Raw genomic sequence first — 225128 nt, 5'->3', positions numbered from 1 at the left:
CAGTGGCTCGCTGACCGTGGCCACCACCCGACCCGAGACGCTGCTGGGCGACGTGGCGGTGATGGTGCACCCGGAAGACGAGCGCTACACCCACCTGATCGGCAAGACCGTGAAGCTGCCGCTGTGCGACCGCGAGATCCCGGTGATCGCCGACGACTACGTGGACCGCGCCTTCGGCACCGGCGTGGTGAAGGTGACCCCCGCGCACGACACCAACGACTACGCAGTGGGCCAGCGCCACGGTCTTCCCATCATCGGCGTGCTCACCCTGCAAGCCACCATCAACGAGAACGCACCCGCGAAGTACCAGGGCCTAGACCGCTTCGTCGCGCGCAAGGCCGTGGTGACCGACCTGGAAGCCGCCGGCCTGCTGGTGGAGACCAAGAAGCACAAGCTCATGGTGCCGCGCTGCGCGCGCACCGGCCAGGTGATCGAACCCATGCTCACCGACCAGTGGTTCGTGGCCATGCAGTCCAAGGGCAACGAGAAGAACACCAGCGGCACGTCGATTGCCGACAAGGCCATCGCGGCCGTGCAGTCGGGCGAAGTCAAGTTCGTGCCCGAGAACTGGGTCAACACCTACAACCAGTGGATGAACAACATCCAGGACTGGTGCATCAGCCGCCAACTCTGGTGGGGCCATCAGATCCCCGCCTGGTACGACGAAGCGGGCAATGTGATCGTGGCGCGCAACGAAGCCGAAGCACAGGCCAAGGCACCCGGGAAGACGCTCACGCGCGACCCCGACGTGCTCGACACCTGGTACTCGTCGGCGCTGGTGCCATTCAGCACCATGGGCTGGCCGAACGCTTCGAATTCCGTTCGCCCTGAGCCTTTCGAAGGGCCTGCGGGGGCTTCGACAGGCTCAGCCCGAACGGATGTCTCCGACTACAACCTCTACCTGCCCAGCACCGTGCTCGTCACGGGCTACGACATCATCTTCTTCTGGGTCGCCAGGATGATCATGATGACGACCCACTTCACGGGCCGCGTGCCGTTCAAACACGTCTACATCCACGGCCTGGTGCGCGACGCGCAGGGTCAGAAGATGAGCAAGAGCGAGGGCAATGTGCTGGACCCGGTGGACCTGATCGACGGCATCGCGCTCGCGCCGCTGCTGGACAAACGCACCACCGGATTGCGCAAGCCCGAGACCGCGCCCAAGGTGCGCAAGCAGACCGAGAAGGAATTCCCCGACGGCATTCCGGCCTATGGCGCGGACGCATTGCGCTTCACCTTCGCCGCACTCGCTTCGCTGGGTCGCAGCATCAACTTCGACAGCAAGCGCTGCGAGGGCTACCGCAATTTCTGCAACAAGCTCTGGAACGCCACGCGCTTCACCTTGATGAACTGCGAAGGCCAGGACTGTGGCCTGGAAGACCACACCAAGGCAGAATGCGCCGTGGGGCAACCCTTCCACGGTTACCTCAGCTTCAGCCAGGCCGACCGCTGGATCAGCTCGCTGCTGCAGAAGACCGAGGCCGAGGTGGTCAAGGGCTTCGCCGAGTACCGGCTGGACAACGTTGCGAACACGATCTATGACTTCGTCTGGAACGAGTTCTGCGACTGGTACCTGGAGATCGCCAAGGTGCAGATCCAGACCGGCGACGCCTCGCAACAACGCGCCACCCGCCGCACACTGATCCGCACGCTGGAGGCCATTCTTCGCCTGGCGCACCCGGTGATCCCCTTCATCACCGAAGAGCTGTGGCAGAAGGTCGCACCCGTGGCGGGCTTGCCGGGTGAGTCGGTCAGCATCGCGCGCTACCCGCAAGCTCAGTTGAACAAGATTGACGAGGCCTCCATCGCCCACGTCGACAAGCTCAAGGCGCTGGTGGACGCCTGCCGCAACCTGCGCGGCGAGATGAGCGTGTCCCCCGCCACGCGCCTGCCACTCTATGTGTTGGGCGACACCGCCTACATGCAGGCCATGGGCCCGGTGCTGCAGGGCCTGGCCAAGTTGAACGAAGTGAAGGTGTTCACCGACGAAGCCGCGTGGGCCGCTGCCGCACAGGCCGCTCCGGTGGCCGTGGTCGGCGAGGCCCGCCTGTGCCTGTTCATGGAGATCGACGTGGCGGCCGAAAAACTCCGCCTGGGCAAGGAAGCAGCGCGGCTGGAAGGCGAGATCACCAAGGCCACAGCCAAACTGTCCAACGAAGCCTTCGTGGCCAAGGCGCCGCCCGCTGTGATTGATCAGGAAAGAAAACGCGTGGCCGACTTCACTGCGACGCTGGAGAAGATGCGAGAGCAACTGCAACGGCTGGGCGCCTGAGAGAAAGGGAGAGCAAGAGGAGAGGGACCTGCACCTCTCTCCGGCGAGAGGTGCCTAACCCAGAGACACCGCGGAACTGGCTCTGCCAGGCCGCAGATGTCGCCCCCTTGAGGGGGTCGCGCGGAGCGCGGCGGGGGTGCCTTCTATCAACTGCGGTGCAATGCGATCGAGCCCCACTGCGACGGCGTGACCGCCTGCGGGTCTTCGGGCTCGTGGTATTCGAGGCTGTCGAGCACCGAGAAGTCGCTCACCCGCCCTTCGTTGCCCACGGCGTGCGGCGACAGGGTTTCGTGGATGCGGTGCGCCACGTACCAGCTTGCGCGCAGTTTGGCCTCTCGCGTGTGCGAGCCCAGGCGCGGCGTGAGGTGCAGGTTGGGAATCCCGTGCAAGGGCGTGCCTTCGGCGGCGAATTGCGGATTGGCACCGTCCAGCAGACAGGCGTCGATGCGTCCGTCGCACAGCGCCAGCGCCAAGGCATCGGCGTCAAACAGCGTGCTGCGACTCACGCCCACCCAGAGCTGACCGGCCTTGCAGTGGTTGAGCAGCCGCTCGTTGATCCAGCCGCGAAAGCGCGAGGCATAAACCATCTGCAGTGAGATCGCGTCCGAGCGGGACAGCAGTTCCTGCAGGGTGACGGGTTCCACACCCAGCTTGTTCCAGATGGCGGCGGCGTGGTGCACCGCCGGGTCATAGCCCAGCAAGCGAACTCCCAGGCTCTTGAGCATGGGCGCCAGCGTGTGAGCCACGGGCGCCAGGCCCATCAAACCCACCGTGCTGCCGGAGAGTTCGCGGCCCATGCGCACCTGGGAAATCTTGCGCCCGAGCAGCGCGCTGATCATGCCGCGGCGGTACAGCATAAGCAGGCCGTACAACAGGTACTCGGCGTTGGACCGCACCGTGGCGCTGCGCGCCTGCAACACGCGCACATGGCGCCGCGCACAGGCATCGAGGTCGGTGTTGTCGCTGGAGATCTGCATGCGCGCCACGATCTCCAGCTTGGGGGAGAAGTTGAGGAATTCTTCGGACACGACCACATGCGGTGGCAGCACGATGGCACGCGTCTTGTAGGTGGCCTTGCGCAGCTCCACCGGATCGTCACCCAGCTCAGGGCGGTATGTGACCTCGTGCCGCTCCTGCAACCAGGACAAGGCCTCGGGCACCAATGGGTCGACGAGTAGGACTTCCATGATGGTGGCGGGCTTGGGCGAACCGGGTTCAGCGACGTTTGAGCAACGTGAAGTGTTCGTCACCCACCGTCTGCTGTTCGACCAGCAGATTGCCGGTCTGTTTGGCAAACGCCTGGAAGTCACGCACCGAACCCGAGTCGGTGGAAATCACTTTCAGGGTCTGGCCGCTGTGCATGTCGGCCAAGGCTTTCTTGGCTTTCAGGATGGGCAGCGGGCAGTTCAAACCGCGGGCATCGAGTTCTTTGTCGGCGTGCATGAGGCTTTCCTTGGAATCAATCATTCTAAGCGGCGCGTCTTGTACCCTGCACCGTACCGCTGCGCGCATTTGCGCTACGCGACGGGGTCGACAGGCCGCTGGACATCTTCCATGAACACAGGCTCCAGGCCTCGGCTGCGCAACCAGTCGGCCAGCGCAAAGCCAGTGCCGGCGCGCCAGCAGCGGATGTTGGCGGGCTCCATGAGCTTGTATTCCAACAGCTCGGGCGACAGCTTCACGTCGCCGTGCGCGACCGCGTGGTAGGTCACGATCACCTGGTTCATGCGCTGAAAATCATGCACCCCGACCAACGTGAGTTTTGTCACATCCAGCGAAGTTTCTTCGGCAATTTCGCGACGGATGCCTTCTTCAGGTGACTCCCCTGCTTCCATGAAGCCGGTGATGAGACCGAACATGCGGCCCGACCAGGCCGCGTTGCGCGCCAGCAGGACACGGCCATCCACCTCGACGATGGCGGCCAGCACCGGCGTGGGGTTGTTCCAGTGCGTGAAGCCACAGGCCGTGCAGCGCAGGCGCTCGGTGAAGCCGCCGTCTTCTTCCTGGCCGATCAGGGCCAGGGGCGTTGCGCATGCGGGGCAGAACTTGAACGCCGTGTTCATGGTCAAGCCGGGAACACGCCGGTGGAGAGGTAGCGATCGCCCCGATCGCACACGATGAAGGCGATGGTGGCGTTTTCCACCTGGGCCGCGATCTGCTGCGCCACCCAGCAAGCGCCAGCGGCCGAGATGCCGGCAAAGATGCCCTCTTCGCGCGCCAGCTGGCGGCACATGGCCTCCGCATCGGACTGGCTCACGTAAACCAGTTCATCGACGGTGGTCGGGTCGTAAATCTTCGGCAGGTATTCGGTGGGCCACTTGCGGATGCCGGGGATGCGCGAACCTTCGCTGGGCTGCGCACCAATGATGCGGATGGCCGGGTTCTTCTCTTTCAGGAAGCGCGAGACGCCGGTGATGGTGCCGGTGGTGCCCATGGCGCTCACGAAATGCGTGATGCGTCCGCCGGTCTGCGCCCAGAGTTCGGGGCCCGTGGTCTCGTAGTGCACGCGCGGGTTGTCGGCATTGGCGAACTGGTCGAGCACGCGGCCCTTCCCTTCGGCCTGCATCTTCTCGGCCAGATCGCGGGCCGCTTCCATGCCGCCGCTCTTGGAGGTGAGAATCAGCTCGGCGCCAAAGGCCTTCATGGTCTGCGCGCGCTCGATGGACAAGTCCTCCGGCATGATCAGCACCATACGGTAACCCTTGATGGCCGCGGCCATGGCCAGCGCGATGCCGGTGTTGCCCGAGGTGGCTTCGATCAGGGTGTCGCCGGGCTTGATTTCGCCGCGCTCTTCGGCGCGCTTGATCATCGAAACCGCAGGCCGGTCTTTCACCGAGCCAGCGGGGTTGTTGCCTTCGAGCTTGCCCAGCACCACGTTACCGCGCTGTGCGTTGGCCTGGACACCGATGCGCTGCAGGGCCACCAGCGGGGTGTTGCCAATCGCGTCTTCAATCGTGGGGTAGTTCATCGTCTGCACTGTGCCATAATTTGCAACCCCTTTCAGGACGCCCGGGTGGTGAAATTGGTAGACGCGCCGGACTCAAAATCCGGTTCCGAAAGGAGTGCCGGTTCGATTCCGGCCCCGGGCACCACAGATCAGGCCGCGCAAGTTTCTTGCCCGGCCTTTTTTGTTGCCTGCTCAGATCAAAGGGCCTGCAGGCCCTGGGCCACCGTGGGGTAGCGCAGGCGCAACCCCAGTTCCTGCTTCATGCGCCGGTTGTGCAGTCGACGCGACTCGCTCATGAAACTCAGCAGCATCAGCGGCAACTGGTCACCCGCCACATCGCGCGCCACGCGCGGCGGGCGCGGCACGCCATAGAGGTCGGCGGCCTGGTCAAAGTAATCGCCCATCTTCAATTCGGTGTCGTCCACCACGTTCACGTTGCGCTGTGGCCGACCGCGCCACAGTGCCAGCACGCAGGCGCGCGCCAGATCGTCGGCGTGGATGTGGTTGGTGTAGACGTCGTCCTCGGCACGCAGCACCGGTGTGCCGCGTTGCAAGCGCTCGCGCGGCGTACCGCCTGCGCGGTCGGGCGCGTAGATCCCGGGAATGCGCAGCACCGTGGTGCGCAGGCCGGTGGCACGGCCCAGCCAGTGCACCGCAGCCTCGGCATCCACCCGCCGCCAGGCGCGTGGCGTGAGCGGTTTTGCCAGCGTGGTCTCGTCGACCCAGCGGCCCTGGCAGTCGCCATACACGCCCGATGTGGAGCCGTACACCAGCGCCGACGGCAACGAGCGCTGCACCAGGGCGCGTGTGAGCGCGCGGGTGCGGGGGTCCAGGCGCCAGTCGGCCAGTTCACCCGACGGCGGTGGCGCCAGGTGCAGCACACGCGTGGCCAGTCCGGCCAGGCGGCGCAGGCTGTGCGGATCGTCCAGGTTGCCCACCAGCGGCGTGATGCCCTGTGCCCGCAAGGCTGGCGCACGGGAGGGGCTGGAGGTGAGGGCGAACACGCGCACGCGCGACGAGCCGCCCAGCACATGCGCTGCGCGCTGGCCCACGTCGCCACAACCAATGATCAGGACCCGTTCACGCCGAAAGCGTGCGGGCAATGCGCCAAGAAGGCTCATGCAGTTTCCGAATTTGAGACAATTGCCGGTTGCCAAGCGCGTGCCATCCAGCCGCTGGGCTTCTCCATTCATTCCATGCCAGTATGACATTCACCATCACCGTCGAGCCCAGTGGGCGCACCTTCACCGCCCAGCCCGACGAGGCCATGTTGGCCGCCGGCATTCGCCAGGGCATCGGCCTGCCTTACGGCTGCAAAGACGGCGCTTGTGGCTCATGCAAATGCAAGCTGGTCTCGGGCAGCGTGGTGCACGGACACCACCAGCCCAAGGCGCTGAGCGCCGAGGAAGAAGCGGCGGGTTACGTGCTGACCTGCTGCGGCGTGGCGCACAGCGACGTGGTGCTCGAATCGCGCCAGGTCACCGAGGCCGGCGCCTTCCCCATCAAGAAGATGCCGGTGCGCGTGAGCGCGCTGGAGCGCGCTTCTCACGACGTGATCGTGTTGCGCCTGCAGTTGCCGGCCAGCGATGCCTTTCAGTACCACGCCGGCCAATACGTGGAGTTCCTGCTGCGTGACGGCGACCGCCGCAGCTATTCGATGGCCAACGCGCCGCACACACAAACGGCTCAGCCCTCACTGGAACTGCACCTGCGCCACATGCCCGGCGGCAAGTTCACCGACCACGTGTTTGGCGCGATGAAGGAAAAGGACATCCTGCGCATTGAAGGCCCCTACGGCAGCTTCTTCCTGCGCGAAGACAGCTCCAAACCCATGGTCCTGCTGGCCTCGGGCACGGGCTTCGCACCCATCAAAGCCATCATCGAACACATGCAGTTCAAGGGCATCACGCGTCCAGCCACGCTGTATTGGGGTGGCCGTCGCCCGAGCGACCTGTACCAGAGCGCCTGGATCGAAGCGAAGCTGGCCGAGATGCCGAACCTGCGCTATGTGCCCGTGATCTCCGACGCACTGCCCGAAGACGCCTGGACCGGCCGCACTGGCTTCGTTCACCAGGCCGTGCTGCAAGACCTGCCTGACCTCTCGGGCCACGAGGTGTATGCCTGCGGTGCGCCCATCGTGGTCGATTCGGCCAAGCGCGACTACGTTTCCAAAGCAGGCTTGCCCGAGGAGGCCTTCTTCGCCGACTCCTTCACCAGCGCCGCCGACAAGGTGTGACCCGATCATGATGAACCGCCGCCAACTGATCACGCGCGCTGCGCTGGCCTCGACGAGCCTCGCCCTGCCTGGGTTCGCTGTCGCTCAAGCCGCCACCACGCGCATCATCGTGCCATTCGCGGCCGGTGGGCCGATCGACGTGACAGCACGCATCCTGGCCGAGGCTGTCAAGGGCACGCTCGGCACGGTGATTGTGGACAACCGGCCCGGTGCGGGTGGCAACATCGGCGTGAGCGCGGTGGCCAAGGCCGCGCCCGACGGCCTCACGCTGGGCATCGCCACCACGGCCTCGCACGGCATCAACCCCTGGCTTTTCAGCAAGCTGCCCTACGACCCGGCCAAGGACTTCGCGCCCGTCACGCAGATGCTGCGGGTGCCCAACGTCCTGGTGATGAACGCCGAAGCCGCGACGCGCCTGAACATCAACACCCTGGCCGACCTGATCGCCTATGGCAAGGCGAACCCGGGCAAGCTCAACTACGGCTCCGGCGGCAACGGCAGCGCAGGCCACCTGGCGGGCGAGCTCTTCAAGAACCAGGCCGGCATCTTCGCGGTGCACATTCCCTACAACGGCGGCAACCCGGCCCAGCTGGGCCTGCTCTCGGGCCAGGTCGATTTCAACTTCGACAACCTTGCCACCGCCGCAGCCAACATCCGCTCGGGCAAGCTCAAGGCGCTGGCCGTGACCACCGCGCAGCGCAGCGGCGTGGTGCCGGATGTGCCCACCGTGGCGGCCACCCTGCCCGGCTTCGAGATCGACACCTGGTGGGGTCTGATCGCCCCGGCCGGCACGCCCGCCGAGACGGTGCGCAAACTCAACGCTGCGTTCACCGAAGCCCTGAAGTCGCCCGAGGTGAAGAGCCGTTTTGCCCTGCTGCTGGCCGAGCCCGCGCCCAGCACGCCGGAGCAGTTCGACGACTTCATGAAACGCGAGCGCGCCAAGTACGAACGCGTGGTCAAGCTCAGCGGTGCCAAAGTCGATTGAGCGCGACGTCCCGCCCATGAAAAACAGCACCCTCGGGTGCTGTTTTTCATGGGGCTGCGGGTCCTCAGGCAGCGAGCAGTTTCTTGAGATCGCTGGCCAGCGCGGCAGAGCCGCTGCCGTAACGGTGGTACAGGCGAATGCGGCCCTGCGGGTCGTACACATAGCTGCCCGCCGAGTGGTCCATGGTGTAGCTGGTGGGTGTGGGCCCATCCACTTTCTTGTAGTACATCTTGTAGCTCTTGGCCAGTTCGGGCAGCTGGTTGGGCGCGGCGTACAGCGCGAGGAAGCTGGGGTCGAAGCTGGCCATGTACTGCTTCATGATCGCGGGCGTGTCGCGCTCGGGGTCGATGCTGACAAACAGGCCCTGCAGGCGATCCCCGTCGGCGCCCAACAGCCGCTTGGCCTCGGCCAGCTCGGTCATGGTGGTGGGGCACACATCGGGGCACTGGGTGAAACCGAAGAACAGCACGACCACCTTGCCCTTGAAATCGGCCAGCGTGCGGGGCTGGCCGTTGTGGTCGGTGAGCGAAAAACCGGTGGCGTAGTCGGCGCCAGTGATGTCGATGCCGGCGAACGACTCGACCTTCTCGGTGCAACCGGCGATCAACAGGGCGGCAGCGCCCAGCAGGCTGCGGCGCGTGAGCAAGGGAAGGGACATGGTGGTCACAGGTAGTGATCCATCAACAGCGCGGCAAACAGCAGCGAGAGATGGATCAAGGAGAAACGGAAGGTCTTGCGCGCCAGCGCGTCGGAGTAGTTGCGCCAGAGTGCCCAGGCATAGCCACAGAATCCGATGCTCAGGGCGATGGCACTGACCAGGTAGAACCAGCCGCTCATGCGCATCATGAAGGGCATGAGGCAAGCGGCAAACAACACGAAGGTGTAGAGCAGGATCTGCAGCCGTGTGAACTCGGAACCGTGCGTGACCGGCAACATCGGCAGGCCCGACTTGCGGTAGTCCTCCACGCGGTAGAGCGCCAGCGCCCAGAAATGCGGCGGCGTCCAGAGGAAGATGATCAGGAACAGGATCAGCGCCTCGGGCGACACCACCCCCGTCATGGCGGCCCAGCCCAGCACCGGCGGCATGGCGCCCGACGCGCCACCGATCACGATGTTCTGCGGCGTGAGCGGCTTGAGGATCACGGTGTAGACCACCGCGTAACCCACGAAGGTGGCAAAGGTCAACCACATGGTCAGCGGGTTGACCGCGAAGTACAGCACCGCCGAACCGGCTGCGCACAACACGGCCGAGAACGAGAGCGTCTTGCCGTTGGTGAGCTGTCCTTTGGCGGTGGGGCGCCACGCGGTGCGCTTCATCTTCGCGTCGATGTGCTGCTCGACCACGCAGTTGAAAGCAGCGGCCGCGCCGGCCACGAGCCAGATGCCGAAGCAGGCGGTGGCCGCGAGCTGAACCTGCGCCCAGGTGGGCACGCCGGGCACGGCCAGCACCATGCCGATCAGCGCACAGAACACGATGAGCTGGATCACGCGGGGCTTGGTCAGCGCGTGGTACTGGCGCCAGACCGAAGGCAAGGCCACGGCCACGGAGGGAGAGGAAGCAGCGCTCATGGGGTCGATCGGAACAGTTTCAGGGCGCGGGCGCCGGTGGTTTCAGCAGGGCGGGATGCCGCACTGCGCGTGCCGCTGAGCGCGCCGGTGAAAACGATCACCAATGCGGCGGCACCGGCCGTGTGGCCGACCGCCGCCAGCAACGGCCAGTCGAGCACCACGTTGGTCAGACCGCTGGCGAACTGCCAGAGTGCGAGCAGCAACAAGGCGCGCGCGGTGCGGCCCATGCCCGGCACGCGCCACAGGCGCCAGCCGAGCCAGACCAGGGCGCCGAGGACCACAAAGGCCATGAGGCGGTGGACATAGTGAATGGCGGTGAGCGCGGGAAAGGCAATCGCCTCACCAGCGCTGTTCAACCCGAGGTGGCGCCACAGCGCAAAGCCTTCACGAAAATCCATGCGGGGCCACCAGCTGCCCTGGCAGGTGGGGAACTCGCTGCAGGCGAGCACGGCGTAGTTGGTGCTGACCCAGCCGCCCAGCGCGATCTGAAGCCACAGCAGGACGCTGACCGCCACCAGCGCCGTGCGCAACCGCGCCGGCAGCGCCACCGGTCCTCGGTGGCCTGGGGTCGCGAGTTCATAACCCACCGCCTGCGCTCGCAACAAAGCCAGCAAGCCCAGCCCGCCGAGCAGGTGCAAGGTGACGATGGCCGGGAACAGCTTCATGGTGACGGTGAGGGCGCCGAAAGCGCCTTGCACGCAGACCCACACCAGCGTCACCAGCGGCCACACGAACGACACCGACAGGCGCTTGCGCTCCAACCAGCTCACCAGCGCGAGCACCAGGATCAGCACGCCCACGGCGGTGGCCAGGTAGCGGTGGATCATTTCGATCCAGGCCTTGGAAAACGTCACCGGGCCGGTGGGCATGGCGTCCTGCGCAGCGGCTATGGCCGTGCTTGCACCCACCGGGCTCACGCTGCCGTAGCAGCCCGGCCAGTCAGGGCAACCCAGACCCGAATCGGTCAGACGCGTGAAGGCGCCGAAGAGCACCAGGTCAAAGGTGAGGAACAGCGTGACCAGGGTGAGCACGCGCAGGCGCTGCGCTGGCGCAGCGTGGCGGTTGCGCACCCAAACCCAGGCCAGCGGCCCGAGCGCGATCACGATGCCCAGCAGCATGATGCGGACGATGGGGGCCAGGTCGTACAGGGGTTGGGCGTTCATGTCAGGCCCTCCACCGGGCCGCCCCAGGGCGGGCCTGTGCCCCCACGGGAGGCAGCGACGGCACGAAGTGCGGAGCGTGCGGGTACATCACTGCGGCCGGCCTTCCTTGTCCCAGAAGGCAGAAGCGCGCAGCAGGCGGTCGAGGTCGCTCTTGGCCTTCTTCGGGTCGATGCTGGCGGGGAATCGCATCATCCAGTTGCCCAGCGGATCGACCACGTAGAGATGGTCCTCGATCTTCTGGCCGGCCGCCGGTTGCAGCCACGCGGCCAGTGCTTGCGCGTCGACCTGCAGCACCTGTGCGGCAGCAGTGGCTTGCTTCAATGGCTCGGGCAGGGGTGCGTCCCCGGTGCGCAGCCAGACCCAGTCCAGGCGTTCCTTTTCGCGGCCCAGCGTCTCGCGCAGCTGGCGTTGCAGCAGCAGGTGTGCCTGGCATTCCTCGTTGCAGGCGCTGTCGGCCACGCTGATCAGCAGCCATTGGTCCTTCAGTGTGCTCAAGGGCACGGTCTGGCCCTGGGCATTGACGGCCGTGATGGAAGGCAGCGGGCGCTGCGGATCGATCAGTTCGCCGTAGTTGCGCCGGCCCTCGGGGCGGATCACGTAGTAGGTGAGGTACGACGCCAGCACCGGTACCACACACACGAGCGCCAGGCCCAGCAGTTTCCAGCGACCTGCGCGTGCATTCACCACGGCGCCAGCACCCCCCTGGTCCAGCTGGGGCAGGCTGTGCACGGTGAGGGTCAAGGGTTCATCGGGCGTCTGTGCCATGGGAAATGCGCTTTCGGCGGGGGGAAATGAATTGGAACCAGACATAGAGCAGGCCGGCGAGGGCACACAGGCCAAACCACTGGAACGCATAGCCGTGGTGTTTGTCGACGCCCACCGCCGCTCGCGGCCATTCGCGCAGCAGTTCTTCGGGGGACGCGCCGGTTTGCTGGACGGACACCGCCAGCAGGTCGAGTCCGGTCTCCCGGGCAAAAGCGCCGAGGTCGATATTTTGCCGGATCGCGCCCGTCCCCGCCTCGCCGAGCTGGAACAGTTTGCCCGGCGGCGGGGCCAAGCGGCCCTCCACCTGCACCTCACCCGAGGGCGTGTCGATGGCCGGAACGCGGCTGCGGTCGGTGAAGTCACGCGGCACCCAACCCCGCTGCACCAGCACGGCGCGCTGGCTGCCAGTCAGCCTGAGAGGCGTGATCAAAAAGAACCCGTTGCGGGTGGCCATCTGCCGGTTGTCCAGGAACACCGTCGCCTCGTTCACCCACTGCCCTCGAAGCCGCACCGGACGATGCAGACCCTCCCGCGGATCAGCCGCCTGCAGGAGATCGCCCGTCTGCCAGGCGGGCAGATCGGCGCGCTGGTCGATCTGGTCCTGCAGGGCGAGCTTTTGCCGGGCGCGGTCCAGTTGCCAGAATCCCAGCGATGCGGTGACGGCCATGGTGAACACGGTGGCCGCGCTCACGATGGCGAAGCGCGCGCGCGCAGACATCATGACCCTGCTCCCGGCCCCGAACCGACACTACCTACGGCACCGCGTCGACCGGCTCCGCCGATAATTCGAGACATGAAATATCTGGTCATCGTGGCATTCATTGCCATCATTGGAAGTCTGGGCGCGGCCCTGGTGTTCATGATGCGCGGCGGCCAGTCCGACGATGCCGACTCGCCAGACACCCCACCCCGCAAGAACCACATGGCCAGAGCACTGGCGTTCAGGGTCGGGTTTTCCATCCTGCTGTTCGTGGTGGTGCTCATCAGCTACCTCATGGGCTGGGTCCAGCCCACGGGTCTGCCGCTGCACCGCTGATCAAGCAGACCGAGATGTCAACAAAAAAGCGCCCGATGGCGCTTTTTTGTTGAGCCACCAGGGGTTGCTGAGCACCCCGGGAACCGCTCACAGCCAATAAACCAGGATGTAGAGGCCCAGCCACACCACGTCCACGAAGTGCCAGTACCAGGCTGCCCCTTCGAAGCCGAAATGGCGCTCTTTGGTGAAGTGGCCCTTTTGCAGGCGCAGTGTGATGAACAACAGCATCAACATGCCCACGAACACGTGAAAACCGTGAAAACCGGTGAGCAGGAAGAACGTGGAGCCGAAGATGCCCGAGGACAACTTGAGGTTGAGATCGGCGTAGGCGTGTGCGTACTCATAGCCCTGCACGAACAGGAACACCATGCCCAGAATCACCGTCATCCACATGAACGCGATGGTCTTGCCACGGTTGCCCACTTGCAATGCGTGGTGGGCAATGGTCAGGGTGACGCCCGAGGTCAGCAGCAGCGCGGTGTTGATCGTGGGCAGCCAGAACGGGCCCATGGTCTGGAAGGGCTCGACGATGCCGCCGGGCGAAGCCGTGGCACCAGCCTGCATGCTGGGCCACACGGCCGAGAAATCAGGCCAGATGAGCGAATTCTCGATGTTGCCCAGCGCCGGCACCGAATGAACACGGGCCCACCAGAGTGCGGTGAAGAAGGCACCGAAGAACATCACTTCGGAGAAGATGAACCAGCTCATGCTCCAGCGGAACGACAGGTCGATCTTGCGTCCGTACATGCCGCTCTCGCTCTCGCCGACGGCTTCGCGGAACCACTGGAACAGCACGATCAGCCAGAAGGCCAGACCAAAGGCGAGCGAATAAGCACCCCAGCCGTGGCCGTTGATCCATTGCCCCGCGCCCAGGATGACGAAGAACAGGCCGATCGCCGCCATCACCGGGTGCCGTGAAGGGCCCGGAACGTAGTAGTAGGGCGTTGTGCCGTGGGATGCTGCTGACATGCTCACTCCAGTTTTCGCTTGTTTGAATATGAAAAATCGTTCGGGTCAGGGACTGTCTTCAGCCCACAACCCAGTTCACCAACAGGATCAGGGCCAGAACGAACAAAAACGCCATGCCCACACCCACCGCCATCAGGTGCAGCGGGTTGAGTTTGGCAATGTCGTTCTGGTAGTCGGCGTTGCGGCGCACGCCCAGGAAACCCCACAGCACAGCCTTCACCGTTCCGACAAGGGAGCCCTTGCGTTTGAGCAGCGGCCCGGTCATACGGCACCCGCCGGTTTCGCAGCAGCCGGGGTCTCCACCCGAACCGCCACATCGTCTGGAGCCGCGGGCACCTTGCCACCCACTTCAAAGAAGGTGTACGAGAGGGTGATCGTGGTCACGTCCTTGGGCAGGCGAGGGTCGATCACAAAGGCCACGGGCCACGCCTTCTTCTCACCCGCCTTCAAGGTGTACTGCGTGAAGCAGAAGCACTCGAGCTTGTTGAAGTGGGCCATGGCCTGTTTGGGCGCATAGCTCGGAATGGCCTGGGCCGCCATGGTGCGGTTCTGAATGTTCTGGAACTCGTACATCACCGTGGTCAACTCGCCCGGGTGCACCTGCAGCGAACGCACGGCCGGCTTGAAATGCCACGGACCACGGCTGTTCACATCGAACTCCACGGTGATGGTGCGGCTGGAGTCCACCTGCGTGTTGGCCGCGGCCTTGGACGTGGCTCCCGGGATCTGGCGATCGGACAGGGACAGAACGTTGATGCCGGTCGCTTCGCAAATCGCGTTGTAGATCGGCACCAGCGCATAGCCGAAGGCGAACATGCCCAGCGTGATCACGCCGAGCTTGCCCACCATCTTGAAGTTTTCGCTGCGCAGTCCCACGGTCTGGTTCCTGTGTTCGGATGAGGCCTGGGCGTCAGCCGCCCAGGAGCACCATCTTGCCGACGAACCCGATGAAAAACACCAGCGCCACCGACGCGAGGATCAAGCCCAGGCGCAGGTTGTGCTTTTTTTGTTCAGGTGTCATGTGGCGAGCCCGGGCTGTATCAGCCGATCACCTTGGTGGCGGTGACATCGAGCTTGGGCGGGTTTTCGAAGGTGTGGAACGGTGCAGGCGATGGCACTTCCCACTCCAGACCTTCGGCACCATCCCAAGGCTTCTGCGAGGCTTTTTCACCCTTGCCGGCCATGGCGGGCAGGATCACGGCCACGAAGAAATACACCTGGGCGATGCCGAAGCCGAAAGCGCCCACCGAAGCGATGGCGTTGAAGTCGGCGAACTGCATCGGGTAGTCGGCGTAGCGACGGGGCATGCCGGCCAGACCCAGGAAGTGCATCGGGAAGAAGGTGATGTTGAACGAAATCATCGACCACCAGAAGTGGATCTTGCCGCGGGTCTCGCTGTACATCACGCCGGTCCACTTGGGCAGCCAGTAATAGATGCCGGAGAACATGGCGAACAGCGAACCGGCCACCAGCACGTAGTGGAAGTGGGCCACCACGTAGTAGGTGTCCTGCATCTGGATATCGATCGGCGCGACCGACAGGATCAGGCCGGTGAAGCCACCGATGGTGAACACGAAGATGAAGCCCACGGCCCACAGCATCGGGGTCTCGAAGGTCATCGAACCCTTCCACATGGTCGCGATCCAGTTGAAGATCTTCACGCCCGTGGGCACGGCGATCAACATGGTCGAGTACATGAAGAACAGCTGGCCAGTGACCGGCATGCCGGTGGTGAACATGTGGTGTGCCCACACGACGAACGACAGGATGGCGATGGAGCCGGTGGCGTACACCATGGATGCATAGCCGAACAGCTTCTTGCGCGAGAACGCGGGCACCACCTGGCTCACGATGCCGAAGGCCGGCAAGATCATGATGTAGACCTCGGGGTGACCGAAGAACCAGAAAATGTGCTGGTACATCACCGGGTCGCCGCCGCCGGCGGGGTTGAAGAAGCTGGTGCCGAAATGACGGTCGGTCAGCGTCATGGTGATGGCGCCGGCCAGCACGGGCATCACGGCGATCAGCAGGTACGCGGTGATCAGCCAGGTCCAGCAGAACATGGGCATCTTCATCAGCGTCATGCCGGGCGCGCGCATGTTGAGGATGGTGACGATGATGTTGATCGAGCCCATGATGGAGGACGCGCCCAGGATGTGCATGGCAAAAATGCCGGCGTCCATCGAGGGGCCCATCTGCAGGGTCAGCGGCGCGTAGAGCGTCCAGCCGGCAGCGGGTGCGCCACCGGGCATGAAGAACGACGACACCAGCATCAGCGCGGCAGGAATCATCAGCCAGAAGCTGAAGTTGTTCATACGGGCGAAGGCCATGTCGCCGGCGCCGATCTGCAACGGGATCATCCAGTTCGCAAAACCCACGAAGGCCGGCATGATGGCGCCGAACACCATGATCAGTCCGTGCATGGTGGTGAGCTGGTTGAACAAGCCGGGATTCACCAGTTGCAGCCCGGGCTGGAACAGCTCGGCGCGGATCAGCAGGGCCAGCACGCCGCCCACCATGAGCATGGTGAACGCGAACAGCAGGTACAGCGTGCCGATGTCCTTGTGGTTGGTGGCGTAGACCCAGCGGCGCCAGCCCGTGGGGGCGTGGTGATCGTGGTCGTGGCCGTGGGCGTCGTGGTGGTCGAGAACAGCACTCATGGTCGGATTCCTTGGAAGCTCAATGTTTTCTTGGCTGCGATCACTTGCGGGCGGCTTGCACTTCGGCCGGCTGCACGATCTGCTGGGTCTGGTTCGACCAGTTGTTCTTGGCGTAGGTCATGACCGCAGCGAGTTCGGTGTCGCTGAGCTGCTTCCACGCGGGCATGGCGCCATTGTTCTGTCCGTTGAGCAACACATTGATCATCTTGCTCTTGTCGGCGTCGACCACCACGGCCGCGCCGTCCAGCGGCTTGATCGGGCCTGCGCCCTTGCCGCTGGCCTGGTGGCAGGCAGCACAGTTGGCGGCATAGACCGACTCACCTCGCTTGACCAGATCGGTCAGCACCCACACCTTGGATGGGTCATCCGCTGCAGCGGCCATGGCCTTCTGCTTCTCGCCCACCCAAGCGCTGTACGCTTCGGCCGAGACCACCTTCACGTGGATCGGCATGTAGGCGTGCTCCTTGCCGCACAACTCGGCGCACTGTCCGTAGAAATCGCCAGTCTTCTCGGCACGGAACCAGGTGTCGCGCACGAAACCGGGAATGGCATCCTGCTTGACGCCGAAGGCGGGCACCATCCAGGCGTGAATCACGTCGTTGGCGGTGGTGATGATGCGTACTTTCTTGCCCACCGGCACCACCAGAGGATTGTCGACCTTGAGCAGGTAGTCGTCCGTGGCGTCGGGCTTGCCGCTGTTGGACATCACGCGGTGGTTGTTGTCCAGCGTGGAGAGGAAACCGATGCCCTCGCCTTCGCCCTTGATGTAGTCGTAACCCCATTTCCACTGCATGCCCGTGGCCTTGATGGTCAGGTCGCTGTTGGTGGTGTCCTTCTGCGCGACCAGCACCTTGGTGGCCGGCAAGGCCATGCCGATGACGATCAACAGGGGAACGATGGTCCAGCCCAGCTCCACCCAGATCGGTTCGGCCAGGGCTTGCGACTTGTGACCCACCGATTTGCGGTGCTTCAGGATGGAATAAAACATCACGCCGAAGACGATCAGGAAGATGACCGCGCACAAGGCCATCATGAACCAATGCAGCCAGTGCTGCTCTTCAGCAATGCGGGTGACGGGAGGCGCAAAGTTGAGTTGGTTGACGGCCGGGCCGCCAGGCAGGTCGTTGACCTTTTGTGCCGCGACCGTGGTCCAGGCACCCAGACCGAGCGTCAGCGTGGTGGCGGCAGCGCAAAGCTTGGCCCAGGGGTTCCGTGGGGAATGCACCGTTTTCTTCGTCGTACTCACTTTTAGCGCCTCAAATATAAGTATTGATTTATATCAATGCCGATTAGAACAAACTTTCAGGGCCCCACCCAGCACACACACCACCTCGACCCCGTCCCAAGACCCGCTCACGCCCCACGCAGGGCCTGGCGGATCTCCCGAGCCAGCACTGGTCGAAGGTCGGATCGCACGAACCGCCCCACCTGCACCGACCGCCCTCCGCCGCGAACCTCGATCAACTGACCGGCACTTGCGCCGGGCTCAACCCGAACCCACTCGCGGGCGAACTCGCACCGCGACGACCGCCCCGCCGTCTCCCACTCCACCACCAAGCGGCCTCGCATCAACCTGATGCGCTCGTGGTCGGTGGCATGGCGGGCATACACAAGGAAGGCCGTGCCCACCGCCACCAACTCGAACACCGCAAACGGCAACACCAAAGTGGCACCTTGCAACCAGAAAACCGACGCCACACCCATCGAAAGGATGCACAAGGAAGCGTAGAGGTAGCCCAATTGAGCCGGGGTGACCGAGCAGTTGCGCTTCAGGGTCCACTCCACGCCTTGTTCAGACAGCGTCGCGAATCGGAAAGCGTTGTTTGCCTGGCTCACCATCCACCACCGGTACGGGTCGCGGCCATCTCGAAAGACGACGCGCTGGCAAAGGGAAAATGCCCTGGAAATTTTGGACAGCGCCGATTGTAGCGGCGTGAAACCGGGACTCCCCTGACAAAAGCGTCACTCCCGACTGGGACAAGGTGGCATGCCACCCGGCGCAAACCGCTCAGCGACGACCGGCGCGCAGCATCGCCCGCATGTCTTCCACGGCCAGCGAAGTGGACGACGCCACCGGCACCCGAGGCACGGGCTTGAAGGCGTGGCCGTAAATGATCTCGAAGGTCAGCGTCAGTCGCCCGTCGGATGCACGCGGCAGACCAGCCTCGATGGCGGCGCACAGCGCGTCACGCCAGTGGCGCGATCGGCAAGCGTCGAACCGCTGGTCGCTCAGGTTGTGACCCAGCCCACGCAATTCGTCGAGCAGCGGAGCGGCACCGCTGTACGACAGCGTGATGCGCTCCATGTCCATCACCGGTTCGGCAAAGCCGGCGTGTACCAGCATGTCGCCCCAGTCGTGCATGTCGGTGAAAGCGTGCGCTGGCGCCGGCCAGCCATGTTCGGCGTAGAGCGCGCGCAGTTCCTTGAGGCTGTCGGGACCGAAACAGGAGAACATGAGAAAGCCATCGGTCTCGATCTGCTGGTGCCACTGTGCCAGCAAGGTCTGCGGCCGTGGCTCCATGTGCAGCGCCATGTTGGCCCACACCATGCGTACCCGGGTGGCGGCCGTGGCAACCGTCGGCCCGGTGTTCCGACTCCAATGCAAAGGGTTCCAGGACCTTGGCGGTGCTTCGCGCGTGGCCTCCAGGGCCTCGGGCAGGCGCCGCGCCATCACCTGGCAAGGCGCATCGGGCAGCATGCCGCGCAGCTTGCGGTGAACTTCGATCCCGCCGTGTACCGGCTCCCAGTGCAGCCAACTGGTGGGACGTTCGCGGAACCACGGCAGCCGATCGGCCATGCGCGAACCCACTTCCTCGTGCAGCCACGGACTGGCCGCACCGGCACGGCTCAGCCAGCGCTGCGCCGCGCCCGGATCCATTCCAGGCACGGGGTTCTCTGACGTTGCGGGTGTGTTCAAGGGAGTGAAGCGGGGGTCGGCCCCAGGGGTATCGGCGGGAGCGCGTCAGTATATTGGTCCGATGCTCGCCGCCCGACACGCCTTCGTGGAGTCCCTGCCCGCCACCTGTCAGGTCTGCGCCGCCTGGCCGGCCCAACCCGTGTGCGAGGCCTGCTTGAGGCGTTTTTCTCCACCCCGGGCCCGTTGCAGGGCGTGCGCCGCCGTGCTGTCGGACGACCTGGATTTGTGCGGCGCCTGCCTGACCCGCCCCGATGCATCCGCCGTGGCGCAGTGCGTGGCCGCGGTGGACTACGCCTATCCGTGGGACGGCCTGATCGCCCGCTTCAAGTTCCGTTCGGAACCGGGGTGGGCGAAACCCTTCGCCCAGCGCCTTTTGCAGACACCCGCAACCCTGCAACTGCTGCAAACCCGCCCGTTGATGGTGCCCATACCCTTGACGGCGGCGCGGTTGGGCGAGCGCGGCTACAACCAGGCTTGGGAACTGGTGAAGGCGCTGCGCGCCGAATGCCGTCGGCACCCACCGACCCTGCCCTGCGACACCCTGGCCACGGCTCTCGTGCGCCTGGGCGAGACGCCCGACCAGCACAGCCTCGGCCGTGAGGCGCGCTTGCGAAATCTGCGCGGTGTGTTCGCGGCCCACCCCTCACACATCCCTCGGCTGGTGGGCCGACATGTGCTGCTGGTGGACGATGTGACCACCACCGGCGCCACCCTGCAGACGGCCGCGCAGGCCCTGCTGCACGCCGGGGCCGATCGGGTCAGCGCCCTGGTGTTCGCACGCACGCCGCCGAGCCGGTAAGCTCTGCGGCCATGTTCAACATCGTTCTCGTCAGCCCCGAAATCCCGCCAAACACCGGCAACGTGATCCGCCTCAGCGCCAACACCGGCTGCGCTTTGCACCTGATCGAGCCGCTGGGCTTTTCCATGGACGACAAGCACATGAAGCGCGCCGGGCTCGACTACCACGAGTACGCCAGCCTGCACCGGCATGCCGACTGGGCCACCTTCCTGCGCCACCAGCAGCCCGACCCGAGCCGCCTGTTCGCCTTCACCACGCGCGGCAGCCACAACGCCTTCGACAACCGCTTCCAGCCCGGCGACTGGCTGGTCTTTGGCTCCGAGACCAGCGGCCTGCCGGCATCGCTGCGCGACTCGATCCCCACGCCCCAGCGCCTGCGCCTGCCCATGCTGGCGGGCCAGCGCAGTCTGAACCTGTCCAATTCGGTGGCGGTGGTGGTGTTCGAGGCCTGGCGACAACAGGCGTTCGCAGGCGCGGTTTCGTGACGGAGGTCACGCCACAGACGCCCAAGGGTCCGCCCATGGCGCGCCACAAGTCCGATAATTTCTCATGCACATCTGCATCTGCACACCAGCCGCTTCGGCCCTGACCTGTTCCCCGGCAGCGCCGTTCGACTGGAGAACCGCATGATCACTTCGATTGCCCGCTGGTTGGGCATGGGCACGGCACCCCGCAAGCGCAGCGCGCACAAAGCAACGCTCAAGGACCTGGCCAGCATTCGCAACCACCTGCTGCGCGCCATCGAGGATTGCATCGACCAGCAGGCCCTGCGCCTGCGCGTGAAGATCGAGTCGGCCCGCACCCCGCAAGAGCTGTGGATGCTGCGCAACGATGCCTTTCAACTCATCTCGCAACAGCACGACCAGTCGGTGGCGGCCGAGCGCATCAACGCGCTGATCCAGTTCTTTGAAGGCTGGCTTGAACCCAAGCAGCTCGTGCGGATCAAGTAGGTCCCGGTTTCAGGGATAGCGCCGGACCAGCGATTCGGCAAAACACACCGGTTTGTCCGCGCCCTCGCGCTCCACCACCACGCCCCAGGTCATTTGCTGGCCGCCGTGCTCAATGGCCTCGCAGGCCTGCAGCGTCAGGCGGGCGCGCACGCGGCTGCCCACCGGCACGGGGGAGGTGAAGCGCACGCGGTTGAGGCCGTAGTTCACGCCCATGCTGGAGCCTTTGATGTCCAGTGCCGATTCAAAAAACACCGGCAACAAGGACAGCGTGAGGAAGCCATGTGCAATCGGCGCGCCGAACGGCCCCGCCTTGGCGCGCTCCACATCGACGTGGATCCACTGGTGGTCGCCGGTGGCCTCGGCAAAACGGTTGACCTGCTCCTGGGTGATGCTGACCCAGTCGCTCAAGGCCACTTCCTGGCCCACGCAGGCCGCCACGTCGGCCAGGGATTCAAATGTCTTCATGCGGCTCACTGTACGGCCGCAGAGCGCCAGGACATGTCGGCACCGGGACAGCGTGAGGTGCTCAGGCGTCCAGCCACTGGCAGATGGCCTGCCACTGCTGCAGGTCTTTGTCCACCCGCCCGGGCGCCACGTCGAACAGCGTGAGCCCACGCGCCGCGAGGTGGATGTAGTTCTGCGTGTCGCGCAGCGTGCCCAGCACTGGCAGACCCAGGCTGGCCACGAACTCGTTGAGCTTGTCGGACGATATGGTGCGCGGGTCGACCCGCATGCCGACGATGCCGATCTGCAGTTTGTCGGCCCGGCGGGTTTCGGCCAGTTCGTCCAGAAAGGCCCGCGTGGCATAGATGTCGAAGATGCTGGGCTGCAGCGGCACCAGCACCTTGTCGGCGATCTTGAGCACATCCTTGAAGCGCCAGCCGTGCAGGCCGGCGGGCGTGTCCAGCACCACATGGGTGGTGTCCCTGGGTGGACGGGCAATCAGCTCGTGCGACACCTCCCAGCTCTGGATCGGGCGCGCGGCCGGTGGGCGCAACTTGAGCCACAGGGCCGACGACTGCTGGCGATCGACGTCACCCAGCATCACCGGGTGGCCCTGGCTGGCAAAGTAGCCGGCGACGTTGGTCGACAGCGTGGATTTGCCCACGCCGCCTTTGGGATTGGCAACCACCACGATCGGCATCTGGAGCTCCTTGGGAAGGAAACGGCCCGCACGGCCGGGGCTGGAACAGTGACGCCTATGTTATGCGAGCGCGTCCCACACCAGTTTGCAACCCGTGAGGAACATGCCGGTGTAGACCAGCCGGTAAAACAGCTGCGGCTTGATGCGGTGCGCAATGCGCACGCCCACCCACACGCCGATGGGTGCAAAAGGCAGCAGCGCCAGCGAGGTCGTCATGTTGCGCAGGTCGAGCAGTCCCAGCCACGCGTAGGGAATCCACTTGGCCAGGTTGATGAAGAAAAAGAAAAAGGCCAGCGTACCGGTGAACAGCAGGGGCGACAGGCGCAGCGGAATCACGTAGGCGTTGAGCGGCGGCCCGCCTGCGTGGGCAATGAAGCTGGTGAAACCCGAGGTGACTGTGAGCAAGGCGCCCACCCATTTGGGCGGTGGCGCGCTGTCGGGTTTGGGCGGGAACACCAGGCGCTGCGCCAGAAAGAGCAGTGTGAACACGCCCACGATGCCGGCCACCACGCGCGCGTCCAGCAACTTGAACAACAGCGCGCCCACCACAATGCCCGCCAGGCCGAAGGGCAGCAGGAACATCAGCAGGCGCCGGTCCACGTTCTTGCGGAAGGCAGCCATGCCCAGCAAGTCCATGAGCAGCAGCACCGGCATCAGGATGGCGGCGGCTTGCGGCACGGTGACCGCCAGCGCCATCATGGGCACGGCCAGTGAACCGAAGCCGGCGCCAAAGCCGCTCTTGCTCACACCAAGCAGCAGCACGGCCGGAATCGCCACGGCGTAGAAAACCGGATCGGTGATGAGGGACAAGGCCACGGGCAGCAGACAAAAGAAGAGCCCGCATTCAGGTGCGGGCTCGTTGGGGTGAATCGATTATCGGCGCGTGCGTCAGGCCATGTAGTCCACCTGGTGACGCGCCACGCGCAGGCCTTCGATGTCCCGGCGCACCCGCAGGTGCTCGGGGTGCACGGCGTAGGCATCCAGCGCGGCCTGCGACTCGAACTCGGAATACAGCACCACGTCGCAGGCGTAGTCGACACCGCTGCGGTCCACCCCGATCTCGAGGTGGAGCAGGCCGGGGATCTTGCCGCGCAGGGTCTCGAAGGCGGCGCGCACACGCTCGATCGATGCTGCCTTGCCCTCCTCAAGCCCGCCCTGGATGTTCCACATGACGATGTGTTTGACCATGGTGTTCAGGCTACTGGCGGGAAGCCGGCCTGTTGTGGCCAGAGGTTCACGAACGCGTGAACCGAGACGCTGCCGTACAGCCCCGCCTTCGTGAATGGCTCCTCGGCCAGCCACGCGTGGGCCGCGTCACGCGAAGGGAAATCGATCACCAGCAGGCTGCCCAGCATGGTGGCTCCGTCGTCGTGCACGAACGGGCCGGCAAACGCGATGCGATCGGCCACCGCCGCGAGATACGCCTTGTGCGGCGGGCGCACGGCGGTTCGCAGCGCAGCGGCGTCGGGCTTGTCGATGAGGATGAAGGTGAACAGCATGGGACGGTCTCAGAGGTAAGCCAGCCAGGTCGACAAGCTGGGGAAAGCAGCGAGGATGGCGAGCACGACAACCATCATCAGCACGAAGGGAAAGCTGCCGGCAAAGATGTCGCGCACGGTGATGCGTGGGTCGTTCAGCGCCGATTTCACGGTATAGACCGACACACCGAAAGGCGGCGTCAATAGGCCGATTTCCACCGCCACCACGGTGATGACACCGAACCACACCACGTCCATGCCAAAAGCGCGCGCAATCGGCAGCACGATCGGCAACATGATCAGCATGATGGACACCGAGTCGATGATGCAGCCCAGCGCGATCACGATCAGCACGTACATGAACAGAAAGCCCCACGGGCCCAGACCCATGTGGGTGATGCCCTCGGTCACGGCTGAGGGCATGCCAGTGAGCGCGAGCATGCGGCTGTACAGCATGGCCGCGATGATGAGGAAGAGCACCGAGACCGACACAAAACCGGTCTCCACCAACACCTGCCACAGCTTGCGCCAGGTGAGGCGGCCGCGCACCAGCGCAATCACCAGCGCGCCCGCAGCCCCCACGGCACCCGCCTCGGTGGGCGTGAAGAAGCCCGCGTACAACCCGCCGAGCACCAGCGTGATGAGCAGCAGGATGGGCACGAACTTGATGGCGGCCGACAACGGTGTTTCTTCGATGCCCGCGCCCACGCCGGCCAGCGCTTCGGGGGTGCCCACCTTGTGCGGCACCAGCCAGGCCATGCCCACGATCAGCACGCAAAAACCCAGCGCCAGCAAGGCCCCGGGAATGATGCCGGCGATGAACATGCGGCCAATGGATTCTTCGGCCAGCACGCCGTAGATGATCATGAGCAGGCTGGGCGGAATGAGCATGCCCAGCACCGAAGAACCAGCCACCACACCCACCGAGAAACGCGGCGTGTAGCCGTGGCGGATCATCTCGGGCACCGCGACCTTGGTGAACACCGAAGCCGACGCGATCGAGATGCCGGTGATGGCGGCGAACACCGCGTTGGCCGCTACCGTGGCCAGGCCAAGGCCACCACGGATGCGCCGCAAGAGCCACTGGAACACGTCAAATGTGTCTCGCCCAACGCCCGACACACTCACCAGCATGCCCATGAGCACGAAGAGCGGAATGACGCCAAAGAGATAGTCGCGGATCGCGTCGTTGGCCGAGGCGGCGACAAAACGCGCCGCCACCTCGGGGCTCTTGATGAGCCACACGCTGACGAACGAGGTGGCGATCAGGGCGATACCGATGTGCATGCCGAAATAGATGCCGGCCAGCATGCAGACGATGGCGGCGATGCCGATGTGCAGTTCGGTCATGCGTGCTCTCCGGCTTCGCGCCAGTCTTGTACCGCCAGCAAGGCGTATTGAATGGCGGCCAGCACCGCACCACCCAGCACCACCAGCCGCATGGGCCAGGTGGGGAAGGTGAAGATGCCTTCGATGCCCAGAAACTCTTCGTTGCCCCAGGCGCGGCTGAGCAGCGGCCAGGTGGCGTACGCGATGACACCGCAGGCAAAGATGCCCACCACCGAGAACACCGCGCGCAGTCGCTTGCCGGCGCGCGGGCGTTTGAGGATGTAGGGGTCGATGAACAGGTCGGCCCGGCTCATGCGGCCATGGCGCAGGGTGGCCGGCAGCTGCAGGAACACGATCACCACGATGGACGTGGCCACCAGCTCGGCCACACCGTCGATGGGGTGGTTGAGCAGGTTGCGCATCAGCACGTCCACCACCATCAGCACCATCACCAGGCCAATGACGACCGATCCAAAGGCGTTGAGGCTGTCGATCAAGCGCCCGAAGGGACTGGTGGGCGCGCCCGATGGCGGCGGCCCAGCCTCCAGGTCGGTGTTGGCTTCGTAGCTCATGTCAGAGTTCTTTGTCCCAGTCGCGGGCGGGCTTCACGCCCCGTTTGCGCAGCGAATCCATGTAGGTCTTCACGATCTCTTTCGCCGGCCCCTTGGAAGCATTGGTCTTGGCCCACTCGGCCGCCAGGTTGGGCATGGTCTTGACCCACTTGTCGCGCTCGCCCGAGCTCATGTTGGTGATGCGCACCGACGGCGTCTGTTTGGCGCCGTTGGTTTCCATGGTCTTGAGCGCGGTCTCGTAGCGCTGCATCAGCGTGGCGCCCAGCGCCTTCGAGTACTCCTTGCCCACGTCCTTCACGATCTGCTGCACCTCGGGCGGCAGGCCGGCGTAGCTGTCCTTGTTCATGGCCATGCCGCCGATGTAGAGCGCTCCGATGTTCACCGTGGTGATGTAGGGCGCCACTTCGTAGATCTTGTTGGGCAGGATGCCGGTGGCGATCGAGATCGTGCCCTCGCTCACCCCCGTCTGGATGTCGGTGTAGTAGCTGGTGAGCGAGCCGTCCACCGGCACCGCGCCCGAACCCTTGAGCCACAGGCCGATGCTGCCCGGCGCGCTGATCTTGCGGCCCTTGAGGTCGGCGTAAGTGGCGATCGGGTTCTTGGTGAACAGGTGGTAGGTGTCCACGCCGGTGGCGCCCAGGAACACCATGTTGTTCTTCTCCCATTCCTTCTGAAGCGCGGGCACCTTCTCGTTCATCTCGTTGGCCACGTCCAGGATGATGCGCACGTCGTCGGTGGTGAACGGGGTCACGGTGCCGAACTGCGACAGCGGCATCTTGGCGGCTTCGAGGTTGTGGAACACCCAACCGATGTCGGTGATGCCCTGCTCCACGCTGGTGAGCGTGGCGTTCATCTTGTAGAGCTGGCCACCGTAGGCTTCGCGCCACTCGATCTTGTAGCCCTTGTTCAGCGCGGCCACGCGCTTGTTGACCTCGGGCACGAACAGCGAGCTCATCAAACCGACCCAGGGCAGCGTGGTCGGGTGGCTCGACGCGATGGTGAGCTTGAAGGTCTGCTGCGCGTGGGCGGTGCCCAGGCCGGCGGCGGTGAGGGCGGCCACCAGCGTGGTGGTGAGGAAGGCGCGTTTCATCATGGTCTTGTCTCCTTGTTGCAGGGCGGTGGCGAAAGCTCAGCGGGCGGGGTCTAGAACGAAATCAAACTCGACGAGATAGGTGCCGTCCGCTTGTGGCAGCCAATCGGCAATGAGCGATTCGCGCACGCCGAACACCGCGTCGGAATCGAGGTACTGGTCGCCGTTGCGAAACACGTGGGTGATCAGCGTCTGGTAGCCAGGCGCCTGAATGAGGAAGTGCAGGTGGGCCGGACGCCAGGGGTGGCGTTTGGTGGCCTTGAGCATGTCGCCCACCGGGCCGTCGTCGGGGATCGGGTAGGCCTCGGCCAGGATCGATGTGAAGCGGTAGCGGCCCTGCGCGTCGGCCTGCAACACACCACGCGCCTGGGCACCATCGCAGTCGGCGCGCTGCACGTCGTACAGGCCCTCGGCGTCGGCCTGCCAGACCTCGATGTGCGCCTGCGGCACCGGAGATCCGTCCAGCCCCCGCACCGTGCCGCGCACCTCGCAAGGCGTTCCCCTGGCGCCCTGAGCCACGTCGCCACCCAGTTCGATGTGCGGCGCGCCTTCCACATGGAACGGGCCGAACACCGTGGCCTCGGTGCAACCGGGCGGCTTGTCGTTGTTCATCGCCACGGTGAGCATCGACAGGCCCAGCGTGTCGGACAGCAGGATGAACTCCTGGCGCTTGTCGTCGCACATCTGGCCGGTGGCGGTGAGGAATTCGATGCCCTGCATCCACTCGGCTTCTGTCAGCTTCACCTCGCGCGCAAACGCGTGCAGGTGCTGCACCAGGCTGGTCATGATTTCTTTGAGGCGCGGATCGGGTGTCTGCGCAAAGCGCGCGATCACGGCTTGCGTGATGTTGTACTGGTCGAGGTTTCGCACAGCCTGTCTCCTACTGGTTCTTCCTGCGGGGTTTTCTCTGTAGGACGCACTGTAGAAGCTGCGCACAATGCCACCTAGTGCGGCGCTGCAAATGACTTTTCCGCGCGCTGCAAATACGGGGTGAACATGGATCGCTGGACCGAGATGGAGTTGTTTGTGCACGTCGCCGAGAGCGGCAGCCTGAGCCGTGCGGCGGAGCTGATGGACATGTCCAACGCCAGCGCCAGCCGCCAGCTGGCCGCGCTCGAAGAGCGCCTGGGCGTGCGCCTGGTGGAGCGCAACACGCGCCGCCTCTACCTCACCGACACGGGCCAGGAATTCTTTCAACGTGCCCGCAGCATCCTGGCCGACCTGCGCGATGCCGAATCCACCGTGAACGCCGCCGCGCTCAACCCCACTGGCACGCTGCGCATCAGCGCCTCGCTGTCGTTTTCGCTGCACCACATTGCGCCGCTGCTGCGCGAATACACCGAGCGTTACCCCAACGTGACCGTGCACGTGGAAGCCGCCAACCGCTACCTCGACATCATCGACAACAACATCGACGTGGCGATCCGCAACCGCGAGGTGGAGCCCGACAGCAACATCACCATCCGCCGCCTGGCCGAAACCCGCCGTGTGCTCACCGCCTCACCGCGGTACCTGGCCAAACACGGGTTCCCCAAAACGCTGGACGAGCTGCAGCGCCACCACCTGCTGATCTACGTGCACGCCAACAACCCCTACGAACTGCGCTTCACGCGCGGTGAAGAGAGCCAGACGGTGGCGGTGAAGGCCCTGCTCGAATCCAACGACGGCCAGATCCTGCGCGCCGCCGCGCTCGACGGCCTGGGCATCCTGGTGCAGCCGAGCTACATCGTGTACGACGACATCGTGGCCGGTCGCCTGGTGCCCGTGCTCGACGACTGGGACCTGCCCCGCATCACCGTGAACCTGGCCTACCCCAGCCGCAAACACCTGAGCGCCAAGGTCCGCACCTTCATCGACTTCATGGCCGAGCACTTCGTGAAGATGGGCTACGAGCGCAAGTGGACGGGGCGGTTCACGGTGTATTGATGGACACCGGCTCCGATCAACCGGGTCGCCGCCCCTCAAACGCATCCTGCAACAACCGCCGAATCGCCCCCGCCTCCAGCGCCCGAGGGTTCGGGTATTGGTTGCTCATCGCAATCTCGCAGGCCCGGTCCAGATCGGCCTCTTTCATGCCGATGTCCTTGAGCGCCACCGGCGCGCCGTTGTCCCGCGCCAAGTCGAACACCGCTTGCGCGGCGCTGGTGCCGCCAAGTGCCGAGGCGATGCGGGCCATGGCCTCGGGCGCGGCGGCAGCGTTGTAGGCCAGTGCGTGGGGCAGCACGATGGTGTGGGTTTCGGCGTGCGGCAGGTTGAAGCTGCCGCCCAGCGTGTGGCAGAGCTTGTGGTGCAGGGCCATGCCCACGGTGCCGAGCACGGTGCCGCAGAGCCAGGCGCCGTAGAGCGCATCGGACCGTGCCGTCACATCCGACGGGTTGGCCTTGATCACCGGCAGCGCGCGGCCCAGGGCGGCGATGCCTTCTTGTGCCATGAGGCTGATGACGGGGTTGGCGTCCACCGCGTACAGACCTTCGGCCGCGTGCGCAATGGCATTGATACCGCTGGTCACGCTCAGGCCCACGGGCAGGCCCAGGCTGAGTTCGGGGTCGTAGATCACGGTGCGCGGCAGCACGCGGATGTCTTTGCCGGTCTTCTTCAACCCGGCTTCGGTGATGCCGTAGATCGGCGTCATCTCGGAGCCGGCGTAGGTGGTCGGTATGGCCAGGATGGGCAGGCCCGAGTCGAGCGCGATGGCCTTGCCCAGGCCGGTGGTGGAGCCGCCCCCGATGGCCACGGCACAGTCGGCGCCGAGCTGACGCGCCACCTCGCGCGCTTCGCGCGCGGTCTCGATGGGCACGTGCATCACGGCGCGGTCAAACACGCCCGCCGCGCGATCACCGAGCAAGGCCACCACGCGTTCGGCCATGCCGCGCTGCTCGGGCGTGCACAGCACCAGCGCGCGGTGCGCGCCCATGGCTTCGATCTCACGCGGCAGCTGGGCCAGCGAGCCGGCGCCGAACACCACGCGCGAAGGCAGGCTCTGGTAGGTGAAGCGTTTCATGTTGAGAGCCCTGCACTGCGTTCCACCGCCTTGATGATGGCGGCGTAGTCGGCATCCGCATCGCCGTGGGCGCGCGCGGCGTCCATGAGCTGGCGTGTCAGGGCGGTTTGCGGCAGCGGCACCTGGTGGTCACTCCCCGCGCCCAGGATGAGGTCGAGGTCCTTGACCATCTGGTTCACGGTGAAGGTGGCTGAAAAATCGCGCTCCGAGAGCTGCGCCGCTTTCGCCTTGACGATGGGTGAGGCCACGGCGCTCGCACCCATCACGCGCCACATGTCGTGCCAGTCGAGCCCGCCCTTGCGGCCCAGCGTGAGCGCCTCGCCCAGCATCGCGCTGGTCTGCGCAATCATGAGGTTGATCACCAGTTTCATCAGGCGCGCCTGCTCGGCCTCGCCCAGGTAGAACTGGTTCGGACCCCAGCGCTGCAGCAGCGGCAACACACGGTCGTAGGTGGTGCGCGGGCCTGAAGCCAGCACGGTGAGCTGCGCGGCTTCGGCCATCTTGTTGTTGCCCGAGACGGTGGTGCGAACGCATTCGATGCCCGCTGCTTCGCCGATCTGCGCGGCCTGCGCGGACGCTGTGAGCGACACGGTGCTGGTGTCGACCCAGAACGTACCCGGCTTGGCGTGGGTCGCCACCTGCTCGGCCACCTTGAGCAGGGCCGCATCGTGCGGCAATGAAGAAAACACGCCATCGGCCTGCCGCAGGGCCTGCGCGGCGTCGGGTGCGACGGTGAGCCCCTGCTCGGTGGCGAGCGAACAGCGCGCTACATCAAAGTCGCTCACGCTGACGTCGGCGCTGCTGGCGCGCAAGTGCAGGGCCATGGGCAGGCCCATCTTGCCCACGCCGATGAAGTGCAATCGCATGTGTTGTCTCCTGGTGGCCGGCGGCGTGCGAACGTGCACGCCCCAGCGCCCCAGGCAGTGTCGCGGCCCTTCCGCGCCACTTCAAGCAGCGCCGCGCAAATCAGTTTTGCGCGCGCTGGAAAACGCGCGTCAGACCCGCTCGATCACCAGCGCAATTCCCTGCCCCACGCCGATGCACATGGTGCACAGCGCGTAGCGCCCGCCCGTGGCGTGCAGGCGGTTCACCGCCGTGGTGGCCAGGCGCGCGCCACTGGCGCCCAGCGGGTGGCCCAGCGCAATGGCGCCGCCCCAGGCGTTCACGCGCTCGTCGTCGTCTTGCAGGCCCAGCATGCGCAGCACGGCCAGGCCTTGCGCGGCGAACGCTTCGTTGAGCTCGATCACGTCCATCTGCGCCAGCGACAGGCCGGTGAGCGCCAGCACCTTCTGCGTGGCCGGTGCCGGGCCGATGCCCATGATGCGCGGGGCCACGCCCACGGTGGCCATGCCGACCACGCGGGCGCGCGGCGTCAGGCCGTTTTTCTTCGCGCTGGCTTCATCGGCCAGCAGCAGGGCGCAGGCGCCGTCGTTCACGCCGCTGGCGTTGCCGGCGGTCACGCTGCCGTCGGGGCGCACCACGCCCTTGAGCTTGGCGAGCGACTCCATCGTGGTGGCGCGCGGGTGTTCGTCGTGCTCCACCACGATCGCGTCGCCCTTCTTCTGGGGAATCGTCACGGCCACGATCTCGCGCGCGAGATGCCCGGCTTTCTGCGCGGCCACGGCCTTGGTCTGGCTGGCCAGGGCCATGCGGTCCTGCGCTTCGCGCTCGATCTTGAATTCGGTCGCGACGTTTTCGGCGGTTTCGGGCATGGAGTCCACGCCGTACTTTTCCTTCATGAGCTTGTTGACGAAGCGCCAGCCGATGGTGGTGTCGTACACCGCGTTGTTGCGGCCAAAGGCGCTTTCGGCCTTGGGCATCACGAAGGGCGCGCGGCTCATGCTCTCCACACCGCCGGCGATCATGAGGCCGGCTTCGCCCGAGCGGATGGCGCGCGCTGCCGTGCCCAGGGCATCGAGGCCCGAGCCACACAGGCGGTTGATGGTGGCGCCGGGCACCTCCAGCGGCAGGCCGGCGAGCAGGCTGGCCATGTGGGCCACGTTGCGGTTGTCTTCGCCGGCCTGGTTGGCGCAGCCGAAGATCACGTCGGTGATGCTGGCCCAGTCCACGCCCGGGTTGCGCTGCATCAGCGCGCGCAAGGGGATGGCGCCGAGGTCGTCGGTGCGCACGCTGGAGAGCGCGCCGCCGTAGCGGCCGATGGGGGTGCGGATGGCGTCGCAGATGAAAGCTTGGGTCATGAAGGTCTCCGGTGTTGCGGGGTCAGGCGGCGATGGGCAGGCCCACCAGGCGTTCGAGTTCGGCGTGCTCCAGGCCATCGACCTTGTCGATGAGCCTCAGGCCTTGCGGCGTGCACGCGAGTGTGGCGAGATCGGTGTAGATGCGTTTCACGCAGGCGACACCGGTGAGCGGGTAGGTGCAGGTGGGCACCACCTTGCTGCGGCCTTGTTTGTCGAGCAGGTCCATCATCACCCAGGTCTGCTTGGCACCCACGGCCAGGTCCATCGCGCCGCCCACGGCCGGAATGGCGCCCGGCTCGCCGGTGCTCCAGTTGGCCAGATCGCCGGTGGCCGAGACCTGGAACGCGCCGAGCACGCAGATGTCGAGGTGGCCGCCGCGCATCATGCCGAAGCTGTCGGCGTGGTGAAAGTACGCGCCGCCGGGCAGCAGCGTCACGGGTTGTTTGCCGGCGTTGATGAGGTCGTAGTCTTCTTCACCGGCAGCCGGCGCCGGGCCCATGCCCAAAATGCCGTTTTCGCTGTGCAAGACCACCTCGATGCCTGGGGCCAGGTGGTTGGCCACCTGCGTGGGCATGCCGATGCCCAGGTTCACATAGGCACCGTCGTGGATGTCGCGCGCCACGCGCTGCGCAAGTTCGGCCTTGCTGCGTTTCTGATAATTCATACAGACCCTTTGAAACCGCCGGCCTGCGTGGCCACGCGGTCGATGCGAACGATTTTTCCGACGTGGATGCCGGGCGTGACGATGGCTTCGGGGTCGAGCTCACCGAGTTCAGCAATGTGGTGCACGGTGGCAATGGTGTGGCGCGCGGCCATGGCCATCACCGGCCCGAAGTTGCGCGCGGCCTTGCGGTAGGTGAGGTTGCCCCAGCGGTCACCGCGCTCGGCCTTGATGAGCGCCACGTCGCCAGGCAGCGGCGACTCGAAGACGTAATGGCGGCCATTGATCTCGCGCGTTTCCTTGCCCTCGGCCAGCGCCGTGCCAAAGCCGGTGGGCGTGAAGAAGCCGCCGATGCCGGCACCGGCGGCGCGCAGCCGTTCGGCCAGGTTGCCCTGGGGCACCAGTTCCAGCTCGATCTTGCCGGCGCGGTAAAGGCCGTCGAACACGTGGCTGTCGGCCTGGCGCGGGAAGCTGCAGACGATCTTGCGCACGCGCCCGGCGGCCAGCAACGCAGCGAGACCCGTGTCGCCATTGCCGGCGTTGTTGTTCACCACGGTGAGCTCGCGCGCTCCATGCTCGATCAGGCCGTCGATCAGCTCGGTGGGAATGCCCGAGGTGCCGAAACCACCGATGAGCACGGTGTGCCCGTCCTGCACCACCGACAGGGCGTCGGCAATCGACGGGGAAATCTTGTTGATCACGTGGTCTCCAGTTCGAATCGAATGCAGCTTCTTGAAAATTTGTTCGTACAAAGAACAAATGTTCGCAGAATGAATTATAAACAGGCTGTTCAAAAAAGCGCCCATGCCCGCCACATCCACCGCCCCGCCCCGCCCCGGCGACAGCTACGTGCAGTCGTTCGCGCGCGGGCTCGAAGTCATCCGCAGCTTCAGCGCACTGGCGCCGCGCCAGACGCTGAGCGAAGTCGCTGCGCGCAGCGGCCTCACACGCGCCGGAGCCCGCCGCATCCTGCTCACGCTGCAGGCGTTGGGCTATGTGGAGAGCGATGGCCGCGACTTCCGCCTCACCGCCCGAATCCTCGACCTTGGTTTTGCCTACCTCTCGTCCATGCCGATCTGGAACCTCGCCGAGCCGGTGGTCGAGGCGCTGGTCGAATCGGTCAAGGAATCCAGCTCGGCCGCCGTGCTGGACGGCACCGACATCGTCTATGTGATGCGCGTGCCCACGCACAAGATCATGAAAAACTCGCTGGGCATCGGCTCGCGCCTGCCGGCTTACTGCACCTCCATGGGCCGCATGCTGCTTGCCGGCCTGAGCGACGACGAGGTGCGCGCGCGCCTGGACGCGTCCGACCTCAAACCACTGACCCGCCACACGCTCACCGACCCGGCCGCGCTGCTCACCCGCGTGCAGCAAGTGCGCAAGCAGGGCTGGTGCCTGGTCAACCAGGAACTCGAAGAAGGCCTGATCTCCCTGGCCGCTCCGCTGGTGGACGGCAGCGGGCGCACGGTGGCCGCACTGAACCTGAGCGGCCAGGCCAACCGCACCAGCGCCCGCGTGGTGCAGGACACCCTGCTCCCGCCGCTGCTGGAGGCCGCCCGCCAGATCTCCACCCTGCTGGCGGTGAAAGGCGGCGCGTGAACACGCCCCTGAACAACGTGGCGCTTTGGGGCGAAGGACTGCGCCTGCTGGTCGAGATCAGCGCCACCGCGGCCTTTGCGCTGTCGGGCGTGATGGAGGGCGCGCGCAAGAAGCTCGACGCGGTGGGCGTGTGCGTGGTCGGTTTCCTGGCGGCCTTTGGCGGCGGCACGCTGCGCGACCTGCTGCTGGACCAGCGGCCGTTCTTCTGGGTGCGGCACGTGGAGCTGCTGTGGGGTGTGTTCGCGCTGTGCGTGCTGGCCATGCTGTTCCTGCGCTCGCGCCACTTTGCGCTCACCGCGCGCGCCATGCAGTGGCCCGACGCGCTCGGCCTGGGCCTGTTTGCCGCCACCGGCGTGCACCAGGCGCTGCTGCTGGACATGCCCGCGCTGGTGGCCGTGCTCATGGGGCTCATCACCGGCGTGTGCGGTGGCGTGCTGCGCGACGTGGTGTGCAACGAGATCCCTTCCGCCTTCCACGATCACCGGCCGTATGCGGTGTGCGCGTTCGCCGGCAGCTGGGTCTACGTGGGCCTGTGGCACCTGCAGGCGCCGGGCTGGCTGGCACTGCTGGCCTGCGTGGTGGTAACGGCCGGGTTGCGCGGTCTGGCCCTGTGGCGCAACTGGCAACTGCCCACCTGGCGGCTTTGATCCCTGCGCTGCGGGACAATCACGCCATGTTCAATCCGACCCAAGCCGATGTGCGCCGCTTCTTCTGCGCGGTGCACGCCAAGACGCTGCAGCAGCAGCCCATGGAAGCCATCGAAACGCTGGCCAGCCAGTGGATCGCCGAGCACCCCGAGTACCACGCCGAGCTGAGCGACGTGGACGCCGCGCTCTCCCGCATCGGTGAGCCCGGCACCGACCGCGACAACCCGTTTCTGCACCTGTCCATGCACCTGTCGATCAGCGAGCAGTGCAGCATTGACCAGCCCCCCGGCATCCGCCAGGCGGTGGAGCTGCTCACCGCGCGCCGCGACGATCTGCACGCCGCCCACCACGAGGTGATGGAGTGCCTGGGCACCATGCTCTGGGAAAGCCAGCGCGCCGGGCGGCCACCCGATGGGCAGGCCTACATCGACCAGGTGCGCCGGCGCGCGACACAGGACTGAAATCGGCATAGGGGGCCTCCATATTCGGAGGCACCCCTGCCACACCACCCGGCGTGCGGGTCCGCACCGGGCGGTTCGAGAGCTTGAGGTCAGGACAGCCTTGGCATTCCCAATCGGTCGAAGTACGCAATGGTGAGTACGGTCTTGAGCAGCCGGTCACTGTTGCGCCACCAGCGGCGGCTGTTGCCAGCCACTTGTAGCGCCACGTTTTCCCTCGCCCCAAGCGCCTTGAGCTCCCGGTAGATCGGCCGCGGCCGCTTCCAGTGCTTGAGCTGGATGGCCCGCAGCCGGTGGCGCAGCCACTCATCCAGCTCTCGCCAGACTTTGGGCGTTTGCGCCATCTCGAAGTACGCCTTCCAGCCCAGCAGATAGGGCCGCAACTTCTCCACCACCTCGCCCATGCTGCGCCCGCCCGAGCGGCGTGTGAGCTGCCGCACCCGGGCCTTGAAGGTCTCCAGTGCCTTCTTTGCGACTGCACATTTGACTTCTCCTCCCTTGCTCACCCACAACGCATACCCCAGGAACTTGCGCCCGAAGGCGCTGGCCACCGCGCTCTTGGCTTCGTTGATCTGAAGCCTCAAACCGGTGTACAGCTCCCGGAGATAGGCCATCACCCGCTCCCCGGCTCGTCTGCTGCCCACGTAGACGTTGCAGTCGTCGGCGTAGCGCGCAAAGCTGTAGCCCAGGGCCTCCAGCGCCTTGTCCACATCGTCAAGCAGCACGTTGGCCAGCAGTGGCGAGAGGGGCCCACCTTGCGGCGTGCCCAGGTGGCGATCAACCACCACCCCGCCATCCATGATCCCAGCGTTCAGATAGGCCCGAACCAGCCGGATCACTCCAGCATCGTCGATGCGCTTTCTCACTCGATCGATCAGGATGTCGTGGTTGACCCGGTCGAAGAACTTCGTCAGGTCCACGTCCACCACCACGCGCTTGCCCGTTTGCACGTACGCCCGCGCGGCCTTGACCGCATCGTGCGCCCGCCTGCCCGGACGAAACCCATGGCTGTGATCGCTGAAGGTGGGGTCGATCAGGGGTTGCAGCACTTGCAGCAGTGCCTGCTGGATCAGTCGGTCCAGCACCGTGGGGATGCCCAGCTCGCGCTGGCTTCCATCCGGCTTGGGAATCATCACCTTGCGTACCGGGCTGGGCCGGTAGTGCCCTGCCAGCAGCTCTTGGCGGATGTCGGGCCAGTGCTGGCGGATCAGCTGGGCGGTTTGCTCGATGTCGAGCCCGTCCCCCCCGGCGGCACCCTTGTTGGCCCTGACCCGCTTCCAGGCGGCTTGCAGGTTCTGTCTCGTCAGCGCCACTTCCAGCAGGCCACCAGTGCCCGCCTTCGGCTGTGCCGACCCTGTGTGCGGGTGCTCAAGGAGCGGGCCGCAGGCTTCGTCGCTGATGAGATCGCGCACGGCTTCACCGTACGCTACGCCCACCCGCCCGGATCGCTCCAGCATCTGACGCATGGCCTTTGACATCTCCTTGTCCTCGCTCACTCACTCTCGTTCGGTCCTTCGCTCTTGCCTTCTGGCCTCATCGGCCCCGGCGCCAGCTACTACGACCTATGCTGACTTCTCGCTCCGGCAGAGCCGTCTTCCTTTCAGAAACAAGGCGAGATCTCCCCAGGTAAGAACGCACACCTTCAGCGCACAACCGCCGCATCTACGTCGCCTCGCCTTTGGTCACAAGAGCTTCGTGGTTTCTGGCCCACTCGCCCTGCTCGGCAACGCCTTCTATGCGGTTCTTGTTCATCGGCTCGCGCTTTACGCTCCACGCTTCCTTCCCACGCTCGGTCGCCCTCACGCAGTTGCGCTTCACTTTGCTCACTGTGACCAGCTCGCAGCGGGACTTGCACCCGCAGGTGGGCGCCCATGCTGGGCGCACCAGACAACAAAAAGCCGCTTCAAGAGCGGCTTTTTTGCGGGGGCAGGCGAGGCTTACTTGAAGCGCGGCTGGGCAACCACCTTCAGCTCGCTGTCCAGCGAGCCCAGGTACTTGGCAATCTCGCGCATTTCAGCGGTGGAGTACTGCTTGGCGATGCCGGCCATGATGCCGTTGGAGCGGCCCACCACTTTGTTGCCTTCGACGGAGTAGGCCTTGAGGGCGAAGAAGAGGTAGTCGGAATGCTGGCCGGCCAGCTTGGGGTAGCTCGGGTCGATCGGCTTGCTGAAGTTGGCGCCGTGGCAGGAGGCGCAGGCACCCTTCTCGATCAGGGCCGCGGCCGCGGTGCTGGCGGTGCGGGGGGTGTCTGCGGCGGTCTTGTCGGCGTGCGAGGCGTAGTACGCGGCCAGATCGGCCATGTCCTGCTCGTTCAGCGAACCCGCGATGCCGCGCATGGTGGGGTGCTTGCGGTCGCCCTTTTTGTAGGCGTTGAGGGCCGACACGATGTAGGCGCCCGACTGGCCAGAGATCATCGGCACCTTGTGGATTTCGGGGAAGCTGTTCTGGTAGCCCGGGATGCCGTGGCAGCCGATGCACATCTCGGCCTTCTTCTGACCCGCGGCCACATCACCGGTGGCACCCTGGGCGTGAACCGAAAAAGCGGCTGCGGAAAGCGTCGCAGCGGCGACAAGGGTGCGGGTGATCGTGGACAGCAGTGAGGTCATTTTGCAAGCACAATGAATGAGTCAGCGGGGGAAAATCAACCGCTGATTATATAGACCGGTCGAGGCGCCCTTTCCCTCAAAACCCCCGGCGGTGCGGGCCTTGTCAGGCTGCAGCCAGCACCCGCGGGGCTGAATCGCCCCGGTTGTCACCTCTCGTTCAATCTTTCAGCAGAGCATTTCATGAAATTCCAAGGCTCCGAGAACTACGTCGCCACGCAGGACCTGATGCTGGCCGTCAACGCCGCGATCACGCTCAAGCGCCCGCTGCTCGTGAAAGGCGAGCCGGGCACCGGCAAGACCATGCTGGCTGAAGAGGTGTCTACCGCGCTCAAGCTGCCGCTGCTGCAATGGCACATCAAAAGCACCACCAAGGCGCAGCAAGGCCTGTACGAATACGACGCGGTGAGCCGCCTGCGCGACAGCCAGCTCGGCGAAGAGAAAGTCAAGGACATCCACAACTACATCCTCAAGGGTGTGCTGTGGCAGGCCTTCACCGCCGACGAGCCGGTGGCGCTGCTGATCGACGAAATCGACAAGGCCGACATCGAATTCCCGAACGACCTGCTGCGCGAACTCGACCGCATGGAGTTCTATTGCTACGAGACGCGCGAACTGGTGCGCGCCAAACACCGCCCGCTGGTGTTCATCACCTCCAACAACGAAAAAGAGCTGCCCGACGCGTTTTTGCGCCGCTGCTTCTTCCACTACATCAAGTTCCCCGACGCCGAGACCATGCAGCGCATCGTGGACGTGCACTTCCCCAGCCTCAAGAAAGAGCTGCTGGCCGCGGCCATGAAGACCTTCTACGACGTGCGCAACCTGCCCGGCCTGAAGAAAAAGCCCAGCACCTCCGAGCTGCTCGACTGGCTCAAGCTGCTGATGGCCGAAGACATCCCGCTCGAAGCCCTGCAAAGCGCCGACAGCAAGGTCAGCATCCCGCCGCTGGTGGGCGCGCTGCTCAAGAACGAGCAGGACACGACCTTGTTTGAAAAGCTCGTGTTCATGAACCAGAGAAATCGCTGAAAGACACCATGGACAACCAGACACGCAATGCCCTCAGGGAAGGCCTGGCCGATGCGGCCGGATTCGTCATCGGCTCCCTCGCCGGTTGGCAGCTGGGCAAACTGCTCGGCCTCGATTTCTTCGCCGCACCTGACGCCTTCGGCTGGCGCGAGATGGCAGGCCTGGCCCTGATCGCCCTGGGTTGTGGCGTGGGCAAGCTGGTGGCCCGCCGCCTGATCGCACCCCCCTCCTCCACCTGACCACCGCACCATGGCCTTCGTCGAACCCGTCACCCTGCGCGACAACGGACTGGCCCTGGTCCCCCTCTCGCTCGACCATGAAGACGGCCTGCGCGCCGCCGCAGCCGATGGCGAGCTGTGGAAGCTGCGTATCACCTCGGTGCCCGAGCCGGCTGAGACGCGCGGCTACATCGCGTCGGCACTGCAGATGCGCGCCGAGGGCCACCGCTTCGCGTTCGCCGTGACCCAGGAGGCGACCGGCCAGGTGCTGGGCAGCACCAGCTTCCACGACATCCTGCCGGCGGTGAAACGCGTGGAGATCGGCTACACGTGGTACGCGCAGAGCGTGCAGCGCAGCCATGTCAACACCACCTGCAAGCTGCTCATGATGGGCCACGCCTTCGACACGCTGGGCTGCCACGTGGTGGGCTGGCGCACCGACAACTACAACTTCGCGTCGCAAAAGGCCATTGAACGGCTGGGCGCGAAAAAGGACGGCGTCATCCGTGGCCACGCCCTGCGCCGCGACGGCACCATCCGCGACACGGTCATGTACAGCCTGCGGGCGGGCGAGTGGCCGGAGGCGAAAGCCCAACTGCTCTACCTGCGCGGCCTTCACGCCTGAAACCGGGAGATCACCATGCTGATCGACTTCTTCTACACCTTGCGCTCGGCCAAGCTGCCGGTCTCCGTCAAGGAGTACCTGATGCTGCTGGAGGCGCTGCAGGCCGACGTGGTCGGGCCGCGCAACCCCGACGCCTGTTCCATGGACGACTTCTACTTCCTGGCGCGCACGGCGCTGGTGAAGGACGAGAAGCACTACGACAAGTTCGACCGCGCCTTCGCCGCCTACTTCAAGGGCGTGGAAATGATCGCGGACTTCACCAAGCCCATTCCCGCCGACTGGCTGCGCCAGGAGATGGAACGCATCCTGTCCGAGGAGCAGAAGGCCAACGCGCCCAAGATGGACTGGGACGAGCTCATGGAGACGCTGCGAAAGCGCCTGGAAGAGCAGAAGGAACGCCACGAGGGCGGCAGCAAGTGGATCGGCACCGGCGGCACCTCGCCGTTTGGCAACAGCGGGCAGAACCCGCAGGGCGTGCGCATCGGCGGCAAGGGCGGCAACAAGAGCGGCGTGAAGGTGTGGGAGCAGCGCGCCTACAAGGACTACGACGACACGCAGGAACTCGGCACCCGCAACATCAAGGTGGCGCTGCGCCGCCTGCGCAAGTTCGCGCGCGAGGGCAACGAATTCGAGCTGGACCTGCCCGACACCATCCGTGCCACTGCGGCGAACGCGGGTTACCTGGACATCAAGATGATCCCGGAGCGGCACAACAACGTGAAGGTGCTGCTGCTCATGGACGTGGGCGGCACCATGGACGAACACATCCAGCGTGTGGAGGAACTGTTCTCGGCGGTCAAGGGCGAGTTCAAGCACCTCGACTTCTATTACTTCCACAACTGCGTCTACGACTTCATGTGGAAGAACAACCGCCGTCGCTACGCCGAAAAATTCCCGACCTGGGACATCATCCGCAAGTACAACAAGGACTACAAACTCATCTTCGTGGGCGACGCGACCATGAGTCCTTACGAAATATTGCAACCGGGCGGCAGCGTGGAATACAACAACGAGGAGGCCGGCGCCGAGTGGCTGCAGCGCCTCACGCACGCTTTTCCCAAGTACGCGTGGATCAACCCGGAACCTCAGGGCGTGTGGCAGTATCGACAGAGCATCAGCGTGGTCCAGCAACTCATGAGCCAGCGCATGTTCCCGCTGACCTTGAAGGGGCTGGAAGACACGATGAGATTGCTCTCGAAATAACTGCATGAAATGTCCTGCTCCGGACCCCGCCCGCTGGGCGGGGTCGCTCCTGCTTTGCATGGCCGCGCTGTGGCCGCTCGTGCAGCCGCAGGTCGCTTGGGCGCAGGCCGTGCAAGCTCCCGTCGCCCAGCCGGCGGACGCGTCGGACGAGCCTGCCGATGCCGACGCGGCGGTGCCCCGCGGCCGCACCACACCTCGTGCGCCGGCAGCACCCCGCTTCGAGATCGACCTGCAGGCGCCCGACGAGGTGCGCGAGTTCCTGTTGCGCCACATCGAGCTGCAGCGCTTTCGCCTGCTGCGCAACCTCGATGCCAACGAACTCACGCGGCTGCTGGCGGCCGCCCCCGCCAACCTGCGTGAACTGCTCGCCACGCTGGGGCATTTTTCGCCGCTGGTGGAGGTGATCGGACCCCCTGCGCTGCCCCAGGCCGCCGACACGGCCGCCAGCAACGACACCACCAGTTCCCGGCCAATGGGCACGGTGACGATCCGCGTCTCGCCGGGCCCCATCACGCAGGTCGCCACGGTCAATGTGTCCTTTGTGGGCGACATCGCCACCGCACCCGAAGCCGCCGACCAGCGCGAAGCGATCCAGTACGAGGCACGGCGGATCCAGGGCCTGCCGTTTTCGCAGAGCGACTGGGACCGCACCAAGGACGCGGCGCTGCGCGCCCTGATCGCGCGGCGCTACCCGGCGGGTCGGGTGCAGAACAGCCTGGCCGACATCGACGCCGACCAGCGCCAGGCCAACCTCTACATCGAGCTCGATTCCGGCCCCGCCATGCGCATGGGCGAGGTGGTGGTGGACGGTGCGCAGCGCTACGAAAAGACCACGGTGGAGCGCCTGGTGCGCCTCTCCGGCGTGGTGCCCGGCAGCGACTACGACCTGGCCCAGCTGCAGGCCGCGCAGCAGCGCCTGATCGAAAGCGGCTACTACGACTCGGCCTTCGTGTTCGTGGAGCCCAGCATGGACGGCGAGACGCTGCCGGTGAAGGTGCAGCTGCGCGAGAGCCTGCGCCAGAAGCTGGTGCTCGGCGTGGGTGGCAGCACGGACAGCGGCGCGCGCCTGTCGATCGAACACACGCACCACAGCCTGCCCGGCATCGGCTGGCGCGCCGTGAGCGCGCTCAAGCTCGAGCGTGTGGACCAGCTCGCCAGCACCGACTGGAGCTCTCCGCCCAGCAACGATGGCTGGCGCTGGATCGCTGGCGGGCGGCTGCTGCGGGAACAGGACGACTTCAATATCACCACCAGCCAGCGCCTGCGCGCGGGCCAGTCGCAAGACGGCATCGAGTACGACCGCAGCTTTTATTTGCAGTACGACCGCGCCAGCGTCTTCAACGAAGCCACGCAGACGCTGCGCACCGCCGAGGCCAACTCCTCGATCACCGCCAACTACGCCTGGACCCGCCGGCGGTTCGACGACCCGATTTCCCCCAACGCAGGCCACGGCCTCGCGGTGGAGCTGGGTGTGGGCTACACGCTGGGCAGCACGCGGCTGCCGTTTGCGCGCACCCAGGCGCGCTGGCTCGGCTACTGGCCGCTGGGTGGCCTTGCGCCGCCACCCGAGCCCAAGCCGGGCGAAGCGCGTGTGGTGAACACGCCCGGCAACCGCACCAGCCTCGGCCGGCTGGCGCTGCGCCTCGAAGGTGGCGCGGTGCTGGCCAAACGCAGTGCCGCCATTCCCGACACCCAGCTGTTCCTCACCGGTGGTGACGCCACCGTGCGCGGCTACGGCCTGCGCGACATCGGTGTGCGCCAGTCCGATGGCAGCGTGCTGCCCGGGCGCTACAAGGGTGTGGTCAGCCTGGAATGGCAGCGCCCGATCTTCAATGCCAACGGCCGCTCGCCGGTGGAGAGCGTGCTCTTCATCGACGGCGGCGCCGTGGCCAACCGCGCGGGCGATCTCAAACCCCTGTGGGGCGTGGGCACCGGCGTGCGCTACAACAGCCCGGTGGGTCCGCTGCAACTCGATCTGGGCTACGGCCTTGAGACCCGGCGCTGGCGCCTGCACCTCAACGTCGGCTTCACGTTCTGATGGCTGAACGCATGAGCCCCGCGCCCGATCCCCAGAAACGCCGGCGGCACGCGCTAGACGGCCTCCGGTGGTTCGCCTTCTGGCTGCCCGGTGCCCTGCTCGGCCTGGTGCTCGCGGCAGCCATCGCCACCTGGGTGTGGGCCGGCACGGCGGGTTCGCTCGCGCAGGCCATCGGCTGGGGCCAGTCCTACATGGCCGATCAGGGCCCGGGCGCGGGCACGCTCAGCGTGGCCGAGGTACAGGGCAGCCTGCGCAACGGCGGCGAGATCGGGCGGCTGCAATGGCAGCGCGACGAACTGACCGTGCAGGCCACCCGCGTGCGCATCGCGCTGGACAACCGCTTCTGGCTCGACGCCCTGCTCGCGCGCGGCCTGCGCCTCTCGCAATTCGACATCGGCCACCTGCAGATCACCGACCGCCGCCCGCCCACGCCGGTGGAGCCGCTGCAGCCCATCACGCTGCCCATGGCGGTGACGCTGCCCTGGTCGGTGGGCGAACTGGTGCTCGACGGCAAGCAGGAACTTGCCCTCAGCGGCCTCAAGGGCCAGTACCGCTACCGCCCGGCCGACAGCCTGTGGAACCTGGGCGTGGCCGATGCGCACCAGCTCGATCTGGAGAACCTGCGGGTGGCTGGCGGGCTGTACCAGGTCCAGGCGGTGCTGGGCGCGCAGGCACCGATGCCGCTGCGCCTGGACGCGCAGGGCGAAGTGCAGGCCACGGTGCCCGGCGGCCAGGCGCTCGTGCTCAAAGCCCTGGCCAAGGTCACGGGCCAGCTGGCCGAGTCCGACGCCGCGCTGGACGCCACCGCCAGCCTGACCACCAGCGCCGCGAGTGCCACCGACACGCCCGTGCTCGATGCCACCGCGCGCATCCGCCCCTGGAAGACCCAGCCCATCGAGGCGGCCAACGCGCGCATGAACCGCCTCAACCTCGCCGCGCTCTGGCCCAAAGCCCCGGTGACCGAACTCAGCGGCTCCGCGACCGCCCGGCCCGACGGTGAGGCCTGGCGCGCCGAGCTGCGCCTGACCAACGCTGTGCCCGGTCCCGCCGACAAACAACGCCTGCCGCTGCAAAGCCTGCAGGCCGATCTGGAGCAGCGCGGCGCGCGCTGGACGCTCTCCAGCCTGGACGCCCAGCTCGGCGGCGGCCGCCTGCAGGGCCAGGGCTGGCGCGAGCCGGCGGCCTCACCCTGGGGCGACTTCCAGGGCGAGCTCAAGGCCAGCCGCATCAACCCAGCCGCGCTGTGGAGCAGCATCGCGCCGGCCGCACTCGATGGCACGTTCTCCGCCCGCGCGGTGAACGTCGCATCGGCCACACCGGCGATGGACCTCAACGCGGTGATCAAGCCCTCGGGCACCCAGCCCAGGGCGGGCCAGCTCGCCGGCCTGCGCCTGCGCGACCTCAACCTGCAAGGCCGCTGGACGCCCCAGCCCGACAACGCCGCGCTCGGCGTGCTCGACCTGCGCACGATCAGCGCTGGCATGGCAGACGCCACGCTGGACGGCCAGGGCCAGCTCGATGTGGGTGCGCGCCGTTTTGACGGGCGCCTCGCGCTCAAGCTGCCCGGCGCCCAAGGCGACTGGCAAGGCCGCGTGGCGCACGCGCAGGGCAAGGGCGAGTTCGACCTGGCGCTGGACGACGCTTCGCGTGTGCTCGCCTGGGTGCGCAGCTTGCAGACGCTCCCGGTGGTCGGCCCGCTGCTGCGCGCACAGCTCGACGCGCAGCCCGGCCTGCAAGCCCAGGGCAATGCCCGCCTCACCGCCAGCTGGGACGGCGGCCTGGGCGTGCTCGGTTACCCCACGCCAGCGACAGGCGCCACCAGCGCCGCTCCACCGCGCCTGCAAGCCCGGCTGCAGGCGCCGCGACTGACCATCACGCGCGGCACCGCAGCGCGCGCAGCCGATCCGGCCACCGGCACCGACGCCGTGGTGGGTACGCTGCAAACGCTGACGCTGGCCAACCTGAGCCTGCAAGCCAGCGGCCAGCCCCACCAGCTCGACATCACCACCACCGGCCAGGCCGAACAAGGCCCCTGGCGCGGCACGCTGGACACCCAGGGCCGGCTGCAACTCGGCAGCGCGCAGCGGCCCGACATCGACAGCGGACGGCTGGACCTGACCCGACTGCAACTGCGTGCCACCGACAGTGCGCGCAAGGACCGCGTGGTGGACTGGACGCTGCAAGCCGCCGCCGCGCTCGGCCTGCGCTGGCAGGACGCGCGCACCGCCATCAACCTGCAGGCTGACGCCGGCCAGCTGCGCCTGCTGCCCAGCTTCAGCAACCGCGCGGGCCCAGCCGCAGCGGCCACCCCCACCCCCATGATCCTGGCCTGGGACCAGCTCAGCTGGCAAAAGGGCGCGCTGATGACGCGCGGCCAGCTCACCGGCCTGCCGCTCTCCTGGGTGGACGCCCTGACCACAGCCGAGGGCGCAAAAGGCGGCCCGCTGAGCCAGGCCGGCCTGGGTGGTGACCTGGTGTTCGACGGCAACTGGGACTTCCTCCTGCCCGCCGACGCCGCCACGCCCCCGCGCCTGAGCGCGCAACTGCAGCGCCGCAGCGGTGATCTTTCCGTGCAGACCGACGGCGCGTTCGATGAAAACACCACCTCCACCCAGCGCCTGCAGTCCGGCATCAAAGAGGCTCGCTTGAGCGTGACCACGCAAGGCCCCAATGTGCAGGCCAGCCTGCGCTGGGACAGCGAGCGCCTGGGCCAGGCCAGTGCCGACCTCGGCACCACGCTGAGCCCGCCCGGTGGCGAGCAGACCGCCTGGCACTGGGCGCCCGATGCACCGCTGCGAGGCACGATCACGGCCAACCTGCCGCAGGTGGGTGTGTGGTCCGCGCTGGCACCACCGGGCTGGCGCGTGCGCGGCACGCTGGCGGCCAGCGCCACGCTGAGCGGCACGCGCGCCAACCCGCTGTGGAACGGCACGCTGCAGGCCGACCAATTGGCCCTGCGCTCCATCGTCAACGGCATCTCGTTCTCGCGCGGGGAGCTGCGCGCCACGCTGGCCGGCGAGCGCATCACCATCGACCGCTTCTACCTGCAGGGCCGCGGTGGGGCCGAAGCGGGTGGCACGCTGCTGGCCAGCGGCACCACCGAGTTCAAGCGCGTCACGGTGAACGGCGCGAGCCAGCGCCAACCCTATATCAACCTGCAGGCCACGGCGACCCAGCTGCGCGTGTCGTCGCGGGCCGATCGGCGCCTCACGCTCTCAGGCCAATTGCAGGCCGAGCTGGTGGGCACGGCGCTGCAGATCCGCGGCCGCCTCCTGGCCAACTCCGCCCTCTTCGTGCTGCCCGACGAATCCACCCCCAGCCTGGGCGCCGACGTGGTGGTGCGCGGCACCGAGACCGCGCTGGTGGCGCCGGGCGCGTTTCGCGTGCGGCCCGACGTGCTGGTCGACATCGACCTGGGCGACGATTTCCAGGTGAGTGGCCAGGGCCTGCAGACGCGGCTGGCCGGGCAGATCAACGTGCGCAGCACGCCCGAGCTGCCCACGCCGCGTGTGCTGGGCGACGTGCGCACCGTGCGCGGCTCCTACCGCGCCTACGGCCAGCAGCTCACCATTGAAAACGGTGTGCTGCGCTTCACCGGTCCGTACGACAACCCCACGCTGGACATCACAGCGGTGCGCCCCAACAGCAGCCAGCGCGTGGGTGTGCAGATCAGCGGCACGGCGCAGACGCCGCGCGTGCGCCTGTTCTCCGACCCCGAACTGCCGGACAGCGAAAAACTCGCGTGGCTGGTGCTCGGCCGCCCGGCCAGCGGCGCGGGGGCTGAAGCCGCCGTGTTGCAGCAGGCCGCGCTGGCCCTGCTGGCCGGACGCGACGGCCGCCTGGACGGCGGCCTCGCGGGCGCCCTGGGGTTGGACGAACTCTCGATCGCCGGCAGCGGCACCAACGCCGACGGTTCGGCCGCCGCCGCCGCGCTCACGCTGGGCAAACGGCTGTCCAGCAACCTCTACCTCAGCTACGAACGCAGCCTGGCGGGCGCACTGGGCACGGTCAGCATCTTCTACGACGTGTCGCGCCGCCTCACGGTGCGGGCGCGGGCCGGTGAAGAAAACGCGCTCGACCTCATCTTCACCATTCAATATGACTAACCCCCGCGCCGCGCCTGCGGCGCGTCACCCCCTTCCAGGGGGCAACACCTGCGGCCTGGCAAAGCCAGTTCCGCGGTGTTCTGGGCTGTGAGGGTTTCGCGCCGGAGAATCGATCAGGCCAGCGCGGCCTCGGCCGTGTGGCCGGCGATCTCGCCCTCGGCGGTGCTCAGCGCCTGCGCCTTGGCGTCCGGGCCCATGGCCACGCCCTCGGCGCGCACGAAGCGCACGTCGGTGATGCCGAAGAAACCCAGCACCGTCTGCAGGTAACTTTCCTGGTGTTCCATGGCGCGGCCACCTTCGCTGGTGGAGTACACGCCGCCGCGGGTGATCGCCACGATCACCGTTTTGCCGCTGGCCAGGCCTTGTGGGCCCTTGTCGGTGTAGGTGAAGGTGCGGCCAGCTTGCGCCACGCGGTCGATCCAGGCCTTGAGCTGGGTCGGGATGGTGAAGTTGTAGAGCGGTGCGCCGATCACGACCACGTCGGCCGCGAGGAACTGGCTCACCAGCGCTTCGGACAGCGCGTTTTCACGGCGTTGCGCTTCGGTGGCGGCGGCCTGGCCGGTGCGAAAACCCAGTGCGTCGGCGCTCAGGTGGGGCACCACGTCGGCGGCCAGGTCCAGGTGCTGCACCTGGGTGCCGGGGTGGGTGGCCACCCAGGCGGCCACGGTGCTGGCGGTGAGCTGGCGGGAAACGGACTGGTCGCCGGTGATGGCGGAATCGATGTGCAGCAGTTGCATGAGGTACTCCTGAAAGGGTTGGGGAGCCACGCGGTGTGGCGATGGATGGAGTTTGAATCTGGAACGAATTCTTGATAAGTCGGCAAAATTGCAATAAACCGTTCCATATTCAGAACAATCACCGGGAGTCCTTGTGCAAGACCTCAACGACATGCTCTATTTCGCCGAAGTGGTCGAGCGCGGCGGCTTCGCGGCGGCCGGGCGGGCGCTGGGCCTGCACAAGTCGCGCCTGTCGCGCCGCGTGGCGGGGCTGGAAGCGCAGCTCGGCGTGCGCCTGCTGCAGCGCACCACCCGCAAGCTCTCGCTCACCGAGGTGGGCGAAACCTACCTGCGCCACTGCCAGGCGCTGCGCGAGTCGGCCCAGGCCGCTGCCGATGCCGTGGCCAGCGCGCAAACCGAACCCCGCGGCACCATCCGCGTGGTGTGCCCGGTCACGCTGGCGCAGACGGTGCTGGCCAACGTGATGCCGATCTTTCTCGCGCGCCACCCCCAGGTGCGGGTGGAAATGGAGGTGAACAACCGCGTGGTGGATCTGGTGAAAGACGGGGTGGACGTGGCGCTGCGCGTGCGCCTCACGCTGGAAGACAGCGGCAGCCTCGTCGTGAAGCGACTGGACGATGCGCGCTCGGTGCTGGTGGCCAGCCCGGCGCTGCTGGAACGCCAGGGCACGCCCGCCACGCTGGTCGAGGCCGGCCAGCTCGACAGCGTGGCCATGTCGGCGGTGGATGGCCTGGTGAGCGTGCGCCTGACCAACGCGCAGGGCCGTGAGGCCGTGCTGCAGTACCGTCCCCGCTTCATCGCCGACGACCTGCTCACGCTCAAGCTCGCCGTGCTCGGCGGCAGCGGCATGTGCTGGCTGCCCGACTACATGTGCGAAGAGGAACTGCGCGATGGCCGGCTGGTCCGCCTGCTGCCCGAGTGGTCCACCCCGGTGGGCGTGGTTCACGCGGTGTTTCCCTCGCGCCGGGGCCTGTCACCCGCCGTGCGCAGCTTTCTCGACTTTCTGGGGGAGACCGTGCCGGTCTGCGGCAGCTTGCTGCGCCTGCCCGCGGCGGCCCGCACGGAGTCGCCCCCGTACAATGCGCTCTCGCTTTCGCGGCCATAGTTCAATGGATAGAACGGGCCCCTCCTAAGGGCCAGATAGGGGTTCGATTCCCTTTGGCCGCACCAGCCCCTGCCGACCGGCCACCGGTCTTCAACGCAGGGCGCGACCCAGCAGCACGCCCACCACGATGCCGGTGAACACCGCCAACAGCGGATGGGCACGGATCTCCCCCCGCAGGTTGTCGGCCGACTCCACGGCCACGTCACACACCGCCAGCGCCTGGCGCTTCATCTGCGCGCCCGTGGCAGTCCATCCAGTCTCGGCGTGCAGTTCCGCCTCGTGCGTCCCATGCTCCACGCGGTCGTTGGCGTGTTGAAGCAGGTCTTTGGTGATCTGGGTGCCGTGCTCGGCCATCCCGGTGTGGCCCGGCTCGCGCACGACCTCGGTGCTGGGGATGCCGGTGTAGGGAAAAGCGGTGGGGGCGGTGATGGACATGGGGGTCTCCGGAGGGTCTGCAAAACGAGACCGGCATCTCACGTTACGGATGACGGACAGCGGGGTCTGTTCGGTGACGCACGGCAGGCCGATGATGTCGACAACGACCCGCCCCGTTCGTCGTTGCATGGCCAGTCCAAGGCTCAACCACCCTTTCAGGAGACCCCCATGTCCATCCAACTCTGTGCCTACCTCTCGTACAACGGCGACTGCGCTGAAGCCATGGCGTTCTACGCCAAGGTGCTGGGCGCCAGGCTCGAAGCGCTCATCACCTACGGCCAGATGCCCGGCGAGATGCCGGTGCCGCCCGGGCACGCCGACCGCGTCATGCACGCCTACCTGGTGCACCCCGACTTCGCCCTCATGGCCGGCGACGCGCCGCCCGGCGTGCCCTACGCCGGCATCCAGGACTGCATGCTGGCCATCACCTACCCCACGGTGGCGGAAGCCACGCGCGTGTTCAACGCCCTGGCCGAGGGCGGCAAGGTGGGCATGCCGCTGGGTGAGACCTTCTGGGCCGACACCTTCGGCATGGTGACGGACCGCTTCGGCACGCCGTGGGGTGTCAATGGCGGCCCGAAGGAGATGGGCAAATCCTGATGCATCCGAAGGGCATCAGAGCTGCCCTTCGGTCAGTGTGTCGAGCTGAAAGCGCCCGCTGCGGTCCCAAAGCCAGGTGTCGACATACTGGACCCGCCCAAAGCCCGGCGGCGAGGGAAACGGCGCCGCCGCCCGCACCAGGCGCTCGATCTCGACCATGACTTCTGGCGCGTGGCTGGGCCCGCGCAGCCAGCGCGTGGAGCCCACGCGTCCGCCCTGGTCCAGCTCCACTTCAAGCACGCCGATGGCGTACAGCATGGGCGGCAGTTGCCCTCTGTAGATGCGTTCCGGGTACTTGCGGTAGAGGTGGGTCGCGGCGAGCCGGCGGTAGGCCGCGCTGGCGGGCGCCTGACCCGGCAGGGGCGCGCGGGTGCCACACCCGGCCACCAGGGCCGCAGCGCCAGTGGCGGCGGCCAGCGCCAAAAGCCGGCGCCTCTCTTCCTGGGGTTTGTTGAGCATGTGGGCCAACTCCCGCTTACCGCTGTCTCAACGCCCGGCTCAACAGGATCACCGGCGCCAGCCCCACCAGCACCAGCGTGAGCGCGGGCAGCGCGGCCTCGCCCAGGCGCTCGTCGCGCGCCAGCTGGTAGGTCACCACCGCCAGGGTGTCGCTGTTGAAGGGACGCAGCACCAGGGTGGCGGGCAGTTCCTTCATCACGTCCACGAAGACCAGCAGCGCGGCGGCGGCGGTGGAGCGTTTGAGCAGCGGCCAGTGCACGCGTGCGGCCAGCCCCAGGCCGGTGGTGCCGAGCATGCGGGCCGAGTCGTCCAGGCTGGCGGGGATGCGCGCATAGCCGCTTTGCACCGACTGCAAGGCCACGGCGGTGAAACGCACCATATAGGCCCACACGATGCCCAGCGCGGTGGCGGTGACGAAGTAACCCACGCTGCTGTCGGGCTTCATGGTTTGCAGCCAGCCCACCGGCAACAGCAGGCCCACCACGATCACTGCGCCGGGCACCGCGTAGCCCAGGCTGGCCAGTTGCACCACGCCACGGGTGACCTTGCCGGGCCAGGCACGCACGGCAAACGCCAGCGTCAGCGCGATGACCGTGGCGAGCGCAGCCGACAGGCCGGCGAGCCACACGCTGTTGCGCGACCACTGCACGAAGGAGGTCCAGGGCAGCTCGTCCCAGCCACCGATGAGCGGGCGCAGCATGAACAGCACCGGCAGCACGAAGCCAAAGGCGATGGGCAGGGCGCACAGTGCGACGGCCAGGCCGGCGCGGGCACCGTGCAAGCGGCTGGGCTGGGCCTCGTTGCTGCCGGCGCGCTGGCCGCGCAGGGTGGAGAAGCGCATGCGGTGCTGCGCGCGGTGTTCCAGCCACAGCAGCAGTGCCACCACGGCCAGCAGCATGGTGGCGAGCTGGGCCGCGGCCTGTGGCAAGTCCATGGCCAGCCAGGCCTTGTAGATGCCGGCGGTGAAAGTCTGGATGCCGAAGTAGCTGGCCACGCCAAAGTCGGCCAGGGTTTCCATGAGCGCCAGGGCCACGCCCGCGGCCACGGCCGGCCGGGCCAGCGGCAAGGCCACCTCGCGGATGCGCCGCGCCAGCGGTGCCCCGAGCAGGCGGGCGGCTTCCATCAGCTGCGAGGCGCGCTCCGACAAGGCCGTGCGGGCGAGCAGGTACACGTAGGGATAGAGCGAAAACGTGAACACCCAGACCGCGCCGGGCGTGTTCCGGATCTCGGGGAACACCCGCCCGCTCAGGCCAAAGCTCTCGCGCATGCCCACCTGCAGCGGTCCGCTGAACTGCAGGAAATCGGTGTAGGCGTAGGCCACCACATAGGCCGGCATGGCCAGGGGCAGCAGCAGCGCCCATTCAAAGAAGCGCCGGCCCGGGAACTCGAACAGCGTCACCGCGCAGGCCGTGAGCATGCCCACCAGCGCCACGCCCAGGGCCACCGACACGCAGAGCACCACCGTGGTGAGCGCGTACTCGGGCAACACGGTCTGCGCCATCTGGCCCAGCACGTCGAGCGCCACGGCGTCGAACTGGAACCACGAGCCGCCGAGCGAGAGCACGGGCAGCGCGAGCACGCAAGCGAGCAGGAGCAAGGGGGCGAGGGCCAACCAACGCAGCATGAAGTGAGGGAGGTGGGAAGAAGACTGAGGGCTGGGCGGGATGATGGCACGCAGGCCCACCGCTTTGTACGAGGGGCCTTTGATGCACATCAATGCAAATGAGAATTGTAGTTATCTACAATGACCCATCCACGAGTACACACATGTTCCTCAACGTCTCCCAACTCAGCGTGCGCTACCCCGGCCTGCCCCAGGCCGCGGTGGATGGCGTTTCGCTCGGGCTGCGAGCCGGCGACATCGGCGTGCTGATCGGGCCTTCGGGCTGCGGCAAGACCACCCTGCTGCGAGCGGTGGCGGGTCTGGAGCGCGCCAGCGGCGGCAGCATCACGCTCGAAGGCGAGAAGGTCAGCGACGGCACGCACCACATGCCGGCCGAGCAGCGCCGCATCGGCATGGTGTTCCAGGACTACGCGCTGTTCCCGCACCTCGACGTGGGCAAGAACATCGCCTTCGGCATCGACGGCCTGCCGCGCAATGAGCGCGATTCGCGGGTGGCCGAGGTGCTCAAGCTGGTGGGACTGGACGGCATGCAGAAGCGTTTTCCTCACGAGCTCTCGGGCGGGCAGCAACAGCGCGTGGCGCTGGCCCGCGCGCTGGCACCGCGCCCGCGACTGCTGTTGCTGGACGAACCCTTTTCCAACCTCGACGTGGACCTGCGCGAGCGCCTGGCGCACGAGGTGCGCGGCATCCTCAAGGCCGCGGGCGCCACGGCGCTGTTCGTCACGCACGATCAGCTGGAGGCCTTTGCCATCGGCGACGTGATCGGCGTGATGCACGAGGGCCACCTGCACCAGTGGGAAGACGCCTACGCGCTCTACCACCGCCCGGCCACGCGCTTCGTGGCCGAGTTCATCGGGCACGGTGTGTTCGCGCCGGCGCAGATTCGCATGAACGGCAACGAGGTGTCGGTGCAGACGCCGCTGGGCGCGCTGCAGGACGTCGACGAATGTCCGCTGCCCACGGCCTACGCCTCGGGCCTGTGCGACGTGCTGCTGCGCGCCGACGACATCGTGCACGACGACGGCGCGCCGGTGAAAGCGCAGATCCTGCGCAAGGCGTTTCGTGGTTCGGAGTTCCTCTACACGCTGCGTCTGGCCAGCGGCGAGGTGCTGATGACGCACGTGCCCTCGCACCACAACCACGCGGTGGGCGAGTGGATCGGCATCCGCGCCGAGGTGGACCACGTGGTCACCTTCGAGCGCGGGTCGGGGGCGTCGAGTCCGCCTGCGCCGGGTGTGGCGCGCGCGCAGCCGGTCTGATCAGCCCAGTGCCTGCCTGAGGGCAGGCAGGCGCGAGAGCACCAGCCCGTCCAGCAGCAACACCGCGAGCAGCACCGCGCCACTGAGCGGAAACGCCAGCGCCACCCCACACATCACCACCGCGCCGCCTTTCCACAGCGGCAGATCACGCGGCACCGGAGGTGCCCCGATGCGCCAACGGCGGGCTGGCCGTCGCTTCCACCACATCACCACGCCGCTGACGCAGAGCAACACGATGGCTGCGCAGAAGAGCAGGTTGAGCACCGCGTTCCACCAGCCCAGATCACCCTGGTGCAGCGCAATGCCCACCGCCATGCCCTGGGCCAACAGCGGGTAGTCGGCAAAGGCGACCTCGGCGATCACGCGACCGGTGTGCTGGTCCACGTGCACGGTGCGGTCCTTCGTGGGGTCCTTCAGGTCGCCGCTCATGGTGTCGGCCGAGATCGTGAACACGCCCGTGTCACCCTTGGGCAGCTGGATGTGGTGCTGGCCGGTGAAGCCCAGCTGCTTCGCGAGCGCGGCCACAGAGTCCAGGTTCACCGATGGCCCGGCAGCCGAGCCCGAAGCGGGCAACGGAGTCCATTCCAGGCCCCAAGGCACCTCGTGCTGGCCGGCGGTGTTCAGTGAGGTGTGGGTGGCGCCCGACTGCGGCACCGCCTCCCACTTGGTGGCCGGAAACGTGCCCCAGGGCTGCGCGAACTGCGCGCCCCAAACACCCGTCCACGACAGGCCGGTGAGCAGGAACACGAACAGCACCGCGCTGAGCCAGAAGCCGGCACAGGCGTGCAGCGAGCGCCACCACAGGCGGCCCCGCTGGCGCAGGTTGGGCACCAGCACCTGCGCCCAGCGTGTGCCGCCCCGCGGCCACCACAGGTAGAGGCCGGTGGCGATCATCACGATGCCGAATCCGGCAGCAACCTCGATCAGCCGGTCGCCCACATCGCCCATCAGCAGCGTGCCGTGGATGCGCTCGGCCCAGGCGAACACGGTGTTCTCCTTGTCCACCAGGTGCAGCACCTGCGCGGTGTGCGGGTCCACCGCCACCGCCTCGGTGAGGCCGTCGCGTTTCACCACGAACCAGCTCGCCTCATCGGACGCGCGCGGTGCGATGTATTCGAGCAGCTGGCCTTGCGAGCGCAGCGCCAGCACGGCCTGCGCCTGTGCGCTGACCGGTTGCACGGCGGCCTGTGGCGTCACGTGCACCGTGAAGCCGAACCGGGTCTGGAACCCGGTGTAGAAGACCATGACCGCGCCGGTGAGCGCGAGCATGAGCAGAAAGGGCACGACGTACAGGCCGGTGTAGAAGTGCCAGCGCCAGGCCACGGCGTGAAAACGGGACGGCCCGACCCCCGCGTCCGCGGTGGACGCGTGTTGAGCGGTGCTCATGGCCTCAGTGCTTGTGCTGGCTGTGGTCGGCCGCGGCGGGCGCTGCGGCAGCGGCATTGCCCAGCGCTCGCGCCATGGCCTTCACATCCAGCGTCGAGCGTTGCCCATCCTTGCCCTCGAACACCAGCGTGACCGGCACCACGTCGCCCGCCTTCACCGGACCCTTGAGGTCCATCATCATCACGTGGTAACCACCGGGCTTGAGCTCGACCGGCTGCCCCGCGGACAGGGTCAGCCCCGCCTTGACGGCGCGCATCTTCATCACGTCTTTCTCCATCGCCATTTCGTGGAGTTCGACCACGCCCGCGATGGGCGATCGGATCTCGACGAGACGCGTGTCGGCCCGGGCGCTGAGTTGCATGAAGGCCCCGGTGGAGGTCTGTTGCGCCACGGTGGCGCGCACCCAGGCGTCTTTGACGTCGACGTTGGCGGGCGCTTGCGCCCAGGCGCTGGCGGTGAGGGCCAGCAAGGTGGAAATGAACAGTTGTTTCATGGCGATATCCCGCAATGGGAGGCTTGAATGGAGACCAACCGGCCCGCGCCACGGCATGGTGGGGCTCGGAAAAGACAGCGTGCGGATGAGGAGGCAGGCGCCCAGATGCGAGGCGCTCGCCTCAAGCCAGCGGGGGTGCGCGCGAAGGTGCTGCCGGCCAGAAGGTGGCGGGCTTCGCTCCGGGCGCCTGTGCGCGAGGCGGTTGCGCTGGCAGCGCAAGTGCGGGCTGTGGCGATGACGCAGGGGGCAGGCCGGCGGCGCCATGCAGGTTGCACCAGGGGCAGTGGCGCGAGGCATCGGCCATGGATTCGCTGGCGTTGACCAGGGTCTCGCCATCGGCTGCCTGAGCTGTGTCGGCCTGCACCCACACCATGCCGCTGGCGCTGCACACCTGCACCCAGCCAGCCCCGCCCTGCGAGGCCACCACCGCCTGCGCCACCGTGGGCGCGAGTGCGCTGCACACCATGGCGAACATGGCCAGCCAGGCAGCAAATCGACGGTGGAATGGGCGGGCCAGCATAGGGCTGAAGTTTATCAGCGGGGTCAACTGCGAGACGGGTGCCGGCCGCGCACACCCACTACCATCGCGCCACAACAACCCCTCCGGAGACAAGCTCATGCTCACACTCTGCGGCTTCGCGGCCAGCAATTACTACAACAAGGTCAAGCTGGCGCTGCTTGAGAAAGGCGTGCCGTTCGAGGAAGAACTGGCCTGGCTCGGCCAGACCGACAAGGCGGCCAGCCCGCTGGGCAAGGTGCCCTACCTCAAGACCGAGGCGGGTACGCTGTCCGAGTCCACCGTGCTGCTCGAATACATCGAGGACGCCTACCCCGCCCACCCGCTCATGCCGGCCGACGCATTCCAGAAGGCCAAGGTGCGCGAGATCCTGCGATACCTCGAACTGCACCTGGAGCTGGTGGCGCGCAATCTCTACGGCGAGGCCTTCTTTGGTGGCAAGGTGAGCGACGCGGCCAAAGAAAAAACCGGCGCGCAACTCACCAAGAACGTGGCGGCCTTTGCCCAGCTGGCGAAGTTCTCGCCCTTCATCGCGGGCGACACCTTCACGCTGGCCGACTGCGCCGCCGCCGTGCACCTGCCGCTGGTGAGCAGCGCCACCAAAATCATCTACGGCCGCGACTACCTGGCCGATCTGCCAGTGGGCAACTACCTCAAACTGGTGGGCGAGCGGGCCACCGTGCAAAAGGTGCACGCCGAGCGCAAGGCCAACGCCGCCCTGATGTTGCAGCGCGCCAAGGGCTGATCAGCCCGGCAGGCCTCGAAGCCGCTCGATCTCGGCGCGCAGGTCCTGCGACCAGGTCCGCCGGTCGCGCCCGCGAGGCGGCTGCGCCTCACCGTACAGCACCTGCGCCTGCACGCCGTCGGCGCACAGCGTGGTCCAGATCGAGGCGACCAGCGTGGTGTCGCCCACGAAAACCGGTGCATCGTGTCGCCCGCCGCGCAGGCTGTCGGCGAAGCTCAGTGCCACCGGCAACACCGGCGCATTGGCCGTGATGGCCGCCTGGAACAGGTTGGCGTGGAAGGGCAGCAGCGCTCGGCCGTCGCCGGTGGTGCCCTCGGGGAACACCGTGAGGATGTCGCCCGCGCGCAGCCGATCGGCCATGTGGTGCACCACGCGCATGGCGTCGCGCCGGCTCTCTCGCTCGATGTAGAGCGTGCCCGCGCCAGTGATGAGCGAGCCCAGCAGCGGCCAGCTTTTCACGTCGGACTTGGAGACGAAACGGCTGGGGTGCGCGGCGTTCATCACAAGGATGTCGAGCCACGAGATGTGGTTGGCCACCATCAAGAACGGGCCGTGTGCGGGCGGCGTGCCCCGCACCACGAGTTCGACGCCCAGGATGGTCAGCATCTGGCGCGACCACTCGCGCACCAGCAACTGGGTTTGCGACGGCGTGAGCCGTCCGAATTCGGTGCGGATGATCCACAGGCCACGCAACACGTGGCCAATGGCACGCAGGGCGCGCCAGGAGGCGCGCAGACGGTTCACGCGACCGCGTCCAGCGCCTGGTGCGCCACCTGCCCGCCCACCAGCGTGGCGCGCACGCTCACCGGCAGCTCGTGCCCGCCGAAGGGCGTGTGCTTGCCCTGGCTGCGCAGCGCATCGGCTTGCACCGTCCAGCTCGCGTTGGGGTCGAAGATGCAAAGGTCGGCCACGCCGCCCACCGCGATGCGGCCCACGCTGGCCTGCAGCGTGCCCAGGCTGGCGCCCAGCACCGATTGCGGACCGCTGGTGAGCACGGTCAGCGCCTGCATCAGGCCCAGGCCGTCCTGCTGCGCCCAGGTGCATGCCAGGCCGAGCAGCAGTTCCACGGCAGTGGCGCCGGGCTCGGCCTCGGCAAACGGCAGCGTCTTGGCGTCGCTGTCCACCGGGTTGTGGTCGGACACCAGTGCGTCGATGGCACCGTCGGCCAGACCGGCGCGCAGCGCGTCGCGGTCGCGCTGCTGGCGCACCGGTGGCTGCAGGCGCAGGCGGCTGTCGTAGTAGCCGATATCGATGTCGGTCAGGTGCAGGTTGTGCACACTCACGTCGCAAGTGACGGGCAGGCCCTCGGCCTTGGCCTGGCGCACCAGCGCCAGCCCGGCGGCGCTGCTGATGCGGCACAGGTGCACGCGCGCATTGGCGCTGCCGGGCGTCTTGCCCTGCGTGGCGCGCATGAGTTCAAACAGCGTGTGCAGCGCGATGGTTTCGGCCGCCGCCGGAATGCCGGCGAGGCCCAGGCGCGTGGCCAGCGGACCGCTGGCGGCCACGCCCTTGCCCAGCCAGAAATCTTGCGGACGCAGCCACACGGTGTAGCCGAAGGTGGCGGCGTATTGCAACGCACGCTGCAGCACCTGCACGTTGACGATGGGCACCTCGGCCTGGCCGAAGCCGATGCAGCCGGACTCGGTGAGCTCGGCCATCTCGGTGAGCACCTCGCCCTGCAGGCCGCGCGTGAGCGCACCCAGCGGAAACACACGCGCCAGGTGCAGCTTCTCGGCGCGGAACTTGAGCATGTCCACCAGACCGGGTTCGTCGAGCACGGGGTCGGTGTCGGGCGGGCAGACCAGCGAGGTCACACCACCGGCCACGGCGGCGGCCATTTCGCTCTCCAGCATGCCGGCGTGTTCCTGGCCGGGTTCGCGCAGGCGAACGGCCAGATCGACCAGGCCGGGTGCCACCACGCAGCCGGTGGCATCTAACTTGCGGTTGGCGTGGAAATCGGGCGCCACGCTGCCGATGGCGATGATGCGGCCGGCGGCAATGGCCACGTCGGCGATCTCGTCGCGGCCGGTGGCCGGGTCCATGACGCGGCCGTTCTGGATCAGGATCTTCATGTCGTTACCTTGTTGTGCCAGGTTTCGCCGCAGGGCCGCCCCAAGGCGAAACGCGCCCCCTCGGGGGGCAGCGACCCGCGAAGCGGTGGAGCGTGGGGGTCAAGCTTCATTCCCTGCAACGATGGACATCACGGCCATGCGCACCGCAATGCCATAAGTGACCTGCGGCAGGATCACGCTCTGAGGCCCGTCCACCACCGCCGAGTCGATCTCCACACCGCGGTTGATCGGGCCTGGGTGCATCACGATCGCATCGGGCTTGGCCCACCGCAGGCGCTCGGGTGTGAGACCGAAGCTCTTGAAATATTCCTGGCTGGAGGGCAGCAGCGCGCCGCTCATGCGTTCGTTCTGCAGGCGCAGCGTGATCACCACGTCGCAGTCCTTGATGCCTTCTTCCAGCGTGTGGCACACGCGCACGCCCATCTGCGAGAGGTCGCTCGGCACCAGGGTGCGCGGGCCAACCACGCGCACGTCGGGGCAGCCCAGCGTGGTGAGGGCGTGGATGTCGGAACGCGCCACGCGCGAATGCAGCACGTCGCCCACGATCGCCACGGAGAGCCTGGTGAAGTCCTGCTTGTAGTGGCGGATGGTGTACATGTCGAGCAGCCCCTGCGTGGGGTGCGCGTGGCGTCCGTCGCCGGCGTTGATCACATGCACATGCGGCGCCACGTGCTGCGCAATCAGATACGGCGCACCCGACTCGCTGTGGCGCACGACGAAGATGTCGGCCGCCATGGCGCTGAGGTTGGCGATGGTGTCGAGCAGCGACTCGCCCTTGGCGGTGGAGCTGCGCGCGATGTCCAGGTTGATCACGTCGGCAGAGAGGCGCGTGGCCGCGATCTCGAAGGTGGTGCGCGTGCGCGTGCTGTTCTCGAAGAACAGGTTGAACACGCTTTTTCCACGCAGCAGCGGCACCTTCTTCACCTCGCGGTTGCTCACGCTCACGAAGTTGGCCGCGGTGTCCAGTATCTGCGTGAGGATGTCGCGCGAAAGACCCTCGGTGGAGAGCAGGTGAATGAGTTCACCGTTCTTGTTGAGCTGGGGATTGCGTTGCACGGTCAGGCTTTCTTGGGTTCAAGCACGAAGCTCAGGCGGCCGGCATCGTCGCGCGCGAGTTCGAGCGAGCGGTCCGCGGGCACCTCTGCGCGGGCGGCGCACACGGTGGGTTCGATCGGCAGTTCGCGCCCTCCCCGGTCCACCAGCACCGCCAGCCGAACGCTGGCCGGGCGGCCGTAGTCGAACAGTTCGTTGATCACGGCGCGCAGTGTGCGCCCGGTGTAGAGCACGTCGTCAACGAGCACCACGTGCGCGCCGTTCACGTCGAAGGGCAGCGCGGTCTGCGCGCTCGATGCCAGGCCGCGCTGCGCGAAGTCGTCGCGGTGCATGCTGGACGAGATCACGCCCGCGTTGCCCGGCAGTCCCAGGTCGCGCTGCAGGCGCTCGGCGAGCCAGGCGCCGCCGGAGGTGATGCCGGCGAGCACCACCGGCGCAGGCGAAGCGTCGATCAAACCCTTCACCGCGGGCAGGAGTTCGGCATAGAGCGCCTCTGCATTCAGAGGCAAAGACTCGGTCAAGGCAGGCTCCTCAAGAATTGTTCCAGGATGATGCAGGCCGACGCGGCGTCGGCGTCTTTGGCGCCCAGGCTGTGGGCTTCGGTGGTGCTGTATCGCTCGTCCACCTCATACACCGGCAAGCCGTGGCGGCCACGCAGCTGGCGGGCAAATTTCAGGGCGCGCGCGGTGTTCTCGTGCGCTGCGCCATCGGGGTGATACGGCACGCCGACCACCAGGGCATCGGGCTGCCACTCCTTGAGGCGTTGCGCGATCAAGGGAAAGCGCGCATCGCCTTCGGCGTTGATGGTGGCCTGCGGCGTGGCGCTGCGGGTGATGCGGTTGCCCGTGGCCACCCCGGTGCGTTTAAGTCCGAAGTCGAAAGCAAGAAACATCTGGCATTCAGCCGGCACGGCTGTGGCCAGCTCGCTCATGCATGCCCCGCATCGGGTGAGAGCATCCAGGGCTGCAGGCCAAGCAAGGCCATGGCGCGCTCGTAGCGCTCGGCCACCGGCGCGTCAAAGATCAGCGAAGGATCGGCCTCCACGGTCAGCCAGCTGTTCTCGGTAATTTCCGACTCCAGCTGGCCCTGACCCCACGAGGCATAACCGAGCGAGACGAACACCCGGCGCGGACCAGCGCCCGAGGCCATGGCCTCCAGCACGTCTTTCGAGGTGGTCATCTCCAGACCGCCTGGAATGGACAGGGTGGACGCGTAGACCGACTCACCCTCGCCCGACACCGCCTCGTGCAGCACGAAGCCGCGTTCGGTCTGCACCGGACCGCCCTGGAACACTGGCTGCAGCGCCAAATCGTCGCGCCCCATGGGCAGGTCGACTTTCTCGAACAGGCGGGGCAGCAGGATGTCGCTGGGCTTGTTGATCACCAGGCCGAGCGCCCCGCGCTCGCTGTGCTCGCACATGAACACCACGCTGCGGCCAAATAGCTCATCGCTGAGGCCGGGCATCGCAATCAGGAAATGATTGGTGAGGTTGATGGGGGCAAAATCAGCGGGCATCGGGCGATTTTAAGCCGCTTGCCCTGCCCCCCACGGGTGGCAGTCCCCATCCCCTCAGCACCTTCCGCCCGGACCCATGAACACCTACGACAAAGGCCTGATGTGGTTCCGCCGCGATCTGCGCGCCGAGGACAATGCCGCGCTGTACCACGCGCTCAAGGTCTGCCGTCAGGTCTGGTGCGTGTTCGTGTTCGACACCGACATCCTCGACGCCCTGCCCCGGGCAGACCGGCGCGTGGAGTTCATCCGCGAATCGCTGGTGGAGCTCGACGCTGCCTTGCGCGCGCTGGGACGCGACAACGGTGCCGACGGTGTGGGCCTGATCGTGATGCACGGCCCGGCGGCCAAGGCGGTGCCGGCGCTGGCGCAGCAGCTCGCGGTGCAGGCGGTGTTTGCCAACCACGACGACGAGCCCGCCGCGCTGGCGCGTGATGCCCAGGTGTTCGGCGACCTGGCGCACGCCGGCATCTTGCTGCACAGCCACAAGGACCATGTGATCTTCGAGCGGCGCGAGGTGCTCACCCAAATGGGCAACGCGTTCGGTGTGTTCACGCCCTACAAGAACGCCTGGCTCAAGGCGCTCACGCCTTTCCACCTCAAGGCCTACCCGGTGGCGCAGTACGCGCGCACGCTGGCGCCTGTGCCGCCTGCATGGGCCAAACCGGTGCCCACGCTGGCCGACATCGGCTTCGAGCCCACCAACCTGTCGCAACTGCCGCTGCCCACGGGCATGAGCGGCGCGCACCGCCTGTTTGAAGATTTTGTGGAGCGCATCGACCGCTACGACGACACGCGCAACTTCCCCGCCGTGAAAGGCCCGAGCTACCTCAGCGTGCACCTGCGCTTCGGCACCATCTCCATCCGCCACCTGGCTTCGGTGGCGTACCAGATGCACCTGCAGGGCATGGTGGGCGCGAGCACCTGGCTGTCAGAGCTGATCTGGCGCGACTTCTACCACCAGGTGCTGGCCAACTTCCCGCACGTGGTGGACAAGGCCTTCAAGCCCGAGTACGACCACATCAAGTTTGAGCACGGCAAACACGGCAAGGAGCTGTTTGCCGCCTGGTGCGAGGGCCGAACCGGCTACCCGCTGGTGGACGCGGCCATGCACCAGATCAACCAGACCGGCTACATGCACAACCGCCTGCGCATGGTGGTGGCGAGTTTTCTGGTGAAAGACCTCGGTATCCATTGGCAGTGGGGCGAGCGCTACTTTGCCGAGAAGCTGATCGACTTTGACCTGGCCGCCAACAACGGCGGCTGGCAATGGGCCAGTTCCAGCGGCTGCGATGCCCAGCCCTACTTCCGCATCTTCAACCCGGTGAGCCAGAGCGAGAAGTTCGACCCGCAGGCCAAGTTCATCCGGCGCTACCTGCCCGAACTCGCGGGCCTGCCGGATGCGGCAATTCATGCGCCGTGGCTCGCACGCGAGATGGAGTTGTTGAGCGCCGGGGTGGAATTGGGCAAGACCTACCCGCGCCCGGTGGTGGACCACGCGGTGGCGCGGGATCAAACCCTGCTGCGCTACGCAGTCGTGAAAAAGCCGGGAAAGATCCCGGCTTCTGGTGCTGCGGCGGCAGATTAGGCGGTACCGCCGACCGTGAGTCCGTCGATGCGCAGCGTGGGCTGACCCACACCCACCGGCACGCTCTGGCCTTCCTTGCCGCAGGTGCCCACACCGCTGTCGAGCTTCATGTCGTTGCCGATCATGCTCACGCGGGTGAGGGAATCGGGGCCGTTGCCCACCAGCGTGGCGCCCTTCACCGGATACTGGATCTGGCCGTTTTCCACCCAGTAGGCCTGGCTCGCGGAAAACACGAACTTGCCAGAGGTGATGTCGACCTGACCACCGCCAAAGTTGGTGGCGTACAGGCCTTTCTTGATGCTGGCCACGATTTCCTCGGGCGCCTTGTCGCCGCCCAGCATGTAGGTGTTGGTCATGCGGGGCATGGGCACGTGGGCATAGCTCTCGCGTCGGCCGTTGCCGGTGGGCTTCACACCCATCAGGCGCGCGTTCATCGAGTCCTGGATGTAGCCACGCAGGATGCCGTCTTCGATCAGCACGTTTTTCTGCGAAGTGTGGCCTTCGTCGTCCACGTTGAGCGAACCGCGGCGGTCGGCGATGGTGCCGTCATCCAGCACGGTCACGCCCTTGGCCGCCACGCGCTGCCCGATGCGCCCGGCAAAGGCGCTGGAGCCCTTGCGGTTGAAGTCGCCTTCCAGGCCGTGGCCCACGGCTTCGTGCAGCAGGATGCCCGGCCAGCCCGAGCCCAGCACCACCACCATCTCGCCGGCCGGCGCGGGCCGGGCGTCGAGGTTGGTCAACGCGGACGACACGGCTTCGTCCACGTAGGTCTGCACCATCGTGTCGTCAAAGTAGGCGAGACCAAAACGGCCACCGCCGCCGGATGAGCCCACCTCGCGGCGGCCGGCCTGCTCGGCGATCACGGTGACCGACAGGCGGATCAGGGGGCGCACGTCGGCGGCCAGCGTGCCGTCGGCGCGCGCCACCAGCACCACGTCGTGCTCGGCAGCCAGACCGGCCATCACCTGCACCACGCGCGGGTCCTTGGCCTTGGCCATTTTTTCAACCTTCTCCAGCAGCGCCACCTTGGCCGTGCTGTCGAGCGTGCCGATCGGGTCCACGCCGCCATAAAGCGAGCGCGACTTGGCGACCTTGGCCGCTGGCGTCTTCACCTTCTTCGACTGGCCCTGGCCGGAGATGCTGCGCACGGTGTGCGCTGCGTCCAGCAGCGAGTCCCAGGAGAGGTCGTCGGAGTACGCGAAAGCGGTCTTTTCCCCGCTGACCGCGCGCACGCCCACGCCCTGGTCGATGCTGAAGCTGCCGGTCTTGACGATGCCCTCTTCCAGGCTCCAGCCCTCGCTGCGCGTGGTCTGGAAATACAGGTCGGCATCGTCCACGCCGTGCGACATGATCTCGCCGAGCGCGCGCTGCAAGTGCGCGGGCGTCAGGCCAAACGGTTCGAGGAGCAGGCTTTGGGCGGTGGCCAGACGGGCCAGGGTGGGTTCGCGTGAAATCATGGGGCCATTGTAAGAACGACCCGCCCTGCGCGCTGGTGTCAGGGTCTTGGCGCGGTCTGGCGCAGGAACGAGAGCAGCGCGGCGTCGTCCAGATCGGCCATGCCCGCCTCACTGGCCGCTTTGAACACACCGGCCGCACTCGCGCCCAGCGGGCCTTCAAACCCCGAGCTGCGCGCAGCCGCCACCGCCAGCCGCGTGTCTTTTTCCAGCAGGGTCACATGGGCGCGCGGCACCAGATCGTTGGCGATGGCGCGGCGCATGCGGTCCGAGCCGATCCAGCTCTGCCCGCTGGAACGTTCGATCACGTCCAGCGTGGTGCTGAGGTCCAGCCCCATGCGCCCGGCCAGCGCCAGCACCTCGGCCGCACCCACCAGGTTGATGCCGGCGAGCAGGTTGTTGACCAGCTTGGTGCGCGCGCCGTCACCCACGCGTTCGCTGATGCGCATCACGTTGAGCGACAGGGCGGCCAGCAGGTCGGCATGGCGCTCCAGCACCGCCGCTGGCGCGGCCACCATCAGGCTCATGCGGCCGTCGCGCGCGCGCTGCGGGCCGCCCGACATGGGCGCGTCGATGCAGGCAATCCCCTGCAGTGCCAGCCGCTCGGCGATGGAGATGGTGTCTTCGGGTGCGATGGTGGGGCACAGCACCACGGTGTGCCCGGGCCGCAATCCGACGGATGCGCCCTGATCGCCCCACAGCACCTCGCGGCATTGGTCGGCATCCACCACCACGAGCAGCAGGGCGCCCTCGTTGCCGAGCTGGGCCACGGCGGCCAACGGGGTGTCGGCCAGGCTGGCACCGGCGGCCAGGGCCTGCCACTGGCGAAGCGGGTCGATGTCACACACGGTCACGGCCCATTGGGCCTCACACAACCGCTCAACCAGCGCGCCGCCCATGTTGCCGGCACCAATGAGGGCGACCGTCATGACTGCATGAAGCGCCGGGACTTGGCGATCGACATCAGCATGCCCAGCCCCACGCCCATGGTCACCATGGCCGTGCCGCCGTAGCTCACGAACGGCAAAGGCACGCCCACCACCGGCAGGATGCCGCTGACCATGCCCATGTTGACGAAGGCGTAGACAAAGATGTTGAGCGTGAGGGCGCCCGCCAGCAGTCGGGAGAACAGCGTGGGCGCCTCCATGGCAATCACCAGGCCGCGCACGATCAGGAAAATGAAGCCGGCCATGAGCCCCAGGGTGCCGACCAGGCCGAACTCTTCGGAGAACGCGGCGTAGATGAAATCGGTGGTGCGCTCGGGAATGAACTCCAGGTGGGTCTGCGTGCCCTGCATGAAACCCTTGCCCCACACCCCGCCGGAGCCGATGGCGATCATGCCCTGGATGATGTGGAAACCCTTGCCCAGCGGGTCCTTGGACGGATCCAGCAGCGTGCACACGCGCTGGCGCTGGTACTCCCGCAGCACATGCCAGTCCACGTCGGGCGCGCACAGCTGGCCCTCAAAGGCGATCAGCAGGACGACGCCCAGCGCGCCCACGAGCACCGGCGGCAGGATGAGCTTCCAGCTCAGGCCGGCAAAGAAGATGACAAACAGGCCGGACGAGAGCACCAGCAGCGAGGTGCCGAGGTCGGGCTGCTTGAGCACCAGCGCCACCGGCAACATGAGCAGCAGGCCGGCGGCGGCGAAGTCCAGCGGCTTGAGCAAGCCTTCGCGGCGGTGGAACCACCAGGCCAGCATGAGCGGCATGGCGATCTTCATCAGCTCGCTGGGCTGGATGACGACACCGATGTCGAGCCAGCGCTGAGAGCCCTTGCGCGCGATGCCGAAGAACTCCACGCCCAGCAGCAGCACCACGCCCAGCGTGTAAGCCGGCAAGGCCAGGGTCATGAGCCGATGTGGCGGGATCTGGGAGACGAGGAACAGCACGCCGGCGGCGATCATCATGTTGCGCCCATGGGACGAGAAGCGCGTGCCGTGGTCGAAGCCGACCGAGTACATGGTCAGCAGCCCGGCGCCCGCCATGATCACGATGGCCAGCAGCAGCAGCAGATCAAAGCCCTGGAAGATCGGGGCGATGCGCTGCAGCAGGGAAGGTTTGTCGAACACGGCGGACATGACCCCGGATTATCCTTCGGCGATGCGCCCCACCACCACCCACCTGCTTTACCTCCACGGCTTTCGCTCGTCACCCCAATCGATGAAGGCGCGCAAGGTGGCCGCGCGGGTGCAGGCCGAACATCCTGACGTGACCTGGTGGTGCCCCCAACTGCCGCCCTCACCGGCCGAGGCGATGGCGCTGGTGATGCAGGGCACGGCAAGCTGGCCACGCGAGACCATGGCGGTGGTGGGATCGTCGCTGGGTGGCTTCTACGCCCGCTGGTTCTCGCTGCAGACCGGCTGCCCCGCCGTGCTGCTCAACCCCGCCCCGTTCCCGGCACGCGATCTTTCGACTTACATCGGCGAGCAAACCGCCTGGCACGACCCCGAGGAGCGCTTCTTTTTCCAGCCCGGTTTCGTGGACGAGCTGCGGGCGCAGCAGGCCGACATTGATCGCCTGGCGGCCCGCCAGCCCGCCACGCCCGAGGGCTTGTTCGCCATCGTGGCCCAGGGCGACGAGGTGCTGGACTGGCGGGAAATGCAGGCTTTCTGCGCGGGAGGCACGGTGCGTCTGCTGGAGGGCAGCGACCACGCCATCAGCGACTTCGACGACCATGTGGATGCGCTGTTTGGTTTCCTGAACCTGTAGCGGCCCCATGGGACAATCCGGCCCATGCACATCCTGTTTGATGAAGCCGGCAAGTTGTTGACCGGCCGCCTCCTGTCCGAGGCCGAAAGTTCCCTGCAAGTCGAGCTCGAATCCGGCAAGCGCGTCAAGGTCAAGGCGGTCAATGCGCTGCTGCGGTTTGAAAAGCCCGCCCCGGGTCCGTTGATGAGCGCCGCCACCGCGTTGTCGGGCGAGATGGACCTGGCACTGGCCTACGAATTCGCACCCGAAGACGAATTCGGCTTTGCCGATCTGGCGCGCGAGTACTTCAACAGCAGCGCCAGCACGGCCGAGCAGGTGGCTGCACTCCTGTGCCTGCAGGGCGCGCCGCACTACTTCCGCCGCGCCGGCAAAGGCCGCTACAAAAAAGCCCCGGCCGACATCCTGGCCCAGGCGTTGGCCGGCATCGAGAAAAAGAAACAGGTTCAGGCGCAGATCGAGGCCTGGGCCGCCGAACTCGCCAGCGGCACCTGCCCCGAGCCGGTGCGCCAGCAGCTCTACAAGATCCTCTTCAAGCCCGACAAGAACGCGCCCGAGTACAAGGCCGTGGTCGAGGCCGCGCGCAGTAGCCACACCGCGCCGCTGACCTTGCTGCAAAACGCCGGCGCCATCCGCAGCGCCTACCAGTTCCACTGGCAGCGTTTCCTGTTCGACCAGTTCCCCAAGGGCACCGGCTTCCCCGCGCTGCAGGCGCCAGTGATCACCGACGAGCTGCCCTTGGCCACGGTGCAAGCCTTCTCCATCGACGACTCGCACACCACCGAGATCGACGATGCGCTCTCGTTGCAGGGCCTGGGCAGCGGCTCGGTGGTGCTGGGCATCCACATTGCCGCACCGGGCCTGGCCATCGCGCCCGAGAGTGCCATCGACCAGGTGGCGCGCCACCGCCTGTCCACCGTCTACATGCCGGGCCACAAGATCACCATGCTGCCCGACGAGGTGGTGCAGGCCTACACGCTCTTGGCCGGGCGCGACTGCCCCGCGGTCTCGCTCTACGTGACGTTTGACGAAACCACGCTGTCCATCACCGACACCCGTACCGCGCTGGAGCGGGTTCCGATCGCGCAGAACCTGCGCCACGACCAGCTCGACACCGTGATCACCGAAGCCTGGCTCTCGGGCGAAGCCCCGGCCAGCAACGCCATACCCGAGATCGCCGCGCTGCAGCCCACGCTGGCCTTCATCTTCACGCTGGCCAGGCACCTGAAAGCGCAACGCGAAGTGGTGCGCGGCAAGCCCGAGAACTTCACCCGACCCGACTACACCTTCCGCCTCGAAGGCAAGACCGGCGACGAGCCGGTGGGCGACGAGGTGGTGGTGATCGGCACGCGCCAGCGCGGCGCGCCGCTCGATCTGATGGTGGCCGAAGCCATGATCCTGGCCAACAGCACCTGGGGCAACTGGCTGGCCGACTGCGGCGTGCCCGGCATCTACCGCAGCCAGGCCAGCATGGCCCCCGGCGTGAAGGTGCGCATGGGCACCAAGGCCCAGCCGCACGCCGGCATCGGCGTCAAGAGCTACGCCTGGAGCACCTCGCCCCTGCGCCGTTATGTGGACATGGTCAACCAGTGGCAGATCATTGCGTGCGCGCGCCACGGCAAGACCGCCGCGCTCGCCGCGCCTTTCAAGCCCAAAGACGCCAACCTGTTCTCCATCATCAGCGCGTTCGACGCCGCCTACACCGCCTACAACGGTTTTCAGAACGGCATGGAGCGCTACTGGACACTCAAGCACCTGCAGCAAAACGGCACCACCGAACTCACCGCCACGCTGGTGAAAGACAACCTGGTGCGCGCCGACACGCTGCCGCTGGTGTTGCCGGTGATGGGGGCCGACGGCCTGCCGCGCGGCGCGCATGTGCGCGTGAGGCTGGGCGAGATCGACGACATCACGCTCGATGTGCACGGCACCGTGATTGAACGGCTGGACTTGCCTGTGGATGAGGTGGCGGACGACAGCGCTGGCGAGGACGGCGAGGACGAGGAACTGTCGGCGCCGCTGGCCCTGGCCATCGACATGAACGAGGCCGATGGAGCTGAGCCCGCCGCCCAGCCACCCGGGGCCACCGACCCGGCAGGTCATTCGGCCTGACGGCCCGGGGCGCACCGATAATCGCCGCGTGAAATCATCCCTCGCGTTCCTGAAAACCCTGAGCACGCTGCAGCTGGCGCTGGGGGTGTCGATCGCGGTGCATGCGGTGGTGCTCACGGTCAGGTTCGTGAACCCCCAGGGATTCAACCGGGTGTTTCAGGACACGCCGCTGGAGGTGATCCTGGTCAACGCGCGCAGCAACGAACGACCCGAAAAGGCCACGGCGATTGCCCAGGCTGCGCTTGCCGGCGGCGGCGATGCGGTGCGCGGACGCTCCACCTCACCCCTGCCACCCACGGCAGTGGCGCGCGTGGGGGACACGCCCGAAGAAGACGAACGCAGGATCGAGGCGCTGCGCGATCAGCAAAACCAGCTGCTCGCCCAGGTGCGCCGGGCGCTGGCGACGATGCCGCCACCCGACACGCAGTCGGTCAACCCCAGCCGCGAAGTGGTGGAGCGCGAAGAGAAGCGCAAGGCGCTGGTGAAGATCCTGGCCGAGATCGAGCGGCGAATCAACGAAGAAAGCGCGCGGCCCAAGAAGCGCTACATCAGCCCGGCCACGCGCGAGGCGGTGTACGCCATTTACTACGACGAGTTGCGCCGCAAGATCGAAGACCGCGGCACCACCAACTTTCCAGAAGCCGCCGGGCGCAAGCTCTATGGCGAGCTCACCATGGTCATCACCGTCAACCACAGCGGCGCGGTGCTCGACACCGAGATCGTGCAGACCTCGGGCACCAACCTGCTCGACCGCCGTGCCCAGGCCATCGTGCGCAGTCTCTCGTTCGGCAAGTTCAACGACAGCATGCGACGCCAGGCCGACCAGATCGTGGTGGTCTCGCGCTTCCGTTTCACGCGCGACGAGACGCTGCAGACCCAGCTCTCAGGCCAGTAGATGAGGGCACTCGGGCGCTGGCTGTTGTGGATGGTCCTGGCCGGGGTGGCGCTGCAGGTGTTCTTTGCCTTGCGCATCGCGGCCATGGTGGTGATCGACCCGACCAGCACCGCGTTCATGCGCTCGGAAGCCTGGCGTGTGGGCCAGCAGAGCCTGACCACCGACAAGAGCTGGCGCTGGGCACACCAGTGGGTGGCGGGCGACCAGATCAGCCCGAACCTCAAGCGCGCCGTGATCGCCTCTGAAGACGCTGGATTCCTGGAGCACGGCGGCGTGGACTGGGATGCGATGGAGGGGGCCTGGCAGAAAAACGAGAAGCGCCAGCAGCAAGCCGAAAAGCGCGCAGCGGCCCAACCCAACAAGCCGGTGCGCGAACCCAAGGTCGTGGGCGGCTCCACCATCACCCAGCAACTGGCCAAAAACCTGCTGCTCTCCGGTGAACGCCAGTTCTTGCGCAAGGGCCAGGAGCTGGTGCTGGCGCTCGCGCTGGATGCGCTGCTGAGCAAGGAGCGCATCCTGGAGATCTACCTCAACAGCGTGGAATGGGGCGAAGGCGTGTTTGGCGCCGAGGCGGCCGCGCAGCGTTATTTCAACAAACCGGCCAGCAGGCTCAACGCCTCTGAAGCGGCGCGCCTGGCGGTGATGCTGCCCTCGCCCAAATTTTTCGAAACGCGCCAGGGCTCGGCCTACCTGGCACGGCGCACCGGCACCATCGTTGCCCGCATGGGTGAAGTCCGGCTGCCATGAACTTGCGCGCCACCGCCATGAGCGTGTTCCTGCTGGGCCTGGTGCGCCTGCTCACCGGCGCACAGGCGCGCTGGTACGGCTGCCCGCCCAAGGCCGAGCAGCGCATCTACTTCGCCAACCACCAGAGCCACGCCGACCTGGTGCTGATCTGGGCCGCGCTGCCGCACGAGTTGCGCAGCATCACGCGCCCCATCGCCGCCAAGGACTACTGGACGGCCTCGAACTTCAAGCGCTGGATCACCACCGAGGTGTTCAACGCCGTGTATGTGGAGCGCGAGCGCAAGGGCGACGAAGACCCGCTGCAGCCGCTGATCAACGCGCTGGAAAGCGGCGACTCGCTGATCCTGTTTCCCGAAGGCACGCGCGGCCATGGAGAAGACCCGCAGCCGTTCAAATCGGGCCTGTTCAACCTGGCCCAGCGCTTCCCTGGCGTGGTGCTGGTGCCGGCCTGGATCCACAACGTGCAGCGCGTGATGCCCAAGGGTGAGGTGGTGCCGGTGCCGGTGTTGTGCTCGGTCACGTTTGGTGAACCCGTTGCACCGGGCACCGGCGAGTCCCGCGCCGATTTTCTGAAGCGCGCGCGCGAGGCGGTGATCGCCCTGCGGGAGGTCTGATCCGATGGGTTCCTTCCTGCGCAGCCTCACCGCCGAGCAACAGGTCAGTCTGCTGTTCGTGCTGCTGTTCGGCCTGTTGTTCATCGCCAGCGGCGTGAGTGTGTTGCTCTCCGTGCGCGAACGCCGCGCCGGCGAAGACGAGACCGGTGAACGCGAACTGCGCTTGCGCGACAACCAGGCGCTGCTGCGCAGCTCGTGGGGCATGGCGCTGGTGTTCTGGATCGGCTGGGCCATGGGTGAAGGCGTGGCCATCGTGCTGTTCGGCTTCGTCTCGTTCTTCATTCTGCGCGAGTTCATCAGCCTCTCGCCCACGCGGCGCGGCGACCACCGCAGTCTGGTGCTGGCCTTTTTCATCGTGCTGCCGCTGCAATACGCACTGGTCTGGACCGAGCGCTTCAACCTCTTCACCGTGTTCATCCCGGTCTATGTGTTCCTGGCCATCCCGGTGGTGAGCGCGCTGGGCAACGACCCGCAGCGCTTCCTGGAGCGCAACGCCAAGCTGCAGTGGGGCATCATGGTCTGCGTCTATGGCATGAGCCATGTGCCGGCGTTGCTCTTGCTGAACTTCCCCGGCTTCGCGGGCAAGACGGCCTTTCTCGTGTTTTTCCTGGTGCTGGTGGTGCAGACCTGCATGCTGGTGCAGCATCTGGCCGCGCGCACGCTGGGCAAGCCGGTGGCACCGGCCATCAGCGACAGCTTTCACTGGCGCAGCTGGGCCATGGGGCTGGCCGCGGGTGGCCTGCTCGGCGCCTTGCTCGCCGGGCTCACACCGTTCAAACCTCTGCCCGCACTGGCGATGGCGCTGGTGGCCTGCGTGGCCGGGTCGCTCGGCCACCTGGTCATGAAGGCAATCAAACGCGACCGCGGCGTGACGCACTGGGGCCTGGCGGGCCGCTCGGTCACGGGCGCCAGCGGCCTGCTCGACCGGGTGGATGCCCTGTGCTTTGCCGCACCGGTGTTCTTTCACTCGGTTCGCTGGACCTTCAACCTATGAGAATCCTCGGCATCGACCCCGGCCTGCAATGCACCGGCTTCGGCGTGATCGACACCGACGGTCCGCACCTGCATTACGTGGCCAGCGGCACCATACAGACCAGCCCGAAAGACGGTGCGCTCCTGCCCGAACGGCTCAAGATCCTGTTCGACGGCATCACCGAGGTGGTGGCGCGCTACCAGCCCGAGGTCTCGGCCTGCGAGATCGTGTTTGTCAACGTCAACCCGCAGGCCACGCTGCTGTTGGGTCAGGCGCGCGGCGCCTGCCTCACCGCGCTGGTGGCCAACCACCTGCCGGTGGCCGAGTACACCGCGCTGCAGCTCAAGAAGGCGGTGGTGGGCTACGGCAAGGCGGCCAAGCCGCAGGTGCAGGAAATGGTGAAACGACTGCTGCAACTGCCCGGCCTGCCGGGCAAGGACGCTGCCGATGCGCTGGGTCTGGCCATCACGCATGCCCAGGTCAGCCGCACCCTGCAGGCGATCAACAAGGTGTCGCCCTTGCAGGCACGGTCGAGCGCGGCCTACAAGGCCGGAAGGATCTACTGAGCATGAACCTGCCCCAGCCGAAAAACCTCAGCCTGAGCGCATGGCTGGCGCTGGCATTCACGCTGCTCTCGGTTTTTCTCACCCTGTTGTTGTCGCTGTTGAGCGATCGCACGGCCAGCGCGCAGGTGCGCGAGAGCATCGGCGCCAACCTCGCCGAGCTGGCCAACCAGACCACCAGCCGCCTGGACCGCTCCATGTTCGAGCGATACCGCGAGGTGCAACTGATTGCCAACCGGCTCGACGGCGAGCTCGACCTGAACCGGGTGCGCACCGAGATCACCCGCCTGCAACAGAGCTACCCCACCTACGCCTGGATCGGCGTGACCGATCCGGCGGGCAAGGTGCTGGTGGCCACACGCAACATGCTCGAAGGCGCCGATGTCTCGGCCAGGCCGTGGTTTGGCAATGCGCTGCAAGACAAGCCCATGGGCGACGTGCACGAGGCCCTGCTGCTGGCCAAGCTGCTGGGCAGCCAGGGTGGCGAGCCGCTGCGTTTCGTGGACATCGCCTTTCCGCTGCGCAACGACAAGGGACAGACCACCGGCGTGCTGGGGGTTCATCTGTCGTGGCAATGGGCGCGCGACATCGAGCAGGCGATCTTCGTGCCGGTCGGACGCAGCCGCACCGTCGAACCCTTGATCGTTTCCCGCGCCGGCATGGTGCTGCTGGGGCCGCCCGATGTGCAGGGCACGATACTGCGCTTGAGCAGCCTGGACGCCGCCGGGCGCGGCGAACGCGGCAACGTGCAGGAGACCTGGCCCGATGGCAAGGACTACCTGGTGGGCTACAGCAGCGACCGCGGCTTCAACGCCTACCCCGGACTGGGCTGGCGGGTGCTGGTGCGCCAGGAATTGGGTGAGGCCTATGCGCCGGTGAACCAGTTGCACATGCGCATGCTGCTCGTCGGCCTGGGCGCGGCTGTGCTGTTCTCACTGCTGGGCTGGGGCGTCGCCCGTCTGATCACCCGGCCCTTGCTGGGCCTGACCGATGTGGCGCGCGGCATCGAGGCCGGCTATGCGGTGAAAGTACCTTCCGCGCGCGGGTACACCGAGGTGGCCATGCTGGGCAAGGCCTTCAGCTCGCTGGTGAAGAAGCTGCAGGACAACGAGACCGAGGTGCGTGAACTCAACGTGTCGCTGGAGCGGCGTGTGCACGATCGCACAGCGGCCATGCAGGAGGCCCTGGAGCGCGTGACGGCCAGCGAAGAGCGCATCCAGACGGTCATCGAGACCGCGCAGGACCCGTTCATCGGCATGGATTTCGACGGCTGCATCACCGACTGGAACACCCAGGCCGAGAAACTGTTCGGCTGGAAGCGCGAGGAAGTGCTGGGCGAGTCGTTGGCCAAAACCATCATCCCCGAGCGCCATCAAGCAGCTTTCATCCAGGCGCTTGTGCACTACCTGCAAACCGGCGATGCGCCCTTCCAGGGCAAGCTGCTGGAGCGCACGGTGCGGGATCGCCGGGGCCGCGAGATCCCTGCGGAAATGAAGATCGGCCTGATCGACACCGGTGGCGTGCAACTGTTCAGCGCCTTCGTGCACGACATCTCCGAGCGCAAGGAGGTGCAGCGCCTCAAGAGCGAATTCATCTCCACCGTCTCGCACGAACTGCGCACGCCGCTGACCTCCATCTACGCCTCGCTGAGCATGTTGGAGTCGGGCATGGCCGGCGAGCTGCCGGCCGACGTGCAGGAACTCATGAAGATCTCCAGCCAGAGCTGTGAGCGCCTGATCCGGTTGATCAACGACGTGCTGGACGTCGAGAAGATGGATTCGCAGCAGTTCACCTACGAGAAGACACGCCAGCCATTGGGCCCGCTGGTGGAAACTGCGATCCGGGACACGCAGTCCTATGCCGACAGTTTCGGCGTGCGCTTCCAGTTCGAGGTGATCGCCGACGGCGAGGTGGTGGTCGACGGCGACCGCATCGTGCAGGTGGTGACCAACCTGCTGTCCAACGCCGCGAAGTTCTCACCGCCCGGCGGCCTGGTGCAAGTGATGCTGAGCGCCAACGCCGAGCGGGTGCACCTGGGTGTGATCGACCGCGGACCGGGCGTGCCCGCGAAGTTCCGGGACCGGGTGTTCGAGCGCTTCGCCCAGGCCGACGGCTCGGACCGCCGGCAGAAGGGGGGCACCGGGCTGGGCCTGAACATCTGCCGCACCATCATCAAGGAGCATGGCGGCGAGATCGGCTTCGAGAGCGAAGAAGGCGTGCGCACCGAGTTCCACTTCACGTTGCCGCGCGCCTGAGCGATCAGGTGCGCGCCTTCAGGCCCTTGCGCTTCATCTCGCCCCACTTTGCCTCACGCTGCGTGGCCCAGCGGTACAGACCCACCAGGCGCCACCAGCTGTTGATCTGCCGGTAGCCCAGGTTCTCGGCCACGATCACCAGCGCCAGCAGGGCGAGCTGGCCCATGCGCGGATACAGGTGGAAGGCCATTTCTTCGAGCAGCAGGCCCGAGACCGACAACAGGATGCCCAGGCCCACCGCCACGAACAAAAACACGGCGAAGGCTTCCCATGAAATGGCGCCCAGCGCGTAGGCCACCGCCATGAACACGTAGCCACCGAGCTCCACGATCGGGCCCAGCCACTCGAACGCCACCATGAACGGGTAGGCCAGCCAGCCCGGCGCACCGCCGCGTCGGCTGAACATCAGGCCGGCATGACCACTCAGGCTCTCGGAGAGGCCACGCTGCCAGCGGATGCGCTGGTTGCGCAGCGTCTGAAGGTCTTCCGGCGCCTCGGTCCAGCACACCGGGTCGGGCACGAACTCGATGCGGTAGGGCGTGCCCTGCGCCCGCAGGTGGCGGTGGATGCGCACCACCAGCTCCATGTCTTCGCCAATGGTCTTGACGCGGTAGCCACCAGCGGCGATCACCACGTCCTTGCGGAACAGGCCAAAGGCGCCGGAGATGATGAGCATGGCGTTCAGGCGCGACCAGCCCAGGCGCCCGAACAGGAAGGCGCGCAGGTACTCCACCACCTGGAACAGCGCCCAGGGGTTGGACGGCAAGTTCACCTGCGTCATGAAACCGCCCTCGATCACGCAGCCGTTGGCCACGCGCACCGTGCCGCCCGTGGCCACCACCGTGGGGTCGCGCAGGAAGGGCTTGACCACGCGCTGCAGGCTGTCGCGCTCAAGAATCGAGTCGGCATCCACGCCGCAGAAGAGGTTGTGGCGCGAGAGGTTGATGCCGGCGTTGAGCGAATCGGCCTTGCCGCCGTTGTCCTTGTCGATCACGCGCAGGTTGGCGTGAAGGCGCGATCGGTAGTAGGCCCGCACCGGCTGGGTGGGCAGGCGCTCGTTGACCGCCTCGGGGAAGACTTCCAGCTCGAACTCGCGCTTGAGCACGTCGAGCGTGCCGTCCTTCGAGCCGTCGTTGATCACGATGATCTCGAAGTTGGAGTACGCCAGCTGCAGCATGGAGCGCAGCGAGTCGGCCATGGAGGCCTCTTCGTTGTACGCCGGCACCAGCAGGCTGATGGCCGGGTCCAGCCCGGTGAAGACCTGGGGCAGTTCGTCAAGCACCTTTTCCTGCAAGCCTCGATAAAGGCTGCCCATGGAAAGCAGGTTGAGCGCGAGGTAACCCAGGTTGAGCAGCACAAAGTAGCCCAGCACGAACCAGGTGATCCACTGCACCGCGGTGTTCATGTCCAGGCCCTTTCTGCCAGCACGTGGCGCACCACGGTCTCACCGGCATCGCCCGGTCGCGCCAGGGCGGCGAGTTGTTCGTCGCTCAGAAACGGCAGCTGGGCCAGCGCCTGCGCCGCGCCCATTCGCACGTTCCAGCGCGGGTCGTCGAGCAGTTGGACCAGGGCCGGTGTGTCGGTCGGCGTGGCCTGCTGCGCCAACTGCTGAGCGGCCTGCTCGCGCACCCGCCAGTCGGGGTGCCGCAGGCAGGCTCGAATCTCGTCGAGCAGTTCACCATTGGCCACCAGCCGCAGGGCCACCTGCACCACGACCGAGGTCTGGTTGCCCTGCAGCAGCACGCGTACGGCGCCAGCGGGCAGCTTCAGCCGCAAGGCGTCGGCCAGGCGCAGCGCACGCGGCAGGTCGCGCGGCGGCATGGACGGCAACTGGCGCACCAGATGCAGCCAGAAGGCATCGCGCGCTTCCACCAGAAAGGCCGCCACGCGGCTCACGTCCCAGTCGCGCCGGGCGAGGATCAGCGGCATCAGCGTCTCGGCTCCCTTGAACGCGTCGATCTGGATCAGCGCGCGTGCCGCGTTCACCGAGACCAGGCCGTCGGCGCGCCGCGCCAGCTTCAGCAAGGCTTTCCAGGCCGGCTCGTCACGCAGATAGCCGAGCGCCAGCACCGCCTGCAGACGCTCGGCGCGCGAGCCACGCACCAGCAGTCGGCGCGCGGTGCGGTCGATCTGCAGCACCCGCGCGGCCTGGTTGAGCTGCTCGGCCGCCGCACCACGCACCGACTCGTGCAGATAGACCCACAGGCGCAGGAACAGCGTGCGTTCGGTTCGGGCCAGGGCGGGCAGCGTGGGCGGCTCGTCGGGCTCCATCATCATGGCCAGCAGCAGCGGGCGCCAACGCTCGACGAAGGCGCTCCAGCGCCGTTCCTGGCGCTGCAGGTTGAGCCGCAACACCACGATCACCACCGCCAGGGCCACGGTCAGGGCCAGCGCGACGGTGCCGGCCCACAGGGCCGCGAGCAGGTAGGGGTCAGAAGTCTCGCTGAACACCGAGGCTGAGACCCGTGCGCGTGTAGAAGCTGCCCTGGCGCGTGCGGCTCAGCGCATAGTTCAGGCCGTAGTCCGGCCCCAGCCGGTGGCGCCCCACCAGCGCCAGCGAACGCACGTCGGCCAGCGCGATCACGCCGCCACCCAATTGGGTGGCCTCGTCGCCGCGGCTGGCGATCAGGCCAATCGATCCGCCCTCGCTGTGGTACCAGGTGCCGCGCAGCTCGACCAGATCGCTGCGCGTGCCCAGTGCGCGCACCGGTGACCACGCCACCGAGGCGCTGAAGTTGCCGATGTAGCGCTCCAGCATGAAGCTCAGGCGGTTGACATCGGTGCTGTCGTAGTGGGTGTGCCGAAATCCGCCATGCACCAGCCAAGCGGGTGCGAACTCGTATTGCAGGCTGGCGCCCACGCTGTAGCCGGGCAGCACACGGGCGGTGGGACTGTGGCTGGCCTGCACCGAAGCCACCAGCGAGGGCGACAGCGGCGTGGTGTGGGCCACGTCGATCTGCGAGTCCTTCAAGCCGAAGCGCGAGGTGCCGGTCACGGCCAGTTCGGTGCTCTGGCGCGGTGCACCCAGACGCACATAGCGCAAGGACACCTCGCTCCAGTCGCGGTTGCCCCGGTCCAGGTCGCTGAGCTCGGTGCTCAGGATCAGGCGCTGTCCGCCGTCGGCCTGCGCCGCAGCGGGCAGAGCGGTGGCAGCGACGCAGATGAGGGTGGAGAAGATACGTGGGCTCATGGCCGTGCCCGGGTGAAGCGCCGCAGGCGGGCCAGCAACTCGTTGGGCTGGAAGGGCTTGAGGATGTAGTCGGTCGCACCGGCGTCCAGCGCACGCACGATGTCGCGCTCCTGCGTCTTGGCCGTGAGCATCACCACCGGCACGGTGTCCCACCCGGGCTGGGCTCGCGCCAGCCGCACCAGCTCGAAACCATCCACAAACGGCAGCATCACGTCGAACAGCACAATGGTGGGCACCGGCTGCGACTGGATGAAGGCCTGACCCTCGCGGCCGTCGCGGGCCAGGTGCACGGTGTACTTTTCACGCTCCAGCATGAAGCGCAGCAGGTGGGCGATGTGCTCGTCGTCTTCCACCACCAGGGCCACGGGTTTCAAAGGCTCACTCACAACAATCGCTCCAGCACCAGCACTGCAAAGAAGCCCAGCGCAGCGATCACCGTCCACTTGAGGATGATCACGCCCCAGGCGCGGAAACGGGCCTGTCCGGTGCCCACGTAAAACGCAAAGCAGACGCCGGCGGCGATCAGCAGCAGCAGCACGGTCCAGCGAAACAGCAACATGCCGGAATTACCAGGCCGGTGCCAGTTGCGCGAAGCCCTGCGGCGCTTCGCGCTCCTGCTCGAAGCTCACGAGTTCCCAGGCGTCGGTGCGCGCCAGCAGGGCGCGCAGCAACTGGTTGTTCATGGCGTGGCCGCTGCGAAACGCGCTGTAGGCCGCCAGCAGCGGCTTGCCCACGATGTAGAGGTCGCCCATGGCGTCCAGGATCTTGTGCTTGACGAACTCGTCCTGGTAGCGCAAGCCGTCGGCGTTGAGCACCTTCACGTCGTCCATCACGATGGCGTTGTCGAGCCCGCCACCCAGAGCGAGGCCGTGCGAGCGCATGGCTTCCACGTCCTTGGTGAAACCGAAAGTGCGGGCGCGAGCGATCTCGCGCGCGTACTGGCCGCTGCCGAAGTCGAACTCCACGCGCTGGCCGGTGGAGTTCACCGCCGGGTGGTCAAACTCGATTTCGAAGGCGAGCTTGTAGCCATGGAACGGATCGAGCCGCGCCCACTTGACGTTCTTGCCTTCGCCTTCGCGCACCTCCACGGGTTTGGTGACGCGGATGAAGCGCTTGGGCGCCTTCTGCATCACGATGCCGGCGCTTTGCAGCAGGTAGACGAACGAGGCCGAGGAGCCATCGAGGATGGGCACTTCTTCGGCCGTGATGTCCACGTACAGGTTGTCCAGCCCCAGGCCGGCGCAAGCGCTCATGAGGTGCTCGATGGTGTGCACCTTCACATTCCCGTTGGAGATGGTGGAAGCCAGGCGCGTGTCGGTCACGGCGGTGGCGTTGACCACAATCTCCACCGGTTCGGGCAGATCGACGCGGCGGAACACGATGCCGGTGTCGGGCGCGGCGGGGCGCAGGGTGAGCTCCACGCGCTGACCGCTGTGCAGGCCAACGCCCACCGCTTTGGTCAGGGATTTGAGGGTGCGTTGCGCGAGCATGAAGGCATTTTAGTTCCCCCCTGCGCGCCTGACGGCGCTTCCCCCCAGAGGGGGGACGATGCCTGTGGCCCGGCAAAGCCGGTTCTACGGCATCTCTGGAACGAGACACGCCCGCCGGAGCAGGTGACTTCACACCAGAGGAGCCGCGGGACTGGCTTTGCCAGACCGCAGGTTCCGTCCCCCCTCCGGGGGGAAGCGGCGCAGCCGCGCAGGGGGGAGCTTGTCAATCCGCCTGTTTGCGCAAGAAAGCAGGGATTTCGAAATCGTCCATGCCACCCGACGCCAACGCGTCCACCTTGGCCGCAGCCTGGGTGCGGTTGGTGCGCCACACACTGGGCACGGCCATGGAGTTGTAATCCGGCTGGGTCGCGCCCGGACCACCCACGGCGGTGCTCACCGTCGGCACATTGAACGGCACGTTGTCGGTGCCGGTGCGCAGCACCTGCAGCGGAGGCGCCGTGCGGCGCACACCCTGGCGCGACAGACCCGTGGCCACCACGGTCACACGCATCTCGTCGCCCAGGCTGTCGTCGTAAGCCGCACCGTAGATCACGTGCGCCTCGGAAGACGCGTAAGCACGGATCGTGTTCATCGCCAGCTTGGACTCCGACAGCTTGAGCGAACCCTTGGCCGCCGTGACCAGCACCAGCACGCCCTTGGCGCCCGAGAGGTCGATGCCTTCCAGCAGCGGGCAGGCCACGGCCTGCTCGGCAGCGATGCGCGCGCGGTCGGGGCCAGCGGCCACGGCCGTGCCCATCATGGCCTTGCCGGGCTCACCCATCACCGTGCGCACGTCTTCAAAGTCGACGTTCACGTTGCCGTACTCGTTGATGATCTCGGCAATGCCACCCACGGCGTTTTTCAGCACGTCGTTGGCGTGGGCAAAGGCCTCGTCCTGCGTCACGTCGTCGCCCAGCACCTCAAGCAGCTTCTCGTTGAGCACCACGATCAGCGAGTCCACATTGGCTTCGAGTTCGGCCAGGCCGTGGTCGGCGTTGGTCATGCGGCGACCGCCTTCCCAGTCGAACGGCTTGGTGACCACACCCACGGTGAGGATGCCCATTTCCTTGGCCACGCGGGCGATCACGGGTGCAGCGCCGGTGCCGGTGCCGCCGCCCATGCCGGCCGTGATGAAGAGCATGTGCGCGCCGGCAATGGCTTCACGGATCGACTCCACCGCCACTTCAGCGGCGTCGCGGCCCTTGTCGGGCTTGCTGCCGGCGCCCAGACCCGTGGTGCCGAGCTGGATGGTCTTGTGCGCGGCGCTGCGCTGGAGCGATTGCGCATCGGTGTTGGCGCAGATGAATTCCACGCCCTGCACGCTGCGCGCGATCATGTGCTCGACCGCGTTGCCGCCGCCACCGCCGACGCCGATGACCTTGATCTGGGTGCCGAGGTTGAATTCTTCGACTTCAATCATTTCGATGCTCATTGGGTGCTCCTTGTGTGCCCATGAAAGGGCGCTTGTGATTCAAAAAAAATACGCTTTGGATTCGGGTTCGGGTCGGGGCTCAGCCAGGCGGTCCGGTGCATTCCATGCATCGGGTGCGCAGGTGGCTTCGCGGTGCGGGTGTGATCATGTGTTTCATCAGAACGTCCCCACAAACCAGTTTTTCATGCGTTCCAGTGCACCCTGCACGGAACCCGCTTTTTGCGACACCTTGTGCCCGCGAACGCGCGCCAGGCGCGCCTCTTCGAGCAGGCCCATCACCGTGGCCGCACGCGTCTGCGCCACCATGTCCGACAGTGCGCTGGCGTAGTTCGGGATGCCACGGCGCACGGGTTTGAGAAAGATGTCTTCACCAAGCTCAACCATGCCGGGCATGACCGCGCTGCCGCCCGTGAGCACGATGCCCGAGGACAGCATTTCCTCGTGGCCCGAATCGCGCAGCACCTGCTGCACCAGCGAAAAAATTTCTTCCACACGCGGCTCGATCACACCAGCGAGCGCCTGGCGGCTCAGCATGCGCGGCGCGCGATCACCCAGGCCGGGTACCTCGACCTGTGTGTCTGGGTCGGCCAGCAGCTGCTTCGCACACCCGCTCTCCACCTTGATGTCTTCGGCGTCTTTCGTGGGCGTGCGCAGCGCCATGGCGATGTCGCTGGTGATGAGGTCGCCAGCGATCGGGATCACCGCGGTGTGGCGGATCGCGCCGCCCGAGAAGATCGCCACGTCGGTGGTGCCGGCGCCGATGTCGACCAGCGCCACGCCGAGTTCTTTTTCGTCGTCGGTCAGCACCGCCTGGCTGCTGGCCAGTGGGTTGAGCATGAGCTGGTCCACCTCCAGCCCGCAGCGACGCACGCACTTGATGATGTTTTCCGCCGCGCTCTGCGCACCGGTGACGATGTGCACCTTGGCCTCCAGGCGGATACCGCTCATGCCGATCGGCTCTTTCACTTCCTGGCCGTCGATCACGAACTCTTGTGGCTCCACCAGCAGCAGGCGCTGGTCGGTCGAGATGTTGATAGCCTTGGCGGTCTCGATCACGCGCGCCACGTCGGTGGCGGTGACTTCGCGGTCCTTGATGGCGACCATGCCGCTGGAGTTGATGCCCCGGATGTGGCTGCCGGTGATGCCGGTGTAGACGCGGGCGATGCGGCAGTCGGCCATCAGCTCGGCCTCCTTGAGAGCCTGCTGGATGCTCTGCACGGTGGCGTCGATATTGACCACCACGCCGCGCTTGAGGCCATGGCTGGCGGCCACACCCAGGCCCGCGAGCTTGAGTTCGCCGTTGGGCTGGACCTCGGCGACCACCACCATGATCTTGGCGGTGCCTATGTCGAGTCCGACCACCAAATCCTTGTATTCCTTGGCCATGATTGCTTCTTGATTACCGTGTGGGTTGCGTTGCGGTGGGAGCGATGTCGTTGACGGTGGTCACGCCGCGCAGGCGCAGGGCGTAACCATTGGGGTAGCGCAGATCGATCGACTGCAGCGCACCGGCGTAACGCTCGGTGAGCTGGGACAGCGTGGCCTTGAGACGGTGCGTGCGCGCCAGCAGCTCGTCGGGAGTGCCCCGGCCGAGCTCGACCTGCGCGCCGTTGTCCAGCTGGGCGCGCCAGCTGCCGCGCTCGGTGAGTTCGAGCCGCTCCAGGCCGAGGTTGAGCGGCGCGAGTTCGGCTTGCAGGCGCTGGTACAGCGCCCACACCTGGGCCGACTGCTGGAGTGGTCCAGCGAGTTCGGGCAGGTTGTCGCTGTCGTCGGGGCTGGCTTCAAAGACCTCGCCGAGTTCGTTCACCAAGCGGCCAGAACCCGACTCGCCCCACCAGGCCACGGCCTGGTGCTCGCGCAAGGTCACGCGCAAGCGGTTGGGAAACTCGCGTTGCACCACGGCCTGCCGCACCCACGGCACGGCCTCGAACAGCTCGCGCACCTGCTGCAGGTCGACCGTGAGGAAGCTGCTTGAGAGCCGGGTCTTCATCTGCGTGGCCAGCTGGGCGCGAAAGCTCACCGCGTTCTGGTGCACCACATCGCCCTGCACGGTGATGGCTTTCACCGTCCACACCGGGTGGCGCACCAGCCAGGTACCCAGCGCGCCCAGGCACAGCACGGCAAACAGCACGACCAGCGCGTGCGTGAGCGCGGTCATGAGCTTGACGTCCAGGGGTATGGGGGTGGTGGCCATGGGGTGGTGCGGTGATCAGGCCGGGTTGTCCAGCGCGGCGGTGGCGAGCACAGCCACGCACAGGTCTTCATACGACAGGCCGGTCGCGCGGGCCGACATCGGCACCAGCGAGTGGCCAGTCATGCCGGGCGAGGTGTTGATCTCCAGCAGGTACGGCGTGCGCGTGGCCGCGTCGATCATCACGTCGGCGCGCGCCCAGCCACGGCAGTCCAGCGTACGGAAGGCTTTGAGCACCAGCGCCTGGATCACCGCCTCTTCGCCGTCGGGCAAGCCGCAGGGCACGAGGTACTTGGTGTCGTCGGTGAAGTATTTGTTCTGGTAGTCGTAGTTGCCGTCGGGCGCGACGATGCGGATCACGGGCAGCGCGCGGGCGCCCGCCCCTGTGCCAAGCACTGGGCAAGTGACTTCATCGCCCGAGATGAACTGCTCACACATGACCAGCGGGTCCTGCTTGGCGGCCAGCTCGTAGGCGGCTGCGCACTGCGCCTCGGTGGTGACCTTGGTCAGGCCGATGGTGGAGCCCTCGCGCACGGGCTTGACGATCATGGGCGAGCCCAGGGCGCGGTAAGCGGCCACGGTCTGCTCGGCGCTGTGCACCTGGCGCCAGGCTGGTGTGGCCAGGCCCTCGGCCAGCCAGATGCGCTTGGTCATGAGCTTGTCCATCGCCACGCTTGATGCCATTACACCGGGGCCGGTGTAGGGGATGCCCAGCAACTCCAGCGCGCCCTGCACCGTGCCGTCTTCACCGAAGCGGCCGTGCAGCGCGATGAAGCAGCGGGTGAAGCCTTCGCGTTTGAGTTCGTCCAGGCCGCGCTCGGCCGGGTCGAAGGCGTGGGCATCGACGCCCTTGGACTTCAGCGCGGCCAATACGCCGGTGCCCGACATCAGCGAGACCTCGCGCTCGGCCGAACGCCCGCCCATCAAGACCGCCACCTTGCCCAGCGCCTTCGGATCGATCACTGCGTTGTCCTTTGTGTTCATGCAGCGGCTCCCTGCGACAGTTCCATCACGCGACCTGCCACCGCACCCACGGTGCCCGCGCCCATGCACAGGACCACGTCGCCGTCCCGCGCGTTGTCCAGCACGGCCTGGGGCATGGCGTTGATGTCGTCCACGAAGACCGGCTCCAGCTTGCCGGCCACGCGCAGCGCACGCGCCAGTGAGCGGCCGTCGGCCGCCACGATGGGGCTCTCGCCAGCGGAATAGACCTCGGCCAGCAGCACGGCGTCGGCGTGGTTGATCACTTTCACGAAGTCCTCGAAGCAGTCACGCGTGCGGGAATAGCGGTGCGGCTGGAACGCCAGCACCAGGCGGCGACCGGGATAGGCACCGCGCGCAGCCGCCAGCGTGGCCGCCATTTCCACCGGGTGGTGGCCGTAGTCGTCCACCACGGTGCAGGTACCGCCGTGGGGCAGCGCGGCTTCGCCGTAGCGCTGGAAGCGCCGGCCCACGCCCTTGAAATCGGCCAGGGCCCGCACCACGGCCGCGTCGTCCACACCGAGCTCCACCGCGATGCCGATGGCGGCCAAGGCATTGAGCACGTTGTGGTCGCCCGGCAGGTTGAGCACCACGTCGAGGTCGGGCAGCTCCACGCCGTTGCGCCGCTGCACGGTGAAGTGCATTTGCGTGCCGACCGCGCGCACGTTGATGGCGCGCACCTGCGCGTCTTCCGAAAAACCATAGCTGGTGATGGGCCGCGCGATCAGCGGCAGGATCTCGCGGATCGCGGCGTCGTCCACGCAGACCACGGCCGCGCCGTAGAACGGCATCTTGTGCAGGAACTCGACAAAGGCGGCCTTGAGCTTGCCGAAGTCGTGGCCGTAGGTGTCCATGTGGTCGGCGTCGATGTTGGTCACGACCGAGAGCACGGGCAGCAGGTTCAGAAACGAGGCGTCCGACTCGTCGGCCTCGACCACGATGTACTCGCCCGAGCCGAGCGCGGCGTTCACACCAGCGCTGTTGAGGCGACCCCCGATCACGTAGGTGGGGTCCAGCTGGGCGGCGGCCAGCACGCTGGCCACCAGACTGGTGGTGGTGGTCTTGCCGTGCGTGCCGGCAATCGCCACGCCTTTCTTCATGCGCATCAGCTCGGCCAGCATCACCGCGCGCGGCACCACCGGCACCAGCCTGGCGTGGGCGGCCACCACCTCGGGGTTGTCTTCCTTCACCGCCGTCGACGTGACGATGGCATCGGCCCCTTCGATGTGGGCGGCGTCGTGGCCGATGAACACCTGGGCGCCCAGCGCCACGAGGCGACGCGTGACCGTGCTCTCGCCCAGGTCGCTGCCGGAGATGCGGTAGCCCTGGTTGAGCAGCACCTCGGCGATGCCGTTCATGCCGGCGCCGCCGATGCCCACGAAATGGATGTGGCGAATGGCGTGTTTCATGTTGTCTGGACTTTCGCGAGTTGCTCGCAGGCGGACACCACGGCCGCCACGGCTTCTGTTTTCTGCATCTGTTTGGCCTTCTCGGCCATGGCCACCAGCTGATCGCGCTGCAAGCTCTGCAAGCGAAGCGCGAGTTGCTGGGGGCTGAGTTCGGTTTGTGGCACCAGCCAGGCCGCGCCCGCGTCCACCAGGAAGCGTGCGTTGGTGGTCTGGTGGTCGTCCACCGCCGAGGGGAACGGCACGAACAGCGCGGCCGCGCCCACGGCGGCGATCTCGGTCACGGTGCTGGCGCCGCTGCGGCAAACGATGAGGTCGGCATCGGCGAAGGCCTGGGCCGTGTCGTCGATGAAGGGGGTGAGGTCGGCGTGCACGCCGGCGGCGATGTAGTTGGCGCGCAAGGCGTCGATCTGCTTCTCGCCACTCTGGTGGACCACCGTGGGGCGTTGCTGCTCGGGAATCAGGGCGAGCGCCTGCGGCACCACGTCGTTGAGCGCCTTGGCACCCAGACTGCCGCCCACGACCAGCAGGCGCAGCGGGCCGCTGCGCCCGGCAAACCGCTCGGCGGGTGCGGCCTGTTGCAGGAACGGCGCGCGCAACGGGTTGCCCACCCACTGGGCCTTCTTGAACACATGGGGAAATGCGGTGAACACCCGGTCGGCCACGCCGGCCAGCACCCGGTTGGCCATGCCGGCCACCGAGTTCTGTTCGTGCAGCACCAGCGGCTTGCCGGCAAGCACGCCCATCATCCCGCCGGGGAAACTGATGTAGCCGCCCAGGCCCACCACGACGTCGGGCTTGACGCGGCGCACCACCTGCAAGGCTTGCCAGAAGGCGCGCAGCAGGCGCAAGGGCAACAGCGCCAGCGTCACCAGACCCTTGCCCCGCACACCGCCGAAATCGATGGTTTCCAGCGCAAAACCGCGCGGCGGCACGAGGCGGCTTTCCATGCTGGAGGGCGCACCCAGCCAGTGCACACGCCAGCCGCGCTCGCGCAGGGCTTCGGCCACGGCCAGGCCAGGGAAGATGTGGCCGCCAGTGCCGCCCGCCATGATCAACGCGCAGGGGGTCATGAGCGGCCCCCTTTCATCATCTGGCGGTTTTCGTAATCGACCCTGAGGACAATGGCGATGGCGACGAGGTTGAGCAAGATGGCCGAACCACCGTAGCTCATGAGCGGCAGGGTGAGACCTTTGGTGGGCAAGGCACCGAGGTTCACGCCGATGTTGATGAAGGCCTGGAAGCCCATCCACAGGCCCACGCCCTGCGCCACCAGCCCGGCGAACACCTGGTCGAGTGCAATGGCCTGGCGGCCGATGTGCATGATGCGGCGCGTGAGCCAGAGGAACAGACCGATCAGCACCACCACGCCGACCAGACCGAACTCTTCGCCGAGCACGGCCAGCAGGAAGTCGGTGTGGGCCTCGGGCAGCCAGTTGAGTTTCTCCACGCTGCCACCCAGGCCCACGCCAAAGATTTCGCCACGGCCGAACGCGATCAGCGAGTGCGACAGCTGGTATCCCTTGCCCAAGGCATGTTCCATGCTCCAGGGATCGAGGTAGGCAAACACACGCTGGCGTCGGAACTCGCTGGTCATCACCATGAGCGCGAACGCGCCCACGACGACCATCGCCATCAGGAAGAACATGCGCGCGTTCACGCCGCCCAGGAACAGGATGCCCATGGCAATCACCACGATCACCATGAACGCCCCCATGTCGGGCTCGGCCAGCAGCAGCATGCCGACCACACCCACGGCCACGGCCATCGGCGCCACCGCCTGGAAGAAGCGCTGCTTCACATCCATCTTGCGCACCATGTAGTCGGCGGCGTAGAGCAGCACGGCCAGCTTGGCCAGCTCCGAAGGCTGAAAGTTCATGATCCCCAGCGATATCCAGCGCCGCGCGCCATTCACGCCCCGGCCGATGAAGGGCAGCAGCACCAGCGCCAGCAGCACCAGCGCCACGGCAAACAGCCACGGCGCCATCTTTTCCCAGGACCGAAGGGGGAACTGGAATGCCACCATGGCCGCGATCACACCGATCACCATGGAGATGGCGTGGCGCAGCACGAAGTGGGTGTGGGCGTAGTTGGCAAAGCGCGGGTTGTCGGGCAGCGCGATGGAGGCCGAATACACCATCACCAGGCCCCAGGAGAGCAAGGCCACCACCACCCACAGCAAGGGTTGGTCGAAGCCGAGTTCGCGCACGGCCACATTTCGCGTGCCTGCGTAGGTGCGGTTGGACAGGCGCACCGGCAGGCCGTCGCGCGAGCCGCCGCCTGCGAGTGCGCCCGCCAGATCTCGACCGAGCAAGCGCGGATTGAGCGCGGCCAGGCCTTCGCGCAGGCGCTGCGACCAGCTCAGGGTGGGCACGGCTTTTTTCTTCACAGGCCGCCCTCCAGGCTCATGCCACGCTCGGTGGCCAGCGCCCCGACCGCGTCCACGAACACGCGCGCACGGTGCTCGTAGTTGTCGAACATGTCCAGGCTGGCACAGGCTGGCGACATCAACACCGCGTCGCCCGAGCGGGCCTGTTGCGCAGCGAGCGTGACGGCCTCGGCCAGCGTGGTGGCGTCCACCTGGGGCACCTGCGCCTGCTCCAGGGCATCACCCACCGCCGCGCGGATGCGCCCGGCGTCGCGGCCGATGTAGACCACGGCGCGGGCGGAGCGCGCCAGCGGCGCGGCCAGCGGCGCGAAGTCCTGCCCCTTGCCGTCGCCCCCCAGGATCACGACCAGCCGGCGCTCGGCGCCCAGGCCGTTCACCGCAGCCAGCGTGGCGCCCACGTTCGTGCCTTTGCTGTCGTCGAAATACTCGACCTCGTCGATGATGGCCACTGGCTCCACGCGGTGAGGCTCGCCGCGGTACTCGCGCAGGCCATGCAGCATGGGACCGAGCGCAGCGCCGGTGGAGGTGGCCAGGGCCAGCGCGGCCAGGGCGTTGGCGGCGTTGTGGCGGCCGCGGATGCGCAGCGCATCCACGGGCATCAAGCGCTGGAAGTAGATTTCCTCGGCTTCATCGGAGGCGCGAGCGCGCTTGCGCGTCTCGTCCAGCGCCAGGGCACGCACCAGCCAGGCCATGCCGTTGAGCGACTCGATGCCCCAGTCGCCGGCGCGGGTGGGGGTGTCCAGGCCGAAACTGGCCCAGGGCCGGGCGCTCTGCTGGCGGTTGCGGTTGCCCACCTTCACCGTCACCAGGCGCGGCTGCAGGGCCATGACCTGAGGATCGTCGCGGTTGAGCAGCATCAGGGCCTGCGCACCGAAGACAGCGGCCTTGGCCTGCGTGTAGGCGGCCATGCTGCCGTGCCAGTCGAGATGGTCCTCGGTGATGTTGAGCACGCTGGCGGCCGTGGGCACAAGATCCCATTCGCCGCCGGCCGCTCCATCGAGCTGGAAGCTGGAGAGCTCCAGCACCCAGACGCGCGGCAGGTGCGCGGGCTGCGGTGCTTGGACGGGAGGCGGCACGAGCATGGCCGGGCCGTCTTCATCGGCCTCGGCGGCCGGCACGGGCGCGTCCTCGTCAGCAGGCTCGGACGCCTGGACAACGTCCATCCCGGCGTCGGCCACAGGGGCGACCGCCACCGGCGCTTCGGCCAGCGCCTCGGCCGCGGCACGCTCGTCATCGGCCTGCTGGGCCACGGCTTCGGTGTCGAGCGCGGCAGACAGCACATCCAGCAAGGTCGGTCCGATGTTGCCCGCCATGGCCACGGACACGCCGGCACGCCGCAGCAACAAGGTGGTGAGCGAGGTCACGGTGGTCTTGCCGTTGGTGCCGGTAATGGCGAGCACCCTGGGTTTGTAAGGAAGGCGCTCGCGCTCGGCCAGACTCTTCAGGGCCCGGGCAAACAGGCCCAGCTCGCCGAGCACCGCCACGCCGTGGGCCTGCGCCCAGCCGAACACCGCTTCCAGCGACGCGGGCGCCAGTCCCGGGCTGCGAGCGATGAGCGTCCAGCCGCCGCGCGCCATCAGCGTCTCGTCAAAGGCGCCGCTCACGAAGCTGGCCTGCGGGCACTCGGCCTGCAAGGCGCCGAGCTGCGGGGGCTGTTCGCGCGTGTCGGCCACGGTCACGTTCGCACCCTGGCGCGCGCACCAGCGCGCCATGGCCAGGCCGGAGGCGCCCAGGCCGAGGATGAGGACGTGCTGGTCGTGCATGGTGTTCAGCGCAGCTTCAGGGTGGACAGACCCACCAGGCACAACAGCATGGTGATGATCCAGAAGCGCACGACGACCTGCGTTTCCTTCCAGCCCTTTTTCTCGAAGTGGTGGTGCAGCGGTGCCATCTGGAACAGCCGGCGACCGGTGCCGTAACGGCGCTTGGTGTACTTGAACCAGGTCACCTGCAGCATGACCGAGAGCGCCTCGACCACGAAAATGCCGCCCATGATGGCCAGCACGATCTCTTGCCGCACGATGACGGCGATGGTGCCCAGCGCGCCGCCGAGCGCCAGCGCGCCCACGTCGCCCATGAAGACCTGCGCCGGGTGGGTGTTGAACCACAGGAAGGCCAGGCCCGCGCCGGCCATGGCGGCGCAGAAGATCAGCAGTTCGCCCGCGCCGGGGATGTGCGGCAGCAACAGGTATTTCGCGAACACCACGTTGCCGGTGACGTAGGCGAACACGCCCAGCGCGGAGCCCACCATCACCACCGGCATGATGGCCAGGCCGTCCAGGCCATCGGTGAGGTTCACCGCGTTGCTCGAACCGACGATGACGAGGTACGTCATGACCACAAAGCCGAACACACCCAGCGGGTAACTGATCTCTTTGAAGAAGGGCACGAGCAGGCCGGCTTGCGGCGGCAGGTCGAGCGTGAAGCCCGACGACACCCAGGCGAAGAACAACTGCAGCACGCGCAGGTTGCTGGTCTCGGACACGCTGAACGCCAGGTAGAACGCGGCGACCAGACCGATGAGCGATTGCCAGAGGTACTTCTCGCGCGAGCGCATGCCCTCGGGGTCCTTGTGCACGACCTTGCGCCAGTCGTCCACCCAGCCGATGGCACCAAAGCCCAGCGTCACCAGCAGCACGATCCACACGAAGCGGTTGGACAGGTCGAACCAGAGGATGGTGGAGACCGCGATGGAAAACAGGATCAGCACGCCGCCCATGGTGGGCGTGCCGCCCTTGCTGATGTGGGTCTGCATGGCGTATTCGCGGATCGGCTGTCCGATCTTCAGCGCGGCCAGGCGGCGGATGAAGTACGGACCGGCGGCCAGCCCCATGAGCAACGCGGTGAGCGCAGCCATGACGGCGCGGAACGTGAGGTACTGGAACACCCGCAGAAAACCGAAATCGGGCGACAGGCCTTGCAGCCACAGGGCCAGGCTAGGCAGCATGGGCGTTGTCCTTCTTGTTGTCGTGTTGTGCGGGATCGAGCGCCAGCAAGGCCTGCACCACGCGTTCGGTGCGCATGAAGCGCGAGCCCTTGACCAGCACGCTCTGGAACACCGGGCGGTCGTCGCTCACGGCGGCGCACACCGCACCGGCCATGGCGGGCACCTCGTTCCAGTGCGTGACGGCGGGCCACACAGGCGCGGCCTGGCGCATCCAGTCGCCAGCCACGTGCACAGCTTCGATGCCACGATCGCGCGCGTGGCGCAACACCTCTTCGTGAAAGGCCAGGCCTTGTTCGCCCACTTCGCCCATGTCGCCCAGCACCAGCAGACGGGGGGCGGGCAGTTCGGCCAGCACGTCGATGGCGGCGCGCACCGAGTCCGGGTTGGCGTTGTAGGTGTCGTCGATCAGGGTGAGGGTGCGTCCGTCGATTTGCAGCGCCAGCGCGCGCGAGCGGCCGCCCACCGGCTCGAAGGCATCGAGCCCGCGCACCACGGCGTCCAGCGTCACGCCAGCGGCCAGCGCGCACGCCGTGGCGGCCAGCGCATTGCGCACGTTGTGCCGGCCAGCGATCTTCAGGTGCACCGTGCCCTTGCCCGCGGGCGAGGTGAAGCACAGCGTCCAGGCGCCATCCTGCCAGTCGGCCTTGACGGCCGCCACATCGGCGGCTGGGTCGCTGTCGCTGAAGGTGACGACGCGGCGGCCGGCGGCCAGACCGCGCCACAGCGGCGAATACGCATCGTCGGACGGGAACACGGCCACGCCGTCGCCCCCCAGCGCCTGGATCACCTGGCCGTTTTCCAGCGCCACGGCTTCCACCGTGGCCATGAACTCCTGGTGTTCGCGCTGCGCGTTGTTCACCAGGGCCACCGTGGGCCGGGTGAGGGCGGCGAGTTCGGCGATTTCGCCGGGGTGGTTCATGCCGAGCTCGACCACCGAGAGCTTGTGCGACGCGTTCAGGCGCAGCAGCGTGAGCGGCACGCCGATTTCGTTGTTGAAGTTGCCCTGCGTGGCGTGGGCCGCGTCGACCACCGCGGCGCGCAGGATGGACGCGATCATCTGCGTCACGGTGGTCTTGCCGTTGCTGCCGGTCACGGCGATCAGCGGCAGATGGAACTGCTGGCGCCACAGCAGCGCGAGTTCGCCCAGCGCGCGGCGCGTGTCGGGCACCTCCACGCCGGGCAGGCCGGCCCCGGCCAATCCGCCGTGGGCGATGGCGGCCACCGCGCCCTGTGCAGCCGCCTGCGGCAGGAAGTCGTGCGCATCGAAACGCTCGCCCTTCAAGGCAACGAACAGATCACCGGGCTGCAGGCTGCGGGTGTCGGTGTGCACGCGGGTGATGGCCACGTCAGGATGGCCCACCACGCGGGCGCCATCGAGCTGGGTGAGCAACTGGCCGAGCGTCTTCATGCGTGGACTCCCTGCGCCGCGCGCCGGGTCAGGGCGTGGCGCGCCTGAACAAGGTCGGAAAACGGCCTCTTCACCCCCATCACGTCCTGGTAGTCCTCGTGACCTTTGCCGGCGATCAACACCACGTCCGGGGCTTGCGCTCGCGCCACGGCCATCGCGATGGCGGCTGCGCGGTCGGGCTCGACCAGGGCGGCACCGGGGTGGGACAGGCCCGCGACCATCTGGCCCAGGATGTGGATGGGGTCTTCGCTGCGTGGGTTGTCGCTGGTGAGCACCGCATGGGCGGCTTCGCGCTCCGCCACAGCGGCCATGATCGGGCGTTTGCCGGCATCGCGGTCACCGCCGCAACCCACCACCACCCACAGCGCGCCGCCGCGTCGGGCCGCCAGCGGCTGCAGGGCCTGCAGCGCTTTTTCCAGGGCATCGGGCGTGTGAGCGTAGTCCACCAGCACCAGTGGCTGGTCGGTGGCGGCGGTGTCGGCCTGCTCCATGCGGCCGGGCACCGGCGTGAGCGCTCCGCAGGCCTTCACCGCTTGCTGCAGCGACACACCGAGGGCCCGCGCCGAGGCGAGCACGCAGAGCAGGTTGGACACGTTGTAGCGCCCCACCAAAGGCACCTGCAAGGCGTGGCGATCCAGCTCGACGCCCTGCAGGTCTCGCTCGACGACGTTGAAGGTCATGCCGGCGTGGGTGAAGGCGATCTCCACGGCGCTCAGGCGGGCAGGCTGCTCGATGCCCACGGTCCACAGGTCCAGGGCATGTGAGGTCAGACGGGTGGCCAGCTTGCGGCCCTGAGCATCGTCGGTGTTCACCACCGCGCTGACCAGACCGGGCCAGTCGAACAGCGCATCCTTGGCGGCCCAGTAGGCGTCCATGCTGCCGTGGAAGTCGAGGTGGTCCTGGGTGAAATTGGTGAACACCGCCACGCGCACCTGCGTGGCGTTCAGGCGGCCTTCGACCAGGCCGATGGACGAGGCCTCAATGGCGCAGGCTTTCAGTCCCTCGCCAACGAACTGGCGCAATTGCTGCTGCAGCATCACCGGGTCGGGCGTGGTGAGACCCGTGGGCACCAGGCCCGAGCCGGGCTGGCCCATGCCCAGGGTGCCCACCACGGCGCAAGGCCGTGCACACACCGAGAGCAACTGCGCCGTCCACCAAGCGCAGGACGTCTTGCCATTGGTGCCGGTGATGGCCAGCACATCGAGCGCGGCGCTCGGGTGGTCGCAATACCCGCTGGCGATGGCGCCAGCCAGCGCCTTGAGGCCGGGCACGGCCAGCACGCGCGCATCGTCCAGACCAAACGCTTCAACGCCCTCCAGCTCGACCAGCGCGGCCACGGCGCCCGAGGCCAGCGCACCGTTCACATAGCGACGCCCGTCGGTGGCCGCGCCGGGCCAGGCCACAAAACCATCACCCGGCTGCAGGCGACGGCTGTCGCACTGCAGCGCGCCGGTGACTTTGGCGCGCAACCACGCCGCGATGTCCTGGGGCTGGTCCAGCGTCTTCATCAGAACGATTCCTCGACCACTTCGGTGACGATCTGCGGCTTCACGCTCATGTCGGGCTGCACACCGAGGATGCGCAAGGTCTGCTGCACCGTTTCGCTGAACACCGGTGCGGCCACCAGACCGCCGTAGTACTGGCCATTGCTGGGCTCATCGACCATCACGGCCACCACGATGCGCGGTGCCTCCACCGGCGCCAGCCCCACGAAGAAGCTGCGGTATTTCCTGTCGGCGTAGCCCTTGCCTTCCTGTTTGCGCGCGGTGCCCGACTTGCCGCCCACCGAGTAGCCCATGGTCTGCGCGCGCGATCCGGTGCCACCCGGGCCCGCGGCCATCTGCAGCATGGCGCGCACCGCGACCGCGTTCTTCTCGCTGAACACGCGCACACCACCCACCGGCTCCTCGGCCTTCTGCAGCGTCACCGGGATCAGTTCGCCATCGCGCGCGAAGATGGTGTAGGCCTGCGCCAACTGGAACAACGAGGCCGAGAGGCCGTAGCCGTAGCTCATGGTGGCCTGCTCGATCGGGCGCCAGGACTTGTAGGGGCGCAGGCGACCGGTCACGGCGCCGGGGAACGGCACCTGCGGCTTCTGCCCAAAGCCCGCCTGGGCATAGGTTTCCCACATCTCGCGCGGGCTCATCTGCATGGCCATCTTGACCGTGCCCACGTTGCTCGACTTCTGGATCACCTGCGACACCGTGAGCACATCGTTCGGATGCGAGTCACTGATCGTGGAACCACCGATGGTGATGCGGCCCGGCGCGGTGTTGATGGGCGTGGTGGGCGTGACCATGCCCTTGTCCAGCGCCAGGCTGATGATGAAGGGCTTCATGGTCGAGCCTGGCTCGAAACTGTCGGTGAGCACGCGGTTGCGCAACTGCTCGCCACTGAGGTTCACGCGCCGGTTGGGGTTGTAGCTGGGGTAGTTGGCCAGGGCGAGCACCTCGCCGGTTTGCGTATCCAGCACCACCACGCTGCCCGCGCGCGCCTTGTGGGTCAGCACGGCTTCCTTGAGCTTCTGGTAGGCGAAGTACTGCACCTTGCTGTCGATCGAGAGCTGCAGGTCGGGGCCATCCACGGGCGGCACCACGTCGCGCACGTCTTCGACCACGCGGCCCAGACGGTCCTTGATGACGCGGCGCGAACCGTTCTTGCCCGAGAGCTGCTGATTGAATGCCAGCTCCACACCCTCTTGCCCGCGGTCTTCCACGTTGGTGAAGCCCACCACGTGTGCAGCCGCTTCGCCCTCGGGGTATTGGCGCTTGTACTCACGGCGCTGATAGACGCCCTTGATACCCAGCGCCGCGATCTCCTTGGCCACAGGCTCGTCCACCTGCCGCTTGATCCACACAAAAGTCTTGTCGTCCACCAGCAAGCGCTTGCGCAGCTCGGCCAATGGCATGTCCAGCAGCTTGGCCAGCTGGCGCAGCTTGGGGTCGGCGCGGTCCACGTCTTCGGGAATGGCCCAGATGCTTTGCGCCACCACGCTGGAGGCCAGGATCAGGCCGTTGCGATCCAGCACGCGGCCGCGGTTGGCCGGCAGCTCCAGCGTGCGGGCAAAGCGGACCTCGCCCTGGCGCTGGAAGAAGTCGTTGCCGAACACCTGCACATAGGCAGCGCGAGCGGCCAGGCCTGCAAAGGCCACCGCCAGCGCGGCCACGATGAACTTGCTGCGCCACACCGGCGTCTTGCTGGCCAGCAGCGGACTGGCGCTGTAGTTGATGCTGCGGCTCATCTGGCGCCCTCCGCCGGCGCTGCAGGCTCGAACACCGTCACGTATTGCGTGATGCCGGGTGTGACCGGGCGCATCTGCAGCTGGCGCGTGGCAAGCTGCTGAACGCGGGCGGGCGTGGCCTGCGCGCGCTTTTGCACCTGCAGTTGCTCGTGTTCGGCATCGAGCTTGCGCGACTGCGCCTGCGCCTTGTCGAGCGCGGCATACAGGCGGCGCGACTCGTACTGGGTGTGCACCAGGTAGAACGCACTGGCGATCACGGCGAGCAGCAGCACGAGGTTGAGTCGGATCACGGTGCAGCCTCGGTTCTTTCGGCCACGCGCATCACGGCGCTGCGCGAACGCGGGTTGCCCTTGACCTCTTCGTCCGACGGCATCACACGCTTCAAGCCGCTCAGCGCCATGGGCGCAGGCTCGGCAAACGGCACGCGACGGTCCACCACGGCGCGCGAATGGCGCGCCATGAACTGCTTGACCATGCGGTCTTCGAGCGAGTGGAAGCTGATCACCACCAGTTTTCCTCCGGGACGCAACACCTGCAGGCTGGCCTCTAGCGCTTGTTGCAGCTCTTCAAGCTCGGCGTTGATGAAAATCCGAAAAGCCTGAAATGTGCGCGTTGCAGGGTCCTTGCCCGGCTCGCGGGTTTTGACCGCGCCAGCCACGACTTCGGCCAGCTCGCGGGTGGTTCGAAAAGGGCCCCGTTCCTGTCGGCGACGATCAATCGCCTTTGCAATCGGTTGAGCAAACCGTTCTTCGCCATATTCACGGATGACCTCCGACAGGGTTGAGACATCGGCTGTTTCCAGCCACTGAGCCACGCTCTGGCCGCGCGTGGTGTCCATGCGCATGTCCAGAGGGCCATCGTTGCGAAAAGAAAAACCCCTCTCGGGGTCGTCGATCTGTGGCGAACTCACGCCGAGATCCATGAGCACACCGTCCACGCTGGCCGCCCCCAGCTCGCCGAGATTGCAAAACCCCTGATGACGCACTGCCAGGCGCGCATCGATGGCGGCCAGGGCCTGCGCCGCCTCCACGGCTTGCGGGTCCTTGTCGAAGACGGTCAGCCGCCCTTGACGGGACAGCTGCTCGAGGATGAGACGCGAATGACCCCCGCGCCCGAAGGTGGCGTCGACGTAGTGGCCGTCCGGGTTGATCGCCAGTGCTTGCACGGCCTCGTTCAACAGGACGGTGTGGTGAATCCATGCGCCTTGCACCATCGCCCTTAGAAAGAGAAGTCCTTGAAGACATCGGGCATGTCGGCCTTCATGGCTTCGGCTTCCTGGGCCGCATACACCTGCGCGTCCCACAGCTCGAAGTAGGCGCCCATGCCGAGCAGCACCACGTCCTTGCTGATGCCGGCGGCTGCGCGCAGCTCGGGCGAAACGAGCACACGGCCTGTGCCGTCCATCTCCACATCCATGGCGTTGCCCAGAAAAATGCGCTTCCACCACTGGGCCTGCATGGGCAGCGAGGCAATGCGATCGCGGAACTGCTCCCACGCGGTGCGCGGGAAAATCATCAGGCAACCGTGGGGGTGTTTGGTGATGGTGAGCTGACTCGCACCCGCGCTCAGGACGTCACGGTGCCGGGTGGGCACCGAGAGCCGACCCTTGGCGTCGAGACTGAGAGAAGAAGCACCCTGAAACACCGCGATCAATCCTTGGAAAACACTTTTCACCACTTAAATGCACTTTTTTCCACTTTATCAGGAAAACCAAGGCGTGCAACTCAGCGGATGGAAATTTTTTCCAATGAAATCAACCACTTAGGATACATTTTGAAGCTGTTTGAGCGTCAAAAATGCATTAAAAGCAAGCACTTACAACCGGCTCTGAATGTGATGCTTCAAAACCCTGCCGTGTCCGGGGTCGTCCAGACGGGTGCGTAGAGGGAGATAGGCCGACCAACGGCGCGCGTTGGTGGCCTTCGTCGTCATCGGACCGCGTCCAGGCCCGGACGCGCGCTCAAAGGATGTAGCGCGAGAGATCTTCGTTGCGGCTGAGCGCAGCCAGGCGCCCGTTCACGTAGGCCGCATCGATGGTGATGGTCTGGCCTTGCAGCTTCGTTGCATCAAAACTCACCTCGTCGAGCAGGTGCTCCATCACGGTGGCCAGGCGGCGCGCGCCGATGTTCTCGGTGCGTTCGTTCACATCGCAAGCAATCTGCGCGAGCTGGCGGATGCCTTCGGGCGAAAACTCGAGCGCCACACCCTCGGTGGCCAGCAGCGCCTGGTACTGGCGCACCAGCGAGGCATGGGTCTGCGTGAGGATGGCCTCGAAATCGTCGACCGACAGCGACTGCAGCTCCACCCGGATGGGAAAGCGGCCTTGCAACTCGGGAATCAGATCGCTCGGCTTGGCCAGATGGAACGCGCCGCTGGCAATGAACAGGATGTGGTCGGTCTTGATCACGCCGTACTTGGTGGTCACGGTCGTGCCCTCCACCAGCGGCAGCAAATCGCGCTGCACTCCCTGACGGGACACCTCGGCACTGCCGGAGTCGCTGCGCGAGGTCACCTTGTCGATCTCGTCGATGAAGACAATGCCGTTCTGCTCCGCGTTGTGCAACGCACGCGTCTTGATCTCGTCTTCGTTGACCAGCTTGCCCGCCTCTTCGTCAATCAGCAGCTTCATGGCCTCACCGATCTTGAGCTTGCGGGTCTGGCGTTTGCCAGCGCCGATCTGGCTGAACATGCCACGCAGTTGCTCGGCCATGTCCTCCATGCCGGCCGGACCCATGATTTCCATGGTCGGGCGCGTCTCCAGCAGATCGATCTCGATCTCCCGCTCGTTCAGGTCACCTTCGCGCAGCTTCTTGCGGAAGTTCTGCCGAGCGGTGCTCTCGGGCAGTGGCACCACATTGGTCACCGGCTCCGCACCTCGGGCCGGCGGGATCAAGATATCGAGAATGCGGTCTTCGGCGGCATCTTCGGCGCGCACGCGCTGCTTGCGCATTTCCACTTCGCGCGTCTGCTTGATCGCGATTTCGGCGAGGTCGCGGATGATGCTGTCCACGTCCTTGCCCACGTAGCCAACCTCGGTGAACTTGGTGGCCTCGACCTTGATGAACGGGGCGTCGGCCAGCCGCGCCAGGCGGCGCGCGATTTCGGTCTTGCCCACGCCGGTCGGACCGATCATGAGAATGTTCTTGGGCGTGATCTCGGGCCGCAATTTTTCATCGACCTGCTGACGCCGCCAGCGGTTGCGCAGTGCAATGGCCACGGCTCGCTTTGCACCCTTCTGGCCGATGATGAAGCGGTCCAGTTCCGAGACGATTTCCTGGGGGGTCATTGAAGACATCAGAGCACCTCCACCGTGTGGTTCATGTTGGTGTAGATGCAAAGCTCGCCTGCAATGCCCAAGGATTTGCGCACGATCTCTTCAGCGCTGAGTTCGGTGTGGTCCAGCAGGGCCTTGGCCGCCGCCTGCGCATAGGCACCACCCGACCCGATGGCCACGATGCCGTGTTCGGGCTCCAGCACATCGCCGTTGCCGGTGATGATCAGCGAAGCGCTCTGATCGGCCACCGCGAGCATGGCTTCCAGACGGCGCAGCACTCGGTCGGTGCGCCAGTCGCGCGTGAGCTCGATGGCCGCTCGCACCAGGTGGCCCTGGTGCTTCTCCAGCTTGGCTTCAAAGCGCTCGAACAGCGTGAAGGCATCGGCGGTGGCGCCGGCAAATCCGGCCAGCACCTTGTCGTGGTGCAGCTTGCGCACCTTGCGGGCCGTGCCCTTGACGACGATGTTGCCCAGCGTGACCTGCCCATCACCGCCGATGGCGACCTGCATGCCCTCGGGCGTCTGGCGGCGCACGCAGATGATGGTGGTTCCGTGAAATGATTCCATGGTCTTCAATTGGGGTTGATCCGGGGCCCTGCAACAGCGCCCGGTTCCGCTGTTTGAAACAACGTGTAGGACCTGCCTTACACGACCCGAGCCGTGCGGATCAGTCGTTGCGGACCACGACCTTGGCGTACTCGGTGATGCCGATGACGTGGAAAAACGCCGACACCAGGCGGTGGGCATCCACGAACTGCACCAGGCGGCGTTCGGCGTGGTGTTGAGACACCCAGTTGAGCAAGGTGCCTGCGGCAGAAAAATCCACCCGGATCAGGTTGCGGCAGGAAATGATCAGCACGTCGGCGCCCATCAGGCGGCGTTCGAGCATGTCCAGCGTGCCCTGCGGGTCGCCACGGATCTCTCCCGAGAGCTCCACCAGACCCAGCTGGTTGAACTCAGATGATTGTCCTTCGAGCACCGATTCGCCCGGATAGACCGACGGTACCGCCTCCAGAACGGCTTCGCCCAGGACGGACTGCCCTGCGTCATCCGTGCGATCGACCGCGATGGACGTCACATGGCAACGTGGCCTCTCCCAGCCGGGAGGGGACACTTCATAGGTCACGCAGAAGTCCAGCGCGGTCAACTCGAATTCGTCGGGCCGGTTCATCACGCGAAGCACGGCCATGCGCAGCTCCCACCAGAGCTGCTCGACGTCGCGGCGTCCCGAGGGCGTGTAGTTCTTGAGCAGGTCGCGAAAAACAGCCGAGCCCAGGAAGCGCAACTCCACATCCTGGTCACCCCATAGCGTGAAGATGCCCAGCAAGGCACGCGCCGCCTTCAGGTCCATGGACTCCATGGGCGTCCAGTCAAGGACCCAGGGCTGTTTGGCACGCAGCAAGATGTTTTGCAAGGTTCCCACCGCGTGGGCATCAAGCTCAGCCTCGCTGACCCAGACCGCCCGGTTGTTGCTGGCGGTGGGCGTGAAGGTCTTGCCGGTCATGGACGACACGGTCTCGGGCATGTCGTACCACTGGGGGGCCGACCGGTTGAACCGGTTGACGAAATCGACGGCACGGCTTTCGAACGAGGCCAGCTGACCCGTGGCCCGGTACAGGTCGAAAAGGGCAAGCCAGTCGTCGATCTCGTCAACCTTGGAGCCACCTTCGCCCAACACCTCCATGAGTCCCTGCTCGGCGCCGGCGTCATCGCCGTTGGCGAAACGGATGGCGGCCTCCTCGACATCAGGATCCTGAACGATCTCCTGCACATCGAGCGAGTAGAAATGGGACGCAGAAAAACCGCCGCCACGGGAATTCGAGCTGGAGAGCTCGCTGGACTGCGTCGGCGCCATCAGGCCGGTGCGCGACGGGGTGACAGGCGTGACCTTGCTGCTCAGGCTCTCCGTGACCTCCCGGGTCTGTGCAGCGGGATTGCGTGCGCCCGAAGCCTGGGTGGCAACCGAAGAGGCCGGTGCGTTCACGGGCAGGGGTGCGGGCTCGGTCTCGTCGTACTGCGCCTTGCGCTGACGCGCCACGGCATCAGGCGCAGCGCGCACCACCGGCATGTTTTCCTTGGTCTTGAGCGGCGTGCCGCCCGTGCTGTGGGCGCCGGTGTTGAGACTGGATCCGGTGCTGACCAATGAGTCCGGGCCCTTGGTCTTCCACCACTGCATCGACATCTGGGCTTCGATCTCGTCGATCTTCTTCAGTGTCTCGGCACGGTCGTCTGGCTTGGAGGGCAGGCTGCTCTGGAAGAACGAAGGCCTCATGCCCGGCCCCTCGGGGCTCGTGCCCTCGCGGCTGCGAATCTTGCGCAGCATGTCGAATTCGCGCTTGCGCACGAAGTCGTTGCGGCGCTTGCGCTCGATCATCTCTTTGAGCGCTGCCTTGCTGTACTCACTTTCCCGATCGGCCTGACGGGTGTCCAGATCGGCCCAGCTCGTGGTCGGGTGGCGCACGAACTTCACCACCTTCGAGAGGAAGCCGCCGTTGGAATCGTCCTTGGACATGGATCAGTGGTTGCCGGAGATGGTTCGGGATCGGGCTCGGTGGAAGGGGCTCAGTCTCCGAACATCTTCTGCTTGAGCTCACGCCGCTGCTGGGCTTCGAGCGACAGGCTGGCGGTGGGGCGGGCCATGAGGCGACCAACGCCGATGGGCTCACCGGTTTCTTCGCAATAGCCGTAGTCACCGGAGTCGATGCGCACGATCGCCTGTTCGATCTTCTTGAGCAGCTTGCGCTCGCGGTCACGGGTGCGCAGCTCCAGGGCGTGCTCTTCTTCAATGGTGGCGCGATCGGCAGGATCGGGCACCACCACGGTGTCTTCACGCAGGTGCTCGGTGGTCTCACCGGCGTTGGCCAGCATGTCGGCCTTGAGTTGCGAGAGCTTGCGGCGGAAGTAGGCCAACTGCAGATCGCTCATGTATTCGCTGTCAGGCATGGCTTGCACGTCCTGATCGGTCAACTGATCAGCAGGCAGGGTTTTCCAGTTGTTGGCCCGCTTGGGGTCCTTCTGGATGGATGAGGGGACGGGAGGGGTCATGACGGCACGTTCGTTCGTGTGGGAAAAAGTCGCTTTCGCGGCATCGGGTGCGTGGGTCGGCACCACCGCAGCCTGGGTCATCTGCTCCATCATGACTTTCTTGGCGGCCCGCTTGCCCAATGGGCGAGGCGTGGGTTCAACAACCACGGGGGCCGGTGCCGGGGCGCGCTTGGCGCTGGCAACTTTGGAGACAGGGGCGGCAGATGCCGCCCGGGGAGCAGAAGTGGTCACGGTGGGAACAGCCGCCTTGGCGGCGGGCTGTGCCTTGGATTTGGCGGTACTCGCCGGAATGGGCTTGACCGCGGGTGTGCGGGAAGGCGTGGGCTTGCTCGCAACCGTGGGCTTGCCCACGGGTTTGGCTGCGGCTTTCGCGGGAGGCGAAGCGGTTTTCTTGGACGGTGCGGGTACTTTCGATGGGGCAGCTGCCTTGGCCACGGGTTTGGAGGCGGCCTTCACGGGCAATTTGGCCGCCACTTTCGCGGCGGGCTTGGGAGACGGTTTGGCCGCTGCTTTCGCCGGTACCTTGACAGCCGGCTTCACAGTGCTTTTGGCAGCAGGCTTTCGCGCCACAGACACCAAGGCCTTGGTCGCCGGAGTGCGCCCCTTCGTGCCCGCAGCGGCGGGCTTGGCTGATTTCGCTGACTTGGTAGCCGGGGCTTTCACAACGGGTCTCCTCTCAGTGCCTGACGGTGCTTGATCCGGGTCCGGTGTGCGGGATGGGGCCGCATCAACCTGTGTCGGCGTGGCCGACGGATGTTTGGTTATACCCTTACCGGAACCGGGGCTCAGCCGCTGGCGAGCACCTGTCGTGGAAGACCGCCGGGCCACCGGCATGGGGCGCGATTGTAACGAGGTGGCAGCGGCGCTACCGGAATCCGGTCGGGAGGGGAAACCCAGGCGTTGGAGAAGCGAGACAAACAGCACGGTTGCGCGGACGTCAGACCAGGCTCTGGTCGAGGCCCTGTTCCAGGATGTCGCGCGGCAGGTCGATGCCGATGAAAACCATCTTGCTGGTTCGCTGCTCACCTTCGGCCCATGGCGGGCCAAGATCGCTGCCCATCAGCTGGTGCACGCCCTGGAAGATCACCTTGCGGTCCGTGCCCTCCAGATCGAGCACGCCTTTGTAGCGCAGCATGCGCGGGCCGTAGACCTGCACGATGGCGCCCAGGAAGTCTTCGAGCTTGGCGGGATTGAACGGCCGGGTCGCGCGGTAGACGAAGCTCTTCACGTCATCGTCATGATGATGGTGGTGGTGTCCCTGCCCTTCGTGACCATGGTCGTGATCGTGCTGGTGCGACGGGTGGTCGCAATGCTCGCTGTGAGCATGGTCGTGGTGCTCGTGGCCATGATCGTGCTCGTCGGCCTTGAGGAAATCGGGGTCGATGTCGAGCTTGGCGTTGAGGTTGAAGCCGCGCAGATCGAACACTTCCTTGAGTGCCACCTCGCCGAAATGCACCGGACGCATGGGGGCGCGCGGGTTCATGTGCTTGAGGCGGTGCGTCAGCGCATCGAGGTCTTCGTCGCTGACCAGATCGGCCTTGCTGATGAATATCTGGTCGGCAAAGCCGACCTGGCGGCGCGCCTCCTGGCGATCGTTGAGCTGCTGCGCGGCGTGCTTGGCGTCCACCAGGGTGAGGATGGAGTCCAGCAGGTACTGCTCGGCCACCTCATCGTCCATGAAGAAGGTTTGCGCCACCGGGCCGGGATCGGCCAGGCCGGTGGTTTCGATCACCACGCGGTCGAAATCGAGTTCGCCCTTGCGCTTCTTCTCGGCCAGGTCGTGCAGCGTGGCGCGCAGATCGTCGCGGATGGTGCAGCAGATGCAGCCATTGCTCATCTGGATGATGTTTTCGGTGGTGTCGGCCACCAGGATCTCGTTGTCGATGTTTTCTTCACCGAACTCGTTCTCGATCACCGCGATCTTCTGGCCATGCGCCTCGCTGAGCACGCGCTTGAGCAGCGTGGTTTTGCCCGAGCCGAGGAAGCCGGTGAGGATGGTGGCGGGGATGAGGGACATGGCGGGCGCGACGGTGTCGGTGATGAGCAATCGGGTGGGCAATCGGAAGAAGCGCGCAAGTGTATGCGAGCCCTCCTCGGCCTGCACACCCTACTGTTTTTTCATGACAACGAGTCCCTTGAGGTACTCGCCCTCGGGGAAATTCACTGTCATTGGATGGTCGCTGGCGCCACCCAGGCGCTGCAAGATCGCGCCGTCCACGCCAGCGTCGAGCCCGGCCGAGGCCACGATCTTGTGGAAAAGCTCCACCCCGACGCCGCCGGAGCAGGAAAACGTGAACAGCACGCCGCCGGGCGCGAGCAGCTTGAACGCCAGGCGGTTGATGTCCTTGTACGCGCGGGCGGCACGTTCGGCGTGTGCCACGGTGGGGGCGAGCTTGGGCGGGTCGAGCACGATGGCGTCGAACTGGCGGCCCTCGGCCACGAACTGGCGCAGCGAGGCGTTCACGTCGGCATCCATGAAGGTGCCGCGTGCGGCGTCAAAGCCGTTGAGCGCCACATTGGCCGCGGCCTGCTGCAAGGCAGGGGCCGACGAATCGATGGAAGTGACGTGCTTCGCACCACCGGCCAGCGCGGCCACGGTGAAGCCGCCGGTGTAGCTGTAGCAGTTGAGCAGGTGCTCAAACTTCAGGCGATGCGCGTACTGGCTGCAAACCAGGCGGCTGTCGCGCTGGTCCAGGTAAAAGCCGGTCTTGTGGCCCTGGGCGATGTCCAGGCCGAGCTGCCAGCTGTGTTCGCGCAGCACCAGCGCGGTGGGGCCGGTGCCGCGCAGCCAGCCAGTGACCTCGGGCAGGCCTTCGAGCTTGCGGCTGCTGGTGTCGGAGCGCTCGTACAGGCGCGCACAACCAGTGAGTTCGATCAGCGCATCGGCAATCACCGCCTTGTGCCGCTCCACGCCGCAGGCTGTGAACTGGGCCACCAGGGTGTCGCCATAGCGGTCGACGATGAGGCCGGGCACGCCGTCGGACTCGCCGTGCACCAGCCGCACGCCGTCGCTCTCGATGCCCAGCCGTGTGCGCAGCGCGATGGCGCGCGCCAGCGTGGCGCGGAAGAAGTCGGCATCGATGCGCTGGGCTTCGTCAAAGCTCCAGGCGCGCACGCGGATGCTTGATGCGGGCGAGAACGCTCCCCAGGCGAGAAACTGCCCCTCGGCACTCTCCACCCGCACGGTTTCGCCCGCATCGCCGCCGCCTTTGGCGATGGCGCCGTCGAACACCCAGGGGTGGCGGCGCAGGAGGGATCGGTCTTTGCCGGGCTTGAGGCGGATGGTTTTCATGCGGGTATTGTCGGCCCCGCCCCGAGCGCTCTCAGCCCTTGGACGGTTTGCCCTTGGCGTGGGCGCGCGGGTGCGCGGCGTCGTACACCTTGGCCAGGTGCTGGAAATCCAGCCGGGTGTAGACCTGCGTGGTGCTGATGCTGGCGTGGCCCAGCAACTCCTGCACCGCGCGCAGGTCGCCGCTGGACTGCAGCACATGGCTGGCGAACGAGTGCCGCAGCATGTGCGGGTGCAGCGGCGTGGCCAGGCCCGCCAGGCGCGAGCGGCGCTTGAGGCGCACGCGGATGTGTTGTGGGGTGAGGCGCTGGCCGCGTGAGCCGATGAACAGGGCGGCGTCGGTGCCCGCCCAGACCTTGCGTTGTTCAACCCAGCGTGCCAGCGCCGCCAGCGCGGCCTGGCCCACCGGGACGCTGCGCCGCTTCGAGCCTTTGCCCAGCACGTGCGCCTCCCCGCCCTGCGCATCGATCCAGCCGCGCGCGTGTCCACTGGCCGCCACGTCCAGCCCGACGAGCTCTCCAATGCGCAGGCCGCAGCCATAGAGCAGTTCGGTGATGCAGGCGTCGCGCGCTTCCAGCGCTGGGTGGTCGGCCTCTTCCACGTGCGTGGCGAGCTGCACCGCTTCGTCCACGCCCAGCGCCTTGGGCAGCGGCTTGCCGGCCTTGGGCGCGCGCACGTCCTGCACCGGGTTGTGCCCCATGAGGCCCTGGCGGCCCAGCCAGACATAGAAACCGCGCCAGCCCGAGAGGATGAGGGCGATGCCGCGTGCGCTGCGCCCGGCGCTGTGCATCTGCGCGATCCAGCGGCGAATGTGGGCGTTTTGAACCTCCCTGAGACCGACCCGGACCTCGGTCGCGTGGGCGGTGAGGCGCTGGAGATCCAGCGTGTAAAGCACCACCGTGCGCTCGGCCAGGCGCTTTTCCACCGTCACATGGTTCAGGTAGGCCTGCACCAGCTCGGCATCGTCACCCGTCGGGGTGGCGGAGGTGGCGCGCACCGGCAGGTTCATGAGGCGTTATTCGGGCCTAAGGCGGGACAAGGCCGCGCTGGTGATTTCGCCAATGCGCTCCAGGAAATCGGTGCCCATGTCGCTTGCAAAGCGCTGCGGGTCGGCCGAGGCCAGCACCAGCATGCCGAACGCCTGCGGCGAAATGCCGGCGCGCAGGGGAATGAGCGCGAGCGAGGCGGCGCTCGATGGATCGTCCAGCCAGCCTGCGGCTTCCAGCCCGGGGTTGGCACCGCAGTACGGCCGGGTGAGGGACGAGGCAAAGGCCTTCACGTCGTCGCTGGCGCCTTGCGCAAACAGCTGGTCTTCAAACGCCGGCGCCACGCCCCAGACCTTGATGGCCACCTGGGGCACCATGAACTGGTTGGCGATTTCGCGCACCGCCACCACCGGCAGATCGACTGGCTCGCGCGTGAGCAGCAGCGCACGGGTCCAGAGCTGCAGTTTGTCGGCGATGGTGGTGTTTTCGTGGCCGTTGCGGATCATCTCGGCCGCCTTGAGCTCCAGCCCCTTGATCTTCTCGCGCAGCATCTCGGCCTGGCGTTCCTGCAGGCTCACCGCCCGGTGGCCATGTGGGCTGGTGAGCTGCACGGCGGCCAGCAGGCTGGCGTGGCGCTCGAAGAAATCGGGCGTGTTGGCCAGGTAATTGGCGATGTCGTCTTCGGTGATGGGTGGGATGCTGTTGGTGTTCATGGGTCGGTGGGGTCGGGGCTGGGGTCAGCCGATGTCGGGAATGTCGATCTCGCCTTCAAACACGGTGGTGGCCGGGCCGGTCATGAACACGGCGTTGTCGTGGCGGTGGCTGTCCTGCCATTCGATGGTGAGCACACCACCCTGGGTGTGCACATCGACGCGTGCATTGAGCAGGCCCAACCGGATGCCAGCCACCACCGCAGCGCAGGCCCCGGTGCCGCAGGCCAGGGTTTCGCCCGCCCCGCGCTCGAACACACGCAGGTTCACTTGCGTGCGGCTGACCACCTGGAGAAAGCCGGCATTGACGCGCTGGGGAAAGCGCTCGTGCCGCTCGATCAAGGGGCCCCAGGCCTGCACGGGCGCACTCTTCACGTCGTCCACCAGCTGCACCGCGTGGGGATTGCCCATGGACAACACGGCCACCGGCACATCGCCTGCGTAGGGCAACGCCAATGGCCACAGCTCGAAGTTGCCCATGGGCTGGGGCTGCAGGTCGTGGGCATTGAAAGGCACGCGGTCCAGCGCGAACACGGGTGGACCCATGTCCACGGTCACCCGGCCGTCATTGTGGGCGTGCAGCTCCAGCTCGCCATGGGCCACCTTCACCCGCAGCGGATTGCGCTGGCTCAGTCCCTTGTCGTGCACGAAACGCACAAAACAGCGCGCGCCGTTGCCGCAGTGCTCCACCTCGCCGCCATCGGCGTTGTGGATCACGTACTCGAAGTCCACCCCGGGCTCGATGGAGGCCCGCACGCTGAGAATCTGGTCGGCACCCACGCCGAAGTGCCGGTCGGCGAGGAAGCGGTATTGGGCCGCGGAGAGGCCCAGTCGGCCACGCGTCTCGTCGAGCACCACGAAGTCGTTGCCCGCCCCCTGCATCTTGGTGAATCGAATGTGCATCGGGCAATTATCGGCGCTGACCCGCAGGCGATGCCACAAGCACGCCGCCATCCCCCAAAATGCCGCCATGGTCAGACCCACCCAACTCCTGCATCCCCAACGCCCACCCGTCCCGCTGCGCGCGGCGGCCACCGTCCTGTTGCTGCGCGACAGCACCGATCCGGCCCACCCCGGCATCGAGGTCTTGATGACACGCCGATCCATGACGGCAAGCTTCGCGCCGGGGGCCTTCGTGTTTCCTGGCGGTGGCATCGACGCGGCGGATGCCCAGTCCCACGGCATCTCCACGCGCCGCACCACGCAAAGCGAACTGCATCTCACACAGGCCATTGCAGCCATCCGCGAGAGCTTTGAAGAGCTCGGCGTGCTGCTGGCGCGCCGGGCCGATGGTTCGCCAGTGGATGACAGCGACATCGCGACACTGGACCGCCACGCCCCGTTTGCGGCCCAGTGCCAGGCGAAGGGCCTCACGCTGGACGGCGCGCGTGTGTTCGTGCTGGCCCACTGGATCACCGACCGCGACCTGCCGCGGCGCTTCGACGTGCCCTTCCTCGTGGCCCGCATGCCCGAAGGCCAGGCCCCGGTTGCCGACGAGGCCGAGCAGTTCGAGCCGGTGTGGGTGCGTGCCGCCGATGCACTGGCGCGCCACGAGGCCGGCACCTTCTTCATCATCTTTCCCACCATCCGCACGCTGGAGCGCTTGCGGGGATATGCCTCGGTGCAGGAGGTGCTGGACGCGTGTGCCGTGAACGATGAACCGCTGTGGACCAGTTGCCCGCGCGCCGGCATCACGCACGGTGCGGAATCCCGCCACATGGAACACGAGCCGCCTTTTGGCGAACTCGCCCTGGTCTGCCCCGACGGTCACATCGCGCACAGCCTGGACTGGCAACACGAACAGCCCGTGCCGCTGCTGAGAAACGTGCAGCGCCTGACCGCACCCAACCCCGGCTTCATGACCGGACCGGGCACCAACAGCTACGTGGTGGGCGACCCGGCCAGCGGCCATGTCGTGATCGATCCGGGTCCGGACGACCCGGCGCACATCGATCGGCTCTGGCGCGCCGCCGGTGGCCGCATACAGGCCATCGTCTGCACCCACTCACACCCGGATCACTCGCCCGGCGCCCCCCGGCTTCAGTCCCTGTGTGTGGCCGCCGGACTGGAGCGCCCACCCATCCTGGGACTGCCCAGTCAGCCGACTGCGCGCGAGAACAGCCGCTTCGTGCCCGAACGCTCGCTGGCCGATGGCGAGCAGATCGTGCTGCTCGGGCAGTCGGGCGAATCGACCGTCTCCCACACGCTGGAAGTGGTGCACACCCCCGGCCATGCGGCCAACCACCTGTGTCTGCTGCTGGTTGAAGACGGCCTGCTGTTCACCGGAGACCACATCCTCAACGGCAGCACCACGGTGATCGACCCACCCGACGGCAGCATGGGTGCCTACCTCGATTCGCTCGACAAACTGTCCGACCGCTGCCGGACCCACGGCGTGGAGTTCATCCTGCCCGCGCACGGCTACGTGCTGGGTGATCTGCGGGCCAGCGCCGAGAACACCAGCGCACCCGCCGAGGGCGGCGCGCTGGTGGCCATTACGCATCTCAAGGCGCACCGGTTGCAGCGCGAGGCCAAAGTGGCGCGCGCCCTGCAGAAAGCGCCTGAAGGCACACCGGACGATTGGGTGCGGCTGGCCTACGACGACGTGCCCGAGCGGCTCTGGCCTGTGGCCAAACGCTCTCTGATGGCCCATGTGGAGCGCCTGCAAAGCCTGGGCGGATTCAACCTCTAGGAGCCGGACGATGAAGCTGGCGATCCTCTCCGACGTGCACGGGAATTTCCCGGCACTCGATGCCGTGATCGCCGACATGGCGCGTCGCGGTGGAGTGGACGAAGTGATCAACCTGGGCAACATGGTCAGCGGCCCCCTGATGCCCTTGCAGACCGCGCACTTTCTGATGCGCCAGACCTGGCTGCAGATCGCCGGCAACCACGATCCCCAGGTGCTGCAGGCGGCCACCGGCGTGCGCAGCGCGTCGGACGCTTTCGCCGCCGCTGAACTCGACGATCCGGCGCGGTGGTGGCTTGCCTCGCTGAACGATTCACTCGATGCGCGCCTGCACACCGGCGAGCTGTGGGCGGATCGCCTCGGTGGTGATGTGGCCATCTGCCACGGCACCCCCCGCAGTCCGGTGGAGTACCTCCTCGAGACGGCCGAGGGAGAAGGCCTGCGCCTGGCGCTGGGCTCCGAGATCGCCGAGCGGCTGGGCCAGCACGTGCCCGCCCGCATCCGACTGCTCGCCTGCGGTCACTCCCACGTCCAGCGGGCCTTGCGCCTGCCGGGCGGCATGCTGGTGGTCAACCCGGGCGCCGTGGGCATGCCGGCCTACGATGTGAGCCGCGCACACCCGCTGTCCAGATACCACCGTGTCGAAAACGGCAGCCCGGATGCGCGGTACGCGATCGCAGAAACCCTGCAAGGCCAATGGCAGGTCGATCTGATCTCGGTTCCTTACGATTTCGAGTCCACCGCGCAACTGGCCATCAAGAACGGCCGGCCCGACTGGGCGCACGCCCTGCGCACGGGCTACATGCCACGGCTGCTCTGAACCTGGGTGTGCCTGTTGCACGCCAGTTGAGCATCGGTATAAGTGTGAAGCGCGCCGTTACGCCGGATTCTGTGCATCCGGAGCCCTCTTGCGAAGGCCCGGATGTGACCGCCATTCATCTGGGCCGGGGGTTGCCCACCCGGCTCGGTGCTACCTACCCGCCAGCTCTCCTCGCGGAACCACGAAGATCTTCAACACGGCGAACCGTGTCGCCTCAGGCTGGCCTATTTGGTATTGCTGCGCGTAGAGATTGCCCGTTTCACCCGAACTGAATCGGCTCGTCTCTGTTGCTCTGATCCTCACCTTAGGGCCTTGCGGCTTGTCGGTGGAGAGGTGTTACCTCCTACGCTGTCCTGTGCAGTCCGGACGTTCCTCCAGCACTCCCTTTCGGGTGCCCTTGCGGGCTTGTGCCAGCGACGGCCTGGCGCGCTTCACCCGCGCATTATCCCGCCTGAAGCCAGCGGTGCCGTCATGACACTCCTGAAGGTGTCAGACAATGCCGGTTTTGTCCTGGACTGCTTGATCGCCACAAGCCAACCTCCGCCATGATCCGACTCTCCGAACTCAAGCTGCCCCTGGCCCAGGTGCCCACCGAGCACCGCCGCGCCGCCGACGCACCCACCGAAACCGACCTCGACCGCGAGCCCCCGCCGCACCCGGTGGACGCGCTGATGCAACTGGCGGCCACCGTGCTCGCCATTCCTGCGTCAGACATCGCGCACCTCCATGTCTTCAAACGCAGTTTCGATGCCCGCAAGGCCGACCTGCTCGCGGTCTACATCGTCGACGTGACGCTGGCCGATCCCGCGCAAGAAGCCGACTTACTGGCCCGCCACGCTGGCAAGCCACACGTTCAGCCCACGCCCGACATGGCCTGGCATCCACCCGGTCAGGCGCCCGCTGGCTGGCCGGCCGACGAGAGCGAGCGCCCGGTGGTGGTGGGTCTGGGGCCCTGCGGTTTGTTCACCGCACTCGCCCTGGCACAGATGGGTTTCAAGCCGATCGTGCTGGAGCGAGGAAAGCCGGTGCGCGAGCGCACCAAGGACACCTGGGGCCTGTGGCGCAAACACGTGCTCAACCCCGAGAGCAACGTGCAGTACGGCGAAGGCGGTGCCGGCCTGTTCTCCGACGGCAAGCTCTACAGCCAGATCAAGGACCCCCGGTTTTTCGGCCGCAAGGTCATGCAGGAGTTCGTTGACGCGGGCGCGCCGACCGAAATCCTCTACACCGCGCATCCGCACATCGGCACCTTCAAACTCGTGCGTGTGGTCGAGGCCATGCGAGAGAAGATCATCTCGTTGGGCGGCGAGATCCGCTTCCAGCACCAGGTGTGCGGCCTCACGCTTTCCAGCGAAGCTGGCCAGCAGCACATCGCATCGCTGAAGGTGCGTCGGCTTGGCGCCGGAGACACGATCGACATGCCGGTGCAGCGCGTGGTGTTCGCTCTGGGCCACAGCTCGCGCGACACCTTCGCGCAGCTGTGGGACGCGGGTGTCTTCATGGAAGCCAAGCCGTTTTCGGTGGGCTTTCGCATCGAGCACCCGCAGGGCGTGATCGACCGTGCGCGCTGGGGCCGCCACGCGGGCCACCCGCTGCTGGGCTCGGCCGACTACAAGCTGGTGCACCACGCGAAAAACGGCCGTGCGGTCTACAGCTTTTGCATGTGCCCTGGCGGCATGGTGGTGGCGGCCACTTCGGAGCCCGGGCGCGTGGTCACCAACGGCATGAGCCAGTATTCGCGCAACGAACGCAACGCCAACGCCGGGCTGGTGGTGGGCATCGAGCCCGCCGACTTCCCGCAAACCTTTCCCCAGGATGTGCCGCTGTGGACCGCGGCCTTCGGTGAATCGGACGGCCAGCGCTACGCCGAACAGGCCGCACAACTCGCCGCCGCTGGCCAGAACCATCCACTGGCCGGCATCGTGCTGCAGCGCGCACTCGAAACCCGTGCCTACCAGCTCGGTGGTGCCACCTACGAAGCCCCGGGGCAGTTGGTGGGCGATTTTCTGGCGCGGCGTCCGTCCCGTGCGCTGGGCGAGGTGGTGCCCTCGTACCAACCGGGCGTGAAGCTGGGCGATCTGGCGCCAGCCCTGCCCGCCTACGCCATCGAGGCCATGCTTGAAGCACTGCCGGTGTTCGGCCGCAAGATCCAGGGCTACGACATGGCCGATGCCGTGCTCACCGGGGTGGAGACCCGCACGTCGGCACCACTGCGCATCACGCGCGGCGACGACTTCCAGAGCCTGAACACGCGGGGGCTGTACCCGGCAGGTGAAGGCGCAGGCTATGCGGGCGGCATCCTCTCGGCGGGTGTCGACGGCCTGAAAGTGGCCGAAGCGCTGGTCCAGGACCTGCTTCAGGACAGGAAAAAATCGACAGATGCCGCAAAAATCCCCGCCTTGTGACGATTCTTTACACGCGGTGCATCACGGGTTGACCGCGCCGTAGCAGACTTCCACCTATCCGCATCAGGAGTTCCCCATGAAATCCCCAGCCCTCATCCCCATCGCGGCCGGCCTGCTCGCTCTGGCCGGCAGTGGCACGGCGCTCGCCCAGGAAGAGCAAGGCCGCGTGATCAGCAGCACGCCCGTGGTGCAGCAGGTGGCTGTACCGCGCGAAGTGTGCAGCGATGAGCGCGTGACCTACCAAGGCCAGAAATCCGGCGCAGGCGCCTTGCTCGGCGGTATCGCCGGCGGAGCTGCCGGCAACGCCATCGGCAATGGCGGTGGCCGTGCTGCGGCAACCGTGATCGGCCTGGTCGGCGGCGCGATTCTGGGCGACCGCATCGAAGGCCCTGGTCAGCCATACACCGAAACCTACCGCCAGTGCGGCACGCAGACGTTCTATGAGAACCGCACCGTGGCCTACAACGTGGTCTATGAATACGCTGGTCGCCAGTACAACGTGCAGACACCGCAGGACCCGGGCCGCTACATCCGCCTGAACGTTTCACCGGTGGACGTCCTTCCCCCGCCGGTCTACAACAGCGCGCCCGTGTACCAGCCTCAGGTGGAGTACTACCCGCAAAACACCCGCATCACCATCGGCACACAGTACTACCCGCGCTACCAGGTCTCGCCAGGGGTGATCTACATCAACGGCTACCGGTCGGGTTACCGGCCCGACGACCGCCGCTACCGGGACGGTCATCGTGATGGCTACCGAGACAACGACCGTTGGGAACGACGGTAAGCCCCCGCGCCACCCGCAGCGTTCCCCCAGCAAAAAAGCGACCCTCGGGTCGCTTTTTTGTTGGGTCAGAGCCCATCAGCTCTGCTGCAAGGCGGCGATGCGCTCTTCGATCGGCGGGTGCGTCGAGAACAACTTGCCCAGGCCGCCGGTGATGCCGAGCGCCTGCATGGTCTTGGGCAGCTCGCCGGGGGTGAGGCCACCCAGGCGGGCCAGCGCGTTGATCATGGGCTGCTTGCGACCCATGAGGCCGGCGGCGCCCGCATCGGCGCGAAACTCGCGCTGGCGGCTGAACCAGGCCACGATGATGGCGGCCAGGAAGCCCAGCACGATGTCCATCACGATGGTGGTGACCATGTAACCGATGCCCGGGCCGCTGCTGTTGCTGTCGCCCTTGCGCAGGAAGCTGTCCACCGCATAGCCGATCACGCGGCTGAGGAACACCACGAAGGTGTTCATCACACCCTGTATCAACGTCATGGTGACCATGTCACCGTTGGCCACGTGCGCCACCTCGTGACCAATCACGGCCTCGACCTCTTCTTTGGTCATGTTCTGCAACAGGCCGGTGGACACCGCCACCAGCGCCGAGTTCTTGAACGCTCCGGTGGCAAACGCATTGGGCGCGCCTTCGAAAATGGCGACCTCTGGCATGCCGATGCCAGCCTTGTCGGCGAAGCGGCGCACGGTCTCCACGATCCAGGCTTCGTCGGACGTCTGCGGCTGGTTGATCACGCGCGCGCCGGTGCTGAACTTGGCCATTGGCTTGCTGATCAGCAGCGAGATGATGGCGCCGCCAAAACCCATGACGAGCGAGAACCCGGCCAGCGCCGTCATGTTCAGGCCGTTGGCCGTGAGGAAGCGGTCCACGCCCAGGATGCGGGTGGTGACCAGCAGCACCGCCATCACGGCGAAGTTGGTCAGGACGAACAGCAGGATGCGTTTCATGGGGACTCCGGGTAGTGTCAAAGACAACGGGATGATAAGTGGGGTGGCTTGTGCGGTTCTTCAAGCCACACGACCTTCACGCAACCTCGATGGTCAGACTTGAGGCAACAGAAACCGCCGTTCCCAGGCGCTGATTTCGCTCAGAAAACTGTCGTGCTCCATCGCCTTGACCGCCAGGTAAGCCCGCACAAAGCGTTCACCCAGCAGGCGTGGCGCGTGTTCACTCTGGGCCATTTGTTCGTGGGCGGTGGAAAAAGTTCGCGGCAGGCCGCGCGGCAGGTCGTATCCGTTGCCTTGCACCGGATCGCCCGGCAGACAACGCGCCTGCAGCCCGGCCAGGCCAGCCGACAGCGTGGCGGCCATGGCCAGGTAGGGGTTGGCATCGGCACCGGCGAGCCGGTTTTCCACCCGGCGCGCCGCCGCCGGGCTCACCGGCACGCGCAGGCCGGCGGTGCGGTTGTCGTACCCCCAGGCCACGTTGGTGGGCGCCTGGCTACCGCTCACATAGCGCCGGTAGGAGTTGACCGTGGGCGCATAGACGAGCATGAGGTCGGGCGTGAAAGCCTGCAGGCCGCCGATGTAGTGCAAAAAGGCGTCGCTGGCGGACCCGTCGGCCTGGCTGAAGATGTTGCGGCCTTCAGCATCCACCACGCTCTGGTGCAGGTGCATGGAACTGCCGGCCTCGCCGGCGATGGGCTTGGCCATGAAGACCGCGTTCAGGCCGTGCTGCAGGGCGATCTCGCGCGCTGCCGTCTTGAACAGGAAAGCCTGGTCGGCCAGGGCCACCGGGTCGCCGTGCAGCAGGTTGATCTCGTACTGGCACGGCCCCACCTCGTGCAGCCAGGTGTCGGCCCGGATGCCCAACGCGTCGATGGCGGCGTGGAAGGCGTCCCAGAACGGTGCGAGTTCGTTGAGGGCGTTCAGGCTGAAGGCCGACTGCCCCACCTCGGGCCGGCCACCGCGACCCAGCGGGGCGGTGAGTGGTTGGGCCGGGTCCGTCATGGCGGCGGTCAGGTAGAACTCGATCTCGGGCGCAACCACCGGCGTGAGCCCCATGGCCTGGTAGCGCGCCACCACGTTTTTCAGCACCGAGCGCGGGGCGAATTCGCAGAGGCTGCCGTCGAGCTCCACGCAGTCGTGCACCGCCAGGTAGCGCGGCACGCTGGCCCAGGGTGCCAGCTTGAGCGTAGACAAGTCGGGCACCAGGCGCACGTCGGGGTCGCTGTCGGGAAAGATCGGGTCGCAGGAGTACTCACCCGTCACGCACTGCATGGGAATGGCCTGGCAGATCCGCAGCTCGCCACCGGCTGCGAAACTGGCCGCCGGCATGAGCTTGCCGCGCGGGTAGCCGGTGACGTCGGCAAACAGGCACTCCAGGTCGCGCACGCCAGTGGCACGGAAGTGGGCGGCGAGCTCGGCGCGGTCGGCGTCTTGCGCCAGATCCAGGTGGGACCAGGAAGGTGATGTCGGCAGGGTCATGGATTGTTCATGGGAGCGCCTGGACGCCGGGGGCGAAACACACTGGCGTCGGCATAGAAGGCGGGATCATCGTTGGCGGGCCACCAACCCGGCACGCCCAGCACGGGCAGGGGCGTGAACGGCTTGGCCACCAACACCGGCGCGCTCAGGCACCGGGCCAGCCAGGCGTCCCAGGCAGCGAGGTCGTCACCCAGCGATACCGGCACCGGTTCGCTGAACACGTGGGCGGTGATCGACTTGTAAGGCGTGACGAGTTTTTCGAGCAGCGCGTGGCCAAACAGCACCAGCCGCGCCTGCGCCCAGAGCGGGCGCAGCGTGACGAACAGGCGCTGCCAGTCGCGCGCAGTCAAGGCGTCCCACAGCGGCTGGGGGGCTTGCAGCAGCGCGGCGTTTTCATCGAACAGGGTGAGTGCATCGCGCACCGGTCCGCGCACTTCGCGCACGCCAGCGAGTGCGATCTCGCCCGCCTGCAGCTGGTTGAGCCGCTGCTTGGTCAACGGAAAGCGCAGCCAGCACAGGCCGTTGAAAAAATCGTGCAGATTCTCGCGCGTGGGCACCTGGCGGGTATCGAAGATGAACTGCTCGTAGGCCGTGCCGGCGGGCAGATCGGCCTGTGGCACGAAGCGCACCGGACTGGCACCCTGGGCATCGAGTGCCTGCGGCAACACCACGCCGCGAGCCAGCGCCTGGGCCACCGCCAGCCCCTCGGCCGCCACGGGCGCAAACCAGGGCGCGCTCCAGTCCGGTGACAAGCCCAAGGAACTCAGGCCTGCAACCGCCAGGGCAGCGCCTCGCCACCGCGCAGCGGCTTGAGATCGGCCTCGCCGAAGCGGAAGCTCTCAGGCGTGGTCCAGCTCTCGCGCTTGAGCGTGACGGTGCCGCTGTTGCGCGGCAGACCGTAGAAGGCCGGGCCATTGAAGCTGGCGAAGGCTTCGAGCTTGTCGAGCGCGCCCACGGTGTCGAAGGCCTCGGCATACATCTCGATCGCGGCGTGCGCGGTGTAGCAGCCGGCGCAGCCCACCGCGTGCTCCTTCAGGTGGGCCGGGTGTGGCGCGCTGTCGGTGCCGAGGAAAAAGCGGTCGATGCCACTGGTGGCGGCAGTCAGCAGGGCCTGGCGGTGCGTTTCGCGCTTGAGCACCGGCAGGCAGTAGTAGTGCGGGCGGATGCCGCCGGTGAAGATGGCGTTGCGGTTGTAGAGCAGGTGGTGCGCGGTGAGCGTGGCGGCAGTGAAGGGGCTGGCTTCGGCCACGTATTGCGCGGCCTCTTTCGTGGTGATGTGCTCGAACACCACCTTGAGTTCGGGGAAGTCGCGGCGCAGGGGAATCATCTGCTGGTCGATGAAGACGGCCTCGCGGTCGAACAGGTCAATGTCGGGCGAGGTCACTTCGCCGTGCACCAGCAGCAGCAAACCGGCGCGCTGCATGGCTTCCAGCGTCTTGTAGGTCTTGCGAATGTCGGTCACACCGGCGTCGCTGTTGGTCGTGGCGCCAGCGGGATAAAGCTTGAGCGCGACCACCCCGGCGTCCTTGGCGCGCGCGATCTCGTCGGCGGGCAGGTTGTCGGTGAGGTAGAGCGTCATCAGCGGCTCGAAACTCATACCCGCGGGCACGGCAGCGCGGATGCGGTCGCGGTAGGCCAACGCCTGCGCCGCAGTGGTCACCGGCGGCTTGAGGTTGGGCATGATGATGGCGCGGCCGAACTGGGCCGCGGTGTGCGGCACCACGGTGCGCAGGGCCTCGCCGTCGCGCACGTGCAGGTGCCAGTCGTCGGGCCGGGTGATGGTGAGGGTGTTGGTGGGGGTGACAGTCGCAGCGTTCATGCCCCGATTGTCGCAAACCGACCAGCCTACAAAGGCACCTTGTCGGTTGGGTACTTCCAGAAGTCGCGCAGCAGGTAGCTGATGGGCAGGTTCAGTGGCACGCCTTTGGGTGGAATCTGCTTCTCGAACCAGGTGGCGTAGATGGCATGAATCTCACCGCTGTAGATGAGCCGACGCATTTCATCGTCAACGATCTTCTTGAAAGCGGGATCGTCCTTGGACAACATGATGGCCAAGGCCTCGGTGGTGAAGAACCTGCCCACCACCTTCAGCGCCTTGGGGTCGGGGCGCCCGGCAGCCAGGCCAAAGAGCAACACATCGTCCATGGCAAAAGCGTCGGCTTCGCCGCTCTCGACCATGGCCACCGCCTGTTGGTGGTCCTCGGCTTCCAGAATACGCAACTTGAGGAAACGCTCCAGATCGAGGCGACGCAAAGCCGCCAGCGGTGTGGTGTTGCGGGTGGACACCACGGTCTTGAGGGCGGGATGGTCCAGTCGGTCCACCGGGCTGCCCGACTTGACCAACAAGCGCGCACCGGTGATGAAATGCGGAATGGTGAACGCCACCTTGTCTCGGCGGGCGGCGTTGTTGGTGGTGGAGCCACATTCCATGTGAACCTTGCCTTGCGCCACCATGTCAATGCGGTTGGCTGGCGTGACCTGCACATACTCGACCGCCAATTGGGTCAGGCCGATCTTCTGCTGCACCGCCACGGCCAGCCGGCGGCAGATGTCCAGTGCGTAGCCCACAGGCTTCTTCTGGTCGTCAACAAAGGAGAACGGCACCGCCGACTCCCGATGGGCCAACACCAGCTTTCCCTGAGCACGAAGCTGGTCCAGAACAGGTCCGGACTGCGCCTGGGCGAGACCTGTCAGGCTGATAACGGACGCCAGAACCAACCGCGCAAAAGAAGACACTTGTGCCATGGAGCTCTCCAGTTGAGCAACACGCCGGCAGGACGGGGGGGGTGTTGCGGCCTCTGCCGGTTTGCAGCTGGATGAAGCTTAGGCACGAGTCGCCAGGTCGTCTCTAACCCCCCGGCGGTATTTTCAAGGCGCTTCAGTGAGCCAGGATTTTGTTGAGGAAGTCCTTGGTCCGTGGCTGGCGTGCCTCGGGCTTGCCGAAGAAGTCGTCCTTGGAGCAGTCCTCCAGGATCTTGCCGCCCACGTCCATGAAGATCACGCGGTTGCTGACCTTGCGCGCAAAGCCCATTTCGTGCGTCACGCACATCATGGTCATGCCTTCGTTGGCCAGGCCGATCATCACGTCGAGCACCTCGCCCACCATCTCGGGGTCCAGCGCCGAGGTGGGTTCATCGAACAGCATCACGATCGGGTCCATCGACAGCGCGCGCGCGATCGCCACGCGCTGCTGCTGGCCGCCCGAGAGCTGGCCCGGGAACTTGTCCTTGTGCAGCGACAGGCCCACGCGGTCGAGCATCTTGAGGCCCCGCGTCTTGGCTTCGTCGGGACTTCGGCCCAGCACCTTGATCTGCGCAATCGTGAGGTTCTCCGTCACCGACAGGTGCGGGAACAGTTCGAAGTGCTGGAACACCATGCCCACGCGGCTGCGCAGTTTGGGCAGGTCGGTCTTGGGGTCGTGCACCGGCACGCCGTCCACCGTGATCTCGCCCTTCTGGAAGGGTTCGAGCGCGTTGATGGTCTTGATGAGGGTCGACTTGCCCGAGCCCGACGGGCCGCAGACCACGACGACTTCACCCTTCTGGATGTTGGTGGAGCAATCGGTCAGCACCTGCACGCTGCCGTACCACTTGGAGACGTTCTTGAGTTCAATCATGGCAATTCCTGGTTAACGGGCGCATCAACGGATGATGGCGATCTTCTTGTGCAGTTGCTTGACGGACCACGACAACGCATAGCACATGACGAAATAGACCACGGCGGCTGCGAGGTAGGCCTCGATCGGGCGACCGAAATTCTTGCCCGCGACCTCGAAGCCCTTGAGCATGTCGTAGGCGCCGATGGCATACACCAGCGAGGTGTCCTGAAACAGGATGATGGTCTGCGTGAGCAGCACTGGCAGCATGTTGCGGAAGGCCTGGGGCAGCACCACCAGCTTCATGTTCTGGCCATAGCTCATGCCCAGCGCCTGGCCCGCGAACACCTGGCCGCGCGGGATCGACTGGATGCCCGCACGCATGATTTCGCTGAAGTACGCCGCCTCGAAAGCAATGAAGGTGATCACCGCCGACACCTCGGCACCGATGGGACGCCCGATCAGCAACGGCACCAGCAGGAAGAACCACAGGATCACCATCACCAGCGGGATGCTGCGCATGCCGTTGACGTAGACCGTGGCCGGCGCCTCAAGCCATTTCTTGCCCGACAGACGCATGAGCGCCAGCACGGTGCCGAAGATGATGCCGCCGATGGTGGCCACGACAGTCAGCATCACGCTGAAGTACAGACCCTTCAGCACGAAGTTGCTGATGAGGTCCCAGTTGTAGAAAGAAAAGTCGAGGTTGAGGTTCATGTCAGTGCCCCCCCGTCCCGCCGGCCACGACAAAGCCCGGTATGCGCGCGCGCTTCTCGATGAACGCCATGATGCGGTTGATGGCGAAGGCAGAGATGATGTAGAGCCCAGTCACGGCGAGGTAGACCTCGACGCCGCGCGAGGTCTCTTCCTGCGCCTGCATGGCAAACATGGTGAGTTCGGACACCGACACCGCGAACGCCACCGATGAGTTCTTGAAGATGTTCATCGTTTCGCTGGTCAGCGGCGGGATGATGATGCGAAAGGCCATGGGCAGCAGCACATAGCGGTAGTACTGGAAGGTGGTGAAGCCCATGGCCATGCCCGCGTATCGCTGGCCGCGTGGCAGGGCCTGGATGCCCGAGCGCACCTGCTCGGCGATACGCGCCGAGGTGAAAAAGCCCAGGGCGAACACCACGAGTACAAAGCCGGGGACCCCCTGCAAGGCAACAAACATCGAGGGGAGCACGTGGTACCAGAGGAATATCTGCACCAGCAAGGGGATGTTGCGGAACAACTCCACCCAGGCATTGCCCAGACGCACCACCATGGGCCGGTCGGGCAGCGTGCGCAATGTGCCGATCACCACCCCGATCACCAGTGCGAGCAACAAGGCCAGCAGCGCCACCGACACCGTCCAGCCCCAGGCCGACAGCATCCAGTCGAGGTAAGTGATGTCACCGCCCTTGCCAAAGCAGCCCTGCACCGGCTGCCGTTCGATGGTGTCCTCGCAGAACACCTGCCAATCCCAGCTCATAGGAGCCCTTTCTTTTTCTTGTCAACGCAGCGCCACGACGACCGTGGGCGACCACGAAAACGCCCCTTCAAATGATCCACTTGAAGGGGCGTGGCTGGAGCTTGCGCGCTTACTTCTTGACGTAGTCTTCCATCGGCTTGTCGTTCGGCGCAGCCCAGGCCGCCTTGGTGGCGTCGGAGATCGGAAGACCGATCTTCACGTTGGCCGGCGGGATCGGTTGGATGAACCACTTGTCGTACAGCTTGGCGAGCGAGCCATCGGCAATCTGGCGCTTGATGCTGTCGTCCACGGCCTTCTTGAAGGCCGGGTCGTCCTTGCGCAGCATGCAGGCGATCGGCTCGACCGACAGGACCTCACCCACGATCTTGAAATCGGCGGGATTTTTCGCCTTGGAGATGTTCGCGGCCAGGATGGAGCCGTCCATCACGAAGGCATCGGCACGGCCCGATTCGAGCAGCAGGAAGCTGTCGGCGTGGTCCTTGCCGTAGACCTCCTTGAAGTCGATGCCACCGGCGCGCTCGTTCTTGCGCAGCGTCTGCACCGAGGTGGTGCCGGTGGTGGTGGCCACGTTCTTGCCGGCCAGGTCCTTGATGCCGTTGATGCCGGAGTTGGCCTTGACCGCAATGCGAACTTCTTCCACGTAGGTGGTCACGGCGAACGACACGTCTTTCTGGCGCGTGGCGTTGTTGGTGGTGGAGCCGCACTCCAGATCAACCGTGCCGTTCTGCACCAGGGGGATGCGGTTCTGCGAGGTGACCGGCTGGTACTTCACTTCCAGTGAGGTCAGGCCCAGTTGCTTGCGGATGTCGGACAGGACGATTTCGCCCATTTCGGTGTGGAAGCCGACGTACTTGCCGTTGCCCAGGGTGTAGCCCAGGCCGGACGACTCGCGCACGCCCAGGGACACGCTGCCGGACGCCTTGATCTTGGCCAGCGTGTCGCCGGTCTGGGCCAGGGCGCTGCTGGCGGCCAATGCGGTTACGGCCCATGCGAGCAGGTGCTTCTTCATAACGATCTCCTTGCTTGTAAAAAAACGATAAACCCAACGATCTTCAGCTTGATGCGCGGCCCCTCGGACACGGGCACACCACTTGCATGATGCTACGCACGCAAACTCCGTTCCACCCGGGAATTCCCACCCTGCGGGCAACGAGGTCAGTGAATGTAACGAGGGGCCTGGACAAACGCCAATGCCGATTGCAGAGCCGATCATGCAAACCGTTCATGTCCGAATTTACCCCAATGGTCTGCAATGGCGATCCGCGCTAGCAACCACCCGCCAAAGAAGGAATCAAGCCGCTTCCAACCGCTGGCGCAAGTCGTTCCAGAACTTCTCTACCGGGCCTTTGGCCTTGCGCGCCACCGGCCGCTCGCGGTAGATGCGGATGTCCAGGGCGGTCTCCAACCCGCCGCCGGCCGAGACCAGTTTGCGGGTGGCCACCTCGTTGCGAACTGCGCTGGCCGGCAGGAAGGCAATGCCGTGGCCCTCCAGGGCCATGGCCTTGAGGCCTTCGGCCATGTCGGTCTCGTAGATGCGATCCAGGTGCATGGGCACGCTGCTCTGCTTGAGCATCTGGTCCACCGCCCGGCCGAGGTACGCGCCGGGCGCATAGGCCAGGTAGGGCTGCGGATGACCTGCCAGACCCGGCAGTGAGAAGGCGGGCGCACCGGTGGAAGTGGGCTTGACATAGGGCGCCAGCAGCTCCCGGCCCAGCGGCAGCATCTCGTAGCGGTTGGCATCGAGCTGAATGGGCTGCGACTCGTGGTGATAGGCGATCAGCAGGTCGCAGCTGCCCTCGACCAGACGCAGCACCGCGTCGTGCACGTTCAAGGCGATGAGGCGGCTCTTGATCGGGCCACAGGTCTCGCGCAGGCTGGAAAGCCACGACGGAAAAAACGTGAACGCCAGCGTGTGCGGCACGGCGAACTCGATCACGTCCTGTGCTGCCGCCGTGTGAGCCCTGAGCATGGCGCGCGTGCTCTGCATGGCCTGAAGCATTTCCAGCGCCTGGTCGTACAAGGTCTGGCCTGCCGGCGTGAGGCGTGTGGGGTACGAGGAGCGGTCGACCAGATCGGTGCCGGCCCAGGCTTCCAGCGACTGAATGCGACGCGAGAACGCGGGCTGGGTGACGTGGCGAAGCTGAGCCGAGCGGCTGAAGCTGCGGGTTTCAGCCAGGCTGACGAAGTCTTCGAGCCACTTGGTTTCCATGGGGCGCGATTATGGCGTGACCCTAGCCTTCCAGCGTCAACCGTACGGAGGCAACGTACAGCCGCTCCATGGCATCGAGCGCCTGCACCGCAGCAGCGCGATCCTGCAGATGGCGGGCTTCTTCCATCCGCTTGTGACCATCCAGCATGAGCAAGCCGTTGGCGTACTCCGACAAGGTGATGGCCGAATCGGGGTTGAGCGCGAGCGCCTTCTGGTACAGCGCCAGGCCTGCGTCCTTGCTGGCCCCGTGCGTGATGCCCCCCACCACTGCACCCACCTTGTCGATCACCTCGGCGTGGTAGCCGGCCAGCGCGAGGTGCGCATCGGCATGGCGCGGCGCCAGCGCGATGGTGGTCTCCAGTGCACGGCGGATCTTCACGCCCAGCCCTTGCGTGAGCGCCTTGGCCACACTGATGCACTGGCTGTAGCGGGCCAGCGCATAGGCCTGCCAGTACCAGGCGCCGGCGTTGTCCGGCTCTCGCTTCTGCAGAGCTTCGGCCCGTGCCGCGGTGTCCATCAACAGCTGCTGGCGCGCGTGCTCGCGTGGCTCCAGGTAGTTGGCATAGATGCAGGTGGCTTTGTTGGCCACGTTCATGCCCGCGTCACCCAGCGCGAGGCCACTGAGGGCGGCTCGCTGGAACTCCCCGTTGTGAAACTGGGCCCAGGCCTCCAGCACGCCGGCTTGCTCGGGCCAGGGCTCTGCATCGCCCAAGTGCAGCCGATCCCACTGGTGCTGCAGCTGGTTGCTGTCGAACCGGGGTGTCACGGTCCAGGGGAAAGAGGTCCAGGTGTCCATCGTTGTCTCCTCGTGCGTCAGGCACTGGGGCTGTAAGCCGCGGTGAGATGGATCAGGTGCTGCCGCTGCGAGCTCTCAAGGTAAGGCGCCAGCAGGTTGAGCACATGGTAGGCGCCGCGCATCAAGGCCTGTTGCGCGTTGTCCGGCTCCAGCGCGTGGCGCGGATCGCGCACGTACTCGAAGCTCAACCAGTAGGTGAGCACCACCACCATGCTGTCGGCGGTGGGCTCCATTTCGCGCGCGTCCATGGTCACCGCGCTGTTGCGGCTGAGGGCCGCGAGCAAACTTCGGATGGCGCGCGTCTTGTGCTTCAGCACGTCCTGGAAATGGGTTTCCAGCAAACGGTTCTTCGACAGCAGGTCGTTGAGGTCGCGGTAAAGAAAGCGGTACTCCCAGATGATCTCGAACAACGAGTGAAGGAAGAACCAGGCGTCCTCCACGTTGCGCACGCCTTCGCTGGCGCCCAGCAACTCACCCAGCGCCTTCTCGTAGCGCTCGAACAGCGAGTTGATCAGCTCGTCCTTGGCCGGGTAGTGGTAATACAGGTTGCCCGGGCTGATGCCCAGTTCAGCCGAGATCAGCGTGGTCGACACGTTGGGCTCGCCGAAGCGGTTGAAGAGTTCGAGCGTGACCTCGAGAATGCGCTCGGCGGTGCGGCGCGGGGCTTTCTTGGCCATGGCGCTCAGCGGCCCAGGGCCGGTGTGCCGAGCTGGCGCTGCAGGTCGTCCAGGGTGGCGTGCAGTTGTCGGCCCATCGCGGTCTGGGCAGGCACCGACGGCTCTTTCACCAGGTGCAGGTCGGCGTTGGTCAGCGCCGCTGTGTTCAGCGTCACGCCGTGGCGCGCCAACTTGGGCGTCAGTTCGACCTGTCGCTCGCGCAGCATCTTGCGCGTCTGCTGGTAGGCGTGTTCGGCGATCTCGCGGCGCTGGCGGTAGCTGAAGGTGTTGGCGGTGAACAGCTTGGCGTCGCGCTGGTCGGGCTCGATGAGCACGATGTCGCTGCCTGGGTAGAGGCGCTCGTAGTTCTTCATGCCCAGTTCGAGCCGCGAATGGATCATGGAGCGGAAGGTCTGGCTCATCACCGCCGGGAAGCCACCTTCGACCAGCGACGGAATGTGATCGGTTTGTTCGCCCACCGCGTGCGCCCGAAACGGCACCAGCGGATTCAGGCACAACAGCAGCCCCGCGCCTTCGTCGAGCGCCACGGTGGCATGCAGGGTTTTCTTGAGCGCTCCGTCCACATAGTGTTGACCGTCAATCTCAACTGGCGGAAACAGGCCGGGCAAAGCGGCGCTGGCCTGGATCGCCCGCGAGATCGGCACGTGGTCCCAACCCGCCTTGCCAAACGGTGCGGCCTCGCCGGTGTCAAGCTGCGTGGCCACCAGCGTGAGGCGGGCGCGCAAGCGGCGGAAATCGTTGGTTCGGCCAGGTTGGCTGAACAGGCGCTCGATCTGCTGGTGGATGCCCTCGTTGTCCAGCAAGCCCGTGGGCAGCGCCGCGCCCAGGCGCTCGAACGCATTGGTGAAGTCCTTCCCCTGCACGCCCCAGGCCCACAGGGCACTGCCCAGCAGTCCCGGCAGGCGCTGCAGGCGACTCCCGAACTCGGCCCAGGCGGGTTTGAGCAGCCAGGCGGGATCAAAATGGTCGGCCCCCTGGCGGTCTTCGATGAAGGCTTCGCAGAGCTGCCGAGGTGTCATGCCGTTGGCCAGCCCCGCCACGATGAAACCGCCCGCGGACACGCCGATGTAGTGGTCGCAGTGGTTGAGGTCCAGTCCTTCGAGGCTGTCGGCCAGGGCGCAGAGCGCGCCGATTTCGTAGATCGCGCCCAGCGGTCCACCACCAGCGAGGGCCAGCGCAATGCGGGGGCGCTCGGGCTTGACCGGCCGGCTCCTGGCGTTGCGCGGGTGCGGTGCGGGGTGAGCTTCGCGCGGGGTCTTCATGCGTTCGAGTGTAGACCGCAGGTGTCGCTGAAAGTGCTGCATTGCAGCATGAACGGCGGGCGCAAAAAAGGGGCGCGAACGCCCCTGTGCCGAATGCCGCCGTCAGGCCGCATGGTGCCGTGCATGGCGCTCAGGCAGCGGCCGACTTTCGGGTGGTTTTGCGGGCTGCGGGCTTGGCGGCCACCTTGACTGCAGGCTTGGCGGCAGCCACCTTCTTCGCCGGCGCGGCCTGGCGCGCCGCTGTCCTGGCCGGCGCTTTTCCGCCGAGCTGCTGCACGTGCTGGTTGAGCGCATCGATGCGCTTGATCAACGCGTCCACATCGCGCGCCGAGGGCACGCCGAGCTTGTTCAATGCCTTGGCCACGCGCTCCTCGAAGATCGATTCGAGCTTGTCCCACTGGCCCGATGCCTTGGAAGAAATGTCGGTGGCCATGCTGCTGACCTTGTTGGTGGCTTCGGAGATGCGCTCTTCGGCGACGGCCTGGGTCTTGCGCTGGATCGACAGACCTTCCTTCACCAGAGACTCGAAGGCCTTGCCGCCCTCTTCCTGGGCTTTGGCAAACGCGCCGAGGCCAGCCAGCCAGATCTGCTGGGCCGAATCCTTGATGGCGCCGGACAGCGGGGAATTGAAAGCCTGGGCAGCGGCTTTGTTGTCGCCGCCATTCTTCTGGATCTTCTTGACCATGGGTGCTCCTGTGGGTTGAGATGGATGGTCAGGCTTGACGCCCGATTGGCGCCACTGTACGGGCTGGCTGCAGGCCCTGTGTAGGGGCGCAAGACTAATGCCGGCGCGGCGTACGCGGGTTTTTGCGGAATGGGCCACACAGGTTCGTGGACAAGAATGCAGAGACTTCGCCTCGCTCACACCACCATCTGTTTCAGGAGACCTTCATGCATTACTTCGTCACCGGTGCCACCGGCTTCATCGGCAAGCGCCTGGTGGGCAAGCTGCTCCAGCGCAAGGGCGCGGTGGTGCACTTCCTCATCCGCAAGGAAAGCGAAGGAAAGGTGGCGGGTATGCGCGAGTACTGGGGAGTGGGTGCGGCGCGTGCGGTGCCGGTGTTTGGCGACCTCACCACCAAGAAGCTGGGCGTCTCGGCCGACGACGTGAAATCGCTCAAGGGCCAGATCGACCACTTCTACCATCTGGCTGCGGTGTACGACCTGGAAGCCGACGCCGAGAGCCAGATCACGGTGAACGTGGACGGTACGCGCAACACGGTGGAGTTCGCCAAGGCCATCGGTGCAGGCCACTTTCACCACGTGTCGTCGATTGCCGCGGCTGGCCTGTATGAGGGCGTGTTCCGCGAAGACATGTTCGACGAGGCCGAGGGCCTGGACCACCCCTACTTCATGACCAAGCACGAGAGCGAAAAGATCGTGCGCGAGGAATGCAAGGTGCCGTGGAGCGTGTACCGCCCCGCCGCCGTGGTGGGCGACAGCCAGACCGGCGAGATGGACAAGATCGACGGGCCTTACTACTTCTTCAAGCTGATCCAGCGCCTGCGCCAGATCCTGCCGCCGTGGATGCCCAGCGTGGGCCTGGAAGGTGGGCGCATCAACATCGTGCCGGTCGACTTCGTGGTCGATGCACTCGACCACATCAGCCACCTCAAGCGCAGCAGTGGCGCCTGTTTCCACCTGGTGGACCCGATGGGCTACCGCGTGGGCGACGTGCTCGACATCCTGAGCAAGGCGGCGCACGCGCCCAAGATGAACCTGTTCATCAACGCCGCGCTGATGGGCTTCATTCCCAAGAGCGTGAAGAAAGGTTTGATGGCGCTGGCACCGGTGCGCCGCGTCTACAAGGCCATCATGCAGGACCTCGGGTTGCCCGAGGACATGATGACCTTCGTCAACTACCCCACGCGCTTTGATTGCCGCGAGACACTCGCCGCACTCAAGGGCAGCGGCATTGCGTGCCCCAACTTCAAGGACTACGCCTGGCGGCTGTGGGACTACTGGGAACGCCATCTCGACCCCGACCTGCACATCGACCGCAGCCTCAAGGGCACCGTGGCGGGCAAGGTGGTGCTGGTCACTGGTGGCAGCTCGGGGATTGGTCTGGCGGCAGCGCACAAGTTTGCCGAGGCGGGTGCGGTGACGATCATCTGCGGACGCGACCAGGACAAACTGGATGAAGCCTGCAAGGAAGCGAAAGACAAGGGCTACCAGTTCATCGCCTACCCTGCCGACATCGCCGACATGGCCGATGCCGACCGATTTGTGCAACTGCTGGTGGCCAACCACGGCGGCGTGGATTTCCTCATCAACAACGCCGGCCGATCGATCCGTCGCGCCATCGAAGGCAGCTACGACCGCTTCCACGATTTCGAGCGCACCATGCAGCTCAACTACTTCGGCTGCCTGCGCGTGACCATGGGCCTGCTGCCCGGCATGGTGGCCAAGCGCAAGGGCCATGTGGTCAACATCAGCTCCATCGGCGTGTTGACCAACGCGCCGCGCTTCTCGGCCTATGTGGCGAGCAAGGCCGCGCTGGACGCGTGGACACGCTGCGCGAGCAGCGAGTTCGCCGACCAGGGCATCAGCTTCACCACCATCAACATGCCATTGGTGCGCACGCCCATGATCGCGCCGACGCAGATCTACAAGAACGTGCCGACGCTGGCGCCGGAAGAAGCCGCCGACATGATCGCGCAGGCCTGCATTTTCAAGCCGGTGCGCATTGCAACCCGCCTGGGCATCACGGGCCAGGTGATGCACGCCATGGTGCCGCGCGTGGCGCAGATCGTGATGAACACGAGCTTTCGCATGTTCCCGGATTCGTCGGCGGCCAAGGGGGACAAGGGAGGGAAGTCGCAGTTGTCGGCTGAGGCTGTTGCCATGCAGCAGATGATGCGGGGGATTCACTTCTGACTCTTGTGTTTGAAGTGGTGGGTTTGTTGTCGTGGCAGGCCGGGTCTCGGCCCGGCGGCCGAGGCACTTTTCTTTGCTTCGCCAAAGAAAAGTACCCAAAAGAAAGGCGAGCCGAAGACCGGGGCCCTGCGGGCTTCCTTGCGCTGCTCGTGTCGCTCGGGGTGCGCGCAAACTTGTCCGCTGCGCGGCCTTCGGACATGCGCGCCCCCTGTCCGAGCGCCCCTGTGCTGCTCAGCCCGGTCTGACGGCGGGCTCGTTGGCCTGGGTTTCTGTATGCGGGCCCTCACCCCAGCCCTCTCCCAGAGGGAGAGGGGGCAAGGCACGTGCTCCGGAGAGGGAAGCACTCCCCGCATTCACTCCCTCTCCCTCTGGGAGAGGGCAGGGGTGAGGGCACCCCCACCAACCAACTAGCCGGAGAACACCTCCCCATGCCGTCATTCGCTGGCGAGTAGCGCAGGAGCGCCCGGACAGGGGGCGCGCATGTCCGAAGGCCGCGCAGCGGACAAGTTTGTGCGCCCCCCGGGCGATCCGAGCAACGCAGCGTGCCCGAAGCGCAGCGTAGGGACAGCGAATTCGGCTCGCCTTTTCTTTGCTTACTTTCTTTTGGCGAAGCAAAAGAAAGTGAGTCGGCCGCCGGGCCGAGACCCGGCTCGCCACGCAAGCAAAACCACCACATCAAAAGCAGTCAATCCGCCCCACTCTGCTGCAAAGCCCACATCCCCGCATAAACCCCACCCCGCGACACGAGATCCGAATGCGTCCCCCGCTCAACAATCTCCCCATTCACCAACACGAGAATTTCATGCGCGTCGACAACAGTCGACAAACGGTGCGCAATCACCAGCGTGGTCTTGTTGCGCGCGGCTGATTTCAGCTCGGCCTGAATCGCCCGCTCGTTCGCCGAGTCCAGCGCCGAGGTGGCCTCATCAAAAATCACGATGGGTGGATTCTTCAGCAAGGTACGGGCAATGGCCACCCGCTGCTTTTCACCGCCCGAGAGCTTGAGGCCCCGCTCGCCCACCATGGTGCGGTAGCCCAGTGGCAGTTTCTCGATGAAACTGTGGATGTGCGCAGCCTGCGCGGCCTGCACCGCCGCGTCGTGTCCGGCCTCGGGACGACCGTAGAGGATGTTGTATTCGATGGTGTCGTTGAACAGCACCGTGTCTTGCGGCACGATGCCGATGGCCTGGCGAACGCTGGACTGGGTCACGCCCTTGATGTCCTGCCCGTTGATCGCGATGCGGCCGAAGCCGTGCGGGCCTGGCTCGGCACCGTTCGATGCATTGGTCACGTCATAGAACCGGTAGAGCAGACGCGCCAGCGTGCTCTTGCCCGAACCCGACGGCCCCACCACCGCCACCGTCTTGCCCGGCGGAATCTCGAAGCTGATGCCGTGCAGGATCTCGCGCGCCGGCTCGTAGGAGAAACGCACGTTCTCGAATGTCACCGCCGGCGGGCCGTCCAGGGCCAGTGGCTGGGCACCGGGTTCGTCGGCGATTTCGCGCTCTTTCTCCAGCAGCACAAACATCTTGTCCAGGTCGGTCAGGCTCTGCTTGATCTCGCGGTACAGCACGCCCAGGAAGCCCAGCGGGATGTAGAGCTGGATCATGAAGGCGTTGACCATCACCAGATCGCCCAGCGTCATCTCACCGCTCACCACACCTTGCGTGGCACGGTAGAGCATGAGCACCAGCGCGACGGCAATCACCAGCTGCTGCCCGGCGTTGAGCATGGACAGCGTGGTCTGGCTCTTGATGCGGGCTCGTCGCAGTTTCTCCAGCGCTTCGTCGTAGCGGCGGCCCTCGAACGCTTCGTTGTTGAAGTACTTCACCGTCTCGTAGTTCAGCAGCGAGTCGATGGCGCGGGTCTGGCTGGTGGACTCCAGCTCGTTCATCTCGCGGCGGAACTTGGTGCGCCACTCGGTCACCACCACGGTGAAGCTCACGTACAGCACCAGCGCCACCAGCGTGATCCACACGTAGCCCATGTCGAACCGGGTGCCCAGCAGCGCCAGCACCATGGTCACTTCGATCAGCGTGGGGATGATGCTGTAGAGCGAGTACGAGATGAGCGACTGCACGCCGCGCGTGCCGCGCTCGATGTCGCGCGTCATGCCGCCGGTCTGGCGCTCCAGGTGAAAGCGCAGGCTCAGCGCATGCAAATGGCCGAACACCTGCAGCGCGATGCTGCGGGTGGCGCCTTCGGTGGCCTTGGCAAACACCAGCTCGCGCAGTTCGGTGAACACGCTGGTGGACAGGCGCAGGCCGCCGTAGGCCAGCAGCAGACCCAGCGGCACCACCAGCATGGCCTCCGCACTGCCGGGCTTGATGCTCATGGCGTCGACCAGCTCTTTGAGCAGCAGCGGCACACTCACGTTGGCCATCTTGGCGCCGACCATGAACGCCAGCGCCAGCACCACGCGCACCTTGTATTGCCAGAGGTAGGGCAACAGGCGTTTGAGCGTGGCCCAGTCGGAGCGCTGGGGTTTGCCGCCAGAGGCACCGGGGCTCGCGGGCAGGGCAATGGAAGCTTGGGAGGGGTTGTCGGGGCGCATGCGGGAGAATGAAGACTGTTGTACAGAGATTGTGACCATGCCAAGCAAAACAAGCCCGAACCCGGAAACCACCCTGCCCCACGACAGGGAACTGGTGTTGAAGGTCATTCCCATGCCGGCGGACTGCAACGCCAACGGCGACATCTTCGGCGGCTGGGTCATGGCGCAGGTCGACCTGGCCGGTGCCGTGCTGCCCGCGCGCTACGTGCGCGGTCGCATGGCCACGGTGGCGGTGAACCAGTTCATCTTCAAGCAGCCGGTGCGCGTGGGCGACATCCTGAGCTTCTTCGCACACGTCACACGGGTGGGCAACACGTCCATCACGGTGCAGGTGGAGGTGTTCGCCGAGCGCTTCTCGGCCCAGGGCCAGTACGTGAAGGTCACCGAAGCCAGCCTGACCTATGTGGCCATCGACATGGAGGGCCGGCCCCGCACCATCCCCAAGGAAGGCCTGGACCTGCCAGGCGTGGTGTACTGAGCCCACGTCAGCCCGGCCAGGATCCTGGTTGGTGCGGTCTCGATTCGGCGCAAGGCCGATGACAACGCAAGCCCTGTGTGAGCAGTGGGGTCGGATGGCGTCATGCCCCCATCATGGCAATCGCGTCAGGGCGTTCGGGTTCCGCGGTAGGCGAGTTCGCTGCGGGGATCGAACACCAGGGTGGGCGGCGAGCGGTCCAGGTCCACGATGAAGGGCGAGCTGCCGTCTGCGGCAAAGATCTGGTTGCCGTTGCGGGTCAGGTTGACCTCGACCGCTTCGATGCGCCGGTAGTCCGAGCTCACGCGCACAGTGGCGCGGTCGATGCGGGTGATGGTGACCTCGATGTCGCTGCGCGACGGCCCTTTGGAATCGGCAATCACGTCACCGCGGTAGGTGCCCACCACCAGATCGGCCAGGCCCGGCATGTCGGCCGGGGTGGGGGCGGGGGCGCCAGGCTGTTTTGCAGCCGGCGGCTGCAGAGCCGGTGGCTTGACCGGGGCCTGCGCGCTGGCGGGCGCGGGCGCCACGGCCACAACCGCCGGCGTGGTCGCGGGCGTGGATCGCCATGACCCCAGGCCATACAGCCCCGCGCCCAGGGCCACGGCCAGCGCGGCCAGGGCCGGCACCGCCCAGCGGCGGCGGCTGGTTGCGGGGTGCACCACCAGTCGAGGGCGCGGCGCTGGTGCCGCGCCGCCCATGGCATGGGCCACGCCCTGACACAGCGCCTGAAAGCCCGGGTGCAGTTCGTTGCCCTGCCAGCCCAACAGGTCGGCGGCCTGCTTGCGGCGGAACTCCAGCGGCAGCTTCACGTTGTCGATCAGCGCGGGCACCAGCACGCCGCGCTCGGAAGCCGCGGCCGCTTCGTTCTTCACCCACTCGGAAGCAATCGAATTCACCGACCAGAGCACCACCACGCAGCGGGCAGTTTCCAGTTCGCGCTCGATGGCCTGGTCAAAGGCCTGGCCGGCGATGATCTTGCGGTCCCACCACACCGACCAGCCCATGTGGCCCAGCGCGGTGGCCAGCCGCCCGGCCCGCTCGCGGTCTTCGCTCGCGTAGCTCAGAAAGACATCACTCATGGTTCAACTCCCTGGGTCTGAGACCCCTCGGGATGCTAAACGGATCAGGCGGGGGCGGGAAGTGAGTCCAGACGCGGGTGCGCTCAGCCCGCCCAGTGCCGGTTTTCAAGTGCCTGCGCGATGCGCAGTGCGGCGCGCATCGCGCCATCGGTCTCCACCGGCCGGTAGCGCACTGGCTGGTGCATGGCGGCCAGCGCCTGCTCGGCCAGGCGCTCGGGCGACAGATCGCGGTAGTCCAGCGATCGGTCGGCCTCGTAATTGAACAGCCGGCGGCGCACGTGCACGCACTGCTCGAAATGGTTTTGCAGCGGAAAGCTCAGGAACGGCCGGCGCGTGGCCACGAGTTCCATCGTGGTCGACAGACCGCCCTGCACCAGCGCAAGGTCGCAGCACGCCAGGTGTTCGTACAGGTTGTGCACGTACGACTTCACCTCCAGCCCGTCCAGGCGCGGCAACTCATCGGCGGCCATGCGCGGGCCGGCCACCACGATGAGGCGCAGCCCGGGCTCCTGCTGTTTCATGCGCGGGAACGCCTCGGTGATGCGGTTCAGCAGGTGGCGCCCGACCCCGGTTCCCCCCACCGTGGCGATCACGATGCGTTCGTCGCTGCGGTAGCCGTGGGCGGCCCGCAGGCGTTCGGTGTCGGCCAACGTGGTCGGGTCGAACGGCAGGGCGTAGCCGCAGTAGCAGAAGTTGCGATCGGTCCATTCGCGGATGCCGGGCAGGCCGGGGCCAAAGGGCTGCTCGGTCACGTCCTCGCTGTTGCCCACGAAGATCGCCGCGTCGCGGATGTGCGGGTACCGCGCCACGTGCTTGATGTCGTCGGCGTTGCGGTCGGCACACAGAAAGGCTTCGCGTTCGTTGCCCGCCTGGGTCGGCAGGCAACCCACGAAGTCGGTCAGGAAGACGAAGGGCTGGCGCTTGAGTTCGGGGTTCTCGTGGTACTGGTGGTCCACGTCCCAGGCCTCGTCGCCGATCACCACGTCGTAGTGCTCCGCCTCCATCAGGTCGACAAAGGTCATGAAGTTGCGCGCCATGATTTCGTCCATGGTGCGCAGGGCAAAGAAAGCCGAGAGGTCATGTTCGCCGGCCTCCTGCTCAAAGTGACGGCTCTCGTTGGCCAGGCGCTTGCAGATCGGATGCACACGTTCGCCCTCGCGCTCCAGGTAGCGCGCGGCCGGGTCGGTGGTGAACCAGTCGATCACCAGATCGGGCTGCAGCTTGCGCAGTTCGCACGCGATGGCCAGGTCGCGTTGCGCGTGGCCCAGGCCAATGGGACTGCAGATGAACAGCGCGCGGCGCGGCCGCGCCATGGCGCGCGTCCACGTGGTGTGCCGCGGTGCCGTGCCCACGAAGTCGCGCACCGCGCGGTTGAACATCACCGGATCGCGCGCGGGCTGCACATGGCCACCGGCGCCCACGGTGATCATGGACGCGCCGGGCACCAGCTCGTGGATCGCCTGGCCCTTGGCGTAGGGAATGCGCTGGTCCTGGTCGGCGTGGATCACCAGCGTGGGGCACTGCACGCGGCGCGCGAAGTCGCGCACGTCGTGACCGAACCAGCCGTTGCGCGCCCAGGCGACGGTCTCGCCGTCGGTGGCCCAGCCGTAGTGCACGCCGTCCTCGATGTGCTTGGTCGAATGGGGCTCGGTGAAGATCGACGCCACAAACGCGTCGAGCACTTTCGGCCAGTGCTCGCGGACGAACTGACTGTCCTTGCCCAGCATGCGGGCGCGCTCCTCGGGTGTCTGCACCGTCTCGGAAAAACCGCCAGCGGTGATGAGGTGCGTGATGCGCTGCGGCTGCTCGCCCGCCAGGCGCAGCGCGATCATGGCGCCGGCCGACAGCCCCACCAGCGCGAGTTTCTGCACCCCGATCGCGTCCAGCGCGGCCACGAAATCGCCGTGGTACAGCTCGAAGTCGTAGTGCTCCTGACCGCGCGGGCGATCGCTTTTGCCGTTGCCCCGGTTGTCCACCGTGATCACGCGGAAATGCTCCGACAGGTAGGGCACGGTGGCCTTGAAGACCGAGGTGTTGACGAACTGGATCGGGGGCGCGAACGCGATCCACGGGCCTTGCGTGCCCCACACGGCGTACCAGATCTTCACGCCGTCGCGGTCCACGAAGCCTTGCTGCGCAGGCTCGATGGTGGTGAAGGGATAGGGTTTGGTGGCATCGAGCGCGCCGGCGGGCGGCAGCGGTCCGGCAATACGGTCGAAGCGCTCGGGCCAGTCGGACGCGGTTGCCTTCGGATCGGTTGTGCGGGTGTCCATGGTCAGCCTTTCGGTTGTCTTGCCTTTGCCAAGGGTGTGCGTGCGGGCCGTGCGGCCGCCAGATCAAGCGCCGTGAGCAGCTGCTGAACAGCGTCCAGCGCCTGATCGTGGCGGGCCTTTTCGACGTCGCCACCGATGAGCCGCGCGAATTCCATGCCCAGCCAGAATTCAGAGATCAGGCTGGCCAGTGCGTCGGCGGTGAACGCAGGCGGCAAGTCGACCGCGTAGGTTTGCAAGGCCTCGCGCACCGCCTCGAGCACCACCTGTTTCCAGGCCGTGATGCGCGGCACAAACTGCTCACGCAGACCGGGGTTGGACAGGCTGGCCGCGTACAGCTCGGCCTGCAAGCGCACGAAGCCGGAGTTCACGTCGTCCTCGTAGAACGCGCGCGCCTGCGCCCACTTCTCGGCAAAGCGGCCAGGCGCCGCATACATCTCTCGCTGGCGCTGCAGCAGGTGCTGGTTGGCCGCATCGAGCACGGCAATGACGAGCTGGTCCTTGGTGCCGAAGTAGTAGTTGATCAGGGCGTGGTTGACGCCAGCGTCCCGGGCGATCTCACGGGCGCTGAGTGCGGCGTAGCCCTGGGTGGACAGGCATCGGAAGGCCGCGGCGAGGATGCGCGTGCGCGTGTCGATCGGGTCAGGGACCTGGAGGCGGTCCGGCTGGCTCGTTGGGGCCGTTCGCCGGCGTGGGGAGATCGACTTCTTCACGGGCAGGACAGACATGCGCTTGATTTAACCAGTTGTTTTAACCAAGTGGTTAATCTAGCGTTGAAGGCCGATGGCGTCAATCCAAATCGAGCGGCGCCGGCATGGCCGACGAGTGGTGGTCCACGATCAGCCAGCACGCATCGACGCGGCGGTAGACGAAGCTGAAACGCGCTGGAATGCAACGGCGGTTCGTGGCGGCGCCCAGCGCCAGGGTGTAGCCGCCGGTGCTGATGGCGGTGTCGCCATACAGCCTGACCTGCACGTCGTTCAAGGCCATGCCGGGTGCGGGTTGCAGCGCAAAGACCGCAGAGAAGTAGGCCGCGATGCCCTCCTTTGATGCGATCAGCACGGGCGAGGTGGTACCCCACAGATGGGCCCGAGCGTCATAGAGCGCCAACATGCCCGGCAAGTCGGACGCATTGAAGGTAGCGATCCAGACTTCGGTGGCGGCGCGCACCGAGGCTTCGTCGATGTCAGAACTTTCCATGCCGCCCCTGCCCGGCGGCGAAGCGTGTGGCGCCTTCGAGCGCATCGGGAATGCGCGCCTTGCCGCGCTGCCATTCCTGCAGGAGCGCTTCGCCCAGCGGCAAATCCCACTGGGCCAGGGCGCTTTCGCGGTCCGCGCGCATCGTGGCCTGCGGGAATGCGGCCAGTTGACGCGCCAGGGTGATGGCGGCTTCGCGCGCCTGACCGTTGGGCACCACGCGGTTGGCCAGCCCCATCCGCAGCGCCTCGGTGGCTTCCACCTTGCGGCCGGTGAGGATCAGGTCCATCGCGTGGCTCATGCCGATCAGGCGCGGCAGTCGCACTGTGCCGCCGTCGATCAGCGGCACACCGAAACGGCGGCAGTACACACCGAAATACGCGTCTTCTTCCATCACACGCAGGTCGCACCACAGGGCGAGCTCCATGCCGCCGGCCACCGCTGCGCCGCTCACCGCCGCGATCACCGGCTTGGTGAGCTGCAGGCGCGACGGGCCCATGGGGCCGAGGGCGCGCAAGTCGCTGGCGTTGAAGTCGAGGTCGAGGCCACTGGTTTCGCCCTGAGCGGCGAGTCGCGCTCCGTATTGCAGATCCCAGCCGGCGCAGAAGTGGCCATGCGCTCCGTGGAACACCGCCACCTTGGCGGTGGCGTCGTCCTCGAACGCGAGGAAGGCGGCGTGCAGGGCGTGTGCGGTGGGGCTGTCCACGGCGTTGCGCACCTCGGGGCGGTCGAGGGTGACGATCCAGATCTCGCCTTGTTTGTCGGTGGTGACGGCGCTCATGGCCACCACCCCACGCGCGGAGCGTTGAGCGCGTCGTCCAGTTCGTCCTGTGTCACGTCGATCTCCATCCGCAACAGAGCGCCCGCCATCGCCTTGCCCAGGTTGTCCAGCCGCAGGTTGCGCGCGCCGCCGCCCTGCAACGCACCGCGCAACACGAACTTGAGCGCCAGGATGTTGGGCAGTGGCCAGGCGTCCACCTCGCCCGGCAGCCACGGCGCAAAGTGGGCCTGCACGCGCTCGGCCGTCACTTCACGCGCCAGCAGCTGGTAGCCCACCGCGTTCCACGCGAACAGGCCGAAGTCCACCCAGTCGGCCTTGTCGCCGCTGCGGGCGTGGGCGATGCGCACCAAAGGGATGCGGATCGTGCTCATGAAACCACCTCCCCAAGCATGTCGACGGTCACGCTTGCTTCCACGACGTCGCGCGGGATCAACGTCGGCCAGATGCCCAGCAGCTCGCTCGTGTTGTGCAGGCCCGTGAAGCCGCAGGTGTAGGCCGGGCCGCTCAGGCCGATCCAGGGGAACAGGCGGCCAAAGCCGTCGGCGGCGGCTTTGTCCTGCGTGCGCAGCACCAGGCGGGTCCAGATCTCGTTGCTCTGGTTGAGCGCGTCCGGCTTTGGCAGCGGTGCGAGCGCGCCGTGCGCCGAGTTGAGGCCGGGGTACTCCACGTACAGCTCGTCGTGGGGAATGCGCTTGTCTTTCAGCAGCGTGCGAATGGTCGCCTGCGCGGCCTGCGCCTTGTCCCAGGCGTCGGGCCAGGAAAAGCCCCAGGTCACCTCGGCCTTGTAGCCGTCACGAAAACCGGCCACCACTTTCAGCGTGTCAGTGGGCGCGGTGCCACGCGCACCCGTGAGGCGCACGCGGTCAAAACCTTCGTCGTGCAAGGTGATGTGGCCCATGTCGAGCACCACGTCGGGCGAAAAATAGGCGTGCGGGTTGTGCACCTCGTAGAGCAGTTGCTGGCGCAGGGTATCGAAGTTGATGCGCCCTCCCGTCTCGGGCGCCTTGGTGATGAGGGCGGTGCCGTCCTCGTACACCTCGGCGATGGGGTAACCGATGTGCGCGAGATCGGGAATGGCCTGCCACGCACCCTGGCTGCCGAAGTTGCCGCCGCTGCCCTGCCCCGAGCATTCCAGCAAATGCCCCACGGTGAGGCCCTGGGCCAGGCGGGTGAGATCGCGTTCGCTCGTGGCGCCGGTCAGCGTCCATCCCAGGCCGTGTACCAGCGGACCGAGGAAGAGCGCAGCGTCGGCCACGCGCCCAGTGATCACGATGTCGGCCCCCGCGTCCAGCGCCTGCACGATGGGCTGGGCGCCCACGTAGGCGTTGGCAAACACCAGCCGCTCGCGCACACCAGCCACACCCTCGTGGGTGAAGAGGTGGTCGAAGCCGGTGTCGGCTGCCTGCAAGCGCTGCAACACATCATCACCCGTCACCACCGCCACCTTGGCCTGCCAACCCTTGGCCTTGAACGCCGCCAGCACCGCTTGCGCTGCACCGCGCGGGTTGAGCCCACCGGCGTTGCACACGAAGCGCACGCCCCGCTCGCGCATGAGCGGCCACAGCTTTATGAGCATGGGCACCACGTCGCGTGCATAGCCCAGCGCAGGGTCACGCTGGCGGTCCTTCTGCAGGATGGCCAGCGTGAGCTCGGCCAGGTGATCGCTGGCGATGAACTGCACACCGCCGCGCTCAATGCTCGCGGCCACAGGCTCCCAGTTGTCGCCGTAAAAGCCAAGGCCGGCGCCGATGCGTATGGACTTCATGCTCTGGATACTGATGGCACCTGAGTGACTCTGGATGGGGGTCAACCCCTAGCGGCAGTCACGGGCAAGACAGCTATAAATTGTCCACACCGTCCGGGGCGGCTTGCAACCCGGATGGCAGCGGCGCCCCGCTGCCACGGCGCGGAGAGAACAACAAGGAGACATGCGTGCAACTGCTGCAACTGCTCATCAGCGGTGCGGCCCAGGGCTGTATCTACGGACTCATCGCCCTGGGTTTCGTGCTGATCTACAAAGCCACTGAAACCGTGAGCTTCGCCCAGGGCGACCTGATGATGGTGGGCGCCTTTGCCGCACTGGCCGCCATGACCGTGATGGGCCTGCCCTTCTGGCTCGCAGTGCCCGCCGCCATCATTGCCATGGGCCTGTTTGGCGTGGTGCTGGAGCGCGCGGTGGTGCGCCCCATCCTGGGGCAGCCGGCGTTCTCCATCGTCATGCTGACCATTGGCGTGGGCTACGTGTTGCGCGGCCTGATCACCATGATTCCCAACATCGGCACCGACACCCACACACTGCCCGTGCCCTACGCTGGCGAGGTGCTGCGCATGGGCTCGCTGGTGGTGTCGGCCGAGCAGATCGTGGTGATCGGCGTCACCGGCGTGCTGTGCCTGGGCCTGTTCGCCATGTTCCGCTACAGCAAGCTGGGCATCGCCATGCAGGCGTCGTCGCAAAACCAGCTCGCCGCCTACTACATGGGTATTCCGGTCAAACGGCTCAACGGCCTGGTGTGGGGCCTGGCCGCTTCGGTGGCGGCCATTGCGGGCCTGCTGCTCGCGCCCATCACATTCGTGCACGCCAACATGGGCTTCATCGGCCTGAAAGCTTTTCCCGCTGCGGTGGTGGGCGGCTTCACCAGCCTGCCCGGCGCCATCGTGGGCGGCCTGATCATCGGCATCGTCGAGTCCTTCTCGGGCTTTTATCTGCCCGAAGGCTTCAAGGACGTGGCCCCCTACATCGTGGTGCTGATCATGCTGGTGCTCAAGCCCAATGGCTTGTTTGGCGAAAAGCTGCGGAAGAAAGTTTGAATGGCTTGTGGGTCAGACCACTCGCGCAGCGATGTGCTCTGACCCCAACTGATTGAGAAACATGCGCTTTCTTTTCAAGACCGACTACAACCAAGATATCCGCCTGGCCAAACACGGCGGGCAGACCTTCTGGTACAGCCTGCTGGGCCTCTTTCTCGTGACCGCGCCGTGGGTGATTCAGGAGTACTGGCTCGCGCAACTCACCTTCGTGCTGATCTATTCGGTGGTGGGCCTCGGGTTGATGCTGCTGGCTGGCTTCACCGGCCTCTTTTCGCTCGGCCACGCGGCCTTTCTGGGTGTGGGCGCGTACACGCAGGCCATCATGGTCAACGCGGGCATCCCGTTTCCGCTGGCGCTGGCCTGCGCCGGCCTGCTCTCGGCCGCCGTGGGCATGGTGGTGGGTCTGCCGGCACTGCGGGTCAAGGGCATCTACCTCGGCATGGCCACGCTGGCCTTCGGTTTCATCGTTGAAGAGGTCATGGCGCGCTGGGAGCACGTGACCGGCGGCAACTCCGGCCTGATGGTGAAGTACCCAAGCCTCTTCGGCTGGGAGCTGGACTCCACCAACGAGTTCTACTTCTTGTGCCTGGTGGTCACGGTGCTGGCCACGCTGGCCATTGCCAACCTCATGCGATCGAGCACCGGGCGCGCGTTTGTCGCCATCCGCGACTCGGAGATTTCGGCGCAAAGCATGGGCATCCACCTCGCGCGCTACAAGACCATGAGCTTCGCGCTCTCGGCCGCGCTCGCGGGCATTGGCGGCGCGCTGTACGCGCACAAGATCCAGTTCCTCTCGCCCGAGCAGTTCAGCATCATCCAGTCGATCGATCTGCTGCTCATGGTGGTGATCGGCGGTCTGGGCTCGATCCACGGCGCGTTCCTCGGTGCCATCTTCCTCATCGTGATGCCGCAGCTCATTGCGCTGGGCAAGGACTTCTTGCCCGCGGCCATTGGCCAGGCGGCCGGCCTGCAGGGCACGGTGTACGGCCTGGTGCTGATCGCCTTCGTGCTGTTCGAGCCCATGGGCCTGTACGGCCGCTGGCTCAAGATCCGCGCGTATTTCCAGCTGTTCCCGTTCTATCGCAAGGGCATGTTCAAGCGGCAGAAGAGCTTCCAGAAGTCCGACCGTCTGAAGTGAACACCATGAACGACATCCTCCTTTCGGCCAAGAACCTGAGCGTGCGCTTCGGCGGCGTGCTGGCGGTCAACAACGTGAGCTTCGACGTGAAGCGTGGCGAGGTTTTCACCCTGATCGGTCCCAACGGCGCGGGCAAGACCACGGTCTTCAACCTGATCAGCCGCATCTACACGCCCACCACCGGCACCATCGACTTCGCCGGGCCCGAGGGCATGCTGCGCCTGACCGACCAGGCGCCGCACCAGATCGCCAACCTCGGCATTGCGCGCACCTTTCAGAACATCGAACTGTTCGAGCACGCCACCGTGCTGCAGAACCTGCTGATCGGCCGCCACACGCACCGCAAGACCGGGTTGTGGGGCGAACTCTTCTTCACCGGCAAGACCCGCGCGGCCGAGATCGAGGCGCGCGAGAAGGTGGAGCACGTCATCGACCTGCTCGACTTGCAGCACCACCGCGAATCCATGGTGGCCGGCCTGCCGTATGGCGTGCGCAAGGTAGTGGAGCTCGCGCGTGCGCTGTGCACCGAACCCAAGCTGCTGCTGCTCGACGAGCCGTCCTCAGGGCTGAACGTGGAGGAGACCGAAGACATGGCGTTCTGGATCACCGACATCAAGAACGAACTCGGCATCACGGTGCTGATGGTGGAGCACGACATGAGCCTGGTCTCCAAGGTCTCCGACCGGGTGCTGGCCATGAGCATGGGCACCGAGCTGGCCTCGGGCACGCCGGCGCAGGTGCAGAGCGACCCCGGCGTGATCGAGGCTTACCTGGGCTCGATGGACGACGTCTCCAGCCTGCGCCGCGAAAACCACAAGCCTGTCACCGTGGGGGTGAAAGCATGAGCTTTGCCACCACAGACGCACCGGTCCTGAAACTGCTCAACGTCGAGAGCGCCTACGGCCCGATCAAGGCCATCCGCGGCGTGAGCCTGCAGGTGCGCCGCAGCGAGATCGCCACCGTGCTCGGCTCCAACGGCGCGGGCAAGACCACCATCCTGAAAACCATCAGCGGCATCATCGACCCGCGCAAGGGTTCGATCGAGTTCAAGGGCGAGAACATCACCGCGCAAGACCCGGCCTTCATCGTGCAGCAGGGCCTGAGCCATGTGCCCGAAGGGCGCGAGGTGTTTGCCCTGCTCTCGGTGCGCGACAACCTGCTGATGGGCGCCTACACCCGCAAGGACCGCGACGGCGTGGCGCGCGACATGGAGGCGGTGTTCAACTACTTTCCCATCCTGCGCGAGCGCGCCGCGCAAGATGCCGGCCTGCTCTCGGGCGGGCAGCAGCAGATGCTGGCCATCAGCCGTGCGCTCATGGCCAACCCCGACCTGATCCTGCTCGACGAACCCAGCCTGGGCCTCTCCCCGAAGCTGACCAAGGAGATCTTCGAGATCGTGGTTCGCATCAACCGCGAGCGCGGCACCACCATCTTGCTGGTGGAGCAAAACGCCAACATGGCCCTCAATGCCTCCGACTACGGCTACGTGCTGGAAAACGGCCGCATCGTGATGGAAGACACCTGCGCCCACCTGCGCGAGAAGGACGACATCAAGGAGTTCTACCTCGGCATGAAGGAGGAAGGCGTGCGCGCCGACCGGCGCTGGAAGAAGAAGAAGAACTGGAGATAAGACATGAGCAACCTCTGGGACCTCTCCGGCATCCAGCCGCAAAACAAGGTGGTGCTGGAAGGCGACACCATTCCGGCTCTGTTCTGGAACGGTGTGAAGCAACGTGGGCCCAACGTGTGGATGCGGCAGAAGGAGTTCGGCATCTGGCGCAGCTGGAGCTGGAACCAGACCGGTGACGCGGTGCGCGAGATCGCCCACGGCCTGATGGCCATCGGGTTTGAGGCGCGGGAGACCGCGTCCATCCTCTCCAACACCACCATCGAGTGGGTGCTGTGCGACATCGCCGTGCTGAGTGTGGGCGGCATCTCCAACGGCATCTACCCCACCGACGCGGCCGAGCAGGTGCAGTACCTCTGCGCCGACTCGGGCACCACCGTGCTCTTCGTGGAAAACGACGAGCAGCTGGACAAGGCACTGGAGGTGCGCGAGCACCTGCCTCGCCTGCGCAGAATAGTCGTGGAAGACATGGAAGGCCTGCGCGAGCTCAACGACCCGCAGGTGATCAGCCTGATGCAGCTGCGCGAGCTGGGCCGTGCCCACCTGCAGCAGCACCCCGGCATGCTGGAGGCGCGCGTGGCCGCCTGCAAGCCCGACGAACTGGCGATCCTGGTCTACACCTCGGGCACCACGGGCCGCCCCAAGGGCGCCATGCATTCGCACAAGGGACTGGTCTACACCGTGCGGGGCTACAACACGCTGATTGCCCGCAGCGAGAGCGACGAGTGCATGTGTTTCCTGCCGCTGTGCCACATTGCCGAGCGCATGGGCGGCGAATATTTTTCGCTCTACACCGGGGCCAAGCTCAACTTCGTGGAGAACCCCGAGACTGTGCCGGAGAACGTGCGCGAGATCGCGCCCACGGTGTTCACCGCCGTGCCGCGCGTGTGGGAAAAGTTTTATTCGGGCGTGATGATCACGCTCAAAGAAGCCGGCAAGATCCAGCAGGCCGCCTACGGCTGGGCCATCGGCGTGGGCCAGCAGGTGGCCGATCTGGTGATGGCCGGCAAGCCGGTGCCCGGCGGTCTGCGATTGCAGTTTCATGTCGCGCGCACGCTGGTGCTCAACAACGTGCGCAAGCTCATCGGCATCCACAAGGCACGCTTTCTCGTCACCGGGGCGGCACCCATTTCGCCCGAGCTGGTGCGCTGGTACCTGGCGCTGGGCGTGCCCATGCTGGAGGTGTGGGGCATGACTGAAACCTGCGGCGCCTCCACCGGCATTCCGGCCGAGCGCATCAAGCCCGGCAGCATCGGCCCCGCGGCCAGCTACAACGAGGTCAAGCTCGACCCGGTGACCAGTGAAATCCTGGTGCGCGGCCCCAACGTGTTCATGGGCTACCTGAACCTGCCCGAGAAAACCGCCGAGACCATCGACGCCGAGGGATGGCTGCACACGGGCGATGTGGGCGTGGTGGATGAGGAAGGGTTTTTCCGCATCACCGACCGCATGAAAGACATCATCATCACCGCAGGCGGCAAGAACATCACGCCAAGCGAACTGGAGAACGAACTCAAGTTTTCGCCTTACGTGACAGACGCCGTGGTGATCGGTGACAAGAAGCCCTACCTCACCGTCATCATCATGATCGACCAGGAAAACGTGGAGAAGTATGCGCAGGACAACGATGTGCCGTTTTCCAACTACGCCAGCCTCACCAAGGCGCCCGAAGTGCAGGCGCTGATCCAGACCGAGATCGATCGCGTGAACAAGAAATTTGCCCGGGTGGAACAGATCAAGAAGTTCTTCCTGCTCGACACCCAGCTCAGCGCAGAAGACGAAGAACTCACGCCCACCATGAAGCTCAAACGCAAGCTGGTGCAGACCAAGTACGAGCCGCAGATCAACGCAATGTACAGCTGACCCCGTTCTCTACCCCTCACCCGACCACCACCCCAGGAGACACACAAGATGAAAACCCGACTGACATTGGTTGCCGCCCTGCTTGCCCTGGGCAGCGGCGCTGCGCTGGCGCAGGCGCAAGGCGTGAGCAAGGACGAAATCGTCCTGGGCTCCATTCAGGATCTCTCGGGCCCCATTGCCGGCTTTGGCAAGCAGGTGCGCCTGGGCATGATGCTGCGCGTGGACGAGGTCAACGAACAAGGCGGCATCAACGGCCGCAAGATCAAGCTGCTGGTGGAAGACTCGGCCTACGACCCGCGCCGCGCCGTGCTGGCCGCGCAGAAGCTGGTGAACCAGGACAAGATCTTCGCCATGGTCGGCCACATCGGTACCGCGCAAAACATGGCCGCCATGCCGGTGCAATTCCAGAAGAACGTGATCAACTTCTTCCCTGTGACGGCCGCACGCGAAATGTATGAGCCCTTCCACAAGCTCAAGTACAGCTTTGCCGCCACCTACTACGACCAGATGAAGATCGCCGTGCCCAAGCTGGTGAAGGAAAAAGGCGCCAAGAAGGTCTGCACCATGTACCAGGACGACGAGTTCGGCCTGGAAGTGAAGCGCGGCGCCGAGGACGGCCTCAAGGGCATCGGCATGACGCTGGCGGAAGAAACCAGCTACAAGCGCGGCGCCACCGACTTCGCCTCACAGATGCAGAAACTGCAGGCCAGCGGCTGCGACATGGTCGTGCTCGGCACCATCATCCGCGAGACCATCGGCGGCATTGCCACGGCCAAGCGCCTGGGCTTCAACCCCACCTTCATCGGGTCGAGTGCCGCCTACACCGACCTGATCCACAAGCTCGGCGGCCCGGCCATGAACGGCCTGTACGCCACCATGACGGTGCAGAACCCCTACACCGACGAAGCCTCGCAACCCATCCGTTTCTGGGCCAACAAGTACAAGACCAAGTTCAACGAAGACCCCACCGTGTTCTCGGTGTATGGCTATTCGCTGGTGGACACCTTCCTGCGCGCCGCGGGCAAGGCCGGCAACAACCTGACCACCGAGAGCTTCATCAAGGCCATGGACACCATGACCATCCCGCCCGACATCTTCGGCAGCGCCGAGATGACCTTCAGCCCCACCAAGCGCCTGGGCAGCAACTCCACGCGCCTCTCGCAACTGCAGGACAACCGCTGGAAAGTCGTCTCTGAATACATGAAGATCGACACCGGCAAGTGAACGCTGTGTGATCAACGAATGACACGTTGCCTGCTTCGGCAGGCCATGCGTGCAGCCGCCAACACCTTGTGTGCTGGCGGTTTTTTTTCGCCTGCCCCCGTACCATGGCCGCATGACCCACCTGAGCCCCGCCACAGCCCTGTGGCTCGCCGACGCCATCCTCGCGCTGCACGTGGGCATCGTGCTGTTCGTGGTCGGCCTGCTGCCCCTCGTCTTGATCGGCGGCGCCCTGGGCTGGCGCTGGGTGCGCCACTTCGGCTTGCGCCTCACCCACCTGGCCCTGATGGTCTTCATCGCCGCCCAGGCCTGGCTCGGCCAGCTATGCCCCCTGACCGTGTGGGAACAAGACCTGCGCCGCCTCGCCGGCCAAAGCGGCTACCGCGAAAGCTTCATCGAGCACTGGTTGTCGCGCCTGTTGTACTGGGAAGCGCCTTGGTGGGTGTTTGTGGCGGGGTACACGGGGTTTGCGGTGGCGGTGGGGGTGGCTTGGTGGGGGGTGAGGCCGCATAGCCGGGAGAAGCCCACTCCGACTCAATCCAAGGTCGGAACGCCGATCGATTGAAGATAGGAATAGGTCGCGTCGTAGAAGCTCGGATCTCGAGTGGGATCTTCCTCACTGCCTCCGGGTATCACGAGCGCCATTCCTTGACGGGCGCGAGTGAGAAGAACCCTGTAGGCATTCTTCAAATAGGTTTGTCGCTCAGCCTTGCGCACCCGTTGCCAACGACTACCTACGAATGACCAGTGATCCCAGGCTTGGTCCACCTTGCGAAAGTCTGCATCCCATACGACGCAGGCCCAGTCCAACTCCAAACCTTGTACGTGGAACTCGGTAGCCGCATCTTCCAAGTAGTAGGACGAGCGCACATCGTCCTTAGGACTCAAGAACCAATGAACTGGATCCACTGGAACCCGCACATCGATGGCATGTGGCTTGAGCCGCTGCGCTTGGGAGGACACGACCAAGCCGAAGCGCTCGCTACCCCGCGCATTCGCCTTGACCCACGCCTTAGCAGAGGCAAGGTTACGAGTCACCACGATCGGGTAGCGCGGGAGCAGATCCCGCAAGGTGTCCTGAGCCTTCTGAACTTCTAGATCGAGCACGAACTTAACCCAGTCCGATACCCGCTCAGCTCGGAACGAGCGCATCGAGACGCTGAGGTGTAGCGCCTCATCGAGATGAACCAGATCATGGCTTTGGAGTGCTTCGAGTGCAGCTCCCGACGCATACTCTGATTCTTGCAAGCGCGGCGATATGTGCACGGACCAATGCGGGTAGCGTGTACGCAACGCATCGATCCATTCAGAAATTCCTGCCTCTCCAGTATTGATTTCCTGTCCTCCCCCTACAAGGCAGAGGACTACAGCCCAGTCGGTGTGTCGATCCATGCATGACAGGAGATATTCGGGCTCCGATGCATCGAAGTCAGGCTGCCCCTTTTTGCGCGTCATGAAAGCAACGGTCTGCTCGCGGTTCCAAGCGCGTTGCGCTTCGTCAAAGATGGCTACATGCTCGGGTGGCGCGCCTGGATTGACGAGGCAATCATCCCGGAAGTGGTGGACGTTCTGGATGAAGGTCTCTACTTGGCGACGAGCCACGCTCTTTGTGAGCGACCGACCAGCTTGGCGTTCGCGCTGAACGTGGTCCCGGGCCAACGCTTCGCGGAGTATGGCAACCAACGGACCGTTGCCCGACAAGAAAACGCTGTGCAGCGCACTGGTCGCATCCATGTGCTGTGTAGCTATATCCAAACCAACCAGCGTTTTGCCGGCACCTGGTACACCGGTCAATAGGCAGACAACCTTTCTACCGTGTTGCTGGGCGTCAGCAATAACGGCGCTCAGGTAATTGGAGGTACGGGTCAGATTGGATACACCTGCATCGCTTCTTGATATGTCGGCGACCGAGTGTCCGCTATACAACGCTCGCGCCGCTTCGATGATTGTGGGGGTTGGACTGTAGCGACCTGCCCCCCACGCAGCACCCTCAATTGGTACGCCAGCAACACCCGCGAGATACAAGTCCAGCAATGGCGCCAACTGCTGCGAACCGACCCTCAGAGGTGAGTACACCTCGTCTCCAGCGGGTGACTCGTACCGCAAGTCACTTGTGGGGGCTCGCGTTGCGACCAGCACCGGCACGATAGGCACCCCGTGCGATGGTTCGTGAAAGTTCTTCAGGTCTAACGCGTAGTCCCAGACCTGATCAATCGCATGGCGTTGAAACTCGGTTTCACCAACCTTGAATTCAAGCACGAACACAAGTTGTTGAATGACCAACACGACATCGACGCGTCTGCCGATGCGGGGCAGTACAAACTCGAAGAACACATGACCCCGACCTGCATAAGGCGCAAGCACGGGTTGTAGCAAATCGACCTGTTCCCGCCATGCCTGCATCTGCGGACGTTCAACAGCAAAGTCGCTGCGACTGGCCAAAACTCCGCAGATTGCGTCTGGAGAGGTCTGCAGGAATTCAGTGATCGTGTCCTGGTAGTGCGCTCTGTTCACGTTCATCTCAGCGGCATCCATCCAGGTAACGCAGAGAAGCTGCGGAAAGTTAGCAATTCAAAAAATGTAGGCGCCGTCGCAATCACCCCACCACCACCTCACTGATCTGCATCACCGGCGCGATATCGGTGTAGTTCGGGATGTCGGCCATGATCTCTTTGGCATGTGGGCCGAAGCCGGCCTGGAAGGTTTCCACCGAGTCGCAGAACAGGTGGCACATGCCCACATACGTGGCCGGTGCGCCGGGGGCACCACCGGCCAGGCCTTTGTCCACCGTGTAGGACTTGAGTGCCGCGCCCATCTTGGCCTGCACCATCGGCATGTGCTTGTCGCGATAGTACTCGTGGTTGAAACGCGCGCCCGGGGTGTTGGGGTACATCACGCTGACTTTGATCATGGCTGTCTCCTTGGGGTGGGTTGGGGGAACTTCAAGAAACGATATACGCGCCGGCGCCGGTGGACAACAGCTTGCCGTCCGCCCCCAGAAACTCCATGCGCGTGCTCGCCACGCGCGAGCCCAGGCGCATGACTTCGGCTCGCAACTCAAAGTGCTCGCTGATGCCGGGGCGCAGGTAGTCGATGCGCAGGTCGATGGTGCCGAGTTTGCTGAAGCGGTGCAGGCGTTGCAGGGGCGGCTCCGTCATGTGGCGTGCGCCGATGGCGGCCATGCAGGCCAGGCCGCCCATGGCGTCGAGGCAGGCGCTGATGACGCCGCCGTGGATGCGGTTGTGGCTGTAGTGGCCAACCAGCTGGGGCTTCATGTCGATGCGGGCAGTCACCTTGTCGGGCGTGATGGTGGCGATCTTCAGGCCCAGCACCTGGTTGAACACGATCTTTTCTTCAAACAGCTGTTTGAGCGCGTCGATGAATTCGGGCTCGAATTCGACAGCGGCGGGTGGTGAGGTCGTTGTTGTCTTGCTCATAGATTCCATTGTCGTGCGGCCAGCTCTTTCATGATCTCTTCAGCACCGCCGCCGATCATCATGACCTTCACTTCGCGGTACACGCGCTCGCTCACGGTGCCGCGCATGTAGCCCATGGCGCCGAGCATCTGCACGGCGGCATCAGAACAGTGCTGCATGGTCTGGGTGGCGTGGTTTTTCAAAAGACAAACGTTGGCCACCCAGTCGGCGCCATCGTCTCCTGCGTCCACCCGCGCACCGAGCGCGTCCACCCAGGCCTGGGTGGACTGGATGCGCATCTGCATGTCCATGAGCTTGTGGCGGATCACTTGTCGTTCGATAAGTGGCGCGCCGAAGGTGCTGCGCTGGCGGGCCCAGGCCAGGGCTTCGTCATAGCAGGCCTGTGCAAAGCCGAGCGCCATGGCCGACATGGCGAGGCGCTCGCCATTGAAGTTGCCCATGATCATGCGAAAGCCCGCGCCCTCGGGCCCCAGGCGCAAGCGCGCGGGCACTCGCACGCCGTCAAAGCGCAGGTGCGCCGTGTCGCTGCAGTGCCAGCCCATCTTGTGCAGCTTGCTGCGCGAGATGCCGGGGGTGTTGCAGGGCACGACGATCATGCTGATGCCGCCGGCACCTTTGCTGTGCGGGTCTGTGCGCACCGCCAGCGTGATCCAGTCGCAGCGCATGCCGGAGGTGATGAACACCTTCTCGCCGTCGATCACGTATTCGTTGCCTTCCAGCCGTGCGGTGGTGCGCAGCGCGGCCACGTCCGACCCGCCGCCGGGCTCGGTGATGCCCAGCGCCGCGATCTGTTCGCCGCGCAACACGGGCGGAATGATTTCGGCCTGCTGCTCGGTTGTGCCGTGCACCAGCACGGGCGGCAGACCGATGTTGTGGGTGAACAGGCTGGCCATCACGCCGCCGCTGCCACCGAAGCGCGCCAGCGTTTGCGACATGGCGTTGCGCACGCTCCAGGGCGCGGGTGTGCCGCCCAGGTGCTCGGGGTAGCCCAGGCCGAGCAGGCCGAGTGCGGCCGCCTGGTGGTACAGGCTGCGCGGGAACTCCCCGGCCTCGTCCCACGCGCTCACATGGGGCGCGATGGCCTGGGTGGCGAAGCGCTGCACGGTGTCGAGCAGCGCGGTCCGGTCTTCGGGGGTGAAGTCTTGCGTCGTGTTCATGCTGCAAACGTGATGAGCAATTGTCCGGGCGCGACCTGTTGACCCGCTGCGACCGAGAGGCTCTCCACGGTCAGGTCGCGCGGCGCGCTCAGTGTGTGTTCGAGCTTCATGGATTCGATCACCAGCAGCGGCGCGCCCTTGGCCACGGCGTTGCCGGGCTGGGCGTGCACGGCGATGAGCTTGCCGTTGAACGGGGCGCGCAGTTCGCGCGCGCGCTCGCTGCCGCCGGCACGCTGGGCCGGGTGGTGGCTCAGCTCGGTGAGCCAGCCGTCCACCGTGGCGCCAGCACCTTGCACCTGCACATGCCAGCGGCCTGGCGCCGTGAGCACGGCGTTGGCCAGCCACTGGCGGTCGTCGAGCAGCACGCGCAGCTGTCCACCGGCCAGGGCTTCCACGTGGGCGCTGTGCGTGGTCTCACCGTGGCTGATGCGCAGCTGCCCGGCGCCGAGTTCCTGCACGTCGAGCGAGCAGACCGCATCCGGCAGGCCGAAGCGCAGCGGCCGGGTGAACGGCACGGCCAGGCTGGATGCGGGCGGCGCGGCAGCGTGTTGCACGGCGAGCATGGCCACCACCAGCGCGGGCTGACCTGGCGCGCGCTGGGCGGCGAGGTGGCTGCGCAGGTCTTCGCCGTGCTCGGCCAGAAACGGAATGAGCGCATCGCCCGCCCCAAACACCGGGTGGCGCAGGCAGGCCGCGAGAAACGCGCGGTTGGTCGGCAGGCCTAGCACCTGGGTGTGGTCCAGCGCGTGGGCAAGGCGATCGATCGCCTCGGCGCGGGTGGCTGCGTGGGCGATGAGCTTGCCCAGCATCGAATCGAAATGCGGTGTGACTTCACTGCCGTTTTCCAGCGCGTGGTCGAAGCGCAGGCCGGGGACCGTCGGTGGTTCGGTGAAGCGGCCCACGCGGCCGGTGTGTGGCGTGTGGTGGTCGTCTTCGGCGCACAGGCGCACTTCGATGGCGTGGCCCTGGAACGTGATCTGCTCTTGCGTGAGCGGCAGGGGTTCGCCGCGCGCGACGCGGAGTTGCCATTCGACGAGGTCCAGGCCGGTGAGTGCTTCGGTGACGGGGTGCTCCACCTGCAGTCGGGTGTTCATCTCCATCAGGTGGAAAGCGCTGCCCTCCAGCAGAAACTCCACCGTCCCCGCCCCCACATACCCCGCCGCCTGCGCCAGCGCCACCGCGCAGTGCCCCAGCTCTTCGCGCAGGGCTGGCGACACCGCCGGGCTCGGCGCTTCTTCGATGATCTTCTGGTGTCGGCGTTGTACCGAACAATCACGCTCACCCAGGTGCACGCAGTGGCCGTGCGCATCGGCAAACACCTGCACCTCCACATGCCGTGGGCGCAGAAGCGCGCGTTCGATCAGCAGGTCGCCGTTGCCAAAGCCGCTCAGGGCTTCCGACCTCGCGCTGCGCAGTGCGGGCAGCAACTGAGACGCGTCCAGCACCAGCCGCATGCCGCGCCCGCCACCCCCGGCCACCGCCTTCACCATGAGCGGAAAGCCCACGCGCTGCGCCTCGGCCACCAAGGTGTCTTCGCGCTGGTCGGCACCAAAGTAGCCGGGCAGGCAGGGCACGCCCTGCGACAGCGCCAGCGCTTTCGCGGCCGACTTGCTGCCCAGCGCATGAATGGCCGCCGGCGGTGGGCCGACCCAGGTGAGGCCGGCGTCGATCACGGCCTGCGCGAAGTCGGCGTTTTCGCTGAGGAAGCCGTAACCGGGGTGCACGGCATCGGCGCCGGTGGCGCGCGCGGCTTCAATCAACCGGTCCACGCACAGATACGACTCGGCCGAGGTGGTGCCACCCAGCGCAAACGCGGTGGTGGCGTCAAACACATGCAGCGCGTGGCGATCGGGGTCGGCGTACACGGCCACGGTCTGGATGCCCATGGCGTGCGCGGTGCGGATCACGCGGCGGGCGATCTCGCCGCGGTTGGCAATCAGCAGGCGCTTCATGGCTTGTCGGCCCAGGGTGCTGGTTTTTTGCGGGCAAACGCGGCCAGGCCCGCCGCCGCCTCCGGGCCACGCAGTGCGGCGGCAAAGGCCATGGCCGCTTCATCGCGCAGGTCGGGCACATCGCCGCGCAGGCGCTGCAGCAGGCGTTTGGTGCTGGCCACCGCGCCGGGGGCGGCGCGCTTGAGCCGCTCAAGACGTTCCTGCAGGCCTTTCTCGAGTTCGCCGTCGTCGGCCACCTCGTCCACCAGGCCCAGCTGCATCGCGGCCTCGGCGCGAAAGCTCAGGCCTTGCAGCAAACACTGGCGTGCTTTGGCCTCGCCCAGACGCATCCACACAAAGGGCGCGATCTGCGCGGGCGGCAGGCCCAGCGTCACCTCGGGTGTGCCGAACACCGAGCGCTCGGTGGCGATCACGTGGTCGGCGCAGCACACCAGGCCAAAACCACCCCCCATGGCCGCGCCGTCGACCGCGCACACCAGCAGTTGCGGCAGCGCGCACAGCGCGTGCAACACATCGCCAAAGCCCCGGTTCAGGGCGATCAAAGGGTCGTCTTCGCCGGGCTTGAGCGGCTGGCCGATGGCACTGGAAAAGTTGCCGAGGCTGCCGCCCGCGGTGAAGGCGCCGGGCGCGCCGGTGAGCACGATGACGCGCAGGGTGTCGTCTTGCTGCGCGCGCAGGGTGGCTTCATACAGGCCGAGCACCATGGCGTCGCTCAGGGCATTGCGCGTGGCGGGGTCGTTGAGGGTCCAGCGCTCGGTGTCGCCCCGCCGCTCAATCAGGAAGGTCTGGCTCACTTCACTGGCCTTTTTGTGATGCCCATCGTCTTCGCCAATATCCCCAACATCACCTCGTCCGCCCCACCGCCGATGGAGGCCAGCCGACCATCGCGGTACATGCGCGAGACCTTGTTCTCCCAGGTGAAGCCCATGCCGCCCCAGAACTGCAAACAGGTGTCGGGCACGGTGCGGTTCAGGCGCCCGGCCTTGAGCTTGGCCATGGTCGCCCACTCGGTCACGTCTTCGCCGGCCACGTAGCGTTCACACGCCAGGTAGGTGAGCGCGCGCAGGCTCTCCACCTCGGTCTTCAGCTCGGCCAGCTTGAACTGCACCCACTGCTGGTCGGCCAGGCTGGCGCCGAAGAGCTTGCGTTCCTGCGCCCACTCCACCGTCCAGCCAATGCAGTTGGTCAGGCTCTCCAGCGTGCTGGCCGCGCACCACAGGCGCTCTTCCTGAAACTGCTGCATCTGGTAGATGAAGCCCGCGCCCTCCTGGCCGATGCGGTTGCTCTGCGGCACACGCACCTCGTCAAAGTAGATGAGTCCGGTGTCGCTGCTGTTCATGCCGATCTTCTTGATCTTCTGCGCCACCTCGATGCCTTTGACGAGCTTGCCGTTCTCGCGCATGCGCACCATCACCAGGCTCTTGTTCTTGTGCGCAGGGCCGTCGCTGGTGTTGACCAGCATGCACATCCAGTCGGCCTGCAGGCTGTTGGTGATCCACATCTTCTGGCCGCTGATCACGTAGTCGTCGCCGTCCTTGCGCGCCACGCTCTTGATGGCCGACACATCGCTGCCGGCACCGGGCTCGCTCACGCCGATGCAGCCCACCATGTCGCCCGCAATGGCAGGCGCGAGAAATTCGCGCTTGAGTTCTTCGCTGCCGAAGCGCGCGAGCGCGGGTGTGGCCATGTCGGTCTGCACGCCGATGGCCATGGGCACACCGCCGCAGTGGATGTGTCCCAGCGTTTCGGCCATGGCCATGCTGTAGGAGTAGTCGAGCCCCGCGCCACCATGCGCCTCGGGCTTGGTGAGGCCGAGCAGGCCGAGATCGCCCAGGCCCTTGAAGATCTCGTGCGCGGGCATCATCTCGGCCGCTTCCCATTCGTCCACATGCGGGTTGATGTGTTCGTCGATGTAGCGCTTGAGCGTCTTCTGGATCTCGCGGTGTTCGTGGGTGAATTGCATGGCTTGTCTCCTGTTGTTTTGAATGGGTGCTTACATGCGCGCCACGCCGAACTGCATGGGTCGGGGTTCGCGCGCTGCTGCTTCAGTGCAGGTGTCCAGGCAGAAGGCGAGCACGGCACGGGTGTCGCGCGGGTCGATCACGCCGTCGTCGAGCACCAGGCCGCTGGTGTAAAAAGCGTCGGCCTGACTTTCGAACACGTTCACGATCTGGTCGAACTGCGCCTGCATCTGCACCGGGTCGGGCGTGATGCCTTTGCGCGCCATGCCAGCCTCGGCCACGATCTGCATCGTGCGCGCGGCCTGCTCACCGCCCATCACCGCCGTCTTGGCCTGCGGCCAGCTGAAGAGAAAACGAGGCTCGTAGCCGCGCCCGCACATGCCGTAGTTGCCTGCGCCAAACGACGCCCCGCACTGGATGGTGATCTGCGGCACGGTGGCGCTGGTCACCGCCTGGATCATCTTGCTGCCGTGCTTGATCATCCCGCCCTGCTCGCTGTCCTTGCCCACCATGTAGCCGGTGGTGTTCTGCAAGTAGACGATGGGGTGGCCGAGCTGGCACATCCACTGGATGAAGTGCGTGGCCTTGTTCGCGCCGGCCACGTCGATCGGGCCGTTGTTGCTGATGATGCCCACCGCGTGGCCGTGGATGCGGGCCTGCACGCACAGCGTGGCGGCGCCAAAGAGCGCCTTGAATTCGAGCAGCTCCGAGCCATCGACGATGCGGGCGATGACCTCGCGCATGTCCACCGGCTCGCGGTGGTGCGCAGGCATGAGGGCGAGGAGTTCTTCGCCAGGAAGGAGGGGTTGGCGCTCGTGGCCCCCACCCCTGCCCTCCCCCAAGGGGGGAGGGAGTTCCGGCCCCCTCCCCCCCTGGGGTAGGGCTGGGGTGGGGGCCCGCGCCGCCAACTGCCCCATCAACCGCCGCGCAATCCCCAACGCCTCCCGGTCATCCTCCGCCAAATACTCCCCCAGCCCCGACACACCGGTGTGCATCTCCGCCCCACCCAGTTCCTCCTCGGTGGCCACCTCGCCCGTGGCGGCCATCAGCAACGGTGGCCCGGCAAGAAAAGCCCGTGAGCGCCCGCGCACCATGATCACGATGTCGGAGAGGCCCGGCATGTAGGCCCCACCCGCCGTGCCCGAGCCGTGCTGGACCGTGATCACCGGCAGTCCAGCGGCCGAGTGGCGCGCCAGGTTTCTGAACAGCGCCCCGCCGTGCACGAAACCCTCGACCTTGTATTTCATGAGGTTGGCACCAGCGCTTTCCACCAGGTGCACAAAGGGCAGCTTGTTCTGCAGCGCAATGTCCTGCACGCGCAGGATCTTCTCCAGCCCTCGCGCCTGGATGGCACCGGCCTCGATACCGGAGTCGCTCGCCACCACCATGCAGCGCACACCGGCAATGAAGCCCATGCCCGCCACCATGCCGCCGCCGGGCACCGACTTCTCGGGGTCTTTCGTGTCCTGCAGGTAGCCGGCCAGCGAACACAGCGGCACCCAGGGCGCGCCCGGGTCCAGCAGCAGGGCCACGCGCTCGCGCGGCAGCAGCTGGCCGCGCTTGTCAAACACAGGTTTCGATTTGGCCGAGGTCTGTGCGGCGCGGTCTTCGAGCGCGCGCAGCTGCGCGATGCGCGCGAGCATGGCTTCGCGGCGCTGTCGCGCCTGCGGACTCTGGGGGTTGAAAGACGATTCAAACATCCTGAAAAACCTTCGGCGTCACATAACGATGAAACCCATCAAAGGGCTTCACCGCATCACGGTCCTGCACGGCCACGGGGGCGGCCACCTGGCCCCAGCCCATGCGCACCTGCGGGCGCGCGCCGTCCACGCGCAGCACACTGCCGCTGATGAAGCTGGCGGCGGGCGAGAGCAGGAAGACGATGGCGGCCGAGGTTTCGGCCTCGTTGCCGAAGCGCCCGGCCGGCACCGTGTCGCGCATCTCGCGCAGCATGGGGCCGGCCTCTGCTGGATAGTGGTCCATGCCGCTGGAGGCGATGTAGCCCGGCGCCACCGCGTTCACGCGCACGCCGCTGCGTGCCCACTCCAGCGCGGCGGTCTCGGTGAAATTCACCATGCCCGCGCGTGCTGCGCCGCTGTGCCCCATGCCGGGCATCGAGCCCCACATGTCGGCCACGATGTTGACAATTGCGCCACCCCGCTCCTGCATGCTCTGCACATAACACTCGCGCGCCATCAGGAAACCGCCGGTGAGGTTGGTGTCGATCACCGCCTGCCAGCCCTTGGCGCTGATGTTCTCCAGCGGCGTGATGTACTGGCCGCCCGCGTTGTTCACCAGCGCGTCGATGCGGCCGTGCGCGCCGACGATGGCGGTGACCACGGTGCGCACCGCGTCTTCATCGCGGATGTCGCAGGCGTGGAAACTCGCGCGTCCGCCGTCGGCCACGATCTCGCCGGCCGTGTCCTGCAGCTTCTCCAGCTTGCGGCCGATCAGCACCACGTGCGCGCCCAGGCTGGCGAGCTCGTGCGCGGTGCAGCGGCCAATGCCCGATCCGCCACCAGTGACCACAATCACGCGGCCCTGCAACAGGCCAGGGGCAAACGCCGATCGGTAGTGCTTGTGTTCGGTGGTCATGTCGGTTCCTTCAGAAAGAGTTGCAAGGCCGAGGTGGTGAGGTCGTCGAGCGAGGCGCGCGCACGCGCCTTGGCGCTGCGGCCCGAAGGCGGTGCGTACCACTGGGCCGACCAGTTGAGCGCGCCAAAGATCATGAGCCGCGCGAGCACCGGATCGCTGCCGAGCTGGCCTTGCGCGTGCAGCGCCGCCAGCACCGGCACCCAATCGGCCTCGTACTGGTCTTTCAGGCGGTTGACCTCGCCACGCTGCGAGGCGTCCAGCGAGCGCCATTCGTAGAGCATCACGGGAATGAAATCGCTGTCGGGGCCGAGCAGCACGTCGAAGTGGTTGCGCACCAGCACCCGCAGGCGCTCGCGCACACCGGCGCCCGGCGGCAGGCCGGCCAGCGCGGCGTTCTGCCGCTGCAGCGCGCCCTGCATGCCTTCCAGCATCACCGCAGCCAGCAGGGCTTCCTTGCTCTCGAAATGGTAGAAGGGCGAGCCCGAGCGCATGCCCACGGCGGTGGCAATGTCCCGCGTGCTGGTGCCGGCAAAGCCCTGCGCCCGAAACAGCCGCGCCGCCGCGGTGACGAGTTCGCGCCGCCGGTTGCCGTCGTCGCGCTCATCGGCGGTCTTGCGCGGCCGCCCACGCGAGCGCCGCGGTGCATCGCTGCCCGCCTCCGCAGCCAGGGGTTCGGGAATGTCCAGGTTCATGGACACAAACCATAGCAGTGCCGCCGAATTTCAACAAGCACTTGCTTTGTGAAAATGTGAAGAGCTGTCTCCGGTTCGACATCGGTGCTCCGTGCATACCCTGAGAGAGAGGGTGTGAACCCCGCGTTTCTGCGACCATGCCGCATGGACAAAACCTTCGACATCATCGTGTTCGGTGCCACCGGCTTCACCGGACGGCTGGTGGCCGAGTACCTGCACAACACCCAGGGCACCGGCGGTGATGTGACCTGGGCCATGGCCGGGCGCAGTCGGGAGAAGCTGAGCCAGGTGCGCGACGAGCTCGGTATCAGCCCTGCCCTGCCGCTGCTGGTGGCCGACGCAAACGACCCGCCGGCGCTGTTGCAGCTGGTGGCGCGGGCCCGCGTGGTGATCACCACCGTGGGGCCGTACCAGCGGCATGGCCAGGCACTGGTGGACGCCTGCGCGCAGGCCGGCACCGACTACGTCGACCTGTGCGGCGAGCCGGGCTGGATGGCACAGATGATCCCGCGCCTGCAAGGTCCGGCGGCGGCCAGCGGCGCGCGCATCGTGTTCTCGTGTGGCTTCGACTCCATCCCGTTTGACCTCGGTGTGGTCTACCTGCAGCACGAGGCGATGCAGCGCCTGCGCGCCCCGCTGGTGCGCGTGCACGGCCGGGTGAAGGTGATGAAGGGCGGCTTCTCGGGCGGCACGGCGGCCAGCCTGCTGGCCACGCTGGAAACCGCCGGACGCGACCCGACACTGGCGCGCACGCTGGCCGATCCGTTTGCGCTCACCCCGGGCTTTCGCGGCCCCCAACAACCCGACGACAGCACCGCCGCTTTCGACGAACTCGCGCAGTCGTGGAGCGGGCCGTTCGTGATGGCCCCCATCAACACCAAGAACGTGCACCGCACCCACGCGCTGCGTGGCCATCCCTGGGGCACCGATTTCACGTACAGCGAACGCATGCTCACCGGCGGCGGAACGAGTGGGGAGAAGCGCGCCAGGGCGCTCGCGCGCAACACGCGGGTGCAGAACGCGCTGCTGGCCTTCGGCCCCACGCGCGCGCTGATCCGCCGCTTTGCGCTGCCGCAGCCGGGGCAAGGTCCGACGAAAGAACAACGCGAGAAGGGCCGCTACGAGGTGCTGTTCATCGGCCAGACCGCAGACGGCCGCACCCTGCGGGCCAGCGTGAAGGGCGACCGCGACCCGGGCTACGGCTCCACCTGCAAACTCATCAGCGAAACCGCGCTGTGCCTGGCGCGCGAGATCGACCGGGACATGACGCCCGGCGGCGTGTGGACACCCGGCGCGGCCATGGGCCTGACGCTGGTGCGGCGGCTGCAGGAGCGCGCAGGCCTGACGTTTCAAGTCCTCAACGAGCCCCAACCGAGCTGAACCGTGCCCGAGCAACGCATCGCCATCGGCCACGCCAGCGAGATCCCGCCCGCCTGGGGCGCGCCGCGCACGGCTTCGCGCCGCTTCACGGTGGCCATTCGCGAGCCGCGAGGCACCGAGACCTTTTCTGTGGCCTGGGGCGAACTCACGGCCGACCCGGGCCGGGACTGGGTCGTGATGCTGGACGACGGCACGGCCTACCCGATCAAGAAAGACCTGTTCGCGCGCACCTATGAAGCAGCCGGACCGGGGCGCCACCGCAAGGTGGAGCGCAGCCGCCTGGTGCAGGTGCCGCCCGACACCGTGGCCTTGCTCGCCACCCTGGAAGGCCCACTGGAAGTGCGCCACCCCGACTACGTGGCCGTGGGCGCGCAGGGCGAGGTGTATGCCAACGCGGCCACCTGGGTGCGCGAGCACCTCACCTTCGACCCGATCAGCGGCGCCTGAGTCCGCCATTCACCTTTCTTCTCCGCTTCAAGGAACCACCGTGAGCCAGCTGTTTTCGCCTTTCGCCCTTGGCCCGCTGCACCTGAAAAACCGCATCGTGATCGCGCCCATGTGCCAGTACTCGGCCGACCAGGGCAACGCCACCGACTGGCACCTGATCCACCTCGGACACCTCGCGCTCTCAGGTGCCGGCCTGCTGATCCTGGAGGCCACGGCGGTCACGCCCGAAGGTCGCATTTCCCCCACCGACCTGGGTCTGTGGAACGAAGCGAACGAACTCGCGCTGGGTGAGGTTCTCACCAAAGTGCGCAAGCACTCGGCCATGCCGATCGCCATCCAGCTCTCGCACGCGGGGCGCAAGGCTTCCAGCCGCACGCCATGGGAAGGCGGCCAGCTCATCGCGCCAGAGGACGGCGGCTGGGAAACACTGGCGCCCTCGGCCATTCCGCACCTCGCGCACGAGGCGGCGCCACACGCGCTCGACGCCTCGGGCCTGGAGCGCATCCAGCAGGCGTTTGTGGACGCGGCCCTGCGCGCCCAGCGCATCGGCATCGACGCGATCGAGTTGCACGCGGCGCACGGTTATCTGCTGCACCAGTTCCTCTCACCCATTTCCAACCAGCGCACCGACGCATACGGCGGCTCGCTGGAGAACCGCATGCGTTTCCCGCTGACGGTGTTCGACGCCGTGCGCGCCGCGCTGCCGGCCCACATGCCGTTGGGCATGCGCCTCTCGGGCACCGACTGGGTGGACGGCGGCTGGGACGCCGGACAGAGCGTGGTGTTCGGCCACGAACTCAAAAGGCGCGGCTGCCACTTCATGCATGTCTCCAGCGCGGGCATTTCGCCACTGCAGCAGATTCCGCTCGGCCCCGGCTACCAGGTGCCACTGGCCGAACAGGTCAAACGCGAGGTGGGCCTGCCCACCATCGCCGTGGGCCTGGTCACCGAGCCCGAGCAGGCCGAAGAGATCATTGCCAGCGGTCGCGCCGATCTCGTGGCCCTGGCGCGCGCCATGCTGTTTGATCCGCGCTGGCCCTGGCACGCAGCGGCCAGCCTCGGTGCGCAGGTGGACGCCCCACCGCAGTACTGGCGCAGCCAGCCGCGCGGCATGAACCAGCTGTTCGGCGACGTGAAGATCGGTCAGCGCTGAGGGCTCAGATGGCGGCGCCCGGAGGCGACTGGGGTGTGCGCTGCGCCGGGTCGTAGAAAAACTGTTCCTGCACGATGCGCTCGCCCTCCCAGCGCTGGTGCGCGAGTTCTTCCATCTCGGTGACCGAGTCGTCCTGCCAGACGAAGCGGAACACCCAGCGGATCACCACGTGGTCACCGTTCACGAACACCGGGCGCACGCAACGCGAGTCAACGGAGGCCGCTCGCGCCATCACCTTGCGCTCGCCCGCCAGCAGAAGGTCGCGCCCCACGCGCGGCGCGGCCTGGTTCTCCTGCATGGAGGCGTGCGGCGCATAGAAGGTTTCGATGGCCTGGACGTGGTCGTTGCTCTCGACCAGGGCGATGAAGCGTTCGAGGGTGTCGGTGGTCGGCATGTGCTGATCCTTGCTCAATCCGGTTGGCGTCACGGCTGTGTGGCGATGTGGTCGGCCACCCGCTGGGCCTGCCCTGCGATGGCTCGCAGCAGACCGCCGGGCTGGCGCACGTCAAAGCCCACGAAACACACCCCGGCCAGCGCGCCCTGCCCCACCACATCGGCGGGCATGCCGCGCGCGTCCAGCGGCAGGGGTGTGGTGGGGAACAGCTCGCCCAGGGCGGCCTCGAAGCCGGTGGCCAGCAGCACCGTGTCAAACGGGTGTTCGGTGCCGTCGGTGAAGCGCACGCCGCCGTGCAGCAGGGTCTGGATGCCGGGGTAGACCTGGATGTCGCCGCTCTTGATGCGCGCCACCGTGCCAACGTCGATCACCGGCGTCTTGCCGTCTTCGCGCAGCTGGCGCAGCGGTGACACGCTGGCGGTGTGCAGGCCGTAGCGGCCGAGGTCGCCCACACTGAGGTTGCGCAGCAAGGTGGCCGCGGCATCGCCCAGCGCGGGCGGCAGGCGGCTGAGCAGGATGCTGGAGAGCTGGGTGGGCCGGCCCAGAACGTCGCGGTAGACGATGTTGATGGGCGAGCGAACCGAGAGCGCGGCGCGCACGCCATGCTCCACCAGGTCCAGCGCGATCTCGGCACCCGTGTTGCCCATGCCCACCACCAGCACGCGCTGGCCAGCAAACGGCCTGGCATTGCGGTATTCGCGGCTGTGCAGCACGCGCCCGCCAAAGATCTCCTGGTGTGGCAGCGTGGGTGCGCGTGGTTGGCGGTTGGCGCCGGTGGCCAGCACCACCTGGCGGGATGCGATGACGCGGCCACGCGCCGTGCGCGTGAGCCACCGGGCGCCACTGCCCTGCGGCGCCGCTTCGATGCCCACCACGGCCTCGCCCAGCTCGGGTGCGATGCCGTGGTGCTGCGCGTAGGCCGTGAGGTAGTCCACCACCCCCTGGCGCGACACATACCGTGGTGCGTCCGCTGGAAACGGCAAACCCGGCAGCGCCGAATGGGTCTTGACGGTGTGCAGGTGCAGGCGCTCGTAGTGGTGGCGCCAGCTGGAGGCCACCTCGTGCGCCTGATCGATCACCAGCGCCCGCACGCCGCGCTGCGCCAGGCAGGCCGCCGTGGCCAGCCCGGCGGGGCCTGCGCCGATGACGAGCGTGTCGGTATCGGTGCGGGTGGTGGGGTGGGGGTCCATGAAGGCGCGTTGTTCTTCTTTGATCCAGTGTGGCCGGCAGGTGCGCGCCGCGCCATGAGGGCTTTCACCCGTGCAAAAGGACCACAGATCAGCGCAGGCTCTGCGCCCGTTCCAGCAGGAAAGTTCGCTCGCGCTCGTTGCCGGCCAGCGCAGCGGCGCGGTCGAACTCGGCGCGGGCCTCTGCGCGGCGCCCCAGCTGGGCGAGCAGATCGGCACGCACGGCGGGCAGCCAGTGGTAATGGCGCAGGGCCTTGTCATCCAGCAGGGTGTCCACGATGGCCAGCCCCGCCGCCGGGCCGGCGTGCATGGACACGGCCACCGCGCGGTTGAGCTCCACCACGGGCGAGGGCGCCACCCGCGCCAGCTCGCTGTACAACGCGGCAATGCCCGCCCAGTCGGTGTCCTGGGCGCGGACCGCGCGGGCATGGCAGGCGGCAATGGCGGCCTGCAACTGGTACGGCCCAGCCATTGGCGCCAGCGCCTGGGCACTCGCCAGCGCGGCCAGGCCCCGGCGGATGAGCAAGGCGTCCCAGCGCTTGCGGTCTTGCGCGGCCAGCAGCACAGGGCGACCTTGCGCGTCGGTGCGGGCCGTGGCGCGCGAAGCCTGTATTTCCATCAGCGCGAGCAGGCCGTGCACCTCGGCCTCCTGCGGGGCAATGCCGGCCAGCATGCGGCCCAGACGCAAGGCCTCGTCACACAGGGCCGGGCGCATCCAGTCGCCGCCACTGGTGGCGGTGTAGCCCTCGTTGAACACGAGGTACACCACCTCCAGCACCGAGGCCAGGCGCTCGCCCAGCGCCGAACCGCGCGGCACCTCGTAAGGCACGCCGGCCTCGCTCAGCGATTTCTTGGCGCGCACGATGCGCTGCGCGATGGTGGTTTCGGGCACGAGAAAGGCGCGTGCAATCTCGTGTGTGGTGAGGCCGCCGAGCAGCTTGAGCGTGAGCGCCACGCGCGCGTCGGTGGAGAGCACGGGATGGCAGGCGGTGAAGACCAGGCGCAGCAGGTCGTCGCCAATGTCGTCCTGCATGGCCTCGTCAAGCGCATCCACAAAATCGGGCACGTGGGTGGCGCCCAGCGCCTCCCTGTCGGCGGCGATGTCGACGTGCCGGGCCTCGGCCATCTGGCGGTGGCGGAGGTGGTCCAGCGCGCGGCGTTTGGCGGTGGTCATGAGCCAGGCGGCGGGGTTGTCGGGCACGCCGTCTTTGGGCCAGTGTTCGAGCGCGGCCAGCATCGCGTCCTGCGCGAGTTCTTCGGCCACGCCCACATCGCGCACCACGCGCGCCACATGCGCCGTGATGCGCGCGGACTCCAGGCGCCAGACGGTGGCAATGGCTTGGTGGACGCCGGAATGCATGCGCGGGAATCTACATCTGTTGGGGCGCGGCGGCTTCGTCCATCCAGAACACCTCCCACTGATGACCGTCCAGATCGGCAAAACCGTGCTGGTACATGAAACCATGGTCGATGGCTGCATTGGGCGTGGTGGCCCCACCTGCGACGGCCTTGGCCACGAGGGCATCCACCTCGTCGCGGCTGTCGCACGAGAGCGCGATCAGCACTTCGGTGGTCTTCTTCGCGTCGGCGATCGGCAGCTTGGTGAAGCCCTGGAAGAACGGCTCCACCAGCAACATGGCGTAGATGTTGTCGGCAATCTGCAGGCAGGCGCCCTGCTCGTTGGTGAATTGCTGGTTGAAGCTCAGGCCCAGACCCTTGAAAAAGGCCTGTGACTTGGCCATGTCCTTGATGGGCAGGTTGACGAATATCTGGCGCAGCATGGTGGGTCTCCTGTTCAGTTTTTCAGGGTGGCATCGAGCTTCTTGAAATCCTCCAGCGGCTGGCTGGGCGGGAAGTCTTCCATCTCGTAGAGCTGGCGCAGCTCGATCACGGCCTCCTTGCCCCGGCCAGCCGGGTTGGGGAAACGGCGGCTCCACTCCAGGGCTTCCTCGCGAGTGCGCACCTGGATCAGGGTGTAGCCGGCAATCAGCTCCTTGGCTTCGGCAAACGGGCCATCGACGATGCGCTTGCCGCCGTCGGCGCTGTAGTGCACGCGCCAGCCCTGGCGGCTGGGGTGCAGGCCTGAGCCGTCGAGCAGCACGCCGGCCCGGGCCAGCTCCTCGTGGTACCGAACCATCTCGGCCATGAGCGCTTCATCGGACACGGGGCTGGTCTCGGCTTCAAACTCGTCGCAGGACTTGACGATGATCATGAATCGCATGGGGTTCTCCTGGTGGGTTGGGTGGTGTCAAGGGCTCCATGCGGTACGACGAAGCAGCCGCGGTGTTTTCGACAGGCTCACTGGTAACAGGGTCCCACCTCGCGCACTTCGACCGTCGCCCACTCGGCCGCCGGGCACTCGCGGGCGATGGCCACCGCTTCATCCCGGCTGGCGCAGTCGAGCAGGAAAAACCCGCCCACCATTTCCTTGGCTTCGGCAAACGGACCATCCACCACCTTGGCCTGCCCCCCGGCAGTGGACACGCGCACCGCGCTGGACTGCGACGCCAGGGACTCCACCGCCCTGAGCTTGCCCTGCGCCTGCAAGGCCTCGCCAAAACGCTGCATGCGGCCGTACACCTCGCGGCCTTCGGCCTCGGTGCGCGCGGCACGCTGCGTGGTGGGTTCGATGATCAGCAACATGAAGGACATGGCGGTCTCCAGACGATGGCGTTGATGCAGGCTGAACATCCTAGCCGCACCGTCACCCGCGCGCTTGACCTGCGCTCAACGGTGCGGAGAATCCGCTCCATGAACACCACCACCTTCGAGAGCTTCCGCCAACAACGCCTCGCCGAGGGCTTCGACGAAGTGCTGGAGCGTGAATGGGCACCGCTCACCGAACTCGACACCCACAGCCACCCCTTTGCCGCCAACGCGCTGGTCGCGCGCGGCGAGATGTGGCTCACCGTGGACGGACACACGCGCCACCTGCTGGTGGGCGACACCTTCGAGCTCGACGCGCATGTGCCGCACGCCGAGCGCTACGGCGCCGAGGGCGCGGCGTACTGGGTGGCGCGGCGCAACGCCTGAACCGCCTGGCGCCTTCCCCCAGGTGAGGGTGGTGTTTTTGCGCAATGCGCGCACAGTGGTGGCCTCAACCGTCAGGAGGGTCCGCCATGAACCTGAAACAACTCAGCATCGGTTCGTTCAACCTCTACAACCTGAACGAGCCCGGCCTGCCGATGTACACCGACCAGACCGGTTGGACGCAGGCCGAGTACGACCGCAAGATCGGCTGGACCGCGCACCAGCTCCAGTCGCTCGACGCCGACGTGTTCGGCCTGCAGGAAATGTGGAACCCGGTGTCGGTGCAGCGCGCACTGACATCGGCCGGTGTGGTGGACCGTTACGACCTGCTCGCCCCGCCCGGCTCCAACGGCAAGCGCATCGACTGTGGCGCGCTCGTGCGCAAGCGCTTGCTCACGGGCCAGCCCGAATGGATCACGAAGTTCCCGCCCGGCTTCGTGCTGCGCTCCACCGGCGACGACCCCCAGACACCCGCCATCAGCGTGAGCATCCAGGGCTTCTCCAGGCCGGTGCTGCACTTCACCATCCGGCCACGCAGCCCGGGACCCGAGGTGCATGTGTACGTGTGCCACTTCAAGTCGAAAGGGCCGACCAAGGTGCACCACGAGAAGTGGTTCGAGGCCAACGAAGCGCTCTATGGAAAACACACCATCGGCCTGGGCGCGGCGCTGTCCACCATCCGGCGCACCGCCGAGGCCACGGCGCTGCGCTTCCTGCTCTCGGAGCAGATGAAGGGCAACGACACGCCGGTGATCGTGCTGGGCGACATCAACGACGGCCAGCACAGCAACACCGCCAACATCCTCACCGAGCAGCCGCGCTACCTGGTGGGCATCAGCACCGGCGGCGGGGACACATCGCTCTACACCGCGCAAACCCTGCAGGAATACCGCGACACCCGCGACGTGTACTACACCCACGTTCACCAGGACGTGCGCGAGTCACTCGACCACATCCTTGTGAGCCAGGAGTTCTACGACCACAGCAAGAAACGCCAGTGGCTGTTCGACGGCCTGGTGATCAACAACGATCACCTGAACTTCGAGGACCACAAAGCCCTGGGCACCGGCGACCACGGCGTGATCCGGGCGTCGTTCAGGTACAGCCCGTCGAAGGTGGCCTGAGCAAGGTCAGGCGCTGGCCACTGGCTCCATCAGCACATACAAACCCATCACCGGCTGGCCCTGGTCTTCGCGCAGCGGGGCCTGCCAGCTCTGGCGCACGCGAAAGCCGTTGAGCGCGGCGAGCCGGTCGATGTAGGTGGGTGAGTGGGCGTAGCGCAGGCTGGGCAGCAGCTTGAGTTTGCTGCCGTCGCCGGCAAGCTCGACCGAGAACGCGAAACACGCGCCGGGTTGCAGGCGCTCGCGCACCGCCTCGAACACCGCATCGAGCGCGCCCACGTAGATGAACACGTCGGCCGCCATCACCAGATCCACCGGCTCGGCGCTTTCGCGCAAAAACGCCAGCAGGTCGCCATGAACCACACGCCGGTAAACACCGCTGGCCCGGGCCTGGGCCACCATGGCGCCAGACAGGTCCACCCCATCCACCGCGCCAGCCTGCGCCTGGATGAGGCGGCCACACAGGCCGGTGCCGCAGCCCAGGTCGAGCACGCGCTCGAAACGCTGACCACTGGCGCGCAGCGGCGCCAGCAGGGTGTTGTGCGCCTGGTAGTTCAGTTGCTCGACCAGGTGCGTCTGGAAGTCGTCGGCGTACTCGTCGAACAGGGCTTCCACATACAGGGACGGCGGGTGGGCCGGCGCGGCATCACCCCGCACCGACGCGAGGTAGAAGCGGTTGAGCGATTCGTCGCCACCGTGGGCGAGCGCCTGCTCGTAGCACCGCGCCGCCTCCGCGTGGCGCCCGGTGTCGCGCATCAGGCTGCCACGCTGGCTCCACGCTTCGGCCAGGGTGGGCTCGATGGCAACGGCCTGGTCGAGCGCGTGCAATGCCTCGACCGGCTGCTGCAGGCGCATGCGGCACATGGCCAGCGACAACCACAGCTGCCCGGTGTTCGCCCCCAGGCGAATGCCTTGGTGCAGGGCGTGCGCAGCTTCGCTCCAGTGCGACAGCGCCTCGTGTGAAAGCCCGAGCGCGATCCAGGCGTCGCGGTGCGCCGGGTCCGCCTTCGTGGCCTGGGACAGCGTGGTCACGGCCTGTGTCCACTGGCCCAGCCGGCACTGCGTGACGCCGAGGTTGGCGAGGATGGAGGGACGCCCGGGAACCAGCGCCAGGGCAGCCTGGTAGCGGGCTGCGGCTTCGTTCAACTGCCCCGCTTCGAACAAGGCATTGCCTTCGAAGAAATGGGCCTTGGCTTGTTCGGTGGGGTCGGTCATGGGGGGGCTCGCCGTTCACACCTTTGAAAAATCCGGCTTGCGCCGTTCCATGAACGCGCCAAAAGCTTCCTTGGCCGCCGGCTCGCCGAGCATGCGGCCGAAGCTCACGCCTTCTTCGGCCATCACGGCCATCACCTGCTTGAGCTGGCCCTGCTTCATCAGGCGCTTGGTCTCGATCAGCGAGCTGATGGGTTTGGCGGCCATCTTGCGGGCCACGGTCTGCGCGTAGCCGGCCACCTCCAGTGGTGGCAGCACGCGGTTGACCAGGCCGACTTCGAGCGCGGCCTCGGCCATGAAGGGTTCGCCCAGCAGCAGCGCCTCGGCGGCGCGGTGGTAGCCCAGCATCTGCGGCACCAGCAGGCTGCTGGCGGCTTCGGGGCACAGGCCGAGGTTGACGAAGGGCATGGAGAAGGCGGCGTTGTCGCCCGCGTAGACCAGGTCGCAGTGGAACAGCATCGTGGTTCCCACGCCCACGGCCGGGCCACAGACGGCGGCGATCAGCGGCTTGGGGAACTGCGCGATGCCGCGCAGGAAACGGAACACGGGTGAGTCGGTGGTGGCGGGCGGGTTGTTCAGAAAGTCGGCAATGTCGTTGCCGGCGCTGAAGATGGCCTCGTTGCCCTGGAACACAACGCAGCGCACCAATGCGTCGTCCTGCGCGGCCTGCAATGCGTCGGCCAAGGCGCTGTACATGGCGGCGGTGATGGAGTTCTTCTTGTCGGGGCGGTTGAACGTCAGGGTGCAGACGCCGGCTTCGGTGTGGACGAGGATGTCGCTCATGGGGTGTCTCTCGGTGGCAATTGGGGCAAAGGGGGGTCAGCGCAGGGCTGCAAGGGAAGCCGCAAATTACCACGAACGGGCGTGCTTTTCTGGGTCGCACTCCCAAGGCCTGACGGCTGCGTGACAGCGTGTATCGGCGCCGGCTTTCAGCGGGTGCCCCGCCTACACTTGGCCGCATCCCGGCGCCTGGACGCCGCTTCCGCACACAGGTGTTTCATGCGCTCCCGATCCATCCTTCTGATCTTCGCCACGGTGGCGACCCTGCTCGTGCCACTGCCCTCGGCCGCACAAGGCACCACCGCCAGCGAGCGCCCGCGCGTGGCCCTGGTGCTCTCGGGCGGCGGGGCGCGCGGGTTTGCGCATGTGGGCGTTCTCAAGGCACTGGAAGCCGCGCGGGTGCCGGTGGACATGATCGTGGGCACTTCCATGGGCGCGATCATCGGCGGGCTGTACGCCAGCGGCATGAAGGCGGACGACCTGGAGCGCGAGATCGTGGGGGTGGACTGGGGTGGCCTGTTCAACAGCCGCGAGCCACGCCAGCTGCTGTCGCAGCGCCGCAAGGAGGAAGACTTCGAGCTCTCGCCGGTGCTGCAGCTGGGTTTCCGCGACGGCGAGTTCCGCCTGCCCACCGGCGCGGTGTCCAGCCGCTCGCTGGAGATGCTGCTGCGCCGCTACACGCTCTCGACACGGCATCTCGAATCGTTCGACCAGTTGCCCACGCCGTTTCGCGCGGTGGCCACCGACATGGAGACCGGCCTCGCGGTGGTGATGGACCGGGGCGATCTGGCCGCGGCCTTGCGCGCCAGCATGTCGGTGCCCGGCGTGTTCTCCCCCCTGTCGATCAACGAACGCATCCTGGGCGACGGCGGGCTGGTGAACAACCTGCCGGTGGACGTGGCGCGCGCCATGGGTGCCGAGGTGATCATCGCGGTGAACATCGGCACGCCGCTGGCCGGGCGCGACACGCTGGGCACGGTGCTGGGTGTGACGACGCAGATGGTCAACATCCTGACCGAGCAGAACGTGCAGGCCAGCATCGCCACGCTCACACCGAAAGACCTGCTGCTCGCACCGCAACTCGGCAAGCTCACGTCCAGCGACTTCGACAAGGCCGCCTTGCTGGTGAAGATCGGCAACGACTACGCGGGCACGGTGAGGCAGGCGCTGGAGCGTTTCGCGGTGGACGAGCCGCGCTACGCGGGCTGGGTGAAATCGCGCAGTGCACAGGCCCTGGCCAACGCCGACCGGGTGGGCCGTGTGGGCGCGATCCGCTTTGAAGGCGTGAGCGAGGAGCGCGCTGCGCGCCTGGCCAAAGCGCTGGACACCGAACCCGGCCAACGCATGGATGTGCCCCGGCTGGAGGCCGATCTGCAAAAGCTCTCGGCCAGCGGTGACTACGAGCGCATCGACTACACCCTGAGCCGGCGCGAAGACAACGGCACGGAAGACCTGACGATCGACCTGCGCGAAAACGCCTGGGGCCCGAACTACCTGCGCGTGGGACTGGACCTGCGCACCGACTTCCAGGGCGAAGGCGCGTTCAACCTGCGCATCAGCCACAACCGCCACTGGCTCAACGAGAGCGGCGCCGAGTGGCGCAACCGCGTGCAGCTCGGCGAGACCGTGGGCCTGTTCTCCGAGATCTACCAGCCGCTGGGCGCGGACGGCGACCGCTTCGTGGCGGCGTATGTGGATGGCACGGTCAACAAGGTGGAGCTCTTCAGCGACACCGGGGACGCGCTGGCGCTGGTGCAGCGACAGGGGGCCAGGGTCGGCGCCGACCTGGGCTGGCCGATCGGGCTGCGCGGCACGGTCGGGGAGGCGCGGCTGGGTCTGGTGGCCAGTGCACGCCGCGCCACACCCGAGCTGCTGTCGGCCGCGGTGCCCGCCGGGGTGGGCACGGTGCGGTGGACCGAGCGCGGCCTGCGCGCCGCCGTCATCGCCGACCAGCTCGACTTCGCCAACTTCCCCTCGCGTGGCTACCGTGGGCGGGCCGAACTTTCGTGGGGGCGGCGCCAGGTGGATGGCGGTGCAACGAGCGACTTCACCCGGTTGGAGAGCTCGTTCACCGCGGTCAAGAGCTGGGGCGTGCACAGCTTCAACCTCGGTGGGCGGCTGGCCTACACCAACCAGATCCCGCTGGCCGCCATCGACGAATATTCGCTCGGTGGCTTCCAGAACCTCTCGGGTTACCGAACGGCGCAGGTGGCAGGCAACTACCTGCTGTTTGGCCGACTCACCTACTACCAGCGCCTGCCTTACTCGGTGGGCGTGGCGCGCGCGCTGTTCGTGGGTGGCTCGCTCGAAGCCGGCAACGCCTGGACCGAGCGCAGCGACATCACGCTGCGCAAACTGCGCGGCGCAGGCAGCCTGTTCGTGGGCGCGGACACCGGTATCGGCCCGCTTTACCTGAGCATCGTGAGTGCGCCCAAGGGCTACACCGGGCTCTACCTGTTCCTCGGCAGGCCCTGAGCCCGGGTCATTCCTTGAAGTACACCACTTGATGGGTGGTGGCCAGCAACTGGCCAGCTTCGCTCCAGACCTGGGCGGTCTGGTCGAAGAAGCCGTTGCGGAAGGCTTGTGCGCTGGCCTGCCCTTTCAGCCAGCCTGTGCCAACAGTGGCGAGCTGCGTTGAACCGGCGTGGAAGTACACCGTCATCGACACCGTGCCCGCCGGCACGCGCGTGGCACGGCGCAGCCACACGCGTGGGTAGAACACATCGGCCATGGCGGCGAGGCTGCAGAAGTCGAGTGGGCGCGCGGGTTCGTCGCGCACCCACAGTGTGCTGCGGCTGGCGTCGCCACTGCCATCCCACGCGGTGGGAATCGCGCCCTCGGTGATGCGGATGTCGTAGCGCCGCACCCACTCCACCATCGCGACCATGTTGGGCTTGCCCACCGCGTCGGGCGTGGGCATGTCGGGCGCGGCCAGTTCGTCCACGCTCCAGGTTTCGCGGCGCGCGGCCGTCACAGCGGTGGCGGTGAGCACGGTCCCGCCCGCCTGCACGATCTCCATGACCCAGTGCTGGGTGGATCGGTTGGTGCGCGCGGCTCGCGCGATCACCTCGAACGGGCCATCGGCCAGCGCCGCGGCGTAGTTCACCGTGAGCGACACCGGCTCCCCCAGCAGGGCCGGGTGTTGCAGCACGGCATTCAGCGCGGTGGCGGCCGTGACTCCACCGAACGGGCCGACCATGTTGGCGTAGGCGGGCGTGGTGGCGCCTGCGAAGCGACCCTCTCCCAGCGGTTGCAAGGCGATGGCTGCGTCGAATGAATGCATCGTGGTCATCGCCAGAGTGTGTTGGAGACAGGAAGAATTCAACGTCCACCAAGCGACAGCCCCTCCGGTGCGAAACAACCCCACAACCAGGGATGCCAAGGGTCCGGCTCCGCTGGCCCAAGGCATCGCCCCCCGTTCAGGGGGGTGACGCGCCGACGGCGCGGCGCGGGGGTGGGTCGTCAGACCCGCTCAATCACTCCGGCAGCCCCCTGACCCATGCCCACGCACATCGTGACCATACCGTAGCGTTTGTTGTGCCGCTTGAGCGCGTGCACCACGGTGGCGGCGCGGATGGCGCCGGTGGCACCCAGCGGGTGGCCCAGCGCAATGGCGCCGCCCATGGGATTCACCTTGCTCGGGTCCAGGCCCAGCGTGTTCATGACCGCGATCGACTGCGCGGCGAAGGCCTCGTTGAGCTCGAACCAGTCGATGTCGTCCTGCTTCAGGCCGGCGTATTTCAGCGCAGCGGGAATGGCTTCGATCGGCCCCACGCCCATGATGTGCGGCGGCACACCGCGCGAGGCGTAGCTGACGAAGCGCGCCAGCGGCGTGAGGTTGTAGCGCTTCAGGGCGGCTTCGCTCACCAGGATGAGCGCGCCCGCGCCGTCGCTGGTCTGCGAGCTGTTGCCTGCCGTGACCGAGCCGCGCGCGGCGAATACGGTGCGCAGCTTGGCCAGGCCTTCGATGGAGGTGTCGGGCCGCGCGCCTTCGTCCAGGCTCACGGTGCGGGTGGTGGTGGTGACGTCGGCGCTCTCCAGATCGACGCTGCGCTCGGTGACCTCCACCGGCGTGATCTCGTCGGTGAACTCGCCGTTTTTCATGGCCAGCACCGCGCGCTGGTGCGACTGCACCGCGAACGCGTCCTGCGCGTCGCGCGAGACCTTCCACTGCTGCGCCACCTTCTCGGCCGTGAGGCCCATGCCGTAGGCGATGCCGTAGCTCTCCACGTCGTCGGTGTTGGTGAAGATGGTGGGCGAGAGGCTGGGCGAGTTGCCCATCATGGGCACCATGCTCATGCTCTCGGTGCCGGCGGCGATCATCACGTCGGCCTCGCCCACGCGAATGCGGTCGGCCGCCATCTGCAGGGCCGACAGGCCCGAGGCACAGAAGCGGTTGACGGTGATGCCGCCCACGCTGTGCGGCAGGCCCGCCAGGATGGCGCCGATGCGCGCCACGTTCAGGCCCTGCTGCGCTTCGGGAATCGCGCAGCCGCAGATGATGTCTTCGATCGCCTTGGGGTCCAGCGTGGGCACCTGGCTGAGCGCCGATCGGAGCGCGAGGGCCAGCAGGTCGTCCGGGCGCAGGTGCTTGAACGAGCCCTTGTGCGAACGGCCAATGGGGGTGCGGGTGGCGGCGACGATGTAGGCGTCCTGGATTTGTTTTCTCATGGGTTCGCTCCTTCAGCGGTGTCTGGCCCCTTCCCCCTCTGGGGGAAGGCAGGGATGGGGGCAACGCCCGCCAACATGTTGAGTTGATGAAGGATGGCGCTCAGCACGCCATCAAGGTTCTGAAACGGTGCGTTGGACGGGAAGCGCATCACGGCAAAGCCCTGGGCCTTGAAGAACGCGTCCCGCACAAGGTCGTAGGCCTGGTTGTCGGCATGCTGCGAGCCATCGAGTTCGACGATGAACCTGGGTTCGAGGCAGGCGAAGTCGGCAATGTAGTTGCCCAGTGGATGTTGACGGCGGAACTTGAAACCCAGTTGTTCACCCCGAAGCCCCGACCACAGCTTGCGCTCGGCGTCGGTCATGTCCCGGCGCAAGGCGCGGGCGTTGACTCTGGCTTTGGGGGTGGCCTGGTTTTGCATGGTTGATTGGCTGGCGAAGAGCCCCCATCCCTACCTTCCCCCAGAGGGGGAAGGAGTCAATCGGGATCCGCTTCTTCCCCCTCTGGGGGAAGACCGGGATGGGAGCACGCACACCAGCAACATCACATCAATTCCGAACCGGCTTGCCCGTGTTCAACATCCCCAGAATCCGCTCCTGCGTCTTCGGATGCACGATCAGCGAGCAAAACGCGCGGCGCTCCAGCGTCATCAGATAGTCCTCGCTCACCAGCGTGCCCGGCTCCACATCACCGCCCGTCACCACGTTCGCGATCAGCGAAGCGATGTGGAAGTCGTGCTGGCTGATGAAGCCGCCGTCGCGCATGTTGACCAGGCTGCCCAGAATCGTGGCCTTGCCGTCGCGGCCCGCCACCGGGAACAGGCGCTTGTGCGGCGCGCGGTAGCCACCGTTGAACAGGCTCTTGGCCTCGTTGATGGCCACGAACAGCAGCTCGTCCTTGTGCGGCACGATCACGTCGGAGTGCAGCACGTAGCCCAGCCTGCGTGACTCCAGCGCGCTGGTGCCCACCTTGGCCATGGCCGCGGCGGTGAAGCCTTCGGTGAGGAAGGGCAGCAGATCCTTGCCGGTGGAGGTCTCGGCGTTTTCGGCCGCGCGGCGGGCAATGTAGGTCAGGCCGCCGGCGCCGGGCACCAGACCAACACCCACCTCCACCAGGCCGATGTAGCTCTCCATGTGCACCACGCGGCGCGCGCTGTACACGGCCAGCTCACAACCACCGCCGAGTGCCAGACCGCGCACGGCGGAGACCACCGGCACGTTGGCGTAGCGCAGGCGCAGCATGGTCTGCTGCATGAAGCCTTCGGCGTCTTCAATGGCACCAACGCCCACGGCCATGAAGGCCGGCAGCATGGCCTGCAGATCGGCGCCGGCGCTGAAGGGCTCGTCGCCCGACCAGACCACCAGACCCTGGTATTCCTTCTCGGCCAGGTCCACGGCGGCCATCAGGCCTTCGCAGACTTCGGGGCTGATGGCGTGCATCTTGGTCTTGATGCTGGCGATCAGCACCTCACCGTCGAGTGTCCAGATGCGGATCGAATCGTTCTCTTCGATGGTCGTGCCCGCGGTCTCGAACTTGGCGCCGGCCTCGCCGAGCAGGAGCTCGGGGAAATGCTGGCGCTGGTAGACCGGCAGTTGGCGGCGCGCATCAAACGTGCCCGTAGTGGGGTTCCACGAACCTTGCGCGGTGTGCACGCCACCGGCCTCGGCCACCGGGCCCTTGAACACCCACGCCGGCAGCGGTGCGCTGCTCAGCGCCTTGCCCGCATCGATGTCCTCCTGGACCATCTTGGCCACCTCCAGCCAGCCAGCTTCCTGCCACAGCTCGAACGGACCCTGCTTCATGCCGAAGCCCCAGCGCATGGCCTGGTCGACGTCGCGCGCGGTCTCGGCGATGGTGGCGAGGTGCACGGCGGCGTAGTGGAAACTGTTGCGCAGAATCGCCCAGAGGAACCGGCCCTGCGGGCCCTCGGCGTTGCGCAACAGTTTCAGGCGCTCGGCGGCCGGGCGCTTGAGCATGCGGCCGTAGACCTCGTCGGCCTTTTCACCAGCAGGCACGTAGTCTTCGCTGTCCAGATCGAAGCGCAGGATGTCGCGGCCCACCTTCTTGAAGAAGCCGGCCTTGGCCTTCTGGCCCAGGTTGCCCAGTTCGATGAGCTTCTTCAGCACCGGCGGCGTGCCGAAGCTGCCGTAGAACGGATCGGAGCTTTCGTTCAGATTGTCTTGCAGCGTCTTGACCACATGGGCCATGGTGTCCAGGCCCACCACGTCGGCGGTGCGGAAGGTGCCACTGCTCGCGCGGCCCAGTCGCTTGCCGGTGAGGTCGTCGACCACGTCATACGTGAGACCGAAGTTCCCCACCTCTTTCATCGTGGCCAGCATGCCGGCGATGCCGATGCGGTTGGCGATGAAGTTGGGCGTGTCCTTGGCGCGCACCACACCCTTGCCGAGACCGCTGGTGACGAAGCTTTCCAGATCGTCGAGGATCTGCGGCTGCGTGGTGGGCGTGGCGATCAGCTCCACCAGCGTCATGTAGCGCGGCGGGTTGAAGAAGTGGATGCCGCAGAAGCGCGGCTTGATCGCCTCGGGCAACACTTCACTGAGCTTGGTGATCGACAGGCCCGAGGTGTTGGACGCGACGATGGCGTGCGGTGCGATGAAGGGCGCGATCTTCGTGTACAGGTCGAGCTTCCAGTCCATGCGCTCGGCGATGGCCTCAATGATCAGGTCGCAGTCTTTCAACTGCGCCATGTGCTCTTCGTAGTTGGCCTGACCGATCAGGTCGGCGTCGCTCGCCACACCCAGCGGCGAGGGCTTGAGCTTCTTGAGGTTCTCGATGGCGCGGGTGACGATACCGTTCTTCGGACCTTCCTTGGCAGGGAGGTCGAACAGCACCACCGGCACCTTGACGTTGACCAGGTGCGCAGCGATCTGCGCACCCATCACGCCCGCGCCGAGCACGGCGACTTTCTTCACTTGAAATCGGTTCATTGGTTTTCCATGAATGGGGAAAGGCTCGTGGTCACTCGACTCGCAACCAGACCTGGGTTCGGTAGAACGGGCCGATGTAGCCGCGCATTTCCAGCTTCTTGCCGTCGTCCACCGGCTTGAGGCGCGTGCGGTAGACCTTGCCGTTGTTCGGGTCGACGATGGTGCCGCCCTCGAACACGGTGGCATCGCCTTCGCTGACCTTGAGGCCGCGCAGGATGGTCATGCCCAGCACGGGCTTGTCCTTGCGGTCGTCGGTGCACTTGTCGCACACCTCGTCCTGCTTGGTGGTGGGGTCCAGCAGCTTCTCAATGGTGCCGCTGTAGACACCGTTGGTTTCCTTGATGCGCACCAGGGACTTCTCTTTCTTCGAGTCGTCGTCGATCGTCTTCCACAGGCCCACGGGCGACATCTGCGCAAACGCGGACAGCGAAGCCAGCGACAGGGCAAGGGTGCTCACAACGGTCTTGATCATGGAAGTCTCCTGGTGGTGGTTGGAAATCCGGGGTTTATGCCAATGCCGCGTCGGTGTCCATCAACACCTTGCTGCCCGAACGGGCCGTGCGCATCAGCGTCGCGGTCTCGGGGAACAGCTTGGCGAAGTAGAAGCGAGCGGTCTGCAGCTTGGCGGTATAGAACGGGTCGGTGTTGCCGGCGGCGATCTCGCGCAGCGCCACCTGTGCCATGCGAGCCCAGAAGTAACCGATCACCAGGTGGCCGGCCACGCGCAAATAGTCCACCGCGGCGGCGCCCACTTCGTCGGCGTTCTGCAGGCCCTTGAAGCCGATCTCGGTGGTGAACTTGGTGATCTGCTCGCCCAGGATCGCCAGCGGGTTGATGAACTCGGCCATCTTTTCGTTGACGCCCTCTTCCATCACCAGCGCGCCCACCAGCTTGCCGAACTTCTTGAGCGTGGCGCCGTTGTTGCCCAGCACCTTGCGGCCCAGCAGGTCCAGGCTCTGGATGGTGTTGGTGCCTTCGTAAATCATGTTGATGCGGGCATCGCGCACGAACTGCTCCATGCCCCATTCCTTGATGTAGCCGTGGCCACCGAACACCTGCTGGCACTGGGTTGCAGCGTTGTAACCGTTGTCGGTCAGGAAGGCCTTGGTGATGGGCGTGAGCAACGAGAGCATGTCGTCGCTGTCCTTGCGCACTTTCTCGTCGGGGTGGCCGTGCACCTTCTCCAGCAGCACCGAGCAGAAGATGGCCAGCGCGCGACCACCTTCGGCGTAGGCCTTGGCGGTCAGCAGCATGCGCCGCACGTCGGGGTGCACGATGATCGGGTCAGCCGGTTTGTCCTTGGCTTTGGGGCCGGTCAGGCTGCGCATCTGGATGCGATCTTTCGCATAGGCCAGCGCGTTCTGGTAGGCCACCTCGGTCAGACCCAGCGACTGGTTGCCCACGCCCAGGCGCGCGGCGTTCATCATCACGAACATGCCCTGCATGCCCTTGTTGGGCTGGCCGACCATGGTGCCGATGGCACCGTCAATCACGATCTGCGCCGTGGCGTTGCCGTGGATGCCCATCTTGTGCTCCAGGCCACCGCAGTAGATGCCGTTGCGCTCGCCCAGCGTGCCGTCCTTGTTCACGTTGAACTTGGGCACGATGAACAGGCTCACGCCCTTGATGCCGGGAGGCGCGTCAGGCAAGCGGGCCAGCACCAGGTGGATGATGTTCTCGGCCATGTCGTGCTCACCGGCGCTGATGAATATCTTGTTGCCGGTGATCTTGTAGGTGCCATCGGCCTGCGGCTCGGCCTTGGTACGCATCAGACCCAGGTCGGTGCCGCAGTGTGGTTCGGTCAGGCACATGGTGCCGGTCCATTCACCGCTGGTCATCTTGTGCAGGTAGGTAGCCTTCTGTTCGTCGGTACCAAAGGTGTGCAGCGAGGCATAGGCGCCGTGGGTGAGGCCCGGGTACATGGTCCAGGCCTGGTTGGCCGAGTTCATCATCTCGTACATGCACTGGTTCACCACCAGTGGCAGCCCCTGGCCACCGAACGCAGGGTCGCACGAGAGCGCCGCCCAACCGCCGTCCACATACGTTTTGTACGCTTCCTTGAAGCCTTTGGGCGTGGTGACTTCGTGCGTCTTCTGGTCGAGCTTGCAGCCCTCGGTGTCGCCGCTGATGTTCAGCGGAAAGATCACCTGCGAAGCGAACTTGCCGCCCTCTTCCAGAACCGCGTTGATGGTGTCGGCATCGATGTCGGCGTGGGCCGGAATGCCCTTGAGGTCGTCGGTGACCTTGAGCACTTCGTGCATCACGAACTGCATGTCGCGCAGGGGCGGGTTGTAAACGGGCATGGGGAGACTCCTGAGCTGGGTTTGCGAAAGACGAAAGGGAACTCAGCCCTGCTTGCTGGCAGCGGCTGGGGTTTTGGTGGCTGACTTGCGGGGCGCGGACGCCTGCGGGTTGCCGAAGCGGGTGACGATGTTCTCGAACGCGCGCACGGCGCGGCTGGCCGAGTCGGGGCTGCGCAGAAAGCGCGCTTCGTAATGCAGCGCGAGGATCAGCGCGTGGACCTCGAACGCCATCTGCGCCGCGTCCGTGTCGGCTGCGAGGTGACCCTCTTCAATGGCGATCTCCACCGCGCGGCGCATGGCGCTGAGCCAGGTGTTGACCGAACTCGCGAGTGCGTCACGCACCGGGCCGGGCCGGTCGTCGAACTCGACCGCGCCGCTGATGTAGATGCACCCCGAGTCGATCTCGACCGAGGTGCGCTTCATCCAGTTGCTGAAAAGCTCGCGCAGGCGCGGCAGGCCACGCGGCGCGTTGATGGCGGGGTAGAAAACCTCTTCCTCGAAGCGAGCGTGGTACTCGCGCACCACCGAAATCTGCAGCTCTTCGCGCGAGCCAAAGTGCGCGAACACACCCGACTTGCTCATCTGCATGACCTCGGCCAGCGCACCGATCGACAGGCCTTCCAAGCCGATCTGCGTGGCCAGACCGAGCGCGGCATCCACGATGGCGGCCTTGGTCTGCTGACCTTTTTGCAGGGGCTTTTGGGCCGAGGTGTCGGCGCGGGGACGGCGGGTGGAGGGGGTGGTGCTCATGCGTGGCGGGTGGGGTTTTCCGAATAATCGAACGGTCGTTCTATTTTTACCGCAAAACCCGGCCCGTGCGCACAGCCGGCGCTTTTTATGGGGACTTTGTTTAGACCCGAGGCCCTAAAAACTCAGCGCAGGTTCTCTGGCACTTCACGCACCGCCTCGTCCGCCACCACCCACACCCGGTCACCCGGGCGCCGCTTGATCGGGTGCATGCCGGTGAAGTCTCCGAAGGCGGGCAGCACACCGACGGCATGGTGGGCCGGGTCGCCGAACCAGAAGCACGGCAGGCGCAGTCGCTCTCGGGCACCGCCTCTCAAGGCGACGCATGGATGCCAGTGTCCGGCCAGGGTGTAGGCGCCAGGCACAGGCTGGGGTTCGTGGCACAGGGCCCAGGACCCCATCACCCAAGGTTCTGTTTGCAGTTCGATGCGCCATTCGAGTGGCGGGTCGCCCGCAGCGCGGTCATGGTTGCCGCGCACCAGGTGCACGCGCAAACCGGGGCACTTGCCACGCCACGCGGTGAGTGCCTGCTCGACCACCTGGCTCAGCGCCGGGCTGCGCCCGCGCGCGGCGTGCAGCAGGTCGCCAAGGAACACAAGGTGTTGCACCGGGGTGCTGCCGAGTGAAGCGAGTGCGTCGCCCAATGCTTGCAGCGTGGTGGCGGTGGAGCCGGCCGGCACCGGCACGCCCAGGCGGCGAAAGCTCGCGGCCTTGCCCAGGTGCATGTCGGCCACGAGCAGCGCGGCGTGCTCGGGCAGGAAGGCCACGCCCGAAGGGTGCAAGCAGACCGTCAGGCCCTCGGCCAGGTGCACCGGCACCCAGGGCGCGCGGGGCATCACGGGGTGGGTCAGCGCCGCGCCACCGGCAGCAGCAGCGCAAGGCTGTGCTCAAGGCTTTCGCTGGGCGAGCGTTTGAAGCCGCTGCGCGCAAACCGCTGCAGCCGGCCCACGCAGAAAGCGGTCACCACCGACGCATCGGCCTGCGCGTCCACCGTGGGCGTGGCCACGCCGGCCACCACCGCCGCTTCGCGCAGGTTTTGCCGCAGCACCGACTCGATCTTGTCGAAGAAGAGATTCATGCGCTGTTGCAGTCGTTCGTTTTCGAACACCAGTGCATCGCCCACCATCACGCGCGTCATGCCAGGGTTCTTTTCACCGAACTGCAGCAGCAGCGTGACCAGCTTGCGGCAACGCGCGTTGGCGTCGGGCTCGCGTTCGCCCAGCTGGTTGACGAGGCCGAACACCGACTGCTCGATGAATTCGATCAGGCCCTCAAACATCTGGGCCTTGCTGGCGAAGTGACGGTAGAGCGCGGCCTCGCTCACTTCGAGCCGCGCGGCCAAGCCCGCGGTGGTGATGCGTTCGGTGCCCGGCTGCTCCAGCATGGTGGCCAGTGCCTCCAGTATCTGCACGCGCCGCTCACCGGGCTTGGGCCGTTTGCGCCCTGTTCCCTCGGCATGCGCAGCGGCTTCGATCACGCTGGCGGCTTCAAGCGCTGCGGCGTCTTCCGGGGACGGAGACTCAGGGGCATTGGAGGTCATGGGCAGGCGGTCCGATCGGTGGGGGCGAATGGGTGCCGGTGGCCGCTGTGCCGGCCCTGGCTTGTCTTCCTGTTACGAATTTTCGCACATCGCTGCAACTTCCCGGACCCAACGGGGGCGGGGTATCTGAGGTCAGTGGGCAATCGCATCCCGCACCATGCGATGGCGTCCGCCCATGGGTCAGTGGCTCTTGATCATGGTGCCAAAGGGCTCATTGCCCAGCACTTCCAGCAAGAGCGCATGCGGCACCCGACCATCGATGATGTGCACGGCGTTCACACCGCTCTTGGCGGCGTCCAGCGCACCGGCGATCTTGGGCAGCATGCCGCCGGAGATGGTCCCATCCTCCACCAGTTCGTCAATGCGCCGTGGCGTGAGTTCGGTGAGCAACCGGCCTTCCTTGTCAAGCACGCCGCGGATGTTGGTGAGCATCAACAGCTTCTCGGCCTGCAACACGGTGGCCAGCTTGGCCGCCACCACGTCGGCATTGATGTTGTAGCTCTCGTTGTTCTCGCCAAAGCCGATCGGGCTGACCACGGGAATGAAGGCGTCGTCCTGCAAGGCCTTCACCACACTGGGGTCGATGCTCACGATGTCGCCGACCTGGCCCACATCGTGTTCGAGATTCGGGTCCTTGTGGTCGGTCATGCGCAGTTTCTGCGCGCGGATCATGGCGCCATCACGCCCCGTCAGGCCCACGGCCTTGCCGCCGGCCTGGTTGATCAGACCCACGATGTCTTGCTGCACCTCACCGGCCAGCACCCACTCCACCACCTCCATGGTCTCGGGGTCGGTCACGCGCATGCCCTGGATGAACTGCCCCTGTTTGCCAAGGCGCTTGAGCAGCGTTTCGATCTGCGGCCCGCCGCCGTGCACGACCACCGGGTTGATACCGACCAGCTTGAGCAGCACCACGTCTTCGGCAAAGTCCTGCTGCAAGACCGGGTCGGTCATGGCGTTGCCACCGTACTTGATGACCATGGTCTTGCCGTGGTACTTGCGGATGTAGGGCAGTGCCTGGGCCAGTATCTCGGCCTTGTCGCGGGGGGGGATGGAGGTGAGGTCGGGCGGGGTGGTCATGGCTGCTTCTGCTTTATTTGGTTCTGAAATTGTAGGCTTCAGTGGTGGGTTTCTTCTGTCGTGGCGAGCCGGGCCGAGACCCGGCTCGCCACGACAACAAACCCATCAAGAAGAAGCCAAACCAGCCACAGCCTGAAACAAAGCCTGCCGCGCCTGCACCACCACCCTCGCCTTCCATTCCTGCGAATCCACATAAAAAGCCGCCAGCACCCGCGCCTTGATCTCGGCACGCAAGGCCTCGGGCGCCTCGGGGTGCAGGTGCAGCCAGTGGTCGCCGCGCAGCGCATCGATCACCTCTTCGATCGGCACCGTGCCGTACTCCATCGCGATCCCGGTGTACTGCGCCTACGGGCATTCCTCGTACGCGGCGTTCCACATCAGGCCAGTCAGCAGGGCCGACGTGGAAGATCCGTCGTAGATGGAGGTCACCGGCGTCTGGCCGCCGCCGCCCCACCAGTCACGGGCACGCGCCAGCGCCACCGCATCGTCACGGCAAGCGCAGATGCGCTCGCCCAGCCCGCTCTCGCCCAGGCCAGTGTGCAGATCGAACCACGCCAGGTGGCGGGCCTGCTGGCCGTGGCGGCGCAGCACCTGGCGCAGCGTGCGGTTGCTCCAGGTGGCTTCGGTGCCGCCGTAAAACAGGCCGTCCGCAAACGCATGCTGGCCTTGCGACACCGCGGCTTGAAAGCGCGTCAGTCCATGCGTCTGGATGTAGGCACCAATGGCTGAGTCGTTCTCCGGGCCGGGTGGCCATTGCGCGGGCAACAGCAGCTCGTGCAAGTCGGCGTAGGCCTCGTTGACCGGCAGCGGCTGGCCGAAGTCCTGGAAGTTGCGATTGAGGTCGACGTTCTCGTGCGTCACGCGGCGCACCCACGAAAAACCGTGTGGGTTGAGGGCGTGGATGTAGAGCACGGCCACGCCGGCGTCGCGTGCGTGCTCGCGCCACTCGGCGTCAAACGCGGCAAACACCTGCACGCCGGAACCACAGTAACCCTCCACCCCGTGGCAGGCGCTGCTGACGATGAGCAGGTGCTCGGCATCGGGGTCGCCATCGAGCGCCACGTCCGTGGCCAGCACCTCACCATCGCGACCTGGCAGGGGATGGTTGTGGCTGCTGATGGCCATGCCTGCGCCGGCTGCCGCTTCCAGAAACTGCACCCGGGCCCGGGCGTACGACGGGGAGAAGGCGTCGCTGGGTGCGATCAAGCCGCCGCCCCCGGGCGTGGTCGGCTCAGCCACTTTTCAGCCAGTTGCACCCAGTAGGTGGCACCCAGCGGGATCAGGTCGTCGTTGAAGTCGTAGCTCGGGTTGTGCAGCATGCAGGGGCCGCCGCCATGGCCCATTTCGCGGTGCGCGCCGTCGCCGTTGGCGATGAAGGCGTAGCAACCGGGGCGGGCCTGCAGCATGTAGGCGAAGTCTTCGGCGCCCATGGTGGGCTCCTGGTCCACCACGCGATCAGCGCCCACGATGTCGGCCATGACCTCGCGCGCGAACGCGGTTTCGGCGGCGTGGTTGATTGTGGGCGGGTAGTTGCGCTTGAACTGGAACTCCACCGTGGCGCCGAAGGCCGCGCTGGTGTGCTCGGCCACTTCCTGCATGCGGCGCTCGATCATGTCGAGCACCTCATAGGTGAAGGTGCGCACCGTGCCCTGGATCTCGCAGCTGTCGGGCACCACGTTGGTGGCCTCGCCGGTGTGGATCATGGTGACCGAGATCACGCCGGCGTCCACCGGCTTCTTGTTGCGCGAGATGATGGTCTGAAACGCCATCACCATCTGGCACGCCACCGGCACCGGGTCAATGCCGTTGTGGGGGAGTGCGGCGTGAGCACCCTTGCCACGGATGGTGATGAGGAACTCGTTGCTCGACGCCATCACCGGGCCGGTGCTGGCGGCAAATGTGCCCACCGCCATGCCGGGCCAGTTGTGCATGCCGAACACCGACTCCACCGGGAACTGCTCGAACAGGCCGTCCTTGATCATTTCGCGCGCGCCGCCGCCGCCCTCTTCGGCCGGCTGGAAGATCAGGTAGACGGTGCCGTCGAAGTTGCGGTGCTTGGCAAAGTGCTGCGCGGCGCCGAGCAGCATGGCGGTGTGGCCGTCGTGGCCGCAGGCGTGCATCTTGCCGGCGTGCTGGCTGGCGTGCGCAAAGGTGTTGTGCTCCTGCATGGGCAGTGCGTCCATGTCGGCGCGCAAGCCGATGGCCCGACCGCAGGCACCGCCGTCGCGCCCGTGCACGATGCCCACCACCCCGGTGGTGCCCATGCCGCGGTGCACGGGAATGCCCCACTCGGTGAGCTTCTGGGCCACCACGTCTGCGGTGCGCACTTCCTTGAAACAGAGTTCGGGGTGGGCATGGATGTCGCGGCGCACGGCCGCGATGCTGGCGGCCTGCGTGAGGATGGAGTCGATGAGTTTCATGGGAACCTTTGCGTGCCGTGGCGGTGGCGAAAAAAACAAAGGATCATGGTAGCCAAGACCCGCCAAGGACGCGGCCTCCCGGGCGACAGCCCCACGCACCAGCGGGTCGATCACGGCCAGGGCCGGCTCACTCCTTGCGCCGGATCACGCTGGCCCGCGCCGCATCGTCCTTGTAGACATAGGTTCGCTCGCCACCTTGCCAGGTGCCCAGCCACAACATGTTGGCCGAAATGGCGTCATGGTCGGCGTTGCTGAACGGCTTGTCGTAGGTGGTCACCACGCCTCGGTAAGGCTGCTGCAGGTTTTCCAGCGCGTTCTTCAGGCTCTTGCCGGTGATGTTGCCCTTGGTCAGGAACATGGCGCGCAGCAGCAGGTGCACCGAGTCGTAGGTCTGGGCGGCCGACATCATCGAACCGATGGGGCGCTCCTTGGAGATCCTGGCGTAGCCCCGCAGAAAGGTGCTGTTGCGCTCCATGAAGGTGTTGGGCAGCACGGTCTGAACCACATAGGTGCCCTCGACCGCGCCCTTGGAGGCCTCGAAGGCCGAGGCATGAGACAGACCCCAGGGACCGTACTGCGGCACGTTCCAGCCCGCCGCAGCGCGGCTGGCCGAGATCACCCCCTGCTCAGGTCCAACGGTCCAGCCAATCAGCGCATCGGCGCCCGACTCCTTGAGCTGCTTCATTTCGTCGGCCAGGGTTTTCACGCCCACCTTGAAGCGCACGACGATCTGCGGCTTGAGGCCCACGGCCTGCAGCGCGGCCTCCAGGTCCTTGAGGCCGCCGTCACCATAGCCGGTGCTGTCCACCAGCAAGGCCACCTTCTTGAGGTTGCGCTTGACGATGTCGGCCACCAGAAACTGCGACTGCAGCTGGTCGCGTGCCGAGGTGCGGAAGATGTAGCTCTCGGCCGCGGGGTACTTGGCGGTGATGGCGGTCCCGGTGGCGCAAGGCACGATCAGCAGGTGCTCGTTCTTCTGGAACACGTCCAGCGCCTTCATGGCCACGCCGGTGTTGCAGAAGCCCACGGTGGCGACCACTTTCTCGGTGAGAACCAGTTCTTCCGCGTGCTTGAGGCCGGCGTCGGGGTTGGCCTGGTCGTCGCGGATCACCAGCTCCAGCTTGCGCCCGAGGTATCCGCCCACGGCGTTGATCTCGTCCACCGCCACCTGCGCGCCCACGCGCGCGCTGTTGCCCATGTCGGACGATCCCCCGGTGAGCGGCAGGATCACACCCAGGCGGATGAGCCTGGCGTCCGGCCCTGCCGGCGCAGCGTTGGCAGGGGCGGGCGCCTGGGCCCAGGTCGGCATCAAGCTGGCCGACATGACAAGCGCCAACAAGTGGCGAACGGGCAGCTGCATCAAAGACCTCCTGAGCGGGTGAGACATTCACCGGTCGACTCGAACAGGCTACAGCGCAACGCTTGGCGGTGGCAATCGGGCAAAACGAGTTGTGGGCCGTTGCAGTATCCGCAGCGCAGCATGACCGCGCCTCGCACAGTTACGTCAAACCGGAACGTCTTTCCGGTCCATGACCCTCAAAACAGATACCAAGGAATTCATTTCAGAGGACGGGCGGCTGCGGCGGGCCGCCACCCCGCAGGCCCCGCATGTGATGCAACGTTGCAACGCCACCGCCTGGACCGCCTTCAGCGGCGGATGCGCCCGTCTTCGGTCAGCAGCGTGAGCTCCACAAAACGGGAGCCGGTGTGTTTCGCCGGTCCGAAATCCACCGGAAAACCACCCAGGTTCACGTTCTGCATGCCCTGCACGGCGGTGATGAAGCCCTCGCGCGTGAGCGCCCTCCCCGCGCGCCGCACGCCCTCGGTGAACACCTTGGCCGCGACAAACCCTTCCATGCCCGAGTAGTTGGGCTCCACACCCCGCTTCTCCTTGATGGCCGCCAGGTACTCGCCCGACAGCGCTGTGGCCGGCGTGTAGGGGAAGGGCATCACCTGGCTCACGGACACCCCACGGGCCTCGGCGCCAAGCTCGTCGATGAGGGCCTGGGTGCCGACAAAGGAGACGTTGTAGAAGTTGCCGCTGAACCCGGCACGGCGCGCCTGCCGCACGAACGTGGCCACCGCCTTGTAAGCCCCGATCTGAACGATCGCCTCGGGCTTCTGGGCCATGATGTCCTTCACTGCCTGCGCCACCTCGGTCGTGTTGCGCTCCACCGTGCCCAGGGCCGTGGGCTCCAGGCCCATGGCGGTCATGGCCCGCGTGACGCCCTCCAGGCCAGTCTTGCCGTAAGCGTCGTTCTGGTAGAAGACCGCGATCTTCTTGATGCCGGTGGACGTGATCTGGCGAACGATGGCGGCCGTCTCGTCGAAGTAGGAGGCGCGCACGTGGATGGCGTAACGGTTGAACGGATCGCGCAGCGCCTGCGCTCCGGTGAAGGGCGCGAAGAACGGCACCTTGGCCGCAGTGGCCAATGGCAGTGCGGCCAGGCTGGTGGGTGTGCCGATGTAGCCAAACAGGGCGAACACGTCGTCGGCAATGAGCTGGCGGGTGTTGGCGGCGCAGCGCTCGGGCTCGTAGCCGTCGTCCAGCCGCCTGATCTCGATCGTGCGGCCGTTCACGCCGCCCTTGGCGTTGACCGTGTCGAAGTAGGCCTGCGCACCCAGATGGAACTGCAGGCCCAGCTGCACGGCCGCGCCGGTGAAGGGTGCTGACTGCCCCAGGACGATGCGCGTGTCACTCAATGTGGCGCTCTGCGCGCTGGCCGAGACACCCCAGGAAGCCAGCGCCCCGGAGCCGACCAGCTTGCACACTTGGGATAGGGCTTCACGACGCTGCATGCGAACACTCCTGATATGCTGATTTGGACACTGGGTAGGGTAAAGCAAGCGCCCTGCCATCCCCCACGTCCAGACGCCCTTTGGCAACATTCATCCGATGAACACGACTGCGCTCACGATCCGCGGAGCCTGCCCCCACGATTGCCCCGACACCTGTGCCCTGGTCACCACGGTGGAAAACGGTATCGCCGTGCGCGTGCAGGGCAACGCCGGGCACCGACACACCGACGGTGCGCTGTGCACCAAGGTATCGCGCTACACCGAACGCACCTACCACCCCGAGCGCTTGCAGCACCCGCTCAAGCGCACCGGCCCCAAGGGAAGCGGGCAGTTCGAGCGCGTGAGCTGGGACGAAGCCCTGGACACGATTGCCGAACGCCTGAGGTCCCTGGCCGCCCGCGACCCTCAAGCCATCCTGCCCTACAGCTACGCCGGCACCATGGGCCAGGTGCAGGGGGAGGGCATGGCCGCGCGCTTCTTTCACCGGTTGGGCGCTTCGCACCTGGAGCGCACCATCTGCGCCTCGGCCGGTGGCGAGGGGCTGGTGCAGACGCTGGGCGGCAAGGTGGGCATGAAGGTGGAGCATTTCGCCGACGCCAAACTCATCCTGATCTGGGGCAGCAACTCCATCGGCAGCAACCTGCACTTCTGGCGTCTGGCACAGCAGGCCAAGCGCGAGGGCGCGCGGTTGGTCTGCATCGACCCGAGACGCTCCGAGACAGCCGAGAAGTGCCACGAGCACATCGCCCTGCGTCCCGGCACCGACGCGGCACTCGCGCTGGCACTCATGCACCAGCTCATCACGCACGACTGGCTGGACCACGACTACATCGCGCAGCACACGCTGGGCTGGGAGGGCCTGCGCGAGCGCGCGCTGCAGTGGCCACCCGAGCGCGCCGCCGAGATCTGCGGCATCCCGGTGCAGCAGATCACCGAGCTGGCGCGCGCCTACGGCACCACGAAACCCGCCGCGATCCGGCTGAACTACGGCATGCAACGCGTGCGCGGTGGCGGCAACGCGGTGCGCGCCGTGGCCTGCCTGCCCGCGCTGGTGGGTGCGTGGCGTCAGCCGGCGGGTGGCATGCTGCTGTCCAGTTCGGCCATGTTTCCGGTCAACCGCGCGGCCCTGCACCGGCCCGATCTGCTGGCCGGCAAAAGTCCCCGCACCATCAACATGAGCACCATCGGCAACGACCTGCTGCGCGAGAGCTCGCCCGGCTTCGGGCCGAAGATCGAAGCGCTCATCGTCTACAACAGCAACCCGGTGGCGGTGGCGCCCGAATCGGGCAAGGTGGTGCAGGGCTTTCTGCGCGAAGACCTGTTCACCGTGGTGATCGAGCACTTCCAGACCGACACCGCCGACCACGCCGACATCATCCTGCCGGCCACCACCCAGCTGGAGCACTGGGACATCCACACCAGTTACGGCCACACCGACGTGCTGCTCAACCGCCCGGCCATCGCACCGGTGGGCGAAGCCCGCACCAACACCGACGTCTTCCGCGCGCTGGCCGCGCGCCTGGGTTTTGACGACCCGTGTTTCGCGGACGACGACGAGACCCTCTGCCGCACCGTGTTCGGCAGCACGGTGGATTTCCAGCTGCTGCTGGACCAGGGATTTGCCACCCTGCCCATCCCCGAGGCGCCTTTCGCCAACGGCGGCTTTCCCACACCGTCGGGGCGCTGCGAATTTTTCAGTGCACGGCTGGCCGCGCAGGGCATGGACGGCCTGCCCGACCACCTGCCCAACCACGAACTGCAGGGCACGTCAGCCGCCTATCCGCTGGCCATGATCTCGCCACCGGCACGCAACTTCCTCAACTCCAGTTTCGTCAACGTGCAGAGCCTGCGCGACATCGAGGGCGAGCCGCTGCTGGAAATTCACGCCGACGATGCGCTGGCGCGTGGCATCGAGACCGGCCACATGGTGCGCGTGTTCAACGACCGCGGCGAATACCGCTGCAAGGCCAAGGTGTCCACGCGCGCACGGCCCGGCGTGGTCAACGGCCTGGGCATCTGGTGGCGCAAGCTCGGACCCTCGGGCACCAACGTCAACGAGGTCACCAGCCAGCAGCTCACCGACATGGGGCGCGGCCCGGTGTTCTACGACTGCCTGGTCGATGTGGCCAGCCTGACCTGAGGCCGGTGTGAAGCAACTGCTGGCGCTTGCTTTTGTGGCCCTGCTGAGCGCAGGCTGCGCCAACACCACCGGCGTGGGCTACTACTGGCAATCGGTCGCCGGACACGTGTTGCTGATGCAGGCGGCGCGCCCGGTCGACGACTGGCTGGCCGATGACGCCGCGCCGCCCAAGCTCAAGGAACGACTGGAAGCGGCCCGGCGCATCCGCCAGTTCGCGGTGAGCGAACTCGCCCTGCCCGACAACAACAGCTACCAGCGCTACGCCGACCTGAAGCGCCGCGCCGCCGTCTACAACGTGGTGGCCGCACCGGCGCTCTCGCTCAAGCTGGAGACCTGGTGCTTTCCGGTGGCGGGCTGTGTGGGCTATCGCGGTTACTTTCTGGAATCCAGCGCAAAAGCCTTCGCCGACAGCCTGGACCCGCAGCTGGAGGTCGCGGTCTACCCGGTGCCGGCTTACTCCACCCTGGGCTGGATGAACTGGGCCGGTGGTGACCCACTGCTCAACACCTTCATCCACTACCCCGAAGGCGAGCTCGCGCGCACCGTGTTCCACGAACTCGCACACCAGGTGGTGTACGTGCAGAACGACACCGCTTTCAACGAGTCGTTCGCCACCACGGTGGAGCGCCTGGGCGGCGCGCTCTGGTTGAACCGCGCCAGCGAGCAGGCACGCACCGACTACGCCACCTTCGACCACCGCCGCCGCGCCTTCCGTGCACTCACCCGTGCGACCCGCGAACGCCTGAAGGCCATCTACGAGGACGCCCGCCTGGGCGATGCCGCAAAGCTGCAGCTCAAGGCCGGCACCCTGAACGATTTCCGCCAGCAATACGAACACCTGAAAGCGGGCTGGAACGGCTACGCCGGCTACGACCCTTTCGTGGCACGGGCCAACAACGCCAGCTTTGCAGCCCAGGCGGCCTACGACGATTGGGTGCCCGCGTTTGAAGCCCTGTTCGAGCGCGAGGGCCGCGACTTTGCGCGGTTTTATGATGCGGTGCGCGCGCTGTCCGGTCGCCCCAAAGACGAGCGCCAGGCCGCCCTGCGCGAGCTGGCACCCACCGCCCTGGCCGCCAGCGACACGCCTCGCCCCTGACAACAACACCGAGAGACACCATGGCCGACATCCACATCGAACGCGATCACCAACTCGGCATGAGCGGCGCACGCAAGCTCGCGTGGCGCTGGGCCGAGCAAGTCGAGAACGAGTTCGACATGAGCTGCACGTACGAAGAAGGCAGCGACTGCGACGAGGTGCAGTTCACCCGCTCGGGGGTGAGTGGCACGCTCAAGGTGTCGGCCGGGAAGTTTGAACTCGATGCACGCCTGGGCTTCCTGCTGGGCGCTTTCAAAGACCGCATCGAAGGCGAGATCGTCAAGAACCTCGACGAACTGCTGGCGGCGAAGAAGCCCGCCGCCAAAAAGAAAAAAGCCGGCTGAAAAGCCGGCTGGTGTTCAGCTCAGACCCTGGATGAGGTCGATGTACTGTTGCATCGCGTCGTCTTTCCCGATGCCCTTGAAGCCGTTCCACGCATCCCACTTGGCGCGACCAACCATGTCGCCGAAACCAGGCTTCTTGCCTTCCACATCCCCCTCCGTGGCCTGCTTGTACAAGGCGTAGATCTTCAGCAGCGTGGCGTTGTCGGGGCGCTCGCTGAGGTTCTTGGAATTCGCCACCGCGGCTTCGAAAAGGGATTTGAGATCGGCCATGAATGCTCCTGTTGTTGAAATGGACCGCCCGCCAGGCACGCCGTGGGCTAAGGGCTCTCCCGCTATCTTACGGTTGGAGGCCTCTGCACAATAGGGCCACAACCCAAGACCCGCACAGCCACCCGAGGAGCATCCATGGTTCAACGCGTTGCCGCCCGCAGCGACACCCCGGCGGTGCGCGCCACTCGCCCCGCCACTCGCCGCAAGACCACCAGTGACAGCGCGGCGGCCGGCGTGCTGCCGTCGGTCAAGAAGGCGCTCACGACCACATTGGGGCTGGAAGGCGAGCGCATGAGCAAGGTCGACACGGCCTGGCTGCGCATGGACTCACCCAGCAACCTCATGATGATCGTCGGCGTGTGGATCCTCAAGCCGGGCATCCGCATCGAGGACTTGAGCGAACGCGTGCGCGAGCGTCTGTTGCCTTACCGCCGTTTCGTGCAGCTGGCGCGCGAAGACGCCGCGGGCGCGCACTGGATCGATGACGCAGACTTCCGGCTCAGCCGCCATGTGGTCACGCACCGGCTCTCGCAGACCGGCTCGCAAAGTGAGCAGGATGCCCTGCAGGCCCGCGTGGCCGAACTCGCCATGCAGCCGCTGGATCACCAGCATCCGCTGTGGCGTTTCGAGCTGGTCGAACAATACGGTGGTGGCTCTGCGCTGATCGCTCGCATCCACCATTGCATCGCCGACGGCATCGCGCTCATCAGCGTGATGATGAGCCTGGTCGACGGCGGTGGCGCACCGCCGCAGCGCAAGAGCCGCAAGACCACCAAGCCGGGTCTGGACGGCGCCGAAGACTGGGTGGCCGACACCTTGATACGGCCCTTCGGCGATCTCACCGCGAAGGCACTGGAAGCCGCCGGCGGCGGCGCCGCCAGGTCGTTTGCCATGCTGGCCTCGCCCCAGCAGAGCCTCTCCGACTCGCTGGGCCAGGCGGTCGATCTGGCGCGCATGGGGGGTCAGCTCGCCAGCGACCTCGCCGCCCTCGCGCTCATGCCCGACGATTCCCCCACCCGGCTCAAGGGGCAGCCGGGCAACACCAAACGCGTGGCCTGGTGCGAACCGATTCCGCTCGAGGAGGTGAAGGCGATCGGACGGGCGCTGAACTGCTCGGTCAACGACGTGCTGCTGGGATGTGTGGCCGGGGCCATCGGCGCCTACCTGCGACACCTCGGTGACGACCCCACCGGTCAGGAGATCCGCGCCATGGTGCCGATCAACCTGCGTCCGATGGAGGACGCCTGGAAACTCGGCAACCGTTTTGGCCTGGTGCCGCTGGTGCTGCCCATTGGTTGCACCAACCCGGTCGAGCGCGTGTTCACCGTGCGCTCGCGCATGAACAACCTCAAGGGCAGCCTGCAACCGCTGCTGACCTTCGGCCTGCTCTCGGTGGCTGGGTTGCTGGTCAAGCCGGCGCAAGATGCGCTGCTGAGCCTGTTCGGGCGCAAGACCACAGCCGTGATGACCAACGTGCCGGGCCCGGCCACCAAGCTCAAGGTCTGCGGCTCCACCCTGGAGCAGACGATGTTCTGGGTGCCTCAGACCGGCACGGTGGGCCTGGGCGTGTCGATCCTGAGCTACGGCGGCGGCGTGCAGTTCGGCGTGATCGCCGACACCACCTTGTGCCCAGAGCCGCAGCGCATCATTGACGAGTTCGAGCCGGAGTTCCGGCGTCTGCTCACGCTCACCCTCATGCTGCCCTGGGGCGAAGCGAAACCCTAAGCCAGGGCCAGGCGGCGCGAAGCCATCTCCAGCAGCCCGTCGAAGATCAGGCCCTCCACCAGCTCCACCTGCAAGGCCATGCTGGGCGCCATTTTCCAGCCGGCGCCACCGGTCATGAAGCACACCGGCTCATCACCGCAATGGCGGCGCAGGTTGTCCACCATGCGCTGCACCGCACCGGCGATGGCGAAGGTACCGCCACTGGTGAGCGCGTCGCTGGTGTTGGTGGGGAAGTCCCGCACCTCGCCGGTGGGCACGTGCAACCCGGCCGTGCCCGATTCGAGCGCGCGCAACATGATGCCGTGACCGGGCAGGATGATGCCGCCCAGAAACCGCCCTTCGGTGTCGATCGCCTCCACCGTCACGGCGGTGCCCACCATCACCACCACACAAGGCCGCGCCAGGCCCCGAGCCACCAGGCGCTGACGGGCGCCGATCATGGCCACCCAGCGGTCGGAGCCGAGCCGCGCCGGGTGGTCGTAGCCGTTGGTCACGCCCGCTTCGGCATTGCTGGAAACCACCCATTGCGGGGTCACGTCCCAGAGTTCGAGCTGCTCCTCGACCCGGCGCTTGACCGCATCGCCAGCCACCACGCAGCCCAGCACCCAGCGCGGCGCGGGCAGGTCGGCCCAGTCGCCTTCGGCCAGGGTTTCGATGTTTTCGAGGAACTGCGCACCCTGTGCGATCAGGCGCGAACCAGAGCGCGGCTCCTCGTACAAGGCCCATTTCAGGCGGGTGTTGCCAACGTCCAGGGCCAGAAAAGTCATGCGCGGATTATGACCAAGCAAACCCCGGGGAGTTTGCGCACTGCAGCATGACAAAACAACGGCCCGCGCAGCCGGGGAGCGTGGGGGCCAGGCTAGATGAGACCGATCCAGCAGGCGCGCTGCACAGCGGCCAGCTTGTTGTCGGTCTTGAGTTTGGCCATGGCGTTGGCCAGGTGGTAGTTCACCGTGCGTTCGGAGCAGTCCATGCGCAAGGCGGTTTCGCGTGCGGTCAGCCCTTCAAAGGCCATGTTCAGGCTCTCCAGCTCACGCGGACTCAGGCTCACACGGGCTTCGGCGATGGCACGGCGCAGCATGGGCCAGATGTTGAAGGCCGACCAGGCCAGCGCCGCCGCTTCGGAGCGATCGGCAAACGCGCGCGGGCTGAACATGAAGCACTCAAAAGCCCGACCGGCTGGCAGGCTGAAGGCCACCCGAACCAGCGTCTGGTGGCCATGCGCCAGCCACAGGCGGCGCCAGCGGCTGGATTGTTCAAAGACCGATTTGGAAATGTCTTGCCAGGCCACCAGCGGTGCATCGCTTTCGCGCCAGCTGGCACCGAAATCGCGGCTGTCCGCCAACGCCTGGGCGGCCGACAGCAACCGGGGAGGGTGCACCGCCAGCACTTCGCGCTCGTCGCGTCCGCCGGTGGGCGCCGGGCCGAGCACCATGACGGCCTCGACACCTTGGTCGTGCAACGCGCAGACCCAGTCGGCCAGAATGCTATCGAGGCTGATACTGTCAAAGTTGACAGGTAGGGTCATGGTTTGAAACAGCCTGTTGCACGGACAATGGGGTTTGTGTGTGGGCAGCCGGTGCGGGCAACGGGTGCTCGGCGATCGAAGGAGTACATATTGCCTCTGGACCGGTTGAGGTTGCACAGCGCCAGAGCGCGACTGTGGAGATGGTTGCTGGACGAGGTGGTCCATGCGCCCCTCGAGCCCATTTTGCATCCATCACGTGCTCGCCTGCAGTACCTGGGCGTATTCACCATTCTGGGACATCTCGGGTTCGCATGGATCTGGATCGAGCTGTTGCCACAGCCCTACGAGAACCTTCCCACCCGCCTGGCCATGGCCAGCCTGGGTGTTCCGTTGCTGATCGGCGCGTTCAATCGCGACCTCACCTCCCAGGCCACCATCTGGATCTTTTCCCTGGCCAGCTGGTCGCAGTTGCCCATGTTCTTCTCCTGGATGTACTGGCTCAACGGCGGCAACGACGTCTGGCTGGCCAGCGTGTCCTGCATGCTGGTCATCTATTACCACCTCACCGACTGGCGACTGGCCACCCTGGGCGTTGTCATGGGCGCCGGGCTCAGCCTGGGGCTGGCGCAGATGTTGGGCGTGCCCCTGACCGAAGAGGCCACACGGCCCGACCATCTGGTGGTTCTGGCGTTTGCGTGGGGCGCGGCCATGATGCTGGGAGCCTCCAGCGCCAACCTGCGCCGCACGCGCCTGATCAACACGCTGAGCACCATGGGCGTGATGGCACACGAGCTGCGCACGCCATTGGCCACCGTCAACCTCATGGGCGACGTGCTGCGCAACCTGTCGCAGCACGACCTTCCGGAGGCCAAGCAGAAGAGATTCGACGAGCTGGCCACCCGGCTGCAGAACCTGGTTCGCAGCATGAACCGGCAGATCGATACCCAGATCTCGAACGCGCAATTGATTCGACTGCCTCGCGACAAGTCCTCCATCCGCGCGGCAGAACTGGTGCAGGACGTGGTGCTGCACTATCCCTATCGCTCGTCCAGGGAGCGCGACTGCGTCCAGGTGCACATCCAGCAGGACTTCCACTTCATGGCGTCGCGCCAGTTGTTCTCGCAGGTGCTGACCAACCTGATGAAAAACGCGCTCCATGCGCTGGCCTCGGCCAGCAACGCCCCGAGCCCGGGCGACTTGCGGCTGGATGTGGGCGTGCACCACGGCAAGGGACGCATTGCAGTATCTGACGACGGAATCGGCATTGCCCACGAACAGCAGACGAGAATCTTCGAACCGTTCTTCTCCACGTTGGCGGGCGCCGGCAACGGCCTGGGTCTGACCTTCTGCAAGAACGTCGTGGAGGCAGCGCAGGGCAGTCTCAGCGTGCATTCCGAACCCGGCCTGGGCGCGGTCTTCATGATCGATCTCCCACTCAGTCAACCGATTCACGCGACCCCTTCTTCTCCACGCTGATGACCCGATGGCACTGACGATCCCCCTATTCCACCGTCCGGGCAGCATTCTGTTTCTGGACGACGACACCGACTACCTCGACATGCTCGGCATGGTGATTCCGACGCATTGGCAGGTGGAGCTGTTTGCGCGCCCGTCGGGCTTTGCCCAGCGCATGCAACAAGAGCCAGCCCGGTGGGAGGCCGACGCCATGCTGCAACTGCAGATGATCGAGCGCTGGCGCCAGGGACAGCCGCTGCTGCCGCAGATCCTGCGCTACTGGGCGGTGAACCCGGCGCGCTACCAGCTGGTGAAGACCTGCGTGGTCGATTACGCCATGCCCGGCACCGACGGCTTGAAGGTGCTCAACACTCTGCTGGACTGGCCGGGCTCGCGTGTGCTCCTGACCGGTCAGGCCGACGAGCAGATCGCCATCCAGGCCTTCAACAACGGTCTGATCGACCAGTTCGTGCCCAAACAGACGACCGACATCACACGCCACCTCATGGGTGTGTTGCGCAAGCTCATGCACGCGCCCCACCCGCGCCTGAACACACTGTGGCGCGGTGCACTGCAGCCGTCGCAGCAATCGCTGCTGCAGATTCCGTCCATTGCGCTGGCCTTGCAGTCATTCGCCAGTCAGAACTGGGTCGAGTACGCCGTGCTGGGTGAGCCGTTTGGGCTGATCGGCCTGGACGGCACGGGCAATGCCCACTGGTTGCAGCTGGAGCCCACCAGCAGCCTGGGCGATCTGGCCGAACTCGCCGGCTCGGCCGGGCTGGGCTTCGACGTGGTGCGCGCGGTGCAGGCGGGCAACCAGCTGGCAGCGGTGGAACTGCACCAGCAGCTCAACCTCGGCGGGCCGGTGCGCACCGCGCCGGCCTTCGGCCTGGGTGATGACAAGCTGGTCACCGCTGCCGTGTTCTCACTCGACACCGCCGATCTGCCCCACCCCATTTACGGCTACCGGCGCTTCCTGGACGCAGAAGGCCACCGCAGCGTTCAGGACAACTGAGCACACGCCGCGCGGGCGCGACGCGCGATCGGCCAGTCCCACGGCTTGACCATCGGCGCCACCTCCCGCGCCACGGCGGCCACATGGTCGAGCTCGGCGTCGGTGAGCGCGGCATGCAGCGTAAGCCGCACCATGGTGCGGTTGCGGCTGGTGGCCGGTGCACAGAACACCGCGCCAAACACATCGCGCTCCTCCAGCAGATCGCGCAGCACCATGGTGGCAGGTTCGGTGCCGGCCTCCAGGGCAATGATCTGCTCGGTGCCCTGGTGGATCGGGTAGCCCAGGTCGCTGAGCATGCCGCGCAGTTGCAGCGTGTGGGCGCGCAGGCGCGCACGCTCGGTGTCGCTGCGACGGATCACCTCCAGCGTGGCGTCCAGCGCGGCAATCTCGTGGGGTAGCAGGCACGAGCTGAACATGTTGGGGTAACTGGTGCTCAGCACGTAGTTGCGCATGGCCGCCGGCACGCTCAGGAAACCGGCGCGACCCGCAAACGCCTTGGCCAGGCTGGCGGTGATGAAATGCACCCGATGGCTCAGCCCGAGCTCGGCGCACAAGCCTGCGCCCTGCGGGCCGTGCGTGCCCAGGGAATGCGATTCGTCGACCAGCGTCATGCACCCCCACCGCTCGGCCACCTCCACCACCTGCACCAGGGGCGCCACTGCCCCGGTGGTGCTGTAGACCGAATCCACCACGATCACGCCGGCGCCATGGCGCTGCACCAGCCGGTCCAGGTGCTCGGCGTCGTTGTGACGAAACGGATGGGTGGTGGCCCCGGCGCGGCGCGCACCTTCCCACAGCGAGGTGTGGGCCAGCGTGTCCATGTAGATCACCGTCTTCTCGTCCGCAATCGACTGCAGCAGGCCCAGGTTGGCCGCGTAGCCCGACTGGCAGATCAGCCCGTCCTCCTGCCCCAGCAGGTGGGCGAGTTTGAGTTCGAGCTTGCGCGCGGGGTGTTCGTCGAGCAGGAACACGCCGGACTGGATGACGAACTCGGCGTCGGTCTTGATCGCGAGCGTCTGGGCCTGAACGATGTCCGCGTGGCCGGTCAGGCTCAGGTAGTCGTTGCCGTTGAGCCGCACCGCGCCAGGGCCAGCCTCACGACCATGAAGCAGTGAGCGCCCGCTCCAGAGCGTGTCCCAGCGGGTGGTGAACTCGCGCTGGATGCGCCCGGCCAGATGGGCGGAGATCGGGGGGTTCGAAGGGGCTCTCTCCCGAGGGCAGGCCAACGACGTCATGGGGCAATCCTTTTGAAATGGAAAACCCCATTGAAAAAAGAAATGTGTGAAAAACCGCACGAACCCTGTCAGTCCTGACAGGGGTTGTGAGGCTTTCTTCTCAAACTCCGGGCAAGCGGAGCGACCAGCGGCGGTGGCGGAGCAACGCGGCCCGTGCGTGCTTCAGTTCTGGCGCCAGGGCAGCGCATGGTGGCGCCAGCCACCCTGCTGACCGCGGTGTGCGTGCGTGTCCGGGTCACCCTCGAAGCCTTCAAGGATGTTGTAGGCCTCCAGGCCGAGTTCGGTGGCGCGCTTGGCCGCGGCAATCGAGCGCACGCCGCTGCGGCACAGCAGCACCACCTTCTTGCCACCAGCCGCCTGGCGCACCTGGGCATCGAAGTCCGGGTTCATTGCCATGCCAGGCCATTGTTTCCAGGCCACCGGCACAGCGCCGGGCACGAAGCCGACCCATTCGCGCTCGGCATCGGTGCGCACATCGACCAGCACGGCATCGCCCGCCTGCACCCACTGCCAGGCCAGCTGTGGCGTCACGTCCCCCGCATAACTGCCCGCGTGTGGACCGGCGGCGGGTCGGGGCTCCATGAACAGGACGCCGCCCGCGTCATGGCGTTGTCCCGACATGAGGTTGGCCGGCACGGCTTCGTCGATGCGCCGGGGCCTGGGCAGGTTCAGCGACTCCATCAAGGCAATGAATTCGGCCTCGCTCCTGCCCGCCACCCGTGCGTTGTGTTTCTTCTCGGCGCCAATGGTGGAGTGGTGGCGACCGTGGTAGTCGTGGCCCGGCCAGACGGTGGTGTCGTCCGGCAGATCGAACAGCACCCGAGTGATGCTGTGGTACAGGTCTTTCGCACTGCCCGACTGGAAATCGGTGCGGCCGCAGCCACCGATGAGCAGCGTGTCGCCGGTGAACACATGGTGCCTCCAGACCAGGCTCATGCTGCCGGCCGTGTGGCCGGGTGTGTGCAACGCGCGCAGCACCTCGCCACCAAAGCTGAGCGTGTCGCCGTGCGCCAGCTGCACGCCGGCGGTGCCGATGCCGCAGCCCAGTGGCGCCGCCGTTTTGGCGCCTGCCAGCTCGGCCAGCTTGCCGGCGCTCGTGATGTGGTCCGCGTGCGCGTGGGTTTCCACCGTCCAGACGAGTTTCAGACCGTACTCGCGCAGCACGGCGAGATCCCGCTCGATCTGCTCGTCCACCGGGTCGATGATGAGGGCGTCGCGGGTGATCTGGTCGAACAACACGTACGTGAAGGTGCTGGACGCGGGATCGAAAAGCTGTATCGGTTTCATGGTTCACAGCATGCCACCGGCGGAGCGTTCTTGCTGAATCCGCGTCTGTGCACGCTGAAAGAAAAATCAACCTTGCACCGGACTTACAGTCCATCGGCCGCTCTGCCCATTGCGTCGCAAAACGCTCATACAGTTAGCATGCAAACCCTTATTCGCGTAGATTTTTGTACGCAATTACTCCGACGCAAACGTCGCAAAGTAATGCGAACAAATGGTGGTCGGTGAAAACCCTGTCGAGGGGATTGGGGTCTGAGCCGCATGATGGGCAACCCTCAACCCAGACTGGAGACAAATACATGTCAGACAAGAAAACAGTGACGTCACGCCGCGGCATGCTCAAGGGCGCGGCCGTTGCGGCAGGCGCCATGTCGGTGCCGATGATCGCCACCGCACAGACCACGTCGCTGCGCTTCCAGAGCACCTGGCCCTCCAAGGACATCTTCCACGAGTACGCCCAGGACTTCGCCAAGAAGGTCAACGACATGGCCGGCGGCAAGCTCAAGATCGAAGTGCTGCCATCCGGCTCCGTGGTCCCGGCTTTCCAGCTGCTTGAAGCAGTGGCCAAGGGCACGCTGGACGGCGGCCATGGCGTGGTGGCGTACCACTACGGCAAGAACTCGGCGCTGGCCCTGTGGGGTTCCGGCCCTGCGTATGGCATGGACCCCAACATGGTTCTGGCCTGGCACAACTACGGCGGCGGCAAAGCCCTGCTGGAAGAGATTTACGCCAGCCTGAACCTGGACGTGGCCTCGTACCTCTACGGCCCCATGCCCACGCAACCGCTGGGCTGGTTCAAGAAGCCCGTGGCCAAAGTGGCCGACATGAAAGGCCTGAAGTTCCGCACCGTGGGTCTGGCCGTCGACGTGTTCACCGAAATGGGCACCGCCGTGAACCCCTTGCCCGGTGGCGAGATCGTGCCCGCACTGGACCGCGGCCTGATCGACGCAGCCGAGTTCAACAACGCCTCTTCCGACCGCCTGCTGGGCTTCCCCGACGTGGTGAAGAACTGCATGCTGCAAAGCTTCCACCAGTCGGGCGAACAGTTCGAGATTCTGTTCAACAAGACCAAGCTCAACGCCCTGCCAGCCGAGCTGAAGTCCATCGTCGACTACGCCGTGCAGGCGGCCAGTGCCGACATGAGCTGGAAAGCCATTCAGCGCAACTCGCAGGACTACATCGAGCTGAAGAAGCAAGGCGTGAAGTTCTACAAGACCCCCGACCCGATCCTGCGCGCTCAGCTCGAAGCCTGGGACAAGACCATCGCCAAGAAGTCCGCAGAAAACGCCATCTTCAAGAAGATCCTGGAATCCCAAAAGGCCTTCGCCCAGCGCGCCGGCCAGTGGCAAAACGACTACATGGTTGACTTCAAGATGGCGTACAACCACTACTTCGGCAAGGGTGCGCAGAAGTCCTGATCGGGCTTTGCTGAACTCGGGGCGCCTGCGGGCGCCCCTTTCTGTTTCTGGAAATTCACATGCAAAAACTATTACTGGCTGTAGACAGCCTGTCGACCTGGTTCGGCAAGGCATGCGCCTGGACCGTCATCGGGCTTACCCTGCTGATCACGTGGGAGGTGTTCTCCCGCTACGTGCTCAACACCCCTCACGCCTGGGTGCTCGACGCCCAGATCATGTTGTACGGCGTGCTGTTCATGAGCGCCGGCGCCTACACGCTGGCCAAGAGCGGTCACGTGCGCGGTGACGTGCTCTATGGATTTTTCAGCCCGCGCACGCAAGCCGGCTGGGATCTGGCCCTCTACATCCTGTTTTTCCTGCCCGGCATCGTGGCCCTGACCTACGCCGGCTGGTTCTTCGCCAACGAATCGCTCGCCATCCGCGAGCAGACCTTCAACGCCGACCCGCTGCCGGTCTACCCGTTCAAGTTCGTGGTGCCGATCGCCGGCGGCTTCCTGCTGCTGCAAGGCATCGTGGAAATCATCCGCTGCGTCATGTGCCTGCAGACCGGCGAATGGCCCAAGCGCGCACAAGATGTGGAAGAAGTGGACGTGGACAAACTCAAAGAAATGGTGAACGTGAAAGATGCTGACATTGAAGCGCTGGACAGCTTGGTGGTGAAGCAGGGAGGCCAGCCATGAAGATTCGCAAGGAACTCTGGTTCGGCTTCGCGCTGATGGCCCTCATCGGGTCCGCCGCACTCACCATGGTGCTCAGCGTTGACACGATGACCAACGGCCACTACGGCCTGTTGATGCTCTCGCTGGTGGTGGTTGCCATCATGCTGGGCTTTCCCACCGCCTTCACCCTGATGGGCATGGGCATGATGTTCGCGTTCTTCGCTTACCACTCCGGCACACAGACCGCGGGTGGCGCGATGCAGCAGACCCTGGACCTGATGGTGCAGCGTGCGTTCTCGGTGATGGGCAACGACGTGCTCATCTCGATCCCGCTGTTCGTGTTCATGGGTTACCTCGTGGAACGCGCCAACCTGATCGACAAGCTCTTCCGCAGCCTGCACCTGGCTCTGGCCCGTGTGCCGGGCTCGCTGGGCGTGGCCACGCTGGTGACCTGCGCGGTGTTTGCCACCGCCACCGGCATCGTGGGCGCGGTCGTCACGCTGATGGGTTTGCTGGCCTTGCCGCAGATGCTGCGCGCGGGCTACGACGTGCGTCTGTCGGCCGGTGTCATCACCGCCGGCGGCTGCCTGGGCATCCTGATCCCGCCTTCGGTGCTGCTGATCGTCTACGGCGCCACCGCTGGCGTGTCGGTGGTGCAGCTGTACGCGGGTGCGTTCTTCCCCGGCATCATGCTGGCCGGTCTGTACATCGTGTACGTGATCGTCATGGCCAAGATCAAGCCGGCCTGGGCCCCACCGCTCACCGCTGCGCAGCGTTTCGTGCCGTTGCCCGCTCCGCTCAAGGCCATCGGCGCCACCGGCGAAGGTTCGGCCGTGCCCAAGCTGATCAAGGCCCTGAACGGCAAACGCAACCAGGACGTGTCCACCAAGTACCTGCTGAGCCAGCTCGGCATCGCATTGCTGCCGGCGCTCCTGTTCGCTGCGGTGGCCTTTGCCAGCTACCAGAGTGCCACCACAGTGGTGCCGGTGGAAACCTACGAAGAACTGCAGCCCATGGGTGCCGGCTCCGACGTGGAGGAGAACACCAACGAAGGAGGCCTGTCCGAACCCAAATCGGAAGACGGTGGTCTGGCCGAACCGCCTTCCGGCGATGCGGTGGCCGAGCCGCCCGGCGCAGAGAAAGAAGCGCCCGCCGCCGGTGCGCAGGCCAACGCCGTGACCGAGCCCGCTGCCGCTGCCCCTGCGGCGCAGGCGGCAGAACCCGCAGCCACCACCAAGCCGGCCTCGATGAGCTTCTGGATCGGGCTGGCCGTGGGCCTGCTGGCGCTGGTGATCTTCTACGCCATCCTGAGCTTCACCCGGCTGGAAGTCTTCAAGATGCTGCTCTCCAGTTTCTTCCCGCTGCTGGTGCTGATCCTGGCGGTGCTGGGTTCGATCGTCTTCGGCCTGGCCACGCCCACGGAAGCGGCGGCGGTTGGCGCGTTCGGCGGCTTCCTGCTGGCGGCGGCTTACCGGCAGCTCACGTTCAGCGTGGTCAAGGAAAGCGTGTTCCTGACTGCCAAGACCAGCGCCATGGTGTGCTGGCTGTTCGTGGGCTCGGCCATCTTCTCGGCAGCCTTCGCGCTGCTGGGCGGCCAGGAGCTGGTCGAGACCTGGGTGCTGAGCATGAACCTGTCCAAGACCGAGTTCCTGATCCTGTCGCAGGTGCTGATCTTCATCCTGGGCTGGCCGCTGGAGTGGACCGAGATCATCGTGATCTTCATGCCCATCTTCATCCCGCTGCTGGACAACTTCGGGGTCGACCCGCTGTTCTTCGGCCTGCTGGTGGCGTTGAACCTGCAGACCGCCTTCCTGAGCCCACCGGTGGCCATGGCGGCGTTCTATCTGAAGGGTGTCTCACCCAAGCATGTGACGCTCAACCAGATCTTTGCCGGCATGCTGCCCTTCATGGGCATCCAGGTGCTGGCCATCGTGCTGCTGTACCAGTTCCCGGCCATCGGCCTGTGGCTGCCACAGGTGCTCTACCGCTGATCCAGCGGACGGAAACCACGAAGCATCGGGGGGCGCGCGAGCGCCCCTTTTTTCGTCCAAACGCGTTAACATTACGTTTACGTAAACGTCAATCAAACGGGCTTGCATCAGCGCGGCCACGCACCGAACGGAGACCTTTCCATGCCCAGCCCGAACGACGCCGTCCTGCCCTTCCCTGCCCGGGCCCTGATGGCGGGCAAAGGCAGCGCCTGGCAAGACTGGCAGGTGACCCCGGGCAACGGCGGCAAGAAGTCCAAGGGCGTCTCGCTCAAATCGTTCAAGTCCGACGCCAAGCCGTTCTCAGGGGGCAACAAGACAGCCGATCTGGGCGCCGTCGCCGCCATTGCCGACGAACTGGACACCCTGCAGAACCTCTTCTATGCCGATGGCCGCTACAAGCTGCTGGTGGTGCTGCAAGGCACCGACACATCGGGCAAGGACGGCACGGTGCGCGGCGTGTTCGCGCGCACCAGCCCGCTGGGTGTACACACCGTGGGCTGGAAGGCGCCCACCGAAGCCGAGCGCGATCACGACTACCTCTGGCGCATCCACCAGCAGATGCCCGGCGCCGGCGAGATGACGATCTTCAACCGCAGCCACTACGAAGACGTGCTGGTGCCGGTGGTCAATGGCTGGATCACGCCGCAGCAGGCGCTGCAGCGATACGAACACATCAAGGACTTCGAGCGCCTGCTGGCCGAGACCGGCACTGTGATCCTCAAGTTCATGCTGCACATCGGCAAGGACGAGCAGCGCAAACGCTTGCAGGAGCGGGTGGACGATCCCGAAAAACATTGGAAATTCAGCCTGGGCGACCTTGACGTGCGCAAGCAGTGGGACGACTACCAGAGCGCCTACGAGGCCTTTCTCAACGCCACCAGCACACCCTGGGCCCCCTGGACCGTGGTGCCCGCCGATTCCAAGACCCACCGCAACCTGATGATCGCCACCATCGTGCGCGACACCCTCAAGGCGCTGGACTTGCGCTTTCCCCCCGAAGACCCCAAGCTGTCCGGCCTGAAGATCGCCTGACGCCTGCCCCCTTTGTTCCGCGACCGACCGAGAGACACACCATGAGCAACCTTGCCGCCGAATACCAGGCCCTGGCCAACTACCGCCCCACGCACAAGGTGCGCTTCGTCACCGCCGCCAGCCTGTTCGACGGCCACGACGCGGCCATCAACATCATGCGGCGCATCCTGCAGGGCATGGGTGCCGAGGTGATCCACCTGGGCCACAACCGCTCGGTGGACGAGGTGGTCACGGCCGCGCTGCAGGAAGACGCGCAGGGCATCGCAATCAGCTCGTACCAGGGCGGCCACGTGGAGTACTTCAAGTACATGGTGGACCTGCTCAAGAGCCGCGGCGGTGAGCACATCCAGGTGTTCGGCGGTGGTGGTGGCGTGATCGTGCCCTCCGAAATCCGCGAGTTGCAGGACTACGGCGTGACGCGCATCTACAGCCCGGAGGACGGCCAGAAAATGGGCCTGGCCGGCATGATCGGCGAGATGGTGATGCGCTGCGACCGCGACCTCAGCCCCTACGCGCCGACGTCGCTGGCCGCCATCGTTGGCCAGGGCGAGATGAACTGGCGCGCACTGGCACAACTCATCACCGTGCTGGAAAACGGCAACGCCGACGCCGCCATCGTGTCTGCCTTGCGCGAGCAGGCAAAGTCGAAGCAGGTGCCCGTGCTCGGCATCACCGGCACCGGCGGCGCGGGCAAATCCTCGCTCACCGACGAACTCATCCGCCGCCTGCGCCTGGACCAAAACGACAGCCTGCGCGTGGCCGTCATCTCCATCGACCCGTCGCGCCGCAAGAGCGGCGGCGCCTTGTTGGGCGACCGCATCCGCATGAACGCCATCAACCCCTGGAGCCAGGGCCAGCGCGTCTACATGCGCAGCCTGGCCACGCGCGACTTCGGCAGCGAGATCAGCGCCGCCCTGCCCGACGTGATTGCGGCCTGCAAGTGCGCCGGCTTCGACCTCATCGTGGTCGAGACCTCGGGCATCGGCCAGGGCGACGCGGCCATCGTGCCGCACGTGGACCTGCCCATGTACGTGATGACGCCCGAGTTCGGCGCCGCCAGCCAGCTGGAGAAGATCGACATGCTCGACTTCGCCGCGTTCGTGGCCATCAACAAGTTCGACCGCAAGGGCTCGCTCGACGCCCTGCGCGATGTGTCCAAACAGGTGCAACGCAACCAGGAAGCCTGGAGCACGCCACCCGATCAGATGCCGGTGTACGGCACCATGGCCGCGCGCTTCAACGACGACGGCGTGACCGCGCTCTACCAGGGCCTCAAGGCACGTCTGATCGAGCTCGGCCTGCCACTGAAAGAAGGCCGCTTGCCGGTTGTGAAGGTCCGCCACAGCACCAACCAGACCCCCATCGTGCCGCCCGCTCGCACGCGTTACCTGGCCGAAATCAGTGACACGGTGCGCGGCTACAAGAAGAAGGCCATAGACCAGGCGCGTCTGGCGCGCGAGATCCAGCAGCTCACCGCCAGCGCGACCATGCTGCGCGTGGAAAAGCCCGAGCGCTCGCGCGCCGCCGAGGCCGTGATCGACCTGGCCCAGGTGCGCGAGCTCGACCAGGACCCAGCCGCCCGCAAGCTGCTCAACCAGTGGCCCGACATGCAGAAGGCTTACGCGGGCGACGAGTACGTGGTGAAGATCCGCGACAAGGAAATCCGCACCGCGCTCACCACCAAGAGCCTCTCGGGCACCACCATCCGCAAGGTCGCGCTGCCGAAGTACGAGGACCACGGTGAGATCCTGAAGTGGCTCATGCTCGACAACGTGCCCGGCAGCTTCCCTTACACCGCCGGCACCTTCGCGTTCAAGCGCGAAGGCGAGGACCCCACCCGCATGTTCGCCGGCGAGGGCGATGCCTTCCGAACCAACACGCGATTCAAGCTGCTCTCGGCCGGCACGCCCGCCAAGCGCCTGTCCACCGCGTTCGATTCGGTCACGCTGTACGGCAACGACCCCGATCCGCGACCGGATATCTACGGCAAGGTCGGCAACTCGGGTGTCTCCATCGCCACGCTGGACGACATGAAGGTGCTCTACGGCGGCTTTGATCTGTGCCACCCGGCCACGTCCGTGTCCATGACCATCAACGGCCCGGCGCCCAGCATCCTGGCCATGTTCATGAACACCGCCATCGACCAGAACCTGGAGAAGTTCGAGCTTGAGAACGGCCGTGCGCCCACCGACACCGAGGCGGCCAAGATCCGCGAATGGGTGCTCGCCAACGTGCGCGGCACGGTGCAGGCCGACATCCTGAAAGAAGACCAGGGCCAGAACACCTGCATCTTCTCGACAGAGTTTTCATTGAAGGTGATGGGCGACATCGCCGAGTACTTCGTGCACCACGACGTGCGCAACTTCTACTCGGTGTCGATCTCGGGCTACCACATCGCCGAGGCCGGCGCCAACCCGATCAGCCAGCTCGCGTTCACGCTGTCCAACGGTTTCACGTTCGTGGAGGCGTATCTGGCGCGAGGCATGCACATCGACGACTTCGCGCCCAACCTCTCGTTCTTCTTCAGCAACGGCATGGACCCGGAGTACACCGTGCTCGGTCGCGTGGCGCGGCGCATCTGGGCCGTGGCCCTGCGCGACCGCTATGGCGCCAACGAGCGCAGCCAGAAGCTGAAATACCACGTGCAGACCAGCGGGCGCTCGCTGCACGCGCAAGAGATCCAGTTCAACGACATCCGCACCACGCTGCAGGCGCTGATCGCGATCTACGACAACTGCAACAGCCTGCACACCAACGCGTTCGACGAAGCCATCACCACGCCGACCGAAGACTCGGTGCGCCGCGCCATGGCGATCCAGCTCATCATCAACCGCGAGTGGGGCCTGGCGAAGAACGAGAACCCCAACCAGGGCGCCTTCATCATCGACGAGCTCACCGAGCTGGTGGAAGAAGCCGTGTTGCAGGAATTCGAAAAAATCGCCGAGCGCGGCGGTGTGCTGGGCGCGATGGAAACCGGCTACCAGCGCGGCAAGATCCAGGACGAGTCCATGCACTACGAGATGCTCAAGCACACGGGCGAGTACCCGATCGTGGGCGTGAACACCTTCCGCAACCCACACGGCGACGCGACACCCGATACGCTGGAACTCGCGCGCTCGACCGACGAAGAGAAGCAGAGTCAGCTCAAGCGCCTGGCCGATTTCCACGCGCTGCACGCGGCCGAGTCGCCGGCAATGCTGCAGCGGCTGCGCCAGGCCGTGATCGAGAACGGCAATGTGTTCGAGGTGCTGATGCAGGCGGTGCGCGTGTGCTCGCTGGGCCAGATCACATCGGCCCTGTTCGAGGTGGGCGGCCAGTACCGCCGCAACATGTGAGCACCGTTTGAGAGCAAGTCCGCGGCGCTGTGTGCTGCTCAACCCGCACGCCCAGGGCGGGCGGGCCGCTGCCTTGCTGCCCACGCTGCAGGCCGCCTTGCCGCCCGACGCGATGCTGCACGCGCCGCGTGACGTGGTGGAAGCGCTGAGCCTGCTGGAGAGCCTGCCCCGCGGCAGCCGGGTGGTGGCGGTGGGCGGCGACGGCACGCTCAACCGCTGGTTGCCAGCCGTGCTGAACAACGAACTCGAACTCGGCGTGGTGCCCATGGGCAGTGGCAACGACGTGGCGCGCGCGCTTGGCCTGCACGGGCGCGCGCCCCTGGCCGCCCTGGTGCACGCGCTCAATGCCGACACGCGCCCGATGGATGTGGGCCGCGCCGAGTGGCGTGATCCGCAGGGCCGCGAACACCGCGCCGTGTTCCTCTCCAGCTTCACCGCCGGCTTCGACTCGGCCGTGGTGCTGCGCACGCTCACAGGCCCGCGCTGGCTGGGCGGCCTGCCGCGCTACCTGTGGGCCACGCTCGGCGAACTGGCCCACCTGCAGACCTGGACGCTGGATGTCACGGCCAACGGCAAGCACCTGCACAGCGGCCCGGCCCTGTTTGCCTCCAGCCTGAACACGCCCACCTTCGGCAGCGGCATGCCGGCCACGCCGGCCGCCCGCATCAACGACGGTCTGCTCAATCTGCTGCTGGCTGGGCCGTTCGGTCGTCTGGGTGCATTGGCGATGCTGCCGCGCCTGCTCACCGGCACGCACCTGGGCCACAGCCGCATCAGCACACGGGCGTTTGAAACGCTCACGGTGGTCAGCGACACCGACCTGCCGCTGGCGGCCGATGGTGAATTTCTGGGCTATGCCCGGCACCTGAAACTCAGCGTCTTGCCGGGTGCCCTGGCGGTGGTGGGGATCTAGGCCGGCGCTGCCAGCGGCAGGTTGAGCAGCAGGTTCTGTGGCTTGATCTTCAGCAAACCATCGGCGTTCATGGCCAGTCCCAGGTAGACCGGCTTGCCGCGCACATCGGCGCGCATGTCCTGCGGATCATCGAAGCTCAGGCGAAACAGGCTGATCAGGCGCTGCTGCCGCTCAGGCGCTACCTCGCGGCCGAGGTACAGGTCGTTGAGCAAGGCGGTGGATTCGGCATCCAGCCCCAGGTGCCAGCGCCACGCCGTGTCCTCCACCCGCGATTCGGGCTGCACCTGCACCGCCACGCCGTGGAAATGCCGCACCCACTTCTGCAGCACCACCGCCAGTGCCTTCAAGCCCGACTGCGACCGGTTCATGGTGAGCGTGAGGCCGTGCGAGAGCTCGCGCTGGATCTCGTGCGTGAGGTCGAGCACGAAATTGAAACGCCCATTGCCCGCGCGGCTCTGCAGGTAGCGCGCGGCGTTGTCGTCGCCCAGCACCTCGATCTGCACCTCGGGAATGGCCGCGCCGCTCTGCATGAGCAGACGACCCACCGCGCCGAGCCCGCCGGTCTCGACGAGCATGTCCAGCACCTCGCTGTCGCCGCTGAGCACACGCCCGTCCTGCACCCGCACGCGCTGGCGGCGAAACAGCATCTCGGCCGCGCGCCATTGCCAGGCATCGTCAACGCCATCGAGCAGGTTGCACACCATGGCCTGCACCACCAGATCGAGGAACAGCGGCGGGATCTGGATCGCGCCGGCCTTGAAAAATCCGGCGTAAGCCGCCTCCAGCGAACCGGCTGCGATCACCGCATCGCGAAAACCCAGGAACAGGCGGTGGTTGGCGCGGGCGTCGGCATCCTCGAACGCATCGAGCTCGTGTTGCGCGACCGCGCGCGTGGGCGCATCCACCAGCGACGCGTGCAGCGCTTGCTCGGCAGCGCACGACTCCGCCACCAGCGCCAGCTCCGGCCGCTGCAACCACAGGCGCCAGTAGGCGTCGGTGGGCACCAGCCAGCCGCGCGGGTCGCGCGCCAGGTGGTCAAAGCCGCAGGGAGTCCAGAGGGGGGAGGCGTGGGAAAGCATGACATCCACCCGCAGCGCATGGGCGGGTCTCGCAGGGACACAGAGGGCCTGCATTGTCGTTCACCCCACGCCAGCGCGCCCGCGCCAAGGGAATGTCCGCCAGCCTCAAGGTGCCGACTGCAAGGCCCCCGCCTTGCGAGCGCCGCTGATGGCGCGCAGCTGAAACGGCCGGGGGGCATCGCGCACGTACGTGGCGTCCAGCACACCACCCAGGTCCAGCGAAACCTGCAAGGCCGCGTCAGGCCAGAAATTGGGGCTTGTGATGTTGGCGGCACCAGGCATCTGGCTGGCGAGCGCATTCACGTTACTGGTCTGCACGGCGTTGCCGCTGGCATACGTTCCCACCATCAGGGCCTGGTTGCCGGTGCCGGCGAAGAGATTGGCCTTGAGCACCACCGACTGGGTGCCGGTGCGAACCTGCAGGAAGGCGCCACCGGAACGGGTGATGGCCATCGTGTTGTGCGTGAGCTCCAGCGTGTTGGTGGCATGGACCAATCCCTCGGAACCGTAGCTGATGGCGCTGGGGTTCTGCGCATTGGGGCCCTTGTGGAACAGGTTGCCGCGCAGCACCACCCGGCCACCTTCGGCAAAGTCCGCCAGGTAGCTGGAGCTGCCGGTGGGGCCGTCCATGAGGTAGCTGTTTTCAATGATCGACTCGCGAGCGCGGGTCTTGAGGTTGTGCCCCACCGTGGCTTCGTGGAAATGGCTGCCCGTGACGGTGAGCCGGTCGATCCGGCCCACGTAGAGGTTGTGCCCCAGCCCCCCGGCCACCACGCTGCGCGCGAATTCGCAGCCTTCGATGACCAGGCTGGTCCCGGCGACGTTGTGGGTCAGGATGCCGTTCTCGTTGTCGAAGAATCCGCTGTTGCGCACGCGCAGCCAGCCACCGTGCTCGGCGCGAATGCCGGCACCGTTGCGGTCGTTCACGCGGGCGTTGCGGAACTCGATGCTGTCGACCGTGACGTTGGAGCCCGACACCACCCAGATGCCCTTGCCGTCCGCGCTGTTGCCATCGGCAAACAGGCGGGCACGGCCGCCAACGCCGCAAATGGTGAGGTTGTTGCGGCGCCAGGTGGTCACATCGCCACGGTAGTCGGCGGCCGCGATGCGGATCACGTCACCGTCCTGGGCCACCGCCGCGGCCGCGCTCGGCACGGCGTAGGTCTGGCCGGCACCCACGTTGAGCACCCGACCTGCGGCGGTGTCGCAAGCGGTGCTGCCGGCGGGCACCGACGCCTGGGCCGGCGCCAGGGTGGCGGCCTGCGCACCGCAGCCCCCGCCGCAGGCGCTGAGCCCGAAGGCGAGGGTGAACAGACCGATGCAGGGACGGGGCATTCTCATGAAGGGAGATATTCCGGGTGGCTAGGTGCAAGGGAGAGCAGTCTGCGAGACGCAAGGCCTGGATTCGCCACCGCCAGTGTCCCGACGGCAGCCATCTCAAGGACAATGGTGCCATGCAAAAAGACATCAGCCTCATCGGCGTTCCCACCGACATCGGCGCCGGTGCGCGCGGCGCCTCCATGGGGCCCGAGGCCCTGCGCGTGGCCAACCTGGCCACGGTGCTGGAGAGTCACGGCCTGAACGTGATCGACCGTGGCAACCTGAGTGGTCCGCCCAACCCCTGGCAGCCGCCCACCAACGGCTACCGCCACCTGCCCGAGGTGGCCGCCTGGAACGAAACCCTGCACCACGCGGTGCATGCCGAACTGACCCTGGGCCGCATGCCCATCGTGCTCGGCGGCGACCACTGCCTGGGCCTGGGCTCCATCAGCGCGGTGGCACGCCATTGCCGCGACACAGGCAAACAGCTGCGCGTGCTCTGGCTCGACGCACACGCCGACTACAACACCGCCGCGCTCACCCCCAGCGGCAACATCCACGGCATGCCGGTGGCGCTGCTGTGCGGTCATGGGCCCGCGCTGCTCACCGGCATCGGCGGCACCACGCCGGCCATCAGCGCCAGCGTGGTCCGTCAAATCGGCATCCGCAGCGTGGACGCGGGCGAAAAGCGACTGGTGCACGAGGCCGGGCTGGAGGTGTTCGACATGCGCTACATCGACGAGATGGGCATGCGCCACACCATGGAGCAGGCGCTCCTGGGCATGGACGACAACACCCACCTGCACGTGAGCTTTGATGTGGACTTTCTCGACCCCGACATCGCCCCCGGCGTGGGCACCACCGTGCCCGGTGGCCCCACCTACCGCGAGGCGCAGCTGTGCATGGAGATGATTGCGGACACCGGGCGCCTGGCGTCGATGGACGTGATGGAACTCAACCCGGCGCTGGACGTGCGCAACCGCACGGCGGAACTGGCGGTGGATCTGATCGAGAGCCTGTTCGGCAAATCGACGCTGATGAGGAAAACGACCGCACAGTCTTGACGACCGTTGTACTGCCGTAACACCCGTTCGCCCTGAGCCTGTCGAAGGGCTCACCCATGTGCTGGCGGGCCCTTCGACAGGCTCAGGGCGAACGGTGGTTGGTGGGACTCAGCCGGATTTCCCCACGAGTTCGAGATGCTCTACGACGGGTGGTTGGGCGAAGAACGGGCCGACGATGGCGCGCCACTGGGCAAATGCGTCGGAACCCCGAAAGCCCACGGTGTGGTCTTCCAGCGTGTCCCAATAAATCATCAGCAGGTAGCGCCCAGGGGTCTCGATGCTGCGGTTGACCTTGTAACCCTTGAAGCCCTTTGCGTGCGCGATGACGGTGGTCACCCCACGCAGGATGGCTTCTTCAAATGCCGAGCTCTTGAGGGGGTCGATGCGGATATCCGCGTGTTCGAGAATCATGGCGTTGTTCCTGGGGTGGTGAGGTTGCAAGGCGGTCTTCGCGAATCATATCGACGGCCTTCTCCGCCATCATGATCACCGGCGCGTTGGTGTTGCCACCCACCACCGTGGGCATCACCGACGCATCGACCACCCGCAAGCCCGCCACGCCGTGCACCCGCAGGCGCGCGTCCACCACATCCATCGGGCCCGGCCCCATGCGGCAGGTGCCCACGGGGTGGTAGATGGTGTCGGCGTGGTTGCGCACGAACTGCTCGATCTGCGCTTCGCTCCGAGCCTGCACCGACGTGGCCGACTCGGTGCCGCCATGGCGCGTGAGCGCCGGCTGTTGCAGCAGGCGGCGCATGACCTGGAAGCCGCGCACCAGACGCGCGGTGTCGTCGGGGTCCTGCAGAAACGCGGGGTCGATCAGCGGCGCGGCCTGCGGGTCGGCACTGGCCAGGCGCAGGCTGCCCCGGCTCCTGGGGCGCAGCAGGCACACGTGGCACGAGTAGCCATACCCCAGCACCGACTTGCGCCCGTGGTCCACCAGCTTGCCCACGACAAAGTGCAGCTGCAGATCGGGAATGGCCTCGTCGGGCGAGCTCTTGATGAAGCCTCCGGCTTCGGCAAAGTTGGTGGTGAGCATGCCGCTGCGCTGGCGCCGCCACTCGACGATGCCTCGCACGGCTTTCCAAAGGCCGCCCGGCGTGAGCCCGAGCAGGTCTTTCACTTTGGGCGCGTTGACCACGATCACCACATCCACGTGGTCGTGCAGGTTCGCGCCCACACCGGGCAGGTCCAGCACCGGGGTGATGCCGTGCTCACGCAGATGCTCCGCCGGGCCCACGCCCGAGACCATGAGCAGCTGCGGTGAACCAAATGCGCCAGCGCTCAGCACCACCTCGCCACCGTCTTTGAGGCGCAGGATCTGCATGGGCCCACGCCCGCCGTTGCCACGGTATTCCACACCCACCGCGCGAGGCACCGGGCCGTCGGTGTCCATCACCACGCGGGTGGTCAGGGCGTTGGTGATCACCTGCAGGTTGGGCCGCTGCAGGTGCGGCGTGAGGTAGGCCTTGGCGGCGCTGAAGCGCTCGCCGTTCTTGTGCGTGACCTGGTAGGCGCCCACGCCCTCCTGCTCGGGTCCGTTGAAATCGGTGTTGTGCCGGTGGCCCGCCCGCTGGCCGGCCTCGATGAACGAGGCCAGGAAGGGGTTGGGGCTGCGCAGATCCATCACGTTGAGCGGGCCGCCCTGGCCGTGCAGCGCGTCGGCGCCGCGCTCGTTGTGTTCGGCGCGTTTGAAGTACGGCAGCACATCGGCATACGACCAGCCCGGATTGCCCTGGGCGGCCCAGCCGTCGTAGTCGCTGGCGTGGCCGCGCGCATAGACCATGGCGTTGATCGAGCTGGAGCCACCCAGCACCTTGCCGCGCGGCTGGTAACCGCGCCGGCCGTTCAGGCCGGGTTGCGGCACGGTGTTGTAGCCCCAGCCGTTGAGCTCGAACTTCGCGATCACCGCCAGACCTGCCGGGCAGTGGATCAGCACGCTGCTGTCAGAAGGGCCGGCCTCAATGAGGGCAACGCGGGTGGCGGGGTCTTCGCTCAGGCGGCCCGCGAGCACGCTGCCCGCCGATCCGCCTCCAACGATGATGTAGTCGAACATGGATGTCTCCCTCGTGTGTGGCGCCCGTCAGACCGTGCGCGACAATCAGGCGGCAAGTTAGCACAGGGGTCCATGTGCGGGTAGGCAGTGGCGCCTAAGAAACCTGCGCCATCGACACCCTGGCGACGCCGGGAAAACCCCCACATCCTCACCTTCATCCGCAGGAGCAGCACCTTCATGAACAGCATTCAAACCGTCGGCATCATCGGCTCGGGCACCATGGGCAACGGCATCGCGCAGGCCTGCGCCACCAGCGGCATCCGCGTGGTGATGGTCGACATCGCGCAGGCCGCGGTCGACAAGGGCCTGGCCACCGTGGCCGGCAGCCTGGACCGGCTGATCAAGAAAGAAAAGATCACCGCCGCCGACAAGGACAAGGCGCTCGCGCTCATCACCGGCTCCACGAACTACGACGACCTCAAGGGCGCGCAGCTGGTCATCGAGGCGGCCACCGAGAGCGAGGGCTTGAAGGTCAAGATCCTGCAGCAGCTCGACGGCTTGCTGGCCGCCGATGTGATCGTGGCGACCAACACCAGCTCGATCAGCATCACCAAGCTGGCCGCGGCCACACAGCGCCCCGACCGCTTCATCGGCATGCACTTCTTCAACCCCGTGCCCATGATGGCGCTGGTGGAAATCATCCGTGGCCTGCAGACCAGCGACGCCACGCACGACGCGGTGAAAGCCCTGGCGCTGGCGCTGGGCAAGACGCCGATCACGGTGAAGAACGCACCCGGCTTCGTGGTCAACCGCATCCTCGTGCCCATGATCAACGAGGCCTTCTTCGTGCTGGCCGAAGGCCTGGCCACACCCGAAGACATCGACGCCGGCATGAAGCTCGGCACCAACCAGCCCATCGGCCCACTCGCGCTGGCCGACATGATCGGCCTGGACGTGTGCCTGGCGGTGATGAACGTCTACGTGGCCGAGTACAACGACAGCAAGTACCGCCCGGCGCCGTTGCTCAAGGAAATGGTGGCCGCCGGCTGGCTTGGCCGAAAAACAGGCCGAGGCGTCTACACCTATTGATCGTCACCAGGGGACTGGAAGTCCCTTGTGATCAAAGAACTGCCCGCTGCTGCCCGCCGGCAGTGCGTCGAGGACGGCCAGCAGATCGCTGGCGGCTTCGGCTGCTGAACGCACCTGCAAGCCGCTCTTGGCAAACGGCTGCGACAGCCCCGTGTCCACCGTGCCCGGGTGCAGCGCCACACACAGCGCTGCCTTGTTGCGCCGCGCGAGTTCAATGGCGGCCGTGTGCACCAGCTGGTTGAGCGCGGCCTTGGACGCGCGGTAGGCATACCAACCGCCAAGTGCGTTGTCACCAATGCTGCCCACGCGCGCCGAGAGGAACGCCGCCACGCAGCGCCCCTGCCTGGGCAACAGCGGCAAAAAATGCCGCATCACCAGCGCCGGGCCGATCGCGTTGATCAAGAAGTTGTGCTGCAAACCATCGGCATCCAGGTGTTGCCACGAGCGCTCGGGCTCGGCGTGTTGACCACTCACGGTGTCGCCGTGCAGGAAGCCGGTGGCCACAATCAGGCGCTGCAGCGGCAGGCCGGTCTGGGCCAGGTGATCGGCCACGTGCTGGGCACAGGCGGCCACGGTGGACTCGGTGGCGTAGTCGAGGGCCGGTTGCGTGCGCCGGCCCAGGGCCAGCACCTCGAAGCCCTGCGCCTGCAGTCCCACCACCAGCGCCGCACCAATGCCACCGGTGCCGCCGAGCACCACCGCCATGCCGGGTTGAATGGCGTCGGTGGGGTCTGGGGTTGGGGTCATGGCGGGATTATCGGCAGGGCCCTGGCGGTCCGCAGCCGCGCCGGACCATGGCCCCGTTGCGCGGCCGGCCAAGGGATTCGATCCGGCATGGATCAACGTGCAGGCTTACCATCCGTATCCGCTGCGCCAGACACGATGTCGTGCGCGCGGCTTTTTTCTCAGGGGGTGCCATGAGCAGTTTTGACTTTGACCTTTTCGTGATCGGTGGCGGCAGCGGCGGCGTGCGCGCCGCGCGCATGGCCGCGCAGCGCGGCGCGCGCGTGGCGCTGGCCGAGGTGCTGGGCACCGACGGCCTGGGTGGCACCTGCGTGAACGTGGGCTGCATCCCGAAGAAGCTCTACAGCTACGCGGCGCATTTCGCCGAGTCTTTTGAAGAGTCCCACGGCTTCGGCTGGGAAGGTGTCAAACCCATCCTGAACTGGAGCACCCTGAAAACCAACCGAGCGAAAGAGATCTCGCGCCTCAACGGTGTTTACAGCAACCTGCTGCGCGGCTCGGGCGTCACCGTGTTCGACGCCTTCGCACACCTCACCGGACCGCATGGCATTGCCCTGGCCACGCTGAACACCGACGGCTCGCCCGGCCACCAGGCCTTCACCGCGAAGCACATCTTGATCGCCACCGGCGGCACGCCCCACGTGCCGCATTTTGTGGGGCGCGAACACGCCATCACCTCCAACGAGATCTTCGATCTGGAGCCGTTCCCGCAGCGGCTGCTGGTGGTGGGCGGTGGCTACATCGCCAGCGAGTTCGCCTCCATCTTCAACGGCCTGGGGGCCAAGGTCACGCAGCTCTACCGCGGCGAGCAGATCCTGCGCGGCTTCGACGATGAGGTCCGCCATTTCGCGGCCGGCGAGATGCGCAAGGCCGGTGTGGACCTGCGCCTGAACGCCGACGTGGTCGACATCCGCCAGACCGCCGAAGGCCTGCGCGTGGAGTGCGAAGGCGGGGGTGTGGTGGTGGCCGACGCGGTGCTCTACGCCACTGGCCGAGTTCCCAACGTGAAAGACCTCGGATTGGACGTCGTGGGCGTGGTGCAGGGACCGCAGGGCGAGGTGGTGGTGGACGAGCACTACCGCACCAACGTGCCTTCGGTGTTCGCCGTGGGCGACGTGACCAACCGCGTGCAACTCACACCAGTGGCCCTGGGCGAGGCCATGGTGGTGGTGGACCAGCTCTTCGGCCCCGCCGCTGGCAAGCCGCCGCGCAGCATGACCTACGAGTTCATTCCCACCGCAGTGTTCACGCACCCGAGCATCGGGACCGTGGGTTACAGCGAACAGGCCGCGCGCGAGAAATTTGGCGCCGTGACCATCTTCCGCAGCGAGTTCAAGGCGCTCAAACACACGCTCTCGGGCAGCACCGAACGCACGCTGATGAAGCTGGTGGTGGACACGGCGAGCGACCGTGTGGTGGGCCTGCACATGGTGGGCGCCGAGGCCGGCGAGATCGTGCAGGGCTTTGCGGTGGCCATGAAGGCGGGTGCGACCAAGGCGGTGTTCGACAGCACCATCGGCATCCACCCCACAGCAGCTGAAGAATTCGTGACGATGCGAGACGCCGTCAAGAGTTGAGCCAGACTCCGTTCGCCCTGAGCCTGTTGAAGGGCTCTCGGGGTGCCCCCGGGAACTTCACAGCACGAACAGCAACCCCATCACCAGCATCGTGTGCGCCCACAAACCGGGCAGGAACCACAGCGCATAAGTCCGCCCGCCCACCAGCGCAGCAGTCGCGCTCTTGCTGGCGGCGTGCACCGCCAGCGCCCCCATCACGGCCCGATGGCCGATGGGCGCGGGCGGCCCCGAGGTGAACACCGCCGCCAGTGCCGAGTGCAGGTCGGCCAGCGCGCCGAGCAGCGTGCCGACGATCAGCCCGGCCTCGCCCAGCCACAGCGTGAGCGCGTGCACCAGCACCTGGATGCCTGCCAGCAAGGCCGCCACCGCAGCGGCGCCTCGCAGGCTGAACATGCGCTCATCCTGATCCTCGGCCAGGGGCGCAGCCTCAGTGGGTGCACCGCGCACCAGCCACAGGCCCCAGACCAGCGCCAGCACCGCGCCACCCAGCGCGGGCCACACCAGGTGCGCCAGCCACGCCGGCTGCACGGCCGCGGCCACCAACAGCAACTGCAGCAGCGTCGACACACAGCTGACCAGCGCGCCGCCGGCCATGAGGCGCGCACCGTTGCGGCCTTCACGCACAGCCAGTCCCAGCGTGGCGATGGTGGCCGTGCTCGAAACAAAGCCCGAGGCCAGGGCAGCAAGTGCCACCGCGTGCCGCGCCTGCAGCAGCCGGCGCGCCAGATGGGCGGCGGCCTGTACACCCAGCAACAAGGCCAGCAGCTGCACGATCACGTGCGGGTTGAGCGTGTTGCCCCACAGGGGCCGGTCAGGCACCAGCGGCAAGGCCAGCAGCACCAGCGCCGCGAGCACGATGCCGTCGCGCACCTCGGCCGGGCGCAGCCAATGGCGTGCAAACGCATGCAGGCGCTCGCGCCCGGCGAGCATGGCCGTGAGCCCCACCGCCAGGCCGGCGGCCAGCGGCAGGCTCCAGCTGCACAACACACCGATCAGGTAAGTGAGCAGCAAAGCCACCTCGGTGGTCACACCGGGGTCGTCGGAGCGGTCGCGAAAGTAGGCCACCACGGCCAGCGCCGCGATGAACGACGCGCCCGCCACGATCAGGCCGTTGATCTGCGTGATGGCGGCTGCTGCGCCGGTGACGCTCGTGAGCGCAAAGGTGCGCAGTCCCGCCAGGGCGCGGCCCGGCCCCTCGCCCTTGCGGCGCTCGCGCTCGATGCCGATCAACAGACCACAGCCCAGCGCCGCGGCCAGCGTGGCGGCAGCGTGGGACAGATCGGGAATGGCGAGGCTCATCGTGTCATGCGGGTTCTTTGGTGCAGAGCCACAATAAGCCCCATGCACAAGACACCCGACTTTACCGCTCCGATATTCCTGAACGACCCGGCTGCCGCCCTGCGCCAGGTGCAGCGCATCTACCACGACAACGTGGAATTTTTGCGCCAGGCCATGCGCGATTTCGTGGGCGGCGGCGACTTCACCCACACCCGCGTGCGCGCCTGTTACCCCTATGTGAGACTGCACACCCACAGCGTCTCGCGCCAAGGCAGTGGCAACCTGCCCATCAGCCGCCTGAGCTACGGCTTCGTGGCGGGCCCCGGCCGCTTCGAGACCACACTCACCCGCCCCGACCTCTACGGTGACTACTACCTGGAGCAGTTCCGCCTGCTGCTGGCCAACCACGGCGGTGAGCTGGAGGTGGGCACCAGCACCCAGCCCATTCCCATCCACTTCTCATTCGCCGAACACGACCACGTGGAAGGCAGCCTCACCGCAGAACGCCGCGCCTTCATGCGCGACGTGTTCGACCTGCCCGACCTCACCGCCATGGACGACGGCATTGCCAACGGCACGCACGAGCCCCGGCCCGGCGAGGCGCACCCGCTCTCGCTGTTCACCGCACCGCGCGTGGACTATTCGCTGCAACGCCTGCGCCACTACACCGGCACCGCGCCCGAGTGGTTCCAGAACTTCGTGCTGTTCACCAACTACCAGTTCTACATCGACGAGTTCATCAAGCTCGGCCACGCCGAGATGGCAAACCCGAACAGCGAGTACATCGCCTTCGTGGAGCCGGGCAACGTGGTGATGCGCCGCACCGGTCTGGCCGCGCAGGCCGGTGACGAACTCGGCCACGCGCCGCCGCGCCTGCCGCAGATGCCGGGCTACCACCTCATGCGCGCCGACCGCAGCGGCATCACCATGGTCAACATCGGCGTGGGCCCGGCCAACGCCAAAACGATCACCGACCACATCGCCGTGCTGCGCCCGCACGCGTGGCTCATGCTCGGCCACTGCGCCGGCCTGCGCACCAGCCAGCAGCTGGGCGACTACGTGCTGGCCCACGCCTATGTGCGCGAAGACCATGTGCTCGACGAAGAGCTGCCGCTGTGGGTGCCGATCCCCGCGCTGGCCGAGATCCAGCTCGCGCTGGAGGTGGCCGTGGCCGACGTGACTGGCGTGGCACCCAACGAACTCAAGCGCATCATGCGCACCGGCACCGTGGCCAGCACCGACAACCGCAACTGGGAGCTGCTGCCCGACAACAAGCCGCAGCGCCGGTTTTCACAATCGCGCGCCGTGGCGCTCGACATGGAAAGCGCCACCATCGCCGCCAACGGTTTCCGCTTCCGCGTGCCCTACGGCACCCTGCTGTGCGTGAGCGACAAACCCCTGCACGGCGAGATCAAACTGCCCGGCATGGCCAACCACTTCTACCGCGAGCGCGTGGACCAACACCTGCGCATCGGCATCCGCGCCATCGACATCCTGCGCGAAGGCGGACCGGACCAGTTGCACAGCCGGAAGTTGCGGAGTTTTGCCGAGGTGGCGTTTCAGTGAGTCTGGGTAGAACCTCGAAAAGTGCTCCTGTCAGAGCAAATTCAGCGCCAGACAGGTATTTTTCTGGAGTTTTTGACCTCAAAAGAACATATCTCAGAAATTTGATCCGTTGAGAACAATTTTCTCAAATTTTTGAAAATTTCTGCCTAAAATGCTCCCAAGAGAGCAAAAAATGCAGATCACGCCCGACACCCTGCCCGACCTCGCCCAGCGCCTGATGACCGAGCGCAAGCGCCAAGGGCTTTCTCGCGCTCAGGCTGCGGCCGTCTGCAATGTGAGCACCTCTTTCATTCGAGACGCCGAAAGCGACCCCGGGGCTTGCTCCCTGGCACTGCTGCTCCGGCTCACCCGCGGGCTGGGCATTCAACTTGAGGCCACCCACTGGAGCTCCGAGGCCGCGCAGGGCGAAGAGGTGAAGCCGTGATCCGCCTGCGCGTGTGGGCCAACGTGCGGCCCATGGGCTGGTTTGGCCACGCGGCGGGTGAGTTCTTCTTTGAGTACGACCCTCAATGGCTGGACCAGCCCGATGCCTTCGCGCTGGCACCCCGGTTCGCACTCGGCAGCGGCCCGTTCACCGGCGCATTGGTGCGCAGCTTCTTTGAAAACCTCTTGCCCGAGGGCACCGCACTGGACGATGTGATGCAAGCCCTGACGCTGCGCGACGCGGCGCCGTTCGAGTTGCTGGGGCGTTTGGGCCGGGAGCTGCCCGGCGTGATTTCGCTGCTGCCCGAAGGCGAGCAGCCAACCGCCATGCAGCAATACGCCCCCCTGTCATTCGACGTGTTGAGCGCCCGGCTGCGAAGCCGGAAGCCACTGCTGGTCTCCAACGAACACACCACCATGTCGCTGGCGGGAGCGCAGGAAAAAATGGGCGTGCGCTTCGACGCGCGCCGTGGCCTGCTATCGGAGAGTGTGGGCTCCTCGCCGTCCACGCACATCCTCAAGCCCGACACGCGCCAGACACGCTACCAACCGAGCGCCATCAACGAATACGCCTGCATGACATTGGCACGCGCGCTCAAATTGCCGGTGCCGCCGGTCTGGCTGCTGCGCGTACCCGAAGCGGCGTACGTTGTGGAGCGCTACGACCGCACCGGCGTGGCGGGCAACATCGTGGCGCTGCACCAGTTCGACGGCTGCCAGCTGCTGGGCCACGGCAGCGGCTGGAAGTACCAGCGCCAGGGTGGCCTGGCGAGCATCCCGAAGCTGGTCGCAGCGCTGCGCGCCCTGCCCGTGCGCGGTGCCGACATGCTGCAGTTGCAGCGCTGGGTGATGTTCAACTTTCTGATCGGCAACGCCGACGCACACGCCAAGAACCTGTCGGTGTTGGTCGACCAGCGTGGTTACCGACTCGCCCCGTTTTATGACTTGCTGTGTTTTCGCGCGTATGGCGACGAGACCTTGGCGCTGTACATCGGCGACGAGGATCGCTTCGATGCCGTTGGCGCGCACTCGTGGGAAGCCCTCTGTGCCGACTGCGGCTTTGGATTCGCACCGCTCATGAACGAATTTCGCCGCATGGCGCAGGCACTGTTACCCACCTGGACGAAAGTGCGTGAACGTGTGGCCAGTGAACCCGGCATCACCCATGATGAGCAACGCCTGCTCTCAGGCATGACCCAGATCTTCGAGCGACATGCTGCGCATGCCATGTCGATGACGGAGCGCCCCGCTCAAAGCTGAACCGACCGCCCGATGAATTGAATAGGCCCGGTCGGCCGTCCCGTGGGCGAGCCGTTGTAGGGCTCCACCGTGATTTCGAACAACTGGTTGGGCTGGATCGGGGGCAGCTTGTCGAGCGGGATCTCGATCGGCTTGCCCGGCTCCACCAGGCCCAGCGACACCGGCGCGGTCCAGCCGTCGGCCTTGGTCCAGAACTGCAACGAGCGCTGCGCGGGCACCGGCTCGGGCGCCACCGGAATGAGCTTCAGGCGCTGCGGACTGCTGGTCTGCACCACCCAGCCAGGCGCTGTGCCTTGTGGTGCCACCAGCACCACCATGAACTGAGGACGCGCGGGCGCAAACAGGCCCACGCTGGGTGCGATGGCCATGACGCTGGCGGCGGCAAACCCGGTGGCGGCGGCGAAGCGCCAGAAGGCCACGCTGTTCCACCAATGAATCAGTCCACCCGGCTTGACGGCGGGCGCGGCACGGGGTCGGGCCGGCAGGCTGTTTTCAATGCGCTGCCACAACGCGGGTGAAGGTGCCACAGGCTCCACGAGCTGCGTGAGGGGTTGCAGTTTCGCTTCCCACTGCTGCACGGCGGTGCGCAGCATGGCGTCTCGGGGCAGGCGCTCCTCCACCTCGATGCGCTGGCCGGCGGAGAGCGTGCCGAGCACGTAGTCGGCAGCGAGCTGCTGAGTCTCATCGAAGCTCATGCGAGACACTCCTTGAGCGACGCCATGCCTCTGCGGATCCAGGCCTTCACCGAGCCCAGCGGGGCGCTCAGGCGCTCGGCGATTTCGGCGTGGGTGCAGCCGTCGAGGTAGGCGAGCAGCACGCAGTTGCGCTTGGCCACATCCAGGCGCTCCAGGCAGTGGTCGAGTTGCCCCAGCGTGGAGCGCATGGAAAAGGCGTCGAGCATGTCGGGTGCGGCTTGGGGTTCGGCGTCCTGCAGATCATCAAGAAGTTCTTCGTCCACCGACACGGTGCGGGCACTGGCGCGCACCGCGCTGAGGGCACCGTGCCGCACGATGCTGCACATCCAGCCCCTTCCTTCGCCACGCGCGGGGTCAAAGGTGGACGCGCGGTTCCAGATCGCCATGAAGGCGTCGTGCAACACGTCTTCGGCCGCAGCCCGCTCGCGCACGATGCGCAAGGCCACGCCCATGAGGAACCGGTTTTCGCGTTCGTAGAGGCGCTGCAATGCGCCTTGGTCGCCCCGGGCGCAGGCGGCCAGCAAGGCGTTGTGGTCGAAAGGCGTGGGGTCGTTGGAGGGCACGGGCGACGGTCGGACCAGCGGATCGATCGGACGCCACGCATCTCCATGAAGAGATACCCGGCGGGGTTGCCACCCATCGTACCCGAGGGCCCGACACACACGGCTGGCCGGCGCCGCACGACGCCGGCCAGCGGTCATCAGACCGCCTTGTAGAAGATGTAGTCGGCCTGGTACTTCACGATCTGCTTGGCTCCCATGTTCGCAGCAGCGCAGGCCGCGGCCGGAGCGACACCACCCACGGTGGCCACGCGCTGCACGTAGGTCACGCCGGTCATGGCGCCACTGCCCGTAGCGGGGTTGGCCTTGACCAGTTGCAGCGGGATGCTGCCGGCGGCTGCCGGCGCCACGGCCACTTGCGTGCCGGTGAACTTGGAGCCGTCGTTGCTCTGCCAGGTGGCGGGTGGGCCGTAATAGGTGCCCACTTGTTTGCCCGAGCGGTCCATCAGCTTGGCGTCGGGGCCAACGAAGACCCATTCAAACTGGCCAGCCATGTCTTTCTTGGCACGGCATTCGTAGGTGATGTCACCGGCGCCGACGGTTTCCATGACCACCTTGTTACCGGCCGGCACCTGCACGGCGGCCGGCAGCGCGGCTTGCGAATACATCATGGGCGCGGGGCCGGTGGCGCAAGCGGTGAGGGCCAGGGCGGCTGCGGCGGCGAGGGAGGACTTGAACAGCATGGGTAACTCCAGATTGAGGTTGGGGGACGTCGAACAGCGCAAAGCAAATTGCTGCTGAAAGTACTACGCGTGGAGGGGCCATCTGGATGCACCCGTCGCAAAAAAAAGATCAAACACCCGGCAATGTGTTCGTTTCCGAACGGTGCGGCGTGCCGGCCCTGCGTAAGCTGGCATCGCATGAACCAAAGCCACAACACCTCGGCCATCCAGCCGCTTGACAGTGCCCACGAGGGCACCACGCGCGCAGGCACCACCCGTCAACCGCTGATGCGTCTGACAGGTGCAAGCAAGCAGTACGACATGGGCAGCACCCGCCGGGACGCACTGAGATCGGTGGACCTGGACATCCACCGGGGCGAGTTCACCGCCATCGTGGGTCCCAGCGGCTCGGGCAAGTCGGCCTTGATGAAAATACTGAGCTTGCTGGAAGCGCCCTCCAGCGGGGGCTACCGCTTTCAGGGGGTTCCCGAACAATCGCTGTCCGACGAGCAGCGGCTGTGGCTGCGGCGGCGCTTTTTCGGTTTCGTGCCCCAGGAGTACAACCTGCTGCGCTCGACCTCGCTGCAAGGCAACGTGGCGTTGCCCTTGATGTACCGCGGACTGTCCGCCGAGCGCTGCCAGACAGCGGCCATGCGCGCACTCTCGCTGGTCGGGCTGGAGGACTGCGGGCACAAGATGCCCGACGAGTTGACGGGCACGCAGCACGGCAAGGCGGGCATCGCCCGGGCCCTGATCTGCAATCCCAGCGTGCTGCTGGTGGACCGGGCCAGCCGGTCTTCAGATCAACCCTTGTGCCCCGACATCGGCACCTTGTTGCGCAGGCTCAACACCGAACATCTCATCACTGTGGTGCTGGTGACCCAAGAGGCCCACGCTGCCGACTGGGCACAGCGCGTGGTTCATGTGAACGGCGGCACGGTAGCGCAAGGCAGGGCCAGCGCACTCCACTGATCCGGTCTCAGGCCGCGCGCGGTTTCACCAGGGCTGCGGCCTGCTTGGCCCGCGTGCGGGCCAGTTCCACGTCGGCGTCAAATGCCAGCGCCACACCCATGCGGCGCTTGGTGAAACTTTCGGGCTTGCCGAACAGGCGCAACTCGGTTTGCGGCACGCGCAGGGCTTCGTCCACGCCGTCGAACGCGATGCCGGTGGCGTCCACACCACCGTAGATCACGGCGCTGGCGCCCGGGCTCTTGAGCGCGGTGGAGACCGGCAGACCCAGGATGGCGCG

General features: G+C 66.3%; 216 protein-coding genes, 2 tRNA genes, 1 other RNA gene and 2 pseudogenes (2 of these 221 cut by a window edge). 70 read left to right on the top strand and 151 right to left on the bottom strand.

The annotated features are described in order from the left end of the window. Positions 1-2272 carry the 3' portion of a valine--tRNA ligase gene (locus tag F9Z44_RS04290; protein ID WP_159603892.1) on the top strand. Its footprint begins 689 nt before the window's first position, so 2272 of the gene's 2961 nt are visible here — the last part of the coding sequence; its start codon lies off the left edge, out of view; the stop codon is at positions 2270-2272. 146 nt (positions 2273-2418) lie between these two features. Here F9Z44_RS04290 and F9Z44_RS04285 read toward each other — a convergent pair whose 3' ends face one another. From F9Z44_RS04285 to cysM, 4 genes are all read right to left on the bottom strand, one after another. Further along, positions 2419-3459: an NAD(P)-dependent oxidoreductase gene (locus F9Z44_RS04285; protein WP_159603890.1), complete on the bottom strand. Its 1041-nt coding sequence runs from the start codon at positions 3457-3459 to the stop codon at positions 2419-2421. 28 nt (positions 3460-3487) lie between these two features. Beyond that, entirely contained in the window at positions 3488-3715 is a 228-nt protein-coding gene (locus tag F9Z44_RS04280) for a sulfurtransferase TusA family protein (protein WP_159603888.1), read from the bottom strand. Between the two features lie 74 nt (positions 3716-3789). Further along, a complete protein-coding gene (locus F9Z44_RS04275) occupies positions 3790-4335 on the bottom strand; it encodes an NUDIX hydrolase (RefSeq protein ID WP_159603886.1) in 546 nt (181 codons plus the stop codon). A gap of 2 nt (positions 4336-4337) precedes the next feature. After that, positions 4338-5240: a cysteine synthase CysM gene (gene cysM / locus F9Z44_RS04270; RefSeq protein WP_159603884.1), complete on the bottom strand. Its 903-nt coding sequence runs from the start codon at positions 5238-5240 to the stop codon at positions 4338-4340. Positions 5241-5279: 39 nt separating this feature from the next. On the opposite strand from cysM, the gene F9Z44_RS04265 reads away from it, so the two are divergent. Further along, positions 5280-5364 (top strand) — tRNA-Leu (locus F9Z44_RS04265). A 52-nt stretch (positions 5365-5416) separates the two neighbouring features. On the opposite strand, the gene F9Z44_RS04260 is transcribed toward F9Z44_RS04265, so the two are convergent. Continuing rightward, positions 5417-6340 (bottom strand): SDR family oxidoreductase, encoded by a 924-nt coding sequence (locus F9Z44_RS04260; RefSeq protein ID WP_159603882.1) that lies wholly within the window; start codon positions 6338-6340, stop codon positions 5417-5419. Positions 6341-6423: 83 nt separating this feature from the next. Between F9Z44_RS04260 and F9Z44_RS04255 the strand changes: the two genes are divergently transcribed. Further along, the gene (locus F9Z44_RS04255) at positions 6424-7455 is read left to right on the top strand and encodes a CDP-6-deoxy-delta-3,4-glucoseen reductase (protein ID WP_159603880.1); all 1032 of its coding nucleotides are present in this window, start codon (positions 6424-6426) and stop codon (positions 7453-7455) included. A gap of 10 nt (positions 7456-7465) precedes the next feature. After that, a complete protein-coding gene (locus F9Z44_RS04250) occupies positions 7466-8440 on the top strand; it encodes a Bug family tripartite tricarboxylate transporter substrate binding protein (RefSeq protein ID WP_442907282.1) in 975 nt (324 codons plus the stop codon). A 64-nt stretch (positions 8441-8504) separates the two neighbouring features. On the opposite strand, the gene F9Z44_RS04245 is transcribed toward F9Z44_RS04250, so the two are convergent. The 5 genes from F9Z44_RS04245 to F9Z44_RS04225 all read right to left on the bottom strand — a co-directional run bounded on the left by F9Z44_RS04245 (position 8505) and on the right by F9Z44_RS04225 (position 12658). After that, entirely contained in the window at positions 8505-9098 is a 594-nt protein-coding gene (locus tag F9Z44_RS04245; RefSeq protein WP_159603876.1) for an SCO family protein, read from the bottom strand. Positions 9099-9103: 5 nt separating this feature from the next. Further along, on the bottom strand, positions 9104-10009 hold the full coding sequence (gene cyoE, locus F9Z44_RS04240; protein ID WP_159603874.1) for a heme o synthase: 906 nt from the start codon (positions 10007-10009) through the stop codon (positions 9104-9106). Continuing rightward, positions 10006-11172, bottom strand: a complete 1167-nt coding sequence (locus tag F9Z44_RS04235; RefSeq protein WP_159603872.1) for a COX15/CtaA family protein — start codon at positions 11170-11172, stop codon at positions 10006-10008. Before F9Z44_RS04235 ends, cyoE begins: the two co-directional genes overlap by 4 nt. 87 nt (positions 11173-11259) lie before the next feature. Then, on the bottom strand, positions 11260-11937 hold the full coding sequence (locus tag F9Z44_RS04230; protein WP_236574249.1) for an SCO family protein: 678 nt from the start codon (positions 11935-11937) through the stop codon (positions 11260-11262). Continuing rightward, on the bottom strand, positions 11918-12658 hold the full coding sequence (locus F9Z44_RS04225; protein ID WP_159603868.1) for an SURF1 family protein: 741 nt from the start codon (positions 12656-12658) through the stop codon (positions 11918-11920). The genes F9Z44_RS04230 and F9Z44_RS04225 overlap by 20 nt, the downstream gene beginning before the upstream one ends. Positions 12659-12730: 72 nt before the next feature. On the opposite strand from F9Z44_RS04225, the gene F9Z44_RS04220 reads away from it, so the two are divergent. Next, on the top strand, positions 12731-12973 hold the full coding sequence (locus F9Z44_RS04220) for a twin transmembrane helix small protein (protein ID WP_159603866.1): 243 nt from the start codon (positions 12731-12733) through the stop codon (positions 12971-12973). An 87-nt stretch (positions 12974-13060) separates the two neighbouring features. On the opposite strand, the gene F9Z44_RS04215 is transcribed toward F9Z44_RS04220, so the two are convergent. The 8 genes from F9Z44_RS04215 to F9Z44_RS04185 all read right to left on the bottom strand — a co-directional run bounded on the left by F9Z44_RS04215 (position 13061) and on the right by F9Z44_RS04185 (position 19480). Continuing rightward, positions 13061-13942, bottom strand: a complete 882-nt coding sequence (locus F9Z44_RS04215; protein ID WP_159603864.1) for a cytochrome c oxidase subunit 3 — start codon at positions 13940-13942, stop codon at positions 13061-13063. 58 nt (positions 13943-14000) lie between these two features. Beyond that, entirely contained in the window at positions 14001-14207 is a 207-nt protein-coding gene (locus tag F9Z44_RS04210) for a DUF2970 domain-containing protein (RefSeq protein ID WP_159603862.1), read from the bottom strand. Continuing rightward, a complete protein-coding gene (locus F9Z44_RS04205) occupies positions 14204-14818 on the bottom strand; it encodes a cytochrome c oxidase assembly protein (RefSeq protein ID WP_159603860.1) in 615 nt (204 codons plus the stop codon). The genes F9Z44_RS04210 and F9Z44_RS04205 overlap by 4 nt, the downstream gene beginning before the upstream one ends. 34 nt (positions 14819-14852) lie before the next feature. Further along, positions 14853-14963: a cytochrome oxidase small assembly protein gene (locus F9Z44_RS22835; RefSeq protein ID WP_236574248.1), complete on the bottom strand. Its 111-nt coding sequence runs from the start codon at positions 14961-14963 to the stop codon at positions 14853-14855. Between the two features lie 19 nt (positions 14964-14982). Then, positions 14983-16602 carry a cytochrome c oxidase subunit I gene (gene ctaD, locus F9Z44_RS04200; RefSeq protein WP_159603858.1) on the bottom strand — a complete coding sequence of 540 codons (1620 nt, stop codon included), beginning with the start codon at positions 16600-16602 and terminating at the stop codon, positions 14983-14985. A 40-nt stretch (positions 16603-16642) separates the two neighbouring features. Beyond that, the gene (coxB, locus tag F9Z44_RS04195) at positions 16643-17776 is read right to left on the bottom strand and encodes a cytochrome c oxidase subunit II (RefSeq protein WP_159608573.1); all 1134 of its coding nucleotides are present in this window, start codon (positions 17774-17776) and stop codon (positions 16643-16645) included. Positions 17777-17955: 179 nt separating this feature from the next. Continuing rightward, positions 17956-18441, bottom strand: a complete 486-nt coding sequence (locus tag F9Z44_RS04190) for a DUF2244 domain-containing protein (RefSeq protein ID WP_159603856.1) — start codon at positions 18439-18441, stop codon at positions 17956-17958. A 169-nt stretch (positions 18442-18610) separates the two neighbouring features. Further along, complete coding sequence (locus tag F9Z44_RS04185) at positions 18611-19480, bottom strand: biotin synthase (protein WP_159608572.1); 870 nt, start codon at positions 19478-19480, stop codon at positions 18611-18613. A gap of 100 nt (positions 19481-19580) precedes the next feature. Between F9Z44_RS04185 and F9Z44_RS04180 the strand changes: the two genes are divergently transcribed. The 3 genes from F9Z44_RS04180 (at position 19581) to F9Z44_RS04170 (ending at position 21268) form a co-directional block, all read left to right on the top strand. Then, positions 19581-20318, top strand: coding sequence for a ComF family protein (locus F9Z44_RS04180; RefSeq protein WP_159603854.1), 738 nt, complete (start codon positions 19581-19583; stop codon positions 20316-20318). A gap of 11 nt (positions 20319-20329) precedes the next feature. Beyond that, a complete protein-coding gene (gene trmL, locus F9Z44_RS04175) occupies positions 20330-20803 on the top strand; it encodes a tRNA (uridine(34)/cytosine(34)/5-carboxymethylaminomethyluridine(34)-2'-O)-methyltransferase TrmL (protein WP_159603852.1) in 474 nt (157 codons plus the stop codon). Between the two features lie 141 nt (positions 20804-20944). Beyond that, positions 20945-21268, top strand: coding sequence for a hypothetical protein (locus F9Z44_RS04170; protein WP_159603850.1), 324 nt, complete (start codon positions 20945-20947; stop codon positions 21266-21268). A 9-nt stretch (positions 21269-21277) separates the two neighbouring features. On the opposite strand, the gene F9Z44_RS04165 is transcribed toward F9Z44_RS04170, so the two are convergent. The 9 genes from F9Z44_RS04165 to F9Z44_RS04125 form a co-directional block, all read right to left on the bottom strand. Beyond that, positions 21278-21733: a MaoC family dehydratase gene (locus F9Z44_RS04165; RefSeq protein ID WP_159603848.1), complete on the bottom strand. Its 456-nt coding sequence runs from the start codon at positions 21731-21733 to the stop codon at positions 21278-21280. Positions 21734-21794: 61 nt separating this feature from the next. Continuing rightward, complete coding sequence (locus F9Z44_RS04160; RefSeq protein WP_159603846.1) at positions 21795-22412, bottom strand: ParA family protein; 618 nt, start codon at positions 22410-22412, stop codon at positions 21795-21797. A gap of 60 nt (positions 22413-22472) precedes the next feature. Further along, entirely contained in the window at positions 22473-23228 is a 756-nt protein-coding gene (locus tag F9Z44_RS04155; RefSeq protein WP_159603844.1) for a sulfite exporter TauE/SafE family protein, read from the bottom strand. 72 nt (positions 23229-23300) lie between these two features. After that, entirely contained in the window at positions 23301-23600 is a 300-nt protein-coding gene (locus tag F9Z44_RS04150; protein ID WP_159603842.1) for a Dabb family protein, read from the bottom strand. A 5-nt stretch (positions 23601-23605) separates the two neighbouring features. After that, a complete protein-coding gene (locus F9Z44_RS04145) occupies positions 23606-23911 on the bottom strand; it encodes a YciI family protein (protein ID WP_159603840.1) in 306 nt (101 codons plus the stop codon). Positions 23912-23920: 9 nt separating this feature from the next. Beyond that, positions 23921-25240, bottom strand: a complete 1320-nt coding sequence (locus F9Z44_RS04140; protein ID WP_159603838.1) for a TRAP transporter large permease — start codon at positions 25238-25240, stop codon at positions 23921-23923. Next, on the bottom strand, positions 25237-25791 hold the full coding sequence (locus F9Z44_RS04135; RefSeq protein ID WP_159603836.1) for a TRAP transporter small permease subunit: 555 nt from the start codon (positions 25789-25791) through the stop codon (positions 25237-25239). Before F9Z44_RS04135 ends, F9Z44_RS04140 begins: the two co-directional genes overlap by 4 nt. Position 25792: 1 nt before the next feature. Next, positions 25793-26884, bottom strand: coding sequence for a C4-dicarboxylate TRAP transporter substrate-binding protein (locus F9Z44_RS04130; RefSeq protein WP_159603834.1), 1092 nt, complete (start codon positions 26882-26884; stop codon positions 25793-25795). Positions 26885-26920: 36 nt separating this feature from the next. Continuing rightward, positions 26921-27751 carry an intradiol ring-cleavage dioxygenase gene (locus F9Z44_RS04125; RefSeq protein WP_159603832.1) on the bottom strand — a complete coding sequence of 277 codons (831 nt, stop codon included), beginning with the start codon at positions 27749-27751 and terminating at the stop codon, positions 26921-26923. A 126-nt stretch (positions 27752-27877) separates the two neighbouring features. Between F9Z44_RS04125 and F9Z44_RS04120 the strand changes: the two genes are divergently transcribed. Continuing rightward, on the top strand, positions 27878-28807 hold the full coding sequence (locus F9Z44_RS04120; protein ID WP_159603830.1) for a LysR family transcriptional regulator: 930 nt from the start codon (positions 27878-27880) through the stop codon (positions 28805-28807). Between the two features lie 16 nt (positions 28808-28823). On the opposite strand, the gene F9Z44_RS04115 is transcribed toward F9Z44_RS04120, so the two are convergent. The 5 genes from F9Z44_RS04115 to F9Z44_RS04095 all read right to left on the bottom strand — a co-directional run bounded on the left by F9Z44_RS04115 (position 28824) and on the right by F9Z44_RS04095 (position 33442). After that, on the bottom strand, positions 28824-29882 hold the full coding sequence (locus F9Z44_RS04115; RefSeq protein WP_159603827.1) for a maleylacetate reductase: 1059 nt from the start codon (positions 29880-29882) through the stop codon (positions 28824-28826). Continuing rightward, positions 29879-30748: an NAD(P)-dependent oxidoreductase gene (locus tag F9Z44_RS04110; RefSeq protein ID WP_159603825.1), complete on the bottom strand. Its 870-nt coding sequence runs from the start codon at positions 30746-30748 to the stop codon at positions 29879-29881. The genes F9Z44_RS04115 and F9Z44_RS04110 overlap by 4 nt, the downstream gene beginning before the upstream one ends. A gap of 129 nt (positions 30749-30877) precedes the next feature. Further along, entirely contained in the window at positions 30878-32080 is a 1203-nt protein-coding gene (pcaF, locus tag F9Z44_RS04105) for a 3-oxoadipyl-CoA thiolase (protein WP_159603823.1), read from the bottom strand. Between the two features lie 22 nt (positions 32081-32102). After that, positions 32103-32744, bottom strand: a complete 642-nt coding sequence (locus tag F9Z44_RS04100) for a 3-oxoacid CoA-transferase subunit B (protein ID WP_159603821.1) — start codon at positions 32742-32744, stop codon at positions 32103-32105. Further along, positions 32741-33442, bottom strand: a complete 702-nt coding sequence (locus F9Z44_RS04095; protein ID WP_159603819.1) for a 3-oxoacid CoA-transferase subunit A — start codon at positions 33440-33442, stop codon at positions 32741-32743. Before F9Z44_RS04095 ends, F9Z44_RS04100 begins: the two co-directional genes overlap by 4 nt. 103 nt (positions 33443-33545) lie before the next feature. On the opposite strand from F9Z44_RS04095, the gene F9Z44_RS04090 reads away from it, so the two are divergent. From F9Z44_RS04090 to F9Z44_RS04080, 3 genes are read left to right on the top strand one after another with little or no spacing between them, the layout of a single operon-like run. Further along, the gene (locus tag F9Z44_RS04090; RefSeq protein ID WP_159603817.1) at positions 33546-34343 is read left to right on the top strand and encodes an IclR family transcriptional regulator domain-containing protein; all 798 of its coding nucleotides are present in this window, start codon (positions 33546-33548) and stop codon (positions 34341-34343) included. Then, positions 34340-34990 carry a trimeric intracellular cation channel family protein gene (locus tag F9Z44_RS04085; RefSeq protein WP_236574247.1) on the top strand — a complete coding sequence of 217 codons (651 nt, stop codon included), beginning with the start codon at positions 34340-34342 and terminating at the stop codon, positions 34988-34990. The genes F9Z44_RS04090 and F9Z44_RS04085 overlap by 4 nt, the downstream gene beginning before the upstream one ends. A gap of 26 nt (positions 34991-35016) precedes the next feature. Next, on the top strand, positions 35017-35451 hold the full coding sequence (locus tag F9Z44_RS04080) for a DUF1841 family protein (protein ID WP_159603815.1): 435 nt from the start codon (positions 35017-35019) through the stop codon (positions 35449-35451). Positions 35452-35540: 89 nt separating this feature from the next. Here the strand turns inward: F9Z44_RS04080 and ltrA are convergent, their stop codons facing one another. Further along, the gene (gene ltrA, locus F9Z44_RS04075; RefSeq protein ID WP_159603813.1) at positions 35541-36926 is read right to left on the bottom strand and encodes a group II intron reverse transcriptase/maturase; all 1386 of its coding nucleotides are present in this window, start codon (positions 36924-36926) and stop codon (positions 35541-35543) included. 459 nt (positions 36927-37385) lie between these two features. Further along, positions 37386-38054, bottom strand: a complete 669-nt coding sequence (locus F9Z44_RS04070) for a c-type cytochrome (protein ID WP_159603812.1) — start codon at positions 38052-38054, stop codon at positions 37386-37388. A 180-nt stretch (positions 38055-38234) separates the two neighbouring features. On the opposite strand from F9Z44_RS04070, the gene F9Z44_RS04065 reads away from it, so the two are divergent. The 6 genes from F9Z44_RS04065 to F9Z44_RS04040 are packed head-to-tail and all read left to right on the top strand — an operon-like array spanning position 38235 to position 47267. Further along, positions 38235-39077, top strand: coding sequence for an AAA family ATPase (locus F9Z44_RS04065; protein WP_069045400.1), 843 nt, complete (start codon positions 38235-38237; stop codon positions 39075-39077). Between the two features lie 8 nt (positions 39078-39085). Then, positions 39086-39316 carry a hypothetical protein gene (locus tag F9Z44_RS04060; RefSeq protein ID WP_159603811.1) on the top strand — a complete coding sequence of 77 codons (231 nt, stop codon included), beginning with the start codon at positions 39086-39088 and terminating at the stop codon, positions 39314-39316. A gap of 10 nt (positions 39317-39326) precedes the next feature. Continuing rightward, positions 39327-39920, top strand: coding sequence for a GNAT family N-acetyltransferase (locus tag F9Z44_RS04055; RefSeq protein ID WP_159603810.1), 594 nt, complete (start codon positions 39327-39329; stop codon positions 39918-39920). Positions 39921-39935: 15 nt separating this feature from the next. Next, complete coding sequence (locus F9Z44_RS04050; protein WP_159603809.1) at positions 39936-41123, top strand: vWA domain-containing protein; 1188 nt, start codon at positions 39936-39938, stop codon at positions 41121-41123. Positions 41124-41127: 4 nt separating this feature from the next. Then, a complete protein-coding gene (locus F9Z44_RS04045) occupies positions 41128-43161 on the top strand; it encodes an autotransporter assembly complex protein TamA (RefSeq protein ID WP_236574246.1) in 2034 nt (677 codons plus the stop codon). A gap of 11 nt (positions 43162-43172) precedes the next feature. Beyond that, positions 43173-47267: a translocation/assembly module TamB domain-containing protein gene (locus F9Z44_RS04040; RefSeq protein ID WP_159603807.1), complete on the top strand. Its 4095-nt coding sequence runs from the start codon at positions 43173-43175 to the stop codon at positions 47265-47267. A gap of 113 nt (positions 47268-47380) precedes the next feature. Here F9Z44_RS04040 and F9Z44_RS04035 read toward each other — a convergent pair whose 3' ends face one another. Then, positions 47381-48004, bottom strand: a complete 624-nt coding sequence (locus F9Z44_RS04035; RefSeq protein ID WP_159603806.1) for an FMN-dependent NADH-azoreductase — start codon at positions 48002-48004, stop codon at positions 47381-47383. A 133-nt stretch (positions 48005-48137) separates the two neighbouring features. Between F9Z44_RS04035 and F9Z44_RS04030 the strand changes: the two genes are divergently transcribed. Then, on the top strand, positions 48138-49109 hold the full coding sequence (locus tag F9Z44_RS04030; protein WP_159603805.1) for a LysR family transcriptional regulator: 972 nt from the start codon (positions 48138-48140) through the stop codon (positions 49107-49109). Continuing rightward, positions 49100-49174 (top strand) — tRNA-Arg (locus F9Z44_RS04025). Before F9Z44_RS04030 ends, F9Z44_RS04025 begins: the two co-directional genes overlap by 10 nt. Positions 49175-49199: 25 nt before the next feature. Here F9Z44_RS04025 and F9Z44_RS04020 read toward each other — a convergent pair. Beyond that, positions 49200-49544, bottom strand: a complete 345-nt coding sequence (locus F9Z44_RS04020; RefSeq protein WP_159603804.1) for a hypothetical protein — start codon at positions 49542-49544, stop codon at positions 49200-49202. A gap of 168 nt (positions 49545-49712) precedes the next feature. Between F9Z44_RS04020 and F9Z44_RS04015 the strand changes: the two genes are divergently transcribed. Continuing rightward, positions 49713-50144 carry a VOC family protein gene (locus tag F9Z44_RS04015; protein WP_159603802.1) on the top strand — a complete coding sequence of 144 codons (432 nt, stop codon included), beginning with the start codon at positions 49713-49715 and terminating at the stop codon, positions 50142-50144. Between the two features lie 15 nt (positions 50145-50159). Here F9Z44_RS04015 and F9Z44_RS04010 read toward each other — a convergent pair whose 3' ends face one another. Then, positions 50160-50603, bottom strand: coding sequence for a hypothetical protein (locus F9Z44_RS04010; protein ID WP_159603800.1), 444 nt, complete (start codon positions 50601-50603; stop codon positions 50160-50162). Between the two features lie 16 nt (positions 50604-50619). Further along, entirely contained in the window at positions 50620-52227 is a 1608-nt protein-coding gene (locus tag F9Z44_RS04005) for an ABC transporter permease (protein ID WP_159603798.1), read from the bottom strand. A gap of 143 nt (positions 52228-52370) precedes the next feature. On the opposite strand from F9Z44_RS04005, the gene F9Z44_RS04000 reads away from it, so the two are divergent. Continuing rightward, entirely contained in the window at positions 52371-53486 is a 1116-nt protein-coding gene (locus F9Z44_RS04000; RefSeq protein WP_159603796.1) for an ABC transporter ATP-binding protein, read from the top strand. Here F9Z44_RS04000 and F9Z44_RS03995 read toward each other — a convergent pair whose 3' ends face one another. The 3 genes from F9Z44_RS03995 to F9Z44_RS03985 form a co-directional block, all read right to left on the bottom strand. Continuing rightward, positions 53487-54872: a PepSY-associated TM helix domain-containing protein gene (locus F9Z44_RS03995; protein WP_159603794.1), complete on the bottom strand. Its 1386-nt coding sequence runs from the start codon at positions 54870-54872 to the stop codon at positions 53487-53489. A gap of 4 nt (positions 54873-54876) precedes the next feature. After that, entirely contained in the window at positions 54877-55365 is a 489-nt protein-coding gene (locus F9Z44_RS03990) for a copper chaperone PCu(A)C (protein WP_159603792.1), read from the bottom strand. Positions 55366-55486: 121 nt separating this feature from the next. After that, positions 55487-55885 carry a DUF2946 domain-containing protein gene (locus F9Z44_RS03985; protein WP_159603790.1) on the bottom strand — a complete coding sequence of 133 codons (399 nt, stop codon included), beginning with the start codon at positions 55883-55885 and terminating at the stop codon, positions 55487-55489. Positions 55886-55982: 97 nt separating this feature from the next. On the opposite strand from F9Z44_RS03985, the gene F9Z44_RS03980 reads away from it, so the two are divergent. Continuing rightward, entirely contained in the window at positions 55983-56627 is a 645-nt protein-coding gene (locus tag F9Z44_RS03980) for a glutathione S-transferase family protein (protein WP_159603788.1), read from the top strand. Here the strand turns inward: F9Z44_RS03980 and F9Z44_RS03975 are convergent, their stop codons facing one another. From F9Z44_RS03975 to F9Z44_RS03950, 6 genes are all read right to left on the bottom strand, one after another. Next, positions 56628-57371 (bottom strand): lysophospholipid acyltransferase family protein, encoded by a 744-nt coding sequence (locus F9Z44_RS03975; RefSeq protein ID WP_159603787.1) that lies wholly within the window; start codon positions 57369-57371, stop codon positions 56628-56630. After that, on the bottom strand, positions 57368-58699 hold the full coding sequence (locus F9Z44_RS03970; protein WP_159603786.1) for a dihydroorotase: 1332 nt from the start codon (positions 58697-58699) through the stop codon (positions 57368-57370). Before F9Z44_RS03970 ends, F9Z44_RS03975 begins: the two co-directional genes overlap by 4 nt. A gap of 99 nt (positions 58700-58798) precedes the next feature. Beyond that, on the bottom strand, positions 58799-59761 hold the full coding sequence (locus F9Z44_RS03965) for an aspartate carbamoyltransferase catalytic subunit (RefSeq protein ID WP_159608570.1): 963 nt from the start codon (positions 59759-59761) through the stop codon (positions 58799-58801). After that, on the bottom strand, positions 59758-60273 hold the full coding sequence (pyrR, locus tag F9Z44_RS03960; protein ID WP_236574245.1) for a bifunctional pyr operon transcriptional regulator/uracil phosphoribosyltransferase PyrR: 516 nt from the start codon (positions 60271-60273) through the stop codon (positions 59758-59760). The genes F9Z44_RS03965 and pyrR overlap by 4 nt, the downstream gene beginning before the upstream one ends. Beyond that, positions 60270-60683 carry a Holliday junction resolvase RuvX gene (gene ruvX, locus F9Z44_RS03955; RefSeq protein WP_159603785.1) on the bottom strand — a complete coding sequence of 138 codons (414 nt, stop codon included), beginning with the start codon at positions 60681-60683 and terminating at the stop codon, positions 60270-60272. Before ruvX ends, pyrR begins: the two co-directional genes overlap by 4 nt. After that, complete coding sequence (locus tag F9Z44_RS03950) at positions 60680-61267, bottom strand: YqgE/AlgH family protein (RefSeq protein ID WP_159603784.1); 588 nt, start codon at positions 61265-61267, stop codon at positions 60680-60682. Before F9Z44_RS03950 ends, ruvX begins: the two co-directional genes overlap by 4 nt. Before the next feature lie 76 nt (positions 61268-61343). On the opposite strand from F9Z44_RS03950, the gene F9Z44_RS03945 reads away from it, so the two are divergent. Then, on the top strand, positions 61344-62852 hold the full coding sequence (locus tag F9Z44_RS03945) for a cryptochrome/photolyase family protein (RefSeq protein ID WP_159603783.1): 1509 nt from the start codon (positions 61344-61346) through the stop codon (positions 62850-62852). Here the strand turns inward: F9Z44_RS03945 and tldD are convergent. The 3 genes from tldD to rodA are packed head-to-tail and all read right to left on the bottom strand — an operon-like array spanning position 62849 to position 66386. Next, complete coding sequence (tldD, locus tag F9Z44_RS03940) at positions 62849-64309, bottom strand: metalloprotease TldD (RefSeq protein ID WP_159603782.1); 1461 nt, start codon at positions 64307-64309, stop codon at positions 62849-62851. The two genes, F9Z44_RS03945 and tldD, sit on opposite strands and share 4 nt — an antisense overlap. 38 nt (positions 64310-64347) lie before the next feature. Further along, positions 64348-65235 carry an NAD(P)-dependent oxidoreductase gene (locus tag F9Z44_RS03935; protein ID WP_159603781.1) on the bottom strand — a complete coding sequence of 296 codons (888 nt, stop codon included), beginning with the start codon at positions 65233-65235 and terminating at the stop codon, positions 64348-64350. Beyond that, a complete protein-coding gene (rodA, locus tag F9Z44_RS03930) occupies positions 65232-66386 on the bottom strand; it encodes a rod shape-determining protein RodA (protein ID WP_159603780.1) in 1155 nt (384 codons plus the stop codon). The genes F9Z44_RS03935 and rodA overlap by 4 nt, the downstream gene beginning before the upstream one ends. Here rodA and F9Z44_RS03925 point away from each other — a divergent pair. The 8 genes from F9Z44_RS03925 to F9Z44_RS03890 are packed head-to-tail and all read left to right on the top strand — an operon-like array spanning position 66385 to position 75173. Then, positions 66385-67017, top strand: a complete 633-nt coding sequence (locus tag F9Z44_RS03925) for a YqiA/YcfP family alpha/beta fold hydrolase (protein WP_236574244.1) — start codon at positions 66385-66387, stop codon at positions 67015-67017. The genes rodA and F9Z44_RS03925 overlap by 2 nt on opposite strands. Positions 67018-67041: 24 nt before the next feature. Next, entirely contained in the window at positions 67042-69126 is a 2085-nt protein-coding gene (locus F9Z44_RS03920) for a ribonuclease catalytic domain-containing protein (RefSeq protein WP_159603779.1), read from the top strand. 28 nt (positions 69127-69154) lie between these two features. Further along, positions 69155-70021: an energy transducer TonB gene (locus tag F9Z44_RS03915; protein ID WP_236574243.1), complete on the top strand. Its 867-nt coding sequence runs from the start codon at positions 69155-69157 to the stop codon at positions 70019-70021. Beyond that, positions 70022-70768, top strand: a complete 747-nt coding sequence (gene mtgA, locus F9Z44_RS03910; protein WP_159603778.1) for a monofunctional biosynthetic peptidoglycan transglycosylase — start codon at positions 70022-70024, stop codon at positions 70766-70768. After that, complete coding sequence (locus F9Z44_RS03905) at positions 70765-71382, top strand: lysophospholipid acyltransferase family protein (RefSeq protein ID WP_159603777.1); 618 nt, start codon at positions 70765-70767, stop codon at positions 71380-71382. Before mtgA ends, F9Z44_RS03905 begins: the two co-directional genes overlap by 4 nt. Before the next feature lie 4 nt (positions 71383-71386). Continuing rightward, entirely contained in the window at positions 71387-72376 is a 990-nt protein-coding gene (locus F9Z44_RS03900; protein ID WP_159603775.1) for a phosphatidate cytidylyltransferase, read from the top strand. Next, the gene (gene ruvC / locus F9Z44_RS03895; RefSeq protein ID WP_159603773.1) at positions 72373-72921 is read left to right on the top strand and encodes a crossover junction endodeoxyribonuclease RuvC; all 549 of its coding nucleotides are present in this window, start codon (positions 72373-72375) and stop codon (positions 72919-72921) included. The genes F9Z44_RS03900 and ruvC overlap by 4 nt, the downstream gene beginning before the upstream one ends. Before the next feature lie 2 nt (positions 72922-72923). Then, positions 72924-75173: a sensor histidine kinase gene (locus F9Z44_RS03890; protein ID WP_159603771.1), complete on the top strand. Its 2250-nt coding sequence runs from the start codon at positions 72924-72926 to the stop codon at positions 75171-75173. A 4-nt stretch (positions 75174-75177) separates the two neighbouring features. On the opposite strand, the gene F9Z44_RS03885 is transcribed toward F9Z44_RS03890, so the two are convergent. The 30 genes from F9Z44_RS03885 to dapF form a co-directional block, all read right to left on the bottom strand. After that, positions 75178-76578 (bottom strand): glycosyltransferase family 2 protein, encoded by a 1401-nt coding sequence (locus tag F9Z44_RS03885; protein WP_159603769.1) that lies wholly within the window; start codon positions 76576-76578, stop codon positions 75178-75180. Continuing rightward, complete coding sequence (locus F9Z44_RS03880) at positions 76575-77624, bottom strand: HEAT repeat domain-containing protein (protein WP_159603767.1); 1050 nt, start codon at positions 77622-77624, stop codon at positions 76575-76577. Before F9Z44_RS03880 ends, F9Z44_RS03885 begins: the two co-directional genes overlap by 4 nt. Next, a complete protein-coding gene (locus tag F9Z44_RS03875; RefSeq protein ID WP_159603765.1) occupies positions 77605-78363 on the bottom strand; it encodes a YaiO family outer membrane beta-barrel protein in 759 nt (252 codons plus the stop codon). The genes F9Z44_RS03880 and F9Z44_RS03875 overlap by 20 nt, the downstream gene beginning before the upstream one ends. Beyond that, positions 78360-78749 (bottom strand): response regulator transcription factor, encoded by a 390-nt coding sequence (locus F9Z44_RS03870; RefSeq protein ID WP_236574242.1) that lies wholly within the window; start codon positions 78747-78749, stop codon positions 78360-78362. The genes F9Z44_RS03875 and F9Z44_RS03870 overlap by 4 nt, the downstream gene beginning before the upstream one ends. Further along, the gene (locus F9Z44_RS22730) at positions 78746-78922 is read right to left on the bottom strand and encodes a hypothetical protein (protein WP_201450003.1); all 177 of its coding nucleotides are present in this window, start codon (positions 78920-78922) and stop codon (positions 78746-78748) included. The genes F9Z44_RS03870 and F9Z44_RS22730 overlap by 4 nt, the downstream gene beginning before the upstream one ends. A gap of 7 nt (positions 78923-78929) precedes the next feature. Then, on the bottom strand, positions 78930-79853 hold the full coding sequence (gene lpxC, locus F9Z44_RS03865; protein WP_159603763.1) for a UDP-3-O-acyl-N-acetylglucosamine deacetylase: 924 nt from the start codon (positions 79851-79853) through the stop codon (positions 78930-78932). Positions 79854-80076: 223 nt separating this feature from the next. Next, on the bottom strand, positions 80077-81285 hold the full coding sequence (ftsZ, locus tag F9Z44_RS03860; RefSeq protein WP_159603761.1) for a cell division protein FtsZ: 1209 nt from the start codon (positions 81283-81285) through the stop codon (positions 80077-80079). A 156-nt stretch (positions 81286-81441) separates the two neighbouring features. Further along, entirely contained in the window at positions 81442-82671 is a 1230-nt protein-coding gene (gene ftsA / locus F9Z44_RS03855) for a cell division protein FtsA (protein ID WP_056270025.1), read from the bottom strand. 13 nt (positions 82672-82684) lie between these two features. Next, a complete protein-coding gene (locus F9Z44_RS03850; protein ID WP_159603759.1) occupies positions 82685-83479 on the bottom strand; it encodes a cell division protein FtsQ/DivIB in 795 nt (264 codons plus the stop codon). A gap of 15 nt (positions 83480-83494) precedes the next feature. Then, positions 83495-84460, bottom strand: a complete 966-nt coding sequence (locus F9Z44_RS03845; protein ID WP_159603757.1) for a D-alanine--D-alanine ligase — start codon at positions 84458-84460, stop codon at positions 83495-83497. Continuing rightward, on the bottom strand, positions 84457-85866 hold the full coding sequence (murC, locus tag F9Z44_RS03840; protein ID WP_159603755.1) for a UDP-N-acetylmuramate--L-alanine ligase: 1410 nt from the start codon (positions 85864-85866) through the stop codon (positions 84457-84459). The genes F9Z44_RS03845 and murC overlap by 4 nt, the downstream gene beginning before the upstream one ends. Next, positions 85863-86936 carry an undecaprenyldiphospho-muramoylpentapeptide beta-N-acetylglucosaminyltransferase gene (murG, locus tag F9Z44_RS03835; RefSeq protein WP_159603753.1) on the bottom strand — a complete coding sequence of 358 codons (1074 nt, stop codon included), beginning with the start codon at positions 86934-86936 and terminating at the stop codon, positions 85863-85865. Before murG ends, murC begins: the two co-directional genes overlap by 4 nt. Then, the gene (gene ftsW / locus F9Z44_RS03830; RefSeq protein WP_201450045.1) at positions 86933-88210 is read right to left on the bottom strand and encodes a putative lipid II flippase FtsW; all 1278 of its coding nucleotides are present in this window, start codon (positions 88208-88210) and stop codon (positions 86933-86935) included. The genes murG and ftsW overlap by 4 nt, the downstream gene beginning before the upstream one ends. Positions 88211-88248: 38 nt before the next feature. Next, complete coding sequence (gene murD, locus F9Z44_RS03825; RefSeq protein ID WP_159603751.1) at positions 88249-90015, bottom strand: UDP-N-acetylmuramoyl-L-alanine--D-glutamate ligase; 1767 nt, start codon at positions 90013-90015, stop codon at positions 88249-88251. Between the two features lie 5 nt (positions 90016-90020). Beyond that, on the bottom strand, positions 90021-91199 hold the full coding sequence (mraY, locus tag F9Z44_RS03820) for a phospho-N-acetylmuramoyl-pentapeptide-transferase (RefSeq protein ID WP_159603749.1): 1179 nt from the start codon (positions 91197-91199) through the stop codon (positions 90021-90023). After that, complete coding sequence (locus tag F9Z44_RS03815) at positions 91189-92607, bottom strand: UDP-N-acetylmuramoyl-tripeptide--D-alanyl-D-alanine ligase (protein WP_159603747.1); 1419 nt, start codon at positions 92605-92607, stop codon at positions 91189-91191. Before F9Z44_RS03815 ends, mraY begins: the two co-directional genes overlap by 11 nt. Continuing rightward, a complete protein-coding gene (locus F9Z44_RS03810; protein WP_159603745.1) occupies positions 92604-94115 on the bottom strand; it encodes a UDP-N-acetylmuramoyl-L-alanyl-D-glutamate--2,6-diaminopimelate ligase in 1512 nt (503 codons plus the stop codon). The genes F9Z44_RS03815 and F9Z44_RS03810 overlap by 4 nt, the downstream gene beginning before the upstream one ends. Further along, a complete protein-coding gene (locus F9Z44_RS03805; RefSeq protein ID WP_159603743.1) occupies positions 94115-95848 on the bottom strand; it encodes a peptidoglycan D,D-transpeptidase FtsI family protein in 1734 nt (577 codons plus the stop codon). Before F9Z44_RS03805 ends, F9Z44_RS03810 begins: the two co-directional genes overlap by 1 nt. Beyond that, on the bottom strand, positions 95845-96138 hold the full coding sequence (ftsL, locus tag F9Z44_RS03800; RefSeq protein ID WP_159603741.1) for a cell division protein FtsL: 294 nt from the start codon (positions 96136-96138) through the stop codon (positions 95845-95847). The genes F9Z44_RS03805 and ftsL overlap by 4 nt, the downstream gene beginning before the upstream one ends. Further along, on the bottom strand, positions 96135-97061 hold the full coding sequence (gene rsmH, locus F9Z44_RS03795; protein ID WP_159603739.1) for a 16S rRNA (cytosine(1402)-N(4))-methyltransferase RsmH: 927 nt from the start codon (positions 97059-97061) through the stop codon (positions 96135-96137). The genes ftsL and rsmH overlap by 4 nt, the downstream gene beginning before the upstream one ends. 5 nt (positions 97062-97066) lie before the next feature. Then, positions 97067-97492, bottom strand: a complete 426-nt coding sequence (gene mraZ, locus F9Z44_RS03790) for a division/cell wall cluster transcriptional repressor MraZ (protein ID WP_056270695.1) — start codon at positions 97490-97492, stop codon at positions 97067-97069. 316 nt (positions 97493-97808) lie between these two features. Beyond that, on the bottom strand, positions 97809-99143 hold the full coding sequence (hslU, locus tag F9Z44_RS03785; protein ID WP_159603737.1) for an ATP-dependent protease ATPase subunit HslU: 1335 nt from the start codon (positions 99141-99143) through the stop codon (positions 97809-97811). Further along, positions 99143-99688: an ATP-dependent protease subunit HslV gene (gene hslV / locus F9Z44_RS03780; protein ID WP_159603735.1), complete on the bottom strand. Its 546-nt coding sequence runs from the start codon at positions 99686-99688 to the stop codon at positions 99143-99145. Before hslV ends, hslU begins: the two co-directional genes overlap by 1 nt. Before the next feature lie 100 nt (positions 99689-99788). Beyond that, a complete protein-coding gene (locus F9Z44_RS03775) occupies positions 99789-101633 on the bottom strand; it encodes an STAS domain-containing protein (protein ID WP_159603733.1) in 1845 nt (614 codons plus the stop codon). Positions 101634-101683: 50 nt separating this feature from the next. Continuing rightward, positions 101684-102706: an RNA polymerase-binding protein DksA gene (gene dksA / locus F9Z44_RS03770; protein WP_328793963.1), complete on the bottom strand. Its 1023-nt coding sequence runs from the start codon at positions 102704-102706 to the stop codon at positions 101684-101686. Between the two features lie 397 nt (positions 102707-103103). After that, the gene (locus F9Z44_RS03765) at positions 103104-104183 is read right to left on the bottom strand and encodes a CobW family GTP-binding protein (RefSeq protein WP_159603729.1); all 1080 of its coding nucleotides are present in this window, start codon (positions 104181-104183) and stop codon (positions 103104-103106) included. A gap of 90 nt (positions 104184-104273) precedes the next feature. Then, positions 104274-105458: a class I SAM-dependent rRNA methyltransferase gene (locus tag F9Z44_RS03760; RefSeq protein ID WP_159603727.1), complete on the bottom strand. Its 1185-nt coding sequence runs from the start codon at positions 105456-105458 to the stop codon at positions 104274-104276. A gap of 31 nt (positions 105459-105489) precedes the next feature. After that, positions 105490-106464 carry a tyrosine recombinase XerC gene (locus F9Z44_RS03755; protein ID WP_159603725.1) on the bottom strand — a complete coding sequence of 325 codons (975 nt, stop codon included), beginning with the start codon at positions 106462-106464 and terminating at the stop codon, positions 105490-105492. A gap of 6 nt (positions 106465-106470) precedes the next feature. Beyond that, positions 106471-107154, bottom strand: coding sequence for a DUF484 family protein (locus F9Z44_RS03750; RefSeq protein ID WP_159603723.1), 684 nt, complete (start codon positions 107152-107154; stop codon positions 106471-106473). Between the two features lie 24 nt (positions 107155-107178). After that, a complete protein-coding gene (gene dapF, locus F9Z44_RS03745) occupies positions 107179-108054 on the bottom strand; it encodes a diaminopimelate epimerase (protein ID WP_159603721.1) in 876 nt (291 codons plus the stop codon). A gap of 67 nt (positions 108055-108121) precedes the next feature. On the opposite strand from dapF, the gene F9Z44_RS03740 reads away from it, so the two are divergent. Together F9Z44_RS03740 and F9Z44_RS03735 are read left to right on the top strand one after the other, a co-directional pair. Beyond that, a complete protein-coding gene (locus tag F9Z44_RS03740) occupies positions 108122-109843 on the top strand; it encodes an MBL fold metallo-hydrolase (protein ID WP_159603719.1) in 1722 nt (573 codons plus the stop codon). Between the two features lie 10 nt (positions 109844-109853). Continuing rightward, positions 109854-110660 (top strand): metallophosphoesterase family protein, encoded by an 807-nt coding sequence (locus F9Z44_RS03735; protein ID WP_159603717.1) that lies wholly within the window; start codon positions 109854-109856, stop codon positions 110658-110660. 42 nt (positions 110661-110702) lie between these two features. Here the strand turns inward: F9Z44_RS03735 and rnpB are convergent. Continuing rightward, positions 110703-111093: RNase P RNA component class A (rnpB, locus tag F9Z44_RS03730), an RNA gene on the bottom strand. A gap of 112 nt (positions 111094-111205) precedes the next feature. Between rnpB and F9Z44_RS03725 the strand changes: the two genes are divergently transcribed. Both F9Z44_RS03725 and F9Z44_RS03720 read left to right on the top strand, forming a co-directional pair. Continuing rightward, complete coding sequence (locus F9Z44_RS03725) at positions 111206-113065, top strand: NAD(P)/FAD-dependent oxidoreductase (protein ID WP_159603715.1); 1860 nt, start codon at positions 111206-111208, stop codon at positions 113063-113065. Between the two features lie 76 nt (positions 113066-113141). Continuing rightward, positions 113142-113852, top strand: coding sequence for a glycine zipper 2TM domain-containing protein (locus F9Z44_RS03720; protein WP_236574241.1), 711 nt, complete (start codon positions 113142-113144; stop codon positions 113850-113852). A 75-nt stretch (positions 113853-113927) separates the two neighbouring features. On the opposite strand, the gene htpX is transcribed toward F9Z44_RS03720, so the two are convergent. The 14 genes from htpX to F9Z44_RS03650 all read right to left on the bottom strand — a co-directional run bounded on the left by htpX (position 113928) and on the right by F9Z44_RS03650 (position 126974). Beyond that, on the bottom strand, positions 113928-114797 hold the full coding sequence (gene htpX, locus F9Z44_RS03715; protein WP_159603713.1) for a protease HtpX: 870 nt from the start codon (positions 114795-114797) through the stop codon (positions 113928-113930). Between the two features lie 93 nt (positions 114798-114890). After that, positions 114891-116276, bottom strand: coding sequence for a glutamine synthetase family protein (locus F9Z44_RS03710; protein WP_201450002.1), 1386 nt, complete (start codon positions 116274-116276; stop codon positions 114891-114893). Further along, entirely contained in the window at positions 116273-117028 is a 756-nt protein-coding gene (locus F9Z44_RS03705; RefSeq protein WP_159608562.1) for a DUF3025 domain-containing protein, read from the bottom strand. Before F9Z44_RS03705 ends, F9Z44_RS03710 begins: the two co-directional genes overlap by 4 nt. An 11-nt stretch (positions 117029-117039) precedes the next feature. Next, positions 117040-118095 (bottom strand): dihydroorotase, encoded by a 1056-nt coding sequence (gene pyrC, locus F9Z44_RS03700; protein ID WP_159603711.1) that lies wholly within the window; start codon positions 118093-118095, stop codon positions 117040-117042. 26 nt (positions 118096-118121) lie between these two features. After that, positions 118122-119021 (bottom strand): amino acid ABC transporter substrate-binding protein, encoded by a 900-nt coding sequence (locus F9Z44_RS03695; RefSeq protein WP_159603709.1) that lies wholly within the window; start codon positions 119019-119021, stop codon positions 118122-118124. A 133-nt stretch (positions 119022-119154) separates the two neighbouring features. Continuing rightward, the gene (locus tag F9Z44_RS03690; protein ID WP_159603707.1) at positions 119155-119892 is read right to left on the bottom strand and encodes an amino acid ABC transporter ATP-binding protein; all 738 of its coding nucleotides are present in this window, start codon (positions 119890-119892) and stop codon (positions 119155-119157) included. Between the two features lie 24 nt (positions 119893-119916). Then, positions 119917-120588: an amino acid ABC transporter permease gene (locus F9Z44_RS03685; RefSeq protein ID WP_159603705.1), complete on the bottom strand. Its 672-nt coding sequence runs from the start codon at positions 120586-120588 to the stop codon at positions 119917-119919. Position 120589: 1 nt separating this feature from the next. Continuing rightward, complete coding sequence (locus F9Z44_RS03680) at positions 120590-121345, bottom strand: amino acid ABC transporter permease (protein WP_159603703.1); 756 nt, start codon at positions 121343-121345, stop codon at positions 120590-120592. 109 nt (positions 121346-121454) lie between these two features. Continuing rightward, positions 121455-122354, bottom strand: coding sequence for a transporter substrate-binding domain-containing protein (locus F9Z44_RS03675; RefSeq protein WP_159603701.1), 900 nt, complete (start codon positions 122352-122354; stop codon positions 121455-121457). A gap of 282 nt (positions 122355-122636) precedes the next feature. Further along, a complete protein-coding gene (locus F9Z44_RS03670; RefSeq protein ID WP_159603699.1) occupies positions 122637-123554 on the bottom strand; it encodes a LysR substrate-binding domain-containing protein in 918 nt (305 codons plus the stop codon). Between the two features lie 22 nt (positions 123555-123576). After that, positions 123577-124350 (bottom strand): hypothetical protein, encoded by a 774-nt coding sequence (locus tag F9Z44_RS03665; protein WP_159603697.1) that lies wholly within the window; start codon positions 124348-124350, stop codon positions 123577-123579. A gap of 17 nt (positions 124351-124367) precedes the next feature. Further along, positions 124368-125027 carry a TetR/AcrR family transcriptional regulator gene (locus F9Z44_RS03660; protein WP_159603695.1) on the bottom strand — a complete coding sequence of 220 codons (660 nt, stop codon included), beginning with the start codon at positions 125025-125027 and terminating at the stop codon, positions 124368-124370. A gap of 5 nt (positions 125028-125032) precedes the next feature. Continuing rightward, positions 125033-126289 carry a patatin-like phospholipase family protein gene (locus tag F9Z44_RS03655; protein ID WP_159603693.1) on the bottom strand — a complete coding sequence of 419 codons (1257 nt, stop codon included), beginning with the start codon at positions 126287-126289 and terminating at the stop codon, positions 125033-125035. A gap of 130 nt (positions 126290-126419) precedes the next feature. Beyond that, positions 126420-126974 (bottom strand): phasin family protein, encoded by a 555-nt coding sequence (locus F9Z44_RS03650; RefSeq protein ID WP_159603691.1) that lies wholly within the window; start codon positions 126972-126974, stop codon positions 126420-126422. 206 nt (positions 126975-127180) lie between these two features. On the opposite strand from F9Z44_RS03650, the gene F9Z44_RS03645 reads away from it, so the two are divergent. Continuing rightward, complete coding sequence (locus tag F9Z44_RS03645; RefSeq protein WP_159603689.1) at positions 127181-129166, top strand: SDR family oxidoreductase; 1986 nt, start codon at positions 127181-127183, stop codon at positions 129164-129166. 685 nt (positions 129167-129851) lie between these two features. Here F9Z44_RS03645 and F9Z44_RS03640 read toward each other — a convergent pair. Then, positions 129852-131720 carry an ABCB family ABC transporter ATP-binding protein/permease gene (locus tag F9Z44_RS03640; RefSeq protein WP_159603687.1) on the bottom strand — a complete coding sequence of 623 codons (1869 nt, stop codon included), beginning with the start codon at positions 131718-131720 and terminating at the stop codon, positions 129852-129854. Positions 131721-131757: 37 nt separating this feature from the next. On the opposite strand from F9Z44_RS03640, the gene F9Z44_RS03635 reads away from it, so the two are divergent. Further along, positions 131758-132198 (top strand): acyl-CoA thioesterase, encoded by a 441-nt coding sequence (locus tag F9Z44_RS03635; protein WP_159603685.1) that lies wholly within the window; start codon positions 131758-131760, stop codon positions 132196-132198. Between the two features lie 125 nt (positions 132199-132323). Here the strand turns inward: F9Z44_RS03635 and F9Z44_RS03630 are convergent, their stop codons facing one another. The 7 genes from F9Z44_RS03630 to F9Z44_RS03600 form a co-directional block, all read right to left on the bottom strand. Then, positions 132324-133277: a toll/interleukin-1 receptor domain-containing protein gene (locus F9Z44_RS03630; RefSeq protein WP_159603683.1), complete on the bottom strand. Its 954-nt coding sequence runs from the start codon at positions 133275-133277 to the stop codon at positions 132324-132326. A gap of 83 nt (positions 133278-133360) precedes the next feature. Next, positions 133361-135550, bottom strand: coding sequence for an alpha/beta hydrolase (locus F9Z44_RS03625; RefSeq protein ID WP_159603681.1), 2190 nt, complete (start codon positions 135548-135550; stop codon positions 133361-133363). A gap of 2 nt (positions 135551-135552) precedes the next feature. Continuing rightward, a complete protein-coding gene (locus tag F9Z44_RS03620; protein WP_159603679.1) occupies positions 135553-136275 on the bottom strand; it encodes a TetR/AcrR family transcriptional regulator in 723 nt (240 codons plus the stop codon). A gap of 61 nt (positions 136276-136336) precedes the next feature. Further along, positions 136337-136747: an SgcJ/EcaC family oxidoreductase gene (locus tag F9Z44_RS03615; RefSeq protein ID WP_159603678.1), complete on the bottom strand. Its 411-nt coding sequence runs from the start codon at positions 136745-136747 to the stop codon at positions 136337-136339. Next, entirely contained in the window at positions 136734-137525 is a 792-nt protein-coding gene (locus tag F9Z44_RS03610) for a crotonase/enoyl-CoA hydratase family protein (RefSeq protein WP_159603677.1), read from the bottom strand. The genes F9Z44_RS03615 and F9Z44_RS03610 overlap by 14 nt, the downstream gene beginning before the upstream one ends. Beyond that, positions 137522-137896: an AtuA-related protein gene (locus F9Z44_RS03605; RefSeq protein WP_159603676.1), complete on the bottom strand. Its 375-nt coding sequence runs from the start codon at positions 137894-137896 to the stop codon at positions 137522-137524. Before F9Z44_RS03605 ends, F9Z44_RS03610 begins: the two co-directional genes overlap by 4 nt. Then, positions 137893-139290 (bottom strand): acyclic terpene utilization AtuA family protein, encoded by a 1398-nt coding sequence (locus F9Z44_RS03600; protein WP_159603675.1) that lies wholly within the window; start codon positions 139288-139290, stop codon positions 137893-137895. The genes F9Z44_RS03605 and F9Z44_RS03600 overlap by 4 nt, the downstream gene beginning before the upstream one ends. Before the next feature lie 167 nt (positions 139291-139457). Here F9Z44_RS03600 and F9Z44_RS03595 point away from each other — a divergent pair, with 167 nt between their 5' ends. The 7 genes from F9Z44_RS03595 (at position 139458) to F9Z44_RS03565 (ending at position 146747) form a co-directional block, all read left to right on the top strand. Next, positions 139458-140333 carry a branched-chain amino acid ABC transporter permease gene (locus tag F9Z44_RS03595; protein ID WP_159603674.1) on the top strand — a complete coding sequence of 292 codons (876 nt, stop codon included), beginning with the start codon at positions 139458-139460 and terminating at the stop codon, positions 140331-140333. 61 nt (positions 140334-140394) lie between these two features. Beyond that, positions 140395-141471 carry a branched-chain amino acid ABC transporter permease gene (locus F9Z44_RS03590; protein ID WP_159603673.1) on the top strand — a complete coding sequence of 359 codons (1077 nt, stop codon included), beginning with the start codon at positions 140395-140397 and terminating at the stop codon, positions 141469-141471. Positions 141472-141476: 5 nt separating this feature from the next. Continuing rightward, complete coding sequence (locus F9Z44_RS03585; protein ID WP_159603672.1) at positions 141477-142316, top strand: ABC transporter ATP-binding protein; 840 nt, start codon at positions 141477-141479, stop codon at positions 142314-142316. Continuing rightward, entirely contained in the window at positions 142313-143101 is a 789-nt protein-coding gene (locus tag F9Z44_RS03580) for an ABC transporter ATP-binding protein (protein ID WP_159603671.1), read from the top strand. The genes F9Z44_RS03585 and F9Z44_RS03580 overlap by 4 nt, the downstream gene beginning before the upstream one ends. A 3-nt stretch (positions 143102-143104) precedes the next feature. Continuing rightward, positions 143105-144961 carry an AMP-dependent synthetase/ligase gene (locus F9Z44_RS03575; RefSeq protein ID WP_159603670.1) on the top strand — a complete coding sequence of 619 codons (1857 nt, stop codon included), beginning with the start codon at positions 143105-143107 and terminating at the stop codon, positions 144959-144961. A 48-nt stretch (positions 144962-145009) separates the two neighbouring features. Continuing rightward, positions 145010-146185, top strand: coding sequence for an ABC transporter substrate-binding protein (locus F9Z44_RS03570; protein WP_159603668.1), 1176 nt, complete (start codon positions 145010-145012; stop codon positions 146183-146185). A 112-nt stretch (positions 146186-146297) separates the two neighbouring features. Further along, positions 146298-146747, top strand: coding sequence for a DUF2784 domain-containing protein (locus F9Z44_RS03565; RefSeq protein ID WP_159603666.1), 450 nt, complete (start codon positions 146298-146300; stop codon positions 146745-146747). Here F9Z44_RS03565 and F9Z44_RS03560 read toward each other — a convergent pair. The 10 genes from F9Z44_RS03560 to F9Z44_RS03515 form a co-directional block, all read right to left on the bottom strand. After that, a complete protein-coding gene (locus F9Z44_RS03560; protein WP_238407290.1) occupies positions 146717-148717 on the bottom strand; it encodes a DUF2075 domain-containing protein in 2001 nt (666 codons plus the stop codon). The genes F9Z44_RS03565 and F9Z44_RS03560 overlap by 31 nt on opposite strands. 61 nt (positions 148718-148778) lie before the next feature. Continuing rightward, positions 148779-149093, bottom strand: a complete 315-nt coding sequence (locus F9Z44_RS03555) for an EthD family reductase (RefSeq protein ID WP_159603664.1) — start codon at positions 149091-149093, stop codon at positions 148779-148781. Between the two features lie 31 nt (positions 149094-149124). After that, positions 149125-149619: a thioesterase family protein gene (locus F9Z44_RS03550; protein ID WP_159603662.1), complete on the bottom strand. Its 495-nt coding sequence runs from the start codon at positions 149617-149619 to the stop codon at positions 149125-149127. Next, entirely contained in the window at positions 149616-150776 is a 1161-nt protein-coding gene (locus F9Z44_RS03545; RefSeq protein ID WP_159603660.1) for an acyl-CoA dehydrogenase family protein, read from the bottom strand. The genes F9Z44_RS03550 and F9Z44_RS03545 overlap by 4 nt, the downstream gene beginning before the upstream one ends. Next, positions 150773-152728, bottom strand: coding sequence for an acetyl/propionyl/methylcrotonyl-CoA carboxylase subunit alpha (locus tag F9Z44_RS03540; RefSeq protein WP_159603658.1), 1956 nt, complete (start codon positions 152726-152728; stop codon positions 150773-150775). The genes F9Z44_RS03545 and F9Z44_RS03540 overlap by 4 nt, the downstream gene beginning before the upstream one ends. After that, the gene (locus tag F9Z44_RS03535; RefSeq protein WP_159603656.1) at positions 152725-153522 is read right to left on the bottom strand and encodes an enoyl-CoA hydratase/isomerase family protein; all 798 of its coding nucleotides are present in this window, start codon (positions 153520-153522) and stop codon (positions 152725-152727) included. Before F9Z44_RS03535 ends, F9Z44_RS03540 begins: the two co-directional genes overlap by 4 nt. Next, the gene (locus tag F9Z44_RS03530; RefSeq protein ID WP_159603654.1) at positions 153519-154691 is read right to left on the bottom strand and encodes an acyl-CoA dehydrogenase family protein; all 1173 of its coding nucleotides are present in this window, start codon (positions 154689-154691) and stop codon (positions 153519-153521) included. The genes F9Z44_RS03535 and F9Z44_RS03530 overlap by 4 nt, the downstream gene beginning before the upstream one ends. Before the next feature lie 30 nt (positions 154692-154721). Further along, on the bottom strand, positions 154722-156389 hold the full coding sequence (locus tag F9Z44_RS03525; RefSeq protein WP_159603652.1) for an acyl-CoA carboxylase subunit beta: 1668 nt from the start codon (positions 156387-156389) through the stop codon (positions 154722-154724). Further along, complete coding sequence (locus F9Z44_RS03520) at positions 156382-157284, bottom strand: SDR family oxidoreductase (protein ID WP_159603650.1); 903 nt, start codon at positions 157282-157284, stop codon at positions 156382-156384. Before F9Z44_RS03520 ends, F9Z44_RS03525 begins: the two co-directional genes overlap by 8 nt. Then, positions 157281-157976, bottom strand: a complete 696-nt coding sequence (locus F9Z44_RS03515) for a TetR/AcrR family transcriptional regulator (RefSeq protein WP_159603648.1) — start codon at positions 157974-157976, stop codon at positions 157281-157283. Before F9Z44_RS03515 ends, F9Z44_RS03520 begins: the two co-directional genes overlap by 4 nt. A gap of 144 nt (positions 157977-158120) precedes the next feature. Here F9Z44_RS03515 and F9Z44_RS03510 point away from each other — a divergent pair, with 144 nt between their 5' ends. The 3 genes from F9Z44_RS03510 to F9Z44_RS03500 are packed head-to-tail and all read left to right on the top strand — an operon-like array spanning position 158121 to position 160956. Next, on the top strand, positions 158121-159356 hold the full coding sequence (locus F9Z44_RS03510) for a saccharopine dehydrogenase family protein (protein ID WP_159603646.1): 1236 nt from the start codon (positions 158121-158123) through the stop codon (positions 159354-159356). Between the two features lie 3 nt (positions 159357-159359). After that, positions 159360-159803, top strand: coding sequence for a hypothetical protein (locus F9Z44_RS03505; RefSeq protein WP_159603644.1), 444 nt, complete (start codon positions 159360-159362; stop codon positions 159801-159803). Between the two features lie 40 nt (positions 159804-159843). After that, complete coding sequence (locus F9Z44_RS03500; protein ID WP_159603642.1) at positions 159844-160956, top strand: NADH:flavin oxidoreductase/NADH oxidase; 1113 nt, start codon at positions 159844-159846, stop codon at positions 160954-160956. 4 nt (positions 160957-160960) lie between these two features. Here the strand turns inward: F9Z44_RS03500 and F9Z44_RS03495 are convergent, their stop codons facing one another. The 6 genes from F9Z44_RS03495 to F9Z44_RS03470 all read right to left on the bottom strand — a co-directional run bounded on the left by F9Z44_RS03495 (position 160961) and on the right by F9Z44_RS03470 (position 165189). Further along, a complete protein-coding gene (locus tag F9Z44_RS03495) occupies positions 160961-161350 on the bottom strand; it encodes a nuclear transport factor 2 family protein (protein WP_159603640.1) in 390 nt (129 codons plus the stop codon). 29 nt (positions 161351-161379) lie between these two features. Further along, the gene (locus F9Z44_RS03490) at positions 161380-162540 is read right to left on the bottom strand and encodes a flavin-containing monooxygenase (protein ID WP_159603638.1); all 1161 of its coding nucleotides are present in this window, start codon (positions 162538-162540) and stop codon (positions 161380-161382) included. A gap of 88 nt (positions 162541-162628) precedes the next feature. After that, positions 162629-163897, bottom strand: coding sequence for an RNA polymerase sigma factor (locus F9Z44_RS03485; RefSeq protein ID WP_159603636.1), 1269 nt, complete (start codon positions 163895-163897; stop codon positions 162629-162631). A gap of 10 nt (positions 163898-163907) precedes the next feature. After that, positions 163908-164318, bottom strand: a complete 411-nt coding sequence (locus F9Z44_RS03480; protein WP_159603634.1) for a VOC family protein — start codon at positions 164316-164318, stop codon at positions 163908-163910. A gap of 14 nt (positions 164319-164332) precedes the next feature. Next, on the bottom strand, positions 164333-164758 hold the full coding sequence (locus F9Z44_RS03475) for a YciI family protein (RefSeq protein ID WP_159603632.1): 426 nt from the start codon (positions 164756-164758) through the stop codon (positions 164333-164335). Positions 164759-164835: 77 nt separating this feature from the next. Beyond that, the gene (locus tag F9Z44_RS03470) at positions 164836-165189 is read right to left on the bottom strand and encodes a YciI family protein (RefSeq protein WP_159603630.1); all 354 of its coding nucleotides are present in this window, start codon (positions 165187-165189) and stop codon (positions 164836-164838) included. A 99-nt stretch (positions 165190-165288) separates the two neighbouring features. Here F9Z44_RS03470 and F9Z44_RS03465 point away from each other — a divergent pair, with 99 nt between their 5' ends. Next, positions 165289-165570: a cupin domain-containing protein gene (locus F9Z44_RS03465; RefSeq protein ID WP_159603628.1), complete on the top strand. Its 282-nt coding sequence runs from the start codon at positions 165289-165291 to the stop codon at positions 165568-165570. A gap of 86 nt (positions 165571-165656) precedes the next feature. Then, positions 165657-166691, top strand: a complete 1035-nt coding sequence (locus F9Z44_RS03460) for an endonuclease/exonuclease/phosphatase family protein (protein WP_159603626.1) — start codon at positions 165657-165659, stop codon at positions 166689-166691. 6 nt (positions 166692-166697) lie between these two features. Here the strand turns inward: F9Z44_RS03460 and F9Z44_RS03455 are convergent, their stop codons facing one another. Then, on the bottom strand, positions 166698-167903 hold the full coding sequence (locus F9Z44_RS03455; protein ID WP_159603624.1) for a tetratricopeptide repeat protein: 1206 nt from the start codon (positions 167901-167903) through the stop codon (positions 166698-166700). Between the two features lie 15 nt (positions 167904-167918). Further along, positions 167919-168683, bottom strand: a complete 765-nt coding sequence (locus F9Z44_RS03450; protein WP_159603622.1) for an enoyl-CoA hydratase — start codon at positions 168681-168683, stop codon at positions 167919-167921. 216 nt (positions 168684-168899) lie between these two features. Here F9Z44_RS03450 and F9Z44_RS03445 point away from each other — a divergent pair, with 216 nt between their 5' ends. Continuing rightward, entirely contained in the window at positions 168900-171155 is a 2256-nt protein-coding gene (locus F9Z44_RS03445) for a patatin-like phospholipase family protein (RefSeq protein WP_159603620.1), read from the top strand. Positions 171156-171162: 7 nt separating this feature from the next. On the opposite strand, the gene F9Z44_RS03440 is transcribed toward F9Z44_RS03445, so the two are convergent. The 14 genes and pseudogenes from F9Z44_RS03440 to F9Z44_RS03375 all read right to left on the bottom strand — a co-directional run bounded on the left by F9Z44_RS03440 (position 171163) and on the right by F9Z44_RS03375 (position 187186). Next, on the bottom strand, positions 171163-171972 hold the full coding sequence (locus F9Z44_RS03440; protein WP_159603618.1) for an acyl-CoA thioesterase: 810 nt from the start codon (positions 171970-171972) through the stop codon (positions 171163-171165). Positions 171973-172142: 170 nt separating this feature from the next. Beyond that, positions 172143-173351 (bottom strand): acetyl-CoA C-acyltransferase, encoded by a 1209-nt coding sequence (locus tag F9Z44_RS03435; protein ID WP_159603616.1) that lies wholly within the window; start codon positions 173349-173351, stop codon positions 172143-172145. After that, positions 173348-173770: an endonuclease domain-containing protein gene (locus tag F9Z44_RS03430; RefSeq protein ID WP_159603614.1), complete on the bottom strand. Its 423-nt coding sequence runs from the start codon at positions 173768-173770 to the stop codon at positions 173348-173350. The genes F9Z44_RS03435 and F9Z44_RS03430 overlap by 4 nt, the downstream gene beginning before the upstream one ends. Before the next feature lie 127 nt (positions 173771-173897). Next, entirely contained in the window at positions 173898-176297 is a 2400-nt protein-coding gene (locus F9Z44_RS03425; RefSeq protein ID WP_159603612.1) for a 3-hydroxyacyl-CoA dehydrogenase/enoyl-CoA hydratase family protein, read from the bottom strand. A gap of 31 nt (positions 176298-176328) precedes the next feature. Then, positions 176329-176769 carry a DUF2147 domain-containing protein gene (locus tag F9Z44_RS03420; RefSeq protein WP_159603610.1) on the bottom strand — a complete coding sequence of 147 codons (441 nt, stop codon included), beginning with the start codon at positions 176767-176769 and terminating at the stop codon, positions 176329-176331. A 34-nt stretch (positions 176770-176803) separates the two neighbouring features. After that, the gene (locus tag F9Z44_RS03415; RefSeq protein ID WP_159603608.1) at positions 176804-178600 is read right to left on the bottom strand and encodes an acyl-CoA dehydrogenase C-terminal domain-containing protein; all 1797 of its coding nucleotides are present in this window, start codon (positions 178598-178600) and stop codon (positions 176804-176806) included. Between the two features lie 42 nt (positions 178601-178642). Next, positions 178643-179350 (bottom strand): TetR/AcrR family transcriptional regulator, encoded by a 708-nt coding sequence (locus tag F9Z44_RS03410; protein ID WP_159603606.1) that lies wholly within the window; start codon positions 179348-179350, stop codon positions 178643-178645. 122 nt (positions 179351-179472) lie between these two features. Further along, positions 179473-180183 carry a ligase-associated DNA damage response endonuclease PdeM gene (gene pdeM / locus F9Z44_RS03405; RefSeq protein WP_159603604.1) on the bottom strand — a complete coding sequence of 237 codons (711 nt, stop codon included), beginning with the start codon at positions 180181-180183 and terminating at the stop codon, positions 179473-179475. Between the two features lie 11 nt (positions 180184-180194). Then, the gene (gene slmA / locus F9Z44_RS03400; RefSeq protein ID WP_159603602.1) at positions 180195-180887 is read right to left on the bottom strand and encodes a nucleoid occlusion factor SlmA; all 693 of its coding nucleotides are present in this window, start codon (positions 180885-180887) and stop codon (positions 180195-180197) included. 180 nt (positions 180888-181067) lie between these two features. Next, positions 181068-181967 carry an acetylglutamate kinase gene (gene argB, locus F9Z44_RS03395; RefSeq protein ID WP_159603600.1) on the bottom strand — a complete coding sequence of 300 codons (900 nt, stop codon included), beginning with the start codon at positions 181965-181967 and terminating at the stop codon, positions 181068-181070. Positions 181968-182072: 105 nt separating this feature from the next. Continuing rightward, positions 182073-183173: pseudogene (locus F9Z44_RS03390) on the bottom strand (M14 family metallopeptidase). Then, positions 183170-184387: a M20 aminoacylase family protein gene (locus F9Z44_RS03385; RefSeq protein WP_159603598.1), complete on the bottom strand. Its 1218-nt coding sequence runs from the start codon at positions 184385-184387 to the stop codon at positions 183170-183172. The pseudogene F9Z44_RS03390 and the gene F9Z44_RS03385 overlap by 4 nt, the downstream one beginning before the upstream one ends. 127 nt (positions 184388-184514) lie before the next feature. Continuing rightward, complete coding sequence (locus F9Z44_RS03380) at positions 184515-185747, bottom strand: ABC transporter substrate-binding protein (RefSeq protein ID WP_159603596.1); 1233 nt, start codon at positions 185745-185747, stop codon at positions 184515-184517. A gap of 287 nt (positions 185748-186034) precedes the next feature. Continuing rightward, positions 186035-187186, bottom strand: a complete 1152-nt coding sequence (locus F9Z44_RS03375) for an ABC transporter substrate-binding protein (protein WP_159603594.1) — start codon at positions 187184-187186, stop codon at positions 186035-186037. 97 nt (positions 187187-187283) lie between these two features. Here F9Z44_RS03375 and F9Z44_RS03370 point away from each other — a divergent pair, with 97 nt between their 5' ends. Genes F9Z44_RS03370 through F9Z44_RS03360 form a run of 3 tightly spaced genes read left to right on the top strand, consistent with a single transcriptional unit; the run spans position 187284 to position 190766 of the window. Beyond that, entirely contained in the window at positions 187284-189326 is a 2043-nt protein-coding gene (locus tag F9Z44_RS03370) for a molybdopterin-containing oxidoreductase family protein (protein ID WP_159603592.1), read from the top strand. Between the two features lie 7 nt (positions 189327-189333). Then, positions 189334-190422 carry an aminopeptidase gene (locus F9Z44_RS03365; protein ID WP_159603590.1) on the top strand — a complete coding sequence of 363 codons (1089 nt, stop codon included), beginning with the start codon at positions 189334-189336 and terminating at the stop codon, positions 190420-190422. Positions 190423-190442: 20 nt separating this feature from the next. Beyond that, positions 190443-190766, top strand: a complete 324-nt coding sequence (locus F9Z44_RS03360) for a polyhydroxyalkanoic acid system family protein (protein ID WP_159603588.1) — start codon at positions 190443-190445, stop codon at positions 190764-190766. A 15-nt stretch (positions 190767-190781) separates the two neighbouring features. On the opposite strand, the gene F9Z44_RS03355 is transcribed toward F9Z44_RS03360, so the two are convergent. After that, the gene (locus F9Z44_RS03355) at positions 190782-191036 is read right to left on the bottom strand and encodes an acyl-CoA-binding protein (RefSeq protein ID WP_159603586.1); all 255 of its coding nucleotides are present in this window, start codon (positions 191034-191036) and stop codon (positions 190782-190784) included. Positions 191037-191171: 135 nt separating this feature from the next. Here F9Z44_RS03355 and F9Z44_RS03350 point away from each other — a divergent pair, with 135 nt between their 5' ends. After that, positions 191172-192761, top strand: a complete 1590-nt coding sequence (locus tag F9Z44_RS03350) for a wax ester/triacylglycerol synthase family O-acyltransferase (RefSeq protein ID WP_442907239.1) — start codon at positions 191172-191174, stop codon at positions 192759-192761. Here F9Z44_RS03350 and F9Z44_RS03345 read toward each other — a convergent pair. Continuing rightward, entirely contained in the window at positions 192758-193528 is a 771-nt protein-coding gene (locus tag F9Z44_RS03345) for a type III pantothenate kinase (RefSeq protein WP_159603584.1), read from the bottom strand. The two genes, F9Z44_RS03350 and F9Z44_RS03345, sit on opposite strands and share 4 nt — an antisense overlap. Before the next feature lie 92 nt (positions 193529-193620). Next, entirely contained in the window at positions 193621-194289 is a 669-nt protein-coding gene (locus F9Z44_RS03340) for a helix-turn-helix transcriptional regulator (RefSeq protein ID WP_159603582.1), read from the bottom strand. A gap of 183 nt (positions 194290-194472) precedes the next feature. Here F9Z44_RS03340 and F9Z44_RS03335 point away from each other — a divergent pair, with 183 nt between their 5' ends. Both F9Z44_RS03335 and F9Z44_RS03330 read left to right on the top strand, forming a co-directional pair. Beyond that, on the top strand, positions 194473-195705 hold the full coding sequence (locus tag F9Z44_RS03335) for a sensor histidine kinase (protein ID WP_236574240.1): 1233 nt from the start codon (positions 194473-194475) through the stop codon (positions 195703-195705). 7 nt (positions 195706-195712) lie between these two features. Next, positions 195713-196699 carry a response regulator gene (locus F9Z44_RS03330; RefSeq protein ID WP_159603578.1) on the top strand — a complete coding sequence of 329 codons (987 nt, stop codon included), beginning with the start codon at positions 195713-195715 and terminating at the stop codon, positions 196697-196699. On the opposite strand, the gene cqsA is transcribed toward F9Z44_RS03330, so the two are convergent. From cqsA to F9Z44_RS22825, 3 genes and pseudogenes are all read right to left on the bottom strand, one after another. After that, positions 196687-197934, bottom strand: coding sequence for an alpha-hydroxyketone-type quorum-sensing autoinducer synthase (cqsA, locus tag F9Z44_RS03325; RefSeq protein WP_159603576.1), 1248 nt, complete (start codon positions 197932-197934; stop codon positions 196687-196689). The two genes, F9Z44_RS03330 and cqsA, sit on opposite strands and share 13 nt — an antisense overlap. Positions 197935-198096: 162 nt before the next feature. Beyond that, positions 198097-198516, bottom strand: coding sequence for a rhodanese-like domain-containing protein (locus tag F9Z44_RS22830; RefSeq protein WP_236574323.1), 420 nt, complete (start codon positions 198514-198516; stop codon positions 198097-198099). 24 nt (positions 198517-198540) lie between these two features. Beyond that, positions 198541-199221, bottom strand: a pseudogene (locus F9Z44_RS22825) (MBL fold metallo-hydrolase); the annotation flags it as partial. 296 nt (positions 199222-199517) lie between these two features. On the opposite strand from F9Z44_RS22825, the gene F9Z44_RS03315 reads away from it, so the two are divergent. The 6 genes from F9Z44_RS03315 (at position 199518) to F9Z44_RS03290 (ending at position 208566) form a co-directional block, all read left to right on the top strand. Further along, entirely contained in the window at positions 199518-200636 is a 1119-nt protein-coding gene (locus F9Z44_RS03315; RefSeq protein WP_159603572.1) for a TRAP transporter substrate-binding protein, read from the top strand. A 59-nt stretch (positions 200637-200695) separates the two neighbouring features. Further along, positions 200696-201316: a TRAP transporter small permease subunit gene (locus F9Z44_RS03310; RefSeq protein WP_159603570.1), complete on the top strand. Its 621-nt coding sequence runs from the start codon at positions 200696-200698 to the stop codon at positions 201314-201316. Then, on the top strand, positions 201313-203286 hold the full coding sequence (locus F9Z44_RS03305) for a TRAP transporter large permease (protein ID WP_159603568.1): 1974 nt from the start codon (positions 201313-201315) through the stop codon (positions 203284-203286). Before F9Z44_RS03310 ends, F9Z44_RS03305 begins: the two co-directional genes overlap by 4 nt. A gap of 141 nt (positions 203287-203427) precedes the next feature. Then, positions 203428-204318, top strand: a complete 891-nt coding sequence (locus tag F9Z44_RS03300) for a PPK2 family polyphosphate kinase (RefSeq protein WP_159603566.1) — start codon at positions 203428-203430, stop codon at positions 204316-204318. Between the two features lie 41 nt (positions 204319-204359). Next, positions 204360-207653 carry a fused isobutyryl-CoA mutase/GTPase IcmF gene (gene icmF, locus F9Z44_RS03295; protein WP_159603564.1) on the top strand — a complete coding sequence of 1098 codons (3294 nt, stop codon included), beginning with the start codon at positions 204360-204362 and terminating at the stop codon, positions 207651-207653. A gap of 7 nt (positions 207654-207660) precedes the next feature. Next, the gene (locus tag F9Z44_RS03290; protein WP_159603562.1) at positions 207661-208566 is read left to right on the top strand and encodes a diacylglycerol/lipid kinase family protein; all 906 of its coding nucleotides are present in this window, start codon (positions 207661-207663) and stop codon (positions 208564-208566) included. Here F9Z44_RS03290 and F9Z44_RS03285 read toward each other — a convergent pair. Further along, the gene (locus tag F9Z44_RS03285; protein WP_159603560.1) at positions 208563-209645 is read right to left on the bottom strand and encodes a DUF6352 family protein; all 1083 of its coding nucleotides are present in this window, start codon (positions 209643-209645) and stop codon (positions 208563-208565) included. The two genes, F9Z44_RS03290 and F9Z44_RS03285, sit on opposite strands and share 4 nt — an antisense overlap. A 105-nt stretch (positions 209646-209750) precedes the next feature. Continuing rightward, on the bottom strand, positions 209751-210986 hold the full coding sequence (locus tag F9Z44_RS03280) for a hypothetical protein (RefSeq protein WP_159603558.1): 1236 nt from the start codon (positions 210984-210986) through the stop codon (positions 209751-209753). Between the two features lie 113 nt (positions 210987-211099). On the opposite strand from F9Z44_RS03280, the gene rocF reads away from it, so the two are divergent. Continuing rightward, positions 211100-212029, top strand: coding sequence for an arginase (gene rocF, locus F9Z44_RS03275; RefSeq protein ID WP_159603556.1), 930 nt, complete (start codon positions 211100-211102; stop codon positions 212027-212029). A gap of 108 nt (positions 212030-212137) precedes the next feature. On the opposite strand, the gene F9Z44_RS03270 is transcribed toward rocF, so the two are convergent. After that, complete coding sequence (locus tag F9Z44_RS03270; protein ID WP_159603554.1) at positions 212138-212440, bottom strand: antibiotic biosynthesis monooxygenase family protein; 303 nt, start codon at positions 212438-212440, stop codon at positions 212138-212140. Then, on the bottom strand, positions 212385-214085 hold the full coding sequence (locus F9Z44_RS03265; RefSeq protein WP_159603552.1) for a GMC family oxidoreductase: 1701 nt from the start codon (positions 214083-214085) through the stop codon (positions 212385-212387). The genes F9Z44_RS03270 and F9Z44_RS03265 overlap by 56 nt, the downstream gene beginning before the upstream one ends. A gap of 177 nt (positions 214086-214262) precedes the next feature. On the opposite strand from F9Z44_RS03265, the gene F9Z44_RS03260 reads away from it, so the two are divergent. Further along, positions 214263-215114, top strand: coding sequence for a 3-hydroxybutyryl-CoA dehydrogenase (locus F9Z44_RS03260; protein ID WP_159603550.1), 852 nt, complete (start codon positions 214263-214265; stop codon positions 215112-215114). Positions 215115-215117: 3 nt separating this feature from the next. Here the strand turns inward: F9Z44_RS03260 and F9Z44_RS03255 are convergent, their stop codons facing one another. Then, entirely contained in the window at positions 215118-215861 is a 744-nt protein-coding gene (locus tag F9Z44_RS03255) for an SDR family NAD(P)-dependent oxidoreductase (RefSeq protein WP_159603548.1), read from the bottom strand. 170 nt (positions 215862-216031) lie between these two features. On the opposite strand from F9Z44_RS03255, the gene gorA reads away from it, so the two are divergent. Beyond that, the gene (gene gorA / locus F9Z44_RS03250; RefSeq protein WP_159603546.1) at positions 216032-217435 is read left to right on the top strand and encodes a glutathione-disulfide reductase; all 1404 of its coding nucleotides are present in this window, start codon (positions 216032-216034) and stop codon (positions 217433-217435) included. A gap of 57 nt (positions 217436-217492) precedes the next feature. Here gorA and F9Z44_RS03245 read toward each other — a convergent pair whose 3' ends face one another. Continuing rightward, positions 217493-218734 carry an MgtC/SapB family protein gene (locus F9Z44_RS03245; protein ID WP_159603544.1) on the bottom strand — a complete coding sequence of 414 codons (1242 nt, stop codon included), beginning with the start codon at positions 218732-218734 and terminating at the stop codon, positions 217493-217495. 42 nt (positions 218735-218776) lie between these two features. Between F9Z44_RS03245 and F9Z44_RS03240 the strand changes: the two genes are divergently transcribed. From F9Z44_RS03240 to F9Z44_RS03230, 3 genes are all read left to right on the top strand, one after another. After that, positions 218777-220279, top strand: coding sequence for an AMP nucleosidase (locus tag F9Z44_RS03240; protein WP_159603542.1), 1503 nt, complete (start codon positions 218777-218779; stop codon positions 220277-220279). Between the two features lie 172 nt (positions 220280-220451). Next, positions 220452-220703: a helix-turn-helix domain-containing protein gene (locus F9Z44_RS03235; protein ID WP_159603540.1), complete on the top strand. Its 252-nt coding sequence runs from the start codon at positions 220452-220454 to the stop codon at positions 220701-220703. Further along, positions 220700-221962: a HipA domain-containing protein gene (locus F9Z44_RS03230; RefSeq protein ID WP_159603538.1), complete on the top strand. Its 1263-nt coding sequence runs from the start codon at positions 220700-220702 to the stop codon at positions 221960-221962. Before F9Z44_RS03235 ends, F9Z44_RS03230 begins: the two co-directional genes overlap by 4 nt. On the opposite strand, the gene F9Z44_RS03225 is transcribed toward F9Z44_RS03230, so the two are convergent. From F9Z44_RS03225 to F9Z44_RS03215, 3 genes are all read right to left on the bottom strand, one after another. Then, entirely contained in the window at positions 221953-222657 is a 705-nt protein-coding gene (locus F9Z44_RS03225) for an anti-sigma factor (protein WP_159603536.1), read from the bottom strand. The genes F9Z44_RS03230 and F9Z44_RS03225 overlap by 10 nt on opposite strands. Beyond that, positions 222654-223220, bottom strand: a complete 567-nt coding sequence (locus F9Z44_RS03220; protein ID WP_236574239.1) for a sigma-70 family RNA polymerase sigma factor — start codon at positions 223218-223220, stop codon at positions 222654-222656. Before F9Z44_RS03220 ends, F9Z44_RS03225 begins: the two co-directional genes overlap by 4 nt. Positions 223221-223357: 137 nt before the next feature. Continuing rightward, a complete protein-coding gene (locus tag F9Z44_RS03215) occupies positions 223358-223900 on the bottom strand; it encodes a DUF3455 domain-containing protein (protein WP_159603532.1) in 543 nt (180 codons plus the stop codon). A 177-nt stretch (positions 223901-224077) separates the two neighbouring features. Between F9Z44_RS03215 and F9Z44_RS03210 the strand changes: the two genes are divergently transcribed. Then, entirely contained in the window at positions 224078-224851 is a 774-nt protein-coding gene (locus F9Z44_RS03210; protein WP_159603530.1) for an ABC transporter ATP-binding protein, read from the top strand. Positions 224852-224858: 7 nt separating this feature from the next. Here the strand turns inward: F9Z44_RS03210 and purT are convergent, their stop codons facing one another. Next, on the bottom strand, positions 224859-225128 hold the final stretch of the coding sequence (gene purT / locus F9Z44_RS03205; RefSeq protein ID WP_159603528.1) for a formate-dependent phosphoribosylglycinamide formyltransferase. Its footprint extends 933 nt past the window's final position; only the last 270 of its 1203 coding nucleotides appear in the window; its start codon lies beyond the right edge, outside the window — the gene reads right to left on this strand; its stop codon occupies positions 224859-224861.

The organism is Hydrogenophaga sp. PBL-H3 (assembly GCF_010104355.1).
Lineage (GTDB): Bacteria > Pseudomonadota > Gammaproteobacteria > Burkholderiales > Burkholderiaceae_C > Hydrogenophaga.
The sequence above is the reverse complement of the archived record's forward strand: the minus strand, read 5'-3'. Positions and strand labels throughout refer to the sequence as shown.

Bases quoted from the DNA above. Each gene is read 5' to 3' on its own strand.
- F9Z44_RS04235 (WP_159603872.1), bottom strand. From the start codon at position 11,172: ATGAACGCCCAACCCCTGTACGACCTGGCCCCCATCGTCCGCATCATG.
- F9Z44_RS04140 (WP_159603838.1), bottom strand. From the start codon at position 25,240: ATGACCGAACTGCACATCGGCATCGCCGCCATCGTCTGCATGCTGGCC.
- argB (WP_159603600.1), bottom strand. From the start codon at position 181,967: ATGACCACCCCGCCCGACCTCACCTCCATCCCCCCCCGCGACAAGGCC.
- F9Z44_RS03510 (WP_159603646.1), top strand. From the start codon at position 158,121: ATGGACAAAACCTTCGACATCATCGTGTTCGGTGCCACCGGCTTCACC.
- F9Z44_RS03845 (WP_159603757.1), bottom strand. From the start codon at position 84,460: ATGAACACAAAGGACAACGCAGTGATCGATCCGAAGGCGCTGGGCAAG.
- F9Z44_RS03310 (WP_159603570.1), top strand. From the start codon at position 200,696: ATGCAAAAACTATTACTGGCTGTAGACAGCCTGTCGACCTGGTTCGGC.
- F9Z44_RS04040 (WP_159603807.1), top strand. From the start codon at position 43,173: ATGAGCCCCGCGCCCGATCCCCAGAAACGCCGGCGGCACGCGCTAGAC.
- F9Z44_RS03210 (WP_159603530.1), top strand. From the start codon at position 224,078: ATGAACCAAAGCCACAACACCTCGGCCATCCAGCCGCTTGACAGTGCC.
- F9Z44_RS04185 (WP_159608572.1), bottom strand. From the start codon at position 19,480: ATGGATCCGGGCGCGGCGCAGCGCTGGCTGAGCCGTGCCGGTGCGGCC.
- murD (WP_159603751.1), bottom strand. From the start codon at position 90,015: ATGCACGACCAGCACGTCCTCATCCTCGGCCTGGGCGCCTCCGGCCTG.
- F9Z44_RS03935 (WP_159603781.1), bottom strand. From the start codon at position 65,235: ATGACGGTCGCCCTCATTGGTGCCGGCAACATGGGCGGCGCGCTGGTT.
- F9Z44_RS03875 (WP_159603765.1), bottom strand. From the start codon at position 78,363: ATGAGCCCACGTATCTTCTCCACCCTCATCTGCGTCGCTGCCACCGCT.
- F9Z44_RS03905 (WP_159603777.1), top strand. From the start codon at position 70,765: ATGAACTTGCGCGCCACCGCCATGAGCGTGTTCCTGCTGGGCCTGGTG.
- F9Z44_RS03590 (WP_159603673.1), top strand. From the start codon at position 140,395: ATGCGCTTTCTTTTCAAGACCGACTACAACCAAGATATCCGCCTGGCC.
- ruvX (WP_159603785.1), bottom strand. From the start codon at position 60,683: ATGAGCGAGCTGGCCACAGCCGTGCCGGCTGAATGCCAGATGTTTCTT.
- F9Z44_RS03615 (WP_159603678.1), bottom strand. From the start codon at position 136,747: ATGGAAAGTTCTGACATCGACGAAGCCTCGGTGCGCGCCGCCACCGAA.
- ruvC (WP_159603773.1), top strand. From the start codon at position 72,373: ATGAGAATCCTCGGCATCGACCCCGGCCTGCAATGCACCGGCTTCGGC.
- F9Z44_RS04255 (WP_159603880.1), top strand. From the start codon at position 6,424: ATGACATTCACCATCACCGTCGAGCCCAGTGGGCGCACCTTCACCGCC.
- mraY (WP_159603749.1), bottom strand. From the start codon at position 91,199: ATGCTGCCTAGCCTGGCCCTGTGGCTGCAAGGCCTGTCGCCCGATTTC.
- F9Z44_RS04180 (WP_159603854.1), top strand. From the start codon at position 19,581: ATGCTCGCCGCCCGACACGCCTTCGTGGAGTCCCTGCCCGCCACCTGT.
- F9Z44_RS03455 (WP_159603624.1), bottom strand. From the start codon at position 167,903: ATGACCGACCCCACCGAACAAGCCAAGGCCCATTTCTTCGAAGGCAAT.
- F9Z44_RS03420 (WP_159603610.1), bottom strand. From the start codon at position 176,769: ATGATCAAGACCGTTGTGAGCACCCTTGCCCTGTCGCTGGCTTCGCTG.
- F9Z44_RS04250 (WP_442907282.1), top strand. From the start codon at position 7,466: ATGAACCGCCGCCAACTGATCACGCGCGCTGCGCTGGCCTCGACGAGC.
- F9Z44_RS03970 (WP_159603786.1), bottom strand. From the start codon at position 58,699: ATGAAGATCCTGATCCAGAACGGCCGCGTCATGGACCCGGCCACCGGC.
- F9Z44_RS03410 (WP_159603606.1), bottom strand. From the start codon at position 179,350: ATGAGCACCACCCCCTCCACCCGCCGTCCCCGCGCCGACACCTCGGCC.
- F9Z44_RS03685 (WP_159603705.1), bottom strand. From the start codon at position 120,588: ATGAACCTCAACCTCGACTTTTCTTTCTACAACTGGGACCTCATCAGC.
- F9Z44_RS03515 (WP_159603648.1), bottom strand. From the start codon at position 157,976: ATGAACCTGGACATTCCCGAACCCCTGGCTGCGGAGGCGGGCAGCGAT.
- F9Z44_RS03235 (WP_159603540.1), top strand. From the start codon at position 220,452: ATGCAGATCACGCCCGACACCCTGCCCGACCTCGCCCAGCGCCTGATG.
- lpxC (WP_159603763.1), bottom strand. From the start codon at position 79,853: ATGCTCGCGCAACGCACCCTCAAATCCCTGACCAAAGCGGTGGGCGTT.
- F9Z44_RS03280 (WP_159603558.1), bottom strand. From the start codon at position 210,986: ATGAGAATGCCCCGTCCCTGCATCGGTCTGTTCACCCTCGCCTTCGGG.
- F9Z44_RS03635 (WP_159603685.1), top strand. From the start codon at position 131,758: ATGCCAAGCAAAACAAGCCCGAACCCGGAAACCACCCTGCCCCACGAC.
- F9Z44_RS03530 (WP_159603654.1), bottom strand. From the start codon at position 154,691: ATGCAATTCACCCACGAACACCGCGAGATCCAGAAGACGCTCAAGCGC.
- F9Z44_RS04135 (WP_159603836.1), bottom strand. From the start codon at position 25,791: ATGAGCTACGAAGCCAACACCGACCTGGAGGCTGGGCCGCCGCCATCG.
- F9Z44_RS03585 (WP_159603672.1), top strand. From the start codon at position 141,477: ATGAACGACATCCTCCTTTCGGCCAAGAACCTGAGCGTGCGCTTCGGC.
- F9Z44_RS03750 (WP_159603723.1), bottom strand. From the start codon at position 107,154: ATGAACACCAACAGCATCCCACCCATCACCGAAGACGACATCGCCAAT.
- F9Z44_RS03670 (WP_159603699.1), bottom strand. From the start codon at position 123,554: ATGGAAACCAAGTGGCTCGAAGACTTCGTCAGCCTGGCTGAAACCCGC.
- F9Z44_RS04055 (WP_159603810.1), top strand. From the start codon at position 39,327: ATGGCCTTCGTCGAACCCGTCACCCTGCGCGACAACGGACTGGCCCTG.
- F9Z44_RS03525 (WP_159603652.1), bottom strand. From the start codon at position 156,389: ATGTTTGAATCGTCTTTCAACCCCCAGAGTCCGCAGGCGCGACAGCGC.
- dapF (WP_159603721.1), bottom strand. From the start codon at position 108,054: ATGCACATTCGATTCACCAAGATGCAGGGGGCGGGCAACGACTTCGTG.
- F9Z44_RS03850 (WP_159603759.1), bottom strand. From the start codon at position 83,479: ATGGCCACCACCCCCATACCCCTGGACGTCAAGCTCATGACCGCGCTC.
- F9Z44_RS03285 (WP_159603560.1), bottom strand. From the start codon at position 209,645: ATGCTTTCCCACGCCTCCCCCCTCTGGACTCCCTGCGGCTTTGACCAC.
- F9Z44_RS03690 (WP_159603707.1), bottom strand. From the start codon at position 119,892: ATGATTGAACTCAAGAACGTCTCCAAGTGGTACGGCAGCGTGCAGGTG.
- F9Z44_RS03620 (WP_159603679.1), bottom strand. From the start codon at position 136,275: ATGTCTGTCCTGCCCGTGAAGAAGTCGATCTCCCCACGCCGGCGAACG.
- F9Z44_RS04220 (WP_159603866.1), top strand. From the start codon at position 12,731: ATGAAATATCTGGTCATCGTGGCATTCATTGCCATCATTGGAAGTCTG.
- F9Z44_RS04020 (WP_159603804.1), bottom strand. From the start codon at position 49,544: ATGTCCATCACCGCCCCCACCGCTTTTCCCTACACCGGCATCCCCAGC.
- F9Z44_RS03415 (WP_159603608.1), bottom strand. From the start codon at position 178,600: ATGCCCGTTTACAACCCGCCCCTGCGCGACATGCAGTTCGTGATGCAC.
- F9Z44_RS04005 (WP_159603798.1), bottom strand. From the start codon at position 52,227: ATGCTGCGTTGGTTGGCCCTCGCCCCCTTGCTCCTGCTCGCTTGCGTG.
- F9Z44_RS03655 (WP_159603693.1), bottom strand. From the start codon at position 126,289: ATGAAGACCCCGCGCGAAGCTCACCCCGCACCGCACCCGCGCAACGCC.
- F9Z44_RS03925 (WP_236574244.1), top strand. From the start codon at position 66,385: ATGACCCCGGATTATCCTTCGGCGATGCGCCCCACCACCACCCACCTG.
- F9Z44_RS03385 (WP_159603598.1), bottom strand. From the start codon at position 184,387: ATGAAACTCATCGACTCCATCCTCACGCAGGCCGCCAGCATCGCGGCC.
- F9Z44_RS03545 (WP_159603660.1), bottom strand. From the start codon at position 150,776: ATGAACACGACGCAAGACTTCACCCCCGAAGACCGGACCGCGCTGCTC.
- F9Z44_RS03945 (WP_159603783.1), top strand. From the start codon at position 61,344: ATGAACACCTACGACAAAGGCCTGATGTGGTTCCGCCGCGATCTGCGC.
- slmA (WP_159603602.1), bottom strand. From the start codon at position 180,887: ATGACCTCCAATGCCCCTGAGTCTCCGTCCCCGGAAGACGCCGCAGCG.
- F9Z44_RS22830 (WP_236574323.1), bottom strand. From the start codon at position 198,516: ATGGAGCCCCGACCCGCCGCCGGTCCACACGCGGGCAGTTATGCGGGG.
- F9Z44_RS03215 (WP_159603532.1), bottom strand. From the start codon at position 223,900: ATGCTGTTCAAGTCCTCCCTCGCCGCCGCAGCCGCCCTGGCCCTCACC.
- F9Z44_RS04170 (WP_159603850.1), top strand. From the start codon at position 20,945: ATGATCACTTCGATTGCCCGCTGGTTGGGCATGGGCACGGCACCCCGC.
- mtgA (WP_159603778.1), top strand. From the start codon at position 70,022: ATGAGGGCACTCGGGCGCTGGCTGTTGTGGATGGTCCTGGCCGGGGTG.
- F9Z44_RS03255 (WP_159603548.1), bottom strand. From the start codon at position 215,861: ATGACCCCAACCCCAGACCCCACCGACGCCATTCAACCCGGCATGGCG.
- F9Z44_RS22730 (WP_201450003.1), bottom strand. From the start codon at position 78,922: ATGTTGCTGTTTCGCTGGACCGTGCTGCTGCTGCTGATCGCCGCCGGC.
- F9Z44_RS03755 (WP_159603725.1), bottom strand. From the start codon at position 106,464: ATGAACCTGCCGGTGCGCGCCACCTCCGCCACCCCGACGGGTGACGAT.
- F9Z44_RS03580 (WP_159603671.1), top strand. From the start codon at position 142,313: ATGAGCTTTGCCACCACAGACGCACCGGTCCTGAAACTGCTCAACGTC.
- F9Z44_RS03435 (WP_159603616.1), bottom strand. From the start codon at position 173,351: ATGAGAAAACAAATCCAGGACGCCTACATCGTCGCCGCCACCCGCACC.
- F9Z44_RS03225 (WP_159603536.1), bottom strand. From the start codon at position 222,657: ATGAGCTTCGATGAGACTCAGCAGCTCGCTGCCGACTACGTGCTCGGC.
- F9Z44_RS04080 (WP_159603815.1), top strand. From the start codon at position 35,017: ATGTTCAATCCGACCCAAGCCGATGTGCGCCGCTTCTTCTGCGCGGTG.
- F9Z44_RS04060 (WP_159603811.1), top strand. From the start codon at position 39,086: ATGGACAACCAGACACGCAATGCCCTCAGGGAAGGCCTGGCCGATGCG.
- cysM (WP_159603884.1), bottom strand. From the start codon at position 5,240: ATGAACTACCCCACGATTGAAGACGCGATTGGCAACACCCCGCTGGTG.
- F9Z44_RS03640 (WP_159603687.1), bottom strand. From the start codon at position 131,720: ATGCGCCCCGACAACCCCTCCCAAGCTTCCATTGCCCTGCCCGCGAGC.
- F9Z44_RS03765 (WP_159603729.1), bottom strand. From the start codon at position 104,183: ATGTCCCTCATCCCCGCCACCATCCTCACCGGCTTCCTCGGCTCGGGC.
- F9Z44_RS03540 (WP_159603658.1), bottom strand. From the start codon at position 152,728: ATGAAGCGCCTGCTGATTGCCAACCGCGGCGAGATCGCCCGCCGCGTG.
- F9Z44_RS03245 (WP_159603544.1), bottom strand. From the start codon at position 218,734: ATGAGCCTCGCCATTCCCGATCTGTCCCACGCTGCCGCCACGCTGGCC.
- F9Z44_RS03260 (WP_159603550.1), top strand. From the start codon at position 214,263: ATGAACAGCATTCAAACCGTCGGCATCATCGGCTCGGGCACCATGGGC.
- F9Z44_RS03350 (WP_442907239.1), top strand. From the start codon at position 191,172: ATGGTTCAACGCGTTGCCGCCCGCAGCGACACCCCGGCGGTGCGCGCC.
- F9Z44_RS03810 (WP_159603745.1), bottom strand. From the start codon at position 94,115: ATGAAGACGCTGGACCAGCCCCAGGACATCGCGGCGTGGTTGCGCGCC.
- F9Z44_RS03980 (WP_159603788.1), top strand. From the start codon at position 55,983: ATGCTCACACTCTGCGGCTTCGCGGCCAGCAATTACTACAACAAGGTC.
- cyoE (WP_159603874.1), bottom strand. From the start codon at position 10,009: ATGAGCGCTGCTTCCTCTCCCTCCGTGGCCGTGGCCTTGCCTTCGGTC.
- F9Z44_RS03625 (WP_159603681.1), bottom strand. From the start codon at position 135,550: ATGGACACCCGCACAACCGATCCGAAGGCAACCGCGTCCGACTGGCCC.
- pyrC (WP_159603711.1), bottom strand. From the start codon at position 118,095: ATGAACGCTGCGACTGTCACCCCCACCAACACCCTCACCATCACCCGG.
- F9Z44_RS04215 (WP_159603864.1), bottom strand. From the start codon at position 13,942: ATGTCAGCAGCATCCCACGGCACAACGCCCTACTACTACGTTCCGGGC.
- F9Z44_RS03570 (WP_159603668.1), top strand. From the start codon at position 145,010: ATGAAAACCCGACTGACATTGGTTGCCGCCCTGCTTGCCCTGGGCAGC.
- F9Z44_RS03355 (WP_159603586.1), bottom strand. From the start codon at position 191,036: ATGGCCGATCTCAAATCCCTTTTCGAAGCCGCGGTGGCGAATTCCAAG.
- F9Z44_RS03470 (WP_159603630.1), bottom strand. From the start codon at position 165,189: ATGTCCTTCATGTTGCTGATCATCGAACCCACCACGCAGCGTGCCGCG.
- F9Z44_RS03740 (WP_159603719.1), top strand. From the start codon at position 108,122: ATGGTCAGACCCACCCAACTCCTGCATCCCCAACGCCCACCCGTCCCG.
- F9Z44_RS04145 (WP_159603840.1), bottom strand. From the start codon at position 23,911: ATGCTGTTCACCTTCATCCTCATCGACAAGCCCGACGCCGCTGCGCTG.
- F9Z44_RS03380 (WP_159603596.1), bottom strand. From the start codon at position 185,747: ATGCAGCTGCCCGTTCGCCACTTGTTGGCGCTTGTCATGTCGGCCAGC.
- F9Z44_RS04260 (WP_159603882.1), bottom strand. From the start codon at position 6,340: ATGAGCCTTCTTGGCGCATTGCCCGCACGCTTTCGGCGTGAACGGGTC.
- murC (WP_159603755.1), bottom strand. From the start codon at position 85,866: ATGAAACACGCCATTCGCCACATCCATTTCGTGGGCATCGGCGGCGCC.
- F9Z44_RS03985 (WP_159603790.1), bottom strand. From the start codon at position 55,885: ATGCTGGCCCGCCCATTCCACCGTCGATTTGCTGCCTGGCTGGCCATG.
- tldD (WP_159603782.1), bottom strand. From the start codon at position 64,309: ATGATTTCACGCGAACCCACCCTGGCCCGTCTGGCCACCGCCCAAAGC.
- F9Z44_RS03660 (WP_159603695.1), bottom strand. From the start codon at position 125,027: ATGGCCAAGAAAGCCCCGCGCCGCACCGCCGAGCGCATTCTCGAGGTC.
- F9Z44_RS03920 (WP_159603779.1), top strand. From the start codon at position 67,042: ATGCACATCCTGTTTGATGAAGCCGGCAAGTTGTTGACCGGCCGCCTC.
- F9Z44_RS04130 (WP_159603834.1), bottom strand. From the start codon at position 26,884: ATGATGAAACGCGCCTTCCTCACCACCACGCTGGTGGCCGCCCTCACC.
- F9Z44_RS03300 (WP_159603566.1), top strand. From the start codon at position 203,428: ATGCCCAGCCCGAACGACGCCGTCCTGCCCTTCCCTGCCCGGGCCCTG.
- F9Z44_RS03340 (WP_159603582.1), bottom strand. From the start codon at position 194,289: ATGACCCTACCTGTCAACTTTGACAGTATCAGCCTCGATAGCATTCTG.
- hslV (WP_159603735.1), bottom strand. From the start codon at position 99,688: ATGGAATCATTTCACGGAACCACCATCATCTGCGTGCGCCGCCAGACG.
- F9Z44_RS03305 (WP_159603568.1), top strand. From the start codon at position 201,313: ATGAAGATTCGCAAGGAACTCTGGTTCGGCTTCGCGCTGATGGCCCTC.
- F9Z44_RS03495 (WP_159603640.1), bottom strand. From the start codon at position 161,350: ATGCCGACCACCGACACCCTCGAACGCTTCATCGCCCTGGTCGAGAGC.
- F9Z44_RS03575 (WP_159603670.1), top strand. From the start codon at position 143,105: ATGAGCAACCTCTGGGACCTCTCCGGCATCCAGCCGCAAAACAAGGTG.
- ftsA (WP_056270025.1), bottom strand. From the start codon at position 82,671: ATGGCCAAGGAATACAAGGATTTGGTGGTCGGACTCGACATAGGCACC.
- F9Z44_RS03560 (WP_238407290.1), bottom strand. From the start codon at position 148,717: ATGGATGCCGCTGAGATGAACGTGAACAGAGCGCACTACCAGGACACG.
- F9Z44_RS03445 (WP_159603620.1), top strand. From the start codon at position 168,900: ATGCGCTCCCGATCCATCCTTCTGATCTTCGCCACGGTGGCGACCCTG.
- F9Z44_RS04150 (WP_159603842.1), bottom strand. From the start codon at position 23,600: ATGGTCAAACACATCGTCATGTGGAACATCCAGGGCGGGCTTGAGGAG.
- F9Z44_RS03805 (WP_159603743.1), bottom strand. From the start codon at position 95,848: ATGAGCCGCAGCATCAACTACAGCGCCAGTCCGCTGCTGGCCAGCAAG.
- F9Z44_RS03360 (WP_159603588.1), top strand. From the start codon at position 190,443: ATGGCCGACATCCACATCGAACGCGATCACCAACTCGGCATGAGCGGC.
- F9Z44_RS04210 (WP_159603862.1), bottom strand. From the start codon at position 14,207: ATGACCGGGCCGCTGCTCAAACGCAAGGGCTCCCTTGTCGGAACGGTG.
- F9Z44_RS03265 (WP_159603552.1), bottom strand. From the start codon at position 214,085: ATGTTCGACTACATCATCGTTGGAGGCGGATCGGCGGGCAGCGTGCTC.
- F9Z44_RS04225 (WP_159603868.1), bottom strand. From the start codon at position 12,658: ATGATGTCTGCGCGCGCGCGCTTCGCCATCGTGAGCGCGGCCACCGTG.
- F9Z44_RS03450 (WP_159603622.1), bottom strand. From the start codon at position 168,683: ATGAGCGACATCCTCGTCCACACCGAAGCCGGCGTCTGCACCCTGACG.
- F9Z44_RS03490 (WP_159603638.1), bottom strand. From the start codon at position 162,540: ATGGACCCCCACCCCACCACCCGCACCGATACCGACACGCTCGTCATC.
- F9Z44_RS03725 (WP_159603715.1), top strand. From the start codon at position 111,206: ATGATCCGACTCTCCGAACTCAAGCTGCCCCTGGCCCAGGTGCCCACC.
- F9Z44_RS03990 (WP_159603792.1), bottom strand. From the start codon at position 55,365: ATGAAACAACTGTTCATTTCCACCTTGCTGGCCCTCACCGCCAGCGCC.
- F9Z44_RS03760 (WP_159603727.1), bottom strand. From the start codon at position 105,458: ATGAAAACCATCCGCCTCAAGCCCGGCAAAGACCGATCCCTCCTGCGC.
- F9Z44_RS04015 (WP_159603802.1), top strand. From the start codon at position 49,713: ATGTCCATCCAACTCTGTGCCTACCTCTCGTACAACGGCGACTGCGCT.
- F9Z44_RS03815 (WP_159603747.1), bottom strand. From the start codon at position 92,607: ATGAAGACGCTCGGCCAGTTGCTCACCCAGCTCGATGGCGCCCGCGTG.
- rodA (WP_159603780.1), bottom strand. From the start codon at position 66,386: ATGTCCGCCGTGTTCGACAAACCTTCCCTGCTGCAGCGCATCGCCCCG.
- F9Z44_RS04065 (WP_069045400.1), top strand. From the start codon at position 38,235: ATGAAATTCCAAGGCTCCGAGAACTACGTCGCCACGCAGGACCTGATG.
- F9Z44_RS04035 (WP_159603806.1), bottom strand. From the start codon at position 48,004: ATGCAACTGCTGCACATCGATTCCGCCATCACCGGCGACCAGTCCGTT.
- F9Z44_RS04275 (WP_159603886.1), bottom strand. From the start codon at position 4,335: ATGAACACGGCGTTCAAGTTCTGCCCCGCATGCGCAACGCCCCTGGCC.
- F9Z44_RS03885 (WP_159603769.1), bottom strand. From the start codon at position 76,578: ATGAACACCGCGGTGCAGTGGATCACCTGGTTCGTGCTGGGCTACTTT.
- F9Z44_RS03695 (WP_159603709.1), bottom strand. From the start codon at position 119,021: ATGGCACAAGTGTCTTCTTTTGCGCGGTTGGTTCTGGCGTCCGTTATC.
- F9Z44_RS04045 (WP_236574246.1), top strand. From the start codon at position 41,128: ATGAAATGTCCTGCTCCGGACCCCGCCCGCTGGGCGGGGTCGCTCCTG.
- F9Z44_RS04120 (WP_159603830.1), top strand. From the start codon at position 27,878: ATGGATCGCTGGACCGAGATGGAGTTGTTTGTGCACGTCGCCGAGAGC.
- htpX (WP_159603713.1), bottom strand. From the start codon at position 114,797: ATGAAACGCATCCTGCTGTTCGTCCTGACCAACTTCGCCGTGATGGCG.
- F9Z44_RS04230 (WP_236574249.1), bottom strand. From the start codon at position 11,937: ATGGCACAGACGCCCGATGAACCCTTGACCCTCACCGTGCACAGCCTG.
- murG (WP_159603753.1), bottom strand. From the start codon at position 86,936: ATGACCCCCTGCGCGTTGATCATGGCGGGCGGCACTGGCGGCCACATC.
- gorA (WP_159603546.1), top strand. From the start codon at position 216,032: ATGAGCAGTTTTGACTTTGACCTTTTCGTGATCGGTGGCGGCAGCGGC.
- F9Z44_RS03665 (WP_159603697.1), bottom strand. From the start codon at position 124,350: ATGGACACCTGGACCTCTTTCCCCTGGACCGTGACACCCCGGTTCGAC.
- F9Z44_RS03270 (WP_159603554.1), bottom strand. From the start codon at position 212,440: ATGATTCTCGAACACGCGGATATCCGCATCGACCCCCTCAAGAGCTCG.
- F9Z44_RS03610 (WP_159603677.1), bottom strand. From the start codon at position 137,525: ATGAGCGCCGTCACCACCGACAAACAAGGCGAGATCTGGATCGTCACC.
- F9Z44_RS22835 (WP_236574248.1), bottom strand. From the start codon at position 14,963: ATGACACCTGAACAAAAAAAGCACAACCTGCGCCTGGGCTTGATCCTC.
- F9Z44_RS03630 (WP_159603683.1), bottom strand. From the start codon at position 133,277: ATGAGTGATGTCTTTCTGAGCTACGCGAGCGAAGACCGCGAGCGGGCC.
- F9Z44_RS04100 (WP_159603821.1), bottom strand. From the start codon at position 32,744: ATGAATTATCAGAAACGCAGCAAGGCCGAACTTGCGCAGCGCGTGGCG.
- F9Z44_RS03550 (WP_159603662.1), bottom strand. From the start codon at position 149,619: ATGAGCAAGACAACAACGACCTCACCACCCGCCGCTGTCGAATTCGAG.
- F9Z44_RS04280 (WP_159603888.1), bottom strand. From the start codon at position 3,715: ATGCACGCCGACAAAGAACTCGATGCCCGCGGTTTGAACTGCCCGCTG.
- ftsZ (WP_159603761.1), bottom strand. From the start codon at position 81,285: ATGAGCATCGAAATGATTGAAGTCGAAGAATTCAACCTCGGCACCCAG.
- F9Z44_RS04050 (WP_159603809.1), top strand. From the start codon at position 39,936: ATGCTGATCGACTTCTTCTACACCTTGCGCTCGGCCAAGCTGCCGGTC.
- F9Z44_RS03430 (WP_159603614.1), bottom strand. From the start codon at position 173,770: ATGCAAAACCAGGCCACCCCCAAAGCCAGAGTCAACGCCCGCGCCTTG.
- rocF (WP_159603556.1), top strand. From the start codon at position 211,100: ATGCAAAAAGACATCAGCCTCATCGGCGTTCCCACCGACATCGGCGCC.
- F9Z44_RS03330 (WP_159603578.1), top strand. From the start codon at position 195,713: ATGGCACTGACGATCCCCCTATTCCACCGTCCGGGCAGCATTCTGTTT.
- F9Z44_RS04070 (WP_159603812.1), bottom strand. From the start codon at position 38,054: ATGACCTCACTGCTGTCCACGATCACCCGCACCCTTGTCGCCGCTGCG.
- F9Z44_RS03890 (WP_159603771.1), top strand. From the start codon at position 72,924: ATGAACCTGCCCCAGCCGAAAAACCTCAGCCTGAGCGCATGGCTGGCG.
- pcaF (WP_159603823.1), bottom strand. From the start codon at position 32,080: ATGACCCAAGCTTTCATCTGCGACGCCATCCGCACCCCCATCGGCCGC.
- F9Z44_RS03315 (WP_159603572.1), top strand. From the start codon at position 199,518: ATGTCAGACAAGAAAACAGTGACGTCACGCCGCGGCATGCTCAAGGGC.
- F9Z44_RS03645 (WP_159603689.1), top strand. From the start codon at position 127,181: ATGCATTACTTCGTCACCGGTGCCACCGGCTTCATCGGCAAGCGCCTG.
- F9Z44_RS04000 (WP_159603796.1), top strand. From the start codon at position 52,371: ATGTTCCTCAACGTCTCCCAACTCAGCGTGCGCTACCCCGGCCTGCCC.
- F9Z44_RS04165 (WP_159603848.1), bottom strand. From the start codon at position 21,733: ATGAAGACATTTGAATCCCTGGCCGACGTGGCGGCCTGCGTGGGCCAG.
- F9Z44_RS04245 (WP_159603876.1), bottom strand. From the start codon at position 9,098: ATGTCCCTTCCCTTGCTCACGCGCCGCAGCCTGCTGGGCGCTGCCGCC.
- cqsA (WP_159603576.1), bottom strand. From the start codon at position 197,934: ATGACGTCGTTGGCCTGCCCTCGGGAGAGAGCCCCTTCGAACCCCCCG.
- F9Z44_RS03460 (WP_159603626.1), top strand. From the start codon at position 165,657: ATGAACCTGAAACAACTCAGCATCGGTTCGTTCAACCTCTACAACCTG.
- F9Z44_RS04160 (WP_159603846.1), bottom strand. From the start codon at position 22,412: ATGCCGATCGTGGTGGTTGCCAATCCCAAAGGCGGCGTGGGCAAATCC.
- F9Z44_RS03480 (WP_159603634.1), bottom strand. From the start codon at position 164,318: ATGCTGCGCCAGATATTCGTCAACCTGCCCATCAAGGACATGGCCAAG.
- F9Z44_RS03485 (WP_159603636.1), bottom strand. From the start codon at position 163,897: ATGCATTCCGGCGTCCACCAAGCCATTGCCACCGTCTGGCGCCTGGAG.
- F9Z44_RS03345 (WP_159603584.1), bottom strand. From the start codon at position 193,528: ATGACTTTTCTGGCCCTGGACGTTGGCAACACCCGCCTGAAATGGGCC.
- F9Z44_RS03520 (WP_159603650.1), bottom strand. From the start codon at position 157,284: ATGACCACCGAACACAAGCACTACCGATCGGCGTTTGCCCCTGGCCTG.
- F9Z44_RS04090 (WP_159603817.1), top strand. From the start codon at position 33,546: ATGCCCGCCACATCCACCGCCCCGCCCCGCCCCGGCGACAGCTACGTG.
- F9Z44_RS03650 (WP_159603691.1), bottom strand. From the start codon at position 126,974: ATGGTCAAGAAGATCCAGAAGAATGGCGGCGACAACAAAGCCGCTGCC.
- F9Z44_RS03710 (WP_201450002.1), bottom strand. From the start codon at position 116,276: ATGACCCTGCCGACATCACCTTCCTGGTCCCACCTGGATCTGGCGCAA.
- trmL (WP_159603852.1), top strand. From the start codon at position 20,330: ATGTTCAACATCGTTCTCGTCAGCCCCGAAATCCCGCCAAACACCGGC.
- F9Z44_RS04110 (WP_159603825.1), bottom strand. From the start codon at position 30,748: ATGCGATTGCACTTCATCGGCGTGGGCAAGATGGGCCTGCCCATGGCC.
- F9Z44_RS03555 (WP_159603664.1), bottom strand. From the start codon at position 149,093: ATGATCAAAGTCAGCGTGATGTACCCCAACACCCCGGGCGCGCGTTTC.
- pdeM (WP_159603604.1), bottom strand. From the start codon at position 180,183: ATGCCCCGCGCGCCCTGGGTGCCGGTGCACCTGGCCGAGGGCCTGACG.
- F9Z44_RS03720 (WP_236574241.1), top strand. From the start codon at position 113,142: ATGAAATCCCCAGCCCTCATCCCCATCGCGGCCGGCCTGCTCGCTCTG.
- F9Z44_RS03370 (WP_159603592.1), top strand. From the start codon at position 187,284: ATGAACACGACTGCGCTCACGATCCGCGGAGCCTGCCCCCACGATTGC.
- F9Z44_RS03675 (WP_159603701.1), bottom strand. From the start codon at position 122,354: ATGAAGAAGCACCTGCTCGCATGGGCCGTAACCGCATTGGCCGCCAGC.
- F9Z44_RS03425 (WP_159603612.1), bottom strand. From the start codon at position 176,297: ATGAACCGATTTCAAGTGAAGAAAGTCGCCGTGCTCGGCGCGGGCGTG.
- F9Z44_RS03375 (WP_159603594.1), bottom strand. From the start codon at position 187,186: ATGCAGCGTCGTGAAGCCCTATCCCAAGTGTGCAAGCTGGTCGGCTCC.
- F9Z44_RS04190 (WP_159603856.1), bottom strand. From the start codon at position 18,441: ATGGTGAGCCAGGCAAACAACGCTTTCCGATTCGCGACGCTGTCTGAA.
- F9Z44_RS03900 (WP_159603775.1), top strand. From the start codon at position 71,387: ATGGGTTCCTTCCTGCGCAGCCTCACCGCCGAGCAACAGGTCAGTCTG.
- ctaD (WP_159603858.1), bottom strand. From the start codon at position 16,602: ATGAGTGCTGTTCTCGACCACCACGACGCCCACGGCCACGACCACGAT.
- F9Z44_RS03600 (WP_159603675.1), bottom strand. From the start codon at position 139,290: ATGAAGTCCATACGCATCGGCGCCGGCCTTGGCTTTTACGGCGACAAC.
- F9Z44_RS03605 (WP_159603676.1), bottom strand. From the start codon at position 137,896: ATGAGCACGATCCGCATCCCTTTGGTGCGCATCGCCCACGCCCGCAGC.
- F9Z44_RS04115 (WP_159603827.1), bottom strand. From the start codon at position 29,882: ATGAAACGCTTCACCTACCAGAGCCTGCCTTCGCGCGTGGTGTTCGGC.
- icmF (WP_159603564.1), top strand. From the start codon at position 204,360: ATGAGCAACCTTGCCGCCGAATACCAGGCCCTGGCCAACTACCGCCCC.
- F9Z44_RS03775 (WP_159603733.1), bottom strand. From the start codon at position 101,633: ATGTCCAAGGACGATTCCAACGGCGGCTTCCTCTCGAAGGTGGTGAAG.
- F9Z44_RS04010 (WP_159603800.1), bottom strand. From the start codon at position 50,603: ATGCTCAACAAACCCCAGGAAGAGAGGCGCCGGCTTTTGGCGCTGGCC.
- F9Z44_RS03995 (WP_159603794.1), bottom strand. From the start codon at position 54,872: ATGAGCACCGCTCAACACGCGTCCACCGCGGACGCGGGGGTCGGGCCG.
- F9Z44_RS03475 (WP_159603632.1), bottom strand. From the start codon at position 164,758: ATGCGATTCATGATCATCGTCAAGTCCTGCGACGAGTTTGAAGCCGAG.
- hslU (WP_159603737.1), bottom strand. From the start codon at position 99,143: ATGTCTTCAATGACCCCCCAGGAAATCGTCTCGGAACTGGACCGCTTC.
- F9Z44_RS03465 (WP_159603628.1), top strand. From the start codon at position 165,289: ATGAACACCACCACCTTCGAGAGCTTCCGCCAACAACGCCTCGCCGAG.
- F9Z44_RS03440 (WP_159603618.1), bottom strand. From the start codon at position 171,972: ATGACCACGATGCATTCATTCGACGCAGCCATCGCCTTGCAACCGCTG.
- F9Z44_RS04285 (WP_159603890.1), bottom strand. From the start codon at position 3,459: ATGGAAGTCCTACTCGTCGACCCATTGGTGCCCGAGGCCTTGTCCTGG.
- F9Z44_RS03735 (WP_159603717.1), top strand. From the start codon at position 109,854: ATGAAGCTGGCGATCCTCTCCGACGTGCACGGGAATTTCCCGGCACTC.
- F9Z44_RS03680 (WP_159603703.1), bottom strand. From the start codon at position 121,345: ATGAGCTGGGATTGGCAGGTGTTCTGCGAGGACACCATCGAACGGCAG.
- F9Z44_RS03565 (WP_159603666.1), top strand. From the start codon at position 146,298: ATGACCCACCTGAGCCCCGCCACAGCCCTGTGGCTCGCCGACGCCATC.
- F9Z44_RS03240 (WP_159603542.1), top strand. From the start codon at position 218,777: ATGCACAAGACACCCGACTTTACCGCTCCGATATTCCTGAACGACCCG.
- rsmH (WP_159603739.1), bottom strand. From the start codon at position 97,061: ATGGTGCAAGGCGCATGGATTCACCACACCGTCCTGTTGAACGAGGCC.
- F9Z44_RS03950 (WP_159603784.1), bottom strand. From the start codon at position 61,267: ATGCCCGCTGATTTTGCCCCCATCAACCTCACCAATCATTTCCTGATT.
- ltrA (WP_159603813.1), bottom strand. From the start codon at position 36,926: ATGTCAAAGGCCATGCGTCAGATGCTGGAGCGATCCGGGCGGGTGGGC.